Here is a 230,686-nt window from a genome sequence, read left to right as displayed (position 1 = left end):
CATTTGCCCAATCTTCCATCATGGTCTTGCTAAAGTGACCTGACATGATATCATCTTGGTGTTTTTGGAATAAAGGACGCATAATATCCTTCAATTCTTCTGAGATCTCAAATGCTTTTACTTTTGCGGGATTGCTCAAACGGTCCATCATTCCGCTCACACCACCATGTTTCAAGGCTTCCGTAATCACTTCTACACCGTATTGTACCAATTTGGATGCGTAACCAGCTTCGATACCTTTCTCGATCATTTTGTCGAAAGACAAGATCGATCCTGTTTGCAACAATCCACAAAGAATCGTTTGCTCACCCATCAAATCTGATTTTACCTCAGCTACGAATGAAGATTTCAATACACCAGCCTTGTGTCCACCTGTTCCTACACAGTACGCTTTCGCTTCAGCCCAGCCTTTTCCTTGTGGATCATTTTCCGGATGAACAGCGATCAAGGTAGGAACACCAAAACCACGAAGGTATTCTGCACGAACCTCAGAACCTGGACATTTTGGAGCAACCATGATGACAGTAATATCTTTACGGATCTGCATACCTTCTTCAACGATGTTGAAACCGTGTGAATACGATAACGTAGCGCCTTCTTTCATCAAGGGCATTACAGCGTTGATTACTGAAGTATGTTGTTTATCTGGAGTCAAGTTGATAACTAAATCCGCAGATGGGATCAATTCTTCGTAAGTGCCTACGTTAAAGTTGTTGTCCGTAGCGTTTTTCCAAGAATCTCTTTTTTGTTCAATAGCTTCTTTACGCAAAGCATAAGAAACGTCCAGTCCGCTATCTCTTAAGTTTAAACCTTGGTTCAAGCCTTGCGCACCACATCCTACGATTACGATTTTTTTACCTTTTAAAGCATTTACACCATCCGTGAATTCGGTGTTGTCCATGAATTCAGCGTGACTTAATTGTTCTAACTGCTCTCTAAGCGGTAAGGTGTTGAAATAATTTGCCATTGTTTTACTTTCTTTCTGTTATGGGTTGTTGATTATTTATTTTAATTATTGTACTAATCTGCGTTGAGCCATTGCGTAACCGAAATGAACGTTATCGTGTCCTGATGTCAGGGCTATAACTTCTTCAATGGTATCCATTGGATAGCCATAGGTTGCTGTTGAAAACGAGGTGATTTCTCCGAAAACACCGTTTTCATAGTCAGCAGCAATTTGCTCAATACTGCGGATTGCAATTTCTTTCAATTCATCAACCTCTGCTTGTTCAACAAAGCGGGTTGGCTTGGTATCTTTTTTATAATCTTCGTTATAGTTCACCCAAGTCGTATCGGCCTTGATTCCTGTACGGACATAAACCAAGGTCTGTGTACTGACGACAATGTGGGCAAAATTCCAGATAATATTGTTGTTAAATCCCGCGGGAATTTTGTTAAGCTGTTCAATGGAAAGACCGTCAAGTAATTCAATGAATTTTTGACGTGACTTTAAGATAAATTTAAATGTCTCTTGCATAATACTATTAAAGCTTACATCGTAAATACGTCATCTCTTTTGTCGAGATACTCGTTTTCTACAATTTCTATCGATGGTTCCTTGGCTTCAAACTGAACCAATTTGGAATGGAAACCTGCACTATCTTTAATGATGGCGATACGTGCGCCACGGACAAATTCGATCAAACCATATTTGGTCAATTCTTCTGTCAACTTATCGATCTCCTCGCGGTGACCTGCAGTTTCAAAGACGATATAGTCGTTGCGGATCACAACAACATTGGCGCCATATTGACGTAATAAGCGTTCTACATATACCTTTTCATTGACAACATCCGCAGGCACTTTATACAGCGCCTGTTCTTGCCAGATCACTTCATCATTAGTGTTGTAATAGGCCTTGAGGATATCAATCTGTTTTTCCAGTTGACGACAAAGCTTACGCAGAACATCTTCAGCCTCCGTGATTACGATGGTAAAACGATGTATTCCTTCTACTTCAGAAGGAGAAGTATTCAAGCTTTCAATATTGATTTTTCTTCTTGAAAAAATTGTTGAGATCCGACCGATAAGACCGATAGAATTCTCTGTATATAGGGTGATGGTATATTCTTGTTTTTCCATGTTAAATTCTACTTTAAACGTATCTCAGATACCGATGTTCCTTGTGCAACCATTGGAAATACATTGTTTTCCTTACCTACCATCACTTCCAATAGATATGCTCCGTCGTGATCAATCATGGTTTTCAGGGCATTACGTAGGTCTTTACGTTCCGAAATCTTCTGACCGTCGATGTAATAGCCTTTCGCTACTGCAACAAAGTCAGGACTCGTGATATTCACGAATGAATAACGTCTGTCGTGGAACAATTGCTGCCACTGGCGTACCATGCCCAAGAATTCATTATTGAGGATCATGATTTTGACTTTTGCGCCAAATTGCATAATCGTTCCGAGCTCCTGGATCGTCATTTGTATACCACCATCACCGATGATTGCTACGACAGTTTTCTCTGGAGCGCCGTACCAGGCACCGATTGCTGCCGGAAGACCAAAGCCCATCGTTCCTAAGCCCCCTGAGGTTACATTCGATTTGCTGTTGTTGAATTTAGCATAGCGACAAGTTACCATTTGGTGTTGACCGACGTCCGTTGTAATGATTGCATCACCACCTGTCAATTCATTCAATACGTTGATCACTTCACCCATGGTCATGATATCAGTTTGAGGATGAAGCTCATTTTGGATGACTTCTTTGATTTCTTCTTTTTCAAGTTCACGGAATTGTGCAAGCCAAGCGGAGTGATCCACGGCCGTTACCAATTCTGTAAGCATCGGAAGAGTTTCTTTACAGTCGCCCCATACAGGTACGGTTGTCTGTACGTTTTTGTCAATCTCTGCCGGGTCTATATCCAAATGGATTACTTTTGCCTGTTTGGCATATTTGTCCAAACGACCTGTTACACGGTCATCGAAACGCATACCGATAGCAATTAAAACATCACATTCGTTTGTCATCACGTTTGGCGCATAGTTACCATGCATTCCGAGCATTCCTACATGGAGTTTGTGATCCGTTGGAAGTGCACTTAACCCCATTACGGTCGCTGCCGATGGAATTCCTGTCTTCTCGATAAAAGCTTTGAACTCTTCTTCTGCTTTCCCCAAGATGATGCCTTGTCCAAAAAGGACAAACGGTTTTTTTGCATTGTTGATTAACTCGGCTGCCTGCTCAACATATTCTTTACGAACTTGTGGTGCAGGTCTATAGCTACGAACGTGGTTGCATTTTTCGTAACCGAAGTAATCGAACAATTGTAGCTGTGCATTTTTAGTGATATCGATCAATACCGGTCCTGGACGACCTGTGCTGGCAATATAAAATGCTTTTGCGAGTGCAGCTGGAATTTCAGTTGCGTCGGTGACTTGGTAGTTCCATTTTGTGACTGGTGCCGTGATATTGATGACATCTGTTTCCTGAAAAGCATCTGTTCCCAATAGTGAAGCAAAGACCTGACCTGTGACACAGACGATAGGGTTACTATCGATCATGGCATCAGCCAGTCCAGTAACTAGGTTTGTTGCTCCAGGACCACTTGTCGCAAAGACGACGCCTGTACGACCTGAAGTTCTTGCATAACCTTGCGCCGCGTGGATTCCACCTTGTTCATGGCGCACTAAAATATGCTTCAGACGATCCGTATAATCATAAAGGGCATCATAGATCGGCATAATTGCGCCTCCAGGATAACCAAATACGGTATCAACTCCTTCGCTCAATAAGGCCTCCAATACAGCTTTCGATCCCGAAATTTGTGTCGGAGTTTGCTGCGCTGTAGCGGCCTTATTTTCTGTTATTTCCAGTGTACTCATTACGTTGATTTTTTTATTGTTGATTATTCAGTCTTTTAGTATTTAGATATTAGATCTGAGACATTAAGCATCGATTGTTTAGGTCTCTATTTGCTTAATGTCTCTGTTTTTTATTTTCTACTGATCCGTTACACAGCCTTCTGAGGCATCGGCAACAGTTTTAGCGTATTTGTATAAAACTCCTTTGTTAACTTTTAACGCTGGTTGTACCCAAGCGGCACGGCGTTGCGCGATCTCTTCATCGGAAAGTAGCACATTGATGCTATTATTTACTGCATCGATCTCGATAATGTCATCATCATGTACAAGACCGATTAATCCGCCTTTGTAAGATTCCGGTGTGATATGTCCTACGACAAAACCATGTGTTCCACCTGAGAAACGGCCATCGGTGATTAAAGCGACAGATTTACCTAGACCCGCGCCGATTATCAGTGACGTAGGTTTAAGCATTTCAGGCATGCCGGGTGCTCCAACAGGACCTTCATTTTTGATCACGACAACATCTCCTTTTTTGATTCTGCCAGATGCAATACCGGCCACTAAATCGTGCTCTCCGTCGAATACACGTGCAGGGCCAGTGAATTTTTCACCTTCTTTGCCGGAGATCTTGGCAACAGAACCTTTCTCTGCTAAGTTCCCGTAAAGAATCTGTAAGTGTCCTGTAGCCTTGATTGGATCGCTCAATGGTTTGATGATCGGTTGATCATATTCCATGATTGATTTAACATCAGCCAAGTTCTCAGCGACCGTTTTTCCTGTTACCGTGATACAGTCGCCATGAAGTAAACCCTCATTTAAAAGATATTTCATAACAGCAGGAGTTCCACCAAATTGCTGAAGATCTTGCATTAAGTATTTACCGGACGGTTTAAAGTCCGCTAATACAGGGGTTTCGTCACTCATGCGTTGGAAGTCGTCTTGCGTGATGTCTACGCCTACGGCTTTGCCTATTGCAATAAAGTGAAGTACAGCATTGGTACTGCCACCCAAGATAACAATGGTACGTAGCGCGTTCTCAAATGCTTTACGTGTCATGATATCAGAGGGCTTGATATCTTTCTCAAGTAGCGTGCGGATATGTTGACCTGCCTCTAAACATTCATTTTTCTTTTCTTCCGAGATCGCTGGATTGGAAGATGAGTATGGTAAGCTCATTCCCAAGGCTTCAATTGCCGAAGCCATGGTATTTGCAGTATACATTCCGCCACAAGCACCAGCACCAGGGCAGGTATGTTTGATAATGCCTTCATAGTCTTCATCGGAAAGATTTCCGCAGATGCGTTGTCCCAATGCTTCAAATGCAGACACAATGTTTAATTCTTCACCTTTATAGTGGCCTGGAGCGATAGTACCGCCATATACCATTAAAGAAGGACGGTCCAAGCGAGCCATTGCCATAATTGCACCAGGCATGTTTTTGTCACAGCCAGGAATAGAGATCAAGCCATCATAATATTGTCCACCACAGATCGTTTCGATACTATCAGCGATCACATCACGACTTACCAACGAATAACGCATCCCATCGGTACCGTTGCTCATACCGTCACTGACGCCAATGGTTCCAAAGGTCAAACCCACTAAATCATTGTTCCAAACGCCCTTCTTGACGATTTGTGCCAAATCATTTAAGTGCATATTACACGTATTACCATCATATCCCATGCTGGCAATACCGACCTGTGCTTTGTCCATGTCGGCATCCGTAAGACCGATACCATAAAGCATTGCTTTTGCAGCAGGTTGCGTTTCGTCTTGTGTAAATGTACGGCTGTATTTGTTCATTCCGTTTTCGCCGTTAGATGATGACTTCATAATTTTCGTTCTCTAATACTAAATTTTTATATCTTCTTTGGATTGATGCACCTATGCTGTGTTCCCAGGCTTCTTTGTAGATGACATCATCGACTTGTTTGATTCCGATAATTTCTGCCGCAGTCCCGCATAAGAAAGCGCTGTCAGCAGTGTAAATGTCTTCTATCGTCAACTGCTTTTCAATGACTTCGAAGTTTAATTTTTTACAAATGTTTTTTACAGTCTGGCGTGTAATGCCCGGGAAGATATTCTTCACTGGCGGCGTATAGATTTTGAAATCCTTTTCGATGAAAATATTTTCACTGGATGCTTGGGCAACGCAGCCTTCGTGGTCGAGCATTAACGCTTCGTCGTAACCCTTCCTGATAGCTTCTGTTGTCGCAAGGATGGAGTTTACATATTGCCCAGAGATCTTCGAGTCAATTTTAAACGACTTTGGATTAGGTCTTTTGATATCAGAGATACATACCTTTAATAGGTTTTGACCAAGATATGGCCCCCATTCCCATGCTGCCATCATGATGGTTGCTTCGGTTGATGAGGTTAGGTGCATATTTGAACCGGTCAATACTAATGGACGTATATAAGCTTCTCTTAGGTTGTTGTTGGCCAGGAGTTCATAACAGATGTCGATCAGCTCTCTGTTGCTCCAACGATAGGGAATATTAACTGCTTCACACGATCTCTTTAAGCGATCGAAATGCATGTCAGCTTTAAAGATACGTGGTCCATTGTGGGTATTATACGCACGTAAACCATCGAACACTGCATACCCATAATGCAGTGACTGTGCAAAGGGATCCAATGCAGCTTCGGAAGCTTTTACAAAAGCTCCATCTAAATAGATCAACGTGTTTTTATCGTAATATTTCATAACCCAAAATTTACCTAAGTATAATAGTTCCCTTTGTTGTAATATTGGTGGTAAATCATGCTATCTCAAGCTTCTATAAAAACTTTCGAATTTCATTTCCTCAAGGTAGCAGGAATTACAATAATTGGCAATAGGTAAAGTGCTAATTTTGTATTTAGAATAAAATTTTATTAAATCTGTTTTTGTAAAATTTTATTTTTCAGTAACTCGTTTTATTCGGTTTTATATTTTGTTAGTCGTATACCATATTTAAAATTGGTCTACAGGGTCAAAAAATTATTTTTTGTTACAATGGCCAATTTTCTTCCTAAAATGAAGAAAATGTCAAAAAAACTTTAAAAAAAAAGCTTCCGATATTTCTATCGGAAGCTTTTTAGATTTTATAAAATCGATTTGATTTAATCTCCGATAATTCCTTCAGCAAGCACGGTAATGACATTGTCTTTTGCTTCCACAACACCACCTTTAATGAACACTTCTTGTCCACCTTTACCTTGTTGAATAATTACTTTTCCATCTTCCAAAGTAGAAACAATGGCAGCGTGGTCTTTCAAAATTTGAAAAGAACCCGCAGTGCCCGGTACAGTAACTGAAGTTACTTCGCCTTCGAATGCTAATTTGTCTGGAGTGATAATTGTTAATTTCATTATTCTTAGATATAATCTAGATTAAACTGCTTCTGCTAATAATTTTTTACCTTTTTCGATAGCATCATCAATGTTACCTACTAAGTTGAAGGCAGCTTCAGGGTACTCATCTACTTCACCGTCAATGATCATATTGAAACCTTTGATGGTATCTTTGATGTCTACCAATACACCTTTTAAACCTGTAAATTGTTCTGCAACGTGGAAAGGTTGGGATAAGAAACGTTGTACACGACGTGCGCGGTGTACAGTTTGTTTATCTTCTTCTGATAATTCGTCCATACCTAAGATGGCGATGATATCTTGTAATTCTTTGTAACGTTGAAGAATTTCTTTTACACGTTGTGCAGTATTATAGTGTTCGTTACCTAAAACGGCAGGAGAAAGGATACGTGATGTAGAATCCAAAGGATCCACAGCAGGGTAGATACCTAGCTCAGCGATTTTACGAGACAATACTGTAGTTGCATCCAAGTGAGCGAAAGTTGTCGCTGGAGCAGGGTCAGTTAAGTCATCGGCAGGTACATATACGGCTTGAACCGAAGTGATTGATCCGTTTTTAGTTGAAGTGATACGCTCTTGCATTAAACCCATTTCAGTTGCCAATGTTGGTTGGTAACCTACAGCTGAAGGCATACGACCCAATAGGGCAGATACTTCAGAACCTGCTTGTGTAAAACGGAAGATATTATCGATGAAGAATAATACGTCACGGCCTTGACCTTCGCCATCACCGTCACGGAAGTATTCCGCAACTGTCAAACCTGATAAAGCAACACGTGCACGTGCACCAGGAGGCTCGTTCATTTGACCGAATACGAAAGTACATTTAGAATCTTTCATCAATTCGTGGTCAACAGTATCCAAAGGCCATTCGCCTTTTTCCATGCCTTCCATAAAGTGCTCACCATATTTGATGATACCAGACTCCAACATCTCGCGCAATAAGTCATTACCTTCACGTGTACGTTCACCTACGCCAGCGAATACAGAAAGACCACCGTGACCTTTTGCGATATTATTGATTAATTCTTGGATTAATACAGTTTTACCTACACCGGCACCACCGAATAAACCAATTTTACCACCTTTAGCATATGGCTCTAAAAGGTCAATAACTTTGATACCAGTAAAAAGTACTTCGGATTCAGTTGACAAATCTTCGAATTTAGGAGGTACGTTGTGGATAGGACGACCATTCTCCTTATTCAAATTTTGGATCCCGTCTATGGCATCACCAACTACATTGAATACACGACCTTTGATTTCTTCACCAACAGGCATTTTGATAGGAGCACCAGTATCGACAACTTCCATTCCGCGAACTAAACCTTCAGTTGCGTCCATGGCAATTGTACGTACACGATCCTGACCTAAGTGTTGTTGAACTTCTAATACAACACGTTGTCCATTTTCTTTTTGAATGTACAATGCATCGTAAATTTTAGGTAGATTTTCACTGTCGGCGAAGTTGACGTCAACAACTGGGCCGATAATCTGCGCTATTTTACCAATCTTGGGCATATTATAGGGACTAAATATTTATTAATCAATTTTATATAAGAGACATAAAAGGCCTCTTTTTTGGTCAGCAAAAATAAGGTTATTCGTTTTTAAAAACAAATAGAATTTGCAATTAAATTACAATTTTATTAATGTAGGTCAAAATGTTATCTATTGTAATTCTGTATGTTTCGATTTCTATACCTCCAAATATAGTTTTTCTCTTTTATCGGGCTACGTATTTTTGAAGTTTAGAGCTTTACTTCACTGAATCTTTTATTCGTTTTAGGAATGGAACCTGATTAAATAAAATCGACCTGTAACGGAGTGCCTCTAGGATTCGTTACAGGTCGATCAAAATAAATCTGCTATTTTATGAAAAGCAGGACTAGATTTTTTTGTTTAGTTCGTCCTGCAACTGGCGCTTGAGCAGTTGTTCCTTTTCCATGGACTTTTTGCGGAAAGTAGCGAATTCCTCCTGCGATTGCTCGGCCGTTTTTTGGAATTCCACCGTGTCCACTTTCGCTTTCCGATAAGAAAATAAAAAGATAAATGCTGCTACTGCCAATACGGCAATGATCGTCCAAACAACAGTATTGTAAAAAGTTTTAGATGTATTGATTCCTAAGAAAGAGAAACTTTCTGTTTTTTCCTTCTCCTGTGTCAGCTGATCCTTTAAAACCTGAATAGAATCTTGTAAAGTTTTGGTGTTGGATGTATAGTTGCTTGAAGATGATTTTAAAGAGCTGATTTCCTTGTGGAGTTTTGCTACGGTATCAATTACATTTCGTTTCACAATATCAAGATTGGTTTTTCGCACCATCTTGAAATCATAGTTGTTTTTCGAAATATAATTCAGGTGGTCAAATTGATTTGCCAAACTTCCTTTTTTTAATCCATCCGGACTGTACTTGAAGGCATTATCCTGTTGTGCTGCTGTAGTGGCGGGAGCCGCAGCAGGAGGTTGTGCCTCCAATAGCGTATGTGATGAAATAAATAAAATCGTAAAGAATATAAATGCTAATCTCAATTTGCTCATGTTGTTTATTTTATAAAATGCGTTAATCTAGCTTATCCTAATTGTAAAACTAGGATATACCTGTGATAAATATAAGGAATTATTGAAAAAACGAAAATGTTAAGTGAAATATATTCCAATTCCCATAGGTCATTTCCCGTTACTTTATCATGATTCGATAGACCAACTTGGCAAATACCGTAAAAAGGACATGATCTTTTCCTTATAGATCGCCGTATTTAATTTGAAATAGTATGCTCCTTTTTTTGAATTTTCCTTATCCTTTTCCTCCAGTTTGATTATGAGGTCTGAGGAAAGCAGTTTTCGGCTGAAATTGCGCTTATCCAACTCGATATTGTAAACTCCCTCATAGAGTGCTGCAATCTGGGGAATCGTGAATTTCTCGGGCAGCAGTTCAAATAATATCGGATACAAAGCTGCTTTCATGCGTAGACGGTGCTGTGCCGAAGCGATCATCTGATCATGATCGAAGATCAGCGTTGGGTGCTCCCGTAATGGAAACCATTGAGCTTCGTAATCGTCACTTAGGATATGTTTATATTGCTGCGTATCAATCAGCGCAAAATAACAGATACTAACAACCCGGTCGCTAGGTTCACGCTGAGGTTCACCGAATACACTACATTGCTCCATGTATACATTCTCAAGTCCTGTTAACTGTTTGAGCACTCGGCTCGCCGCCTCTTCCGGACTTTCGTCGGATTGAACGAAACCACCCATCAGACTCCATTTATTTCTTTCTGGTTCGAAATCACGTTTAATTAAAAGTACTTCAAGGGATTCGCCGTTAAATCCAAATATGATACAGTCTACTGCCAAAAGGATCCCTGAATCTTTTTTATAATATTCCATCGTCTATCGTTTTATCTTTTTATCTGACACCACCCCATTTATTCCACGAGCAAAACTATGTAAAAAAGTAAATAGCTAAAAATAAGTATAATAATTGTCTGTTACATCCCTTTAAAAGGCTTTTATACACCTATGTCAGGAATTCGGGTTAACCATAATTTGCTGCTATGAAGTTAGCTCTATTTTTTAAATATGAAAATTTTCTTTCATATTTAAAAAAATAAATGTTTATTTGACACTAATTATTTTTTCAAGACGAACTTCAAAAAGGGGGATATTGAAAAATAAGGCGTTAGAGACAATTATAAGTTATAAACCAAATTCAGCAAAAATGAATAAATCGTATGTCATTGGGGTGGACTATGGAAGTGATTCGGTCCGTTCGGTATTGGTTGATGCTAACAATGGCGAGGAAATAGCTTCTTCTGTATTTTACTACCCGCGTTGGAAAAGAGGGGAGTATTGTGATGCTGCTTTAAATCAGTTTAGGCAACACCCGTTGGATTATATCGAAGGCTTGGAAGCGACAATAAAAGATTGTTTGCTCAAATCGGAAATCGACAATATTGGCGCGGCTGTAAAAGCAATTTCCGTGGATACAACGGGATCTACTCCAGTTGCCGTAAACGCAGCCGGGGTTCCATTGGCGTTGTTGGACGAGTTTAAAGACAATCCCAATGCCATGTTTGTCTTATGGAAAGATCATACAGCTGTTGGTGAGGCCAAAGAAATTAACCTGCACAATCAAAATAGTCCGGTGGATTATTTGAAGTATGTGGGCGGAGTATACTCTTCGGAATGGTTCTGGGCCAAATTACTTCATGTTTTTAGGACTGATGAAAAGGTCCGTACCGCCACATATAGCTGGGTTGAGCATTGTGATTATATTCCTTTTCTATTGACTGGAGGAACACAGGTGTCTGCTATGAAGCGTGGGGTTTGTTCAGCAGGTCATAAATCGCTTTGGGCCAAAGAATTTGATGGCCTACCTCCAAATTCTTTCTTTTCAACACTTGATCCATTGCTGGATGGTTTGGTTGATCGTTTGTTTTCTGAAACATACACTGCTGATCAATCTGCCGGTCAGCTTTCGGAAGAATGGGCGCAACGATTAGGTCTTACAACATCAGTCGTTGTTGGTGTCGGTGCATTTGACTGTCATATGGGGGCAGTTGGAGGACAAATTGAGCCATATTATCTGAGTAAGGTGATGGGGACGTCGACCTGTGATATGCTAGTTGCCCCAAAGGAGGAGGTTCAGCATACGTTGGTCAGGGGAATCTGCGGTCAGGTAGACGGTTCGATTATACCGGGAATGATTGGTATGGAAGCTGGGCAATCGGCATTTGGAGATGCTTACGCTTGGCTGAAACAGGTGTTACTGTGGCCAACGAAAAATTTGATACAAGATATTGAAGAGATCGAAGCGCATACGCGTGAACAGTTGATGGCAACTCTGGAAGAGAAACTCTTGTTCAGTCTAAGTGAGCAGGCGGCATTACTTCCCGTAACGGCAACATCTGAATTAGCTTTGGACTGGCTCAATGGTCGTCGAACTCCGGATGCGGATCAATCCTTGAAAGGAGCGATTACAGGCTTGCACCTTGGAACAGATGCACCTCGGATCTTCAGGGCGATTGTCGAAGCGACTTGTTTTGGCGCGAAGGCTATTGTTGACCGTTTCGTGGAGCAGGGTATTCCGGTAAAAGGCTTGATCGGTTTAGGTGGAGTTGCAAAGAAATCGCCTTTTATTATGCAAATGATGGCTAATGTGATGAATATGCCTATTCGTATTCATAAAAGTGAGCAGACTTGTGCCATTGGCGCAGCAATGTTCGCCGCAACAGTTGCTGGTTTATATGACCGAGTTGAGGATGCCATGAAGGCAATGGGGCAAGGTTTTGAACGAACCTATATACCTGAGGAAAAATGGGTAACCATCTATGCCGAACGCTATGAACATTACAAGGCTCTGGGAGCTTTCATCGAAGGAAAGGAATCGCTAGCCATTACTGTTTAACCATTCAAATTTTAATCATGTATAATTCAATTAAAGAAGAAGCCTACCATTGCAATATGCAATTGCCCCAGCTGGGATTGGTGCTTTTTACATTTGGAAATGTGAGTGTTGTCGATCGTCGTCAGGAAGTTTTTGCGATTAAACCAAGTGGGGTTCCCTATGACGAGCTTTCACCGGAACATATGGTGATTGTAGACTTTGATGGTCATGTGGTTGAGGGTAATCTTCGGCCATCATCAGATACGAAAACTCATGCGCTATTGTATAAACATTGGAAGGAAATCGGTGGGATCACCCACACACACTCCACCTATGCGACAGCATGGGCACAGGCGCAACGGGATATTCCCATTTTCGGAACGACACATGCAGATCATTTGACGGTCGATATTCCCTGTGCTCCACCAATGCACGATGAGATGATCTCCGGAAACTACGAGCATGAAACGGGGTTTCAGATTATCAATCACTTTGCCGAAAATAAGCTGGATTATAAAGAGGTGGAAATGATTCTGGTTGGTAACCACGCGCCGTTTGCCTGGGGTAAAACTGGAACAAAGTCTGTTTATAACAGTGCAGTATTGGAACAGGTTGCTAAAATGGCTTGGTTGACAGAACAGATCAATCCGAGTGCGCCTCGATTAAAGCCTGCACTGATCAAAAAGCATTACGAACGGAAGCATGGAGCCAACGCCTATTATGGTCAATAATTTTCAGTAATAAAAAATCTATAGCAAAAACTACAATTTAACATGAATATCAATTTAAAAGAGCTTGAGGTCTGGTTTGTCGTGGGAAGCCAAGACCTATATGGTGAAGAAACCTTGCGACAAGTTGCCCTACATGCTGAGGAAATAGCCAATTATTTACATACCCAAGCAGCGATTCCAGTAGCGGTAAAATATAAACCGATCGTAAAAAATACGGACGAGATTTATGCAACATTGGCAGCCGCCAACAATGAAAAAAACTGTATTGGGGTTATTACCTGGATGCATACATTTTCACCTGCAAAGATGTGGATCAGAGGATTAAAAGCCTTGCAAAAGCCATTGTTGCATCTGCATACGCAGTATAATCAGGATATCCCATGGAATAGTATCGATATGGATTTTATGAATCTCAACCAAAGTGCGCATGGGGATCGCGAATTTGGACACATCGTTAGCCGCTTAAAAATAGGTCGTAAAGTCGTAACAGGGCATTGGCAAGATGCGGAAGTGCTGGAACGGATTAATGTTTGGGCGCGTGCAGCCGCGGGATGGCACGACTGGCAAGGTGCTAAATTTGCAAGATTTGGCGATAACATGCGTTATGTGGCTGTTACAGATGGCGATAAAGTGGAGGCAGAGTCACAATTTGGTTTCGCTGTAAACACCTATGCCATTGGTGATTTGGTAGAGGTTATCAATGCGAGTACGGAAGCGGAAATCGCGGCATTATTAGCGGAGTACGAAGCGACTTATGAACTTGCCGAAAATGTAAAAGTTGACGGTGAATATCATACTAACCTCATCGAAGCTGCTAAAATAGAAATTGGCCTACGGAAATTTTTGGAACAAGGAAACTTTAAAGGTTTTACGGATACCTTTGAGGATCTGCATGGGATGGTACAACTTCCGGGCTTGGCGGTACAACGTTTAATGGCTGAGGGTTATGGTTTTGCCGGCGAAGGGGATTGGAAGACTCCAGCTTTGGTGCGCGCTTGCAAAGTGATGGGAGCAGGATTAGCGGGAACGACCGCATTTATGGAGGACTACACCTACCATTTTGATCCGTATAATCCCATGGTACTTGGCTCACATATGTTAGAAGTGGACCCCGCTTTAGCAACTGGAAAACCACGTATAGAAGTACATCCGCTAGGAATTGGCGGCAAGGCGGATCCTGCCCGTTTGGTTTTCAATGGCCAGAGCGGAGATGCATTGAATGCCTCTTTGGTCGATATGGGAACGCGTTTTCGTTTGATCGTGAATAAAGTACAAGGTGTTGCTGTGGAAGAAGAGTTGCCTAAGCTTCCTGTTGCGCGGGTACTATGGAAACCGCTTCCTGATATGAAAACGGGCTGTAGTGCCTGGATTGTGGCAGGGGGGGCACATCATACCGCCTACAGCTTGAGCTTAACACCCGAATACCTGGAAGATTTTGCACGTATTGCCGGACTGGAATATGTATTGATCGACGAGGATACTACGGTAGCGAAACTCGAAGATCAATTGAAATGGAATGAACTTTATTATTTACTGAGTAAATAATAAACTAAGCCATTTATACCTGCTCTTCGGGTATAGATGGCTTATTGATAATAACCAATTTGGGAAATATGGAAAAATTTGCAACGGTAGATTACATCATCTTCGTAATTTACTTCTTTATTGTAGCCGGCTATGGCTACTGGATTTATCGTAAAAAGACGAATAGTTTAAGCAGTAGCAAGGACTACTTTCTGGCGGAAGGATCACTGACCTGGTGGGCCATAGGCTCTTCGTTGATCGCATCGAATATTTCTGCTGAGCAGTTTATTGGTATGAGCGGTAATGGATTTGAGGTCGGTATTGCTGTAGCCGCTTATGAGCTCATTGCTGCGGTAGCGCTAATTATTGTTGCGGTTTGGTTTATTCCGGTCTATCTGAAAAACAAGATTTTTACGATGCCTCAGTTTTTGAACAACCGATACAATGAAACGACGAGTCTTATTATGGCAATCTTCTGGTTGTTTTTGTACGTTTTTGTCAATCTGACTTCCATTTTGTATCTCGGGGCAATCGCCATTTCGAGTATGGCCGGAGGTGGCGACAGCTTCCACACCATTACAGTTGCTCTAGCCGTATTTGCCGTTATCATCACTTTGGGCGGAATGCGTGTTATTGGCTTTACAGATGTTATTCAGGTTGTTGTATTAATTATTGGTGGTATAGCGACGACCTATGTGGCATTGACCTTGGTCAGTGAACATTTTGGTTTGGGACAAGACGCCTTAGCTGGATTCAATAAACTGATGGAAGATTCGCCGGAGCATTTCAACCTATTTGTCGATAAACCAGGGCCGGGTGCCAGTCAGGAAGATATCAATAAATATCTGATGCTGCCTGGAATAGGGATGTACCTTGCTGGGATCTGGATTGTCAACCTAAATTACTGGGGCTGTAACCAATACATCACACAACGCGCTTTGGGAGCAGATTTAAAGACGGCACGCACAGGGATTCTTTTTGCAGGATTTCTAAAGTTGTTTATGCCGATTATCGTTATGCTTCCCGGGATAGCTGCTTATGTGCTTTATAAAAATGGTGCGTTACAACACGAAATGGCTCCTGGAGGGGTGTTTCATGCCGATAATGCGTATTCGGCGATATTGGGCTATCTGCCAAATGGAATGAAAGGACTTGCACTGGCGGCGCTTACAGCTGCTATTGTGGCCGGATTGGCCGGAAAAGCAAATAGTATCGCAACGATCTTTACACTGGATATCTTTAAAAAATACATCAATAAAGATGCGAGCGAAGCAAAAATGGTCTGGGTTGGAAAGATAACAATTGTGATCTCTATTCTACTTTCTGTTTTATTTACCTGGAATGATGCACTGGGCATCGGTGGTGCCGGAGGATTTACTTTTATCCAAAAATATACAGGCTTTATCAGTCCGGGGGTTTTTGCGATGTTTTTGCTCGGTATGTTCTGGAAAAGGACCACGGGCGCAGCCGCCATTACAGGCCTTGTAACGGGATTTGCATTGTCGGTATTTTTCAACGAGTTTGCAACAAAAGTTTTCGGACCAGAAACATGGATCTATACGGCATATCTTAACAAAGCGGGCGTTTATGAAATTCCATTTCAGATATGTATGGGACTAGCATTTGTGTTTACGATGATCGCTATGATTGCTGTCAGCTTATTTGGACCAAAAGTTAATCCAAAAGCTTTTGTATTGGATCGATCTATGTTTAAAGTGGAACCGTCCGTATTGGCATTAATTGTTGTGACTTTATTGTTGGTGACTGCTATCTATGTGCGTTTTTGGTAGAAATGTTGCCATTTGAATAATTAAATGATTATGAACCATTCCTAATTAAGATTAGGAAGCCTCCATCAGACCGATGGGGTAAAACTTAATTGCAGATGAATAAGAAAATTATTATTGGTTTGTTGACTTGTGCTTCATTGGCTTATGGCTGCCAGTCTTCATCAACTCAAAGTAAACAAGCAGCGACCTTGGCTGACTCTACCTCCAACCAAGCTTTTGATAGCCAGATTGATGGTAAAGAAGTTAAACTATTCCAGCTCAAGAATAACAAACTCGCTATTACATTGACAAATTATGGCGCACGCCTGGTAAGTTTAAAAGTGCCAGATAAAGACGGTAAATTGACTGATGTGATTTTGGGCTATGATTCGGCCAAAGAATACAAGGATAACTATAATAATTTTTACGGCGCAATTGTAGGGCGTTATGGGAATCGGATTGGCAAAGCATCATTTAAACTGAATGGTGAGGTTTATTCTTTAGAAAAGAATGATGGCGAGAATTCACTTCATGGCGGTACCAATGGCGTTTACAATAAAGTGTGGGCTGTAGTCAGTAGCACTTCGACATCAATCACATTAGCCTATACCTCACCTGATAAAGAAGCGGGTTATCCGGGAACGGTCAAGATGGAGGTTACCTATACCCTGGAGGACAACGGTGCTTTAGCCATAGCCTATCAAGCGACAACAGATAAAGAGACGGTCTTAAATCTGACCAACCACGCTTATTTTAACCTCAATGGGGCTGGAGATTCTTCTATTTTGGATCATGAACTTCAAATTGATGCAAAGGCAATTACCGAAGTTGACAATACCTTGATTCCAACTGGAAAGAGTTTGCCTGTAGCGGGAACAGCATTCGATTTTACAAAACCGACACGTATTGGTGCTCGTATTGAAGAAGAAAATGCACAACTGAGGATCGGAAAAGGCTATGACCATAATTTTGAACTAAACAAGAAGGATGGTTTCCAGAAGGTCGCACAGGTGTATGCCGCTAAAACAGGTATTGAAATGGACATCTACACAACCGAACCCGGTTTACAGTTTTACAGTGGTAATTTTATGAAGGATTCTGACCCTAAAGGGAAAGAGGGAAAAGTGTATCCATTCCGTTCTGCTTTCTGTTTGGAGACACAACATTTTCCAGACGCACCAAATCACCCCAATTTTGCATCAACGGTATTAAAACCTGGAGAAAAATATAGTTCAAAAACAACCTACCAATTCAGTGTGAAATAATAAAATCTATATAATGAAGCTAAGATTAAAATTAGGCGTTGTTTTTACGCTAGCCACTGGATTGTTGTATGGACAGAGTAGTGTAAGATTGGAAACACCGCAGCAGGAGCAGATTATAAGTCGACATATTTATGGACATTTTGCCGAACATTTGGGACGCTGTATTTATGATGGATTTTATGTCGGGGAGAAAAATGACTCGATTCCCCATTCCGATGGCGTCCGAAAAGATGTCATCGAAGCCCTTAAGAATTTAAACATTCCCAATTTACGTTGGCCAGGAGGATGTTTTGCCGATACGTATCATTGGAAGGATGGAGTTGGGCCCAAAGCGCAGCGTCCTGCTATCGTAAACAACTGGTGGGGTGGCGTGACAGAGGATAATTCTTTTGGCACACATGATTTTCTCAATATGTGTGAATTGCTTGGTGCGGAACCTTATCTGGCGGGTAATGTGGGGAGCGGTGAGGTACAGGAGCTTGCTGACTGGGTCCAATATGTGAATTTTAAAGGAGAAAGCCCCATGTCGGATTGGCGACGAAAAAATGGTCGGCAGGAACCTTGGAAGGTAAAATTTTGGGGCGTAGGAAATGAAGCCTGGGGCTGTGGTGGAAATATGACCGCCGATTACTATACCGACATTTATCGCAAATACGCCACTTTTATGTCGGATTGGACCAATGGAAGTGGTTTGTATCGGATAGCATCAGGAGCTAATAGTGCAGATTACAATTGGACGGAGACACTCATGAAGAAAATTCCGAGTGGTTTGATGAAAGGCATGGGACTTCATCACTATGCAGTGATCAACTGGGATAACAAGGGCTCTGCGACCCAATATTCGGAGGAGGAGTATTTTAAAACCATGAAATCAGCTTGGTTTATGAATGAGCTGGTGGAGAAGAATATCGCCATTATGGACAAATACGATCCGAAAGGACTTGTGGATCTGATCGTAGACGAATGGGGAGGCTGGTATGCGGTAGAGCCTGGTACGAATCCGGGTTTTCTCTACCAACAAAATACCATGCGTGATGCCATGATTGCAGGAATGACACTCAATATCTTTAACAATCATGCTCGTCGGGTGAAGATGGCCAATCTAGCGCAGGCTGTGAATGTATTGCAAGCGGTTATTCTAACAGAAGGAAAGAATATGATTTTGACGCCGACTTATCATGTGATGGAAATGTATAAGGTACATCAGGATGCTAAGTTAATTCCTATTTCCCTTCAATCAACGGATTTTGAATTTAACCAGGAAAAAATTCCCGCCGTGTCGGTTTCAGCGTCACAAGACAAGCAGGGCCGTACACATATCTCCTTGGTAAATATTGATCCGAAAAAGAATAATAAGGTACGTGTGGATCTCGGTTCAGTGAAAGCTGCAAAAATTTCAGGCCGAATTCTTACCGCAGAGAATCTACGCGATTATAATTCCTTCAAGAAGCCGACAACAATTAAACCTGTTGTGTACAATAAGGCAAAGGTAGTGAATGGTGGTGCCATTGAAGTGGACATTCCTGCATTTTCAGTTATTGTATTGGAATTAATATAACAGCCAATTTTGATAGGATTGTCATGTTATCCTATTTATGCTGTTAGGGCTGGTGTAAAAACCTGAAATGATAAATTATTGTTGAACAAATACATATAGGGATGAAAAGAGTAGTGTCAATACTGTTACTGTTAGCGAGCTTGGGCTCTTCAGCAATGGCACAGTCACCGATAACATTAAATATTGCTTTGGATAAACCTACAGGCAAAATATCGCCACATATGTGGGGCGTCTTTTTTGAAGATATCAATCTTGGTGCCGATGGAGGAATCTATGCTGAATTGGTAAAGAATAGATCATTTGAGTTTGATCAGCCTTGGATGGGTTGGAAAAAACTCGAAAATGGTCCTGAGGGAACCTACCTGCTGCTAAACGATAGCAAACGTAAAGGGAATAAACGTTATTTAAGGATAAACAATGCGGCTAATTTGAAATTAGGGCTACAAAATGAAGGCTTTAGAGGAATGGGGGTGAAAGCGGGGGCAGCATATGAGTTCTCTGTACAATATCAAAGTGCAGCTAAGGGGATGAAAATCCATGTTGAGCTGCTCGATCAACAGAATAAGGTTATTGGCGCAGCTGAACTTCCTCTTGAACCCGTCGGATCATGGTCTGAAGCTGCAGTCAAATTCCCTGTCAACCAAACGACAGATAAAGCCAAGTTAAATGTTTGGTTTACAGGGACGGGTACGTTAGACGTAGATATGCTTTCGTTATTTCCAATAGACACCTGGAAAGGAAGACCGAAGGGTCTACGTAAAGATATGGTTCAGATGCTTGCCGATATGAAACCCGGCTTTATCCGCTTTCCTGGAGGCTGTATTGTTGAAGGGAAAGATTTGGCCAATCGCTTTCAATGGAAAAAAACTGTTGGACCAATAACGGAAAGGGAATTGATTATCAACCGGTGGAATACCGAATTCAGCCATCGTCTGACACCTGATTATTTTCAGACTTTTGGTTTAGGATTTTATGAATACTTTTTACTGGCAGAAGATATTGGAGCATCTCCAGTTCCCATTCTCAATTGCGGTATGGCCTGCCAATTTAATACGGCGGAACTTGTACCATTGGACGAACTTGATACCTATGTTCAAGACGCTTTGGATCTGATTGAATTTGCTAATGGTACAACAGATACAAAATGGGGGAAATTACGGGCGGATATGGGGCACCCTGAGCCTTTCCACCTCAAAATGCTGGGAGTTGGAAATGAAAATTGGGGCCCGCAATATATCGAACGGTTGGCCGTCTTCAAGAAAGCGTTAAACGAAAAGCATCCAGAGATCAAAATTATCGCCAGTTCGGGCACTGATCCCGAAGGAGATCGCTTTGATTTCTTAAATGATAAGCTGCGGGCGATGAATATCAATATCATTGATGAACATTATTACCGTCCACCATCCTGGTTTCTTTCGAGCGCCAATCGCTATGATAATTACACTAGAAATGGGGTGAAAATTTTCGCAGGGGAATACGCTTCGCATACGACACGACCAAACGGTCCAGGGAAAAGTACCTGGGAGGCGGCCCTCTCGGAAGCCGCTTTCATGACGGGCCTGGAACGAAATGGTGACGTAGTGGAGATGGCATCTTATGCGCCATTATTCGGTCATGTCGATGGTTGGCAGTGGTCACCGGATTTAATTTGGGTTGATAACTTGCAGGTATATGGAACACCGAGCTACCAAGTACAAAAATTATATGCTACCAATAAAGGGACAAACATTGTTCCGATCAAACGGGATGGTGAATTCGTAGCTGGCAAAGATAGCCTATATGCTTCGGCAGTATTTGATGCAGCTGCGCAACAGCTTATCGTGAAAGTCGTCAATTACAATAGTAAGCCGATGAAAGTGAACCTTGATGTAGATTCGAAGAAAAAGCCTGCTGCGAGAGCAGAGAAAATCACTTTGGCCAACGCCAATCTAAACCTGAGTAACAGTATCGAGGAACCATTGAACATCCGTCCAAAACAAAATACAGTAACTTATAAGGGAAAGACAATTGTTGAAACATTTGAACCTTATTCCTTGACCTTGATAAAATTGACCGTGAAATAAGATGAACATCCGCACACTCCTTTTTACTATCCTGATCCTATTTGCGCATAACTTGTTTGCACAGGTAAAGGAATCAGATCTGGCTGCTTACCTGATGGTTTATTTCAAGGATGAAAGCCACGGGCTGTATTTTGCAATAAGTCAGGATGGCTATTCTTTCACCGATATCAATAAAGGAAAACCGATCATTGCCGGCGATAGCATTGCACAGCAGAAAGGTATTCGGGATCCCTATATCATGCGGGGGAAAGATGGTTATTTTTATATGGTCATGACGGATTTACATATCTACGCACAAAAGCAGGGTTATAGAAATACGGAATGGGAGCGTGACGGAGTCGCATTTGGATGGGGTAACAACCGGGGTATTGTCTTAATGAAATCGACTGATTTAATTCACTGGAACCATACGGAGCTCTACTTGGAGAAAGCCTTTCAAGGTTGGGAAAATGTAGGGTCCTTCTGGGCTCCCGAACTCATCTATGATGATCGTACTGGGAAGATGATGATCTATTTTACGATGCGGTTTGGCAATGGACTGAATCAGCTCTATTATGCCTATTTAAATAAGGAGTTTACAGCATTTGAATCAGAACCACAGCTTTTGTTTCAATACCCCAAAGCAAATAAAAATTACATCGATGGCGATATTACGAAAGTGGGCAATAAATACCATCTTTTTTATGTCGCCCACCATGGTGTTCCGGGCATTAAGCAAGCTGTGTCAGATTATCCAAATGGCCCTTATCAGTACGATGATCGCTTCTATGATCCTGAGCCAGAAGCCTGCGAAGCTCCGAATGTGTGGAAAAGGATTGGGGAAGATAAATGGGTTTTGATGTATGATATCTATGGGATCTCGCCCCATAATTTTGGCTTCAGTGAAACAACAGATTTTAAAAATTTTGTTGATTTGGGACACTTTAATGCAGGTAAAATGAAATCTACTAATTTCACTTCGCCTAAACATGGCGCTGTCATCCCAATAACAAAACAAGAGCTGGAGCGATTGGCAAAGCATTGGCAGTTTGATTTGTCGATGCAAAAAAAATAGTAATGTGCTATTTACAAATGAAATAACTTTTTTATGAATAAAAGAAAGTTGATATCCCTCATGGGAGTTGTTGGTTTGGTGATGGCTGCCTTGTGTTCTGTATCGGCACAGGAATATAAAGCTGGACCATCGGAAAAAGATTTCGCGGGTTATCTATTTACCTATTTTAAAGGTAATGCAATTGCGGATGAGGCCGTATGTTTTGCGATTAGTACTGACGGTTATACATTCAGGGCACTGAACAATAATCAGCCCATATTGGATTCTAAACGCATCAGCAGTACAGGTGGCGTAAGGGATCCACATATTTTACGGGCCGAGGACGGAAAATCGTTTTACATGGTGCTAACGGATATGACGGCATCCAAAGGATGGGATTCTAACCGGGCCATGGTTTTGTTAAAATCTACAGATTTGATCCACTGGGAGCATCATGTGATTAATATTCAACAGCGTTATCAAGGGCAGAAAGACTTAAAAAGGGTTTGGGCGCCCCAGACTATATTTGATCCAAGCGTAGGTAAATATATGGTTTACTGGTCCATGAAATATGGAGATCAACCCGATGTGATTTATTATTCCTATGCTAATCGCGATTTTACGGATCTAGAGGGTGAACCTAAGGTGTTGTTCTTGCCTAAAAACGGTCAATCTTGTATAGATGGGGATATTATTGTTAAAAACGGTTTATTCCATTTGTTTTATAAAACTGAGGGGAATGGGAAAGGAATAAAACAGGCGATCACAGATTCATTGACTTCGGGGAAATGGGTTGAACAACCTGGTTATAAACAGGTAACAGCAGACGATGTTGAAGGATCTGGGATTTTTAAACGCAATCAATCAGACACCTATATCTTGATGTATGATGTTTATAAAAAGGGGAAATACCAGTTTTGTGAATCTCAGGATCTAGATCATTTTAAAGCAATAGATCAACAGATTGATATGGATTTTAATCCTAGACATGGCACTATTTTACCGCTTTCAAGAAATGAGTTGAATAAATTGATACAACACTGGGGAAAACCAGCTGATATCACCTTGAACAATGTGAAAAATCCTATATTGGAGGGATTTTATGCGGATCCGGATGTATTGTACTCTAATAAGACAAAGAAATATTATATCTATCCAACGAGTGATGGCTTTGACGGTTGGGGCGGCTATTACTTCAAAACCTTTTCTTCTACTGATTTGAAAGAATGGAAAGATGAGGGGGTAATATTAGATTTAAAAAAAGATGTAGTATGGGGCAACCACCATGCCTGGGCACCGACGATCGCAGAAAAGAAAGTCAGGGGTGGGTATAAATATTATTATTATTTTACAGCAGCTCAGAAAATCGGTGTTGCAGTAGCAGACTCGCCAACCGGGCCTTTTAAGGATTCCGGTAAACCGCTGATAGACTTCAAACCAAATGGCGTAAAGGGAGGCCAAGAGATCGATCCGGCTGTTTTCACTGATCCTAAAACCAATAAGAGTTATCTTTATTGGGGAAATGGTCATCTTGCTGTAGCCGAACTCAATAAGGACATGATCACAATCAAGGAGAATACGATCAAATTATTGACCCCCGATAGAACATTCCGTGAAGGAACATATGTCTTTTTTCGGAACGGAATTTATTATTTCCTATGGTCGGAAAATGATACACGTAGCGAGAATTATCGGGTTCGTTATGGCACTTCGACCTCTCCTTTGGGACCTATTCAAATCCCCGAAGATAATCTTATCCTACAGAAAGATATTGCCCATGGAATTTACGGTACTGGACACAATTCTGTATTGCAGTTGCCTGGAAAAGACGAATGGTACATTGTTTACCATCGATTTAACTATCCCAAGGGAATTACGATGGGCGACGCTGCTGGATATAACCGCGAAGTGTGTATGGACAAATTGCAGTTTGGTCCAGATGGGAAAATTCTTCCAGTCGTACCGAGCCATTAAAATGGGCTTATTACCCAAAGAGGTTACTGGTAAATTTTACTTTAATCCCCAGCTGAAAGTTATTGATCGTTTTAAATATTTCCTTAATGGTTGCCTTTTCAATATTTGTCAAGCTGTCCATCGGTACATAGTTGTTTGGACTTAGTTTGGCTATCCGAATCTGATTCGCTTGATTTTTCAGGCGAATCGACATCAGATAATAGTAAGATTGATGCAACTCTTCATACTGTTCCTGCGTGAAAATTTTCAAATCGAGCAGCTGTTTGAGTCTCCCACCGGTATTTTCCTCATAAATTCGGTTTTTGAGGGCATATACACGAACCAAATCGACAATAGGTGTCATAGCTTTTTTGATGTTGAAGACTTCAGACGATCCGATGGTTTGCGTTTTTATAGCCTTAAAAAATGTCAGAGGAGGTTCATACTGTAGTGCATTTTTTGCGATAAATGTAAAAAAGCGCTCATTAGGTTTTTGTAATTCGACATTTAGAAACTCTTTAAGTTGATCTATAATCTCTTGGTCGCCATACAATCGTCGGCAGTCAAAGAATGTGGAGAACTTAATTGCATTTTCGGGGATGCTTTCCTCGATCCATTTTTTGTAGTTGTTTTTCCAATGTGAAAGCGAATGTGTCCATTCAGGATTGCTGGCCATATATCCTCCAGTGCAATAGCTGAAACCTATTGTATTTAAGTGATCAGATACACGACTTGCAAAGTTCAAGAAGTAGTCTCGGACGAGCTCGCGCTGTTCATTGGCTTTATCTTCATAAATAATCGCATTGTCTTGATCCGTCATCAGGGTTTGCTCTTTTCGGCCTTCACTTCCGGTCACCATGAAGACAAATTTTGCCGGCGGTTCGCCCATCTCTTCGATTACTTTTTCGATTACTTTCAGTGCAATACTGTCCGCTACAGTTGTAATCACCTGATTGGCAATTTCGGCATTTACTCCTCTGCCGAGCAGTTGATGGATAATTTCTGGGACGTTGTTCCACTTTTCACGTAATTCGTCCAAAGTTTCTGCTAGTTTGACCGATTGAATAAATACAAGCGGAGATTGTCCTTGCTCACTCAATAACCTATTACGACTTAAGAACCCAACGTAGTTTCCTTCTTTTTCAACGAGCAGGTACCTTGATTTCGTTCGGAACATTTTTAGTACAGCCTCATAGAGGTAAGCTTGATCGGATATACTCACAATTGGGTTGTCCATCACTTCGATGATCGCGCGGTCGACAGCGATTTGTTGAGCAACGACATTATCCCGTAAGGTCATATCGGTGGCATAACCGATAATATCATTTTCGTCTTTGATAAAGACACAACTTACCTTTTGTCTGGCCATTGTCTTTGCAACTTCAAAAATGGGCGTATCACCAGCGCAGGCAACGATATCTTTATAGGTGATATGTTCTATCTTTCGCGAATACAATTGATCTGCTGCAAAGTAGCTTTCCTCAAAAGAGGCAGGGGATTTGACAAAGTGTGAAAACTCCTCGTCTAACATCCTTTTTCCAAATGAATTGGTGAAGAAATGGAAGAACTCTTCGTTTGCATTACATAGCTCAATAAAATTTTTCCGCGGTAATCGATAGATAATCGTCCCCTTTTTTGCGATGACAGATTTTAACGCTTTTGTTCGATTCAATAACACCGAAATTCCGCCAAAACAATAAGGTTGACGGTGGATCTCTACTAATCTTTTATTGTCTAAGTCATCCAGAAAAAACGTTTCATATTCCCCTTCTAGGATTAAGTCAACCCCTTCCATGTCTGTGATGTTTTGTCGATAGACAAGTGTGTCTTTGGAGAAACGATGTTCGTAGAATATATCTATAATACTGAGCTGTAGGGTTTCTGGTAATACTTGGAAAGGTTGGGTTGATTTCAGTAGGGAAAGGATACTTTCGGGATTTTTCATGGGGACTGTATTTGGAAGATTTTATCGAATTCTATTTGCTGGTCTCGAATGTCTTGATGGGACAGTTCGTTTCGTTGAATCATTTCGAAATAGCATTTCGCGGTAATCTCGGCATCTTTCTCTGCATTGTGCATATTTTCAGGGATTTCGGAGAAAAGAGATTCGTGTAATAAAGAAAGCGGAAGATGGACCATATTGGGATTTCTTACGTACCTTTTGCTATGCAATAATGTACAAAAGTAGTTTGTCCCATCGAAAGGGAAAGGTAAATTGGATCGATAGAATTCTGCCGCCAGCACCTGTAGGTCAAAGGAAAGAAAATGCCCAACAATCTGTGGCTTATATTTTTTGATGTCATGACTTAGCTTGCGTAGTACCTCTTTTTTCTTTTCGCCATGCTTCATTAAAAAAGGCGGGGTCAATCCATGTATCTGTTCCGAGGCTGGACTGATTGGAATCAGGGGCTCATAGATATATTTGTTCGTACGCTTCACCTCATTTTGTTCCTCATCAAAAATGATCCAAGCCAATTGTAGTACATGCGGCCAATTATCGTTGTCTGTGTATTTTTTGCCCCATTTTTTCGGTAAGCCAGATGTTTCTGTATCTAAGAATAATAAATATTTTTTCAATGAATTATCGATAATAACTAATTAAAAGTAATCAAAATTTACTGTAAGCTGTAGATGCCGCTTAAATAAATTATCTTGTATAGAGCAACTGTCTTGGTTATGTGGCATAACAGTGCATAACAGTTCCTCCCATCAAATCATTTAATTTAGTTTTTGTAATACCTAAAAAGATACACAATGAATGCTGTTTTCGGAGTTATATTTCATTTTATAGGCGGTTTCGCGTCTGGAAGTTTTTATGTGCCGTATAAGAAAGTGAAAGGCTGGTCTTGGGAATCTATGTGGATTTTGGGTGGCCTTTTTTCATGGATTATTGTACCACCTATAGCCGCTATTTTGACAATTCCCAATTTTTTGGAGATTATCAGAGATACGAATAACTCGATCTTAGGGTACACTTTTTTATTTGGATTACTTTGGGGAATAGGTGGACTTACTTATGGACTCGGCGTGCGTTATCTGGGAGTATCCCTTGGGAGCAGTATCATTTTAGGGCTTAGCATGGTTTTTGGATCCTTGATGCCGAGTATTTATTATTTTTTCAATAGGACAGAGGGGAAGCATGGGATAGATTATTTTTTTACAACACATTCAGGTATCTGTATCCTCATTGGGCTCTTAGCCTGCGTGCTAGGTGTATTTCTATGTGGTAAGGCGGGTGTTTCCAAGGAAAAACATTTATCTGCATTATCAGCCGAGAGCAAATCAGATTACAATTTTGGGCTAGGGATCGTCGTGGCTATTATTTCCGGAATATTAAGTGCCTGTTTCAATTTTGGAATTGAGGCTGGAAAACCAATGGCCGATGTGGCGAACACCTTATGGAAAACATCTAATCCTAATCAAGGTGAATTCCTGTATCAGAACAATGTAACGTATATCGTCATTCTTTGGGGTGGCTTTGTGACGAACTTTCTTTGGTGCCTTTACTTATTGTTTAAGAATAGAACTTTTGGGGATTATACAAAGTCCGATGTGCCAAAAGCTAAAAATTTCCTTTTATGTGCTATAGCCGGGACCACATGGTATTTGCAATTTTTCTTTTATGGTATGGGGGAAAGCCGTTTAGGAAATGGAGCCAGCTCCTGGATACTCCACATGGCCTTTATTATTCTTATTTCAAATGCATGGGGTGTTGTGCTCAAGGAGTGGAAAGGTGTTGACCGTTCAACATATCGCTCAATCATAGGCGGGATCGTGACCATTATCATCTCTATTTGCATTGTAGGGTTTGCGAAGACATTAGAAAATTAATATTTAAATATAGAAGCAGTGAAAACGTACAAACATGTCAATTATTTATGGGACGATGAAAAAGCCCGGGCACTAAGCGGTGATGAAGTCGCTTTATTGCTATATCGTTCGAATATTTTAGGTGCAGATTTAAGGATCACAAATTATGGTGGAGGTAATACCTCATGTAAGGTTTCGGAAAAAGATCCTTTGACAGGCGAAGAAGTCGAGGTGATGTGGATTAAGGGGTCTGGTGGCGATATTGGAACCTTGAAAAAATCAGGTTTGGCGGCTTTGTATCTCCAACGTCTACGTAATTTGGAAAATGTCTATCGCGGATTGGAGTACGAAGATGAAATGGTTGAATTGTTTAATCATTGTATCTATGATCTTGCTTCTAAAGCTCCATCAATCGATACACCATTGCATGGCTTTTTACCGTTTAAACATATCGACCATTTACATCCCGATGCAGCGATTGCCATAGCAGCTGCTAAGGATGGAAAAAAAATCACACAAGAACTTTTCAATGGTACCATTGGCTGGGTTGATTGGCAACGTCCTGGATTCGATCTAGGTCTGGAATTACGCGCTTGCTTAGAAGAAAATCCGGGTATCCGCGGTATTATTTTGGGCTCACATGGTTTGTTTACTTGGGGCGATACGGCCTATGAATGTTATATCAATTCCTTGGATGTAATCGAAGCTTGTGCGGAATATCTTGAGCAAAACTATGGTAAAAAAGCACCCGTCTTTGGTGGACAGAAAGTGACTAGCTTGGGCAAGGAAGAAAGAACCGCACAAGCAGCCAAACTTGCGCCTGTTTTAAGAGGTTTCTGTTCCAGTGAGCGCCATATGATCGGACATTTTACAGATGATGATCGTGTATTGGAATTTATCAATTCCAATGATTTAGGTCGTTTGGCTCCGCTAGGTACCAGTTGTCCAGACCACTTCTTAAGGACTAAAATCCAACCATTGGTATTGGATTTGGATAAATCCGAAGATTTAGACAACGTTGAGGAGCTCAAAGCGAAATTGACGCCATTATTCGAAGATTACCGTGAAATGTATGCGCAATATTATGAAAACTGCAAACATGAAAACAGTCCAGCTGTACGTGATAAAAACCCGGTAATTGTTCTGTACCCAGGTGTAGGTATGTTCGCATTTGCGAAAGACAAACAAACGGCACGTGTGGCAGCAGAATTCTATACCAATGCGATCAACGTCATGAAAGGAGCAGAAGCAGTAAGTGAATACACCGCTTTACCTCGTCAGGAAGCATTCGATATTGAGTATTGGTTATTGGAAGAAGCTAAGCTTCAACGTATGCCAAAACCAAAGGCTTTGTCGGGAAAAATTGCTTTGATCACTGGAAGCGGTGGCGGTATCGGGAAAGCAATCGCTAAAAAGATGGCTCAAGAAGGCGCCGTAATCATCTTAAATGATATCAATACCCAGCGCCTGGAGTCAAGTAAAGACGAATTTATTACCGATTTTGGGAAGGATTCCGTTATTACGACGATTTTGGATGTAACGAACGCAGAATCAATTAAAGAAGCGTTGAAAGAAGCTGCTTTAGCTTTTGGAGGTATTGATATTATCGTTAATAATGCTGGACTATCAATTTCCAAAACAATCGAAGATCATACAGAGAAAGATTGGGATTTGTTGTACAACGTATTAGTGAAGGGGCAATTTCTAGTTACGCAAGGAGCTACTTCTGTATTAAAAGCACAGGAAATCGGGGGAGATATCATTAATATTGTTAGCAAAAATGCTTTGGTTAGTGGTCCGAACAATACTGGCTATGGGAGTGCAAAAGGAGCTCAGCTACACTTAAGTCGTTTGTGTGCGGCAGAATTAGGGCCAGCGGGAGTACGTGTCAATGTTGTCAATCCCGATGCGGTTATTTCAGATAGCAATATCTGGGCTGGTGGCTGGGCAGAAGGCCGTGCTAAAGCCTATGGTATCACAGTTGCCGAATTGCCAGCCTATTATGCAAAACGGACCTTGTTGAATCAGGTCATTCTTCCTGAAGATATTGCGAACGCCTGTTTCGCTTTTGTGGGAGGACTGTTGAGCAAATCTACGGGAAATGTTTTAAACGTTGACGGAGGTGTTGCAATGGCGTTTGTACGCTAATTTTTATATCTTAGGTGTCGCGCTCAGAAAGGGAAAAATGTGCGCGACACCTTTCGAATTTTTACACGATAACCAGTAATATTATGATTCTTGATACACAAATTATAGATCAGCACAATAACCAATTAGCGGAGAAACATACACGAGCTTTTGACTATGTATCGGCAGATATTTCAAACACAGAGGAAATTTTGGACAAACTCCAGAAATTTCAAATTGCCATCCCAAGCTGGGCATTAGGGACAGGTGGTACCCGATTTGGACGGTTTTCCGGAGCAGGTGAACCTGGAACTTTGGAACAAAAGTTAGCGGATGTAGGCTTATTACACGCGCTCAACAAATCAAGCGGAGCTATTTCCTTGCATATACCTTGGGATATTCCTTCAGATGCAGAAAAAATCAAATCATTGGCATCTAAACTCGGTATTGCATTTGATGCAGTGAATTCCAATACATTTCAAGACCAGGCTGGACAAGAACATAGCTATAAATTTGGTTCGCTTCACCATGTAAATCCTAAAGTTCGTGAACAAGCCATAGCCCACAATATTGAGGTCATCAATTATGGCAAAGCGTTGGGCTCTAAATCCCTTACAGTTTGGTTAGCTGATGGTTCATCTTTTCCAGGACAGTTGAATTTTAGAGAGGCATTTCAAAATACATTGTCTAGCTTAAGTGAAATTTATAAGCACCTACCAGACGACTGGAAATTGTTTGTTGAATACAAGGCTTTTGAACCTTATTTCTACTCAACAACAATCGGAGACTGGGGGCAGTCTTTACTATTGGCCAATAAATTAGGCCCTAAAGCATATACACTCGTTGATTTGGGACACCATTTGCCAAATGCCAACATTGAACAAATTGTTTCGTTGTTACTTATGGAGGGTAAACTTGGTGGATTCCATTTTAACGATAGTAAATATGCGGATGACGATCTTACAGCGGGTAGTATAAAACCTTATCAGTTATTCTTGATATTCAACGAACTGGTTGATGGTATGGATTTGAATGGGATAGATCATGCAACAGGGCAGGGCTGGATGATCGATGCTTCTCATAATCTGAAAGATCCGTTAGTCGATCTTTTACAGTCAGTAGAAGCAATTAAGATCGCGTATGCTCAAGCATTGCTGGTCGATCGTAAAGCACTGAAACAGGCACAGCAAACTAACGATATTGTGAAGGCCCAGGAAATATTACAGGATGCTTTCCGTACAGATGTCAGACCGCTTGTGGCGGAAGCTCGGTTGAGAAGTGGTGCTGCTTTAAATCCGGTTCAATTGTTCAATGAGGAAAATTTACGCAACAAACTTATCGAAGAACGTGGAATAAATTCTGTAGCTACAGGTTTGTAATTAAGGAAAAAGAATGAAGGGGAAACCAATACCAGTAGTTGCCATATTTGATGTTGGTAAGACTAACAAGAAATTATTTCTCTTTAATGAGCAGTATCAGATTGTTTTTGAGAGGTCTGCTCGTTTTTTAGAAACTACGGATGAGGATGGGGATAGCTGTGAAAATCTAGAAAGTTTACGTTTGTCCGTTTTCGATTCCTTGCATGAAGTGTTTCGGAAAGGTGAGTTTGAAATCAAGGCGATAAATTTTACTTCGTATGGAGCGAGTTTTGTCTACATTGATAAAGATGGACGGCCTTTAACACCATTATATAATTATTTGAAAGAATACCCAAAGAAACTGTTGGAATCGTTTTATGCACAATATGGCGGAAAAGATCGATTCGCATTAGAAACTTCCTCTCCGAGTTTGGGAAGTCTCAATTCTGGACTACAGATCTATCGTTTGTTTAAACTAAAACCGGCATTATTTAAGGACGTCAAATGGGCATTACATCTTCCACAATATTTGAGTTATCTAATTTCAGGACAACCCTATGCCGATATGACAAGTATAGGTTGTCATACAGCACTGTGGGATTTTGAGAAAAATAATTATCATCAGTGGGTCTTTGATACCGGTATTCTACAAAAAATGGCACCCATTGTACAAGGTGATCGATTGTTTCGGGCGACTTTTCCTGGGAGTGGTTATTTAGTAGGTAGCGGCTTGCACGATAGTTCTTCGGCATTGATTCCCTATCTGTTGAATTTTCATGAACCTTTTGTTTTAATTTCGACAGGAACTTGGTGCATTTCCTTCAATCCATTTAATAACGAACCGTTGACAAAAGAAGAACTGAGCAAAGATTGCTTGCAGTATATGACCTATACAGGCAAACCAGTAAAAGCATCCCGGCTTTTTGCCGGTTATGAACATGAGGAGCAAGTGAAACGTATTGCGAATTTTTTCCAGGTTTCGACTGGTAAGTTTAAGCAGATCGGCCTGCAGTGGGATATTATTGAAAAATATCAGGCACTGGATATTTCCGATGAGCTATCAGCTTTCGCATCGATTGATTTGAGTCATTTTTCTAGCTATATTGAAGCATACCATGTTTTTATGATGCATTTGGTGAAAGCACAGATAAAATCGACGGAACTGATTTTACGGCCTAATGGTGCTCAACGTATATTCGTGGACGGCGGATTTAGTCGTAATTTGATCTATATGACGCTGTTGGCCCAAGCTTTTCCAAATAGTGAAGTTTTTGGTGCATCAATGGCCCAGGCGACAGCTCTTGGAGCAGCTCTGGTTATTCATGATCATTGGAATACGCAGGCTATACCAAATGATATCATTGAGTTACGCTACTTTAGAACCAAACAGCAACTACATTGATTATAAAATTGGAGTTAAGGTAAAAATTTAGTTTTTTTATTAGTTATCGTGAGAGGTCAGGCAATTCGTTGTCTGGCCTATTTTTATCCTAATAGGTACGGCAAGTAGGAGCATCTTTATCTTATCAGTAAGAGTTTCAAAAAAATAAAAGGTTTCCAGATAGAGCAGAGGAAACCTTTTATTTATTAAAAACCTAAAATTATGAATAATGATACCAATTATTATATGATGATTAAAGGTGCGGAAAATTGAGCGATTAGCTGTCCTGAACTGTTGGCGAAAGGGAGGCACAGGTAAGCGCAGGGTGGTCTGATCAATTGGAAAAATTATATTTGAGCCTCCTAAATTAATAAAACTTAGAGATGAAGAGACTAATCTTAACGATCACATTTTTTATACAGGTCTGTTGCCATGTTTTATTTGCCGAACAGATTGTCAGGGAATTTCGCTTTGGTGGTACTAAGAAAAACCAGACTGTAATTTCTTTAAGGGAAGCACAAGCCTATAAGGATAAGCAAGGGTATGGTTTTGAATTTTCAACAGAACAAGATGTCAGGATTAATTCAAAGAATAAAAGCCTTTTCAGCGAAAAGCCATTTTATTTTTCGGTAAGGGTTCCTGAAGGCAATTATAAAATTACGATTACCTATCAGGGTTTGAACGATAAGCCTTACCGCAGTACTGTACGGTCTGAATCCCGTAGGCTGCAGATTGAAAACCAAGAGGTATTACCTAATAAATCTTTCGATAGGACCTTTATTGTACATATCAAAGATCCAAAGATTGCTTCTGGCGAAACTGTAGCATTGAAGAAGCCAAGGGAGCTGCAAAAACTCGACTGGGATAATAAGTTGACTTTGGAGTTCCAGCAAACAAATTGTATTTCGACCATTCGAATCGAGTCAGTAAGCAATGTCCCGACTGTATTTTTAGCGGGGAACTCGACGGTAGTTAATCAAGAGGATGAGCCCTGGGCGTCTTGGGGACAAATGATTCCTCGATTTTTTGATACAGGTGTGGCCATTGCTAATCATGCGGAATCTGGACTAGCACTAAGTTCGTTTTTGTCCTCAAAAAGATTGGAAAAAATTCTCTCTGTCGCCAAGCCCGGAGATTATTTATTTATTGAATTTGGGCACAATGATCAAAAGGAAAAAGGAGAAAATGCAGGTGCTTATAAGGGCTATAGTGATCGTTTACGTTATTTTGTACGTGAATTCCGTGCAAAAGGTGGCCTGCCAGTTATCTTAACCTCCACAGCACGGCGAGCATTTGATGAACAAGGAAAACTGTTGCAGACATTAGGTGATTTTCCCGATGCGGCTCGGAAGGTCGCAGCAGAACTTCAAGTGCCTTTAATAGATCTTAATCAGAAAACGAGTTTGTTTTACGAGGCATTAGGAGTTGAGCAGTCTAAACGAGCATTTGTTCACTACCCCGCGCATACTTTTCCAAATCAAGAAAATGATCTTGCCGATAATACCCATTTCAATCCCTATGGTGCCTATGAGATCGCTAAAATGGTGCTCACAGGAATTAAAGAAAACAACTTGAAGATAGCAGACCATATCGTCGATTTTCAGGGCTTTGATCCGCAGCAACCAGATGATTTTAAAACTTGGTATTGGCCACCAAGTTTGATCAATAGTGTTATCAAACCAGATGGCAATTAATTTGTATTGATATAACGTTAAGGTCGGGCAGTATTTGTCCGACCTTTTTTATGTTCTATTTGCTCATTTAGACAGGATAGTGCAGGTTGGTACAAATGTCTTTTAGACATATATTTGTTACACCAATTATGAACCGCAAAAGAACAAACTTTAGCTTCATAAAACGTATTATTTGAAGTATCTCAACGAGCACTTGCCGTAATTTATTATTAATCAAATTATTGACCTAATACATTTACTATGTTATCATCCAAATTTAACCTATTTTGGATTGCACTATTGATTACGGTAGTGTCATGTAGGAAGGAAGCCTTTGACGCCTACTATGGTAGACCCGATTGGCTGGCAAGCCCAATTTACCAGCAGCTCGATTCAATGGGCGACTTTAAGAAGTACCTGAGCTGCATTGAATTGTCTGGCTATAAAAATACACTCGGGACTGCGGGTTCTTGGACGGTGTTTGCACCCACTGATCAGGCCTTTGATCAATTTATGAAGGAAAATGGTATTAGTGATGTATCAAAGATCGATGCGAAACTGGCCGAGAAGATTGTGCGTTCTTCGATGATTTATGACGGTGAACGACTTGAAAAGCTGAACGATTATTTTTCAGCAAAAGGTTGGCAGCAAGGTTTTGCTTTTCGACGTCGATCTGTATACTATGACTTTGTTGAAAAAGAGGATTTAGGGAATGGCAAGATTAGACGTTTTGTCTCAGCAAATCGCGGTCCTAATGTAGCTTATGCAACTACGGATAACAATAATAAACACATTAGCTATTTTTTTGATGCTTACATGAACCAGCGTGGTTTGGGTGCTATAGATTATCAGTCATTTTATCCTAACAGCAGCTATACGGGGTTGAACGTTGGATCAGCTGAAATTGATCCTGCAAGAAGCAATATCTCCGCGGAGAATGGCTATATCCATGTTGTGAATAAAGTTTTGATTGCGGAGAAGAGTATCGATCAATACCTTCGCGATAATATTAGTTACTCCACATTTAAATCAATTCTGGATTTTTTTGCCTCTTATACATATAATGCGGAGATAACACGGAAGAATGAGGTGCTTACCGGGGAAAAGGATTCTGTATTTGTTAAAGGATATGCAGGGATTGGTTTGGCGCTCAACAATGAAAATTATGCAAAGGAAGATCCCAACGATGCCCAAACCAATAATTTTTCGATCACGGTACCCACCAATGAGGCTGTAAGTAATTACGCTAAACGTGTATTGTTAAAGTATTACCCCCAAGGCACCACGTTAAAAGATCTTTTTTATACAAATCCTGCTGTCTTAACAGAATTTGTAAATTCTCATCTGTATAATACACAGGTGTGGCCATCCCAGTTCTCCCAAGCGCAAAACTTTGTCGGTGAGCTGCCTAAGGTGACAAAGGCCAATATCAAAGAGACAAAATTGTTGAGCAATGGTGCATTTTATGGTATAGACGCGTGTCAACAGGCCAATGTCTTCCACTCCGTCTATGGCAATGTTTTATTGGATCCTAAGTATAGCTTCATGCGTCGCGCATTGGAACGCATGAGCATGAATTTGACCTTAAAGATTCCAACCATTCGTTATATGTTGATCCTCGTATCGGATCAGAAGTTATATGAAATGGGCTTTGACTATGATGCCTATAATACCTCAGACCCGATCCGTTTTAATGGCGGAAATGGCACCCCGGAAATGCGAGAGGTGCTGATGGCTCATATTATTCCATTAGGAAACGATCCCTTGCCTGATTTAACGGGAAAGGGAATATTGGAAAGCTATGCAGGTGAGTATGTAAAGTTTAACCAGATGAAAATGTCTTCTAGCGGAACTTTGGATGGCCCAACGGAAACACAGCAAATCCGCATTGATTCAATCAGTATTGGAAATAACCTTTCGGGGCCATTAAATGGCGTTGCGGTCTATCTTAACGGAGGATTGGCTTCATCGAATACCAATATTGGATTTTTTCTTAAAAATATTGGAGCGGATCAGGCCTCCTCTCCATTCAATTCATTTTATAAATATCTTATTGCAAGCACACTTTATTCGGCTACAGATGGAGTTGTCAAAGGAATAGAACTCGGATTGAATTATACGCTGCTTATTCCTAACAATGACGCTATAGCCAATGCGGTTGCAAACAACGATTTGCCAGCATCATCCGCTCCAGCAGATCAAGCGTCTATAGATAAAATAACCCGGTTTATTCAATATCATATTGCGCGAAATTCATTTGCAATCGATGGAAAGAAGACGGGATTCTTTCAGTCGCTTTGTAAAAATGTAGACGGGGATGCCCAATCAATACAGGTTGCTGTCAACCTGGTTAATAAGTTGCAGGTGATGGATAATCTTAACCGAACCGTTGAAGCTGATGTCGTGCAGAGTAATCAACTTGGACAGCGCGTATTGATACATTCTCTCAAAGGATATTTAAAGCATGGCCTGTAATCTAACCGAAAACATGATGAAACAGATAAACTATTTGATTTTAATAGGGTGCATAGTATGGATGACTTTCTGGGGAGGAGGAGTTTACGCGCAAAATAATGCGGCTTTGCTCACCGGAAAGGTAACCGAAAAGGGAACAAAACAACCCATCGCCGGAGCAACAGTTGTCTTAAAAGATAATGATAACCGCACAATTGTCGGAACGACTACAGATGTTGAGGGGAACTATAGTCTTAGAGCTCGAATGCAAGGCTTGAAACTGGCGGTCTCCTACACGGGCTATAAATCTTCAGGTGCGATTGCTGTAGGGGATAGGAAAACGATCAATGTGCAGATTGAATCGACAAATAATGTGATTGATGAGGTTGTTATCTCAAAGTCAAAACCTGTCAATGACGGCACGGGTATGGGGATTTCGAAAGAACGCAATACAGCAGCGATCTCAACGATTAGCATGGATGAGCTGTCCGAAATGCAATCTGTGTCTGTTGATCAAGCGTTGCAGGGAAGGCTGCCAGGAGTTGATATCACTACGGTATCAGGCGATCCTGGGGCTGGGATGCAGATCCGGATTCGCGGTACATCTTCTTTAAATGGGGCAACAGACCCGCTTATTGTGGTTGATGGTATGCCTTATGATATTACCATTCCGGACGATTTCAATTTTGCAACTTCTGATGATAATGCATATGGGCAGCTTTTAAATATTGCACCATCTGATATTCAGGACATCTCGGTATTAAAAGATGCTGCTGCAACTGCTGTTTGGGGATCGCGTGGAGCAAATGGGGTATTGGTTATCACAACCAAACGCGGAACCGTTAGTGCTCCCACGTTGGGATATACTTTCAAAGGATCTATTTCAAAGCAACCTGAATCTATTCCACTATTGAATGGTGATCAGTACTCGACCTTGTTGTCTGAAGAATTCTATAATGCAGGGAAGGTCTTTTCAACGACAGACAATGCGCAGCAGTTCCAGTACGATCCGAATAACACCTATATATATCACAACTATAGTAACAATTCCAACTGGGTAGATGCCATTACACAGTTGGGGTATTTTCAAGATCATAATCTCCAGGTACGTGGTGGCGGTGAAAAAGCACGCTATCTGGCCTCAATAGGTTATTTTAATCAAGAAGGAACAACTATTGGAACAGGTCTAAATCGTCTATCTGCTCGTATCAATCTAGATTATGTGGTTTCAGAGCGCATCGGCTTTCAGTCGGACGTTTCATATACACACGTCGACAATGATAATCTTTATCATGCTAATGTACGGGATATCGCTTATCGTAAGATGCCAAATCAGGCCATTTGGGAATATGATGAATATGGGAACCTAACAGGTAATCTATTTAATCCTTCTTCTTCGGCGCAAGGATTTTATCCAGGGACATATAATCCACTTTCTATGGTCCAAAATGCTATTGGTAAACAGTTGGGCGATATTTTGGGAACCCGTTTTAATGTGGATTATAGATTGATTCCTAATACCTTGCGATTTGTAAGTACACTAGCGCTAAATATTAGAAACAACAAAACCAAGCTCTTTTTACCCCAGTTGGCAACAGGCCGACCTTTTACGGAAAATACGGTGAATAGGGCTTCGGACTCAGATTTAGATGAGTTTTCACTGAGTACAAATACCCGGCTTTTATTTACGCCTGCATTGGGTGAAAACCATCTGCTTACAGCCAATTTGTCTTTCCTGACTTCGGATTATCGCTATACGATTCAAGGACTGAGTTCGACAAATACGGCATCTTCCTATCTACAGGACCCAAGTGTACCGTCACGGACCTTGACTGGATATGCACAATCGGTTACCACACAATCGCGCTCAATTGGAGCCTTAATCCAGGCAAATTATATGCTCAACAAAAAGTATGTTTTTGCCGCAAGTCTGCGTGGTGATGGCAACTCAAAATTTGGTCCTGATAATCGTTATGGATTATTTCCTGCTTTCTCTGCCGCTTGGCAGATCGGAAGGGAAAATTTCTTGAAAGATATTAACGCCATAAAAGATATTAAGCTAAGAGCAAGCTGGGGACGCAGTGGTAATGCTCCTCGACGTGATTATACTTATATCAATGTATATAGCACCAATGATTATGCTTATTTGGATGAAAACGGTGTCTATTCAAAAAATATAGAGTTGTCCGACTTAAAATGGGAAACGGTGACACAGCAGAATTTGGGTATGGATGTAGAGATGTTCGACTACCGTTTGATGTTTGGTGGAGAGATTTATAAAAATAGAACAACGGATTTGATGATGGACAATATTCAGATTCCGACCTATACTGGATATAGTGGACTGGCTATGAATGTTGGTACAATGGATAATGATGGCTGGGAAGCAAATTTTACCGTGGTGCCCATTCGTAATAAAAAATGGGATGTCAGTTTTACGTTCAATATTGCACACAATCAAAATGTGATCCGCGAGATATCACCGCTTTATCCGCGCGAAAATGCTAGATCATCATTAAAAAACAAAACATTTTTCACCTATTTCCAGGAGAATAATCCGTATGGATCTTTCTATGGATTTCGCTATTTGGGCGTTTACAAAGATCAGGAAGCTACCATAGCAAAAGATGCACAAGGAAATGCCATCGTGAGTCCAGACGGCGAGACGATTTATATGCGTTTTAATTATCCTACGGTAGATTATGTATTCCAGGCGGGCGATGCGATGTATGAAGATATCAACCATGACGGTGTGATTGATCAAAAGGATATTGTGTATTTGGGCAATAGTAATCCGAAGCTTACGGGTGGGTTTGGATTTAATGTGGGATATAATAAACGTTTGAAATTAAGCGCCTTCTTTAACTACAGACAAGGATCTCAAATTATTAATGGAACCAAAATGAATACGACTGATATGCTTGGGTATAACAATCAAAGCACGGCCGTGTTGCGCAGATGGCGTAAGGATGGTGACATAACAGATATCCCGCGAGCATTGTTTGGAACTGGATATAATTCTTTGGGATCAAGCCGATATGTCGAGGATGCTTCATTTTTACGTTTGCGTACAGTCACCTTAAAGTATGACTTTGCGAAAGAGTTCTTGCAGCGATTTCACATCGAGGGGCTTGGCGCTTATTTGACCGTAGAAAACATATTTACGCTGACGAAGTATACCGGTCAAGACCCTGATGTTGCCGTAAAGTTAAAGGATGCATTTACTGTGTTAATGGATAATTCAATGACACCGCCATTAAAAACAGTTACACTAGGTATTACAGCACGTTTTTAAAGCAAGGTTATGAAAAGAACAATTTTATGGAGTTTAGTTGCTGCGGGAAGCATTTTACTCAATTCTTGTAATAAATGGCTGGATTTACAGCCGCAGGATGGAATAACCCGTGCAGAATTTTGGAAAACAAAGGAGGATGTCCATGCGGCCTTAATCGGTATCTATTCTTCCCTTAATTCAGGACCTGTTGAACAGCAATTGTTCACGTGGGGCGAACTTAGGGCCGATCTAGTTGGGTTGACAAGTTATGCGACAGACGACAATCGCCTGGTAAAAAATTACAATATTTTAAGTACAAATGTAATTGCGGACTGGAGTGCTATTTATACCGCGATAAATAATTGTAATCTGCTGATTGATTATGCAGGTCAGGCAAAGCTGGCAGATCCTACTTTTACAGAGGCAGAATACAATACAGATTTGGGGGAAGCTTTAGCTGTCCGCAGCTTTTTGTACTTCTATTTAGTTCGCACTTTTCGGGATACCCCTTTAAAATTAAAAGGCACCTCCAAAGACACCGATATTGTTTCTGTAGGGCAGTCCACTGGCGATGAAGTGCTCAAGCAAATCGAGAAAGATCTCTTGCAGGCTTTGGATTGGATACCCGAATACCATGTCAATACTTCGGGTTACAATGCGACAAACGCCGGTCGGGTGACAAGACCCGCGGTACGAGCGATGTTGGCTGACGTATATCTATGGCTGGAACAATACGATAAAGTAGAAGAGCAGACCGCAAAAATTTTAGAAACTGGAAGATATAGTTTAATTGGCGCAGCACTGCCTGAAATTTTTGATGGTGGCACGATGGAAACGATTTGGGAGTTGAGCCATAAAAACTCCAGTGAAAATCCGATGTATAATATTGGCGTGACTGCACGTAGACCATTCACAGCCAATGTGGATATCTTGAATAATGAGATTTTTCCTTCCAATGAAGGGACAGATATAGATTTATTCGACAGTCGTGGAGAAGGAATCCTGTATGGTATGTCGGGAGATCTGAGAAAATACGGTACGGAATCACCCGACTACTACAATTTTCAGCTCTACCGCGTATCTGACGTCATGTTGATGCGTGCTGAAGCTTTGGCAGAGCTCGGGCGAGGGACGGAAGCATTGGCACTTCTGGAGGATTTGCGAATCAAACGTAAAGCCATAAGAGCTACGGATCCGAATATTGAAGCGACAGATTTAGAAGGAATCATCCTATTCGTCTTCGCTGAGCGTGCACGTGAACTTACTTTTGAAGGTAAACGTTGGTTTGACCTTTTGCGCTTGGCAAAGAAAGATAATTATGCGAACATCAATGTGCTAGTAGATCTTGTAACGAAAGTTGTAGACGCTAATGTACGCCAATCCGCAATTAATAAAGTGCGCGATGTGGATAGCCATTATCTTCCCATTTTGGAAACTGAACTCTTCAAAGACAAACAGTTGAAGCAAAACCCATTTTACCTAAAATAGATCGTTATGAAAAGAAATTTTAGAAAACAATATTGGCTGATAGGGACATGGTTTGTCCTATCTGTTGCGCTTATATTTTCCTGTCAAAAAGAGAAATATCGAATTTCAACTTCAGATGAAGTGAATATTACAGGTTATTTGGAAGCACATGAAACTGATTATTCCTTATTGACCGAAATCTTATACCGCTCGAAAACGGCGGGCTATCTAGGTGCGTATGGTACCTACACACTGTTTGCTCCCAATAATGAGAGCATTAATGCCTGGATCAAAGATAATGGAAAAACAGGATTGAGTGATTTTACAGATGCGCAGCTATTGGATTTTGTCAAATACCACGTGGTTAGGGATACGGTAGGCAGCACACGTTTTACTGATGGGAAAATCAAAACAGCGAGCTTATTAGGTGAATATTTATACACAGATGTGCAAAATGGGATTTACCGAATTAATAAATCTGCCAAAATTATTAGATCCAATATTAGCTGTGGTAACGGCATTATTCACTCCATAAATAAAGTATTGGTTCCACCAGCACAGAGTCTTGCTGAATTGATAGGCAATAATCCTCGTTATTCCATTTTTGCCGAGGCTTTAAAAGAGACTGGGTTTTATGATACTTTATATTATCAACGCGGTGTAGCTGTGGCGGATGCTAAACGTTTTCAGACCGCTATTGTTGAGTCAGACTCCGTTTTGCAGCTACAGGGAATCAAAAGTTATGCGGATATGAAAGCAGCCTATTCACAGACTGGTAATGTAAAAAGCCATAAAGATAGTTTGTGGTTATATATGGCCTACCATTTAAGCAACGATATCAAATTCTTGGAAGACATCGTTGCCGCAAATACGATCTATACTTTGGCTCCAAAAGAGATTATTTCGACCAAATTATTAGGTGCGCAGATCTTATTGAATGATGACGTGTTTAATGGGGTTCATGAAGCGGGTGCTGAAATCAACAGATCACAAAGCGATGTCTTGGCGTCCAATGGGGTGCTGCATGAAGCGAAACAGCCATTTAAGATTAAGGTCCGCCAGCAGGTGCCCGTGTATTTTGATATAGCGACCTCTCCCGAATTAGTCAACGCACTGGGAAGCGCCTATTTTAATAGTTCGAAGGCATTGGTGGCGAATGGTGCGACCATTGCAAATTCTTTTGCCTTTAATAGTTTGACGGTTTCGACCATTGGTACGAACGGATATTACTATTATAAAGCCTTAGAAACGAAGCGCCCTTATGCAAATGGAGACCTCTTAAGTCTGTCGCTTTGCGCGAACAATAGTGCGCGAGCAAAATGGATTGAATTTAAGACTCCATATCTCGTAAAAGGACGGTATAAAGTCTGGATCTGTTATGCCCAGCATGGCGATGCCCCAGAGATTCAAGCGACGTTTAATCCTGGAAAAGGGGATGAACAAATCCTGCCCAATACGATCATATTGAATCAAAGTCTGACCGCTTCGGGCGTTAGCGACCTCGCGAATGCAAATGCGGATAATCTGATGCTGGCACAGGGTTACAAACGTTACATGGCAACGGTAGGCGATTACAATGTAAATAATATTACCGGTGGACTCAAGGCAAAATCGGGTAGTGAAGCTCCATTGAATGTTGGCCGTTTGGCCGGTATTATCAATGTCGAGACGACTGATCGACATGTCATCCGTTTTGAAGCGATCAAAGATAAGAAGTGTGGTAGCAATACCGTCTATCTGGATATGATCCAATTTATCCCCGCAGATGATCTTGAACAGAACTACCCTAGATTTCATCAGATTTCAGGTGAACTTTTTTATAGACCAAAATAACAGGATACACAATTATGAAAGCTATAATTTATAAAATTTACCTAGTCGTATTGGGCATGTGTTTATTGTCTGCTTGTTCCAAAAATTGGGAGGATCATTTTGGAGGAGGTGATGCCGATGCTCAAAAAAACTTGTACACCATTATTTCCGAGCATGCTGAGTTTTCAACTTTTATGGACCTGCTCAATAAATCGGGCTATGGTGAATCGTTGAAAGAATCGAAAAATTATACCTTGATTGTACCAACTAATGACGCCATTGCTGCTGTACAGGATCAATATAATTTTTCCGATACTGCGGTGATCAAGAGTTTTGTAGGCTACCATATTATCAATTCGGTCTATAATGTGAATTCAGGAGCTGATACCGTAAAGGCATTAAACTTTCGCAATAAATATGTGGAGTTTACGCATGGCGCATTTGACGGTGTTGAACCTCTTCAGGGGAATCTGGTGGCGAGCAATGGACTGTACCATGTGGTAGGTCGTCCCCTAAAGCCTCTTCAGAATATATTTAATCTAGTACGCACCTTTTTTGCCGACACCAAGCAAATTGAGGCTGTAAATTCCTTTGATACAGTGTCCACAGAGGGTGATATCATATATTACAGGTATAGTCCGGTATGGTATACGGAAGTACGTCGCAATATGACGACTGAAAATAAGAAACACACCTATTTCGTCGTAGACGACGAAAATTTTGAGACCGAGTATGCTAAGTTAAGACCTTTCTATGCGACAGCCTATGAGGAAGGGAATACGCTCCGTCCCGACAGTACGACTACGTTTTTTGCTAAAAAGGCTTTGTTGCGCGATTTTATTGTAGAGGGGGAATTGGCAACGGATCAACTTACAAATAATCTGATTTCAATAGCGGGAACCAAATTTAGTCTTGACCCCTCAAATATTATCTCGCGGACAAAGGCCAGTAATGGAGTTGTTTATCGTGTGAAGCGACTTGAGTTTGCACTAGCGGATCAGATCAAGGAAATCAAGGTATTGGGGGCAAGGCCCATCGGTTACAAGCAAACGGATAAGCGATCAAATACCTTTTTCAGGGAAAAGCGAGATAATGAAGGAAATTTATACAATGACATTGAAGTATATGATCATAAAGTTACTTCCTTTTATGTAAAGTATCGCGCTACAGGTATGAACGTCGCTAAATATAAAGTATACGGACGAGCAATTATGGGATTGGCTGGTGATCCGCAAACAGCAGCGTTTATCCAATATGTCTACTTTTTTGATCCGAAACTTATCTCGGTGAATGAGGTGGATTTATACAAACGTTCAGTCGTCAATAACTTGGGTGCAAACGATACGCGAATGACATTTGATGTACAGCCGCTCAATCACGGAGAAGTTTATTTAGGTGAGGTGACGCAAGACCAATATGGGAATCTGCCTTTGCTTGTTATGAGCAATGGTACTGGTCCTATTATTTTAGAATATCTCCGATTCGTCCCGATTATTCAATAACTAAGCAAAACGAAATGAGTTCGATCAACATAAATTATAAATTGGGTATTATCTTGTTTATTTCCACTTTGGGAGCGCACAGCAGTTGGGCGCAACAAGATACTGCCGCCCGCAATATACAACAACAAGGACAAGTTACTTCTGCTTATTCGGTTAAAGGTACTGTCTATGACAGCCAAACCAATAAACCCATCGCAGGTGCTCGTATAACTTACGGCAGTAACGTTGCAAAATTGACGGATAGTAAAGGAAATTTCCGCTTGGAGCTACCGGTTTCCAATGCAATTGTTGAAGTTTCTTTGGATGGATATATAGCTAAGCAGGTACCGGTACTGCTGGATAAATCAATGAAAGTGGTCCTGTACCCTGACGGGTATCGTTCTTTCTATAAAAAAACAGAGACAGTATTTGGTGATAATGGAGTTTTAAATAATACTGGCGCAGTCGATAAATTGGAACTCAATGCCTGGGAACAGAATTCTGAGACGGTCGTTAGCTATCTACAGGGCAAGCTAGCCGGAGTACAAGTAACCCGCCATTCAGGAACACCTTCTATTGGCGGAAATCTCAATATTCGCGGCTTGCAATCGCTGTATTCCAATAATCAGCCCTTATATATTGTAGACGGTATTGTGTATAATGCGGAGCATTTGAGTCCTTCTATAACGACAGGACATCTCAATAATGCATTGCAGCATATTGATGTGCGCGACATTCAAGATATTACGGTATTGAAAGACGCTGTATCCGCTAATATTTATGGAGCCAAATCCTCCAATGGAGTCGTGGTCATTAATACAAACCATTCAAAAGAGTTGGCTACACAGATCGATTTGCAGGCAACAACAGGATATAATTTCCGTCCGAAACGTATTCCCGTCATGAAGTCTTATGCTTACCGAAGTTATTTGAATGACTTGTTAGCAACGAGTACGTACAGTGGTGAGGAAATTGCGAATATGCCTTTCAATAATGATAATCCAAAATTCGAAGAATATGCGAAATATCATAATGAAACGGATTGGCAGAAAGATGTGCTTAATAATACGGTCGACCAGAATTATTTTCTTCGGGTTACAGGGGGAGATAATATAGCACGGTATGCCTTGTCGGTAGGTTATAACAATGAACAGGGTGTTTTGGATAACACGAAGCAAAATCGCTATACGGCACGTTTTAACGGCGACATGAACCTGACCAAAAAATTAACTGCTCAGACCAATATCTCCATGGGTTATGGACAGCAAAGCTTGAAGGATCAGGGATTATCACCAAAGACCAATCCTTTGTTTCTTTCGTTGATTAAGTCTCCATTTTTAAATACGCATGATATTGCTCCAGACGGCAGCATTTCACCGAATTATGCAGAAGCTGATTATTTCGGCTATTCCAACCCGATGCAAATCACACAAAATGGGATTAATAATAAAAAGGCCTATCGGTTTTTAGGTTCTTTGGTGTTCAACTATGCATTCAATACAAATTTTAAGTTAAGTAACCTGTCTACCGTGACCTATGATAAAGCGCAAGAGGATTTCTTTATTCCTAAAAAAGGAGTCGCAAAGGACACGGTAAATAATATGGAAGTTTATAGTCGTCTCGGTACGCAGGTGGCTCGTTATTATTCGATTTCAAATGATTTGCGTCTGCAATATAATCAGGATCTAGGAACTCAGGGCCGAGTGGAAGCTATTGGTGGAGTCCGGTACCACAAGCATGATTCGGAACAAGACTATGCACTAGGCTATAATTCGGCGACCGATCAGCTGGTCAGTATTGGTAACTCAACACCGGCATCTCGGGTTTATGGAGGGCATATCGGTAAATGGGCAAATATGACGGCCTATGCTATGGGTAATTTTAGCTGGAAGAATACTTATATCTTAAATGCATCCATATCGATGGATGGATCTTCCCGCTTTGGAGAAAAAGCAAAAGGAGGCTTAAAGCTTGCAGATAAGGTATATGCAGTATTCCCGGCAGTTGGAGCTGCATGGTTATTGTCCAATGAGGATTTTTTAAAAGGAAATAGTACGATCTCATTATGGAAACTTCGGGCGAGTTATGGAATTACAGGCAATGATGATATTGGAAATTATGATGCGCGGCAGAATTATATCTCCCAGAACTTTTTAGGTGTCCAGGGACTTGTGCGCGATGGTGTTGCCAATCCTTATCTAAAATGGGAGAAAGTAGAAAAAATAAACGTTGGGACGGATCTTTCGTTGTTGAATGAACGCATCAATTTAGGCGTTGATATCTATCAAAATAGGACAAGTGATATGCTGGCCTATAATTCGGGGAATACTGTTTCGGGAATTAGTTACTACCTCTATAATAATGGTTCAATGCGTACACGCGGTATTGACTTCTCCTTGTTTGGACGTATTCTGACCGGTCCGGTCAAATGGGATGCCTCATTGACACTAAGTCACTATAAAAGTACGATCACAGATCTCCCCGAAACATCCTATACACAATATGCCGGTGGAACTTTTGTGAGCGAGAAAGGTGGCGCACCCAATGCCTTTTATGGGTACCAGTTCAACGGTGTCTATCTTACCAGTGCCGAAGCTGCCGCTTCTGGACTAGCAATTTTAGATGCAACAGGTAATAAAATACCTTTCCAGGCAGGAGATGGGAAGTTTACAGACCGTAACGGCGACAAGATCATTGATGATCGTGATCGAATGATCATAGGTGATCCCAATCCAGATTTAGTGGGCGGATTGAATAACAGCCTGACCTATAAAAATTGGAAATTCGGTGCATTGGTGACATTCAGCGTAGGCAATGATATTTATAACTATACACGGGCACAACTAGAGTCGGGAAGTACATTTTATAACCAGACAGAACTATTGCAAAATAGATGGCGGGCGGAAGGCCAGGAAACTGATGTGCCTCGCGTTGCGCTCAACGATCCAATGGGAAATAGTCGATTTTCAAATCGATGGATAGAAGACGGTTCATATGTTCGGCTTCGTCAGCTTTCCGTTGAGTACGGTATTCCAGTAAATAAACGTATCATCAAATATGTCCGTCTATATGGTACTGCCAATAACGTATTGACTTTTAGTAAGTATTTAGGTTATGATCCTGAATTTGCACAGTCTGCTGATGTTTTTCATCAGGGGGTTGATGTGACGTTGGAACCCATTGTTCGCTCTGTGCAGCTGGGATTGAGGATCGGTTTATAAAAATTTAATATACTATGTTTATCACATACAGAAAATATTCGAAATATTCACTCTGGGCCTTATTGGCCTGTAGCCTATCTTTTACATCTTGTAAGAAAGCGTTGGATTTCTTGCCCGAGGATAAATTGGACAGTTCAAAAATGTACAATACGCTTGCCGATGCTGATGCGGTAGTGCTTGGGATTTATGGGCAAGTAGCTGGGTTAGGGGAACGTTATATTGTCCTGAACGAATTAAGGGCCGATCTCATGGACGTCACACAAAATGCAAATCCCTATTTGCAACAAGTTTCCAATCATGAAGTAGCAGAAGATAATCCTTATGCAGATCCATCTGCTTTTTATAAAATTATCTTCAATTGCAATGATGCCTTGAAGAACTTCAAGGTGATGGAGCGACAGGGTAAGTTGAGCAATACCGAATTCAATCAGCGGTATTCTGACCTCGCTATGCTACGTGCATGGTTGTATTTACAATTAGGGATTCACTTTGGAAATGTCCCCTATATCAAAAATACCATTGAAAGTGTTGACGAGATTAAAAGTTTGGAGAACTATCCGAAAACAATTTTCGATAATTTGGTTGATTCTCTCATTAGTGACACAAAAGACCTGCCTTATCAGGATCCGTATGCCTACCCAACAGGTAGCACATTGGTTTTTACGACAGATGGCGCGAGCACACAGAAAGTGTTCATCAGCAAGGCTCATGTCCTGGGCGAACTCTATCTTTGGAAAGGAAACTATTATGAAGCGGCAAAGACTTATAAGCGATTGCTGTCTGCTGAAGACAATAACAGTAATATTGATTATCTGTTCAATTTCAACCGTATTGGCTGGAGCTACTTTAATGTAAGTTTTGCGAGAGCCCAGGAGGGGTCATCTTTGGTAAATTCCTTAACAGCAGGCTGGCGAAGTATGTTTGCGCTATCGAACACGGTGCGGGAATGGAATTCCGAATGGAACTGGTCAATTCCATATCACAACTCTTTTGCCCCTGGAAATCCTTTTATAGAGCTATTTTCTAAGTCAGGTAACTATGCACTTAAGCCCTCCCAAAAGGTGATTGATTTATGGAATTCACAGACCAATAATGCGGGTATTCCCTGGGATCCCCGGAGTAAGCTATCTTATGAAGTTGCTGCGAATGGTGATCCAGTGATTACAAAATTCACGGATAATTCAGGGGATTTATTAAGCTTGTTAAATAAAAGCGGTCGTTGGAACATCAATCGAGCGGCAGGGGCGCACTTGCGCTTTGCTGAGGCTGCCAATCGGGATGGTCAGGGACGTTTGGCCTATGCATTAGCGAACTGGGGCCTGATTAGTACCTTTTATTATGGTGCGTTTACGAGTGCAGGAACAATTGCCCCGGGTAATTTTTTCGAATTGGAATCCGAAATAACTTATGAAGGATTTGGGACAAATCGGACCACTTATGCTGAGTCTTCGCCCTATTATTTTGACGCACGCGACAATGCGAGTATTGTGCGCGGAGTTTGGTATCGGAATTCGGGAATCCGTGGACGGGCTACCATGCCGCGTTGGCAATTCTCAGGCATTGAATATGGTCCGGGTACAGTCGGTGGTTACGGAAGTATGATGACAGCCTTCGACGTGCCGAAATCAGATCTGGAGGATAAGATTATCGAAGAATCAGCTTATGAATTAGCGTTTGAGGGTGAACGCTGGTCTGACCTGATGCGCATAGCAAAACGCCGTAACGATCCAGCTTTCCTAGCCGATAAAGTCTATGAGAAATTGCTGAAAGCAAATAACCCGAAAGCTGGAGCAGTACGTAGCAAGTTGATGGATATGAAAAATTGGTTTTTACCTTTTAAATTGCGGTAAACCTGATATACGTTTGGATTATTGATTTAATGGTTAAAGGTCTGCTTTGTGCAGGCCTTTTTCTTTGTCTTAGATGTTGACCATGAGACAGCAGGATAGTGAATTCGAAATTGTTTAATATCATTGTGTAGAGATACCATACCACTTGTTAGCGGTAATCGATACTTCTAGGCTCTATCAACAGCTCATTCAAATCGAGTAATTATCGTGAGACGAGTATGTAATCGTAACATGTCAATGACAGTGTAATCTTTTGATAATGCCATTTGCGTTTTATAAATGTAATTTTTACATTTATAAGTATTTCTGATTAATTATAACCAATGGAACGAGTTTCTTTAAAATTTAGAATCTACTATTTTTTTCTGGCAAAAGCGATCTGCTTTTTTTGTCTATTTTGGATTTTCACTACCCCTGCATATGCCTATAGCAGCGGGACTTCTGAACCGGATTCGGCTTATTTCTTTGCTTATGCAAAAGAAAAGAATGCTGGCAGAGAAGGGCTATTATATGCCTGGAGTTTGGATGGTAAGCAATGGAACTCCATCGGGACAGAACATGCCTTTGTAAAGTCAGATTATGGACGCTGGGGATCAGAAAAACGGATGATAAATCCTGTATTGTTTCCACGAACTGGAGGCGGCTGGTCCTGTGCGTGGCAATTAAGTACTGAAAGTGACGGTCCTTATGCATATACTTTTACATCCGATTTTTTCAATTGGGGCAGACAAGATTATTTTATTGCATTAAATGATTTGGATAAATCAGTGGTATCTTTTGTAAAAAACAGTTTATTGACTCGTGATAATATCTCCATGAATGGCGAAAGTTTACGTGGAACCAAGTTGAAAGTTTCATGGTCTGTTATTAAAGAATTAATCAAGCATTATGATCTCGCGCTGCTTAAGCAAAAACAATGGTCCGAACGAAGCGTTGACGATGACGCCCGCTTCCCTGGCCTAAAGCCATTGGATGTCAAATTAACGCCGAAGGTAGGGCAAACGAAGTCCATCAGTGATATGTTGGTGGGTGTTTTTTTTGAAGATATTAATTATGCCGCAGACGGAGGTCTTTATGCAGAATTGATTCAAAATAGAGACTTTGAATATAAATTGAGCGATAAACAAGGCCGTGATAAAAATTGGAACGCGAAAACTGCTTGGCGTATGGATGGCTCGGGACAATTTCATATTGACAGCATCAATCCAATTCATCCTAATAATAAACATTATGCGAGATTGCAAGGTGAAGGCATCCTCAGAAATATAGGCTACGATGGCATTGCCTTAAATAAGAACGAACACTATGATCTTTCGTTTTTCGGAAGGGGCACTGTTGGTAAAGTACCTAAACTAAAGATCCGGATAAGTACAAAAGACGGAAAAATCCTCGATGAGAAATCCGTAATTGTTGACAGTAAAAACTGGAAAAAATATCAATTGGTATTGACATCCAATGAAACCTGTAAGGATGCCGTATTGGAATTTGTATTTACAGACCGACAACAATTGGATTTGGATCTGATTTCTTTATTCCCTCAGCATACATTTAAAGGGAGAAAAAATGGATTACGGAAGGATCTGGCCGAGGCTATAGCTGCATTGAATCCCCGTTTTGTCCGTTTTCCGGGTGGCTGTTTAGCACATGGGGATGGAATTGAAAATATCTACCATTGGTCTAATACTGTAGGGCCGCTGGAAAGCCGTATGCCACAGCGTAACATGTGGGGATATCATCAAACCGTGGGCTTGGGGTATTACGAGTATTTTCAATTTTGTGAAGACATCGGTGCCTATGCTGTTCCTGTAGTGGCGGCTGGTGTACCCTGCCAAAATTCGGGTGCTCATGGTCACCCATTGGGTGGACAACAATGTGGTATCCCAATGGAAGATATGGATGACTACATCCAGGAAGTACTGAATCTGATTGAATGGGCCAATGGCGATAAAAATAGTACCTGGGGAAAGGTACGAGCTGCCGCGGGGCACCCCGAGCCATTTCATCTAAAATACATTGGTGTTGGTAACGAAGATTTAATATCGAATGTTTTTGAGGAGCGTTTTACCATGATGTATAACGCTATCCGTGCAAAATATCCCGAAATACAGGTTATTGGGACGGCAGGGCCATTTTTTGAAGGAACCGACTATGTAGAGGGCTGGAAAATCGCTAATAAATTGAATGTACCCATTATGGACGAACACTATTATCAGACACCGGGCTGGTTTATTCATAATCAAGACTTCTATGATAAATATGATCGCAGCAAATCACAGGTGTATTTGGGCGAATACGCTGCCCATATTCATGGGCGAGCGAGTACCTTGGAAGTTGCATTGGCTGAAGCGGCATATCTCACGGCATTGGAAAGAAATGGTGACGTTGTTAAGATGGCCTCTTATGCGCCATTGTTGGCCAAAGATGGCTATACGCAATGGCGCCCCGATCTTATTTATTTCTCCAATACTGATGTAAATTTAACACCATCCTATTATGTACAGCAATTATTTGGGCGTAATAACGGAACCGAATATATTCCAGTAGAAACAGTTTATGCTAATGCTGACGTTGAGGTACAGAAGCGTGTGGCATTTTCTATTGTTAAAGATCCGAAAGATCAATCACTCATTGTAAAGCTGGTTAATATTTTGCCTGTTGCGGTCAATATACAATTGGAATTGGATCAACTCAATTTGAAGGGTGATACGGCTCTTGTCGCTCAGTTGACAGGGGAATTGGAAAGTAAAACGGCAAAACCCGAAGAAAAGACCATGTCCGTTGACAAGCTTAAAAACCAGCAATTACCGCCTTATTCGTTAACTGTCATCCGAATTCAGTCGGGTGCAAAATAGCCTCATTCAATTCATATGATATATCCAGCTTTGCAGAAGAAGTCTATTTTAGTTTTTATAAACCTCTGTTTGACAATTGTGCCCTTGTTTGCCGGCTCAGGCTTCAATCTGATCAAAAATAATCGGGCTGCGGATGTTTATTATGGTGGAAGAAATCCTATCATTGAAACCGCTTTGGAACTTTTGGATGCAGATGCACAACAAGTTGGTCAATCTGCTTTTAAACGAATCGACAATGCTGATCCTGGGGGGATTATCGTTGGAGAATTGCATGATCCAATAATTGGCAAATTGATAAAAGATTATCATATCCGTCTTCCTGAAATGGAAGGTCAATGGGAAATGTTTTGTTTGAAGGTGCTTCCGATAGAAAAAGTGCCGACACTTTTAGTGATAGGATCTGATGCTAGAGGTACGGCATATGGAGTGATGGAAATTTCGCGAAAATTGGGCGTTTCTCCATGGAGTTGGTGGGCTGATGTAGTTCCCCGTAAAAAATCAACGATTTCTCTGCCCGTCGATTTTGAAGACAAGCAATTTCCTAAAGTGCAATTCCGTGGAATTTTTTTAAATGATGAGGACTGGGGATTGACACCTTGGAGCAGCAAAACCTATGAACCCGAAGCAAAGTTAGATGCAGGAATTGATCCAGCCAAAACAAAAAAAATGGCGACGATAGGGCCTAAGACCTATGCACGTATTTTTGAGCTGTTATTAAGGCTGCGGGCTAATTCAATTTGGCCAGCAATGCATGAAGTAACTGTTCCTTTCTATTTTGTCCAGGGAAATCGCGAAATGGCCGAAAAATATGGAATATATATCGGCTCATCTCATTGTGAACCCCTCGCTCGAAACAGTGCGACGGAATGGGATATCGTAGGTCGGGGGCCCTATAATTATTTGACAAATAAAAATGAGATTGTTGATTATTGGTCCAATCGACTCAAAACACTGGGGCAATCCCATAACATATTTACACTGGGTATGCGCGGGAAACACGATGGAGCAATGGAAGGCGTCAAAACAACTGAAGCCTATAAAGATGCGATCAATAAGGTCATTAAAGATCAAACGGGTCTGTTGAAAAAATATGTCAATGCAGACCCAGCGCAGATTCCTCAGGTTGTTATACCCTATAAAGAGGTATTGGACGTGTATAGGGCCGGTATGGATCTTCCTGATTATACAACACTGATGTGGTGTGACGATAATTATGGTTATATCACCCACTTCCCAAATCCGATAGAAAGAAAAAGATCGGGTGGTAATGGACTGTATTATCATGTTTCCTATTGGGGACGACCACATGATTATCTTTGGTTGTCGACCATGAGTCCGGGGCTGATTTATCAGCAGCTTAATACAGCTTATCAACATGATGTTAAAAAAATGTGGATTGTCAATGTTGGGGATATTAAGCCTGCTGAATATCAGATTGAACTCCTGATGGACATGGCCTGGGATATGGACCAGGTAAAAAAAATAGGCATCTACCAGCATCTGAATCAATTTTTGCAACGGGAATTTGGACGTCGTTTGGCGAAGAAGATCGTGCCGATTATGCAGGAACATTATCGGTTGGCTCATATTCGAAAACCTGAGTTTATGGGAAATACACGTACGGAAGAAAAAGATCCAGCCTATAAAATTGTGAAAGACCTACCTTGGTCCGAACAGCAGATTAAAAAGCGATTGGTGCAGTATAAACATATTCAAGATGCAGCCACCTCAATTGAGGCATCAGTCCCCTTGGATCGCAAGGATGCATATTTTGAATTAGTGCTGTATCCGGTTGTTGCAGCGGCAAAGATGAATGAAAAACACCTTTATGCGCAGTTGGCACGTCATGGCAAAGCTGAATGGCAAAAAAGCCACGATGCGTATGATAAAATCGTTTCCTTAACTGCGCAATACAATGCCTTGAATAAAGGAAAGTGGAAGGGGATAATGGATTATAAACCCAGAAACCTTGCTGTTTTCGATAAGATTATAGAAGGGAAAGCAGTTGCTCCACTGGCCAATAATGATCAGCCCGTCAAGCGGATTCCTGGTAGAGATCTAAAAGGCTCAATAGGATATGAAGGTTTGGGGTATGAAGGGCAGGCCGGAGCTATCCCATTGGATGTAGAAGCCAGTTATCCGCTCAAAGGGCTCAAAGGCGATTCTGTTACCATTGTCGTCCACTTGCTGCCTACACACCCGGTCTCTTCAGATGATTTGCGTTTTGAAGTTTCCTTGGGGCAACAGCATTCGCCTGCCATTTCTTATAAAACAATTGGACGAAGTGAGGAGTGGAAAGAGAATGTCTTGCGCAACCAGGCCATTCGAACGATTAAATTTAAGGTTGCTTCATTGCAACAGGACATATTGCGTATCAAAGCGCTTGATGAGGGCGTAGTGGTCGATGAAGTAACACTATATTTGGATTAAAGTATTCGTTTCCTGCTCTATAATGGAAATTCGTTATAGACTTATTCATAAGATTATAAAAATGAAAAAACAATTTCTAGTCACGCTCCTCGTTATTTTAACTTGCCTCGTTAAGGCACAATCTTCTGTCTACCTTTTCTCTTATTTTATAGGTAATGGTGCTGACGGACTGCATCTTGCTTATAGTTTGGATGGACTGAAATGGGAACCCTTGAATCAGGGAAAAGCTTTCTTAGTACCAACGGTAGGAAAAGATAGGCTGATGCGTGATCCCAGTATTTGCCAAGGGCCGGATGGAACCTTTCACCTTGTATGGACAACGGGTTGGTGGGATAAAATTATCGGATATTCTTCTTCCAAAGATCTTGTACATTGGACCGAACAAAAAGAAATTCCAGTAATGGTAGATGAACCTGATGCGAAAAATGCATGGGCTCCGGAGCTTTTTTACGACAAGGCGACGAAGGAATATTATATCATTTGGGCCACGACGATCCCTGGTCGACATAAAGAGGTACAGACCAGCGACAGTGAGAAAGGCTTAAACCATCGGATGTATAACGTCACGACAAAGGATTTTAAACGTTTTTCAAAAACCAAGTTATATTTTGATCCCGAATTTAGTGTCATCGATGCGGCCATTATACAAAAAGGCAATAAGGAATACATGATGGTGTTGAAAAATGAAAATTCTAACCCACCTGAGAAAAATATTCGGATCACAACAACAAAGCGTTTAGCGAAAGGATTTCCGACGACTGTCTCTAAGCCGATTACAGGAAATTATTGGGCGGAGGGGCCTGCTCCGCTGCAGGTTGGGGAGTATATATATGTATATTTTGATAAATACCGCGACCACAAATATGGAGCTGTACGAAGCAAAGACGGCGTCAACTGGGAAGATGTCTCCGATCTGGTGAGCTTTCCGAAGGGAGTACGTCATGGAACAGCTTTTACGATAAATCAAACGGTTTTATCAAATCTGTTAAAAGCAAACTGATAATCCTATGTATAGTCCCTGAAACTTTATTTTAGTGTGTTTTATTTGGAAAACGTGCGCTAATTTTTTTAATAAGGAAGGCTTGCCTACTTTACCTTTTAGAACGGAGTAGTGTATTTCTGAGATCTTTCTTTCGAAATATTCACGCTTTTATAATGATCAAATTGTAATGCTGTTGCCATCTTAATAAAAGTGATTGTTATAAAAAAGGTTTTCAAACGGGGAGAATGAAAACCTTTAAAATAACCAATTAATCCTAAATTTATGATAAAAAATATGATACTATTTTACTGGCTTTCCTTTGCTATAATAGCTTTTTTTTATCTAAATCATAACAAAAGTAGGCACCGTCTAAATTGGGAAATAACCAATTTAATACAGCAAGTTTAGGTATACCGAATGAATTTATCATCCTGTGCTGTTCTGTCTGAACAGTATGGTATGCCTAAATAAAATGTTGGTGAATAAAACCATTCAGGTAAGTTCAGGATGCTTAAGTGTCCTGAACTTTTTATTTTAGAGGTTTGCTAATTCAATGAATAAACCTATGCTTAAAATTCGAATTGCCTTCTTTACTTTGATATACGTTATAATGGCAAATATTGCCTCAGCACAAACGATGAAGGAAATACACTATCTCTCAGGAACGGACAACGTTCATACGGTCAATTGGGACTTCTGGGTAACTGGGGGACGTAAGGCTGGAAAATGGGATAAGATTGCAGTTCCCAGTCATTGGGAACAACAGGGATTTGGGGCTTATAACTATGGTCGGGACTATGTGACCTATGGCAAGAATTTCATCTTTCACGATGAGAAAGGTTTGTATCGGCATCAATTTACTGTTCCAAAAAACTGGAAAGGTAAAAAAATAAGCCTTGTGTTTGAAGGTTCGATGACAGATACTGAAGTTAAGCTCAACGGTAAACTAGCTGGAGATATCCACCAAGGTGCATTCTATCAGTTTAAGTACGATGTCACCGACAAGATCAGCTTTGACAAGGCCAATATATTGGAAGCGACTGTATCAAAAATGTCTTCTGATAAATCTGTTAACAATGCCGAGCGCCTTGCAGATTATTGGATTTTAGGCGGTATTTATAGACCCGTATACTTGGAGGCGACACCACAGGAGCATATCAGCTGGACAGCTATCGACGCAAAAGCAGATGGAACTTTTCGAAGCAACGTGCATTTAGAAAGCTTATCTAAAGCCACTAATCTACAGGTGGAGATCAAAGATTTGAAGGGCAACGTGATCGCAACTCAGAAGTTCCCGATTATGGCGAAAGATTCGGTAAAATTGATCGAAATGAAAGTGGAAAAACCGTTATTGTGGACAGCGGAGACGCCAAACTTGTATCAGGTCACGTACACCCTATGGGATGGGAAGAATAAAGGATATCAATCTCAAGATCGTTTTGGTTTCAGGACGATCGAAGTTCGAGAAGGAGATGGTATCTATGTCAATGGTGTAAAAGTGAAGATGAAAGGTGTCAACCGTCATGTATGGTGGCCCGAAACTGGACGATCTGTGAACGCACAATTGGATCTGAATGATGTTAAACTGATCAAAGAAATGAACATGAATGCGGTACGCTGTTCACATTATCCGCCAGATAGATCGTTTTTGGCCTATTGCGATTCATTGGGATTATATGTTTTGGATGAATTGGCCGGATGGCAGAAGGCATATAGCACCGTTGTGGGTAAAAAGCTAGTGCGAGAAATGGTTATTCGAGATGCCAATCATCCTTCCATTATACTTTGGAGCAATGGCAATGAAGGCGGGCATAATAAAGAACTTGTTGATGAGTATAAAAAATATGATCTTTCGGCAAGAACGGTAATCCATGCACATCATAGACCTGGGAACGCCATCAATGGAATCGATTGCAACCATTATGAAGACTTTTATTCAACAAAAAAAATTCTGGAAGGGCCAAACATTTACATGCCGACTGAATTTCTCCATGCACAGGACGATGGCGGCGCCGCAGCAGGATTAGCAGATATATGGGAGTTGCACTGGAATGCCAAATTAGGTGCAGGCGGATTTATTTGGGATTTTGCAGATGAAGGTATCGTACGTACAGATTTCAACAATGTGATTGATGTCAACCGCGTAAATGCCCCCGATGGAATCCTTGGGCCACATCGCGAAAAAGAGGGAAGTTTTTATGCCATTCGGGAAATCTATTCACCTGTGCATATTACGATGAAGAAATTACCTGCCGACTTCAATGGAACTATTCCGGTGGAAAATCGTTATCACTTTACCGACCTAAAAGATTGCAGGTTTGAGGGTAAATTGATTACTTATAAACAGCCCTATGCCGAAGAAGCGGGGGTGGACTCAGTGTTGAATCTAAAGATAAGTAGTCCTGTATTGGCTCCGACTCAAAAAGGAAACGTGCAATTGAATTTGCCTGCAGACTGGAAACAGTATGATGCGCTAATATTGACGGCAACTGACCCACATGGGGAGGAAATTTATACTTGGACATGGCGTGTAAAATCCAATCAGGTTCTTACAGCTGAAATTCTACCTTTAAAATCTTCTACCGATGTTGAAGCGAAAGAGGACAGTGTGAATTATATCCTCAAGGCAAACGGAATAACAGCTTTTATCTCCAAAAAAACAGGATTATTGGTTGATCTGGCCAATGATTATAGCATGAAATTAGCTTTTAATAATGGCCCGGTGCTTATTGATGGACAGTCGGAGCTGAAAAGTGCTAAACGTTGGCAGGATGGAAAAAATGAAGTTGTTGAGTTTATGTTTGATGGCAATCTAAGTTTTATCCGTTGGACGATGCGGCCAGACGGCTGGTTGAAACTTGATTATGCTTACAATATAAAAAAAACGGTGCCTTATGCCGGAGTAAGCTTCAACTTTCCTGAAAACTATATTATTGGGGCCAAATGGCTCGGTAATGGGCCGTATCGCGTATGGAAGAATAGGATGCAAGGTGTCACCCTAAATACATGGGAAAAAATGTACAATGATGGAAAAGCCGGTATTGGTCCATGGGCATTTCCTGAATTTAAAGGCTACTTCTCCGATGTTAGCTGGGTACAATTCAATACAGTGCAAGGCAAGTTTTTGGTCGCAACAGATCAGGAAGATTTATTTGTGCGATTGTTCGAGTTTTACGGAATTTCCGGTCCTAAAGGATATCCGCAATTGCCGTCTGGAGATATTTCCTTTTTAGATGCTATTCCCCCTATTGGAACAAAACTGGCATTGGGAATTAATGGAAATGCTGCCGTGAATGGACCCGCGGGTGAGCTTAATCAAATGGATAAAAGGATTGACCGGACACTCTATTTTTACTTTGGAACCCCAAAAGGCGAAAAAGAAAATACACAATTTGTGATGCCTAAGGTTAATGTGTTGACAGATTAAAAGAATAATGCATAAAAAAGGGCTTTTCTATGTTAATAGAAAAGCCCTTTTTTATGGTGTAACCCTAATAGTATGTATTCTTTTCAATAATGCTTATTTAGGTTTCTTGAACCCCAAAAGGTTGTGCTTTATTCACTTTTATCGCTATTCGTGTAGGAAAAATCATTGACGTATTTATTTTGAATAGCGGTTGATGTTGTTTTTTTAAGATGTACATCCTTCAATTGTACGGTCTGAATTGGAAGTTCGGGATTGCCATTGATCTTCGAGACAAACTGCCCTACTTCAGCTTTAATGTGGGAAAGATAGACATTCGTTATTGGAGTCAGTTTTTTTACTTTGGTTGGTACCAGTTTGCGCCATTGATAGAGCACATCCGTATCTATTCCAAGTATACCTTCCTTTACGTTTTGGGCTTTGATATTTGAAAAATAAATGTTTTTAACGTAACCGCCCATACGTTCATTGGTTTTGATGAAAAGTAGATGCATGAGCTTCTCATTCGGCAGTACCGTGCAATTGTTTACGTAAATATTTTCAATCCCTCCCGAGAGTTCACTCCCAACGGCAAGGAGCTGATGACCGTCACGGATCTCGCAATTGCGGATCACAATATTCTTTGTTGGTGTTTTCAACCGCCAGCCTTCGGGATTTCTACCGGACTTCAAGGCAATAGCATCATCCCCTTGGTCAAATACACAATTTTCAATCAATACATTCTGACTCATTTCTGGGTCAATTCCATCATTGTTATGCCCATGGGCGTAGATGTCGATGCCACGGATAAGCGCATCTTTCGTTAGGTAGAGATGCAAGGTCCAAAAAGGACTTTTTCGGATCTTGATATCTTCGACCCTCACATGTTGGCAACGGTTAAATTGAATAAACTGAGGTCTAAGGTTGGATGTGTCGTTGACCATGAGGCGCTGTTCCACAGGCATCTCTTCTTGTGCCCAATTATAGAGATTTTTGATGCTTTCCATATGCGGCTTTGGTCTCGGAAACCATTTCTCCCAAACAGTCAGATCTGCTTTTATGGTTCCCTTACCAGTAATGGCAACATTTGTCGCTTCGTATGCATAGATCAATGGCGAATAATTATAGCACTCCAGCCCTTCCCAACTACTGTGAACAGCAGGTAAATAGTCTTTCGGGTCGCCCGAAAAAAATAGTGTTGCTCCTGCACTGACATGTAAGTTGACATTGCTCTTTAGGTGTATTGCCTTTGTTGACCATTCACCTGGAGGAATAATGATATTGCCACCCGATGTTGTCGCTAGCGCAATGGCCTTCGCAATTGCTGCGGTAGTACTTTCCTTGTCACCCTGACGTGCACCAAAATCGCGGATATCGTAGTTTTTACAATGCTCGAAATTTGGGACCTTAAATACTGGGATTTCAAAAGGAGCTTTGATTTTAATATCGTCTTGGTTGATTTTGCTGATCTGCGCGACGCTCAATCGAGTAAAAGCGATCGATAGTAAAATAAGGGTGAAGATTGATTTATATTTCATGTTAATAATTATTTCGTGAGCACGCAAGCTCGGTTTGTGTTTTTTAAGGCTATATGGAATATCCAGTTTATTTTTCATCAGGAGGTCCTAAGCAATTGGTTAAAAACAATAAAGACTAAAAATAAGGAACAATCAAGGGGGAACCTAATTTTACCAAGCAGGACAGTACAAGGTGGTTTGGATATATTTTCTTAAGGATAAGGTATCACCAAATCCATATCAACTCCTGACTGCAAGCGGATTGTTAAAAAGGTGAGAGCATGGTGAATCAACCTCTAAAAGGTGGACTCAACGTGGACTCACTGTGCACTCAACGTGGTTACAGTTAGGAGTTGGTCATAAGTTGGTGTGGGGTTGGAGTTGAGAATTCTATAACAAATATATTACGAATGACGTTGAATCCTTGTTTTTAACCTTATTATACATGAAAACGAGCACTTTCTGACTGTATTGTCTGGTTTGTTCAGGATACTACAGGACGGCTCTTGTTAAAAATGTTGATACTTTTAAAACTAGCTACTTATTTAAGCATCCTTAAATACGCTAATCAATTCGAAGGCATTGTCTACACTTTTTAATTAAGCTGTAGACAAGCGGGGAAACAAGACTTAAAAAAACTAAATATGATGAAAAAATTCTTTCGATTTTTATATCTACTCACATCAATTGCGATTTTGTCCAATGCACATGCGCAAGGAAAGTTTCCGGACGGAACAGCAATCTCAAAATGGTTCGAGACTGTAAAATCGACTGAGATCGGAACGCTCGGAAAGAAATTTCTCATCACGGATTTTGGTGTGGTCGCAGATAGCACCATCGTACAAACTGCCAAAATCCAACAAGCAATTGATAAAGCATATGAAAGTGGAGGCGGTGTCGTCGTCGTACCTAAAGGGATCTATCTGAGTGGTTCATTATTTTTTAAACCAAAGACACACTTGCACTTGGAAGAAGGGGCTGTGTTAAAAGGAAGCGATGATATCGCAGATTTTGCGCTAGCGGAGACTCGAATGGAAGGTCAGACAGTGAAATATTTTTTGGCGCTTGTCAATGCGGATCAGGTGGATGGATTTACAATTTCGGGTAAAGGCACACTCGATGGAAACGGGTTGCGCTACTGGCGATCTTTTTGGCTTCGAAGACAGTTTAATCCACAATGCACAAATATGGACGAGATGCGCCCACGCTTACTTTATGTTTCCAATAGCAAGGACGTACAAATTTCGGGCATTCGTTTGATCAATTCACCGTTTTGGACCTCACATTATTATAAATGTGAAAATCTCAAATTGATCGGTTTGCACATTTCGGCGCCCAAGGAACCTGTGAAAGCGCCTAGTTCAGATGCGATCGATTTGGATGTCTGCCGTAATGTGTTGATTAAGGATTGTTACTTATCCGTTAACGATGATGCGATTGCATTAAAAGGTGGTAAAGGGCCTAAGTCCGACAAAGATCCTAATAATGGACCTAATTCAAATATTATTATTGAGAATTGTTTCTTTGGATTTTGTCATAGTGCACTGACTTGTGGTAGTGAATCTATTCATAGCTATAATGTGATTTTTAGGAACAATACCTTAGATAAAGCACGCAAGCTGTTGCAGTTAAAGATGCGGCCGGATACGCCACAAGAATATGAAAACATTTTGATCGAAAATGTAAAGGGAAATGTCAATAGCATGTTGTTTATTAAACCTTGGACCCAATTTTTTGATTTGAAGGGCGAGAAAGATATTAAAATGTCCTATGCAAGAAATATTGTCCTACGCAATATAGATCTGGATTGCGACATCTTATTCGATGTCCTCAATTCGGAACAATATGTGCTGTCGGATTTTACATTTCAAAATATGCACGTCCGTGCAGCCAAAGATCCAGCGATTCACAGGGAATATATTAAAAACTTTGTCCTAAATAATGTAACTGTTAATAATAAAAAGCAATAATAATATGTACCAGCATATTGCTGTGGCTTAGACCTTGAATTATGAAGACAAAACTTATTCTTTTGACTGGGGCACTGATCGGTTCCCTAGCCGTTTCAGGCCAACGTAAAATGGAGTTTTTGGATCGGGGGATGGTGGGTGTAAAAACGACGGACAACGCTGTTTTTTTAAGCTGGCGTTTGCTTGGCACTGACGATTTTGATACGGCCTTTGCAATTTATAGAAAGGAAGGGAATGGCAAGCAGAAAAAACTAAATACTTCACCTTTGACCAAAGGGACTAATTTTTTGGACGATCATGTCGATTTGAATCAAGATGTTACTTACATTTTGGATATAGTAACCGGAGGTAAAGAAAAAGAAGTCGCTAAATTGACCTTATCGAAAGATCAAAAAGTACAGCAATACTTAAATATTCCTTTACGTACCCCCAAAGGGTACACTCCTGGTGATATTTCTGTAGGTGATTTGGATGGCGACGGGACTTACGAACTGATTGTTCATCAGACGGGTGTTGGACATGACAACGCACACAATGGGATTACTTCGGAACCTATTTTTCAGGCATATAAACTAGATGGTACTTTTCTCTGGGAAATCAATTTGGGTAAAAATATCCGGGAAGGAGCACATTATACCCAATTTATGGTATACGACCTCGATAGTGACGGCCGTGCGGAGCTGGTCTGCAAAACGGCCGACGGTACGAAAGATGGACTGGGAAATGTCATTGGTGATGCCCAGGCCGATTGGCGTGATACCGTATTAAATTCGCGGACTGTTGGTCGCATATTGAAAGGACCTGAATATTTAACCGTATTTGATGGATTGACGGGCAAAGCCCTAAGCTCTGTAGATTATCTACCAGAACGTGGAGAGCTAAATTCATGGGGAGATACAAATGCTAATCGCAGCGATCGATTTTTAGCTTGTGTAGCCTATTTGGATGGTGTACATCCAAGTGTTGTGATGACGCGGGGATATTATGAACGGACAGCTCTGGCAGCGTGGGACTTTAAAGATAGAAAATTAGTGAACCGCTGGGTATTTGATAGCAAAGTTCGTAAAGATCCTTATTCCGGACAGGGATATCATAATCTTACGGTCGCGGATGTTGACCAGGATGGCAAAGATGAAATTGTGTTTGGTTCGATGGTTATTGATGATAATGGCAAAGGTCTATACAGTACAGGACTGGGACATGGTGATGCGCTGCATGTCGGTGACTTAGACCCTGAAAGACCCGGCCTGGAGATCTTTGGAATCCATGAACTGAAAGGAGGGCGGAAAGGGACCGGCGTGGCTTTATTGGATGCCAAAACTGGTGCAATATTGTTTAAAAGTGCAATAGACCAAGATATTCCCCGCGGTGTTGCTGCAAATATAGATCCCGATCATAAAGGGGCGTATCTGTGGTGGCTGGGATCTAGAGATATGTACGATACCAAAGGTAATCGTGTAGGGCCGGCTCCGAGATCGACCAATTTTTTGATTTGGTGGGATGCTGATTTGAGCCGGGAACTTTTAAACAGTAACTATATTGAAAAATATAAAAATGGGAAAATAGAACGAATCTTTACGGGGATTGGAGCATCATCAATCAATGGAACTAAAAGTACACCTAACCTGAGCGCGGATATCTTTGGCGATTGGCGTGAAGAATTGATCCTACGTGCAGATGACAACCAAAGCCTACGTATCTATACAACAACGATCCCTACAACGCAAAGGGTATATACGTTGATGCATGATCCACAGTATCGCTTGAGCATAGCATGGCAGAATGTGGCTTACAATCAACCACCACATACGGGGTATTATCTGGGGGCAGGTATGGATCGTCCGGTCAAGCCGAACATTCAGCTGGTTAAGTATGCCCGTAAAAAATAGAAATTTGGAAGCGCGATTTGGATTTTTTGACTAAAAGAAATAGATAAGTTAGCAAATGAAGCATACAATAAAATGGATAGGGATGGCACTGACAGCCGTTCTTTTGATATCCTTTGCAAAACAGCAAGATAGACCTACGATTTATCTTATCGGTGATTCGACCGTTAAGAACAGCAATAAGGAATATTGGGGCTGGGGTACCCTGCTTCCTGAATTATTGGATACGACACGAATCCGTGTAGACAATCATGCGATGGCGGGGCGTAGTACACGAACATTTGTCAAAGAAGGAAGATGGGCAAAAGTTGATTCTTTGTTCAAGCCGGGAGATTTTTTATTGATTCAGTTTGGCCATAACGAGGGCAGTAAGCCCGATACCAGCAAACAAGGCTATCGGGGTGTGCTGCGGGGTATTGGTCAGGACTCCGTTGTGCTGGATTGGGGAAATGGAAAGAAGGAGACCGTGCACACTTACGGTGAAAACCTGCGTCGTTTTGTGATTGAAGCAAAGAAAAAGGGGGTAACACCAATTTTGTTATCCATGATTCCGCGCAACCAATGGGATAATCAAGGTAAGGTGAAACGAGCCGACAACGACTTTGGCTTGTGGGCTAGGCAGATTGCAGAAGAACAGGGCGTTCCTTTTTTGGATCTGAATAGTATTACCGCAGATAAATATGATCAGCTTGGTGCTGAACGGGTAAAATCCAATTATTTTCCAGGTGACCATACGCATACGAATAAAGCTGGAGCAAGAGAAAATGCATTGTCTGTTATCGAAGGATTTCGGAGGATTAAAAGCCAATTAGTACAATACATTAAATAAAAACGAAGATGAAATTGAAATTGTTGCCTTGGGCTGCGGTCCTTTTCGCTGTAATCAGTATGTCTTTTTTGGAAAAACAGCATAAACCGACCTTATTTATTATTGGTGATTCCACCGTAAAAAACGGACAGGGAAATGGGGCCAATGGACAGTGGGGCTGGGGAAGTTTGATCGGTCAGTATTTTAAATTAGATAAGATCAATGTCAAGAATCGTGCTTTGGGGGGAACAAGTACCCGGACATTTTATAACAATCCAAAGCTTTGGCAGAGGGTACTGGATAGCATACAGCCGGGCGATTTTGTCCTTATGCAATTTGGACATAATGATTCAAGTCCTATTGTGGATACGTTACGTGCTCGTGGAACGATAAAAGGAAATGGCGACGATTACCAAGAAGTGTATAATCCATTGCTGAAGCAACATGAAGTTGTCTATAGTTATGGTTTTTACTTACGTCGATTTGTGAAAAATATTCAAGACAAAGGAGCCACAGCAATTATTTGTTCACCTATTCCGCGCAATGCCTGGGAAGGAAACCAAGTGCGTAAATCGGATTATGCAACATGGGCAAAAGAAGCTGCACAACAGGCTAATGCGTTTTTTATCCCCTTGCAGGATCAAGTGATAGCCCAGTATGAAACATTTGGGAAAAAGAAAGTAGAAACAGAATTTTTTGATCCCAAAGATGCGACCCACACAATTAAAGCAGGTGCTTTGCTAAATGCTAAACTCGTTGCTGAACAATTGAAAGCACAAACCAAAATCGGACTAAAGAAATTTATGTAGTATGATAAAATCTACCTTTCCGCTGACGATCTTCTTTCTGCTCACAGTATTTACAGTCCGTGCACAGCAACGGCCCAATATTGTGTTGATTCTGGCCGATGACATGGGCTATGCTGATTTAGGTTGTTTTGGTTCCGAAATTCAGACCCCACATTTGGATAAAATGGCAAAGGATGGTATTAAGATGACTAACTTTTATAATGCTTCGCGTTGTTGTCCATCACGTGCTTCTCTATTGACCGGATTGTATCCGCATCAGGCAGGTGTGGGCGATATGATGAACAAGCGTCCTTTTCCTGCCTATCAGGGCTATTTAAATAGAAACTCGGTCACATTGGCCGAACTATTGAAAAGTGCAGGTTATGGAACTTATATGGCTGGGAAATGGCATGTTGGACAGGAAAAAGAAAATTGGCCTCGGCAGCGTGGATTTCAGCGCTACTATGGGCTAATTGATGGAGCAAACAGCTACTTTGAAAACCGGCCTTATCGTCCCAAACAAACATTGACGATAGCTTTGGACAATGAGACGATCGTTCCGCCAAAAGATTACTATAGCTCGGATGCCTATACGGATTATGCGATGGCTTTCATTGGCGAGCATTTGGAAACGAAAAAAGAGGATCCTTTTTTTCTATACCTCGCTTTTCAGGCACCCCACTGGCCTATACATGCCAAACCGCAGGATATTGCAAAGTATCGGGGTAAATATATGGAAGGCTGGGAGGCTATCCGTGAAAAGCGTTTTCAAAAACAGCAGCAGTTAGGGATAGTGCCACCAACGACCAAATTGTCTCCAATGGATACCACCTTGCGAAATTGGAATGATTGCAGCTGGGAAGAAAAAGTAAAATGGGATGAAAAGATGGCTGTCTACGCGGCGATGGTAGACGAATTGGATCAGAATGTTGGCCGACTGGTTGATTATCTCCAATCAAAAGGGCAATTGGACAACACTGTTTTTATTTTTCTCTCTGATAACGGGGCGAGCAATGAGACCATAACCAATGCGGGATTTACAGCAGAAATTAGAGCTGCGAATGAATTTCCTGCTAGTCATCCACGTTCTTTTACAGCTTATGGAATCGAAGGCGCTGCAGTGAGCAATACGCCTTTCAAAAAGTTCAAGCATTGGGAGTTTGAGGGTGGCAATGCAACCAGTTTTATCGCATATGGCCCCAAGTTTCTGCCTCAAGGAAAACAGTTTGATAGGCCAGCCCATTTGATCGATATCATGCCAACCTTAGCACAATGGTCGGGAGCAAACTATCCTAAAAATTATGCCGGTAATACGATTAAACCGATGGAAGGGGCCTCCTTGCTTCTGCTATGGAATGAGCAACAGAAGGATATGGATAGGGAAATTTGTTTTGAGCACGAAGGTAACAAAGCTGTGCGCAAAGGAAAATGGAAATTGGTCTCTTCCTATCCTGAAAATAGGTGGTATTTATATGATATAGAAAAAGATAGAAGTGAAACAGTAGACTTATCAGCCTCTTTTCCGAAAATATACCGAGAAATGGTTCAGATCTATGAAAACTGGGCGAAAAGGGTTGGTGTGATACCCTACGAGCAGCTCGCTCAAAAACCTTCATGATTTCGCAGACACCAACAGCAATGAAAGCAAAAGAAGGTTCTCTCTGGCCAATAAGATCAGACACTTTCAGAAAAAAAGGAATTCCCGTTATGAATAATTATATAAAGAAAAACATGAAAATATTTAATACTTATACGACCACTTTATTGATTGCATTTTTCCTTTCAGCATGTTCATCGACGAAGAAAGTTGTCGAACAGAAGCCGGAATTATCTGCTGTAGATGTACTCCAATCGTTGCAGTTGACCAATCGTTATTTCATGAACAAATGGACAGATACAGGGAAACCGATCTACACCAACCGTTGGCGGCCGAGCAACATCTGGACCCGGGCCGTTTATTACGAAGGGCTCATGGCACTTTATCAGATTGATAAAAACAACGAATACTACAATTATGCAGTGGATTGGGGAAATAAACATGATTGGGGGATGCGCAACGGTTTAGAAACTCGAAATGCCGATGACCAGGCTTGTGGGCAAACCTACCTGGATCTCTATGAGATTGAAGCAAAGCCTGAGCGTATCCAAAAGATTAAAGCCAATATAGATTATATTATCAAATCTGGAAAAGTAGACGATTGGACTTGGATTGATGCCATACAAATGGCCATGCCAATTTATGCCAAACTGGGTGTAATGACGAAGGATCAAACTTACTTTGATTACATGTATAAAATGTATCATCATTCAAAAACGCAGGAAGGTGGAGGCCTATATAATCAGACCGATAAACTTTGGTGGCGCGATAAAGATTTTGTTCCTCCCTACAAAGAACCAAATGGTGAGGACTGCTATTGGTCACGCGGTAATGGATGGGTGGTAGCAGCTTTAGTGAGGGTACTATCTTTAATTCCGGAAAACGAAGTACATCGAGCAGAATATGTAGCGGATTATAAGGCATTGATGGAAGCACTTGTTCCTATCCAAAGACCAGATGGATTTTGGAATGTCAGCCTGCATGATCCCAATAATTTTGGCGGACGGGAAACCTCAGGGACAGCACTATTTGTCTATGGTATGGCCTGGGGTATCAATAATGGTTTCCTGGATGCTAAAATATATCGCCCTGTTGTAGAAAAGGCATGGAAAGCAATGCTAGCAGAAGCGGTACACCCTTCTGGGTTTTTGGGCTATTTACAAGGAACAGGGAAAGAACCTAAGGATGGTCAGCCCGTCAGTTTTTCAAGTCAACCGGATTTTGAAGATTACGGTTTGGGTTGTTTTTTATTGGGGGGGACAGAGGTTTATAAAATGTTGTCAAGATAAGATGAAAAGGTTCCTGTTTATTTTTTGTTGCCTGCTGCTTTCATTCGGTACATATGCTCAAGCGGGGAGGAGGACTTTTAGTTTCAACGCTGACTGGCGTTACCATATTGGCGATGTTAGTGATGCTTCTACTACAGGCTTCGATGATCGGGCATGGAAGCAGGTTGCCTTGCCTCAAGCATGGAATGAAGATGAAGCTTTCACAAAAGCGATACATGACCTTTCGACAACTATTGTTTGGTATCGAAAAAAGTTTAGTATTCCCAAGGGAATTACTTCCGATAAGGTCTTTTTGGAATTTGAAGGGATTCGCTTTGGCGGAGAATTTTATCTCAATGGAAAATTTATTGGTCGTCATGAAAATGGCGTTATGGCAGCAGGACTTGATATTTCGGATCTGATTGATCGCGATCACGAAAATATCTTGGCCATACGTATAGACAATAGTTGGAGCTATCGTGAAAAGGCAACAAATAGCACGTATCAATGGAACGATAAAAACTTTAATGCAAACTATGGTGGAATTCCAAAAAATGTGTGGATCCACTTTACTTCCAAAATTTATCAGACTTTACCATTGTATTCCAATTTGAAGACTACAGGTGTTTATGTGTATGCGAAAAACATAAATATCCCTGAAAAGACAATGGATCTTTTTGTTTCTTCGGAGGTAAAGAATGAAACCCTGCAATCGCGTCTGGTCAACTTTGTTGCCGAAGTACATAATGCCGAAGGAAAATTAGTGAAAACATTTTCAAAAAAGTTCAATCTTCCTGCCAATCGAACACAACAATTGACCATGAACTCAACCATGAATCAGGTTAATTTTTGGAGCTGGGGTTATGGCTACCTCTATACGGTTACGACAAAAATTGTACAGGACAACAAAACTATAGACGCTGTAGAGACGAAAACAGGATTTCGAAAAACGGCTTTTAAAGATGGCATGGTCTATCTGAATGATCAGGTTTTGATGATGAAGGGCTATGCACAGCGTACAAGTAATGAATGGCCTGCTGTTGGTTTGTCTGTAGCACCTTGGTTAAGTGATTTTAGCAATGGACTCATGGTCAAGAGCAATGCCAATTTGGTTCGTTGGATGCACGTAACACCTTGGAAACAGGATGTTGAATCCTGCGACCGCGTGGGACTGATGCAAATGCTACCCGCAGGAGATGCCGAAAAAGATGTCCAAGGTAGACGTTGGGAACAGCGAACGGAGCTTATGCGTGATGCAATTATCTATTATCGGAATAACCCAAGTGTCTTGTTTTATGAATGTGGAAACGAATCGATTTCGGAGGAACATATGGCAGAGATGAAGACTATTCGTGATCAATACGATCCAGCTGGCGGACGGGCAATTGGCTCACGTGAAATGCTGGATAGTAAGCTAGCTGAGTATGGTGGTGAAATGTTGTATATCAATAAAAGTGCGCGTCATCCCATGATCGCAACCGAATATATGCGAGATGAGGCCTTACGTAAATATTGGGACGAATTGAGTTATCCTTTTCATAAGGATGGTGAAGGCCCGCTTTATAAAGGTGTAGATGCCAGTGATTATAACAGGAATCAAGATACTTATGTTGTTGAAGCGGTACATCGTTGGTGGGAATATTGGAAGATGCGTCCGGGCACTGGTGACCGCGTAAATTCGGGCGGTGTCAATATTATTTTCTCGGATTCCAATACCCATTTTAGGGGAAAAGAGAATTACAGAAGAAGTGGCGAAGTAGACGCCATGCGTATTCCCAAAGATGCTTACTTTGCCCACCAGGTGATGTGGGATGGCTGGATCGCTCCTGATCCAAAAGGCTTGTACCTGGTAGGACACTGGAACTATGCTCCCGGAACGAAAAAAGATGTATTGGTCGTTTCGGCTGCTGATCGGGTCGAATTAGCTGTGAACGGAAAAGTACAGAAAGAAGCGGAAAAGCTATACGACTTCCTATACCGATTTCCATCCGTTGATTTTGAGGCCGGCGTATTGGCGGCAAAATCATTCACAAAAGATGGAAAGTTGTTAAATAAGAAAGAACTAAAAACAACAGGTGAGCCTTACAAAATCCGTTTGACGGCGCAACATGGTAAAAATGGCTTATTTGCTGATGGTAACGATATGGTATTGGCAGAAGTCGAAGTGCTTGACAAAAACGGATTACGTTGCCCATTGGCTTCTAATACGATTGACTTTAAGTTGGATGGACCGATGGATTGGCGCGGGGGTATCGCCCAGGGGCCTGATAATTATATTTTAGCTACCTCACTTCCTGTGGAGGCTGGTGTAAATCGTGTATTACTTCGCACAAAGTACGATAAATCGGGGCGTGTGATGTTGAAGGCGACATCAAGTGGTCTGCTGTCAGATTCAACCGTCTGGACGGTGCAACCGCTCAAAACCATGGCGGATTATTTCGTCAAGGAATCTAACGAAAATTTGCCTTCATTTTTAGCGCGTGGACCAAGTCCTGCGAACCCCACATTGGTGCAACTGAAAAAAAGTCTCAAAATCCGTGCAGTTGCTGCTGGTGCCAATCAAGAGAAAGCATCACAATCTTATGACGACAATGAACTGTCGGATTGGGTCAATGACGGACAACTAGGTACCGCCTGGATTACATATACTTTGCAGGAAAAATCCGATATTGATGAAGTTGACCTGAAACTGAATAATTTTAGATCAAGATCTTATCCATTGCAGATTTTTGTGGACGAAAAACTTGTTTTCGACGGCAATACAGATGTGACATTAGGCTATTGTACCTTGTCATTTCCGCGTACAAGGGGTGAAAAAATAACAATAAAACTTAAAAATGCACCTTTTACCACGAGGGAAAACAATCAGGTTGAAATGGGGGGCAAGAAACTTGATGATGGTGTGGCCCGTAATGACGCGAATGCCAAAGGCACCTTGAGCATTATCGAAGCTGACATACATCAGGTATTGGCCAATTAAGAAAATTTGTCGATCATAAAATAGTTGAAGACTTAAAAGAAATGGAGAAAATAGCATTTAAAATGAAATTGAAACCGGGGATGTCTGCGGAATATAAGCGGAGACATGACGCGATCTGGCCAGAATTAATAACCTTATTACGCGAAAATGGGGTGTCTGATTATTCCATTTTTTTGGATGAGGAGACAGACACTCTATTTGCTGTTCAATATTTAGCAGGACATTCGTCACAAGAGTTGGGTAAGGAAGCTATTGTTCAGCAATGGTGGGATTATATGTATGATATCATGGAAGTACATGCCGATCATTCTCCAGTATCGGTCAGTTTGAAAAAAGTATTTCACATGGATTAGGCCAATTGTAACATGAAGAAAATTTATATATCATTAGTGCTTGCCTGTAATCTGTTGGCTGTCGGTCGAACGATGGCGCAGGATTTATGGCCAGCAGTTACCAAAGAAATGAGGCCTTGGACGCGTTGGTGGTGGCTCGGTTCGGCTGTGGACCGACCTAATCTCGAACGCGAATTAACCTTATTTGAAAAAAGTGGTTTTGGTGGAGTTGAGGTAACACCTATTTATGGCGCTAAGGGATTTGAATCCAGCTACCTGAACTTTCTTTCACCACAATGGATGAATATGTTGGGGGTAACAACGGATAAGGCCAATGCCTTGGGCATGGGAGTGGATATTAATTTGGGAACTGGTTGGCCATTTGGGGGACCTCAAATCAAAGAAAAGGATGCCGCTACCAAATTGATCCTAGATGAATTTGAATTAAAAAAAGGTGAAAAAGTCACCTTTCCCTTAAAGCCTAAGGATCCTAAACAACATTATTTCTTTTTGCAGGCATTACGGGCATTTAGAGCCGACAATAGCGAGATTAATCTGGATGATCATATTTCAAAGACTGCTGGAACATGGGAAGCCCCTACCGATATTCGTTTAATAGCTGTCTTTTCTGGTAGAACAGGGCAGAAAGTCAAACGTGCCGCTCCGGGCGGAGAAGGATATACGTTGGATCACCTGGGGAAGCATTCTGTGGCATCTTATTTCAATAGATTTGCCGAAGCTTTTCAGGACAAACCATTGCATGTACGTGCTTTTTTTAACGATAGCTACGAAGTATACGGTGCGAATTGGACGGATGAGTTTTTGCAATCATTCGAACGGATAAAGGGATATAGGTTACAGGATCATCTCCTGGATTTTGCAGGTAAGGGCAAGAATGAAGCTAAAACAGCAGGCCTTAAATCGGATTATCGTGAAGTTGTGGATATACTGCTTGCCCAGAATTTTTTGACCCCATTTACGGATTTTGCCCATCGCTTTAGCGCAGTCTCAAAAAATCAAGCCCATGGATCTCCAGGAAATCTGATTGATTTGTATGCAGATACAGATATTGCGGAGTGTGAAACCTTTGGATCCAGCAGTTTTGATATTCCTGGATTAAGACGGGATACTGCTGATATCCGTAATGTGGATCCAGACCCCATGATGGCGAAATTTGCGACGTCGGCAACAAATGTATACGGTAAAAAATATACTTCTTCGGAAACATTCACCTGGCTGACGGAACATTTTAAAACTTCTTTGTCACAAACGAAACCAGAAGTCGAACAACTATTCCTTGCTGGAGTGAATCATGTATTCTATCATGGGACAACCTATTCGCCGAAAAATGTACCTTTTCCCGGATGGTTGTTCTATGCTTCCGTTAATTTTGTTCCACAAAATTCGTTCTGGGACCACCTTACCGGTTTGAATCAATATATTACACGTGTGCAATCTATCTTGCAATCTACGCGTGCTGACAACGAACTGCTGGTATATTGGCCCATTTATGATATTTGGAATAATGCCAAGGGAATGGATAAGGCATTAAAGGTTCATGATGTTGACGAGTGGTTACATCCGACGCAATTTTATAAACAAAGTGTTCAGCTGCAGAAACGGGGCTATAGCTTTGATTTTGCAACAGATAAAATTCTGGCGGGAACTACAGTAAACGAGGGGAAATTACAAACCTCAAAGGATGCGATCCCTTATCGGGCAATTTATATACCTGCCTGTCATTATTTTTCTGAAGTGACACTGCAGAAAATCCTGGAAATGGCCAACCAAGGCGCAACTGTCATCTTCCAGCAATTACCGCAAGAGATTCCCGGATATAGCCAATTAGAGGAACGTCGTACACTGTTTAATAAATTAATTGCATCGCTAGGTTTCGAAAAGGATAAAGCGAATCAGTATACAGCTTTCGGAAGAGGCAAAATCTATCTTACGACAGATGTCAATTCGGCGCTCGAAACAGAAGAGATCGCACCAGAACGGATTAACCAAATAGGGTTGAAGTTTTCACGCAGAGCCGCTGGTAAGGACAGGTATTATTATTTGGTCAATCACAGCGGGCAGACCTTGGATCGTAGTATTACACTAAATGCACAGGCTTCACATTATTCGCTGTTAGATCCCCAAACTGGGCGGACATATCAGTTGCCATCAGCTAACGGCAAAATACGGGTGCAGATTCCATCTGGCTATTCCTGGATAGTCCTTGCCTCAGTGCAACAGGCCGGAGAACCCTTTCGTTATCAGGACGAGTTAAACCAAGTGGCGCAATTGGATCGCGATTGGAAAGTGAGTTTTATTGCTGGTGGACCTGTTTTACCAAAGGCTAAAAAGCTCGATCAACTCTCCTCCTGGACAGATTGGGGAGACCAAGATGCTGTCAATTTTTCCGGAACAGGGGCTTATGAAACAACAATTTCGATCAATAAGGATCAATCAAAATCCTATCTACTGAAGTTGGGACGTGTTGCGGAAAGTGCAAAGGTCTACATCAATGGAAAGGAGGCAGGTTTGTTATGGTCAATTCCGTTTCAGCTAGATATTACAACAATGCTTGTCAATGGGGAAAATAAGATTCGCGTAGAGGTCGCCAATTTAATGGCAAACCGTATCAGCTATTTAGACCGTAAAAAAGTTGCCTGGCGAAATTATCACGAAATCAATTTTGTCAATATCAATTATAAAGATTTTGATGCAAGCGGCTGGAAACCCATGGAAAGCGGTCTGATTGGACCTGTTACCATTTGGAGTTATTAAAAGCAAAAAGCAGTAAGCACTATTGAAAGCCTCGTATAAAACGAGGCTTTTTTTTGGACATTACTTTTTACAATTTTGATGGTTAAAATATACAAAACAGAGTGCGTTTTAAGTTTTTAAAATTTGCAATTGTCTGGTTATCATGTAAGTTCAGGACAGTTAATCAAATGAGTTCTTTTAAATTGATTTACCAATATAAATCAGATTAATAATTAAAAAACTCAATCCATGAAAAACATAATGCGATATGGGGCCATTGTTGTGGCTCAAATGGCTTTTACGCATGTATTGTACGCACAGGGGACACTGACGGGAAAAGTTGTTGATAATAAAAATCAGCCGATCAGTGGCGTTACAATCCAGGTAAATGGCAAAAATGAAGGGGCAAGCGGTCAAAATGGTGATTTCAGTATTCATGCAAAATCTGGTGACAACATTGTATTTCGTTCTGTGGAATACCAGCAGAAAGAAGTCCGCGTATCAACATTAGCATTTCTACGTGTTGAGTTGTTGCCGAAACAAGAAGCATTGGATGAGGTTGTCGTCATTGGCTATGGATCCCAAAAACGAACTAACCTTATAGCTCCGGTTTCAAAGTTTAATGCTGAGAATCTCGATGAGCGTCCTATTGCACGGGTTGATCAAGCCCTGATCGGACAGATGTCCGGTGTACGGGTTAAGCAATCTACAGGTGTTCCCGGAAAAGGGTTAAGTGTTCAGGTCAGGGGATCGGGCTCTATTACCGCTGGGAGTGAACCCTTGTATGTCATTGACGGTTTCCCACTGTCAACGGCTTCGCAAAACGGCTCGGGAAACTATGCCTCAGGAAATCCGCTGGATAATATGAACCCCAACGATATTGAATCTGTGGAAGTCCTAAAAGATGCATCTGCAGCTGCAATTTATGGATCCCGGGCAGCAAACGGAGTTGTTTTGATCACCACAAAACGCGGGAAGAGCGGCCAGGCTAAAGTAAGTCTCAATTCATACGTAGGCATGTCCGAGGCTTATAAAAAATTGGATATGTTAAATGGTGAAGAGTGGATAGATAGAGCGGTGGAGATGATCAATGCACAATGGGAAGCCTCGGGTACCGGAAGGCTGGCAAGCCAAAGCAATGCCGAACGACGGAAAATATTGGGACTCGCCGACGGGACATATAATACATCTTATATGTATGATGACCGTTGGCTGGAACCCGGACATCCCGGGCTTTACCTTATCAATTGGCAAGACGAAGCGTATCGAAAAGGAGTGATCCAAAACTATCAGGTTGCTGCTTCGGGAGCGACAGAATTTGTCAATTATTATATCTCGGGGAATTACCTCAATCAACAAGGTATTGTGAAAGGCTTGGATTATAAAAACTATACTGCCAGAGCTAACGTTGAAGTAAAACCGAATAAAAAATTCGCATTTGGTTTAAACTTAGCACCTACCTATTCTATCGGAAATGACCCCGGAGTGGAAGGAAAGGATAATATCATGCATCAGATTTATTCGATGTCACCTGTTCAGGACCATCCTGCTGGAACAGTAAACGTTTTTGACAATGAAAAATATCCTTGGAGTACTTCAACAAACGATCCCATTGCCAAATTGAATTATTATATCGGAGAAAACAAAATTTCACGTTTACTGGGGACAGTTTACGGACAGTACAATATTCTTGATAACTTCAATTTTAAGACTACAGTTAATTTGGATCAAACCGATAGCAGAAGTAATAGATTTCAGCCCTACACTGTAGGCGGAACTTTGGCTAACCGAACCAACAACCCGAATCAAGCTACCTATGGCTCCAACAGTGTGTATCGAAAGCAAACTTTTGTAAACGAGAATACGTTAAATTATCATCTCAATTTTCACAAACATGATATTACCGCTTTGCTGGGGCAAGCCTATAATTTTGATAAACTTGAAACTTCTTCCATCACCTCGCAGGGAGGTTATACCAATAGTTCTATAACAACTTTGAACGGTGCAGTTGCTACAGTTGCCTCAACAGGCGCAACACAAAGTGTCTTGCTTTCTTATTTTGGGCGTGTCCAATATGCCTATGACGGTAAGTATTTGCTTTCTGGAAGTATTCGTCGGGACGGCTCATCGCGTTTTGGATCCAATACAAAATGGGGTTGGTTCCCATCGTTGTCCATGGGCTGGCGTCTGTCACAGGAGAGTTTTATGAAACCAGTTACCTTTATCAATGAGCTGAAATTACGCGGAAGCTATGGTGAATCAGGGAATAACAATATAGGTGATTACAGTAGCATTGCCTTGTTGGGCTTTTATAATTATTCGTCAAATGGCCTTTCCGTTTCTGGACAGGCGCCAAGCAATATCATTAATCCGGATCTAAGATGGGAAAAATCGCGGACTTATGATGTGGGATTGGATTTTGGCCTTTTGGGTTCCCGCATTACAGGATCATTTGACTGGTATACCCGGAAGAGCAGTGATTTATTGCTAAATGTTCCTTCCATGCTTTCGACAGGTTTTTCTTCCTATTTGGATAATGCAGGAGAGGTGAAAAGTAAAGGCTGGGATTTAGAGATCACTTCCCATCAGGTCAGAAAAGCAGATTTTTCATGGTCTACTTCTTTTAATATTAGTCATAATTCCAATAAAGTAACAAAACTTGATGGTGAGCAAAAGGAGATTTTAATACCGTCCTCATTTGATATCCAGCATAGTCTTTTACGGATTGGCGAGCCGATGTATAGTATTTATGTCGTTAAACAAGACGGCATATTGAGTCAAGCAGACATTGATGCTGGGGCTGCGTTATATGGTAGCCAAAAGGCAGGTGATCCAAAATATGTGGATGCCAATGGAGATGGTGTGATTGATGCGAATGACCGTGTGATTGTGGGGCATCCAAACCCGAGCTATGTATGGGGGATAACCAACAACTTTAAGTATAAAAATTTTGATTTGAGTTTTATGTTCCAAGGCCAGAATGGTGGTCATATCTATTCCTTATTAGGACGTGCCTTGGGACGTACCGGTCAAGGATCATCAGACAATGCGCTTGGATTTTATCGGGATAGATGGCGTTCGGAAGAGGATCCTGGAGAAGGTCGTGTTGGAAAAGCTTATTCAACGTTTGGACGGATTAAAAATACAGATTGGCTGTATTCGTCGGACTATTGGCGTTTACGCAACGTCACTCTTGGTTATAATATAAAAGACCTGAAATTGGGGAGTCAGTCCAAACTTAGTTTGGTCCGTTTATTCGTGACATTGGAGAATTTTTGGGGAAAGGACAAATATGACGGGGGTGTGAATCCGGAATCTTCAAACACAAATCTAAGCGGAAGCTCTGATTACCCCGAGGCGGGTGATTATGGGGGCCTGGCAATTCCAAAGACAGTGACATTTGGTTTAAACGTAAATTTTTAGAACGATGAAAAAATTGAGCCTATTTTTTTTGATAGCAGGTCTATTGGGATCTTGCAAAATGGATCTGAACCAGCAACCAATTTCGAGTGCTACTTCAGATACCTACTTTAAGACAGCAAATGATTTTATTCAAGGATTGAACGCTATATATAACAGTACACGAGGATATCCTGATCGCCTGATGAATCTCTCGGAAACACGATCGGATAACTTGTACGCAGTGTCGGACGGCGGAGTGCGTGATTGGGAAGGGATCAACAGTTTTCATAAAACGATTGCGAGTAACCCCTATGTGATAGAAGCTTGGCAAACAAATTTTAACGGCATCTTTCGTGTAAACAATTATTTGGAACAACTTGCGGCGAATGGTTCCACGGCTATTATTGATGAAAGCCTTCGCAATAGAATGGAAGGCGAAGCCCGGTTCTTGCGTGCATTTTTTTATTTTGATTTGATCCGATACTTTGGCAAAGTGCCACGGATAGACAAGGTGGTATCCGCCAGCCAAGCTAAAAGCATTGGCCGGAGTAACGTGGAGGAGTTGTATGCTTTGATTATTGAAGATCTGAACAAAGCAATTAATGCGCTGCCTGCACCCAGTGCGTACGCTGCTGCAGATAAAGGCCGTGTCAATAAATACGCCGCAAAAATGTTGCTTGGCTTGGTCTATATGACACGGTCAGGACCCACATTGGGCGTTGAAGGTGCGGGTTTGAACAGTAAAGAATGGGGGAAAGCGGTGGAGCAGTTCAACGAGGTGATCAACAGCAATGAATTTAGTTTGCTGACCAGCTATAATAGCATTTTTGATTACGGTAATGAGCGCAACAAGGAAGTGATTTTTAATATTGAATATTCAAGCGGCGCTAATCCTGTTGTTGGGGCAACATTTCCTTGGGTGCTTGTGCCTGATAATTGGTTCAATTCACTCGGGCTAGCCACGCAAGGAGGCTTAACAATCAGGCCAGTATCTGATGACCTGCTTAAGCTGTATGATACAGGTGACAGCAGAAAGATGTTCAGTATTCAGCAAGGATATATTTATGGCAATGTTGCTGAAACAAGATCATTTGTTAAGAAGTTTGTAGACCTTACCAAAGTGCCTGCAAACCGAATGGATTGGCCGATCAATTATATTGTATTTCGTTATAGTGATTTGCTGTTGCTAAAGGCGGAGTGCATATTGAATGGCGCCCCTGGGAACATTCAAACGGATGTAGATGCGGTCGTCAATCAAATCCGAAAACGTGCTGGATTGACAACTGAACTCACCAATATCACTAAATCACAGCTGATGGACGAACGCAGAAGGGAGTTTATTGGCGAAGGCTTACGATGGTTTGATCTGATCCGCAGTGGTAATGTCGAATCTGTCATGAAGGCTTGGATCACGAAAGAGGACGTCGCAAAGCAGATGTCAGATTTTCAAGCGAATTACGTCCTATATCCTGTACCACAGTCAGAACTAGACAATAGTCCGGGCTTGTATACACAGAATCCCGGATATTAATATTTTGATTAATTCAATCGCCCTTAGCATTTAAGGGCGATTTTTTTATTTTTGGCGCCAGCTAATGACAGGATTGAACAGGATGGTTATTACAAATCATCCTGTTACTTTTAACCAACATTATAAGCCTAAGGGGAAATCTGATTATTTTTTTAAGCCAGTCGTCCTATAAAGCAATAAGTAAAGATCATACAACATTTTCATTATCTCGTATAATGAAAACCGATTTTCACTACCGAAGATCAACAAGGGAAAGAATAAAATAATACCTAAATAATACTTTAATGATAAACTATTTAACAATTAGGTTTGATCATCATGTAAAGAAGTACACTTTTTTGCTGTTTATGGCGATGTTGTGTACGTTAAATTTATTTGCTCAAACTACGAGGACTGGAAAGGTAAATGATGAAAAAGGTTCACCTGTTCAAGGTGTGACAATACAGGTAAAAGGCAAAACCATGACGGTAAAGACCAATGCCGATGGGTCATTTACCATCAACGCGCTGCCATCGGATGTATTGGCCTTCAGAAGCCTTGGTTTCGAATCCCAAGAAATTTCTGTTGGTAGTCAAAATAACTTCAATATAGTTCTTGCACAAAAGGTCGATGTCATGGATGAAGTCGTGGTGGTTGGTTATGGCACGATGAAAAAGAAAGATGTGACGGGTTCAATTGCCAGTGTGGGTGAGAAAGAACTGAAGGCAATGCCTGTGAAAGATGCATTGCAGGCAATGCAGGGTAAGGTGGCTGGTGTTGATATCACTTCGAACCAACGTCCGGGAACAACAGGTAGTATAACGATAAGAGGTGTGCGATCGATCACTGCAGATCAGGGACCACTGTATGTAGTCGATGGGATGGTATTACAGGCCGGTGGCATTGACAATATTAATCCGAGTGATATAGAGACCATTGATGTCTTAAAAGATGCTTCTGCAACAGCTGTCTATGGTTCACGGGGTGCAAACGGCGTTGTTTTGGTGACGACCAAGCAGGGAAAAAAGGGACGTTTAATGTTGAATTATGCTGGTACGGCAACGTTTGAGAAAATGTATGATGTCACAGAGTACATGGATGCTGCGGAATGGTTGGAGTACGCACGTTTAGCGAAATTCGGAACAACGACACCAGATTATGCAAAGGATTTTTCTAGATGGGGATCTGTAGCTGCCTCATGGGCAAATATTGCTAAAGGTTGGACTAATAACAATACCGTATGGGATCCAAGCCTAGTCGGTAATTACGATTGGGCAGATCTTGGACGTAAAAATGCCTTATCTACCGAACATACGTTAAGCGTCTCAGGTGGAGGAGAAAACTCCAAAGGTTATGGTTCTTTTGGTTATCTCAAGCAAGATGCTACACAACCCGGTCAGAAATTTAATCGCTATACCTCAAAAGTAAGTTTTGAAGCTACGCCAACAAAATGGTTTACCATGGGAGCTTCAATAAACACATTCTTCTCCGATCAAGATTATGGCTATAATTTCTCTAAATCTGTAACAGGTGCAGGTGACTATTACAGTGCTTTACGAGGTATGTTACCTTGGACAGTTCCTTATGATGACAATGGAACCTACCTGAGAAATCCTGCGGCGGGTGATATCAATATCATCAATCCAATTAATGAATTGGAATATAATACCAATCAACGTCAGACTTTTGGCGCGAATGGTAGTTTCTTTAGCCAATTGGATTTTGGACAGATTTATGAACCATTGAAAGGTTTAAAATATCGGGTGCAATTTGGACCTGAGTTTAGATATTACCGGTTGGGTTTAGCAAATGCAGCCGAGGGAATAAATGGTGATGGAAATAATGCGGTGACTTATTCAACAAACCGCAATTTAGCTTGGACTTTAGACAATTTGATCTATTACGACCGCGATTTTGGAACAGATCACCACCTTGGTGTTACTTTGCTGCAGAGTTCATCCAAGTATAATTCTGAATCAAGTAATATGAAAGCCACGGATGTGTATAGTGCTGGAGAATTATGGTATAATATTAATTCTGGAGGTTTTATCGGTAGTTGGGGAACGGGCTTATCTGAGCGACAGATGGAATCCTATATGGCTCGTGTAAATTATAGCTATAAGGATCGTTATATGTTAACTGCTTTTGTGCGTTGGGATGGATCTTCGGTATTGGCACCGGGGCATCAATGGAGCTCATTTCCTTCCGTAGCTGCATCATGGCGCATTGATCAGGAAGATTTCATGAAAGATGCACGCTTTGTCAATACACTAAAATTGCGTTTGGGAGCTGGTATTGTTGGTAATGCCGCAATTGGACCTTATCAAACGAAAGGATTATTGACGCAAAATTTTTACAACTGGAGCGCGACGAATTCAACACCAGGATATGTTGCTTCAGATCCTTCTGCTGCTAATCCGCAAAAAATGGCCAATCCCGAATTGGGCTGGGAACGTACGACCCAATATAATTTGGGTATAGATTATGGCTTTCTAAATAACCGAATCAGCGGTGCTTTAGACATGTATAAAACGAAGACGAATGATCTGTTATTGGCCATGACGCTAAACTCTGTTTTAGGCTATGGTGCCACAATGGCAAATGTTGGTAAGACTTCAGGCTGGGGGATTGACCTTCAGATCAATACTGTCAATGTTAAGAATGATAACTTTCAGTGGAATACGACTTTAACTTGGTCCAAAGACAAGAATAAAATACTCGAATTGAATAACGGACGAAAAGAAGATTTAACCAATAACTGGATTGTTGGTCAGGAGATTCAAGTCCCTTATGATGTGGTTTACGATGGTATTTGGAAAACCTCAGAAGCAGAGGAGGCTAAAAAATATGGCGCTAAACCCGGACAGATCCGTGTGAAGGATATTAGTGGTCCAGATGGTGTGCCTGATGGCAAAGTAGATCGCAATTATGATAGACAAGTGTTGGGATCCTATCGTCCAAAATGGTCTGGCGGGATTATGAATACATTCACCTACAAAAACTTTGACTTATCTTTCTTTATTTTCTCGCGTTGGGGACAGACCATAAACGCTGGAGCTGCTACGTTGGATGGTCGTTATATGCAACGCAAATTGGACTACTTTATTCCGGGCGTTCATGAAGATGCTGAATATTATCAGCCAGGCTCAAATGGTGAAGCGGCAGATCCTTGGAACTCTTCCATGAATTACCGTGACGGATCATTTATCAAGCTAAGAAATGTAAGTTTAGGTTATAATTTTCCGAAAACAAAATTACAAAAACTTGGCATCAGTAATTTTAAGGTTTATGCACAGATCATGAACCCGGCGATGTTGTATTCAAAAGTGGATTTTCTGGATCCAGACTTAGCAAGTTATAATAATAATACAACGCAAGCCGGCTCCTCCATCACCACAAGAGGAGCAGTGATCGGCGTGAACATAGGATTTTAAGCAGCAAAAGGATTTAAAAAATTGACTCTCATGAAAAATTATAAAATATTAGTTGCTTCAATGTTAGGTGCGGCAGGATTATTAGTATTGAACGCCTGTAGTAAAGACTTTTTGAAAGAGGAGCAGATTACCATACCGGATACAGACTATTTTAAAACTCAGGCAGGGCTAGATGATTTAGCAACAGGTGTTTACTCCAAATTGAAATTTAAATATAATTATACCTGGGGGATGGCCCTGTTCAATCTAGGTGTAGATGAGTTTACGGATGCAAATAATGCTTCCCCAAGCTTTAATAGTTATAGTATGGATCTTAATCCTGCTGAATCAACTTATGGTGGTGGAAATATTCAGCCGGTGTTTGATAATATGTATAGCGGTATCGAATCGGCCAATACCCTGATTCAAAACGTACCCTTATATTATGATAAATCCAATGCCAATTATAATACACGTCTTGGCGAGGGATACTTTATGCGGGGATATTTCTACTTACAGCTGATTGTACAGTTTGGTGGTGTCCCCCTGAAATTGACCCCGACCGAAAAGGTTGAATCCTATTTTACAAGAGCCTCAGAGGATGCCTGTTTTGCACAGGCCATAGCGGATCTTGAGCAGGCTTATACGTTGTTGCCGGCTTCGGCGACAGAATTTGGGCGTGTAACAAAATCAGCTGCAGCACACTACATTGCTAAAGCACGATTGACTCGATCGAGCGAGCTATATGCCTCTTGGAATTCAAAATATACCGCAGAAGACTTAGATGCTGTCATCAAATATGGAACGGAGGTCGTGGCGGCACATCCCCTGGTAGATGATTACGTAAAACTATGGGATTATCAAAAGGCCAATAGTGCTAACGAAAAAGTCTCGGAGGTTGTTCTGTCGGCACAGTTTTCGGACGATCAGGCAACCTGGGGACGTTATGGAAATCAGATCCATCTTTACTACCCTGCTGTTTATCAAGATTTAGGAGGAACAAGCCGCGATATCTCCGGCGACCGTGAATTCTCTTATGCACGTACCACAAATTATACGCTGGATGTATTTGACAGGGTGAATGATTCACGTTTCTGGAAATCCTTTATTACGATGTATGGTGCCAATAATACCGCTAATGCCCCTGTCTGGACTGCAGCTAATGCATCGCTTGGGCCTGAAGGAACTGTTGTTGGAACGAAGCGATTTAAAGGTGGAGAGCTGGGTATTAAATACATTGTGAACAACGCTGGCGATACACGCTACAAAGCAGTGGCCAGTGATGCAACAGGAGTTCTTAAAAATGGCGTGATGCAGAATCCGCATACTTTTGTACGTTACTTTCAGGGAGAACCTCAAGCTTGGGTGGGTCAACATGGAAATAACGGATACTTTGGTGTTCAATCACGTTATGTGGCGCTTTCGAAGTTCAGAGATGGCTATCGGGTTAGTATAGCGTCTGCCAATGGTACGCGAGATGTTGTTATGGCACGCTCGGCGGAGGATGTCTTAATGGTAGCCGAAGCCTATATCCGTAAAGGTGAAGGTCAGTACGCGAATGCAATCCAGTGGATCAATAAATTGCGCAGTCGTGCTGGCTATAAAAATGGTGAAGACCGAGCGAAGAATATCGACGGCGGACAAGCCTACAAGAATAATTCCTATGCTGTTGGAAAGGGCGGTGGCTTTTCTGCGGAAGGAGCAATCTATTGGGAAGGAAACTCATACTACGAATCCAATAATGATATTGCGAAAACTACGGCCTCTTCCGAAACACAGATGTTGATCAATTCTGTCGCTGACATTTATAGTTCAGCAGTTGATGCGCCAATCTACGAGAAATTGGGCGCAACAAGCAATGCACAGAAAATGATGGCATTTTTGTTGAATGAACGCACACGTGAATTGTGCGGTGAACTTTACAGATGGGAAGATTTGGCGCGCACCAAAACATTGGAAGCGAGATGGAAAGCCTTTAATGATGGTTATGTACGCGGGAATACAGTCTTTAGTCCAAATACACATTACTATCGACCTATTCCGCAATCTTTCTTGGATGCAACAACCAATGAAAGCGGTGCCGCATTGACGCCTGCAGAAAAACAGGCTATGCAAAATCCAGGCTATTAATTTTTGATGGTAATAAACGTGAACCTGACCTACCTGTTCTGAATGGAATGGGTAGGTTTTTTTTATCAAAATGTAAGCGATTGCAGGATAGCGCAGGATAGGGAATATTGCTGGTTTTGGTATCTTTCGGTTTGATTCTCATTACATTGGGAATCGGAATAAACCAAATTATAGATCAACGGAAGGGAAATGTTCACATGGATAGAAGAATCTTCTTAAAATCAAATGCATTTTTGTGGGCGATGATGGTGTTACCTTTAGATACGGCAGCTAAAAAGGGTATATTGGAGTCTCCTTATTTCAAATTGAAACCGATTGGAAGATCCTTACAATTGGTAGATTACTTTATTTGGTGCTCATCTCCGATTTGGGGCGACGATGGTAAGGTTCATCTTTTTTATTCACGTTGGCGAAAGGAAAAAGGGATGGGAGGCTGGATCAAAGGTTCCGAGATAGCGCACGCAGTTGCTGATTCTCCCTATGGAACATTCCAACATAAGGATGTTGTTATACAACCTCGGGAAGGATTTTGGGATAGTACAACCTGTCATAATCCACTGATAAAAAAGATAGCGGATACGTATTATCTTTTTTATATGGGAAATTCCAACGGAAAGACAGATACCAAAAGGATAGGTGTAGCAACGGCGAAAAACCTGGATGGACCATGGAAACGGCAGGATAATCCAATCTTATTGCCTGGCGTGGAGGGGGCATGGGATGATCATTGTACCACAAATCCAGCATTTCTAAAAGGTAACGATGGTAAATTTTGGTTGTATTATAAATCTTGGAATACTGCTGAATATCTGCGGGATAAAGGTCCTGTCAGAGGAAATCGAAAGTATGGATTGGCCAAAGCTGAACATCCCTTGGGACCATATGTTAAAGTATCAGAGCATCCGGTAATTGATTTTTCTGATCGCCCGCTTAATGCACAGCTTGAAGATGCTTTCGTATGGAAACAGGATGAACAGTATTGTTTATTAGCAAGGGATATGGGGTTTTACAATCACGAAGATGGATTGATCTTAAAATCATCAGATGGCGTTAAATGGTCTGAACCGCAAGTGGCTTATCTAGGTTTATCGACCTATATTCAGGAACCGCCCCCACCAGCCAACTTGAAGCGCTTTGGCAGGCTTGAAAGACCTATGATCCTGATGGATAAAATAACGGATAAACCGCGTTTCCTTTTTGGAGCCACCCAAGGCGGAATAGCAGAAACTTCGACAGCCTTTGTATTTGAGATCGTGTGAAGAGTCTGCGATAATCGTGTTTAATTCGAGAAAATAACTGCAAAGTTTTGCTTCTGTATGTTGAAGATCGATACAAGTGAGCGGAATTTGACAGCTGATATAACAAGTATAACCAGAAACAATTATAAGCCAATGAAACAGATTTTTAGTATGCTCCTCGCAATTTTTGCATGCGTAGCAAGTCAAGGGCAACAAATAACCTGGACCAGTGCAAAGCAACCCTTAAAGGAAATTGAACAGCTTAAAAAGATTATTGTTGCTCCTACATTTAAAAAGAAAGATTATTCCATCGCTGATTTCGGTGCTATTGGAGATGGCAGGACAAAAAATACTGTAGCCTTTAGAAAAGCAATTGAAACGTGCAATAGGCAGGGTGGAGGACGTGTAATAGTCCCAAAGGGAGTCTATCTGACCGGTGCAATCTATTTGAAAAGCAACGTCAACCTTCATGTCAGCGAAGGGGCAACCGTACTCTTTAGTCGTGATAGTGCTGATTATCCGATGGTATTCACACGTTGGGAGGGCATGGAATGCATCAATTTTTCTCCTTTCATCTATGCGTACAAAGAAGAGAACATTGCCATCACAGGAAAAGGATTGTTGGATGGAAATGCCGATAATGATCATTGGTGGTATTGGTGTGGTGCCCGAAAATATGGATGGCACGAAGGCCGCCCTGGAGAACAAAAGCCTGCCCGGGCAATTTTGCATCAGCAGATGGCTGAAGAGATGGATCCGCATAAAAGAGTATTTGGCGACGGCAATTTTCTTCGCCCCAATTTTGTTCAGCCTTATTTATGCAAAAATGTCTGGATTGCTGAGGTCAAGCTGATTAATTCTCCGATGTGGAATCTTAATCCTGTCCTATGTGAAAATGTATTGATTGAAGGTGTGAAAGTGGTAAGTCATGGACCTAATAATGATGGCTGCGATCCTGAAGCAAGTAAAAATGTATGGATCAGAAATTGTTATTTTGATACCGGGGATGACTGTATTGCTATTAAATCGGGACGAGATGAAGATGGCCGCAATATTGGTCGACTTGCGGAGAATCATATCATCGAAAATTGTGAAATGAAAGATGGTCATGGCGGCGTCGTTATCGGTAGCGAAATTGCAGGCGGAGCCAGAAATATCTATGCGCTCAACAATGTCATGGACAGTCCAAATTTGGATCGGGCTCTACGGATAAAAACCAGTTCCAGCCGAGGTGGGATCATTGAGAACGTTTTTTTTTATAACACGGAAGTGGGGCAATATAAGGAAGCGGCTGTACGATTTAATATGTTTTATGAAAAACCCGGAAAATATATTCCAACGATTCGCAATATCTGGGTCGAAAACCTCCATGTTAAAGGTGGCGGAAAGTATGCCGTGCTCTCCACGGCGTACGAATCTTCACCTATAACCGATTTTACGATGGTTAATTGTAAGATTGATGGTGTAAAAGAAACGTTTAAAGTTGATTACCTCAAGAATGTCTCGCTCAAGAATGTCATTGTCAATGGAAAAGAAATCAAATCTTTCGATTAACATAACGTATAAATCGATGGAAAGTATAAACTCCAGTAACTAAGAAGTAGCTAACGGTCATTAAAAAAAACTGCAAACAGCTAATTCATGAAATAATTATTGATATGATACGAAAGTATTTGATTTTTTGCGGTTTGCTAGTTGGGGCTGTCCTGGAGATAGCTGTTGCCCAGTCAAAACATTGGAAAGATAACGACCGTGTACTGCATTATACCGAGGATAAGGGAGATTTCTTACTGGTGAATGGGCGATATCGATTTAATCGCGCTCTTTATGGTAATAACCTGGCATCCCGTGTAGAAGCAGGCGATTTACCTGAATTTGCGCTGTACATGCCGGGGATGGCAGGGAACTTACAATTTGTCCTCAGCAATAAACAGCAGCGAAAAAAAATGATTGATGCTGATCATATTGAGACAAGATATCGACCCGGAGCGATGTATTATCGCATCAAAGATGCTTTACTTGGAAATGGTTATATCGATATCGTTGTGATGGCGCAGGCCGATGCCGAAGGGATGATCGTAAAATTACAGGCGACGAATATTAAACCCGATGCACATCTTTACGCTGTCTATGGGGGAGCTAGCGGAAAAACATTCAGTAGAAATGGCGACATAGGCGCGGATCCAGAATCGGGGTTTTATCTTCTTCCTGCATATTGTGAACACAATCAATATACACTGGAAAAAAATAGTTTTGGACTTAAGTATCAAAATAAGAAAAATGAGCCCCAATTTATTCAGGGTAGTTTTTCAGGACTCTCAGGACTGCGGATGTCAGATGCTACCGTTTTGGATGATCTCGCTAATCTGACCAAAACGGAGAATAAGGGTAGTCCTATCCTTGTCGGGGAATTTATGCTGACTAAAAAATCAAGTTATATTCAAATCGCTAAAGGGAAGCGTTCTGCTGCGGAATTTTCTGAAGGCTCATTAGAAAAGATTTATGAGCTAGCGGATCAGAAAAGGGTTTCGTTGGCTAGTCGGGTTAAAATAAACACACCGGATCGATACATTAATAATTTGGGGGCAGCGCTTTCGGCAGCCGCTGATGGAATTTGGGAATCGCCTACTTTCTTGCATGGAGCTGTGGCATGGCGTATGCGTTTGAATGCCTGGCGGGGAGCTTACACCGCAGATGTATTGGGATGGCATGACAGAGCGAAAGAACATTTTTCGAGTTATGCGAATTCGCAGGTTAGAGAACCCGCTGCTGGACGGGTGGTGATGGATACAACTTTGCACTTAGCTCGACATTTGGAAAAAATGGGTACTTCTATGTTTTCAAGCGGCTACATTTCTCGGAATCCAAATAATAACACGGTACCCCATCACTACGATATGAACTTGGTATTTATCGATCAATTGTTGTCACATTTTAATTATACGGGAGATATTGCTTATATCAAAGAGATGTGGCCAACGCTGACTCGGCATCTCAACTGGGAAAAGCGAAATTTCGATCGAGACAATGATGGCTTATACGATGCGTATTGTGCAATCTGGGCAAGTGATGGTTTACAATATTCCGGTGGCGCGGTCACGCACACAACCGCCTATATGTACCGTGCCAATCAAATGATGGCCAAACTCGCAAAGGTAATAGGTGAGGATGCGACGCCCTACCAACAAGAAGCAAATAAGATTCAAAAAGCGCTAAAAGATCGACTTTGGCTGCAAAAGAAAGGTCATTTTGCCGAGTTCCAGGATGCGCTTGGCAATCAGCTTATACACGAAAATGCTGGTTTGTGGACCATTTATCATGCCGCAGACGCTGCTATTCTAGATGATTTTGAAAGCTACCAAAATCTCCAATATGTAACTAATTATTTGCCAAAGATTCCTATTCATGTCAAAGGACAGGAACAGCATGACCTGTATACATTGCCGACGACGACATGGCAGCCTTACACTTGGTCGGTCAATAATGTTGCTTTGGCAGAGAATCTACAGACAGCATTGGCCTATTGGCAATCTGGTCGGGCGGATGATGCCTATCAGCTCTGGAAAAGTAACCTCATGGAAAGTATGTATCATGGGATCAGTCCCGCCAACTTTCAGCAGCTTTCCCACTATGATGCATTTAGAGGCGAATTATACCGTGATTTTGCCGACCCAATTGGTGTAGCATCTCGTACATTAGTCGAAGGATTATTTGGCGTGCATCCACATCTACTAGGCAAACAATTGTTTATTAAACCTGGTTTCCCATCGACATGGAATTTTGCACAGATTGAAATGCCGGAATGGAGTTATACGTACAAGAAAACTAAAACTGCTATTACATTTCAGATTAACACGCGTTATGCGATGCCCGTAAAACTTGCTTTGGAAGTTCCCGTAGATTTTACCCAGGTGAGTGCTGTTAAAGTCAATGGAAAAGAAGTCAAGTGGTCATTAAAATCTTCCGCTATAAATGGGGCATGTATTGTTGTTGAATCTGAAGCTGAGCGGAATTTCGACATCACGATAATGGGATATGGTAAACTCGAAAAGATGGATACCAAAAATGTGGAGCAAGTATTCACCGATCAATGGGCTTTTCCCTTACCTGCTAACACCCAATTGTTGGAAAGCTACGATCCTCAAGGAATTATCCAAAAGAAAGCCGGTCACAAATTTTCTTTTGTCCAGCATGAGCGGGTAGGAACCTTTTTCGTGAAGCTTCAACAGGGAGCTATGGTTTGGTGGCAGGCAGTTGATATTCGATTATTGCCGCCATTAAAAGCAACTATTGTAAAAAAACAGGTTAGTTATGATCTAGTTGTAGAAAACCGTTCTGCTCAGCCACAACAACTGGCAATTGATCATCAGGATTTTCAAACAGCCTTCAGCTTGAGATCAGGAGAAATAAAGAAATTGGAACTTCCCATCAATATCTTTTCAAAGGGAACAAATAGCGTTAATCTGGTTGTGGGAACTTATCGCCAAACAGTAGATTATATCGATTGGAATATCGATGATAAACCTGATTTTTTAGCGGAAAATTTATCGAGTTATTACAATGCACGTTTGACGGATATCTTCCAACAGAAATATCTTTCGCCAAGACCGGAAGGGCCAACCTTGCAGCTGCCTTGGCAGGGAATAGGCAATTGGTGTTATCCATTGACGACGGCAAATATTGACGACAGGGGAATCATGAAAAAAGGCAAGCAAGGGGATCTAATATACCTAGGTATTCCGTTTCAACTAAAAAATGACTCCAAAAATGTGGTCTTTGTCAGTCAGTGGGATAATTATCCAAAAAGCGTCAAAATACCTTTAGCAGGCCAGGCCAGCAAAATGTACCTCTTGGTGGCTGGTTCTACAAATCCGATGCAATCCCAGCTTATCAACGCCAAGATTAAGGTCAATTATACTGATGGAACTTTTGATACGCTAGATCTCATCAACCCTATCAACTGGTGGCCTATCGAACAGGATTACCTCGATGATAATCACGCTTTTGAACTCCCCGATGAACGAATTCCTTACCGAATCAGTCTGAAGTCTGGAGAGCTTTATAAGGGCGGAACCTGGAGTCGTTATACCGATATCAAGGGGTATAGCAATCGTGCTATTGATGGCGGAGCAGCTTCATTATTGGATTTGCCTCTAAACAATAAAAAGAAACTTCAATCAGTAGAGCTTATCGCCGTAGCAAACGATGCGGTCATCGGTCTGATAGGTCTCACTTTAATGCGATAGATAAGTTGAGAATGTACTCCGGAATTTCCGGAAGAATCTTGAACACGAATATAGTATGCATAAAAATCCAATATAGATGAAAAAGAAGTTTAGTATTATTTTCACTTTCCTTGTAAGTGTTCTAGGTCCTATGTTGGTCCTAGCTCAACAAGGAACCAAAATTAATCGGGAAAATGTCGTTAAAAGGCACAATGTCTCCAATCATACCATGGATACATTAGCTTCGCTCACAGTCGGTAATGGTACCTTTGCCTATACGGTCGATGCTACAGGAATGCAGTCTTTTCCCATTTATTATAAAAATGGGGTTTCCTTGGGAACACAGTCAGAGTGGGGATGGGATTCCTTCCCCAATACAAAGAACTATAAATTCGAAGAAACATTAAAATCCTACGACTTTAACAACGAAGGGCGGAACGCGCAATATAGTATCCAATTGAAAGAACCGGAACGCAATGCAGAAGCTGTAAACTATTTTAGGGAAAATAAACACCGTCTGCAATTGGGTAATGTGGGCTTGGAACTTTATTTGAAAAACGGGCAACGGGCAACTGCACAGCATATCCAGGCTATTCGACAGGAGCTGAACCTTTGGACGGGTATTATCACAAGTGAATTTCAAATTGAAGGAGAACCTGTTTCTGTAAAAACCACATCGTATCAAAGCTGTGACCGCGTTGCAGTACATATCGCTTCGCCATTGATTGCACAGCAAAGGCTGAAAATATTTGTACACTATCCTTACCCAAGCGGAAAATTTTTGGATGAAGGTACCAACTATGATCAGGTGAATGATCATAAAACAACGATCGTAGCTCAATCTGCAAATGTTGCAGTGATAAATCATCAGTTGCAGGGAGCCAGTTACTTTACACAATTGGATTACTCACAGGGAACTTTAAAAAATACGGCTTCACACTATTTTGTGTACCAACCAGCTCCTGAGGTCAAAGAGTTTGATTTTTCATTTGCATTTGCGCCCACAAACAACTTTGATAAGAAGAGGATCCAGTATATGGATGCAGCAGGTGAAAGTGCAAGGTCCTGGAAGCATTTTTGGGAAAGTGGTGCTGCGGTTGACTTTGCAGGTAGCACAGATCCAAGAGCCAATGAGTTGGAACGAAGAGTTGTACTCTCTCAATATCTGACAAAAGTACAATGCGGAGGAAGTAATCCACCCCAAGAAACAGGTCTTACTTTTAATAGTTGGTATGGAAAGCCACATACGGAAATGCATTGGTGGCATGCTGTGCATTTTGCATTATGGGGACGTCCTGAAATTATGGAAAAAACATTGGATTATTATTTTAGAACCTTTGAAAAAGCGAGAGAACTCGCAAAACGACAGGGCTATCAAGGGGTTAGATGGATCAAAATGTCCGATAACGAAGGGAATGAAAGCCCCTCATCTGTAGCTGCATTTTTAGTTTGGCAACAGCCACATATTATCTATATGACCGAATTGGCCTATCGGGACAAAAAGGATCTCGCTGTCTTAAAAAAATATAAGGATCTCGTATTTGCCACAGCTGATTTCATGGCCGACTTTGCACATTATGATCAGGCAACGGGTCGTTATAATGTAGGCAAGGGAGTTATTCCTGCACAAGAAGTTTTCAAGGCTTCCGAGACGATGAACCCGACGTATGAGGTCGCCTATTGGGATTGGGCACTTCGCATAGCGCAACAATGGAAGGAGCGTCTGGGAGAACCAAGAGTGACCAAATGGGATCAAGTTATTGAAAAACTGGCCCCCTTACCAAGTAAGGACAACGTCTACTTGGCCACTGAAACTGCTCCCGATTCTTATACGTACGATCGTTGGATGACGGACCATCCCGGGGTACTCGGTGCATTAGGGATGGTTCCTGAATCACCGAAGCTAAATAAAGCGGTGATGAAAAACACACTGGATGTCGTTTGGGAGAAATGGCATTGGGAAAAGACTTGGGGCTGGGATTTTCCCATGACGGCGATGAATGCTGCTCGTCTGAATCTTCCCAATAAAGCGCTGGATGCATTATTTATGAATGTCCAAACCAATACCTATCTCAAAAATGGACATAATTATCAAGATGGACGCCTGCGGATCTATTTACCAGGCAATGGTGGGGTGCTCACGACCGTAGCGATGATGCTTGAAGGGTGGGACGCTTCCAACAGTGATTTACCAGGGTTCCCAAAAGATGGCTCATGGGTTATAAAAAAAGAAGGATTTAAAAAAATGCCCTAATATGATGAAGAAAATAATATTACTATTGCTTTTGGGTAGAAAAGGGATGGAACGCAATTTCTAAAGAATCACTGCAACCGAACGGATTTTTGGGATATGTGCAATCGACAGGAAAAGAGCCCAAAGATGGCCAGCCTGTTACTGTTGATAAAGTTTCAGATTTTGAAGATTATGGGCTTGGTTGCTTCCTCCTGGCTGGAACTGAAATATATAAACTTGTAGAAAGCTCTATGTAATGTTGGATTTGATGAGTTGATTGAAAACATGAAATAAAAACAAAGGCGCATTTCAATTTGAATTGCGCCTTTGTTATTCAGATGCTTGTTGCTGACTAATATGCAGAATTGTTCTTTAAGCAACGTAATCAGTATTTGTGCAATATTTAAATATACACCTTCATCCTACACAGAAGAGGAACATTAAATTGAACTGTCCATTGAAAAATAACATACAGTGCAGGATGATGAAATCGGACACATTTTATAGTATTGTAATAACCAATATAGCTTATTACGTTGGAGAACGAATCCGTGAAAATGATGCTAAGGCGACAGGTCCTTTTATTATGAGATGCATAGAGGCTGAGTTTTGAAAAGCGAGTTTTAAGTGTTTTTTTAAAATATTTATAAACAAATCGTTAATTTTATAATTAATAAAATCTAACAATGACCAATTCCGTAAATCAATTTTTAAAAACTTTAGAAATTAGCGATTTTTCTGCCACACCTAAGTATTTGCAATTGGCAAATACGATTATCGATGCTGTTAAAAATGAGACATTGGTCAGAGATGATATGCTCCCTTCTATTAATGAGCTGAGTGCATATTTGGAAATATCACGTGACACTGTCGAAAAAGCGTACCGTTATCTTAAGAAAAATGAAATTATAGCATCTAACCCTGGAAAGGGGTATTATGTAAACAAAACGGATGTCGAGTCCAAACTTAAGATAGCACTCTTTCTAAACAAACTAAGTGCCCATAAAAAAATAGTATACGATTCCTTTGCAAAAGAGCTGAGTGATTATGCCAACCTGGATCTATTTGTATACAATTCAGATCTATCGTATCTGAATACATTGTTGGGAAGCTTAACGAAAACATATGACCACTATGTTCTATTCCCCCATTTTAAAGAGGGAAGGGACAAAGCGCCAGATATCATCCGTAAGATTCCGGCAGAGAAACTCATGTTATTGGGTAAATTCATCGAAGATGTGCCCGGAGATTTTCCTGCAGTCTATGAAAATTACGAACATGATATTTATTCCGCATTGGAGGAAGCTAATGAAGTGTTGAGTAAGTACAAAAACTTAAAACTTGTATTTCCTGATTATAGTGATTTTCCAAAAGCCATTATCAAGGGGTTTTATAAGTTTTGCCAGCAATATGCATTTGAACACGAGCTCGTATCCGATATTGATGAAGAGAAAGTAGCGAAAGGAACATGTTACATCAATATTATCGAAGATGATCTGGTAAAATTGTTGAACAAGGTTATTCAGAAAAAACTCATTATAGGAAAAGATGTTGGTATCATATCCTATAATGAAACTCCATTGAAAAAGTTTATCCTGAATGGTATTACAACAATATCAACTGACTTTGAAATGATGGGAAGAATGGCTGCTGAGTTGATTATCAATAAATCTAAAGATCGGGTTGAAGTGCCTTTCTACTTAAAACTAAGACCTTCTGTTTAATTCTAATGCGCTCCTATGTCAAGGTACAGATGATCATGAAGCGGATTAGTTCTTTATGTTTCCGCAGGCGAGCGGGCGGTAGTGAATGGAAAAGACGATTCTTTTACTCGAGGAACAGGCTAATAGAAAAAGCAAAAGGCTGATCTACTTAAATAAATCAGCCTTTTGCTTGTGTATGTTGCTTTTGAAAACTTCGTTTATTTCTTTATTGTTTTTACAGGGAACAAGTCAATAACACCTTTTGCAACCTTGCTGATGTTATTAATTGCTTTTTCTGGATTGTCAACATCGCCAGAACCACGTGCCTGCCAGATCACTGCGTTTGTTTTACGATCGATGGCTTCGATAATCAAATGGCCATAACGATAGCGTTCTTTTGCAACTGGGTAATAACCGCCGCCATAGTAATATGGTGAAAACCATGGGCGGTACCAGCCCCAGGGGCCACCCCAGCCGTAATAACCGCCGCCACCATAGACCAAACGGCTTTTATTGTTGACAATGGTAATATACCGAAATAGTAAATCAGGATTATCTTTAGAATATTGTAGGCCCTTTGCCTCCAACGCAGTATTCGCGGCATCCAAAATATTGGCTTTGGCGATATCGTTGTCAAAATAAGACTTCGAAAGCGAGTCTACCGGAGGTAACCAAGCATACGTCTTGAAAGGAGTGAAATCCATCTTTTCTACCCGAGTGGTATTGTATTGATAAGACGAACATGATGCGAGTGCAACGCAAAGCACCAAAAATAATAGAATCTTTTTCATCGTAGTAATTTATTTATCAACTGTGATGAATCTACCATGAGTTTTTTGTCGCCGCATTGGACAACCACACTCATGATGGTTCATGGCCTATATGGAACTTATATTTATTTAACTAATTTGTTCTTATTCTTTATCCGCATACCTTTCAATTGTAAAAATAGTACAGTTGACGGTCTTCATGGCAATTGTTTTTTTACCGTCCGGGATGCTACCATCCTTTTTGATTTTACAATCTATTACTTTAGACAAAAAACTATAAATATGGTTTAATCCGAATTGTAAAATTAATAGGGATATTTTGCCACCAACGGAATCTGCCTTCCTGGACCAAAAGCTTTTGGACTAATACGCAGGATAGGCGGAGCTTGAAAACGTTTGAATTCCGCATTATTGACCAATTTACATACCCTTTCTACTAACGATTTTTCAAAGCCCATTGCTACAACCTCAGATCCCGCTTTCTCATTTTCGATAAGTTCAAAGAGGATTTGATCCAATAGATCGTATTCCGGTAGAGAGTCCGAATCTTTTTGATCTGGTCGAAGTTCCGCAGAAGGCGCTTTTTCAATGGTATTGACTGGAATGATCTCCCTTTCTCGATTGATATAGCGTGCTAAATCGTAGGCTTTGGATTTATAAACATCACCGATTACAGAGATGGAACCTGCCATATCACCATAGAGTGTACCATATCCTACAGCAGCCTCACTTTTGTTGGATGTATTGAGTAAAATATTGCCGAATTTATTGGAAGCAGCCATCAGAATTACCGCACGTGCGCGCGCTTGAATATTCTCTTCAGTCGTATCTGGCTGCAGCCCTTCAAAAAGGGGAGCTAAACTATGTTCGAAGGCATTGGCGATATCTTTGATCGGAACAATATAATGTTTGCAACCGGTATTGTTGACGAGATCCATCGCATCTTTTATCGAATGGTCGGAAGAGTAAACCGATGGCATCAGAATAGCTAATACATTATCGGCACCCAGAGCCTCGCAGGCCAAAGCAGCAACTAAGGCCGAATCTAGCCCACCGGACAGACCTAAAACCGCCTTCTTGAAACCAGATTTTTGAAAATAATCACGTAGCCCGAGGATCAATGCATCATGTATAAGAGCCATCTCAGCTATAGACTCTTTCGAAGAAGCTGTGGTGGAGGTGATATTTTGTTGATAATAGGTGACAAATTGAAGATCTTCTTCAAAGCTTTTTAGTTCAGCAATTTTTGTTCCTTCATTATTCAGGGCGATTGAGCGGCCGTCAAAGATAATATCCATGTGAGCGCCAATTTGATTGACATAAATTAGCGGTCTGCCAGACTTTGTTACCTGTTGGCTGAGAACCTTGATCCGTTCATCAAAATGGGTATAGGAAAAAGGGGATGCCGCAATGTTGATGAGGAGGTCTGGATTTTCTTTTCTCAGCTCTGCCATGGGGTCACCAACATAAGAATTGCCCCCTTCGTCATCATCCCACAAATCTTCACATATGGTTAAGGCAATTTTTACGCCGTTCAACTCGATACAATCAAAACGTCTGCTGGGCTCAAAATAACGATATTCATCAAATACATCATAATCGGGCAAAAGGCCTTTTTTAACAATGTTTCGGACTGCCCCATGCTCAATAAATACAGCGGTATTATAAAGCTCTTTGCCCTCAGGATCACTATTTTTGACGGGTGCTCCGATGATACAGGCGATATCCTGACAATGAGCAGCGATTTGATGAATAGCTTCATCACATTGATGTTTAAAGGCCTTACTTCGCAAAAGATCCTTGGCAGGATAACCACCAATCGCGAGTTCGGCAAAAATAATAAGATCGGCTGTTGCTTCTTTGGCCTGTTGGATCGCGCTAATTATTTTTTTAGTATTTGCTTCAAAATTACCGATATGGTAATTCAATTGTGCTAAAGCTATTTTCATATGCTATTAATCGTCTAACTAAATAAGATACCAATTGATGTCGGATCTTCTCACAAATTTATTTCTTTTTTTTGATACTCAGCCCGCACTTATGCGAATAAAAGCGCTAAATTATCTTCCGACCAACTGATGGATATCTATTACCAACTTCGGCCTGTAAGTAGAGTGAAAGCATAGTTGGTCCATGTTGAGTCCACCTTTTGAGCTGCTATCGTTGTATATGCATGTTTTTTACAACTCGGGACGATATTGAATCGTGCTAAATTGTTTTAACATAATTTTAACAACGTTAAATGCTGTTAAATTTCTTGACATGAAAGCAGATCTGTAGTACCTTTGATATATCAAAAGAAACGAAAGATATTAAAAATAATATATAAAGAACTTTTCATAATTTAGGTTAATAATTGGTTAGGTAAAGCTCGGAGTTCCCCACTTCGAGCTTTTATTTTTTCTAGAAACCTGTTTCAAGTCGTGTTTCAATTTCCTTCTTTTTTTAATTTAAAGTGTTGTTTATGGATCATACTATTGCCGCACAACAGAGATTTTTTTGTTACGTAAGTATAGCTCCTTCCCTTTTTTCTCTTTTATTTTTTTGCGGGGAATTAGGATCTGATTGTGATCAAATTAACTCTTTCGACAGTACTTGTTCAGTGATCGCTCAGTGTAGACTGAATAACCAGTGACTGATCACTGTTTAAGAATTGATTGAAAATTGTTATTAGGTATAAGTAGATATTAAAATATATCAGTTTTAAGATCTATCTTACTTTTAAGTTTTTGGATAATTTTGCAAACATTAAAACTATCGTCCAATAAATACACTAATCGTTGAAAACCTCATTGAACTAAAAAGCTCCTAAAATGACATCATTTTAGGAGCTTTTATGCTTTATTGCTTCAAGGAGCGATAATTATTTGATATCCGTTACTTCAATTACAAAATCCAATGGCGAGTTTGCAGGAATAGTTCCCACAGCCTGGTTTTGGTATCCATAAAGGGAAGGTGCCATGATATGAATTTTACTGCCCTTTTGTAGACCTTTTTCCGTTAAACCACCTAATTTCATGTCACCGATTTTTTGCGGAGCAAATGCGAAGGTCCAAGCTGGAATAATGGTGCTGTAAAATGGATATTGATACCCCGTGTTTGTGATGATTTCAAATTCTTTGGCAGTATCAGTTTGATCAAATACACTTCCACTCAATAATTTTCCAACGTATTTTACAGTCGGTTTAAATTTTAAGTATTTGCCATTTAATGTGTCAACCACTTTATACTCATAGTTCCCTGTTCCTTCGGCAAGAATTTCATACCAAATTCCCGTTTCGCTGTTGTATTGTGCAGCAGGGTAATTTTGGCTGACGTAATTTTTAAGTGTTACAGAATCCGTCTTAAATTGTGCGTTCGCATCATAAACCGGAGCATCGTCGCTTTTGTTACAGCTGATAATAAGGAAAGCGATTGCTGCAATTCCCATGAATAGTGGTGATAACAGTTTTTTCATTATATTTTTTATTGGTTTTTCAAGGAAAAGCTATTTTCTTTGTGAAGTAGCTTTGCAAATGTATATTATTTTTTCTTCGTTAAAAGTTTTCGCTATAACAATTAACATTTTGATACATTAATTTACACTTCTGAACGTGTACTTACAAAAAAGCCATTCTCACTAGGAGAACGGCTTCGATGAATGCATTGTTTTTATTTCTTAGTTGGAACCCGTTGAGATAGCAGTAATCTCTATTGTATATGCAACAGGTGTATTTTTCGGTACTGCTATTTTTTCGCTACCATCTTTAAATTCTTTTTCGTCAAACCCTAGGTAGGAAGGTGCTACGAAACGAATTTTAGATCCTTTAACTAACCCTGATGTTGTTAATCCATTGAATTTCAATTCGCGACCATCTTGGCTAATAACTTTTGGGATAAATGCATAATACCACGCGCCACCATATTTGTTAATCGCAGGGCTTAAGTTGCTGTAATTAGACGGTGTGCCTTCTTTACTTTGGTCGAATACAGTCCCATTCAATAGTTGTCCTTTGAAATTGATTGTTACCGAAGGGGATGTTATCACATAGCCTCCATTCCCAAGTTGAGCCTTATAAGTGTAAGATGTTTTATCTCCAGGATTCAGAACTTGATAAATAATCTTCGTCGAATCGTCTACAACGTAATTAGCTTGACCAGCATCATCCTTGAAGTTTTGTTTAGCATATTCTAATAATAAAGGTGCCTGATCTTTGTATAAAGAATCTTGTCTTGCCTTTTCCTTTTTTATGGCTTCTTGTTGTTGTCTTATTAATTCATCATAATCGATATTATCTTTATTACAAGCCGTAAAAAGAACCCCCAGACACAAAAACGCCATTAATAATTTCGTGATATTTTTCATAATTTCTTAAAGTGTGTATTAATTATAAAATCCAAAACGCAGGAATAATGGAGTTCGCTACAAGTAAATGTTAAATTATTCTAAAAAAACAGCTAACTCATTTGAGTTCAGGTATTTTTGTCGTATACTTTTTAGACGAAATTCGCTATCAAAACGTAGGAGAGTTGGGAAGATCATTTTTCTTCCTTTTAGCAATTGCAAAGCTAAAGGATGGTATTGTCCTGTTTTCTTTCTTTTGCTTAAGGGCCTCCATATACTTTGGTCAAAAGCAATGTCTTGGATAGATTCTGCATCTAAATGAACGGCATAGTAACGCTTGTTGATTAATTGGACAATCTCCTTTTTTGTAAAGATTTCCTGTTCCATTTTCCGGCAATAGCTGCACCAATCCGTATGAATAAAGAGGAGCGTTTCGCGCGGTGAAACAGTCAGGAGTGAATCCAGTTGTGCAAAATCAATCCAATTTATCCGCTCCTGTCCATGAGAACTGAGCGGATAAAAGAATAGGATCAATAGCACATATATTTTTTGGAAATGCTTCATATCCCAAATCCATGTTAATGAAAATGACCAACACGAAGGCCAAATGTATAAGTTCGGGGGCGTGTTGGACCATAGATATAATCTGAATCACGTAGCGCTCCCTTGTCGAAGTCCTTCTGAAAAGCATTGAACATGTTTTGTACACCACCAAAAATTTCAATGCTGAAATCTTTATGTATTGGAAAGGTGTACCCTAAGCGGAGATTTAATTCCACAAAGTCCCGGGCATTTTTAAGGGTCATTACATCTTGTTGAATATGTGGAACAATCATTTTTCCAGTGTACACGCCCGTCAGATCGATCGCAAATTGTTTGGTCGCTTTCAGGTTGCTATTCATATAACCATAGATATTTGGCGTACGGACATATTTCTTGGTGAGGATGTCCTGCCCGTCTTCTTTTCCTGTATAGATGAGTTGGTCTTTCTTATAGCGAGAACGCTGGATCGTCCCACCAGTTTGGAAAGAAAACCAGGAGGATGGCGCAATATTGATTTCAATATTGGAACCATACACCCGGGCTCCTTCACCATTTTGCATTTCCTGGATAATCAATCCATCTTTTTCAGACGCCATGACGTTGACAAACTGATTGTTTAGATCCGTGTAAAATCCTTCCACGAGCAAACTTGTCTGTACATTTCCAAAATTTTTATTGTAGCTAAAAGAGCCTGTATAGGCATTGGAGTATTCTGTTTTCAGATTTTCACCGATCAATACAAATACTTGGTTTCCGCCAATGGAAGTGACGTGCATGTCCTCATTAAATGCTTGTGGTGCACGGAAACCCCGTGCATAGCCTCCTCTAAATTGAAGATCTTTTGTGATATCGTATAATATTGTCAATCTGGGGCTGAAAGTACCAAAACGCTGATCTGAGTTTCGGTTTATACCTGCGAGACTATATTTGCCGTCAACATAGGTGTAATCATATCGCGCTCCGATTAACGTTTTAAAATTGCTTAAAGGCTTCCATTCGTATTGGGCATAACTCCCTAGTCCTTTGTTCTGCTGATCAATGGTTCGTTTATACCCTGGTATTTCATCCTGGGTATTGTTGTATGAAAACTCCACTCCGGCAGTAAATACATCTCTTTCAAAGCTGTAGGTATATTGTCCCCCGGCAACTAGCGCGATATCATTTGTTTTTCCATAGGCATTTGCGGCTAATGTGCTGTCCGCAAGGGTTGTTCCACCTCCAAGACCGCCATAGTAACTGTCGCGAACAGTTTTCTGCACAGAGCCATACAACGACATTTTTTGCTTATAATCTGTGGAATAGTGATCGTACGTGATTCCGCCAACAAGCGAACTGGTTTCCAACTGCTCGGTGATTTGCGTCAGGTGCGGTACTTTATCGAGTTGATCACCACCGCGGCGGAACTCATTCACGGTGCTAAAATCAACCGTTATCTTATCCAGGTCACTCGGTTTGTAAAATAGTTTTGTGCCGAACGTGGTGTTACGAAGTTTGGTTATTTCCGAAAAACCATCGCCATTTGCATCGTAAGCTTCCCGATTACGGTGCATACCGTAGAATGTGGCTCCTCTTTTGAGGTCTTCCGAAACGGTAGAGGTATTAAAATCCACTGTATTATCCCAGCTTTTGCCGCCAATGAGTGAATTGGTGGATTTTACCTGCCAGTCGTTTTCTACAGGATCTTTTGTAATAATATTGATTGTTCCGGCGATCGCATTGGCACCAAATAATGCCGAACCACCACTGCGCACAACCTCAATACGATCGATCATACTCGTTGGAATCTGATCCAATCCGTATACGCTATTTAATGCGGAAAATACCGCCCTACTGTTTATCAATATTTGTGAATAGGGGCCCTCGAGGCCATTCAGGCGGACTTGTGAAAAGCCGCAATTCTGGCAATTGTTTTCTACCCGTACACCCGGCTGATAATTCAATGTTTCCGACATGGCAACAGATTGTGTCGCATTAAATAATTTTGGACCGATGACATTGACAACCACGGGGGCGTCCTTCCGTTTGACGCCATAGCGTGTAGCCGAAACAACAACCTCATCCAAATTGAGGTTGTCTTCTTCCAGTTGAATTTGCAAAGGCGACTTCAACGTGTCTAAAGAGATGACTTTGCTGAAGGAGCGATAGCCCACTGCCGATATATTTAAGGTTACTTTTTGCGTTGGTATTGCAGACAGCTTAAAGTACCCATTTGGATCAGATGTAGTTGCGAGCTTGCTGTTTTTTAAAGTCAGTGTACCAGAAGGAACCGCCTCATGGTTTTTGTTAAATAAGTAGCCTTCAAGTTTTGATTGGGCGTATATAGTGGATGTACCAGCCAGTAATGTGGCCAATAAAGTGTATTGCTTTAGCATCGTAATTTTATAAAAATTTTATAAATACAGGCCTCGTATAGCATGATCTGTTCCTGGTTATGAACCGCGTTCAAGGCATTGCGTCTTATCGGAAGCAGGGTAATAGCTTGTTTCCGACAAGGTAATGTATGCCAATGAGCTCACTGAAACCATAATGACAGTATTCAGCGAAGGTTTTCGCTATTGTAACAGGGACAATTCTCAAAGAAGAGGCAAATAAAAATGGGATCAAAGCGGTATTTCATGCTGTCGTTCTGGAGCCAAGCGATTTAGCACATGCGTAATGTCTTACTTGTTTGCGCCAAGTTCGTTTGATCGTTATGGAACTAGCGACAGGCCTTCGAAATCTTTGATTTTTGGTTTATGCTAAGCTGGGGGGACCACGTAAGTGGTAATGATCGATCGTTGTGCTGATCGCCTCCGGACAAAATGAATTATAATGTTCTTCTTTTACTTCACGCGGAAGAGGAAGTTCAAGGACGGTAAATTCAGTTTGTACGTAGGTATTGTGATAGATGACATTGAGGTATTCGATTTGGTCATCTGTTTCTTGCGGCTTTTGTTTTTTGGTAAAATCATAAGGGTGGGTGTGCATGACAATTTCACCGGTTGATTTTACCTCTTTGTGCATAAAAACAACACCCGAAATAATAATCAGCGACATTAATACCAATTGGCAAAATGCGATAAGCTGACGTGGGGATTTTGTTGTTTTTCGGTACATAAAAAAGCGCTACTTTTTAGGGTAACGCTTCAAAAATACGATTTTATTTTGTGAGTATTCGTGATCTACCCATTAAATAAATATGAAATAGCTATATACTAAGCTTACAGTGCTTCCTGATTATTTAATCAGATGATTGTTGTCGTCTGGGAATACAACGGAAGGTTTGAACTGCTTAGCTTCTTCAAAGTCCATGGTTGCGTAGGAAATGATGATAACAATATCGCCTACTTGAACCAAGCGTGCCGCAGCACCATTCAAACAGATAATACCTGATCCACGTTGACCTGGGATGACGTATGTTTCAAGACGGGCTCCATTATTGTTGTTTACGATTTGAACTTTCTCGTTAGCGATGATATTTGCGGCATCCATCAAATCTTCATCTATTGTGATACTACCCACATAATTCAATTCCGCTTGTGTAACTTTAACGCGGTGAATCTTGGATTTCATTACTTCTATTACCATGGCGCAAAGGTAGGGCTTTCTGCTGAATTTGAAAGATTTGTCAATTAATTTGACAAATTATTCAGAATCATATTATCAATCAAACGGACACCTTCGACCCAGGCCGTGACAAGTGCGACATGCTGCTTGCTGAAATCGATGTGATCGACTTCTTTTAACGTTGAACTTTCACATAGCGCAAAGTATTCAACGCTAAGCCCATCGGTGTCTGTTAAAATCTGTAAGGCTTTGTCTTTTATTTCCGCTAGCGGGATAGCGTCATGTATATGATCTTTGACATATTGCAGGGAACGGGAGAGTGCCAAAGCCGTTCTTTTTCCAGCTTCACTTAAGCGCGCGTTTCTAGAGCTCAGTGCTAGGCCGTCTTGATCCCTAATGATAGGACATATCGCCAATTGAATCGCGAGATCCTTCATGGCTATCATGCGTTTGATAACCATGACCTGCTGAAAATCTTTCTGCCCGAAACAAGCAATATCCGGTTGTACCAATGTAAATAATTTATAGACGACCTGGGTGACACCTTGGAAATGGCCAGGGCGTTTTTCACCTTCCCAAATTTGGTCCAGTTCGCCAAGATCGAGATGCCAGACCTCATTTTTATCGGGGTACATCTCATCAACGCTTGGTAAGAAAAGGATGTCGCAATCGACGGATTCCAGTAATCTGATATCGTTTTCGATGGGGCGTGGATATTTTTCGAGATCTTTCGGATCGTTAAATTGTGTGGGGTTAACAAAAATGCTGCAAACACGAATATCACTAATTGGTTTTGCGTAATTTAATAAGGATAAATGTCCTTCATGTAAAGCGCCCATCGTAGGGATTAGGGCGATTTTTTGACCTGTTGATCGGGCTTCTTGCAGGTATGCTTGGAGAGATGCTTTCGTTTTGAAAATTTCCACTTTGCTATTTAGTTTTTTGTTGGCAAAGGTGCATAATATTTTGGGAATATAAAACGATGATTAATAGTAAATTGCATAGTAAGTATTTTTTTCGTACCTTTGTAGACCGATTTTACTGTTCGAAAATAATAAATAAAAATAACTGGAGATGGCAAAAACGAAGATATTGTTTATTACTCACGAGATGTCGCCTTTCCTCGAATTAACTAAAATTTCTGAAATTACACGTCAACTTCCGCAAGCGATGCAAGAAAAGGGTTTTGAGATCCGGATCTTAATGCCGCGTTTTGGGAATATCAATGAGCGTAGAAATAGATTACATGAGGTTATTCGTCTTTCAGGCTTGAACATTGTTGTGGATAATAATGATAATCCGCTAATTATTAAAGTTGCTTCATTACCTGCGGCCCGTATGCAGGTGTATTTCTTGGATAATGAAGACTACTTTCAGCGTAAAAAAGTTTTTAGTGATGAGCATGGCGAATTCTTTGCAGACAATAATGAGCGTTCAGTGTTCTTCTGTAAAGGAGCGTTGGAAACTGTGAAGAAATTAGGATGGTCCCCTGATGTAGTACACTGTCATGGATGGTTCTCTGCTTTGGTACCGGCTTACGTGAAGACAACTTATAAAGACGATCCTACATTCAAGGATGCAAAAGTGATGTACTCTTTATTCAATGAAGAATTTAAAGGTACATTAGGTACAAAGTATGCTGAAATGGCGCCAGAAGGTTCCTTTAAAGCAGCGGATGCGCAGGTGTACGGTGATGGTAGTTATGAGGCTATCTATAAAGGTGCTTTGCATTTTACCGATATGGTGGTTGTCGCTGACGAAAATGTCAACACTGAAATAGTTGATTTTGCTCGATCAAAAGATATTCAGGTTTTTGAGCCTAATGGCGATCAGGACTACGATGCTTTTGGAGAAGTGTATGATCAGTTTGCGCCCGAAGAAGTAGAAGCGTAAGCTTTACTTGTCGAAGCGTTTCGAAAAACAAACAGACAATAATATAAAAAAGGCTATTCTCAAGGATAGCCTTTTTTTATGCGTCTTTTTTTTCCTCCGGTCGAACCGTTATTTCAATGATTTTCGTTGCGCTACCTGCTAGAAACCTTTTGTCGCGGTAAATGTAGCTGCGAATTGTTATCTTCGCAGTAATCTGTCATTGTTTTTAGATATCCATACCAGGGGATCTCCGCGAAGATAAATCGGGTGTGATCTATACCTCATAGGTTAGGTTATCAAATAGCATACATTGGCTTTATTTTATTGTATATAATTCGTGTAATGAAAATTAAGGTAGGATTTGGATTTGATGTCCATCAGATGAAAGAAGGTCATCCATTTATTGTAGGTGGAGTGCAATTGGAGCATCATGCTGGCGCCTTTGGGCATTCTGATGCCGATGTGTTGGTCCATGCGATATGTGATGCCATTTTGGGGGCCGCCAATTTAGAAGATATTGGCTACCACTTTCCAAATACAGATATGCGCTGGAAAGGCATTAGCAGTTTATTGTTGTTAAAAGAATGTATGGCGCTGATTGCTGCGAAGGGATATACGCTTGGCAATATTGATGCGATGCTGTGTCTGGAAGCTCCTAAGATCAAACCCTATATCCCACAAATGAAAGTTAAACTGGCTGAAGCAACGGGTTTGGATATCGACGACATCTCTATTAAAGCAACAACAAATGAAACGATGGGATTTATCGGTCGTCAGGAAGGGGTGGTTGCCTATGCGGTTTGTTTGATTGAACGCGCATAGTTCGCCTCAATATTTTCACGTTTAAATTCTTGCTTTTGGCCCAATTAGTAATACCTTTGCCAAAGTAGGGATTCTTGGCACACTATCTGATAGAGTGAGCATTAATGTCTTAATTGAAGTCTTTAAAGATCAAAATAATGCAGTATCCAAGTTTGCAAAACAGAACTGTGGACGGAAAAATGGGCTATGCAATGCGGTCTTTAAAATGAATAATATTTACGTCTGAAATTTAGTAAATAGATGAAACGAGTATCAAAAAAAAATCAACTTACTGAGGCTGATGTCAAGCGGTATACGTTCAATTTTTGGAAAATTATCGTCGGGATCGTCGCGATAGGTTTCCTTTTTATATTGAGTATACGTCTTGGCGTATTTGGAAAATTACCCTCCTTCAGTGATTTGGAAAACCCCAAAAGTAATTTAGCTTCCGAAGTTATCACGGAAGATCATAAGGTATTGGGAACCTATTATGTCCAAAACCGCTCCAACGTAAAGTATAGTGAATTGTCACCTTATTTGGTCAAAGCATTGGTTTCGACAGAGGATAAACGCTTTTATGATCACTCTGGGATTGACTACTCACGTACATTTACAGTTATCTTTCACACCCTGACCGGTAACAAACAGGGGGGAAGTACAATTACACAGCAGCTGGCACTTAATCTATTTTCGGATGGACGGCAAAAGAATTTTCTAAAGCGTGTCATCCAGAAATTTCAGGAATGGATTACAGCTGTTCGCTTGGAAAGAAATTATACCAAAGATGAGATTATTACTATGTATTTTAACACGGTAGATTTTGGTGCTTACAATACATACGGAATCAAATCCGCTGCGCGGACTTATTTCAATACGACTCCGGATAAACTGACAGCTGACCAAGCAGCCCTTTTGGTGGGGATGCTTAAAGGCCCAGGAGCATATTCTCCTGTGCGGTATCCAGAAAAATCACGTACTCGCCGTAATACGGTGTTGAACAATATGGTTGCCGCAAATTTTATTTCGGCTGAGGAGGCTACAAAAGCGAAAGAAAAACCACTTGGTTTAGAACTTAAGATCGCAAATTACGGTGAGGGTTTGGCGCCATATTTTAGAGCGGTATTAAAGGATGAAATCAAAAAGGAATTTGCAAAATTGTCCATCACCAAACCAGATGGCACACCTTATGACCTCGATCGTGATGGATTGAAAATCTATACGACGATCAATATGTCTATGCAGCAATATGCAGAGGATTCGCAAAAAGAGTGGATGAAGCAACTGCAGTCTAAATTTGCTGCGCAATGGAAAAATAGGGATGCTTTTAAAGGGGATAAAGCCAAGTTGCTCATTAGTGGAATGAAGCGCTCTGACCGTTACCGTATTTTGAAAGAAGAGGGCTTGAATGAAGATGAGATCAAAAAGGCCTTCAATGTAAAGGTTCCGATGAATATATTTACATGGAAGGGAAGTGTTGATACGATGATGACGCCAATGGACTCCATAAAGTACAATAAACTCATGTTGCGCAATGCGATGATGTCTATGGAACCGAAGACCGGACATATCAAAGCTTGGGTTGGAGGTATTGACTTTGACCACTTCAAATATGATCAGGTAAAAATGGGTACGCGTCAAGTCGGATCAACGGCGAAACCATTTACGTACGCTGTGGCGATTGACAATGGTTATTCACCATGTTACAGTATTCCCAATTACCAACAAACTTATAACGGATGGACACCAAGAGGAAATGCACAAGGTGGGAACCCAATTACCTTAGCGAAAGCATTGGCTTATTCGCAAAACTATGCGACGGCCTATCTGGTGCACGAAGTTGGCGCTGCGGAAGTAGCTGCATTGACAAAACGGATGGGTATAACAAGTGATGTGCCCAATTATCCTTCGATCTCATTAGGGGCTTATGAAGCGTCCGTCTTTGATATGGTAGGTGCTTATTCGGCATTTGTGAATCAAGGAACTTGGATTGAGCCAACAGCGATCCTACGTATTGAAGATAAAAATGGTACACCAATCTATGATAAAGCACCAAAGGTCGTAAAAGCCTTAAATAGTGAATCGGCTTATATTATTGTTGATATGTTGAAAAAGGTGGTATCCCAAGGTACGGCAAGACGTATTCAATGGATGTATAAGCTCACAAATCCAATTGGCGGTAAAACAGGTACAACCAACGATAACTCAGATGCCTGGTTTATTGGTATTACACCAGAACTGGTTACGGGTGTTTGGACTGGTGCAGAAGATCGAGGCATTAGTTTCGACAGGATGGAGTACGGACAAGGGGCAGCAGCAGCAATGCCAGTATTCGCTTACTACATGCAGAAAGTGTATAAAGATTCAAATTTGAAGTATACCAAAGGTGATTTTGAGCAACCTCAGGGTGGGCTTACCCGTGTCATTGACTGTAATCAGTATTGGGGCGGTGGTGGCTCTGATGTCGAAGATGGGTCTACGGATTCAAGCGGCAAAGATGCGACTAAACTAAAAGATGATCGCTTAGGTTTCTAAGTTATTTTAACGAATACCATTGGGCCAGACAATAAATTTTTTCGAGATTTGTTGTCTGGCTTTTTTGCTGACGGTGTTTGATATTGGAATATAATGGACGTATTTGACTATAGAGAAGAATTAAAGAAGATACCGCATCGACCGGGAGTCTATCAGTATTTTGATAAAAATAACGAACTGATCTATATCGGTAAAGCGAAGGATTTGCGTAATCGGGTCGGCTCGTATTTCGTTAACGAAAATCAGCTGAATGGCAAAACCCGTGTTTTGGTTCGGAAGATCAACCGTATATCTTTTACTATCGTTGACACGGAGATTGATGCTTGGTTGCTTGAGAATTCATTGATCAAAAAACACAAGCCCAAGTATAATGTTCTGTTGAAGGATGATAAAACCTATCCCTGGATTGTCATCAAGAACGAACCTTTTCCGCGGGTTTTTTGGACCAGGCAATATATTAAGGATGGGTCCCGTTATTATGGCCCCTATCCTTCCGTGGGGATGATGCATATTGTATTGGATCTGATTCGTGAATTGTTTCCCCTCCGGACCTGCAATTTGGCCCTAACACAGGAAAATATACGGAAAGGGAAGTTTAAGATCTGTCTCGAATATCAAATTGGAAATTGTAAGGGGCCCTGTGAAGGGTATCAGTCCGAAGACGATTACGATCAGAACCTGAGTGATATCAAAGATATTCTGAACGGAAAGATTGCTGTAGTGACCAATCGTTTAAAGGAGAGTATTGCTACCGCCGCAGCAGCTCTGGATTTTGAAAGAGCGCAGTTAATTAAGGCGAAGCTGGATAAGCTGGACAATTACCAGAGCAAGTCTACAGTGGTCAACTCATCCATTACAAATGTGGATGTATTTAGTATTGCTTCAGATGAGGGCTACGCTTTTGTCAATTACCTGAAAGTCATGAATGGTGTTATTATTCAGACACAGACGCTCGAAATGAAGCGGCGTTTGGATGAGAGTGAACAGGAGCTTTTGGCCTTGGCCATACCGGAGATTCGGGAACGCTTCAAAAGCCTTTCGCGGGAAATTATTGTACCCTTTGAATTAGATATTGAAGAGAACGAACGGATTCGATTTACGATTCCGAAGCTGGGCGAAAAGAAAAAATTGCTGGAGCTTTCCCAAAAGAACGTGGCATTTTTTAGAAAAGAGCGCCTGTTGCAATATGAAAAGCTTAATCCTGATATTCGGACCGAGCGCATCTTAAAACAGATGCAAAAAGATCTTCGCATGAATGTGCTGCCACAGCATATTGAATGTTTTGATAACTCGAATATTCAGGGGAATTATCCCGTATCGGCTATTGTTGTCTTTAAGGATGCAAAACCTTCGAAGAAAGATTACCGCCACTTTAATGTGAAAACAGTTGAGGGGCCCAACGATTTTGCTACGATGGAGGAAGCTGTTTTTAGACGCTATAGGCGATTATTGGATGAAGACCAGCCTTTGCCGCAATTGATTATTATCGATGGCGGAAAAGGGCAGCTAGGCGCAGCCTTAAAGAGTTTGCGCTTGTTGGGGATAGAGCGAAAAGTAACCGTCATCGGTATTGCCAAAAGGCTGGAGGAGCTTTTCTATCCAGGTGATCAATATCCACTTTATTTAGATAAGAAATCTGAAACCCTCAAGATCATTCAACATCTTCGGGATGAGGCACACCGCTTCGGAATCACCTTCCACAGGAATCAACGGAGCCGGAAAACCTTCGTTTCAGAGCTGGAAAATGTTCCGGGTATAGGTAAAACAACAGTTGAAAAAGTATTAACTGAATTTAAATCGGTGAAAAAAGCGAAGGAAGCCTCAGATGAAGAACTAAAAAAAGTGCTTAATCTGAAACAGATTAAAGCACTTCGTGAATATTTTGCAAAGTAAAAATTTACAAGAAAAACAGTTCTTACAGGGGAGGTCAGTATAAAAAGATCTCCCCTGTACGAATGTTCAATGCGAATTAATCGTCGTAACCGAAACGTTTAAGGTAGTTCTTTTTACTTCTCCAGTCAGGAATTACCTTAACAAAAAGCTCGAGGAATACTTTTCCGTCAATAAACTCTTCAATATCCTGGCGCGCATAGGTGCCGACTTTTTTGATCATGGCTCCCGCTTTTCCAATGATAATATTTTTTTGAGAGTCGCGCTCAACAATAATTTCGGCAGCAATACGTGTGATATTTGCTTCTTCTTTGTAAGATGTAACAATTACTTCTGTACTGTAAGGAATCTCTTTATCGTATAGTTTGAATACTTTTTCACGAATCATCTCAGAGACAAAAAAACGCATGGATTTATCCGTTAACTCATCCTTTTCATAATAGGCTTCGTGAATCGGTAACTTGTCCTTAATGTAGTGCATCACGGCAGCAACATTATGATTTAATTTTGCTGAAATCGCAAAAACGGTATCTGGATTTAATTTTTCCTGCCAAAATTCAATCTTAGCCTTGACCTCTTCTTCCGAAGATTTATCAATTTTGTTGATAAGCACAGCAACAGGGGAATTTGTTTTACGCAATTTCTCCAGGACATCGTTCTCATCGTATTTTTCGTGGATATCTGTCACAAATAAAATAATGTCTGCATCGATCAACGATCCTTGGACAAAATTCATCATCGATTCTTGCAAAGAATAGTTTGGTTTGATAACACCAGGAGTGTCCGAAAACACAATTTGATGGTCTTCATCGTTTACAATACCGATAATGCGGTGTCTTGTCGTTTGCGCTTTGGGTGTAATGATAGACATTTTTTCACCCACTAAAGCGTTCATTAGGGTGGACTTACCAGCATTTGGCTTTCCGATGATACTTACGAATCCTGCTTTATGTGACATTTTTCTAAATTTTATTAGGATTACAAAGAAACAAAATATATCTTTGTACTCCAATTCGGAAGGATCATAATCTTGTTTTTTCAAAAGAAAAAAGCAATTTTGTTCAAAAATATATTGCGGGGTGGAGCAGTTGGTAGCTCGTCGGGCTCATAACCCGAAGGTCACTAGTTCGAGTCTGGTCCCCGCTACTAAAGAAAGAGCCGATTGCAATGATCGGTTCTTTTAAAGAAACTTAAAATACATTGCGGGGTGGAGCAGTTGGTAGCTCGTCGGGCTCATAACCCGAAGGTCACTAGTTCGAGTCTGGTCCCCGCTACTAAAAGAAAAAAGCCGAGGTGAATATCTTGGCTTTTTTTGTGTCCTAATTTACGCTATAATACCGCCTGTTTTTCAGGATCATCTTTTTTCCTACTCTTATAAATTTCTCTTTATCGATTGTCGTGAGGTTGTTAAAAAACTGTCTTTTGCTGTTATTTAATCGTTCTACTTTTTTGATATTGGATTGCTCTGTAAAATGTGTGTTTATGCAATCGTTTGTTTAATTGGCGCAATCGATTTCGTTGCTACTAAATTTTGATATGCTGTCATCATCCTTTAGTTTTAGCATTCATGTACCTAAATTTTGATTAGCAAGCTAATCAATTTTTAAACTAACTATTAAATATTATGATTTCAAAGATTCTCGACAATCACAAGTTGAGTCTGTTATCATTAGCTTTACTCATTACAAGTACACACAACTCGGCTAATGCTAATGGTCTTACGTTTCCAAACAACAATATTTTGTTGAATGACGCGGTTTATCAACAAAAAGTGAATGGAAAAGTGCAGTCTACAGACGGCCCATTGGCTGGAGCAACCATTAGCGTTAAGGGGAGCGGTAAATCGACATCCGCAGGAGCAGATGGACGTTTTACAATAGATGCTAAAAATGGTGATGTACTGGTCGTTACAAGTGTTGGTTATAAAGCACAAGAAGTGACCGTGACAGGACCGGTTGTTAACATCAATCTGGAGTCCAATAGTGAGGCACTCCAGGAAGTTGTCATTGTCGGTTATGGCACACAACAGAAAAAAGAGAGTTTGACTGGAGCCCTTCAGGCGGTAAAAGGAAACAAATTACGTGATGTCACTACGCCATCGGTTGAAAACATGCTGAATGGTAAAGCTGCCGGGGTATATGTTGCACCAGGAGCCGGTAAACCAGGGTCAAATGGTGGTGTTGTGATTCGTGGTCAGGCAACATTAAGTGGTACGACGAGCCCATTGTGGGTCATTGACGGTGTTATTGTTGGCTCAAGCCCAGGTGATATCAATCCGGACGACATTGAGTCATTAACCATCCTAAAAGATGCTGCTTCAACGTCAATTTATGGTTCTCAAGGCGCGAATGGTGTTGTTGTCGTTACAACAAAAAATCCTTCTGCATCCAAAACAAGCATTAGCTTCTCTACAAAAATGGGTATCAACCAACTTTCCAATGGGCACATGGAAATGATGGATGGAGCTGAACTGTATGATTATTTTGCCTCTTTTTCTAACCCAGGTGACATCAAATTTCCACGCTGGAATTCTGAATTACGTAATAGCAATTTTGACTGGTGGAAGCTGGCCACAAAAACCGGATTTGTTCAAAACCACAATCTATCCATTCAGGGTGGTAATGAAAAATTACAATCTTACTTGTCTTTAGGTTATTACAACGAAGCCGGTGCTGTAAAGGGGTATGATTACGACCGTTATAATTTTAGATTACGTACTAACTACAAACCTTTTGACTGGTTGACAATCAAACCGTCTATTGCTGGATCGAGACGTGCAGTAGATGATCGCCAATATGATGTCAATGCCATGTATGGAAACCTGCCTTGGGATAGTCCTTACGATGCAAATGGAAGTTTAGTGCCACATCGTTACAGCGGCTGGGTCAACAATGCAAGTACAAATTACTTATATGATCTGCAATGGAATCATAGTGCCAATACCAATTATGAATTTATGGGTAATTTGGATTTTGATATCAAATTAACGGATTGGTTGACTTTCTCTTCTGTGAATAATTATCGTTACAATAGTTATTCCGATAGCGGGTATCAAGATCCACGATCAAACAGTGGCGAAAGTGTAATTGGACGTGTGACAGATTATCGTATGGAATTTGCCCGTCGATATACCAACCAGATTTTACGTTTTAACAAGACTTGGGATAAACATAGCCTGAATGGATTGGCTGCATACGAATTTAACGACTATTGGACAAAAACCTTAGATGCTTATGGGACGGGGATTGTAAATGGTTTCGAGGTATTGGATGTTGTTGCAAAACCAGAGCGAACCAGAGGCGGAATTTCCGAATGGGCAGTACAGTCATTGTTGTCTAATGTAAACTATGCATACGATAATAAATATTTGGCACAGGTATCGTTCCGTCGTGATGGAGCATCCAATTTTGGTACCAATGCAAAATATGGAAACTTCTTTTCAGTTAGTGGTGGTTGGAATATCAATAAGGAAGAGTGGTTCAAGGCTGATTGGGTAGATAATTTAAAACTGAGAGCGGCTTACGGATCGGTAGGTAATAGACCAAGTTCATTATATCCACAATATAGTCTTTACTCTGTGTCTGCATCATCAAGTTATAATGGTATACCAGGGGCATTAATTAGCCAAATCGGTAATAAAGATCTGACTTGGGAAAAAACCTATACAACCGGTTTTGGGGTGGATGCAGCCTTGTTTAAGAATAGATTGCGATTCAATGTTGATTATTATGACAAGAAGACCGATAATGTACTTTATCAAGTGCCGATCAGCGGTCTGACCGGTGTCACTTCTATCTGGAAAAATATTGGTAAGATGCAAAACCGGGGGATTGAATTGACCATCGGTGGCGACATCGTTCGAAATGACAATGTACATTGGAGCTTGGATGTTAATTTGAGTCACAATGTGAATAAATTGACCGAGCTATTTGCGACAAAAGATGCCAATGGTAATCTTGTTTCAAAACCAATTATCGCAGGTGACGGATCAGGTATCGCTGGATCGGCGCAACGTCTGCTTCAACCTGGTCTTCCGGTAGATACCTATTATTTAAAAGAATGGGCTGGTGTTAACGTAGATAATGGTTTGCCAATGTGGTATCGATACGAGACAGATGCCAATGGCAATGAAACGAGGACAACGACGTCGAACTATTCCAATGCAACTTTCCGTAATGCAGGAAAAGGAAATGCTGATCTGTTTGGAGGTTTCAGTACAGCTTTAAGTTATAAGCAGTTTGACCTGAATGCGGTGTTCGGTTTCTCCTTGGGTGGTAAATTATATAATTATTCGCGTCAGGAATTTGATTCGGATGGAACCTATACCGATCGTAACCAGATGAAGTTACAGGATGGTTGGAGCCGTTGGGAAAAACCTGGTGATGTTGCCACTCACCCGATTGCAAGATACGACAACCAAGATAAAGGTAATTCACCTTCAACACGCTTTTTAGAGAGCAACAATTTCTTGAAAATGAGATCGCTGACCTTAGGGTACAACTTTGATCTAAAGAAATACAATATCAAAAATTTACGTGTATTCTTAGCTGGAGAGAATTTGTTTACGATTACAAACTACTCGGGTGTTGATCCGGAACTTCCATTGACTGAGCCAGATGGCAAAGGCGGGGGCGGTCAAATGATTCGATCTACCGGAGTTTCTGTCTATCCTATGGTTCGCAAATACATGTTCGGCGCAAGCGTAACATTTTAATTTTAACGTTTAGAAAATCAACAATGAAAAAGATATTAATAGGACTTTTGATCGCAACGGCAGTATCCTCCTGCGATATAGATCGTCTTCCTTATACTTCAATGGACGAAGAAAATATTGCAAGTAATCCTGATGCAATGGTAACAGGTACTTATGCGCAGTTAAAAGCTTGGTCTGATCCGATGCACCGTCTTGGTGAATACGCTGGTGATAATATGATGATCCGGGGGTCATCGACAGATGCGTTTTACGAATTTATCTCCTATGCGAGAACGCCTAATAATTACCGTTTGCAGAACTTTTGGGACTATGGCTATAAGGCTATTGCACAGTCTTCGAACGTTATCAAGATGTTTGCGGAAGGTCAGAGTACAGAAATGGATAATAAATTGGGTGAATGTTATTACATCCGTGGAATGATGTATTTTTACCTTTGCCGTGCATTTGGGAAGCCATATTATCAAAGTCCAGAGACAAATCTTGGTGTTCCGATCGTTAATGGTACTCCTGACGATGTCTTCAATGATTTGAACTTGCCCGATCGTTCGTCTGTCAAAGATACATATGCTCAAGCGATCAGTGATCTGAAAAAAGCAGAAGCTTTAATCACACTTGATAAAGGGGCAGCATACGCCTCCAAAGGTGCAGCGCAGGCAATGCTTTCCCGCATTTATCTATACATGAGCGGGACATATAAGAATCCGAACGCGGAATATGCACGTCTTTCTTTAGAGTATGCCAATAAAGTGATTAATTCAGGTAAATATGTCTTGTTGGCCCGTGAGCAGTTCATGAAATATAATACCTTTAGACCTGAAGATAACAAGGAGACCATCTTTGCGGTGAAACGTGTTGCGTCTGAGTTCTCGGGCGATGATCATTATTATGGTATCGGTGGTATGTATTCCAATATTGGTGGTATGGGCTGGGGTGAGATGTATTCCAGTGCCAAATATATTGATCTTTTAAATGAAACTGGTCGTAATGACTGGCGACCAGATCATTATACGATTGTCGACGCACGCGCAGCATTTATAGAGCCGACTTATTCCAAAGACGATAAAGGCAATTACTCAACAGTTTTTCGATTTATCAAACAGAACTCACCTGCAAAAGTCGGTGACCCTAAAACATTAAGTTATGTGCAAATTCCGGCCATTATTAATGGGAATACAGTAATTGCTCGAGAAGTAAAAAAGGTGGGTGATCAAGAAGTTGTTAAAGAATATACTTTAGCGACAATTAATGCTGGTCAGCAGACTTATTCCATTACCTATGAAGACGGTAATACCTATTCGGGTATGATTGATTACTATATTTCCTTAAACCGTGCTTATCCACAGTTTTATATTGTGAAATGCTCACGTGAAGGCGAGGAGTCTCAACTGCACTCGCCTGTAATCAGCCGCTTGGGTGAAATTTATTTAAACCGGGCAGAGGCTAATGCAAAATTAGGTAACTATGGCGCTGCTTTAAATGATTTAAATACCATCAGAAATCGTTCTATTGTCAATGGCGGATATACTTCAATTGATGCGGCCAGTGCAAGCAAACTGATTGACAAAGAGCGTCAGTTGGAATTGGCCTATCAGGCTGAACGCAGCTATGATGTGTTCCGTAACGGAGATCCATTAAACCGTACCTATCCGGGGCCACAGAAACAATTTGAGGATATTGTACCGACAGATTTTAGAGTGACTTATTTTATTCCTCAGGATGCGATCAATTCATATCCGGGTAAATTGACTCAGAATCCAACGTCTAACTAGACGAATATTTATAATTTAAACCCTATAAATGGCTTTACTTCACGGTAAAGCCATTTTTGTTTTTGAGTCGCGATAATCCCTTTTGAATCCGTATCTTTGTTCCCTTAAGTATATTTTTAGCATAAAAGTGCCATCTGCTGTGAGAGCGGGTGGATCAAATAAAATAAATATGGCAAATATTGTTGCAATTGTTGGTCGTCCAAATGTTGGTAAATCTACCTTATTCAATCGTCTTACAGAAAGTAGAAAAGCGATTGTTGATGACTTTAGCGGGGTGACGCGCGACCGTCATTATGAAACAGCCGAGTGGATCGGAAAGAAATTTACAGTAATTGATACAGGTGGTTTTGTACATGGTTCGGATGATGTCTTTGAAGAGGCTATCCGCGATCAGGTCTATATCGCTATTGAAGAAGCTTCGGTCGTTATATTCATGGTGGATGTCACCACTGGCATTACCGACTTGGATGACGAAATCGCTGATATTCTGAGAAGAAGCTCCAAACCTGTGTATGTAGTGGCCAATAAAGTCGATCACGCGAAATTGCATCATGAATCGGCAGAGTTTTATGCCTTTGGTTTAGGAGAGGTCTTCAATATCTCGTCGGCTACAGGATCGGGTACAGGTGAATTGTTGGATGCTGTGGTTTCTCATTTCGAAGTGGAGGAGGAAGAAGAAGAATCCTTACCTAAATATACCATCGTAGGCCGCCCGAATGTGGGTAAATCTTCTTTGACAAACGCTTTGATCGGAAAAGATCGCAATATTGTAACGCCAATGGCAGGGACAACACGTGATTCAATCCGTATACATTACAATCAATATGGACATAACTTTTTATTGATCGATACTGCAGGTCTTCGTCGTAAGTCCAAAGTAAATGAAGATATTGAGTTTTATTCGGTGATGCGTACCATCAAAGCCTTGGAAGATTCTGATGTGACGATCTTAATGTTGGATGCACAGGATGGTTTAGAAGCGCAGGACGTTAATATTTTCAACCTGGCGGAGAAGAACCGTAAAGGTATCGTAATTGTTGTCAATAAGTGGGATTTGATTGAAAAAGACAACAAAACAATGAAGGCTTTTGAAGATCGCATCAAAGAGAAAATAGCACCATTTACAGATGTGCCTATTATCTTTACTTCCGTAACCGAAAAACAACGTGTTCTTAAGGTGTTGGAAGTTGCCGACAAGGTATATGCCAACAGGACCAAAAAGATCCCTACTTCCAAATTGAATGAAGTGATGCTGGATATTATCGAGAATTATCCACCGCCATCCTTAAAGGGTAAATATATTAAAATTAAATATGCAACACAATTGCCAGGACGGACACCGATGTTTGCATTCTTCTGTAATCTGCCACAATACATCAAAGATCCGTACAAACGTTTTATTGAAAACAAATTGCGTGAGCACTTTGACTTTACAGGTGTGCCAATTCAAATATATTTCAGACAAAAATAGATTTCCAAGCAGCGATTAAACATGGACCATAATCTCTTTTTATATAATACGCTTTCGCGAACAAAAGAAAAATTCGAACCTATTCATCCCAATCTCGTTGGTATGTACGTATGTGGACCCACAGTGTACAGTGATGTGCATTTGGGAAACTGTCGGACGTTTGTATCTTTTGATTTGATTTTTAGATACTTGCGTCACCTTGGTTATAAAGTGCGTTATGTGCGCAATATTACCGATGCGGGACACTTGGAAGGCGATCGTGATGAAGGGGATGACAAATTTGCAAAAAAAGCAAAATTGGAACAATTGGAACCGATGGAAATCGTTCAAAAGTATACGATAGGTTTTCATGACGTATTGCGTCTTTTCAATACGTTGCCGCCCAGTATTGAGCCTACTGCAACAGGACATATTTCCGAACAGATCGAAATGATCGAACAGATTATAGAGAATGGCTATGCCTATGAGCGGAACGGTACGGTTTATTTTGATGTTGAAAAATACGTTGAAACATACGATTATACGATATTGACCAATCGTAAATTAGAAGATATGCTCAATAATACCCGTGAATTGAGTGGTCAGGATGAGAAAAAGGGGCGTTTGGATTTTGCTTTGTGGATCAAAGCAAAACCTGAAACGATTATGCGTTGGCCTGCACCTTGGAGTGTTGGCTTTCCAGGTTGGCATATTGAATGTTCGGCCATGAGCAGAAAGTACTTAGGTGATCAGTTTGATATTCACGGCGGTGGAATGGATTTGGCAGCTACACATCATACCAATGAAATTGCACAGTCTGAAGCATGTAACCATACGAGCCCTGCCAAATATTGGATGCACACGAATATGTTGACTGTAAATGGTGCTCGTATGTCCAAATCTGCAGGAAATGGATTTTTACCGGGCGAACTATTTACTGGAAATCACCCCTTATTGAATAGAGGTTATTCGCCGATGGCCGTACGCTTCTTTATGTTGCAGGCACATTATAGAAGTACGTTGGATTTCTCTAATGAGGCATTGGATGCAGCCGACAAAGGGTATAAAAGGCTAATGACTGCGATCAGTCTTTTAGACAAATTGAAGGTGTCGAAAGGTGCTGATTCATTCAATTTAGCTGAAATCCACCGCAAGTGTTACGCAGCTATGGATGACGATTTTAATAGCCCTGTACTCATTGCCGAATTGTTTGAAATTGTACGTGTCATCAACTCGATTTATGATGGTAAAGCGAAAGTAACAGCTGAAGGATTGGAAGGTCTTAAAGTATTCATGAAAGAATTTGTTGAGGATATCCTAGGGCTTAGAAACGATCAGACCTCAGCATCCGATGATATCGATGACGTCATGAATCTGGTCATTAAACTACGTAATGAAGCCAAAGCAAATAAAGACTTCGTCACCTCAGATCGTATTCGTGATGAGCTTAATTCTATTGGAATTCAATTGAAAGATAGCAAAGAAGGAACACTTTGGAATAAGATTTGATAGATAAGAAATCGAATTTATAAAAGAGGAATAAAATGGAATATTCCTATTGGGAAAACACATTATCGTGGAAACCAATGGATATTCCATATAACCTTTAAAAGAAAGATCAATTTGCATATGAATTTTTGGAATAGGCTATCTGTCGTCGCAGTGATGAGTGTTGCTGGTACAACACTATACGCGCAGATACCTGAGAAAGTTGGAAGCCTATTGCAGGCTGATAAGGATGCTGCTGCATTGGCTAAAGCGTCTACGCCGCATCAGGCGTTTCTTTCGATCATTGATAAGGAATCTACGTTTTATGTCCCGTCAGCAGTAAATGCTTATAACTATCTTAATAATAGACCAAATATTCCCGATGTTTTAAATTGGCAGCCTACGTTTGCGTTGATTGCTAAAAGTCAGGAGTTTGGTGTGACTTCGGGGTCTATGGACTTTCAGAAAGTAGGTGCAAGACTGCGTCATGGAGAATACCTGACTGTGTGGAAACGCAATAAGAAGGGCAAGTGGCTGGTCGATATTCGTGCCGAAGTTGAAAATAACGGGAAGGATGGGGAATTTGATCTTGAATATATCGAACCTACCGATTCGTGGTATCTGAAGCATCGCTCTAAAGTGCGATTGGATCAGCGTGAAGATATTGTCCTGGAGACGGACAAATTGATGTCAACAGTTTTGAAGGCCGACAACCCAACCGCATATAAGGAGTTCTTAAGCGAGGATGTCCGCTTTTTGTTCCCTTGGACCAGTCCGATGGAAGGAAAGGCAACAATGATGGCTTATCTCAAAAAACAACGGATGACGATAGAAACAGTACCCGAAGAAGTAAAACGTTCTTATAGTGGCGATTTTGCCTATACCAAGGGAACTGCAACGGTGCGACAAAAGGATAAAGTTGTGAAGTATAATTATATTCGTATCTGGCAACTGAGCGAATTGGCGAAGGATGATGTGAAGAAAGCGAACTGGAATATTCTGATCGAGATGATGTTTGAGAAATAGCATGACGATTGCAAAATAAAAAAGGGCTTGAATATATACTATTCAAGCCCTTTTTTTATAGGATAAGTGTATTGTACACTTATTGTTTTTTCCATTTTTTCAATCCTTCACTCTGACCGAAGTCATCACTGATATTGATGTAAGTGGTCTTCAATTTATCATCGAACCATTTGCTCAGATTACGATTGGTTTTATCCTGAACGGCGGCCTCTTTGATCTTTGTGAAATCCTCATCCAAATTTGCTTTGTGCGGCGGGATACGTGTTTTTAAGTAATTGAAACGGTAGCCTACATCGCCCATTTTGTCTGTAAATTGCTCTGGTTTGGAGTATTCTCCTGGTTTTAGTGGATCAATTGCTGTAAATACTGATTTCTCCAAGCCATCCATAGGAATTACGGTTGTGCGGCTTGAGCCTTCTTGATTTAAGATCATACCACCATTGAATTTACTTTCCTCTGCATCTGAATAATTTGTAGCGGCATGGTAGAAATCCATTTTTTTGTCAACAACCAATTTATAGATACTGTCCAATTTGTTTTTTGTTCGTTCCAACGCTGCAGCACCAGGATTGATCTTCATCAGGATATGGCGTGTGTGTACCTCTTCGCCACGTCTTTCCAGCACCTGAATAATATGAAAGCCATATTTGGATTCTACAATAGGTGATATTTCTCCAGGTTTTGATTTAAAAGCCATCGCAGAGAATTCCTTTACGTAGTTGTCACGTGTACCAAAACCTAAATCACCACCATAAGGGGCAGATCCAGGATCTTGCGAGTATATACGGGCCATTGTACCAAAGTCCGAGCCATCTACAATCTGTTTGCGTATACCTTCAATCTTCTCTCGCTGTTCTTTTTTCTCTGCATCGGTCAATTTGGGCATCATGACAATTTCACCGATTTCTACCTCGGTATTGAAGTAAGGCAGACTGTCTTTATTCAAGCCTTCAAAATAACGCTTTACTTCCAACGGAGTTACATCTATCTTAGAAACGATGTTTTGTCTCATTTTCTGCGCTTTTAATTGTTCGAAAACACTAGGACGCATTTCTTCTTTGTATTGCAATAAAGAGCGGTTAAGGAATTTTTCAAGACGTTCTTGCCCCCCTGCCTGTTGGGACATATGGCGCAGACGTGCATTGAGGTTGTCATCAACTTCGGTCTCGGTTACATCGATGGAGTCAATTACGGCTTGTTGAGATAATAATTTTTGGACAATTAACTGTTCCAATATACCATCTTTATAGTTTTCATCTGGTTTATTCCCTTGCGCCAACCATTGAGAATATTGCATATCCACGTCGGACTGTAAGATAATGCCCGATCCAACCGTTGCTACAACGCGATCAATAACTTGACGTTGCGCAAGACTGGCCTGAATTGATGCAAACAGCAATAAAAACAATATATAAATGTTTTTTTTCATCCGTATAAATTATTTATGATATTTATGAGTGATCTTCATTTGTATAAATGAATTCGTTTCACTCGGTTATTTGTTCATCATTTATTTTTTTGTCACAAGCATTCACGCTGCCTTCGGCGGTATGCGTAGTAATTGTGTTCAATATATACTTTTTTGAACAACAGCACAAAATTATCAGATTATATGAATTATTCGTACTTTTATTTAACAATATTTTTGTATTCCCAATATTTTAAATGGGCGATTTTAGAATTGTTAAAATTGATGTGCTAAAATACGCATTTGCCTATTAGAAAGGACGGTTTTAACCAAATTTAACAAGTCTATTGACGATATTTACGCCTATAAAATAGCGGGGTTTTTAGATCCTCACACGAAGGAATGAATGGGTGAATTTAAGTAGGGTCCCGTATAATTTAGAAACAAACTTGATGTAACGGTCTCATTCAACAAATGAGTATCTACATTTATAAAATAATTTCAATGAAAAAAGCATTTATTTATTTGATGACAATTTTACCTCTTGCTAGTTTTGCGCAACAGATTCCCATGTTTGTGGGCACATATACAAGCAAAACCGCGAGTAAGGGCATCTATATTTATAATTTTGATGTTAAAACTGGTGAAACAACTTTGTCGAGCACGCAAGAAAGTAAAGATCCATCCTTTTTAGCGCGAAATAATAACTTTATTTATGCCGTTAATGAGGTTCCAAATCAAGAGGGGACTGTTTCGGCCTATTCTTTTAAGGACGGTCATTTAACTTTTCTAAACTCACTTCCTTCCGGAGGGGAGTCGCCTTGTTTTGTTGAAATACATCCTAAGGGTAGCTTGCTCGCTGTGGCAAATTATACAGGCGGCTCTGCAGCGCTGTTTGATTTAGAAAGTAATGGTGTTTTAAGCAAAAGAGCACGATTAATACAACACGAGGGCAAGGGGGTGGACCCCGTACGCCAAGAAAAGCCACATGTACATTCTACTTTTTTCTCTAATAAAGGGGATAAGTTGTACGTCCAAGATCTTGGTTTGGATGAGATTTCTATTTATCCGGTGAATAAAACGGGAAATGCTTATAGCCTTGCTGATGAATCAGAAGATATCTTTACGCCTGCTGGTGGCGGTCCTAGACATATTGTATTTGATAAGAAAGAGAAATTCCTATATGTCGTATTGGAAATGACTGGTCAAATTGCATCGTATAAGAAAGATGGCGACGCATGGATGTACCAAAGTACTTTCGATATCAACCCCGAAGGTTTTAAAGGAAGTAACGGCGGTGCTGATATGAAGATCTCTGCTGATGGAAAATTTCTGTATGCGACCAACCGTGGCGATGCCAATACGATAGCTACTTTTTCGGTAGAGAAGGATGGGGAATTGAAGAAAATAGCGAATCTTTCAGTAAAAGGTAAAGGTCCGCGTAATTTCAACCTTTCTCCGGATGGGAAATATCTTTTGGTCGCCAATCAATATACCAACAACATTGTTTTGTTTAGCCGGGATGCTAAAACGGGTTTGTTGACAGATACTGGAAAAGAAATTGCTGTACCAGCACCTGTTTGCATTATCTTCTAATCCAGAAAAGAAGTTCGAATAAGACAAGAAGATTTTTAGAAAAAACCGTGTGCGCTTTTCTTAAAAATCTTCTTTTCTACAATCTAATTTACCTTCCTTTTCAAGGTCATTTAAGGTGGTTCCCTTCCATGTTTTTACCCGCTGTATATAAGCAGCTCTGCCAATCATGTGTGCTGCAACCGGAGCCGTTAAGATCAGAAAAAATCCAATAGCTATAGCCTTGGTCGTTACGGATACATCCGGGAAGGTCATTGCCGCGCAGATGAGTAAAAGTCCCACACCCAGCGTTGCCGCCTTTACCGTAACCGAAAGACGTAAATAAAAATCGGGCATCCGCAAGATGCCAATAGACGCAAATAGTATGGCCAAGGCCCCGATGGTACTGAGTATGGCTAAAGTAATATCAATCATCTTTGCTTTGTTTTTCTAAATAAAATGAAAATGCGATGGTACCAAGAAATGCGATAAGCGCCAAGATCATGGCAATGTCTAAAAACACTTCCTGCGAAGTTCGTATACTATAAACGGTAATAATGCCAATTCCGATGGTGATAATGAGATCTAGGGCAATAACACGATCAAATATCTGGGGACCTTTATACAGACGAATAAAAGCCAGTATGACTGAGATAGTCAAGATCGGAAGGATCACATAATCAAAATAGCTATTTAAAGTCATCTTAAGAGTTCTAAAAGTCTTCGTTCAACATTATTTTTAAGGGTAGAAACAAACTGTTCCTTGCTTTTCATGTACATGACGTGAATAAAGAGCGTTTTTTTATCTTCACTTACGTCGAGGATAAGTGTGCCGGGTGTCAACGAGATAAAGGTTGAAAGCAGGTTAATTTCCAAATCGGTTTTTGCATCCATGGGATACTTGACAATCGCAGGTTTGATAAAAAACTTGGGGGTTATCACGTCGTAGGCAACCTGCACATTGGCAACAATCATTTCCCACAGGAAAAAAAGAATAAAACTCAATGTTTTGGGGACCCGATAAAAGTAGCGTTGATCCACCTCATTCCTGTTCATAAGCCAGAGGATACCAAATCCCAACATAAAGCCGAATAAGAAGTTGGTGTAATACATCGATCCCGTCAATGCGACCCAGATAAAGGATAACATGAGGTTCATTAAAAACTGTTTTATCATATCATTTCTGCCCTCCTAGTACAGCGTTTATGTAAGGTGATGTGTCCAATAATTGTGTAGCGATCTGATCCGCCACATGGATAATCGCTTCGGCGTTGAGTCCGATATACAGAGACGCAGATGCCAAAATAACGATAGGGAGTATGAGCATTGTTTTTTTATAACCGATCATACCCGCAAATTTATCGTCAATGACTTCCGGATCAGGGACATCTTTCCAGAATACCTGTGCCCACATTTTGGCGATGACAAACAAGGTGATAAAACTGCCAATGATCAGGGCTCCCGCGAAAGCATATTTTTCTAACTGGAAAGCGTCTTTGAAAAGATATATTTTTGGCCAGAACCCTGAGAGAGGCGGGATGCCCACCAGTGAAAAAAGGACAATGGCAAAAAGTAATGAAATCTTTGGGTATTGGGCATAAAGTCCGCCCAGTTTAGTCATATCCATGGTGCCGCGGAGTTGTCGTATAACACCGGCTATGAGGAATAAATTCGTTTTGACCATGATATCATGAATCAGATAAAATACTGCCCCCAATAAAGCCCATTTGCTATACAGGCCCAATCCGCCAATCATAAAACCAATATGACAAACGATCAAATAGGAAAACAACCTCCGGATATTGGTTTTGATCAATGCACCAAAAGCGCCCGTCAGAATTGTCAATATGGCTAGTACGATAAGGAGTTCCTTGGTAAAATGATTGGGAATAAATAGTAGGGAAAATACCCTGAACAAGGCGTAAATCCCAACCTTGGTCAATAAGCCCCCAAATGTCGCCGCTACGGCCGAAGGTGGCGTATGGTAAGAGGACGGTAACCAGAAATAGAGTGGAAATACGGCGGATTTAATACCGAAACCGATCAGGAAAAATGTTGCTGTAATTTCTACTAATGCCTGATTTTGTATTTTAGGAATACGCAGGGCTAGGTCGGCCATGTTTAATGAACCTGAAATGCCATAAAGTATGCCTATTCCGGTTAGGAAAAATGTGGAGGCCAGGATATTCATGGCCATATATTTTACAGCTCCCTCCAACTGGGATTTTCTACCCCCCAAGGTCATGAGTACAAAAGAGGAAATAATAATGACTTCAAACCATACGTACAGGTTGAAGATGTCACCTGTCAGAAAGGCGCCGTTAAGTCCCATCATCAAAAAGTGAAAGATCGGGAAATAACCATAGAGGATGCGCTGGCGTCCCACACCGACACAGGAAAAGATGGAGACTGCCAGACCTGCGATAGAAGTCAGGAGAACAAGGGTACTACTGAATAGATCGGCAACAAAAACGATCCCAAAAGGAGCTTTCCAATTGGCGGCATTCATGGTCAAAATACCATCATCATAAACCTTGAAGAATAGTTTAAAGGCAAGAATAAGTGCGAGCAAGCTTCCGCCAACGCTCAGAAAACGTTGTGCAGTGGATTTGCGCCACAACATCAGTTGGACAATAGCAATAAATAAATGCACGATTATCGTGGCAATAATGTGGTTGTCTATCATATATCTTCTTCCTCAGGCGTGTTCAAATCATCCAGATCATCTGTACCCAGCAGTGCATATACACGCTTGAGTAAAACGATGGCAAAGGAGGTTAGGCCAAAGCTGATCACGATGGCCGTTAAAATAAGTGCTTGTGGAATCGGGTCCGCATAAATATCGGTGAATACCTTCAGATCGGGTCCAATGATGGGTGGTTTACCTTTAATAATATTTCCCAATAAGAAGATCAATATATTGGTACCATTGCCCAGTAACATAATCCCTAACAACAATTTCACCATGCTTCGACGCAAGATGAGGTATATTCCGGCAGCATAAAGGATGCCGATCAATAACACGAGTATCAGTTCCATTATTCTTCTTCTTCAGTAGTTAAAGCAATTGTAAATAAAATTGTCAGGACGACACCTATGACAACAAAGTACACACCAAGGTCAAAAAATAAGGCGGTTCCTATCATCCCGATAACAGGAATTTTCTCTTCCAGCCAAAGTCCGGTCATGACAGGGTAGCCAAAAAATGCAGGTAAGAACATGCTTATGGCCGAAATCCCCAATCCTATGGGAATAAGTGACAAGGGTTTGTACTGAATCAATTTCATGGTATTTTGAGGGCCAAAGGCAAAACTATGCAGCACAAAGGCAATCGAAGCAACCAAGCCGCCAACGAAACCTCCGCCGGGGTAATAATGCCCCCTGAGTAGAAGGAACACCGAGAAAAGTAAGAGTATCGGTAATAAATACCGCGTAGCGGTCTGTAATATTGTACTGTTCATTTGTTACTATTTAGCAATGAGTTATCAGCTCATTTGTGCATAACCTTTATCTATCATTATTCTTTATCAGAGGATTTTAAACGTAATTTTAATAAGCTATATACCCCTAATGCAGCAATACTCAATACCACAATTTCAAACATGGTGTCAAAACCTCTGAAATCCACAAGTATTACATTGACGACATTTTTTCCTTTAGCAAGCACATAAGCATAATCGCCATAGAAATCACTGATATTGGTTGTCGTTGGTTCATGGAGTACACGGAGTGCGACCATGGATAGCAAGATTCCAAAAACGATAGCGACCACGGCGTCGCGAATGATGGTGCGTCGGTTGGCCAAATTCAGAAAAGAAGGGAGCTTAAAGAGTACCAATACGAAGAGTACCACCGTGAGTGTATCAATGGTGAATTGCGTCATCGCTAGATCTGGGGCACTGTAAAACACGAAAATAAGACATATGGCATAACCTACAACACTGGTGGCTACTACGGCTGTTAAACGGGATGAGGTGCGGATGGTGAGTACAATGGCGCCGATCAAAATGCAGACTGTGGTGACTTCGTAGAAACTCACAGGAGATAAGGTTTCCCATTTGATATGGAGTGGCCCGCCCAGGTATAACTGGTAGGCGATCAATAATTCGGCAAATAAGATAATTTTCAACAGATACGAACGCAAATAGCCGTTGTGCATTTTGTTTGTGAAGAAGGTAGAGAACAAAACAATTTCCTGCGCACATAATCGGATGATATATTCAGGAGAAATCTTATTGAAATTTGCAATCCAAGCCAATTTTTTCTCGCTGGGCCTGTTTGTGAAATAAAGTAACGTACCAGCGGCAATTGTAATAGCGCTTAATAGCAGGATTAAATTAAAGCCATGCCAGATTTTCAGTTGAAAAGTTTCGGGTTTTGCGAGTATGCTTGTTGCAGTAGGTCCGGCGATCCATTCGCCGATAAGTCCGGGGATACAGCCAAAAACAACACCGAGAACGGCTAAAAGTAGAGGTGGGATCCACATGGCTTTATAGGGCAGGTGGATTGTATTAAATTGCTCGGGTAGCTTACCCATAAAAGGTTTGATACCGGCCATAAATCCAGCAGAGACCAAGAGTATATTTGTTACTACTGCAGCGACGGTCAAATAGAGAAATAAATCGGGGGTGGCATGTAGTGTTGCCTCATAAATCAGATCCTTTCCAATAAATCCAAATGTAAGTGGAATACCTGCACTGGAAAGTGCCGCTAGGAAACCTGCTATAGCGACAGGCATTAATACCTTGTGTAGCCCCCGTAATATTGTAAGATCCCGCGTTCCCGTTTCATGGTCTATAATCCCCGTAATCAAGAATAAGGCAGCTTTATATAAGGCATGTACGAGTATAAAGACACTTGCAGCGATAATGGCATCCTTGGTACCGAGTCCCAATAAGAAAACCAAAATACCGAGGGCGGATATGGTTGAATAAGCGAGTACTCCCTTGAGGTCTGTTCTGAAAAGCGAATGGAATGCGGCATAAAGCATCGTGAGGCCACCAATGGCCATGAGGGAATACATCCAGATCGGGTTGCCCCCAAGTATCGGTGAAAAACGGGCCAAAAGGTAGATTCCTGCCTTTACCATGGTTGCCGAATGTAAGTAGGCCGACACCGGTGTTGGCGCCTTCATGGCACCGGGTAGCCAAAAATGGAAAGGGAATTGTGCTGATTTCGTAATCGCTCCAAGTGCTATGAGGCCAAAGACCAGGGGAAAAAGTGGATGTTGCTGAATGATCGATACTTTGCCGATGAGTGCTGTAATATGGTAAGTACCGGCAATATTACCCAGCAAAATAAAACCTGCCAGTAGAAAAAATCCACCCAACCCAGTAATGGATAGTGCGGTCAGTGCGCTTTTGCGCGAATCATTTTTGTCATTGTTAAATCCAATGAGAAAAAATGAGCTGATCGAGGTCAGTTCCCAGAAGATAAACAATAGTAACATGTTGTCCGACAGGACAAGCCCCAGCATAGCCGACATAAAAAGGCAGAGGTAGCCAAAGAATCTATCGATATACCGATGACCTTTGAGATAGGCATTCGCGTAAAAGAATATACAGGAGCCGATCCCAGTAATCAATAAGGCAAAAAGTAGTGACAGTCCATCTAATTTAAAATCCAGATTGATGCCTAAGGAGGGCACCCACGACGTTGATTGTACGAAATAGGAGCCTTGACCAATAGGTACAATATATTGAGCAAAGTATAAAAATAGAAGTACCGGTAAGAATGCGAGAATAAAACCCCATTTGGTTTTTAGGAATCGACCAAATGGAACAATAAGGCTCGATGATATTAGTCCTGACAGAACAGTAAATAGCATTTAGTCTTTGTTTTAATTTTTTATTGAAGTGTTTGTTTTATTTGTCAATAAGAACCTTCTATATTTCATCGTTGCCAACGCTTATATGGCGATGAAGGTTTTTTGAAAGTCTACAATATAGTAAAAAAAAGCGAAAAAATGCTAATTTTTGACCGTTTTTCCTCTATATAAATGATAAAAGCAGGGATTTTGTTTTGGGCTAAGAACAGATTTTTTGAAGGAGAATACGTTTATAAAAATGAAACAAGAGACCCTAATTTATTGAGAAATAGAATTTTTTAATGTGCAGTATGAATAATTTATGTAATAAATATGTTAATTTTTGTTAAACAAAAATTAAAAATTATATATTTACAGAAGACTAGTTTATCAGCCACCAACGATTGTTGCTAATCAATTTTGTTATACCCGTTAGAACTATGGGACCCGAAGAGAAGTTATTTAGAACGCATTATAAAAGCTTATGTCACTTTGCATGGAAATTTGTAGGGGAATCTGCTATTGCTGAAGATTTGGTACAAGAAGCATTTATTACTTTTTTTAAGGAGCGGCAACGTATGGATGAATCTGAAAGCTTTGTTCGAAATTATTTATATACTGCCGTTCGGTTTTCCTGCTTAAAGCACCTTAGGCATGAAAAAGTAAAGGAAAAGTATTGGACGAGAGTAGGGTTCAGTGAAGAAGATGAGCATTCAGTTGAACTTTCCATGATTCATACCGAGGTGATCAATGAGGTTTATCGGATTATAACAACAATGCCTGCTGCCTGTCAGCAAATTTTTACGATGGGCTATTTGGAAGGCTTATCGAATCTTGAAATTACGGAAAGACTTCAGATTAGTGTGAACACCGTTAAGACCCAGAAGCAACGGGGAATGAAGATCTTGTTAGAGAAGCTACATCCCGAATTTTTACCCCTTATTATTTTTTTATTAAAATAATCTTAATTCCTTGTCACCCGCGTTGAATCTATAGGGTTTCTAACCTATAGATATGAAAGCTAATACCAATTACATAGCCAGACTCATTAATAAGTTACTTCGTGGTCAAGAAACCGTGGCGGAACGGGATGCTATTGAGCAGTGGCGTAAATCTGACAAAAGTAATGATGATTTGCTTGAAAGCTTTCGAGAGGCAAAGAATATTGAGGGAGATCTTAACTTTTTTGCCAATTTGGATGAAGACGAGGCTTGGGGTAATATTCAGCGGACTCCTAAGAGAATAAAGAAAAATTATCGTCTTCTTCTTCGTGTTGCCGCCATTCTCATTGTACTATTAGGAGCATCACTCTTTTATATATTTCAAGAGGATCGGAAAGTTTCTGAGCAAGTAGCAGCTATTCGTCCTGTAAAAAAAGATATTTTACCGGCGCAGCCAGGTGCCTTATTGGTCTTGGCGGATGGATCAGTTTTGCCTTTGGAGAAGTCTAACAAGACCGTAGATCCAAAAATCGTTGCTGATAATATACCCCACGCAGACCTGGCAGTAACAGAAGCTCCGTTACAGTTTAACACATTGGTTGTTCCCAAAGGTAATTTTTATAAAATAAATTTGGAGGATGGTACCCAAGTTTGGGTAAACGCAAACTCTCAACTTAAATTTCCTGTAAAATTTAAAGAAAACGAACGTCGTGTCTTCTTGGAAGGTGAGGCTTATTTTGAAGTTTCTCATGATGGAAATCGTCCTTTCTTTGTGGAATCTGGAGGAAACGAAGTGAAGGTATTGGGGACGCATTTCAACATTAATGCCTATGGGAACAATGTTCGTACAACATTGTCTTCGGGAAGAGTGCAAGTAAGTCATTCTGGAAATATCATTGTTTTGGAGCCTGGGGAATATGCGAATCTTGTAGGAGAACAACTTCGCAAAGGAAAGGCAGATTTGGAACACGATTTATCCTGGCACAACAATCAGTTTTATTTTAAGAAAGAGACCATTGTTGAGATTGCCGCCACACTTTCAAAATGGTATGACATCCATGTTAAATTCAGGAAAGATGTGGCATTGGATAAGGTCTATACAGGCAATTTCAAACGTGATGTTAAGTTGTCTGAAGTTTTAGAAATGTTGACTTACGTCTGTGATTTAAAATTTGAATTTGATGGACAAGAATTAATAGTAGGAAATAAATAAAGGAGTGTCTATGTAAAAGAAATAATACCTAATCCAAAGGTCTTATAACTAAGTAAGAACAGGAATGTTGCAGCATCCCTGTTCCGGAATGATCAAAAAGGCCTAAAAAAATTAAAAAGCGAATTAAGTAAACCCAATTAACCACAAAGAGTAAATGTATGAATAACTTACCATTTGGCAAAACGTGGCGACTGATACCTCATGACCCACGGTTTTGTAAACCTTTACGTATTATGAAAATTAGTACCTGCCTTCTTTTCGCCTTTGTGACTGGAGTTCAAGCCAACGGCTTAGCACAGAAAGTTACTTTGAAGATGAAAAATGCACGGATTGAGGAGGCGCTAAATGCGATTTCCAAGCAGTCCAATTTGCAGTTATTTTATGGGGAAAATATTGATTCTAAAACGAGAGTCAATGTGAATTTGAAGAATGCTTCTGTAGAAGAAGCATTAAATTCTGTTTTGCGTAATAACCATTTAGATTATAGGATTATTGCAAATACAATCTCCGTAAATAGCAGAATAGCGGAAGAAAATTATGATGCTGTTGCCCAGCAGAAGGTTTCGGGGATCGTTAGAAATCAAAATGGGAATGGCTTAGGTGGAGCAACCGTTACTGTAAAAGGTACTTCGGTTTCCACACAGACAGATGAGAATGGGCGTTTCAGTATAGACGCACAGCCTAATGCGACTTTAACCGTCCGTTATGTTGGATATACGGTGGGAGAGATTGCTATCGGTGGCCGACAAAACCTCTCGATTGTTTTACAGTCCAACGAACAACAAATTGACGAGGTTGTTGTGACAGGACTTGGTGGTAAAATAGACCGTCAGAATTTTACCGGAGCAACGGCCAAAGTCAATATGAAAGATGTTGAATTGGGAGGATTACCTGACCCAAGTCGTTCCCTGGAAGGACGAGTTGCCGGTGTTTCGGTACAGAATACTTCAGGAACTTTCGGTTCAGCTCCAAAAATCCGCGTTCGTGGTGCAACATCAATTTATGGTAGTTCGAAGCCGCTTTGGGTTGTTGATGGAATTATTATTGAGGATGTGGCAGATGTTTCTTCGGATGCGCTATCTTCAGGCGATGCACTGACATTGATAAGTTCCGCCGTTGCTGGATTAAATGCGAATGATATTGAGTCATTTCAAGTTTTAAAAGATGGATCAGCTACCTCAATTTATGGCGCGCGCGCCATGGGTGGTGTGATTGTAATTACAACAAAAAAAGGTGCTGTTGGGCGGAATTCATTTAATTACGTTGGTGAATTTACGTCAAGGGATATCCCTTCCTATAATAGTTTTAATATCATGAACTCCCAGGAGCAAATGTCCATGTATCAATTTATGGACCAACGTGGATGGCTCAATCTTTCTGATGTTTCGGTGGCTTCTGAGAGTGGTGTTTATGGTAAAATGTATCAGCTGATCAACGCGGGTAAATTGGAAAATACCGAGACCGCGCGAAATGCATATTTGCGTCAGGCTGAATACAGGAATACAGATTGGTTTAAAGAATTGTTTAGTAGAAATATTATGCAAAACCATTCGATCAGTTTGACTTCCGGGACAGAAAAAGCCCAATATTATACATCATTAAGTGCCATCAATGATCCAGGATGGGCAAAGCAAAGTGGCGTGAAGCGATACACAGCGATGTTTAATGCTGGGTACAATTTACTCGACAATTTAAAGTTGAATTTATTGGCAAATGGATCGTATCGTGATCAACGTGCACCTGGAACACTGGGCCAAACGATTGATGTTGTGAATATGCAGGTAAAACGCGATTTCGATATTAACCCATATTCGTATGCAATGAATACATCACGTACCTTGGATGCGAAAGAGTCTTACATCAGAAATTATGCTCCATTCAATATTCTGAATGAATTGCAGAATAACTATATGGATATTAATGTGGGCGATTACAAATTCCAAGGTGAGCTATCGTGGAAGGTTTTAAAACAATTGGAATTGACGGCAATGGGGGCCTTGCGTTATCAGCAATCGTCGCAACAGCACTATGTGAAAGATTATTCCAATCAGGCGCTTGCTTATCGCGCGATGCCTAATACCATTATACGCGATAAGAATCCTTATTTATATAAAAATCCAGACGATCCATATGCTGTTCCGGTATCCGTATTACCTTATGGGGGAATATACAACCGTACGGATTACAAGATGGTTTCCCAGAACTTTAGGTTCAATTTCAATTATAACAATACGTTTAATGAAGTACATAAATTGTACGCTTTTGGGGGAGCAACCGTCAATAATGATACCCGGAATAACGACTGGTATCGCGGATGGGGCATTCAATATGATCTGGGCGAAATTCCATTTACAGATTACCACGTATTTAAAAAGGGACAAGAAGAAAATAGTGACTATTTCAAGGTTATCAATACAAGAAATAGGGAGGTCGCTTTTTTTGGTCAGGCAAACTATACCTATGATGAACGATATACGTTAAACGGTACATTGAGGTATGAGGGTACCAATAGATTGGGGAAATCGACTTCGGCAAGATGGTTGCCAACCTGGAACGTTGCCGGACTTTGGAATGTACATAATGAAAAGTTCTTCAAGAATTGGAATTCGCCTATCAATGCCTTATCGTTTAAAGCATCGTATAGTTTGACAGCAGATCGGGGACCTTCATTTGTGACAAATTCTAAAGCTATCTTAGAGAGTTATAATCCTTGGCGTCCGAGTGCCGGAGATAAAGAAACGGGGCTACAGATAAAAGATCTTGAAAATTCCTTGCTCACTTATGAAAAGAAAAAGGAGTTAAATATTGGTACTTCGATTGGCATGTTCAATAATAGGCTTGCAATTGACGTGGATTACTACACGCGTAAGCAACATGATCTGATCGGAGAAATCAATACACAAGGTCTGGGTGGTCAAATTTCGAAATATGGAAATATTGCCAAAATGAATTCACATGGTTTGGAATTGAGTGTTGCAGGAACAATTCTTAGAAATGAAGATTTTTCGTGGAACTCTAGTTTTATTTTCACCAAAGCCGTCAATAAAATTACGGAAATGGAAAACCATAAGCAGGTTGTTGATTTGATCTCAGGGAATGGATTTGGACTGCAGGGATATCCAGTAAGATCCTTATTTTCTATTCCATTTGAAAAGTTAGATATCAATGGACTTCCAATTTTTACCGGCCCAGACGGTCCTACCACCACCGGGCTCGACTTTCAGGAGCGTGATAAAATTGGTTACTTAAAATACGAAGGCCCGACTGAACCAACGACGATGGGAAGTTTTGGAAATATTTTTGGCTATAAAGGGTTCAAGTTGAACGTGTTTTTTACCTATTCATTTGGCAATGTTGTTCGTTTGGATCCGGTCTACAAAACGCAATATACAGATCTAACAGCTACCACACGTGAATTCTGGGATTCATGGACTGTCCCTGGTGACGAATTGATCACCAATGTACCAGTGATGATCGATAAACGTATTGTAAGAAATGACAGAGAATATAAATATGCTTATAATGCGTACAACTATTCTTCTGTCAATATTGCAAAAGGTGATTTTATTCGTTTGAAGGATTTATCGTTGAGTTATGATCTACCTAAAAATGTTGTCAATTCTTTTAAAGTATCCTCTTTGGGCTTCCGATTGAATGTAACCAATCTATGGTTGGTATATGCTGACAAGCGGTTAAATGGACAAGATCCTGAATTTATCAACTCTGGTGGGGTTGCTTTACCAATTCCAAGGCAATATACGTTAACTGTACGGTTAGGACTTTAAACTTTTTTGAAATGAAAACTAAATTCTTAAATATATTAATACTCTCGGGATGTTTCATTGGCTTTACTTCATGTAATAAATATTTGGATGAATTGCCAGATAACCGTGCAGAATTAAACAATGCGGATAAGATCGGAAAAATCTTGACTTCTGCTTATCCTACAAGTTCTTATGTAATGACAGCTGAGATGTCTTCGGATAATGTCGATGATTATGGGGCGACAAATCCAAATTCGACCAGATTATCGGGGCAGATGTATAGTTGGTCTGAAATTACAGAAAAGGGCAATGATGATATCAGTGAATTTTGGATGGCTTCATACAAGGCTATATCGAGTACAAATGCGGCTTTAAAGGCTATTGATGAAGCTGGAAATCCAGAAAACCTTCAGCCTCAGAAAGGCGAGGCATTGGTTGCCCGTGCCTATAATCATTTTATGCTGGTTAATCTATTTGGCAAACATTACAACCGAAGTACCTCAAAATCTGATCTGGGTGTTACTTATATGACGAAACCCGAAACTACCCTTTCGCCCAAATATCAACGGAATACTGTGGCAGAAGTTTATGATTATGTGGTTAAAGATCTGGAAGAGGGAATTCCTATGATCGATGATGCGGCATATTCGAATAGTGCTACCGCAAAATACCATTTTAATAAAACTGCTGCTTATGCCTTCGCTGCGCGTGTATATTTATTTATGGGCGAATGGCAGAAAGCTGCTGATTACGCTTCTAAAGCTCTTGGAGACCCTACGGAGTCTTTGCGCAACTATGCGCAAGTCGCTGCTTTTGCTGCTGATCAAGGCAATGCATCTCGCGAATATAATAGTAGTACATTGAAGGCTAATTTTCTTATATTTTCTCCTTATTCCGGTTTAGGTCTGACATTTGGAGCATATTATACTGAATCGCGATATAACCATAATGCGGTTATTGCAAGGAAAGAGACTCTTTTTGCGATCGCTCCCTACTTGGCTTCTGCTAATTGGCCTGGTATTGAATCCGGAGCTATTCAAATAGGTTCTACAAATTATCGAATTAGGGCCTATGTGTATGGTGGTACCAATATTGATAAGGCTTTATTACCTCGCTTTCCGTATCTGTTTGAATTTACAGATCCCGTAGCACAAACTGGATTTGCTCGTACCACTATGACAGAATTGACTTCGGAAGAAGCACTTCTCACAAGATCTGAAGCTAATATCCACCTTAAGAAGTATGATGCAGCTATTCAGGATATGCAGCTTTGGGCTGGTAATATGGTGACTTTCGCTTCGAAAATGACCGTGGAAGGAATAAATAACTGGGGCAATCATTTCGCCTATTACACGCCAAAAGTTCCAACTCCGAAAAAGAAATTGAACAATCCAGAATATGCCATTGAATCGGGAACGCAAGAAAATATGATTCATGCTGTACTTTTTATGCGTAGAATTCAGACGCTTCATACAGGTCTTCGTTGGTTTGATCTCAAACGATATGGTATAGAGGTTTACAGAAGAACATTGGCAGGAGGGACAGTAGGATCAGTTTCTTCAGATGTATTGACGACAAATGATAACAGAAGAGCAGTACAATTGCCACAAGATGTTATTAATGCAGGTTTAACTCCAAATCCAAGGTAAGATGAACATTTTTAAAAATTTATTATATGCAGGGCTAATCCTTTCCTTTCTCGCTTCATGTAGAAAGGAAGATAAGCTGGATCCAAACAGTGTTTTCATTGATTCGAAGTTGACACAAAATGATTTAGATAAATATATCTATGAAAATATAACAAAACCTTATAACATAGATGTTTTATATAAATACGTAGACAAGGAATCGGATATGAATTATAATTTGGTACCAGCCACCTATGATGCATCGATAAGAATGACTCGGTTAATCCAGTATTTAGGGTTGGAACCTTACGACGATTTAACAGGGAGCAAACAATTTATTCGAAGTTACTTCCCGAAGTTACTGAATTATATAGGATCTGTTTCTGTTATGAACAACGGTACCGTAGTATTAGGTACTGCTGAAAATGGTACAAAGATGTCTTTATATAATTTATTAAATCTTGACGAGGAAAGTGGTAGTGACGTAGACTATTTAAATTATTATTATTTCAAAACTATACATCACGAGTTTCAGCATATTTTGAATCAGACAAAGCCATTTCCTTCTGATTTTAATAGTATTACAGGAACTTCTTATGTCGGGGATGATTGGAGTCAGACCTATTCGGAATCGAGGGTAGGTTTGGCTGTTGCTGATGGTTTTATTTCACCGTATGCTTCAAAAGAAGCGGTAGAAGACTATGCTGAACTCTATTCCTATTACGTGACCCGGAGTCAGGATGAATTAAACGCGATATTGACAGCACCAGGGTCGACGGCCGCAGGCAGGGCATTGGTGCAGAAAAAACTTAACATCGTAAAAACTTATATGAAGGATAAATGGGGAATTGACATGGATTTACTTCGGAAAAACATCCTCAATAGGACAGCGAAATTAGGTGATTTTGATCAAACGAAAATCAAATAAATAAAAGACTATGAAATTTCATTCAATTTATATAGCCATGTTTGTATCGCTTTTGTTGGGAACAAGTTGTGACAAAAAGCGCGATCGATTCTTTGAAGATAATCCAACAGAACGGTTGAATGCAAGCGTAGACAATGCATACAAAATTTTAAAATCAAATCCGAACGGCTGGATTATGCAATACTATCCGAGTAAAGATTTGGAATTTGGAGGTTATAATCTTTTTACAAAGTTTACCTCCGATGACCGTGTTGAGTTTCAAGCGGACTATGTGCATAAAAATATACATACCGACTATACAACACAGATAAGCACCTATAAGGTATATCCTGTAGCAGGACCTATTTTGACTTTTGATACTTTCAACGAAATTATTCATTTTTTTGCACTTCCAGGTGCATATACAGAAGAAGGAGCAGTGGATTCAGGGACCAAGGGGGATTTTGAGTTTTTAGTACTGAAAGCGACTGCAGATTCAGTTATTCTCCAAGGTCGCAAGACTTATAACCGTGTTGTGATGCTTCCGATAAAATCTGACCCGGCTGCATTGATAAAAAAACTTCAAAAAACAGCTCAACTATTTGATTCTTTCTTTGAATATGCTGTAGAAGTAGGGGGAAAGAGTTATGAGGCCTATATTTACAGTGATATGAATCGAGCTTTTGTATTTGATGATGCAACCGACGAGAATATCTATTCTTACGTGTATACAGAGACAGGATTAGAATTCTATAAGGAATTTAGTATAAAAGGCGTAAAGGTCAAAAAGATGACTTATGTGAGTCCAACCTCCGTTTATCCTTATGGTTATTTTGAAAATCCGGAGAAAACTGTAAAGTATGTTCCGGTAGGGTAGAATTATAGTTTATGTTTAATGGCTCTTTCAAAGATTATTTGGAGGGGCCATTGTTTTATGAAAATTTCAGCGCACATTCTTGTCAATTTTGAAAAAGCTGTTAGTTTTTGTTACTTTCTTTCAGGGTTAAGCGAAAGATTCTTTTTTTTAGTCAATCTTTTCTCGAGATCTTAATATATTTCGTTTTAATCGTTCTAGTGCGATTTTCTTTTGTAGCTTATTTTAATAAGAACAGCTATTTATAGGTGCTAAAAATAGAACCTTGGCTAATATTTTTTATTTTTTTTGCAAATAATAAAAAATATTAGCCATTTTTATGGCACAATTATTAAACATCTCAACGCAGGAGATGTACTTGTATGTCCTAAATATCCACCTATAGAATACAATAAGTGGCAACGAGAGAGCTAACGATGCAGAAAGAAGAAGTATTATTCAAAACACACTATAATGGATTATGTCATTTTGCATGGAAGATATTGGGTGATCTTACTATAGCTGAAGATCTTGTACAAGACTCTTTTATTGCTTATTTCAAAAATACTGATCAAGTCAGTGATAATGAGATTGCAATAAAAAATTACCTATACAGTTCTGTAAGATTTGCCTGTTATAACCACATTCGCCATGAAAAAGTTCGTCAAAAATACTGGAACGTAGTAGGTTTTACAGAGGAAGACAATACAGCGCTAGAACTAAATATGATCCATAGTGAGGTTATTCAAGAGATCTATAGAATCATTGAAGAGATGCCTTTTGCCTGTCAGCAAGTTTTTCGCTTAGGCTATCTGGAAGGTTTGTCTAATTTGGAGATTACCAAAGAACTACAAATTAGTATCAATACCGTGAAAACACAAAAACAGCGTGGTATGAAAATGCTGTTAAAACGATTAAACCCTGAATTTATCCCCCTTGTTATATTTTTATTAAAAAATATTTAAATTCTTGTCACCCCTTTTTTTGTCCAGCGTTTCTTTAGTGTAATATATGAAAGAAAACACAGGGCATATTTCAAAAATTATCCAAAAGTTCTTGAGCGGTCAGCTTACGGCAGAAGAACAAAGTCAATTGGATAAATGGTTGAACTCCAGTCTCCAAAATAGACGATTTTTGGAATCATTTCGTCAAGCAGAAAATATTGAAGAAGATTTATCCATCGTTAGACAACTGAATGCAAATCAAGCATGGGATAAGTTGAATAATAAAAAACGAAATGGACGATCTTTTGGCAAATGGTCGTTGGGCATTGCAGCATCCATAGTGTTTTTGTTAGGAGGTTTTCTATTATGGCAAGGTGATTTTGATTCATTCCTTTCGGGTGGTAAGCGTGTAATAGTTTCAAAAAAGCAAGATATAGCACCTGCCACAAGTGGTGCAGTATTAGTTCTCGCTGACGGTACAAAGGTTTCTTTAGATGGTGATTCCTCTAAGACCTTGACAAAAAATAATAACTTAATCGGGAACAGCAATGAATTGGTCGTTAAGCAAACAGATCAACCAATTCCATTGCAGTATAACTCTTTGATTGTTCCAAAAGCAAGTTTTTATAAAATGACCTTAGCGGATGGAACTAAAGTATGGGTAAATGCATTATCTCAATTGAAATTTCCGGCGCAATTTTCCACAAAAGAACGTCGGGTCTTTTTGGATGGCGAAGCCTATTTTGAAGTTACACCTAATGCAGAGCAGCCTTTTATAGTAGAATCCAGAGGAAACGAAATCAAGGTGTTGGGTACACATTTTAATATTAATTCCTACTCAGATTTGGTTCGTACGACCTTGGCTGAAGGTAGAGTTGAGGTATGGCAAAATAATCAACATGTAGAGTTATTCCCCGGTGAATATGCATCTTCTTTTAAGGACAATTTAATCAAAGGGAAGGCCGATTTGGCACATGATCTTGCATGGCACAACAATGAGTTTTATTTTAAAAAGGAAACAATAACGAATATCGCGCATCAATTATCGCGCTGGTATGATCTTGATGTTACATTCCGAGGAGATGTACAGCTCGATAAGGAATATACGGGAAGTATCGAACGTGACGTAAAATTGTCTCAGGTATTGGAGATGCTATCTTATGTAAGCAATCTTAAATTTGAGCTAGAAGGGAATAAACTCATTATTGCGACAAGAACCTAATCAGCCTAATTGAAAAGAAAACTATATGCCTATGATAAAATAATACAACAACTACATTGGCCCAAAAAAGAGAACAGGAATGTTGGCGCATCCCTGTTCAGAAAAAGATGTGATCATCAGGCCCTAAATCTAAAGATTGAACAATTAAACCCCAATTAACCACAAAGTGTAAATGTATGAATAACTTACCACTTAGCAAAAGGTGGTCCTTGATCCCTCAAGACCCACGATTTTGCAAACCATTACGTATTATGAAAATTAGTACATGTCTTCTATTTGCATTTGTAACTGGCGTACATGCGAAGAGCACGGCGCAAAAAGTTACGTTAAATATGCGCAATGCCCGCATTGAAGAAGCGCTCTCTGCCATCTCCAAGCAGTCCCATCTACGTGTGCTGTACAGCGAAAACCTGAATACTAAGGCCCGGATTTCAGTGAACGTTCAGAATGCTTCCGTTGAGGAAGCATTGAATGCTGTTTTGAAAAGCAATAATATTGAATACAAAATTATTGCCAATACCATTTCGGTCAACAGTAATTTAAAGAACGTTAGTCTAACGGTTCCTGTAGAAGTGCAACAGCAGTCTATTTCTGGAACGGTCAAAGATAAAGACGGGAAAGAATTGAGTGGTGCTACAATTACAGTTAAAGGAACTTCAGTTTCTACACAGACGGATGAGCAGGGACGTTTTAAAATCAATGCTCCTTTAACTTCGACGTTAGTTGTCCGGTATATTGGGTATGCAGGTGCTGAAATTTCTGTAGGCGGTCGTACGACTGTTCCCATTATTTTGAAATCACTCGATAATCAATTAGATGTGGTCGATGTGGTTGCAACTGGTTATCAAAATATTGACAGAAAGTTTTTTACGGGATCTGCGACCAGAGTTGATGCCAAAGATGCTGAGCGCGCCGGGGTACCTGATGTTTCTAGAATGCTCGAAGGACAAGTCGCGGGTGTCTCCCTTCAAAATGTTTCAGGAACTTTTGGCGCCGCACCGAAGATTCGTGTACGTGGAGCAACTTCATTATCAGGGGATAATAAGCCGCTTTGGGTGATCGACGGTATTATTTTAGAAGACGTGGTTAATATCTCCAATGAGCAATTATCAACGGGAGATATGAATACCCTGTTAGGGTCTTCTGTTGCAGGACTCAACCCTGACGATATCGAAAGTTTTAATATTTTAAAGGATGCTGCAGCAACAGCGATGTATGGTGCGCGGGCAATGAATGGAGTAATCGTTGTAACCACCAAAAAAGGAAAGGTTTCTGAAGGAAAGCCGCATGTAAGCTATACGGGGAATTTTACATCCTATATTAAGCCGAGTTATAATAATTTTGATGTAATGACTTCATATGACCAAATGGCGGTCATGATAGAGTTGAAGAATAAGGGATATTACCAAATTCCAAATGCTTCAAGAGGGGCTAATGGCGGAGTCTTTTATAAAATGTACAATAAGCTGTATGAATATGACGAGACAACGAAAACATATGGACTTAGAAATGACGCTCCGAGTCAGGTCGATTTCTTGACACGTTACGCAAATGCAAATACCGATTGGTTTGATTTGTTGTTCAAAAATTCTTTTGTTCAGGAACATTCCTTAAGCGTTTCTTCTGGTACTGAGAAGACCCAAAATTATTCATCTGTTTCTTATTTGAAAGATCCTGGGATGACTATTGGTAATAACGTCCAAAGATTTACAGGTAATTTTAGATCCAACTATAAATTCAATGAAAAATTCAGCGCCGAAGTATTAGGAAATGGATCTATTCGACAACAAAAGACACCGGGTACTGTAAACCAACAATCAGATCCCGTATATGGGTCTTACTATCGAGGTTATGATATCAATCCTTATAATTACGCTCTTGGTACAAGTCGCTTGATTACACCTTATGACGAGAATGGTGATCTTGAGTATTTTACACGTGACTATGCACAATTTAATATCCTAAATGAGGTGAACAACAATTATATGGAACTTGGTATGATCGATTTCAAAGTGCAGGGTGCTCTGAAATATAAGATTATTCCTAGCCTTTCATACTCTGTTACGGGAGCGTATCGTTTCTCAAAAAGTGAAAATCAGACCTTTTTAAAAGAGAACTCAAACTATGTACAATCATTTAGAGCCATGTCGGATGCGACCATAGTAGGCTCAAATGATAAGCTATATAACAACCCTGCTTTTCCAAACGATTTACCTATCAGTGTTTTGCCAGAGGGTGGGTTTTATAAAATTAATAACGACAATTTAAAATATTATTATTTCCGTCAGGATTTAGAATTCAATAAAGAATTTAATGGGGGACATAATGTCAATGTTTTCGCTAATATGGAAATGATTACAACTGACCGTCAAGCTGAATTTTTTGATGGCGTTGGATATTCCTATGAGAACGGAGGATTGGCGGTTCCAGCATATGAATATTTTAAAGAAGCAAGAGAAGAGGGCAAACCTTATTATGGTATGGGATATAACTTTACCCGGTTTAACGGATATAGTTTGCGAGCGGCCTATGCATATAAACAAAAATATTCCGTCAATGGAACTGTCCGTTATGATGGCTCTAATAAAATGGGTAAATCGCGTACAGCACGTTGGTTGCCTACCTGGAACGTTTCGGGAAAATGGAATGTTGATGAAGAAAAGTTCTGGCCGAAAGATTTATTCTTAAGCAATCTATCTGTCCGTGCGACTTATGGTATGGTCGCCAATATGGGTAATGCAACAAATTCTTCTGCGGTGTTCTATAATCAAATAGCAAGACGTCGCGAGATTGTGGATCAAGAAACGCTAACTTATATATCCAATATTGCCAATAAAGAATTGACTTGGGAAAAAATGAACGAGTTTAATTTAGGCTTTGATATGGGCTTGTTCGAAAGCAAGGTCGGATTAACAGTCGATTTGTACAAGAGAAAGAGTTATGACCTTTTAGGTTCAATTCAAACCTCTGGTATTGACGGAGAGTATACAAAGACGGCCAATTATGCCGATATGGACGCAAAAGGTATTGAAGTCGCTATCACAGGTACTCCTGTTAAGTCCAAAGATTTTAGGTGGAAGACCAACTTTAACTTTGCTTTTAATAAAAATAAAATCACGCGTTTGGATATTAACCCCAATATCTGGCGGGCAGTTTCAAATACTGGTGGAGCTGTGCAGGGCTACTCACAGCGGAGCTTATTTTCTCTTCAATTTGACGGTTTAAATCCAGAGTATGGATATCCAACTTTCATTGGAACGGATGGTATCAAGACAACGAATGTATACCTACAGAGTCAAATCCTAGATTATTTAAAGTATGAAGGACCCGTTGAACCAACGTTTACGGGAGGTTTCTTCAACGCATTTTCTTATAAAAGTTTTACACTTTCCGGTCTATTGACCTTTTCTGCGGGAAATAAATTACGTCTAAAACCTTCGATCAGATCTTCTTATGATGATATGTCTGTTATGACAAAAGACATGTTAAACCGTTGGATCATGCCGGGAGATGAGCTAAAAACAACGATACCCGCTTTGTTGGATCCAATTTCGGCAACCAATGTTGTTAGTGCATCTGGTACACAGGTAAGTGCCTCTTATCCTTACAATGCATATAATTATTCAACTGAGCGAGTCGTAGATGGCGATTATATTAAGTTGAAAAATATATCGTTGGGATATGCGCTGCCAAAGGAATTTATTTCGCGGATGAGTATTACCAATGCAAGTATTAACGTCGTTGCAAATAACATTTGGACAATTATGGCGGATAAGAGATTGCACGGACAAGACCCTGAGTTTTTTGCCACAGGAGGCGTTGCTTTACCGGTTCCAAAACAGGTTACAATCTCATTAAAAGTAGGATTTTAAGATAAGTAAGAAATGAAAAATTTTAATAGAATTCACATTGGAGTTATCGGAGCCTTAGTTTTATTGGCTTCTTGTAATAAATATTTAGATAAAGAACCGGATAACCGAACCGAGATAAATACGGTACAAAAAGTTGCCCAATTGGTTGGCACCGCTTACCCTTCTGCCGATTATCTTTCTTTTGCAGAATCCGCATCGGACAATGCGGTTGATAAAGGACCGGGAGTAGGAAACTCTGTAGATACACGTGATAGGCCATATGCCTGGGAAGATATCATTGGTGCAGGAACCAATACGTCTAGTAATTATTGGAACGGCTGTTATGAAGCAATTTCTGCGGCTAACCAAGCATTAGAATCAATCGATACGTATAAGCTTGGAGCAGCTGCCAATCCATATAAGGGGGAAGCGTTGGTTGCACGGGCTTACGCACATCATATGTTGGCCATCTTCTTTGCTAAAAATTATGAAATCGGTGGCGCAAACGATTCGCCTGGAATTCCGTATGTCACAAAGCCGGGCGAGAAGGTATTACAACAATATGAGCGTGGAACCGTTAAATCCACTTATGAAAATATAGTAAAAGATCTGGAAGAAGGATTACCTTTATTGTCTTCAACAGCCTATAAAATACCCAAATATCATTTCACAGCTGAAGCAGCTCATGCCTTTGCTTCTCGTTTGTATTTGTTCTTAGGAGAGTGGCAAAAGGCCGTTGATCATGCGACCCTAGCTTCGGGCGGAGATTTTCTAACGAAATTGAGACCCATAAATACAACAATGCAAAATCAGGAAAGTGCTGTATTTAGAGAAGGGTTTACAAAATCAGATGTGAAATCTACTTTGTTGTTGGCAAACTGTTATTCAACCTGGACTTATAATGAAAGCCCTCGTTACGGATATGGTCCGGCATTGACAGCGATGTTTAATACACCCAATGTAACTGGGGGAACATTGGCAAACAAAGTATTGTCATACAGCACTGCAAATTATACAACGTATAAATGGTTATATTACTTCTTCTATACCGGACCTGGTATAGGATTCCCTTATATCATGCAACCGCTGCTGACATTGGACGAAACAATATTAAATAGAGCAGAAGCGTATGCTGAGCTAGGAAATTATCAGGCATCATTAGACGATCTGAATACATTTTATAGCACAAAAATTAGAAATTATGTACCCAGTACACATCAGGTAACGCTTCCTAAGATCATGGCCTTTTTTAGTGAAGCAGACCCCAAAAAGGGGTTAGTACAAACCGTACTGACAGCAAAAAAAGCTGAATTTTTACAGGAAGGTTTACGTTGGCTCGATATCGCTCGAAGAGATCTAACTGTGGTACACAATGTTATTGATGCAAAGGGAATTGAAACATCTATTGAACTGAAACCCGGAGATCCAAGACGGATTTTTCAACTTCCTGAGGAAGTTAAATTGGCCGGTATAGAATTAAATCCTAGATAACTAGATTATGAAAATATTAAGTAAAATATTGATTTTGTTTTTGGCTATCTTCCTTTACAGTTCTTGTCAGAAGGAAGTAGTTAAAAAGGTAGACTTTTCAAACTATAATGACGATGATCCTCAAACCAATACTGAATTGGATGCGTGGTTGAAAACTACTTTTCTTGATGAGTATAATATTGATGTTGTGTACCGTTACAACAGATATTATCATGATGCAGAACGAAATGTGACGCCAATTTATGTGGATAAGGTGAAACCCGCTATGACTGCGGTACTGGAAAGCTATATCGTACCTTACCGTAAAGTTGCGGGCGAAACCTTTATAAAACGCTATGTGCCCAAAGAATGGGTGTTGTTTGGCTCGCCTTCATTGGCCACCGACGGAACAGGTGTGGCTGGAACCGCAGCTGCAGGGCGACGGGTTACACTATATTCTTTAAATACACAGTCACCTAATTTTGGGGTTTTGGTAATTCATCATGAGTTTACCCATATTTTGAACCAATTGGTTGCTATTCCTACAGATTTCGAATCGATTTCCAAAGCCGATTACAATGCTGATTGGGCGAAGATACCTGCAGATACAGCAAAGAAGTATGGTTTTGTAACATCTTATGCGATGGGTAAATATACGGAAGACTATGCGGAGGTTGCTGCCCATCTTTTGGTAAAAGGACAGGCATGGTACGATAATTATGCAAGTGGTTCTTCTACATTGGGAAAAACCAAGCTGAAGCAGAAAGAGGCGAATGTTGTCAATTATTTCACTACAGGGCTGAAAGTGGATTTCAGAGCATTACAGAAGGAAGTTCAAGAGTATATGAAAAGAACGGCTCCAACGGATAATTCGTTAAGTATCCGCCCATATGTATCAAGCTTGTACAAAGCGGTGACGATGAATCTCTCCAATGCCTATTATACGAAATATGGTACTTCGAGTGCTTTTTCTAGTGCTTATAGTGCTTTGAGGACGGGCCTATCTGCATCGAACAGAACGCTGAATAGTATATCTGTTCGCTTTGATTCATCTACTCAGGCAACTATCCGTGTCAACTACACGTCTGCATCAGGTACCTTTGATGCCGATTTTACATTTTCCTACACTTATGATAAATCTACAGGTGATTTAAAACTAACAAAAGCTGATCAAGCGGGAACCACAGGAAATTATCAAAATGCAAATAATATTGCGGGAGCTTTTAATTCGAGTTTATTGACATATTTTTCGAATAAAGTGTTTACTGCAAGTTGGTTAAATGCAAATGTAGATCCAGTTGATTATAATAACCTGGGCGCCTTTTATGAGAAAGACAACGCAACGAACTATTGGTATGGTACTTTAGGACAGACATTATAATGAAGTTAAATAAACTCTTATATCCGCTACTATTGCTAGTTGCTATGGTAGCTTGTAAAAATGAAAATGACGATCTGACTTTTGGCGAACGTCCTGAAATTAGAATGAAAGAAAAGATTGATTCGATCTCCTTTGTTTTACAGACTGCCACAAACGGTTGGAAAGCAGTTTTAGGAACAGGTCTAGGTGGAGGATATTCATTTTACCTTAATTTTAATGGCCAACAAGAGGTCAATATGATGGCTGATTTGACAGCTGCAAGTGCAACGACGGCTGCCAAATCAAATTATCGTATAAAACAAGATAATGGAGCAACACTGATATTCGATACGTTTAATTATATCTCGTTATTGAATGATCCAAGTTCGTCAACATTTAATGGTGTAACACGTGACGGTTACAAAAGTGATCTTGAGTTTGCTTTTGCCTATTCAAAAGGAGATACGCTAGGTTTCATTGGAAAAAGATTTAGACAATCCTTTGTATTGATAAAAGCAACAGCAGCCGAAAAATCTGCTTATGAAGCTGGTAACCTCAAGAAATCACTAGATAATACCGTGGATTATTTTAAAACCAATGCTAATCCATATATTGATGTTGCTGATGGAAATAGTACATATAAAATGGCTGTCACTGTAAATACATTGAGCAATAATACCAATGGAAAACGCATCGAGTTTGCATCATTATTGGCGGATGGTACCACATCTGCAGTGAAAGGTAAGTATGCATTTGTATTAGATGGCGTTACGATTATAGATGGGGGACTGACATATAGAGGGGTTACTTATGTTTCCATATTGGTAGAGAATGGGAAGATGTATCTGGTTGACAGTAAAGGTGCTAAATCTGAGATTAAGAATTCAGTTCAGCCAATATTACCATTATTTAAGTTGATGGGCAGTAAATATGTTGGCATGAGAAGTCCTTATAAAACATATTATCCAGGAACATCAGCCAGTGGTCTTACCATTTTGCAGCGTTTCCACAATGGATTGGCTTCTGGTACGGGCTACGTGTTCAATTCAGGATATATGGAATTAGGTTGGGATGTTGCCAATTCAAGAATAGAACTTAGAGGTTTCTCAAGCCAGAATGGCGGAAGTTCGGGTTGGTTGACAACAATAGTGTATAACTATACGTTGGATGAAGCTACAGGTACCTATAAATGCACGTTGAAAACTGCGGCTTCGGGAGGCTATACTTCAGCGATTTTGGATCAAATGCACTCGTTCTTATTGAAGAATAGTTTTAAACTAGACTATTATCTAGACGGTGGAATATTGTACGGAAGCGTTGCTTCAGTCGAGAATCCCGATATTGTAATGACATTCCAGTTGAGATAATGATATTGAGCAGTCAGTGATTTAGCCTTGCTGGCTGCTCAATTTTTGTGTAATTTCTAGTTGATGATTAACCGATTGTTGTTTAAAGTAGATTATTATGAAAAGTAAATTTGTTTTTCTGGCGTTTTTAAGTTTTGTTTTTTTAAGTTTCTCCTGTAAAAAAGAGGAGTCCGAATTGGATAAAATCTCAGGGCTATGGTATGTTCGGATTATTGCCGAACAGCAGGTAAATGAGAAAGGAGTGTTGGCCTTTAAATCCTATCTTGAATATAAACCGAATGATAACGGAAATTATGCAACATTTAATTTTCATGGCAATCAGGTTACTGTAGAAGAGCGACGGAATAATTTGGCAATCAATAAGACAGATTATACTTATGCGATCGATGGAAATAATTTGGTTTTATCAGGTTCATCAACCAGTGAAGTATATAAAATGTCCTATTTGGGGATCAAGAATAGTTTGGTTTTGGACAAGAGTGAAGTGGATAAAAATAATATTCCGTTTAATCTTAAAAAAGTTTTGGTTAGGGTACTGCCAAAACCTGATAAAATAGACGAAGAAATTGGAAGTGAGCCGAATCAAGGAACTCCAACAGGAGGAGAATAGAAGGAGAAATGCCATTTGCTGTTAAACCCATAAATATTAAATTATAATGAGAAATTCAATTTTCAAACCTCACATTTCTTTGGTAGTTATGTCTGGGCCCTTGGAATGATTCTTTTTGCTGTCTTTTTGTCCTATGATTCAACAAATCAATACTGGTATTTGGGTACACTGTTTATAGGTTTCATCATCGCAACGATGTGGTGTTTTGTCTTCTTTTACACCCGATATCGGATCGAGAACCACACTTTGTTCATTCGAGGGGTAATAAAATCCAAGCAGATTAATTTGGAGGCCGTCAGTAGAGTTGAAAGGAATAAAGTCGATTGGCTAATAAAAAATGGACGTCTTTATTTTTGGAACCCCTATCGCAGGGGTATGAAATTATATCTTAATGGATCTGAAGAGCTATTTATAAATGTTGGAGAGGATAGCGGTTTTCTAAAACAACTATTGGATCTTAGCCCTAATATTGAAGTAAATTGATAAGAAGATAGAGCCTATTGATTTTGTTCTTTTAATTGAAAAATAATTAAGCTTACAGGTGTTTTCATGATTTTATGAGAGAAGTATTTAAAACAAACATACCCTTCGGTAGCTATATTTGGGGGACGGGAGCGATTATTTTTATTGCCGTGATATCCTACGATGGTTTGTATCGAGGTTTATATACGGGTACATTATTGTTGTTCGCGGTATTTGCATTAACCTGGTATTTTACATTCTTTTTTAAGCGGTATTGGATTGAAGATAACAAACTGTTTATAAAAAGTATCTGGGGAACAGAATCTGTTGATGTCAACTCCATTCGTAAAGTAGAGACGGATAAGGTATTTTGGTTTGGGGCGATGAAATTCACCGTTTTAAGGCCCTATAGAAGGGGAATGATCCTGCATTATAATGTGATTGATGATATATTCGTTGATCCGGAAAATCCAACCCAATTTATTGATAAATTGCGGCAGATTGCGCCTAATATCAAAGTAGTTGAGTAGTTCGGGAATGATATTTCATGTTTTTATTCTGCTCATGCTCTTTTTAGAAATAATTTATTTAACTTGGAGGTTAACAAATCCTTAAAGCTAATAATGAAAAATTACCGTAAGTTATTTCTTACCTACTGCTTTATTATGTTAGTAATAATAGTAAGTCAGCACCTCATAGATATTTACTTTCGAGGTGAAGCAGTGGAGTTTACTCCGGGTAGGATCATCGCAACCTTTATATACCTCATTTTAGGAACATTGACGCTTACATTTGTGGAAATTAAGACTAAGAAAGTTAAATAGATTGCTAGCTATCTATATCCCAATCTTGACGGAGAAACCAAGTATATCGTCCTATTTTCCGAGTAAAATTTGAGGTGTTCGCAGTTTTCCACAGCTTGTTAATAACATTGTGGAAAACGTTGTCGCTCCAGAGTTGTAAAATGGATTCCTTGTTCGTGGCGTCTATATCAAGCTCTATCGTGATTAGATTATTCTCAAAGTTCAACACAGCCGCTCGACGCAAATAATTATATTTTCCTGATACCAACTCCATACTAACTTACGATCAACTCCGTACTGTAACCACCTTGTGTGCACAGTGAGTCCACGTTGAGTCCACCTTTTAGGTGTGCTTTCACTGTACAGACATCCTGTCTGCACCTTGCTTGCAGTCAGAAGGTGGTTAGCAATTGGTTATAACTAATCCCAAAAAAGGTATCACTAAATTTTCAAATTTACAATTGCTGTTTGCTGCAGCTTCCGAAATCCTTAAAAATGAACAAGATACTTGACATAGGGTCGTTTTGGTAGTATATTTATTGTATGGGAATAAATGATAATGGCTATATCCGTGGACTGGTTGGCCCACTGGTAAGCAGAAAGGTAGGAACAAAGAACTACATTCAAGGTAAACCACATCGTGTAAAACAAAACGTCGACACGAAGAAAGCTGGTAAAGATTTTGGACAGGCAAGTCGCGCGGGCGCTGCAATTAGGCAGGCTTTTGGGTTAGTGCATCAGGAACTGCATGATGGACAGATGGGCAATCGCTTGAATAGACAGATTTATAGGGCAATGAAGACAAGTATCAATGACGATAGGGGAACACTGTGCCTAAACAACTGTAGGCTCGACAGATTGGTGAATTTCCAATTCAACGAAAATTTCCATATGCAGGATGCGCTGAATATCGATCCAACGGTTAACCTAACCGAGGAGAATCAGATCGAAATATCATTTCCAATATTTGACATTAACCGAGCATTGCTGCTACCCAAAGATTGTAATGCTATCGCCTTTAAATTCCATACCTTTTCTTTCAATTTCAAAGAAAGGGAGTTCACTGAGGTAAAAGATGAAGAATGGGAAATCGATATCGTCTATGGACAGGATCCAATTCCGGCCAAGACGATCAGCATTCCATGCAACGAATTTGTTGGTACACCCATCCTGGTTGGATTTACGATCATATATCTTTATAAAAATGGCCGACGGTGCAATGTGCTCAATGAAGTTGATTGTACGCCAGCAACTATTCTAGCTGCTTTCCAGTTATAAAAGTGATATTAATCTTTACGTATATTTTTTCCTACCGGAGCGGATATCCATTTACCGCTCCTTTACCACCATTTACCGACTTTTTTATTCCGTTGATCTAAATGTAATAAAATAGGATGCTGCGTTGTCTTACTTTTGAATCAGAATCTTAAAGGAAATGATGCAACAAAATCAATATCCTTGCGACAATAAGAAAAGAGACAAAAAAACTAACAATATAAAGTATAGCAATTATGAAAACTTTAGTAAAGACATTCGCAGCAGCAGCATTGATTACACTATCAACTTTCGCAATGGCAGCAGCTGACCCTGGTAAAGCATTGAACCTTTCCACAGCCGATTTGGCCATCGATAGCTATGTGTCGGTAATGACAGAAGGCGCATCTCAGGGCGTAGAAAAATTGTTTGCATCCGAATTCAATCAAAAAGTTCAGGGAAAAGCTGCACGCACCAATAGCCGTTCGGAAGTCATTTCGTTCCTGAAAAAGCAAAAAGGTGAAAAATTGAACTGCAGCACAAGTACCGAAGTACTCGAGGAATCTGAAAACTATATGGTAGCACGTATCACGATGAAGTTTGAGGATTTCACGAAAACAGATTTGGTGACATTGATCAATGAATCGGGAACCTGGAAGGTTGCAAGCTCCGTAAACTCGTATAAATAGAAACTGTTTAATTAAATTCATATGTTTATTTTAGCCACGTCGGGATGATGTGGCTTTTTTTGTTGTATCTTTGTTAATGGATCTGTTTAACTAAGTATAACTGAAATGGATGGTCACAAAGAACATACTTCACAATGTCTTAGCGAATCTGAAATTGCTTTATTGAGGGCCGGACTTAATCGTACTTATAAGGAGCGATTTGAAATGACTACCCGTCTTTACAAAATTCAACAAACGCTTAAAAAGGCAAAAATTATTCATAAACCCTTTTATCAGAAATAGTGTATGGATATTTTTGATCAGGAAATTTTAGAGTTTTGGCAGAATTTAGAGCAATCAAATGTAGCGTACATTATGATTGGAGGTTATGCAACCAATTTGCATGGCTTTCAAAGGTTTACTGGTGATTTAGATATTTGGATAAAAGACTCATTGGATAATAGAAAACGGTTAAGGGAAGCATTCAGGCTATCTGACCTTGGTGATATTCCACAGCTGGAAACTATTCCTTTCGTAACTGGCTGGACAGATTTTCACTTGAATAATGGGCTTCGCTTGGACATTTTGACAGATATGAAAGGGCTTGAAGGTTTTTCATTTGATGATTGTCTCGAATTGGCATCCATCGCGGAAATTGATAACGTAAAAATCCCTTTTTTACATATAAACCAGCTCATCGCTAATAAAAAGGCAATCAATAGACCAAAGGATCAGATCGATGTTCAGGCGTTGGAAGAAATTGTCAGACTTCGAGAGGATGAAGGTGAGTAGGTTTTCTGAGTTATCCACAATTTTATTAACATAATGTGGATAACATAAAAAAGGTGTTTTGAAATCCCAATGCGATAAAATTAAATTTTATTTGGCCGGCTAATTTTTTTACTATCCGGGATATTTGTTATTATTACACCTGTATTAACAATTATTATGAAGTATTATTTACATTTTTTGACAAGATCTATCTGCTTTTTATTATTCACCCTTTGTGTATCACATCTTCTCGCTCAGAACAAGATTTCCTACTATAAAAAAAATGGAGAAGAAACTAGGCTGAAGGACTCTGCTTATTACCTTAGGATAGTTCGTCCCGAAGGAAATGGAAATGATACATTTTATCGCGTGGAGGAATTCTATTTTCACAATGATTCAGTTAAGCTTAACGCTATAAGTAAAACTGCCCAATCACCTTTAAAATATCATGGGAGAAAATATGAGTTTTATGAAAATGGTCGTTTAAAGGACTTAGAAAATTTTTTTAATGGAACCAAAATAGATTCTGCCTTTTATTTTTATCCAAATAATCAATTGAAGAAAATTTTGTTTTATCCAAATAGGGTGGACGCAAAGGGGGAAGTACAGGTAGAAAAGCCCATTTATGTAGCATATTATGACTCTCTCCGGAATAGAACATTGGAAAATGGTAATGGTTTAATTCGTTTTTCAGGGTACAGGAATAACTATGAAGAAGGAACTATGTTAAATAGTTTACGCGAGGGCGAATGGCACGGCAAATTGGGAAAAGATAGCTACGTTGAAATCTATAGCAAGGATAAATTGATTTCGGGCATCACAACTAAAGAAAATGGGGTTTTAATAAATTATGATTCAACAAATTATATGATTCCACCTCAATTTCCCGGTGGAATATCCAGATTAATGGGCTATATCGGCAGTCATTATATTTACCCCAAAGAAGCTATTCAAAATAATGTAAGCGGTGTGTTGTTGATTATGTTCATGATCGACCATGAAGGGAATGTAAGAGATGCTGTAGTGAAAGAGGATTTGGGGTTTGGTACAGGGGATGAAGGTATTCGCGTGCTAAAAAAGGCTGGGAAATGGAAGCCTGGTGTTCAGCGCGGTGAAGCGGTAAATGTGGCTTACATACTACCTATCCGACTGAATGCTAAACGGTGATGTGAGAATTAGTTTCATACAACAAAAGAGCCTTCCCCAGGGAAGGCTCTTTTGTTAAAAGTATGCACTATACTATTTTTTCAAAGCCGCAGCGCCTTTGATGATTCCTTCTACAACGGCAGGATCTTGAAGTGTCGAAGTATCACCTACATTGGCGATATCGTCTTCGGCAATCTTGCGTAAGATACGACGCATGATCTTTCCTGAACGTGTTTTTGGTAGATCATCAACAAATTGGATAATGTCTGGTTTAGCAATTGGACCGATAATACGTGAAACGGTTTCCATGATATCCTTTCTGGTGGCTTCTGCATCGGTATGGTGATTCGCAATGACATAAGCATAGATACCTTGGCCTTTTACTGGGTGCGGATATCCGACAATAGCGGATTCAACAACGTCAGCGTGCATATTGATGGCATTTTCAACTTCTGCTGTACCAATGCGGTGGCCCGAAACGTTCAATACATCATCTACACGGCCTGTAATTTTATAATAGCCTTCTGGACTACGGAAACACCCGTCGCCTGTAAAATACATATCCTTATACGTCGAGAAATAGGTTTGACGACATCTGTCATGATCCCCCCATGTCGTGCGTAGCATACCTGGCCAAGGGAACTTGATACATAGGTTTCCTGTGACATCATTGCCTTCGATTTCTTTTCCATTCTCATCCATCAAAGCGGGTTGAATGCCCGGCATCGGGAACATCGCATAACTTGCTTTTTCCGGTGTTACTCCCGCCAATGACGTGATCAAGTGGCCTCCATTCTCTGTCTGCCAATAGGTATCAACAACAGGACAATTCTTTTTACCAACTTTTTCATTAAACCAGTTCCAGGCTTCTTCGTTGATTGGCTCACCTACAGATCCCAAAACACGCAAAGAGGAAAGATCGTTCTTGTCGACAAATTCGTCACCAAAAGCCATCAATGAGCGCAATGCCGTAGGGGATGTATAGATAATATTGACGTTGAACTTATCAACAATGTCCCAATAACGGCTTGCATCTGGGAAGGTTGGAATACCCTCAAACATTAAAGAAGTAGCTCCTTGTGATAACGGCCCGTAGACGATGTAACTGTGTCCTGTAATCCAGCCAATATCTGCTGTACAGAAAAATACATCGTTTGGCTTATATTGGAACGTATTCATAAAGGTATAGCCTGTATACACCATATAACCGCCACAGGTATGTACTACACCTTTAGGCTTACCTGTGGATCCCGATGTATAAAGGATGAATAAATTGTCCTCAGCATCCATCTCTTCTGCTGGACATGCTGGATTTCCTTGTGTTTCTACTTTTTTGATCTCATCTTCCCACCATACATCGCGTCCTTTGATCATCGATACCGGTGTACGTGTACGTGTTAAGACAATTACTTTTTCAACAGTGTCACATTGCATTAAAGCATCGTCCACAATGTTTTTTAAACCAATGGTTTTATTGCCACGGTAACTACCATCTGAAGTAACGATCAGTTTGCATTCCGCATCGACGATACGATCCGCAATAGAACGTGCTGAAAAACCTCCAAACACCACCGAGTGGATAGCGCCGATACGAGCACAGGCTAATACAGCGATAACCAATTCAGGAACCATTGGTAAGTAAATACATACCCGGTCTCCTTTTTTGATGTTATTATTTTTAAGTACGTTGGCAAATTGCTCTACCTTTTGTAGTAATTGCTTATAGGAAAGAATGCGGTGCGCTTCATTTGGATCGTTAGGTTCCCAGATGATGGCTGGTTTATCACCATTAGCATAAATATGGCGATCAAGACAGTTTTCTGTAATATTTAATTTAGCACCCTCAAACCATTTGACATTGGGTTCCTCAAAGTTCCAGCTCAGCACTTTATTCCATTTTCTCTTCCAGAAAAAATGATCTGCAATGCTCGCCCAAAACTCCTCAGGTTGTTCTACACTTCGCTTATATTCACTTTGATATTCTTCAAATGATTTTATTTGTAGGCTCATCGTTATTAGGATTATTATGAATTATTTTAATTTATATTGTTATCGTTGCGAAATTGTTTCTGATATTTCGATTTCGGTGTACAATTTAGCGGTTTTTGCCCATTTTATCAAAAAATTGATGTTTAATATAATGTTAAACTACTTTTATCTATAAGATTGTTATCTTGCATCAAGATTTACCAAGATGTCTTTTCTAAGAAAGCTATTCTATATTACAATCTATACAAATCTTCTGATCGCCATGGCGGCCATGGCACAATGCGCGCTGACTTATATCATATTTGAACGGTCTATCAATTGGTATATCGTTTTAGTGGAAGGGACAGCGACTTTGTTGCTTTATAATTTTAGCCTGTGGTGGTCCAAACCGAAGAACCCAAAAGAATCAAAATTCCCGCGGACACGCTGGATCTTTAATCATGAATGGGTCATGTGGTTAAATAATGGTATCGCTCTGCTTGTGCTTGGTTATTGCTTGTGGTATATTCATGTGTACTCCTTTTTGTTTTTGGGATTTATTGGAATCCTGAGTCTATTATACGGAATGCCCCTGTTTACTTTCCGTGACCGCAAAGTGGGCCTTCGACAGATACCTGGGGCCAAGATTTTTCATATTGCCCTGGTCTGGGTCTGCAGCAGTGTGGTGCTTCCCTATGTGGAACTGGCCAATGTCGGTGTCAAAATAGATCAGTGGGTTTTTATTGCGCTCTGCGGATTGAAGTTCATATTTTTGGTTATCTGTACATTGCCTTTTGATATTCGGGATATCCAACAGGATTCCTATTATCACCTGCGGACTTTGCCCAATATGCTGGGCGAACAAAAAGCTAAAAATCTAACTTATGGGTTGTTGGGCCTTCATTGTGTTTTGATCTTGACGGTACCTTACACGGTACCTATTAAATTTGGATTGATTCTGACCAACGTGCTCATATTTGCATTGCTAAAATTGGCTGTTTTCAAAACAAAAGATCATTACCACTATGCTTATCTACTTGACGGTAGCTTGGTGCTTCAGTTTCTGATTGTTGTTCTTGTCCAGACCTTTTAGCCCTTACATTATAGGCTGTAAAAGCTTAAGCCTATTACCCTTCGGCATCCTTAAGAATAGAACTGGCTACCCCAAAAACACCTTTGTTTGATCAGAGATCTTGACAAATAGCTCTTTGTAAAAATTAAGATGTCAGAAAGGCGATGATCTTATCTGCAGCCACTTCCGATAATTTATAATAACTTTCGAATGTCCATCCGGCAACATGTGGAGATAAGATCACATTGTCTCTACGGATAAGATCTGCATACCAGTTCTGCTCAGCCAGTTTTGGAAACTTTTCTACTGGCAACACATCGAATGCTGCTCCGATAATGGAACCGGAATCAAGGCCGCTAAGCACTGCGGGTACTTGTACAATACCGCCTCGTGCCCCCAGTAAAAAGAAAATAGGTTTTTTAAATTTAGCCAGATAATCCGCATCAATCATCCCCTTTGTTTCATCCGTTAAGGGGATATGGAAACTGATCACATCGGCTTCTTTGCAGATCTTTTCCATGTCTGCTGCCGATGCATATTGATCCGCGTAGTCGATTCGATATTTATCATAGGCAAGCACCTGTACATCAAAACCGGATAGTTTTTTTGCCATGGCCATACCATTGTGCCCATAGCCGATCAAGCCTACAGTACGTCCCTTAAGTTCGTATCCACGATTGGCTTCACGCAACCACTGGCCAGATCGTATTTGTTGGTCACCCCGATTCAGATTGTTCATTAGACTGAGCAACATACCGATCATATGTTCACCTACAGCATCCCGATTGCCTTCATTGGCCGGAATTAACAGCACATCTCTTTGCGCAGCAACTGTATCGTCGATATTGTCCATACCTGCACCGGCACGGGCGATAAAGCGGAGGTTTGGTGCCAGGTCAAAAAAAGCTTTATCTACCTGAAATTTGGAACGGATAACCATACCGGAGTAATTGGAGATGATTTTTTCAGCTTCTTCTCGGCTGATATCAGGTTGATAATTGTAATGTATACCTGCCTGCTCAAATTTTTTAAGCATGACCTCATGAATATCGTCGACGATCAAAATTGTAGCTTTCATTCAATTATTTTTTATGTAGGGTCTGTTCGTGCATGTCATTCCTGTGGAGTACGTTGATTTAGATCCTAGTGTCTTCATTACGGTTGATCTGCATAAAATCTACAGATAGTAATTTGTTCAGCTGTTGTTGTTTCATGCGGTTAGGCATTATTTTCATGCCAAAATTTCGCATTCCTATTAAGAATGGATTCTCCCATTGTGCGATTTTTCCTATCCTCCAGGAAGTATTACAGATATAGTTTACCCGATCCAATCTTCTTTTTTCGAATCCTTGAAAAGCCAAATTAACGGAAGCTGAGGTCTGGAGTTCATCCACGAGCACAGCAACATCTTCAATAGCCTGACAGGCTCCCTGGCCCAGGTTGGGAGTCGTCGCATGTCCGGCGTCACCCAATAATAGGATATTGTCAAAAGCGAGTTGTTGAAGTGGTTCGATGTCAATGATGTCATTTGCAATTAGTTCGCTATCCTTTGTTTCCGAAAGAATTGTTGGAATAGGGACATGATAATCTTTGAAGTTGTCGAGGAGCTCCTTTGTTTTCCAATTTTTTAAGACCGGATTTTGTGCCTCAGCATTGATGCATGCGTACCAATAAATGCGGTTATTGACAAGCGGTGTCATCCCAAAGCGTCCTTTGCTGCCCCAGGTTTCCGTCCCTTTACTGAGCTGTATACTGCTATTATCGATAGTTGCCCGCCAACAGGTATAGCCTGAATAGCGGGGTGCCGATCCCGGTATCAGTTGTTGTCGTAATGCTGAGTGTACGCCATCGGCAATCAAAAGGGCTTGACCACGTACATGGCTTCCGTCTGCGAAATAAACTTGAATATCTTCTCCCGCTCGTTCAAAGGAAACGGCTCGTTTGCCGAGATGAACCTGTCCATTCGGGATTTTGGATAAGAGAAACTGATGCAGATCTGCCCGATGGATGGCGAAATTGTCCTGTTGATATTTTTGACTGATTGACCTGGTGTCTGGTTCAACAAGAATATTTCCCTTTTGATCCAAGACATTATAAGATGCAAGGTAATGCCCTATCGGAACGATTTCATCTTTCAATCCGAGATGTTCCAAAGCTTGCATGGCGTTGGCCGCGAGCCCGAATCCAGCACCTATGCCTTTGAGTTCAATGGCGCTTTCATAGACATGTGCTTCAATACCTACTTTTGCAAGCCCTATCGCAGCACATAATCCAGAGATACCTCCGCCAACGATAATAAATGTGCTGTCCGATGAATGCATACTAAAGACTGTTTGCTATTTCGCTTGTTAAACCGACAAAATCATCTACAGTCAATCGTTCTGCGCGTAGCTCGTATAGTGGATTATCGGACATTTTATCTTTGGGAACAACACCCGAAAGTGAGTTACGGAGGGTTTTACGACGTTGATTGAAGCCCGCTTTAACAACACGCCAAAATAGTTTTTCATCACAATTCAATTGCTCACGGTCATTGCGCGTCATGCGAATAACGCCCGACAATACTTTTGGCGGTGGATTAAAAGCTCCTGCTTTTACAGTAAAAAGGTATTCTACTTTATAATAGGCCTGTAAAAAGACACTCAAGATACCATATTCCTTGCTGCCCGCCTTAGCTGTACAACGTTCGGCTACTTCTTTCTGGAACATACCCGTCATTTGAACGACACGTTGGCGTTCATCCAAAATTTTAAAGAGAATCTGGGAGGAGATGTTGTAAGGGAAATTGCCAATGACAGCCATTTTCTCACCAAAATACTGTGAAAAGTCAAGGTTCAGGAAATCACCGTGGATCAATCGCTTACCCAATTGGGGATATTTATCGTCCAAATAAGCAATGGATTCGTCATCCACATCGATCAAATAGGTTTCATATTCCTCTTTTTGCAAGAGAAAATCAGAAAGTACACCCATTCCCGGACCTACTTCAAGCACTTGGCTAAAACCCAATTTAGGATCCAATGCTTCCACAATCTTTTGTGCAGCATTTTTATCGTTCAAGAAATGCTGTCCTAAATGTTTTTTTGCTCTTACTGTGCTCATGTTGCAAAAGTAAAAAATAAATAAGTGAAAAGTTATTCTAAGAAAAAAATCCCTATTTTTGAATCAAAGCATTTAAACAGAATGAGCGATAAATTAAAAATCGGAATTACCGTAGGCGATATTAACGGCATTGGACTTGAAGTCATCATTAAATCTTTGGTAGATCAGCGTATGTGCGATTTCTTTACGCCAGTGGTTTACGGAAATACAAAGGTTGCTTCTTTTCACCGTAAAGCGATTGGTGTAAATGATTTTAGTTTTAACGTGATCAATGATGCTGAGCAGGCGCATTCCAAAAGAGCAAATATGATCAATTGCTGGCAGGAAGACGTCAAGATTTCGTTGGGTGAAGAAAACGAAATTGGCGGTAAATATGCTTTCCTTTCGTTGGAGAAAGCTGTTGAAGACCTGAAAGCCGGCAAGATTGATGCTTTAGTGACTGCCCCAATTAATAAGCATAATATTCAACAGGAGGGATTTCAATTTCCGGGCCATACCGAATATCTGCAGGCCAAAGTAGAGGCTGATGATGTATTGATGTTTATGGTTTGTGATGAATTACGTATTGGTGTGGTAACAGGTCATATTCCACTGCATGAGGTTGCGGCTAATATTACCGAAGAAGCTATTCTTAAAAAGCTAGCCCTGATGAATGACTCGTTGAAGAAAGATTTTTGGATTGAAAAGCCTAAGATCGCGGTTTTGGGCCTAAACCCACATGCTGGCGATCATGGGATTATTGGTACAGAAGATGATCAGATCATTAGACCTACCGTAGAAAAAGCAAATGAACAGGGGATCTTCTGCTTTGGTCCATACCCTGCCGATGGATTCTTCGCAAAAGGTGCTTATGAGAAATTCGATGCGGTACTCGCAATGTACCATGACCAGGGTTTAATTCCTTTTAAGCATATTGCCAAAGGTGCCGGTGTAAACTTTACAGCTGGTTTACCTATCGTACGTACTTCGCCAGATCACGGTACAGGCTATGATATTGCTGGAAAAAACTTAGCTTCTGAAAGCTCTTTTGTAGAGGCAATTTTCTCGGCTTTACATATTGTAAAACGCCGCCGTGAACAAACCGAATTACTTAAAAATCCACTTGCTTTCCGTAAGTTATCCAAAGATAGAGACTAAATATTCCGTCTTACTTTTTTAGGGACAAGGATAAAGATTGTTGATGTTAGTCTGTAAGCTCGCCGCTTACAGTGTCAGCGTCTTTGATCCTTGTTCAATTGTCTCTAATTCCAATACAAAAAAAATTGTTACTTTTGCAGACTGTTTGGTTTTTTACCTGCTGTTCTAACTATGTACGATAATTTACAACATCCAATATTTTCAATCATTAAGGAACTCGCCGAGACAACAAATACAGAATGTTATGTCATTGGGGGGTATGTTCGCGACTATATTATGAAGCGGCCTTTTAAGAATGATGTGGATATTGTTGTCGTCGGCAGCGGCATTGAATTTGCGACTTTATTGGGTGATAGGCTACATACCAAAGTTGCTGTCTATAAGAATTTTGGTACAGCAATGTTGGTTTATGAAGGACTCAATGTGGAGTTTGTCGGTGCCCGAAGGGAATCTTATCGTGCCAACTCACGTAAGCCTATTGTGGAAGACGGCACCTTATCCGATGATCAAAATCGACGTGATTTTACGATCAACGCGATGGCGTTTTCATTGAATAAAGCGGATTATGGTACATTAGTGGATCCATTTGACGGCGTGCAGGATCTTGAACAGCGTGTTATTCGAACGCCTCTGGATCCGATAGAAACGTTTTCCGATGATCCGTTGCGTATGATGCGGGCCATCCGTTTTGCGACACAGCTAAATTTTAAAATCACGATTGATGCGATCAAAGCGATTAGCGATACCAAAGAGCGAATAAAGATTATCTCGAAAGAACGTATTATCGATGAAATCAATAAGATTATTCTCTCACCTAAGCCGTCAGTCGGTTTTAAATATCTTTTTGATACTGGTCTCCTGGAATTGATATTTCCAGCCATGTATAATTTACATGGGGTTGATGTCATTGATGGCAAAGGCCATAAAGATAATTTCTACCATACGTTGGAAGTGCTGGATAATGTATGTGAATTGTCTGAAGATCTCTGGTTACGTTGGGCAGCGATTATGCATGATATTGCCAAACCGGCAACAAAACGTTTTGATAAAAAGCTCGGCTGGACGTTTCATGGCCACGAAGATCGTGGTGCCCGTATGGTACCAAAGCTTTTTGCTGAATTGAAGCTGCCGCTCCATGAGAAAATGAAATTTGTTCAAAAGCTGGTACAATTGCATCTTCGGCCTATTGTCTTGGCGCAAGATATCGTAACGGATTCTGCCGTACGTCGTCTGTTGTTTGAAGCGGGAGATGATATTGAAGCCCTTATGATGCTATGTCATGCGGATGTGACCACAAAAAATGAGTTTAAAAAGAAAAAATATCGTCAGAATTTTGAACTTGTCAAACAAAAATTGAAGGATGTCGAAGAGCGAGACAAGGTTCGAAACTGGCAGCCGCCGATCAGTGGAGAGGATATCATGATCCTATTTGGCTTAGCGCCAGGGCGTACTGTAGGCCAGCTGAAAAATTTGATTCGTGAGGCTATTCTGGAGGGCGAGATTCCAAATTCCCGATTAGAGGCTTATCAATTCTTGGTGAAAAAGGCAGGGGAAATGAACCTGACGGTCAAACAAGAAATCCCATTGGAAATTTCCAATTCTTAAAATATAGTATTAATTTTAGAGGGTTAAAAGAAGAAAATAGCAGAGATGGCAATTTATAGATTTAGAGTTACTTTTGAGGATTATGAAGATGTATATCGTGAGATCGACATGCCTTCTAAAAGTACATTTATAGACCTACATGAGGAGATCCATAAATCAACAGGATATGCTCCAGATGCATCTTCCTCTTTCTATGTGAGTAATGATCAATGGAAAAAGGGAATTGAGATCGCATTTAAGCCTACACAACGTAAAAAAGATGCTGAGGTATTGTTGATGGAGAATATCCGTTTGAGTAAGTTTATCGATGATCCACATCAGAAATTTTACTACGTTTACAATTTTGATCGTCCTTATGATTTCCAGGTTGAATTGATCAAGATCTTGAAGGAAGAGGATGGGAAGGACTATCCGGCGCTGTTTAAGTCTATGGGTCAGGTTCCTAAAACCATGACTGCGGCTAATTTCCCAGTAGCGGATGCTGTTGAAGAGGACGATTATGTGGAGGAAGACGATACGCAATATGGCGTAGATGATGAAGACGAATTGGATGGCTTCGACAGTGATGGTGACGATGAGGAAGAGAGCGAAGAAGGTGAAGAGCGTGAAGAATCCAACGGCTACGAAGACGAATATTAATTAAGAAGACTTTACAGGTCCTTTTAGGCCTGTGAAGTGCTATATTATGGCAAATAGAAAAACATTGATAGCCATTGTGGGGCCAACTGCCGTTGGTAAGACTACAATGGCTATTTCATTGGCACAATATTTTAAAACAGCGATAATTTCTGCTGATTCTCGTCAGTTCTATCGGGAAATGTCTATTGGTACAGCTAAACCAGATCCAGCGGAACTTGCTGCTGCTCCCCATTATTTCATTGATTCACACGCTATCACGCAGGATTATTCTGCAGGAGATTTTGAACGTGAGGCTTTACTGAAACTAGATGAACTATTTCAATTGCATGATGTCGTAATTATGGTAGGTGGATCGGGCCTGTTTGTACGGGCCCTGTGCGAAGGATTGGATGATCTGCCCAAGGCCGGGGATGAAGTGCGCGAGCGACTTAATCATGAACTTGCAGTATTGGGATTGGAGGTCTTAAAAGATCGATTGAAAAGTATTGACCCTGCATATTTTGAAACGGCAGACATCGATAATCCGCAACGCGTCGTACGGGCTCTTGAAGTTTTTGAGGCGACAGGTAAACCGATGTCCTTTTACCATAAGAAAGATGTCGAGAAAAGACCTTTTGATATACTTACCATTGGCTTGAATATGGATCGGGCAAAATTATATGAAAGGATCAATTTACGTGTAGATTTGATGATGGCAAATGGCTTACTGGACGAAGTTAAAAACCTACTGCCCTTTAAGACGAAACCTGCACTGCTCACTGTCGGTTATGCTGAGTTGTTTGATTATCTCGATGGCAAGCAGTCTTTGGCGGAAGCGACCGAAAAAATCAAACAAAATTCGAGACGTTATGCCAAGCGACAGATTACATGGTTTAAAAAATATGGTAATACGCACTGGTTTCAATCCCAGGAAACAGCCGCTATAATTGATTTTATTCAAAAGGAGCTGACGGGAGAGCATTCCTAAGCATTTAGCAGGAGTAGAGAACTTGACGTTATCCGCGAAGATTCAAACGAAGCTTATAGACCGCGTTTCAAGGCATGTATAACGGATATAGGCAATAAAAAAAGCCTTTGTTATTATTAATAACAAAGGCTTTTCTATTTCATTTTGGAAATTACTTTACTAAATAGTTCCATCCGAATGGATCTTCTACTTTGCCATAGCGCAAGTCGTTGAGGTAATTCAAAACACGATTTGAAAACTCGCGGCCCTCTACTGGTGGCAAGTGATAATCTTGTCCTTCAAAACCGATACGGCTGATATCGGTAATTGTGGCTGCCGTACCAGCTGCGAAAGCTTCAGTTACTGTACCGGCTTTAATACCGTCAATTAGTTCTTGAATAGATACCTTTCTCTGCTCGGCTTTATAACCCCATTTCTCCGCCAATTCCATAATTGTACGGCGTGTTACACCGTGTAAGATTGTATCACCATGTGGTGTAATAATCGTATCTCCAATGCGGAAAATAAGGTTTGCCGTACCTGCTTCTTCAATATATTTATGTTCAGAAGCATCTGTCCACATAATTTGGTCATAACCTTCGTCATTGGCCAATTGTGTAGGGTAAAGCGATAAGGCATAGTTACCTGCATTTTTAGAAAAACCAACACCACCTTCTGCTGCACGCGTATAGTAGGTCTCAACTTTTAAGCTGATTGCTTTGCTGTAATACGCGCCTACAGGACCAGTGATAATGATAAATTTGTATGACTTTGAAGGGTGTACACCTAATGCCGCTTCTGTTGCGAACATAAAAGGACGGATATACAATGATGAACCTTCTTTTGCCGGGATCCAGTTACGGTCGATGTCCAATAGTTTGCTTAGGCCATCCATAAAAATCTCCTCAGGTACCTCCGGCATTTGAAGACGTGCGGCAGATTTGTTGAATCTTTCCCAGTTTCTGTCCGGACGGAAGATACTCACTGTTCCATCTGCAAATTTATAAGCTTTGATTCCTTCAAAGATCGCTTGACCATAATGTAAAGCGGACATCGAAGGACTAATACTGATATCTCCATAAGGGACGATGCTGACATCTTTCCATTCACCGTCATCATAGTTTGCGACCAGCATGTGGTCGGATAAAATCTTTCCGAATTTTAGATTGTCGAAATCTACTTGCGAGAGTCTTGAATTTTGAGTTGGCTCTACGCGAATTGAATAGTTCTCTGTCGCGTTCATCTTATTTTTTAATTACTTAGGCTAAGTTAGGAAAAAAATGAAATATAAGTTGCACGTATACCCGGATAATTTACCCGCTTTGATATGCCTTTTATTTCGGACAGTTGTTCCCTATTTTACTACACTTTTTTTTGAAATGGAAGAATTTTACTTCATATTTCTCGGCTAGCCCGTATTAATAATTAAATGTGTTAATTTTTTATTAATTAACACGGTGATTTGATATTGTGGCATAAAGTTTGGCTATACAGAATGCGGTCCTATAGATGGGCTTTTTGGTCCGCAGTAACGCTATAAAATCACTTATCATAAAAATAAACTTAGTATGGAATTGACTCACAGTCTTAACAAAAGTAGTGAAGTAGCATCAGGCGATAATCGCTCAGTGTTACAGGGTGAAGTTGAAGTTCAGAAGAAAGGTATTTCTATGAATTTTATCCTTGGTTTTTTTGTTTTTTTATATAAAACGGCAATTAAACCTTAACAAACCTCCATTATAGTCTAAGCTTTCTTGAGCTTATCAATTAGACGAACTCACAGCAGTTCTTTAAAACAACAAAATTCAGCAATACGAGATTAGCCAAAATAAGGGAATCCAAAAATTTTGGCTAATCTCCAGCCGGAGACCACCCTATTATTCGGTCAGTATGTGGAATTTTTCATTCGGTACGCCGTATTATTCGGCTAGTATTTTCAATAGCGGGTCGAGATATTCGCGACTATTGCTCAATCTTGGAACCTTATTTTGTCCACCTAGCTTACCTCTTGATTTCATCCATTTATAGAACGTATCTTCGGGTGCATTGTGTACAATAGGCGGTCGGAGCGCCATATTCTTAAATCGTTTGGCGTCATAATCCGAATTGATTTCACGGAGTTTAGCATCCAATATTTCACAAAAACGCCTAAAATCATTGGGTTGTTGTTCAAATTCTATCACCCATTCATGTGCTCCGGCTTCGGCATCTTTAAAATAGACAGGCCCAGCAGTATAATCTTTTATACGAGCCTGTGTCAACTTGCTCGCTTCGGCCAGAGCCTGTTCGGCGTTGTCAACAATAACCTCTTCGCCAAAGGTGTTAATGAATTGTTTGGTACGTCCGGAGATCTGAAAGCGATAAGGAGATAATGACGTAAACTTGATGGTATCTCCGATTTTATAACGCCACAAACCAGCATTAGTTGAAATGATCAATGCATAGTTTTTGCCAAGCTCCACCTGATCCAAACGTAAGGTTGACGGATTTTCTTCGTGCATTCGCTCAGTAGGTAAGAATTCGTAATAAATACCATAATCTAGCATAAGCAGAAGATCTTCCGAATCCGACTGATCTTGTAAACCAAAATATCCTTCTGAGGCATTATAATTCTCTAGATAATACATATTGTCAGAAGGGATCAATTTTTGGAATTGCTCGCGATAAGGTTTGAAGCTCACTCCGCCATGCCCATAAAACTCTAGATTTGGCCATACTTCCAGTAGGTTGTCTTTGCCTGTAATCTCAAGAATACGTTTGGCCATAACAATATTCCATGTCGGTACGCCAGCTAGGCTCGTTACGTTTTCTTTGAGTGTAATTTGGGCAATCTGCTCAATTTTCTCTTCAAAGTTTGGGTTTAAAGTAACTTCCATATTGGGCGTTCGCTTAAATTCTGCCCAGAAAGGAAGGTTACGGATGAGGATTGATGAAAGATCGCCGTAGTAGGAATCCGGACTGAAATTGTTTATTTGTGAGGAACCACCAATAACAACAGATTTTCCTGTAAATACGCGATTTTCGGGTCTATTATGGCAATAGATTGTAAGCATATCTTTACCACCCTGGAAGTGACATTCTTCGAGCGCTTCCTCACTAACGGGAATAAATTTGCTACGGTCAGATGTGGTACCTGAGGACTTGGCAAACCATTTGATATCAGAAGGCCACAGGATATTCTGTTCGCCTTTTATCATGCGATCAACGTAGCCCTTGATATCATCATAGTCCTGTATAGGGACGCGTTCTTTGAAGATTTCTGGCGTTAATATACTTGTATAATCGTATTTTTTTCCCCATTCCGTAGCTTCAGCAGTGGCAATTAAACTTTGGAACCATTCTTCTTGTACATCGTGTGGGTATTTCATGAAAAGTTCAATCTGGTGAATTCTTTTTTTCATGAACCAAGTAAAAATGGAGTTTAATAAGGCCATAGGGGGGAGATTCTTTAATCTTTAAAATTTTTTCCTTCTTAATTCAAAATGTCGACCGAGATAAAATTTACGGGCAAGCTCATTATCTGCAATTTCCTCAGGGGTACCCGTCAACATAATCTTTCCTTCGGTCAGGAGGTAGGCCCTGTCCGTAATAGATAGGGTTTCCTGTACGTTGTGGTCGGTAATTAAGATGCCGATATTACGGGTTTTGAGCTTGGCTACGATCGTCTGAATTTCTTCTACGGCGATTGGGTCAACCCCTGCAAAAGGTTCATCCAAAAGTATAAAAGATGGATTTGCAGCTAATGCTCGCGCAATTTCGGTACGTCGACGCTCACCACCGGATAACAAATCACCCCTGTTCTTGCGGACACGGTGTAGGCTGAATTCTGTGAGTAGTTCTTCCAGTTTTGCCAAACGTTCTTCTTTATTCGGATAGTGGATTTCTAATACAGCCAGGATGTTGTTTTCTACGGAGAGCTTCCGAAAGACCGATGCTTCCTGGGCGAGGTAACCTATCCCGCGTTGGGCACGTTGGTACATCGCATCCTGTGTAATCTCCTGATCGTCGAGGAATACTTTGCCTTCATTGGGCTTGATAAGACCAACAATCATATAGAATGAGGTCGTTTTTCCTGCCCCATTAGGACCTAATAACCCGACAATCTCTCCTTGTTCCACATGGAAGGAAACATTGTTGACAACGGTGCGCTGCTTATATTTTTTTATGAGATGTTCTGCCTTTAAAATCATCTTCGTGGAGTGTCTTGTGTTATATGTATCTGTTCAATAGGACTACTTAAGAACCCTCACCATTCTTTCATGCCTGGTATCTAATCCAGTATGAGGGTTTTATGCCTGACCAAATCTTGTGTAAATATATTTAATATCTTCTTACTATTGCAATACTAATACTTAATCCCTTTGATGTTTAGCTGTAAGTTTCTTTTGTTGCGCCACACATTCTCTTCAATGCTGTAACAGATGTCGAAACTTTGTCCGGAATTGATATGTGTGATATGTTCTGCCAGTCCAAAACCGATACAGTCAAATGAAGGAGAGTCTTCTTGAACAACGGTCATCTTGAGGTGATTCGTGCCTACAATAAAGGCTTGTCCTACTGCATTTATCTTTTTACTGAGGAAAATAGGAGATTCATTTTGGGGGCCGAAAGGTTCAAACTGCTGGAGAATACGGAAGAACTTAGCGTCGATATCCTTCAACGCTAGCTTAGCATCGATCAAAATTTCTTGGGTCAGCATTTCAGGACTGATACGTCGCGATACCACTTCCTCAAAACGATCTTGGAATAGGGTGACATTATCTAAGGACATCGTTAGTCCGGCAGCATATTTATGACCACCAAATTGCTCCAATAGATCGGCGCATTCGCTTAAGGCTTCATACAAGTCAAAACCTAGTACCGAACGGCAGGAACCTGCAATATGACCATTTGTTTCGGTCAATATAATCGTCGGACGGTAATATTTTTCGGTCAGGCGGGAAGCTACAATACCAATGACACCTTTGTGCCAGTCGGCTTTATACAATACAGTGGATTTGCGGCTTTTAAGTAGGGCATTGTCCTCAATGAGTGCCAGCGCTTCTTCTGTTATTTTGAGATCAAAGTCTTTACGGACATTGTTTTGATCGTCAATGCTCGAACTAAAGTCTTTGGCTTCTTGTAGCGATTTGGAAATCAAAAGCTTGACGGCATCTTTGGCATGGTCTATTCTTCCCGCAGCATTAATGCGTGGGCCGATCTGGAACACAATGTCATTAACTGTAAAGATCTTCGTTCGATTATTTGATAAGTCAATCAGTGCCTTTAGTCCGACGCAGGGATTCGTATTAAGTTTAATAAGGCCAAAGTGGCTGAGTATTCTATTTTCACCGGTAATCGGAACAATGTCCGAAGCGATACTCACGGCCACAAGATCCAAAAATTGATAGCAGGCATTGATATCCATGCCGTTGGTCAATATAAAAGCCTGAATAATCTTAAAGCCGATTCCACAACCTGAAAGTTCTTTATAGGGATATTCACAGTCTGCACGCTTGGGATCTAATACGGCATAGGCTTTGGGAAGTTCTTCACCGGGAAGGTGGTGATCGCCAATGATAAAATCAATTCCTTTGCTATTTGCGTAATCTATTTTATCGACGGCCTTGATACCGCAGTCCAAGGCAATAATTAAGCTGAAACCATTTGCTGCGGCATAGTCGATGCCTTGTGTGGAGATGCCATAACCTTCGGCATAGCGGTCTGGGATATAAAACTCCAGCTGGCTATGAAATTCCCTAAAAAAACTATAAACAACGGCTACCGCTGTGGTACCGTCTACGTCATAATCTCCATAGATCAGAATTTTTTCTTTGTTGCCGATGGCTTGGATAATACGGGTGATGGCTTTCTCCATGTCCCGCATCAAAAATGGATCGTGCAAATCCGATAATTGAGGTCTAAAAAACTGCTTTGATTCGTCAAAAGTCTCAATTTCTCTGCTCACGAGCAACTCTGCCAATACAGTGTTGATGTTTAATTCCTCGCGCAGTTTGTTGGTTATTTTGACATCAGTTTTAGATTTTAGTACCCACCTTTTTTGCATATCTTTGCACAATATTTTAAGTGTAAATATACGTTTTAAGGCTGGACTTACCTAATTCCTAAACCCGGTATTGATCCGCTGTTGCTTAACGTGCATATTCCCAATGTTTTAAATATGGTGCAGGCTTATTCTTTATATGAAGGTTCTTTTTCCGTAGACAAGAGTAGAAAATTTATTCCCTTTGATCCACTTCTAGACGACCCTAAGGACCGACCGGGGGCGATGTTTATCCATGTCCATCCCTTCTTGATCCAAACTAATGCCGGACTTGTTCTCTGTGATACCGGCCTTGGCTATACCGATGACAGTGCTGTGCTACAGCTGCATCATAATATCCGTAAGGCTGGCTTTAGACCCGAAGATGTAAAATATGTACTGATGTCCCACCTTCATAAGGATCATGCCGGTGGGATGGTCACATTTGAAAACGGAACTGGACGTATCGCATTTCCTGAAGCCGAATATATTGTTCAACGTGGGGAATGGGAAGACGCCTATTCAGGGATCTCCAGTTCATACAGGACCGAGATTTTTGATGTGATTCAACGCAGTGGAAATTTGGTACTGGTGGAAGGTGAAGGAAAAATAAATGATGAAATCAGCTATGCGCTCAATGGTGGACATACCGCGCATCATCAGGCATTTCATATTCAAACGGATGATCAGCACTATTTCTTTGGCGGAGATGTATTACCTGAGCCTGAAGAAATTTTCCATAATTATGTCGCCAAATATGATTTTGATGGTCGGCGCTCCAAAGCCTTGCGTCAGGAGTATTGGGCAGAAGGCGCGCCAGCAGGCTGGATTTTTTTGTTTTATCATTCTAAAAATATAACCATTGGCCGTAGTCAGATCCGGGAAGATGGAACCTATAAGCTGGTTAACGCAAAGTTATAAAGTAAAAACCTCCATGACCTTTTGGGAACATGGAGGTTTTTGGAAGGTTTAGTATCCCGGATTTTGTGGGAAGGCTGCACCAGTGTTACTGTCAATAACTTCTTGTGGAATAGGCCAAAGAATAAATTCTTTTTTCACCACATTTTTTGATTGTGTGTTTAATGTTTGCACACGGCGTAAAAAGATATCCTCACCAAAACGGGCAAGGGTCATACGGCGCATTTCCTCACCAATAAGCTCCCGGGCGCGTTCGTCGAGAATCAAATCAGCATTGATTGCTGTGGCATCGATTAATGACGCTTTTGCACGGGCACGGACAGCATTGATGGCATCTTTAGCTTGTGCCGGTTTATTGGCGCGCCAGTATGCTTCAGCCAATAGTAGGTAAGTCTCTGCCAGACGTACTTTCACACGGTCCTTCATATTTCCTTCAAATGCAGGATCAACAGCTGTCTTTCCGTAGAAAAATTTGGTTGTTGTCGGGAATACATTGCCTGATTCTTTGATGGCGTCGGTAAGTACGATCTTCTTGCCATAAAGTTCAGGGACGGAAGGATCGTTATAATACCAATCGCGTTTGATATTGAAAGATGAATTTCTGACATCTTGTTTTTCATAACTATCCAGCCACCATTGATAAGGGCGTACGTGCCCAAGACCTCTTCCACCAAGTGAGTCGGCCAAAGCAAATCCTTTTTGTTGTGAATAGAAAGGCACCCAGGCACGTTTACTCCAATCCGTGTAGCGGTCGCCGCCGCCTTGTGTATTGTATTCCAATTGGATGGCCCAGATCGTTTCTTGATTGCCGGAACCGCGATTTTGATTGTTTTCGATAAACATATCGTGGAAATAATCCCCGGGTTTATCTTTTTCGGCACCAAAACGTTGATCGTTCAATTTAAAGTAGCCACTTTGAATAACTTTGTTGGCAGCTTCTGCAGCTAAATCTGGCTGTCCAGCTTCGATATATGCTTCTGCCAGGTAGTGTAAAGCAGCCCATTTCGTCAATTTACCTTCCTGAATTGTTCCTGGATTGTCGGGCAGGTTTTCACTTGCATACTTCAGGTCTTCAATCATGTGCGTCAAGATTTCAGCTTTCGGTGTACGCGTGAAATCGCGACGGGGTGTTTCGGATACCTTGTCCACCCAAGGCACATCGCCGTACAGGTTAACTAAGTAGCGATAACTATAGGCGCGGAAGAAACGGGCCGTTGCTTCCACACGTTTTGGATCGTTGTCCTTGTCTGTCCAGCTAATACCATCCTTTTTTAAAGCCTCGAGGATGGTATTGGTATTACCAATAAATCCGTAGGCATATTTCCAATAATTGCGGACATAAGACGAAGCAGGATTTAGCGTATAATTGCTGAATGGAGCCAATGTAGCGTCTGTACCTGTGTTTTTGATAGCAACGATATCTGTTCCGACCTGTAGTGCCTCCTGTGGAGTTGCTCCTTGGGAAAAGATACTACCGTTCCAGGTCAGGAATTCCATGCGGGCATAAGAGTATAAACCATTTAGTCCAGTTTCGAAGCCTTTCGTATTAATATAGGTATTATCAGGTGACTGAAAGCTGCTGGTGTCTTCATTTAAGAAGTTCTTGCTGCAGCCTGTAAAAAGTAAGCTTAGGCCAGCTAGAATTGTATATAAAGTTGTATTTCTTTTCTTCATGATCTTGATGTGTTTAGAATTGGACATTTACTCCCAATGAGAATGTTCTCGCAACAGGATAAGGACTGGCAATATTTGTCGTTGTTGGATTACCTGTGGTCGAACTTACGCTCAATGCCTCTACGTTGTAACCTTTGATTTTGGAGAATGTATAGAGGTTACGGGCGTTAATAAATGCTTTAATGGAAGAGAGATTCAATCTTTTTAGAAAATCGCCATCAAAGGTATAGCCCAAGCTAAAGTCCCTAATTCGCCAATAGGATGAATTGATATAATACGTATGGTTATTTACAGGCGTGTATCCAGGGGATGGGATGTCTGTGTTTGTACGCTCCGGTGTCCAGTAAGGCATGTCAGCAAGATAATTGGCGCCGTTGTTAGGTAAGAAACGTTCGATGTTTTTGAAATCATCTATTTTCGTTCCACCAAATGCCCCATTCATAAAGAACGACAGGGAGAAATTTTTGTACGTGAAATCATTGCCTATACCGAGTGTATAAGGTGATATTTTGTTCCCCATCATGGTGCGGTCATTGGCATCGATTTTACCGTCGTTGTTGAGGTCTGCTAACTTGGCATCGCCAGGTTTCGCTTTAGGTTGATAGGAGTTTGCGATGTCTTCGCCCTCTTGCCATACACCAATGACTTTATAATCGTAGAAAATACGGATAGGCTTTCCGATTAACCAGGCATTGGTCAAATCATCTTTTCCATCAGCGCGCAGTTTGGTGATTTTATTGTTGTTATAGGCAAAGGTCGTATTTACATTCCATTGGAAATTGTCGTTTTTGACAGGTATGGCATTCAAGTTAACTTCTATCCCTTTGTTGGAAGTTTCACCGATATTGGTCAAAATGGTGTTGTAGCCGTTCATGACAGGGACCTGTTCACTTAATAAAAGATCCGATGTTTTTGAGGAGTAGTAGTCGATCGTTCCTGAAAGTCTATTTTTGAGAATACCAAAATCCAAACCAAGGTTTAATGAAGCTGTCGTTTCCCAAGTTAGATTGCTTCCACGTCCATTGAAATTCATCACAAGTCCTTTGACTGGGTCAAGACCATAGATATAATCGACGTTGGTCAGACGGTCGTAAGTTTGATAAGGTGATACGGCCTGATTTCCATTTTTACCATAAGAAACACGAAGTTTTAACAAGTCGAAATAGTCCTGCACATTTCCTTCTTTAGAAACCACCCAGGCTCCTGCAACGGATGGGAAAAATGCATATCGGTTGTTTACAGAAAATGCACTATAACCGTCCGAACGACCTGTTAAGGTTAATAGGTAGCGATCCTTAAAGGCATAGTTGATTCTTCCCATGTAGGAAATCATCGCTGTATTTTGAAGGTTGGATTCGATCTTAAGATTTTTAGAGGCAGAAGCCATGTTGTTATATCCGGCATCTGATACAAAATCGTCTCCATTCATTCTTGAAGTTTTCAAATTTGTTTTCTGGGAAGAATAGAGGCCCACGACATTGATCTTGTGGTCACCAAAGGTACGGTCATAGGTCAAGAGATTTTCCCAGGTCCAGTCCCAGAAATGCTCATTGTAAATTGATCCGGTACCGTTGACACCGCGTCCTGTAACCGTATTTGAACCATAGTAGGAGTTTTCGTTAATATTTCGATAGTTTGTTCCGAAGGTGGTTTTGAAACTTAATCCTTCAATAGGGAGTTTCACATCAAGCCAAGTATTCGCATAGACCGTTCTTCTGGTCTGATCCCATTGGCCTTTTTCGTCTGCGAAAGGGTGTGCCCACAATGTTTGTGCGTACATCGGGTACGTTATAGCAGTTCCATCGGCATCACGGTTTTTACTGTAAGGGGAAAGTTTTACGACACTTTCGAGGTTAGGCTGTACGCCGTCACGGTTCCCTTGAGAAGCCTGCATGGTCATTCCTAGCTTTAACCAAGAGCTTAAACTTTGGTTGAGGTTTAGATTGACATTATATCTTTCGTAGGGCGTGTTTTTTACCACACCATCTTGATTTAGGTAGCTTACAGATGCATAGTAATCGGATTTATCCGTTCCACCCGAAAAACTGAGTTGATGTTCCTGAATGGGAGCGCCACTATTGAATACTTCGTCCTGCCAATTGACTTCTTCCCCTTTTTTGTATTGTTCCAATACGTTGGCAAAAAGATAATTTTCTGGGTTGAGCTGATCGCCGGTTTTTCCTTTCGAAGCCTGGTAATCACGCATAAATTGGATGTACTGTGGGCCGTTCATCAATTTAAGGCGGCGTTCTACACTTTGAACCCCAAAATAGCCGTTATAATTGATGCGTGCTTTTCCTGCTGCACCCTTTTTTGAGGTGATGAGGATAACGCCATTTGCAGCTCTTGAGCCATAGATTGCGGTGGATGAGGCATCTTTCAGTACCGAGATACTGGCAATTGTATTGGAAGAGATATCACCCAGGGAACCACTAAAAGGAATTCCATCCAGGATAATTAGGGGTGCATTGGAGGCCGAGATCGAGTTCTCACCGCGGATATTGATAGAAGCTGTTTCGCCAGGTTTGGCCGAGCCGGAATTGATCGCTAAACCAGAAATTTTACCTTGAAGTTTATCGACAACATTCGGTGAATTTATTCGTTCCAGGGATTTTGCTTCCACTGTAGCGATACTTCCTGTCAAATCGCTCTTTTTCTGTTTACCATAACCTACGACCACAACTTCATCCAAAACATCCTCGGATTTTGTCAAGGTTATTTGTGATGCTTGTGCTGCAGAGACTTCTTTCGCCGTAAATCCGATCGAGTTAAATGTTAGGATGGCACTTTTTGAACTGACGTTCAGTGAGAAGATACCGTCTTGATTGGTTGTAGTTGCTGCTGCTTTACCTTTTTCAGAAACGGTGACACCGCTTATTGGTTTCCCCGTTTCATCAACGACCTTTCCGGAGACGGCTTGCTGGAAGGGTGAACGACTGGTTATTGCAACCAAATTACGTGGATTTGCTACCCCGTAAATAGGTGCCGCTAATGACAAAATTGATAATGGTGTCAGAAGGATGAGATGACTCTTTTTGACCATAGGTGTGTAATTTAGATTCAGTAAGTGTTTAATGCGGCAATTATAAAGAAATAAAGCGTTGGCAATTCTATTGCTTCTTGGAACAAACGATTGCACGAACTACGAAAACGTTATAGAAATGGGGTTTTGTAATGAAAAATTGGAGCTAATGGAAGCTGATTTGTTCGCCTAGGAATTCCGATCGTTAATAACAGGTGTACGTCGAGCGATTTTATTGTTGTTCAGTTGTGTCATCAAGATGCCATACGTCGAAAAAAGGGATGAAATCGGTTAAAAGGGTCGTTTTTCTGCTCTTTTTTTAGTATTTTGGGGTAATTTGGTCTTTGTAGCCCATCCCGTCAGATACCAGCGGATTCGTTTAAGATTGATTTTTTGGGTAAATTTGTGTTTTAGTAGCTAAGGGCTGATGCTGTTTTTTCTAAAAGTCTTTGTTTTTTGTTAGAAAGAACCTTTAGCTTGTTTTCGTAATTGTTGTAAACAACTTTATGAAGCTTATATTATTAGTATTTATTTAAATAGAAGATTATGTCTATTGTAAGAGAGTCCGATCTGATTGGAATTGGAAAAAAATTTCAAATTGAAACCGATGCGGGAGACAATATGGTTGTTGTTATCCATGACGATGGCAGACGGGAACTTTATCGCTATGATGACGAGGAACATGAGTCACGTTGCGTCATGACACTCAATGACGATGAATCTCGGCAGATTGCGGGTATTATCGGTGGTTTGTCCTACAAGCCTAAAGCTTTGGAGACAATTGAAGTTGCTTTGGACGATTTACGCATTGAATGGTACAAAGTGGAAGGCAAAAATGAGGGGGCAGGAAAGACAATTGGAGAGCTGGAAGTTCGTCAACGTACAGGTGCATCAATTATTGCTGGCATACGGGATGATGATACGGTTATCAATCCAGGACCGTCTTATTTGATTAGCCCAGGTACCACACTTGTCATTGCTGGAAAGAAGAATAATATTAAACTTTTGAAGGAAATTTTACTGTAATTTATGCTATCACATACCTTAATACTGGAAATTGGAATCGCTGTAGGACTTGTTGCCATTGTTGGCCTAATAGCCAATAAGCTTAAGTTTTCTGTTATTCCATTTTTCATTATTATAGGAATGGTTTTGGGACAGCACGCTCCACAGGTTGGTCTGGTGGATTTAACATTTACAGAAAGTAAACCCTTTATAGATTTCATGGGACGGTTGGGCGTATTATTCCTGCTGTTCTATCTGGGACTTGAGTTTTCGGTCAATCGCCTTATTAAATCCGGTAAAGCAATTGTCACAGGCGGGACAATTTACGTCTTATTGAACTTTACCTCAGGCTTGTTGATCGGATGGCTAATGGATATGCCATTTAAGGAGATGATGGTCTTATGCGGTATCATGACAAGTTCTTCCACGGCTATTGTTGCAAAGGTTCTTACAGATCTCAAACGCACGGCCAACCCGGAGACTGAGGTTATTATGGGGATGATTATGTTCGATGATCTGTTTATAGCGATGCATATCTCTTTCCTTTCGGGCTTGATACTGACAGGAAGCAGTTCTTTTTGGACGGTAGCAGGAACTTCCTTACTGGCCTTGGGATTTATATTGGCCTTTTTGATTTTGGGCAGAAAACTGGTGCCTGCGATTGATCGCTTATTGAAGGAGAAAACTTCTGAATTATTTATATTGATCATCTTTGCCTTACTGTTTATTGTGGCAGGTTTCTCTGAAACCATCCATGTTGCGGAGGCAATTGGGGCATTGATGGCTGGCTTGGTGTTAGCAGATTCGCAATACATCAAAAAGATTGAATCGATGGTACTGCCCTATAAAGATTTTTTTGGGGCAATGTTTTTCTTTAGTTTCGGATTGTCTATTGATATTATGTCACTTGGAGGGGCTGTATTTTGGGCTTCGATTGCAGCGCTGGTGACGGTGATGGGTAATCTTGCATCGGGGTATTTTGCAGCTAAATTTTCGGGCATGAAACCTAAAACTTCTTTTGATATTGGCTTTACGTTGTCTGCGCGGGGAGAGTTTTCCATTATCATGGCAAATATTGGTAAAGCAGGGGCTTTATTGCCCGTTATTCAATCCTTTGTGGTTGTATATGTTCTCATTCTTTCCATTGTATCCCCACTATTGACCAAAGAGTCCCGTAATCTGTGGAAATTACTTTTCGGTACGGATGCCAATAGCTCCAAGCCTTTGAAAAAGTTGAGTGATTTGGAAAATAATCAGACCACTTAGCGCTTCTGGATGATAGGGGTGCTCTTATATGAGTGGTCACAAACAAAGAGGATCCTACAATACTGTAGGATCCTCTTTGTTATTATGAGCTATTGAATTTTATAAAAACCCTAACTCTAGTTTTGCTTCTTCCGACATCATGTCTTTTGTCCAGGGGGGATCAAATGTCAATTCGACCAATGCTTCTTTGACACCTGCTACAGCAGCAACTTTTTCTTGAACTTCATTCATGATTTCGCCTGCCACGGGGCAGCCAGGAGCAGTCAGCGTCATTACAATCTTTGCAATACCCTCTTCCTTAGTAATGATTTCATATACAAGCCCCAAATCCACAATATTTGCGGGTTTCAGTTCAGGATCATAAATTGTTTCCAGTACAGCTTGGATTTGTGGCGCTAGACCCAGTTTATCTAATACAATGATACTCATTTATTCAATTTTTTATCGTGAATAGCGTTTTGATAGATCGCTAATAATTTCGCTTCATTTATTTCAGGAGTAAAATTACTAAAATAGTAAGCAATGCAGGTCTTTCTTATCTCATCTTTTTCATTTGTCGTTTTTGTACTCCACTCCCTTAAACATTGGATGATATCGTTTTTGTTGTGGGGATCGAAAGTTTGTCCTGTTTTGCCGGGGATAATCAGTTCGGGGAGTGGGCCTAGATTTGAGCAGAGCACAGCTGTTCCGACTGAATAAGCCTCAAGAATCGTGATCGGCATACCTTCAAAGCAAATCGATGGTACGAGTAGTGCCTGTGCTTTGGCTATAAGGGGCAGTATTTCTGACCTTTTTTTGAAACCGAGGTAGGATATATTCGGCTGGTTTTTAATGCTTCTCAAGACCTCATTTTCGAGCGGACCGCCACCAATTAGCTGTAGTTGAAAATCTGTGCCGATAAAAGTATCGATCAGATTCAATATCCCCTTTTCATCTGAAAGACGACCGACGTATACGAAGTAGGCCTGTGTACCCTCGGGCGCTATTGTGGCAGGAAAAACAAAGTTGGGTTTAATCTCGAATTTAGTAGACGGAAGGTGCAAGGTCGATTCAACGAATATGTTCTTTGCAAAGGAGCTTAAATTGATGTAGCGATTTACCTTTGCCCAAGTTCCAATTTTACGGTGAAACCAATAATTCAAAGCCAGAAGAAATGTTTTGACTGTGGAATTATTGAATGCCTTTTGCCGAATGGCCGTCCACGGAAACTCCTCTTGGAGTGAGTCTAGAAAGAGATGGTTGTGGTGGTACAGCGTCGCCGAAGGGCATAGTAAACGGAAGTTATGCAAGGTCATGACCTGGGGGATGCCGAGTTTTGCAATCGTACGAACGATAATCGGACCCGCTGCGTAATGGGTGTTGTGAACGTGAACGATATCTGGTTTGAACATCCGAATTATTTTTTTGACACGTTGAGCAGCGCAAATATTCCAAAAAGATCCTATTGTCTGTAATGCACCCTGCCAGCCCTTTTTATTTTGAAAGGTTAGCGTTTGGACCTCATGTCCTTGCGCGAGGAGGGAAGATTCCTGCTGAAATACAGTGTCTTCACCACCAGGATCTTGATAAAATGTATGGATAATCAGTATGCGCATAATAAAAGACTTATGCAAATGTACAATTTTGGTGTGACTTCCTTTAAGGGCACAAAATTGCCATTTCTATATGATTATTGCTATATTCGCAAGATTCGATCGTAAAGATATATGCAACATTTACAACAACTCGTGATAGAGGCGATAGAGACAAGTCAATTTCCTGAAACACCATCAAATTTATATGATCCGATACGGTATATATTGACTTTGGGCGGAAAGAGGGTTCGACCAGTGCTGACATTGATGGCTGCCGAATTATTCGGCATGCAAGAGATGGATGAAATTATCCCTGCTGCCAAGGCAGTGGAGTTTTTTCATAACTTTTCACTGATCCACGATGATCTGATGGATAAGGCTCCTTTAAGAAGGGGTAAAACGACAGTTCACGAGAAGTGGGATGCTAATATTGCTATATTGTCTGGAGACGGCTTGTTGGTCAAAGCTTATGAGGAGATTTCAAAGTGTAACCCTATTTACCTGCCCGCAACCTTGAAAATTTTGAGTAAAGTGGCTATGGAAGTATGTGAGGGCCAGCAATTGGATATGGATTATGAGAGTCGGGATTCGCTGACAATGCCTGAATATCTTGAGATGATCCGTCTTAAAACTTCGGTGTTATTGGGCGGAGCGTTACAGTTGGGTGCTATTTTGTCTGGAGCAGATGAACAGCAACAGCAGCTGATCTACGATTTTGGAGAGAATGTCGGCTTAGCATTTCAATTACAGGACGATATCTTGGATGCCTATGGAGATCCAGATACCTTTGGAAAGATCGTTGGTGGTGATATCATGATCAATAAAAAAACCTTTTTATTGGTTAAGTTGATGGCGGTAATTTCGGACGACGATAAGACAGTCTTACAAGGCTTATTGGACACATCTATAGAGACTGCTCCATCAAAAGTAACAGATATGCTTGCCTTATACGAGAAGTATGAGATTAAAATTGCGGCCGACGAATTGAAAGATATCTATACACAACGGGCATTTGAAAAAATGGAAGCATTGAATGTACCAAATGATCGCAAAGAAGCGTTATTAGTGTTAGCAAATAACCTTTTGGTAAGACAGCAATAAGTATAAATTCTATTAAAATTCGTATCTTGCCTGTAAATGTTTTTTTTGTAAGAAAATAATTAAATAAATTTTTAGATTACGTTCATGGAGCCTTTAAAAATCACCGTATTTCAAGCATATTTATTCTGGGAAAATATCGAGAAGAATCTAAATAATCTTGCATTGAGACTTTCCTCATTGCGTGAGAAAACGGATGTTATTATTCTCCCCGAAATGTTTAATACGGGCTTCACGAATAATGTCGAGAAATGTGCAGAACCTGCAAATGGACCTACGACAAGATGGCTATTTGAAATGGCAAGCTCACTTAACTGTGTTGTTGCCGGTTCTTTGATTATCGAGGAAGGCGGAAAATACTATAATCGCTTTGTATGGATGTTTCCAGATGGTAAATATGTAAAATATGATAAACGTCATCTTTTCGGATTATCTAAAGAAAGCGAGTACTTCGAGCCAGGAAATGAACGTATCCTGGTGGATATCAAAGGATGGAAAATTTGCCCGATGATCTGTTATGACCTTAGATTCCCAGTCTGGTCTAAAAATCAAAACGGCGCCTATGATATTTTAGTGTATACAGCCAGTTGGCCAGACAAGCGCTCCGCACATTGGAGAGCCCTTATTCCAGCACGTGCAATAGAAAACCAAGCTTATGTTGTCGGGGTGAACCGGGTAGGGCATGATGGTAATGATATTTACTATTCTGGTGGCTCTATGTGTATATCGCCACTTGGTGATGTGGTGTATTATAAACCGGAAGATGAGGATTTATATACCTTTACCTTAAATCCGAACGACCTGTTGGAGGCACGTGAGAAATTTCCTTTCTTAAAAGATTCCGACTCTTTTACTATCGGATAACATCCTCTAAATTAGGTATAATTGCAAGCATTTATTTTGTTTGTATCCTTTTTATTTATTAAATTCAGTCTAGTATAAATCAAATTGTTATGATTTATCAACATCTACTTATGACATGTTGATAAAATTTTGTTTGAGACAGCTATATTAAAGCGTAATTTAGGCTAACTATTAGCCAAAATACGTTTAGCTTTTTCTCATATTGAATGAAAGACGACGTTTTATTATTAAAATAAGTTGCGTAAACAACCATAACCATTATTCATATGTTAGACCAAGATTTAGTATCACAAGAGTATTTTTATAATTTCCTAACGGGGAAATACTCAATTGCAGTTATGCGGAGATTACAACGTAATCTCAAGGAGGCCGGGTTAAACATTACTTCTGAACAATGGAGTATCATGTATAACCTGTGGGTAGAAGAGGGGCTTACCCAGCAGGAGCTTGCTGTTCGCACATTTCGAGATAAACCAAGTGTTACTCGATTAATTAATAATCTGGAACGGGTAAATTTGGTTATCCGCGTTAATGATAAAAACGACAGACGGTCCAATCTGATCTATTTAACAAAAATAGGACGAAAGATGAAGGATGAAGGAATGAAGCAGGCAAAAAATACTATTGAACAGGCCTTAGGAGGCTTGGCCGACGATCAAATTACCTTATCAAATACCATTTTGCATCGCGTATTGTTTAATTTGAAATAAAGATACTTAGTGGGGGTTATTTTATAAGGGAACTATCAGGGTATAAAAAAGGTCCCCTATGTTGAATACATAGGGGACCTTTTTTATATGAATTTCTAGCAGTTAATCTTCGAAAAGTTTGCTTTCGAAATCTGTGTGGCTATTGACCAATTTGCCTTCCGTTCCGAAATAGATTTCCTGAAAACTTAGTGTCCGGATAGCATCGACCTTACGATAGAATTTATCTGCCGATACATCCGAAAGTGTTTTGAAACCACAAGCCTCCATAATTTCGACTGTAGCACGTAATGTGTTGCGGTGGAACTGAGCGACCCGCACATATTTATCGTTTACGTCGAGTCCTTTGTATAAATGCGGCTGTTGCGTGGCAACCCCAACCGGACAGACGTCTTCATTACATTTAAGTGCCTGAATACAACCTAAAGCGAACATCATACCGCGAGCACTATAACATGCATCTGCGCCTAAGGCAATGACTTTCAATATATCGAAACCTGTTACAATACGGCTTGATACAATAACTTTAACATGTTTTTTTAAACCAAAAGCAATCAAGGTTTTCGTTACAAATGCCAATGCGTCGTATAGTGGCATCCCCAAGTTATCCGTAAACTCAAGTGGAGCAGCTCCCGTACCACCTTCTGATCCATCTACGGAGATAAAATCCGGGAAGATCTGCGTGTTTTGCATGGCATGACAGATATCGATAAACTCATGTTTATCGCCGATACAAATTTTGAAGCCGATAGGCTTCCCACCCGATAGCTCGCGCAGCTGTTGTATGAAGTGCATCATTTCAGTCGGCGAGGAGAAAGCGCTATGTGCTGGAGGCGACATCACATCTGTTCCTGGAATGACGTGACGAATAGCCGCAACCTCAGGGGTATTTTTTGCCGCTGGAAGAATACCTCCATGACCAGGTTTAGCGCCTTGCGAGAGTTTCAACTCGACCATCTTCACGTTTTCACGATTGGATTTTTCTCGGAAAAGCTCCGCGTCAAATTTTCCTTCCTGATTCCGACAGCCAAAATAACCTGTACCCACCTGCCAAATTAAATCACCACCGTTGTTGTGGTAGTCACTGATTCCCCCTTCACCGGTATTGTGTGCAAAGTTTTGAAGTGCAGCACCTTTATTTAATGCCGTTATCGCTGTTTTACTCAACGCACCATAACTCATTGCCGAGATGTTGAACACACTTAAGCTATAGGGCTTTTTACAGGCTGCATTTCCAACCGTGGTACGCATATCGTGGTTTTCGATATGGCAAGGGAAAACAGAGTGCGCAGCCCATTCATTTCCGACAGCCTGTGGATCCGTCTGCATACCAAATGCGACAGTTTCACGTTGATTTTTTGCACGTTGGTATACGATCGAACGTTGTCTTCTGTTGAAAGGACGTCCATCCATGTCTGATTCCCAAAAATATTGTCTCAACTCAGGACGAATAGATTCAAAAATATAACGGAAATATCCAACTAAGGGATAATTGCGTAGGATGGCATGTTTTGTCTGGAAACTATGATATAACGCAATCAATAGCAATGGAAATGGGATGATAAGCAGCCAAAACCAGCTTGATGTAAATATAAATCCAAATGATACAATGATTAAATTAATCACAATCATTATTGAAAGAATGAGTTTTCTAACTTCCATAGAAAATACGATTGTTTAGTTTTAATTCGCTATTTTAATGTTTAGCCCAACTGATAATTTTATTACTCAATTAGCATTCCAAAATGCGCTTTTGGACGAAGCAAATGTACTAAAGTTCCTGAAGTAAATGGATATATTTACCCTTTGGAGGTAAGTTTTGATAAGTTTATAACTGTTTCTAACAAACTATTTTCTTTTAGTAATCTCCTGCGACAAAAGTTGATAGATTTGCTGTAAATCTGGTTTATTGCTAATAAATTGCAAATGTTTTTGCATTGTTGTGCTGTCCTGTCGGATCGCTGGTCCTGTCTGAACTGTTATTGGAATATGATTTTGCACTTTTTCTGCCGTCTCCAGGATGATTGGTTTGATTAGATCAAAGGACAAGTCGTTTTCTGCTAAGAGCTCGTAGGCCATCTGATAAAGGATGTTAGTAAAATTGTTGACCATGACCGAGGCAAGGTGGATGGCTAAGCGCTGCTGGGAATTACAATAGATGCTCCGCGGTGCAAATGTCTGTGCTAACTGAAGTAGCGCGGCACTATTTTCATCCGTGTTACCTTCAACACAAAGCGGTACGGTCGAGAAATCGACTGCTTTATTTTTGGATAACGATTGTGGGGGATAGATGACTCCCGCATTTTTAAATCCAGCCAGGACAGAAAGATCGGTCGCTCCCGAACAATGAATAACAACACCTTTTATATCTTTTGGTAGCGCTTCTACCAGCGATACAATGGCCTGATCGGTAACGGCAATGAGGTAAAGATCGGCATGCAAGTCTAGTTCAGACAGTTGGTCAATTGCCACGCAATGAAGAGCAAAGGCCAATGCATCTGCATTGGCCTTTGTTTTACTGTAGATCTGAACGATATGGTGTCCTGTTTTTTGAAACTGTTGTCCAAAATGCGTAGCGGCATTACCGCTTCCTAAGATCACAATGTTCATTATTTAAGTGCTTTTCGTTTCTCCTCTTTATTTCTTCTCACAATGGACATGATAAAACCGATGGTCATGACAATCGTTCCACACCAGAAAAAGTTGATGTATGGGAATTTAATGGCTTTAAATACGACCCATTTCTTTTCTGGAAGCGGCTTTTGATAAACCATGATTTCCAGTTTATCCTTGTCAGGTTTAATTCCCGTAAATCTGAATTTAAGTCCTTGCTCGTTGACATCTTTATTGAAGTCATAAACGCCACCCTCTTTAATTAAGTAGATTGGTTGTACTTCATACTGTTTGTTGTCGGCCGAAAATACTTTTATTTTCAATCCAACCATGACATCACTAGGACCTTTTGGAATTTTCTCCAGGTGAGCCTCTTTGTTTAAGCCTTCAATGACATAATATCCATTGCGGTAGCGTAGGGTGTCACCGATATTTACCTGATAAGTCGCCGGTTCCTCATAGTCCTCGAAACCAGTTTTGTCTTCTGCCGGAACTTTAGCATGTGTTGCTTGACTTTCAGCTGCAGCTGCAGTAATCAGTGTATACACGTCATGCGTGACATAATGTTTGGTCGCTGGAGTACCAATCAAACCGCCCATTTTCGCGTTGTTTTGCGCAAAAGGTTGTAGCACAAAATGCTCCTTCACTTTACCTGTTTCTTCGTCGATCCGCTCGTATTTTATTTTATAAAACGTATTTGGAGCCACAATGCTATCGCCGATATAGGTAATTTTGTATTCCCCCATTTGTACAGGTTCACCTTCGGTCAAGAATAAGTTGTCGCCAGGTTTCTCTACCTTGTCAAATCCCGATACAGCAATGTAACCAGTGTTGTTGACCGAGATGACCTCGTTGGTTGCTGCAGCCACCATGGCACCGATAAGTAGTAATCCAAAGCCGATATGGGCTACCGAAGAGCCGGCCAGCTTCCATTTGCCTTTGACAGCATCACCCAATACGCGGATATTCGCCAAAATACAGAAAATACTTGCGAAGGTGATCAAAATATAGATCAGGTTGGTATAAGTCTTCGTAAAATAGACGACAGCAGCCGTTAGAATGAGAGACACAACCAACGATGCTACCGTGGAAGCCAAAAACTTGCGGCTATCGGTACGTTTGTATTTTAAGAATTGCGTAAATCCGGTTAAGATCATAACGATCACTGCAAAACCCGATTGCCACTTGTTATAATGTTGGATCGGATCCAAAGGTGGAGCTACCTTGGTGCCAAAGATCTTGTTGAACACTGGAATTGATGTTGAAGCGATGATCTGTGCACATGCGACAGTCAATACCAAGGCGCCAATAAACATCCAGAATTCTCTTGAATAGATATCCTCATCCTTTTCTGTGATGGGCATCTCTTTCTTTTTGACGGTAAGAAATACCACCATGATAGCCAAAAAGACAACATTGAATAAGATCAATTGTCCGCTCATTCCCAGATCGGTAAAGGAGTGCACAGAAGTCTCTCCAAGGACACCACTACGTGTCAGGTAAGATGCATAGATAACAAGTACAAAGCTGATCATCGCCAAAAATGTAGCGGTGAAGTAGGAGTGGCCTGAATTCTTGTACGCAATCATGACGTGAACAGCAGCAATCAAGGTAAACCAAGGAATAATTGATGCATTTTCTACCGGATCCCAGGCCCAGAAGCCACCGAAGTTAAGTGCTTCGTAAGCCCAGAATGAGCCCATGATAATACCTGCGCCTAAAATCATTACGGCAAATAAAGCCCAAGGAAGTGCTGCATTGATCCATTCTTTGTAACGTTTGGTCCAAAGAGCACCTGTTGCATAAGCAAAAGGAACAATCATCGACGCAAATCCAAGGAATAGTGTTGGTGGGTGAATCACCATCCAGTAATTTTGAAGCAAAGGGTTCAAACCATTACCGTCGGTGATGAGTGATAGATAGTTAGCTTCTCTAAAGATTGGAATATCCATTGCTTCACGCAATAGGATAAACGGAGAGCTACCGATACGCAGACCGAATATTTCCACACCAATAATCATGGAAGCTAAAAATGCTTGGCATAACATGACGAAAGTCATGACAGACGATTCCCAGCTTTTTGCTTTAAACAGCAAAACAGAACCTAATACTGTTTGCCAGAACATCCAGAGCCAAAAACTACCCTCCTGACCTTCCCAAAAACTGGAAATGATATAGTAGGTAGGTAGTGTCTTGGACGAGTGCGCCCAAGCATAATTATATTCAAAAAGATGATTGTATATAATATAAAATAAAGTTGCACCAATCGCCACTACGGAGACCGCATTAGCCCAAAAGGCAATACGTGCAATTTTTTTCCATGAATTCTCTTCAGGGTATTTTGTTGCAAAAAAGTAGCTGATACAAGATAGAAGTGCAGCACCAAAAGAAAGTACAATAAAGAATTGTCCGATCTGCCCTGGTAGCAGGTGCTCACCAACGTAATTAACGTCCATTGAAAATTGATTTTACGAATTAATTATTGAAAGCAGTAGCATTGATCTCGGTGACGACCGATTTATCGTTATATTTTGACGGACATTTCATCAATATCTTACTTGCCCTAAACACATTTCCGTCCATTTTTCCTGTCAATACAATTTGCTCTGAACGTTCAATATCTTGAGGTTTGGCGCCTCTAAAAATCACTTCACATTCTGTACCATCGTTGTCACGCATGAAAAACGAAAATTTGTTGGCGTCAGTTTTGGGATCATAATGAAGCGCTTTGTCTTTATTCAATTGACCTACCACATATAGTTCGGTTTTCTTTTCTTTAGCTTCGGTAAATGTCGAATAGGTACTTGAATCGGTATAGATAACAAGTATCATGGCAATTGCGACAGCAATGATAGCGATTAGAATAATTGAACTTTTTTTCATTTGTATTTACTTATTTTATAAGTGTTTGATCTCATCGTATAAAATGAGCTCGTTTCACCCGGTTTGTTTTTTCTTAACTATGAATAGCTGTTCCAATCTGCCAGATATCTTCCTGTTTTTTTAGAAAGATTATTACCCAAACCTGACAACGTTGTGCTCGCTAAAATCCCAAATTGATTACATTTGAGACCTAATCGAATGCAAAATTACAAATAGATTCGCTAAGAAAGGAATAATGCAACTTTTCCATATTATTTATATCTATTCTAAATAGTTTGAATTAATTGGAAAAATAAGCTAGATTCGAATGCTTTTGAATAATTTGAAGTGAAATTTGCTATTTTGGTTCTAATGATATCGCATGAATTTTACAATTGCCTGTTAATATGAGTGTTGCTTTGCGATTTTTAGGCCTCTTTTGGGCTGTTATATTCCCCTGCTTTTTTGTTTTTGGACAGGTTAAATTCCGTAATCAGGAAATTGCTATCCAAAATGACAATGACGTCTATCTACTGACCGGTCAGGATCGCTATTATACCAATGGTATCAATATCAACTATAGGATTGCGTTGCCAGGGAAACCGGATAGGCAGGCTTCAAATACGGTATTGGATTTTGAAATAGGCCAGCGGATTTACAATGGTATCAGTATCATTGACTATAGACGGCAGGAAAAAAAATACGATAGACCATTTGCAGGTTACCTCTATTTTAGTGCTGGAGTAACGCGGTTTTTACCGCACGATCAGGTTGTTGAGTTCAAGACTGAATTGGCGCAGATCGGCCCTAAATCCTACGGTGAAGAAGCACAGAAGTTTATCCATCATCTCTTTGGGATGTACGAGGCGACAGGTTGGGATACGCAGCTTGGAAATTCCTTTGGTATTGATTTAAGTGCAACCTATAAAAAAGGACTATATCGCAGTCAAAACCAGCAATTCGATGTGGGAATTATAGGTGAGGGGACCATTGGACTAAATAATACCAATATGGGGATTGCGGCCCCGCTTCGGTTGGGGAAGCTGAAATCCTATCAGGCGTCCACCTTTACACATGGGCATTTGACACAGGGAAGAGCAGACAATGATAGAGAATGGTATTTTGTCTATCAACCAAGCGTGTCTCGTATTTTTTACAGCGCAACGGTAGAAGGAGGAAGAGATAAAAATGATCCCATAGGCAAGTTATACACTATTCGGCCTTGGATGCTTAGTCACCGCATTGGTTTCAATTGGTCTAACCACAAGATCAATTACGGTATCAATTATATCTTCAATTCGAAAGAGCTCAAATCGGCGTTTCACCGGCATCAATATGGCGAGCTGTTTTTTGCCTACCGTTTTTGATCAGCCGGCCATAGGTAGGGCCTACATGGATCCGCTTGATAGGATCTTCGTTGGTCCACCGTTCAAATGTTTGTCGTTTGCAGCTTGTTTAACCTGGGGTTTCGGGAATAGGGTCGGCCAGTTTTTGCCCGATCAATCTGGTGGTGAGCATAGCGGCTACGGTGTCTCCAGTGGCATTGAGCATCGTTGCCAATGGGTCGACCAGGGTTGCTATAATCATAATGGAAGGGATCACCTCCGTTGGCATCTGATAAACCGATATGATCAGCATTTCTCCGATGTAGCCACCATTAGGAATTCCGCCGGCTACGATGCTCACCAGTAAAGTAATGCCAACCGCCATAATCAGATTGGCTGGATCAAAAAATTCCTTGCCACTTAATAAAAGCGCAATATAGATTTTAAAGATACAGGCGATCGCCGATCCATGCTTGTGCAATGTCGTGCCTAGGGGAATGACGACACTAGCGACGCTGTCCGGGATTCCAATTTGCTTGGCTGCAAGTAAGTTGGCCGGCATGGTGGCGAGGCTACTGCAGCTGCTCAATGCGGTCAAGGAAGGCAATATGTTATTTTGCCAATATCGTTTGACACCCTTTAGCCCGAATGCTAAAAAAGTGAATAAACTGAATACCGTAAAAAAATAGAAGATTCCAAAAAAGTAATATAGACCGATAGGTTTAGCATAAAAACCAAAGAGCTGAGGGCCTAATGTTCCAACCTGATAGGCAAAATATGCTCCCAAACCAATGGGAGCGAGGTTCATGACCATCACGAGCAGATTTCCCATCACAACATTGCCCGAGTTTATAAATTTACGGAAGGTCTCTGCAGATGCCCCTGATTTGCGCGTAGCAATGCCAACGAGGAACGAAAAGATGACAAAGGCCAGCATATTTTGTCGTGATAATAAACTTGAAAATTCGCTAACGGTTAAAAAGCGGACCATTTTTTCACCCCAAGAATCATGAACAACTGTTTCTATGATCTTGTTTGTTTGTTCAATAGCCAGTGGAGCATCTACTGGAAAGAGGTAAAGGAAGCAGATGCTTGACAGTCCGGCGACGACAATACCCAGTACAAATACGAACGACATCATACCGATGATCCTTCCCAGTACACTGTCGCCATCGATATTGGCAACAGATGAGGATATGGCAAAAAACACCAATGGTATAACGCTGACAAATAGGAGGTTTAGAAAAATGTCACCGATCGGTTTAAGATTGTTGACGATATGTGGAAAGAAGATGCCGATCAAACTTCCAATACTGATCCCAAGGAGTAGAAGTAAGATACTGCCGTAGTTCTGCACAAAAGTTTTTGTAGCGTATTTCATAGGTGTATGATTAGTTATTTCAAAAGGAGTTCATTCGCATGGAAGAACTGCTTATATTGTCTTTGTATTTGGTCACATTGAGAATATCCAATGCTGTTGTATTGCTTGCACTTGTTGGGTTTGGATATTTCATTAGGTTTTGTGAATATTTCGTATTTAGATTGCTAAAATAGTGTTTTTCTCGAATAGGTCTATTAAAACGAGCTGAATTTATGCGTGTTTGTTCATTTTTGTTTTACCTTGTAGAAAAAAGCCGCTTTTTTCTGCAAATGTCTAGGTGATTGCTTTGTATCTTTTCATTAAGGTATCAAAGAGCTTGCTATGCTCGGTTTATGATCTACAAAAGAGTTTCCGTCCGCTTTCACAGCTGTTGATGCTGTTGAAATCAGGAAGGTTTTGATACTCGAATTGGCTTTTTTATCTTTGGACAGTAGCAGTGATAAGTGTCATGGGTAAGGAATGCGCTATTTGTTTGGATTACTGTTTAGTTGTTTAGACTTAATGTGTGAAAATTGGAACTTAAAGTATTTGTATAAAAATGGAATTTGTAACGACAGGAGATGGCTCGAAAACGTTGTTTAATGCTGAAATAGGTGAATGTTATCATTCTAAACACGGTGCAGTACAGGAAAGCAGGCATGTTTTTATAAAAACAGGGCTTGACCACTATGTACAAACAACAGGGGCAACCGACGTCGGTATCCTAGAGGTTGGGTTCGGGACAGGCTTGAATTTTTTGCAAACAGCTGATTTTCTTAGGGATAAATCCGTTCAGGTGGAATATGTCGGGATAGAAGGATTTCCCTTGCCTTTGTCCACTATTGCTGAAACGGGCTATGAGGCGACGGTAGATCCGACTGTGTGGGCAAGCTATTTGAATGCATACGAGCAGGCATTGACGGAAAACGTACGGATTAACGAGTACTTAAAGCTTCATATTGACCATACCTTATTGATGAATTTCAAATCGGATCGCTTGTTTGACGTTGTTTATTTTGATGCCTTCGCAGCAGTGCATCAGCCTGAGATGTGGAATGATGCTGCCTTAGGACATATCGCGCAGTTTGTTAAACCTGATGGTGTTTTTGTGACTTATGCTATTACCGGAAATCTCAAGCGCAGTATGAAAGCATTGGGCTTCTCTATTGAAAAGGCGCCTGGTGCGCCCGGCAAGCGTGAAATGCTGCGCGCGACAAAATCTCCTTTTTGAACACACTTGGTACAACATCGTTGATCAGATGACTAACGATGTTGTATATTTTCTAATAATCTCTTCGCATAATCTATTAATATTTGCGTTGGTCCTGAAAGTCCTAGTTGAGCGTGATTACCTACGAGCCATTCAATATGCGGTTAAATCTGTTTTTTGTTTTTAGGGATCAATAATAAGTGCTACTTGCTAGTCCTAGACCATTTTGAAATTTGCAGAGGACTTTCGGTTGACTATTAAGTAAGGATCTATGATGAATTTGCTATGGACCAAGAACGTTCGATTCGAGGACCTTTCATATCTCTTTCGAGACATCTTCGTGTCTCGGCAAGGGTGTGTCCGTGGTGAGAGGGGGGAGTCCGAGTTACCCTCGGTGATAAGACTGTAGCAAAGCTGTCAGAAAATGCTCTTACCCGCTTGTAAGTATGAATAAGGCCCGATGAAGATTCGAATCATCGTCGAAGAAGAGTTGTACAAAACACGGACTTTTTGATGAAAAATAATAACCCGTAACACAGCGTTGATGCTACTTGGCGAATTTACAATCGGAGAATAAATAAAAACAAATATCCTCTTAATGGATGATCTATTTATTCACAAAATAGATGCTGCTTATAAGCTAATTAACATACTTATCCATATCTTATAAGCTATTTAATAATCGGATATAATTGTCAATATACATTAGTTTGTCTTTGGATTTATATTGTTGAATATAGCGGGGATGGTCGAGGACGGTCATTTTTCCAAACAACTTTTCTTCCTTGTTGATCTTGGCGAGAAAGGTTGCATTTTTCTTTCCGAGGACAAAGACCTCCTCTGTCACCAAGCTCATGGAAATGTGCTGTTTTAAGGAATCCAACATAAAGGGGCGGACCATGTCAAAAAGTTGCTTGTCGTCGTAATAGTTTGCATTGATCCAGTTGTTGGGTTTTGTTTCTCGGACAATCGCGAGGGGAAATGGCGAATTGATATAAAATTGTTTGTAGAAGATGTCTGGGCCGCCATAAGCTTCAATCATATCGTACATAAAAACCGAAGATATTTCATGGGTATGCGCAGAATGCATTTGTATGCCACATACACTGGATAGTCTTTTGGTATCGGTAAAAGGAACTCCCGTTACACCCGCCCCGTGTCTGCTCGGATTAATGCCGATAATGAATTTTCTAGTTAGATTATCATTGTAATATTTGTGGTAGAACTGTTCCATCACAACCAATGTCTCGGGGTTATCAAGGTAAGGGTTAATTACGTTGAATTCTGAGGGAAGACTTCCTTGATAATGAAGATGTTTATTGAATAAAACTACTTTTTCTGCAAATGTTAGCATCGTTTGTGTGTTTAAAAACAAAATACGATTTTTTAAAGAGGTAAAAAACAAAGCCGGGTGTCATTTGACACCCGGCTTTGTTTTTTTGTATCTTGAGTCAAGATTAGTGACCTTGCGTACCGTCTACACCATGTGAATGTCCGTGAGACAATTCTTCTTCAGTAGCAGGACGTACAGTTAAGATTTCGATATCGAAATTTAATGTTTTGCCAGCCATTGGGTGGTTTAAGTCAGCAACAACTACTTCTGGAGTAACCTCAGCTACTACAGCGCGGAATTGGTTTCCTTGGTTGTCTTGTAAAGGCAATACTTCTCCTACTGGAGGTAAACCTGTTTCTTTGAACATATCTACTGGCAATTGCGCGAATGCTCTGTCGTCTTTTTGACCGTAAGCATCATCCGGTGCCAATTCAAATGAAATTTTATCACCAACGTTTAAGTCTGCGATGTTTTCTTCAAATTTAGGTAACATCATACCTACACCATATAAGAAATCTAAAGGTTGTTCTGCAGTTGTTTCTTCAACGAAAACTTTTTCACCGTTTTCTACTGTGTGAAGTCTGTACGTCAATGCTACGACGTCGTTTGCTTTTATAGCCATCTGATTTTGATTTTTGGAAGCCCGAGGCTACCGTTTATTAAATATAATTTATTAACGCTTGTATTGAATCCTGTGGTAGACTGCAGGTCCTGTTTTTACAAAGATATGCTTTTGTCTCCTTTCCGACTCTATGTTCTAGCAATGGAAGATTTTCTTCTGTACCGCCAAGAACAATTTTATTCGGAATATAATAGTTGCCGAGTTCATTTTTGAAAGCCATCGCTTTATCCCCCGTCAATGCAATTTCATTGATTCCATATATTTCTTCTAGCAATAATATTGCCCAATTTGAATAGGCAGAGCCATAAGTCTTGATTTGCGGGAATACATTCGCCAGCAATTGGTCTGTAATGGCGATGTAATTTTCATCATCAAAAAGCAAACCTAATCGTTTCAATTGACGAACCATTGTCGACGAAGAGGAAGGTATTACATTATCCATAATCTCGCTTTTCCGTGCGATGAGTTCCTCAGCTTCCGACGATGTATAGTAGAATGTTTTTTGTGTTCCATCGTAAAACAATGCAATGGCCTTATCGGCTAGCTGTCGTGCTTTGGTTAACCAATTGAGCTCAAATGTCGCCTCATATAATGCAATAAAGGCTTCAATAGTGAATGCATAGTCATCTAAGAACCCTGCGATCGCTCTATTGTTATCTTTTGGTTGGTGCAATAACTGGAGATCGTCTTGAATAAGATGCGTACAGATAAACTGGGCATTGTTTAAAGCGAGTTCAAGGAAATGGCTGTTTCCAAGACTGTGATAAGCATCTATTAGTCCTTTTAGAAATAAAGCGTTCCAAGTGGTCAGCTGCTTATGGTCGAGCCCTGGACGTTCTCGTTTTTCCCGATAGTCGTATAATTTTTTCTTTGAAATTTTTAAAAAATCTGCCCATTCGTCAGCTGACATATTGACCTTTGTTGCTAACTGGTCTGCATTTATGGCGCAAATAGGAATATTGGTTTTTTCTTCTTCCCAGTTGCCAGCTTCGGTGATGTTAAAATATTGCCCGAGCAGGGCGGCATCGTTCCCCAGTACCTCGTTAAATTCAACTTTGGAGAAGGAATAGTATTTTCCTTCAATACCTTCACTATCTGCGTCTAAAGCACTATAAAAGCCATGGTTCGGCGCAAGCATTTTCCGTTCGGCCCAGACAACCGTTTCTTCGATAATCCGCTTATAGAATGGATCGCGGCTTTGTTGAAAGGCTTCGGCATATAGCGATAGTAATTGTCCGTTGTCGTAGAGCATTTTTTCGAAATGAGGAATATGCCAATAATGATCGACAGAATAGCGCGCAAAGCCACCGCCGATCTGGTCATATATACCACCCGATCCGATCTTTTTCAACGTAAAGTGAACATGATCCAATAGTTCCTGATCGTTGGCAAGCACACCATATTTTAGCAAAAATAACCAGTTGTTTGGTAGCGGAAATTTCGGTGCTTTTTGATAACCACCTTCTTTTTTATCGAACATCTCGGTCCAAGGGGCAACAATTTCATTTAAGTTGTCGATCGTGTATTGCTCTGGAATAGGGTGGATGGGAAGTTTCTCGGCCCTTTGAATACCATTGTTTAGTTTTTCTGCATAGTCAAATGCGACGTCGGGTTTCTCCGCCCACATTTGTGCAATTTGCAATAAGATATTTTGCCAGTCGTGCGGTTTGAAATAAGTACCACCGTAAATAGGTCTCCCATCTGGCAGGCAGATACAATTCAATGGCCAGCCCCCGGCATTGGTCATTAGTTGCACAGCAAGCATATACACTTGATCAATATCGGGGCGTTCTTCACGGTCGATTTTGATCGGTACGAAAAACCTATTCATGGTTTGGGCGATTGCTGAGTTTTCAAAACTTTCACGCTCCATTACATGGCACCAATGGCAAGCAGAGTAGCCAATGCTTACGATGATCAGTTTATTTTCGTCTTTTGCCTTTTTTAAAGCTTCCGGTCCCCAGGGCATCCACTCTACTGGATTGTGTGCGTGCTGTTTAAGGTAGGGTGAATTTTCAAATTGCAATTGATTCGCCATAAGACGAAGGTAGTGAAAATCTGCATCAACTCGTATTGCCTTGTAAAACAATGCTAGTTGATGCAGATTCTTTACATTAAAAGCGTTTAAATTGGCTTACTAATCGAACAAAACCGTCTTTTATACGGTGTTTTTTATTCTTTTCAGTATATCCATTGAGTTCAAACTCGGCTTCCAGTAAATAAAATCCTCCGTCGAGCTTTTCAAATTTTAAAATCGTGAACTTAGCATCATCTTGGATATTGTTATTCAATTGGGCCGGTCTTGTCATGGACCGATTGGGAATATACGAAAACATAGCTTCTTCAGATTTTGGAGAAATACTTAAAAATACTCCTGAAGTTTTATTTTCACGTCCATAATCTGTCATAAATTGCTGTGGTCCTCTTGTTAATTGAAATCCATTGATAGGTTGATACACTGTTGGTCCTTCTTGCAATTTCGCAATGTTGTATTTTTTAGTAAAACCAATCCTGACAAGCGCTTCGCCTAAAAATTCATAATTATATTCAACGAGCAAAGAATCTTTTTCGCCATACCACCAGGTGTTACCGCTGCTATAGGCAAAATGTCTATTGGGCAATTCCTGACTATATGGTTTTATGTTAATTTGCTTATTACTGAAGCCAGTGGCAAATCGATCATTAGAAGTATATTTTACGCCGTTAATTGTATATGAAATACTGTCGCTCAACATCAGTTGTTCTTTTGTATTGTTATCAGGCATAATTTCAGGTTGATCTTTTTTGCAGGAAATAAAGAAAAGACCGGTTACAGTCAATAAAAAAAATGATTTCATTAGTGTAAAATTAAATTTGAGGCTTTTATGAAAACTATAAAAATAGCAGTTAAAACTAGCGGGTTAAAATCCTTCTGTTTTTCTGAATATTAAAAATATGTTTTAATATTTAGGCTCTCCGATAATCATATAATGTTCAACATTATCTTTTGGATAACCTATTAAGGCTACAGCGGTGGATCGGTTTTCCCAGATTGCTAATGTAGTGGCGTTAAACCTATTTTTGAAAAGCATATTATACCTATCATCTAGTTCAGCTTGCCCATTATTCCCTGCAGAAAGTGAAGGGCTACTAAAGGTTTTACTTGCCACTTCTAGTAAATATTCTTTTTCTAGTGCTAATTTTGCTGGTTTATTTTCATAATAAAAATCTACAGTACTATAGGGATATTGTTTCTTTACATAAGTTTGATCAACGCGATAACCTTTGTAGGAGTAAGATTGCCCTACAATGCTGCTGCTAGGTGGATTTTCCCAATTGACATTAAAAAAATTTTTTCCGGGAACGGCTCTGATTGTAAGATCTGCTTTTTTGACTACCTTATTGTCTTTGTAAACCAATAAGTTAAATTTATATTCCCCAGGTTTGTCAAATGTGACACCGGTCATGGTACGAAAAGGATTAACGCCTGAACTGTAATGCATAATATCATCAATATGCCATACAATTGAATCGACAACCTCTTTATCCAATTGGAAAAAAGTGTAATGATCCGTATGCTCTTCTTTATCATAAACGCGGATTTCACCTTCTTCAAATACATTTATCACCCTATTGTCAGTCCAGACATCCATGTTTTTGGTTAATCTTGTTGTAAGAGATTCCTCTTCTGGTTTTATTACCTCTGGTTGTTCAGGATAATTTTCTTTGGCACATGAAGTGAAAATAAATAAAATTATACTTATAAAAAAGTGGTTTTTTAACATGTTTTTTGATTTTGCGTAAAAATAGAAAATTTATTTAAAAATCACTTAATTTCGTAGCGTTGTTGTTTGTTTTTGCGTTAAATGATTTTGGTGACTCATCGAGTTGTAAATTAACTAGATGCATAAAATCTCCATGAAATTTGATTATTTTTACATACGTTTATTATTAGCTTTACCGAAGTCCTATGTCAAATGACGTTGACCTGTTTAAGAAGATAGTCCAAAAAGATAGAAATGCTTTTGAAGCTATCTATAAGAGCCATTTCCGTAAATTGTATATCTTGTCTTTTCGGTATGTGCGAGAGGAGACAATCGCTGAGGAGCTCACCAACGACGTATTTATGATGTTATGGGAAAATGCGGGCAAATTGGCCATTAGTCAATCACTGGGAGCTTACCTATCACGCAGTGTTATCAACCTTTCGCTCACCTACCTTAAAAAGAATCAACGTTTATTGGAACGGAATAACGATTATAGCAAAGAACTGGATCTGACGGATGATGAAGATGAAATTGATCGCGCCGCACTTTACGAATCCAAGTTGTTGATGATCGAAAGTATACTGGAAGGGCTGCCGCCGCAGTGCCGAAAAATCGTTCTTATGAGTAAGTACGATAAGATGAAACAACAAGAAATCGCGGATCAATTGGGAATTTCAATAAAAACGGTTAAAAATCATTTGACCATTGCTTACGATAAAATTCGGGTCGCATTGGCCAAGCAAAAAACTTTTCTGTTGCTTTTAATCGGCTTTTTATTTTTTTCATTGGGACTTTTTGTCCAGTTTATTATCTTATAGTTATGGAAGAAAACAATACTTCAAGATTTATTCCTTATGACTTGATTCAGAAAGAGCTGGATGGGACTATTTCCGAAAGGGAAGGAGTGTTGCTTGGGCGTTGGATTTCGGAGGATGTAGCGAACCACGAGCTATACCATGAAGTTAGAAGTATAGCTGATGACCTTATAGCACTGGAATGCTATAAAAAGGTAGATTCCAGTAGCCAATGGGAAAAATTTAAAAATCAGTTGGATAAAACAGGGGATCAACAAGAAGCGGAGATCGAGACGCCTGTACGAGCAATCTGGAAACCCTGGATGAAATTTGTGGCTGCAGCCGTATTGTTCGTGGTCGGTTTTGCCGGTTACCTGAACTTTGACCGTTGGATGGGGTATGAAGTCCGATTATACGGATCGGTAACACAGCAGCCTACTGTACTTCCCGATGGTTCGATCATGATACTACAGGCCGGAGCCGAGGCGATGTTCAACAAAAGGACATTTCCACAGCAAAGAACTGTTGAGCTCAAAAAGGGAAAAGCGCTATTCGATGTCAAACATCAAACAGGAAACTCCTTTGTGGTTGATCTTGAACATAATTATGTGCGTGATATCGGCACTACCTTTGAAGTCAATTTACTGGAAGATGATGTCGAAGTCCTTGTTAAGGAGGGAAGTGTAGCCTTGAGCAGTGGAAAAGGAGATCATGCAAAAGAACTTGTTTTACAGAAAAATCAAAAGGGACTGTATAAAAGACAAACAGCGTCTTTATCTAAAATTGATCTGTTGGCAGATAATGATACTGATGTTGCACAAAAGTTGAGCTACTCAAATGTTCGGTTGGATAGTATCTGTACAGATCTAGAAAAGCATTTTCGGGCGAATATAACTGTCGTTGGAGATAGTTTAAAAGCACGCAAGCTAAGCATGTACTTTGATGGGCAAACGCTCAACGAGATTGTTCAGATTCTTTCCAAAACCTTAAATGTGAAGTGGAAAGCCGGTAAAAAAGGATATAGTATCTACGAATAGACTCTTCGCTTTGCTGATATGAAAGATAGGATTCTGTATCGTTTGCTCTTTTTCTGCTGGTTGGTTATAGCGATGTGTCCGAAAGCCATGGGACAGAACTCCCCTGCCGAATTACGGATCTCAATTGACACACATAACAAACAGATTCTTCAGATACTTGCTGAAATTCATAAAACATACGATATATCCATGTCTTATGACGAGCAGGTCTTTAATAAAAAGATTATTTATAGTCGATCGTTTGACAAATCCAGTCTGGAAGAGGTTCTAAATTATTTGCTGAAAGATTCCAATGTTGGATTTACAATGATCAATAGGGCGCTGATCTTCTATGAAGAAGATAAAACTTTTACCGTTAAGGGGCGTGTTGTGGACAGTTTAAGTGGCGAAAACCTAATTGGTGCCACCTTGTTGATCGCGGAGAAGGGTAAAAGTAGTTTAAGTAATAAATATGGGTTTTACTCACTGACATTACCACGGGGCGAATACAGTTGTTATGTAAGTTATCTGGGCTATAAGACAAGGTTGGTCTCATTAAATGCTGAGTTAGAAAATAATTACCTGGTCATTAAGCTCGCTCCAGTGGATTTTAATTTGAGTGAGGTGGTGGTTAATGTTGATTCTTCCTTCACAGCGCAGCACATGGGAAGTTTCACAGATAAGGTCAATTGGACCCAAGCACGAAGAAATGCCTTTTATAAAGGTGAGGCTGATATCATGAAGGTATTACAGATGCAAAATGGGATTAACGGATTAACAGAAGGCGGCAGCAATCTTTTCGTAAGGGGGAGCGGTAAAGACCAGAATCTTATCTTGCTTGATGAAGCTGTTGTTTATAATCCATCGCATCTATTCGGTTTAACCTCTGTGTTTAATTCGGACATTTTGAAGAATACGCAGCTTTATAAGGATGCTATCCCTGCAAATCTAGGGGGGCGTCTTTCTTCCATCATGGATATGAGTACCAGAGACGGCGATGCCAATGCTTTTCATGTTTTTGGTGGGTCAAGTCTATTGATTGCTCGGGTTGGTGCTGAGGGGCCATTTATAAAAAAGGGAAAAGGTGCTTTCATTGCCACTGCACGGGGAAGTATATTAAATGCTTTTAATACGGATTATCGCTTATTTAATGTCAAAGGTAAGTACAGTGACTATAACGTGAAGTTCAACTATACATTTGACGAGAAAAATCGGGTTTACCTTTCGGGGTACTATGGGCAGGATAAAGTTATTTCTCCGAATAGGAATACCAATCGTTGGGGTAACTGGACTTCTACTTTGCGATGGAACCATGTGCATAGTGACCGGTTGTTTATGAACCTTTCGGCTATATTCAGTGATTATCATAATAAATTGGATGTCAGTAAACCCGAATCGAGTGACAATCAAATCTGGTTGACACGGATACGTGACTTTAGTTTGAAATCCGATTTTACGTATTTTATGGGATTAGACCGCACCTTGGATTTTGGTCTTCAGGGAACCCTACATCGTTTTAATCCCGGGGAGATATCACCGATAAATTCAAATACGGAAGATAATATTTTTAGGGCGCAAGCTTATGATTATACGGGGTATGTTTCTTTTAATTGGAAGATCGATTCAGCCTTCCGGATTGTTGCGGGAATACGTGCGAATGCCTTTTTTAATGCCTCCTTTGGACGCTATTATTTATTGGAGGGCAGCTCGTATAAGCCGTTGTCGAACGATGCCGACAAGAAAAAGTCGTATTATGGTTTAGAGCCACGCCTGTCTTTGCAGTATAAAATGGGCAATGACTATGCTTTCAGACTGGCTTATAATCGGAGTTATCAATATTTGCAGTTATTACAGAATGATGAACTTGCTTTTTCCTCATTGGAAGCTTGGGTGCCGGCGGGATTAAATATTAAACCACAATATGTTGATGCTATTTCTTTTCGTATCAACAGATTATTGTATCATGGAAATATTGGATTGGAAGGGTATTGGAAGAAGATGGGCAATCAGGTCGAATTGATCGATCATGCGCAACTGATACTCAACCCGTTTATCGAAACACAGCTGCGCCAAGGAAAGGGGCATGCTTATGGGTTAGAATTATCTGTAAATCAGCGTATCGGTGAGTTTACGGGCAGTGTTTTCTATAGCTGGTCGAGATCTTTTCGTAAGATCAATGGCATCAATAAAGGAAAAGAGTATGCGGCTAATTTCGATATTCCACATGTGCTTAAGAGCAACTTGTCCTATGATTTGGGGAGGTCGGTGCATCTCAATGCTTTTTATACAATTCATACGGGAAGGCCTTTAACCTATCCAATAGGATTTATGGAATATGAGGGTATATATGTTCCGGTGTATTCAAGCCGTAATTCCCATCGTATGCCTACATTTAGTCGGTTTGATCTAAATTGCTCGGTAGATTTGGAAACGGTAAGGCAGCGAGAGCGAGGAAGAAGACATACCTTGAATTTTGGATTATATAATGTATTTGATCAGCGCAATCCACTTTATTATAGTTTCTCCGAAGATAGCAATGGGAATTTAGCTATTCAGAAAACGTCATTTTCTGGGCGAGTTCCCTCAATTAGTTACACAATGAGATTTTGATTGATATGAGATTCTTATTGATTATAGTTACTTGTTTCCTAGCGGTTTCTTGCCAGAAATCAGCTGTAGACGAAGGACAATCGTACGATATGATTGTTGAAGGCGGGATTAATACGATGTACAAAGAGCAGTATATCCAATTAAAGAAATTGGATGGGCTAAAGTCTAATTCAGGGACTATCGGGATTAGTGGAGCCACGGTACGTGTAACCAATGGTTCCAATATGATTGAATTCAATGATTTGGGTGAGGGGCTTTATTATGGTGAGCTGTTCAATCTGAGGGACACGGTAGGAAATGTATTTCAGCTTACGATCACTTTGAATGGGAAATTGTATGAAGCACAAGATCAATTGATACCTGTGGTACCTATTGAAAATGCCTTTCTACCGGTTGAAAAAAGTAATTTGAACAACAAGTGGACGGTAAAGGTTAATAAACATCTCTTCGGGATGCGAACCTCCAATAAATGGCTTATTATGCCGCAAAAGGATTTTTCTGAAGATAATATTTCTTCTTTTCGCTCTCCTTTTAGCTACAGTTATCGTTTGGGGGCACCCAATGTACTGAATAACTTACTTGGGAAGACATACAACTATGAAGTTTCGTTGAAGGACAGTTTAATCGTATCTAAGTTTTCTGAATCGCCACGTTACTCCCGTTTTATTTATAATCTATTTCAGGAGACAGAATGGAAAGGATTATTGTCTGCAGTACCTGCCAATGTTGAAGGTAATATTTCGAATAATGCCCTTGGCTTTTTTTATGTGATGGAAGGTGTGCGCAAATCTATTCCAATAAAGGACATTAGAACCAGTAAATAGTGCCTTAGGATTTCAAAGCGTATTTATTGATGAATCGTTCCAGGTGGTCAAAGACATTGTTATTATTCAAAGCAAATATTTACACATAATATATACACATGAACACTGCACATTATAAAGCAGATAGATTATTGCTATTTCTATTTTTCTGGTTATGTTTGGCCCTAAGACCAATACAGGCGGAAGTACTGCCAAATTACGTTATTCCACTTAAAGATACCAATAACAAACAAAAAACAATGCTTGTATTTATTACGGGCGATGGTGGTTATAATGATTTTAGTAAAAGCCTGTTATCTTACTTCTCACTCGATGGATATCCTCGTTTGGTCATCGATGCAAAAAAATATTTCTGGAAAAAGAAAACTCCGCAAGAAGCGGGAAGGGAATTCGAACGATATATTGACCATTTCAGGAAAGAATGGGACTGCGATCAAATTTATTTGATAGGACATTCATTTTCTGCCGGAGTATTACCTTTTGTTCTGAATAATTTCTCGGATCCGTTGAAAAAGTCAATCCGGCATGTTACTTATTTGTCGCCCGATCAGTATGCGAGTTTCGAGGTGACCGTATCGACTATGCTTAACTGGAAACAGAAGCCCAATGGCTACGAAGTACTAGCTGAAGTCTTGAAGCTAAAGCAATTCCCTTCGACTTATGTCTTTTGTAAAGAGGGCGAAGAAGATCTCGTGAAAATGTTTCGTAATGCGGGATTAAAGGTCGATGTACTAGCAGGGCCGCATAATTATAATCGTGATTTTAAGACTATTTATAACACAATTCGATTAAGATAGCAATCATATTAGGACTTTTTTATAAAAACCTTGTCATCCTACTGAATTTAGATGCAAGGTTTTTTTTATGCAATATCGTTTTTTATTGGTTTTATTGTTCTTTACTACTCGACTATTTGGACAAGGAGCTTCATTAACAGGGATTGTCCTCGATGCCTCAACGGCAAAACCTATACAAGGTGTTACTGTAAAGCTTTCCAATACGGCAAAATCTGTAGCAACAAATAAGGAGGGGCAGTTCCAGTTACCATCCGTGCCTGACAATTGGGAGTTACTATTTAGTGCCGTTGGCTATAAAAAACAGGTATTCCCGATGAGTGTCGCACAGGGCAAGAAAGTTCTTATTATCCGTTTGGAAGATGAACAACAAAGTCTCGATGAAGTTGTCGTGAATGCGCCTAAAAAAAGAAAATACACGAATAAACATAATCCAACAGTAGATTTAATCCGTAAAGTAATTGAAAAAAGAGATGAAAATAATGCGTTAAATGGAACAGCCGGTAGCTATCAAGAATATGAGAAGCTATCGATGTCCTTGTCTATCCAAAATCAAAAGGTGGATAAATCCCGCTTGCTCAAACGTTTCGGATTTTTAAAACAGGGGATGGATACGCTAAAATATCCCGGTAGGTCGCTGGTCCCGATATTTATGGATGAGAAAATTGGTCAGCGAAAATTGGATGCTCTTAAAGGTAACAGCTTTGTTTTACTGGGTGAGAATCAGTCGCGCGTAGATCAGTACCTGGATGAAGACGGTATTGATGAGTATTTGGATAAAATCTATGGTGAAACAAATATCTATGATACGGATGTCTCTATTGGGAATAGACGTTTTTTGAGCCCTATAGCGACGTTGGGACCTTCGTTTTATAAATATTACTTGGTTGATACCTTGAAGGATACTAAACCTTGGCATGCCAAAATACGCGTAGAGCCAAGGAATAGGGAGGATGCACTTTTTTCAGGCTTCATCTATATCCGCTTAGATGGGAGTTATGCATTGGATCAAGCAGAACTGACCATCAACGAAGCGACCAATATCAACTGGGTAAAGGGTTTAAATATTGTTTTGAATTATTCGGAAAATCAAGCGCATCGTTTTTTTCTGAGCAGGGGAGTACTGACGATAGACATGGGGATTTTTAAGGATGGTATGGGCTTGTTTGGGGAGAAAGTGACCAGCAGATCAGCTTCCAATGAAACACAGCTCGCTGTCAATGGTAAAGCATTGACACGGACAGGGCCACAGAATCCGAATGAGATTGACTGGAATCTTGCGAGACCTGAGAAACTGAGTAGGCTGGAAGAGCAGGCCTTTACGAATATTGATAGCTTAAAACAGTCAAAATCTTTTAAGAACTTGATGGCATTGGGCTCCTTTATCATGTCGGGGTACTATGGACGCGGTGTTATCGAAATAGGGCCAGTACCTTCATTTTATAGTTTTAACCCTGTAGAAGGAAGCCGATTTAAATTTGGTGGCAACACGACGGATATTTTTAGCAAGACATTGGTCCTGGATGGTTATGGTGCCTATGGTACAAAAGATAGGCAATGGAAATATAATATGGGGGCCACCTACTCCTTTAACGGAGAATCGGTCTACAAATTTCCTGTAAAGTTAGTCTCTGCAAAGGTTAGTAAAGAGGTGCAGGTGCCGGGACAGGATCTAAATTTTATTGATAATGACAATTTTTTGCTTTCATTCAGAAGAGGAGAAAATGACAAAATGTTTTATCTACAGCGGAGACAGATCGAATACTGGCAGGAATTTGAAAACCATCTATCCTTTAAAGTAGGGTTCTTTAATCAAATCCTTAGCCCAGGTGGTATATTGGAGTTTGACCGTCGAGCTTTTCGAAGAAGTAACGGCAATGAGCTGTGGACCTCTGCTTTCACCGGAGAAATTCGCTGGGCTCCGCATGAGAAATTATACCAAGGGAAACGCTATCGACGTATTATCAATACAGGTCAGCCTGTTTTTACCTTAGCCGCACAGGTTGGCGTGAAAGGTTTATTGGGTGGAGATTATAACTACCAACGTTTTATATTAAATGCCAATAAGCGATTTTTTGCGTCCCAATTTGGTTTTGCCGATATCGTATTTGAATCGGGCATCCAATTTGGAAAGGTTCCCTATCCGCTGATGATTATTCACCGGGCAAATCAAACCTATTCGTATCAGCTCAACTCATACAATTTGATGAATTCAATGGAATTTATGAGCGATAAGTATACGTCACTATTACTTCAACATTCATTTAATGGTTTTTTCCTGAATAAAGTTCCGCTTCTGAAAAAACTGGATCTCCGGGAGATTGCCTCTGTAAAAATGTTGTATGGAGCTGTCGATGCCTCCAATCGATACACGAAAAGTTTTGATGAATTACCTAAGGATCCTCGCGAACCGCAGCTGTTCTCCCTCAATAATGGAGCCTATATAGAAGGAAGTGTCGGCTTGAGTAATATCTTTAAAATTCTACGTGTCGATCTGGTTCGCCGTTTTACGTACCTGAATAATCCAGGTGTATCGCCATGGGGTGTCAGGGCAAAGATCGGTATTGATTTTTGATGCCTAAAAAAACAAATCGGATTGGGACTATTTTAAAGTAATGATGTCATTAGTAAAAGTGATTTAGAAAAACGAAATAATTGGGTTTGTCAATTTGAGAGGTAATTATGCTGATGAAAAACAAAATGTTGATCTGGAAATCCTTATTGGGCCTATTGGTCATTTTGGGTGCCGTATATTTTTTTGCAAATCAGAGACAGGAGCTGGCATCGTCGGTAGGGCTTATCCAGTCAAGTTCGTTGTTTTGGGTGGCAATCGGGATCGTGGTTTCTTTGGCATACATCGCCATGCAAGGTTTGGTCTATGTCTATAGTTTTAGGTCTTTGCAACAAAAGTTATCACTGGGTGGAGCTACCCGTTTATTTCTAAAGAGAAACTTTATCAGTGTCTTTCTTCCGGTAGGTGGATTTACCTCACTGGCTTTCTTTAAGAAAGAAGTTAATCAAGAGGGAATTGATGATGCAAACGCCAATCTTTCTTCTGTTATCTACGCAGTCATTAGCCTAGTGTCCTTATTTATACTCTGTCTTTTTGTTTTTCTGTTTGTAGGAATCGCAGGTCTTGATGTGCAGATCATTGGAATTATGCTTGTTTTTAGTGTTCTATTGCTGGGATTTGGCTGGTACTGCAGATCATTTTACCGTGGGGGAGTAGCATACAATTTTACAGTACGTCATTTCCCCTCAGTTGCAGGTACCTGGGATGAACTCCATAAAAAGGGTGTAGATTTTTGGGCTGTATTGCAAAGTCTCATTTGGGCGACAGTCATTGAGCTGGTAGGAATTTTACATATCTATATTGCAATGCTTGCTTTAGGCTTTGAAACATCTTTATTGGCCTGTACAGTAACCTATGCTGTCGGAACGTTGGTCTATTGTTTTTCACCATTGATGAAGGGGGTGGGACTGATCGAAGTGTCTATGGTTGTCATTCTGTGTAAGTTTGGCTACAGCGAAGAACAGGCTATTTCTATATCCCTTTTATATCGTTTATTTGAGTTTTGGGGTCCATTGGCATTGGGGGGAATTAGTTTCTTCGTGAATAAAAACAACATCTTTGTTCGGTTACTTCCATCTGTTTTTATTTTTGTGATGGGGCTTATTAATATCATCTCTGTCTTGACGCCGGCGATTCATAGCCGTGTCACGGCATTAAAGCAATTTATATCTTATGATGCTTTAAACTTTTCAAATGCAGCGGTACTTTTCTTCGGTATATTATTGGTGATGTGTTCGGGCTTTCTGTTGAAGGGGCTACGTATGGCTTGGTATGTTGCGGTTGCGCTATGTTCGCTTTCCATTGTTGCTAATCTTTCCAAAGGGCTGGATTTTGAAGAAGCCTGGTTCGCTTTTTTGGTGCTGTTGATGCTTCTTTATTCATCAAAACACTATTTTGTACAAAGTAATAGGAGATTCAGTTCCTTAAACCTCAGCTTGGTTTTGTGGCTTATCGGGGTTGTGCTGTTGTATGGAATTACTGGGTTTTATTTTCTGAATGCGAAGCATTTTAACATGGATTTTACCATTTTAAATGCGGTAAGCAGTACGCTGCACGGTTTTGTGCTACTTAATGGTGATGTTGCGGAACCTCAGACAACGATAGGACAGTATTTTTTGTATTCCATTAATTTTTTTAGTGTGATCAGTCTGTCTGCATTGTTCTACTGGATGGTCAATCCGTGTCAGTTAGCGGAAGAAGAGGTTGATGGGCAGATTGAAATTGCACAGCGCCTTTTGGAGCGTTATGGTAAATCACCTGTTGATTATTTTAAGACGTATGGGGATAAAGATCTTTTCTTTAATACGGAGCGGACCGGCTTTATTGCGTATAAAAAATGTTATGGTTTTGCTATGGTGCTCGAAGGACCCGTTTGTGAGGATACTGAAGATGCGATGAAAGAACTGATTAATGCATTTGAACGTTATTGTCGCAAATCGAGTTTAAAAACAGCCTATTACCGCGTTGATGGTAGACATCTAGGGGTTTTCAAGCAGTTGGGTAAAAAATCTTTTCTGATCGGAGAAGAGGCTATTGTCAATGTCGATAATTTTTCGCTGGAAGGAAAAAAACGTAAATCACTTCGAAATGCGGTGAATAGCATTGAAAAAAAAGGTTTTGTTTCGAATTTATATCGCGCACCGTTATCCAATGGTTTGCTTCAGAAACTGCAGGTTGTGTCGGATCATTGGTTGAGAGACATGAAGCGTTCAGAACGTGTTTTTTCTCAAGGCATGTTCGACGTTGGTAAGATTAAAAATAGCCATGTAATTACTTTGGAGGATAGCGAAGGGCGCATTTTGGCCTTTTTGAATATCATTCCCAATTATGCTCCAGACGAGGCGACGTATGATCTTATCCGTAAATTGCAAGATGCGCCAGGGGGAAATATGGATGTATTAATTATCCGTTTTTTAGCGTATTGCAAAGAGGAAGGTTATTCTTTTTTAAATATGGGACTGGCTCCTTTTTCGGGATTTGACAAGAAGAAAGGTCTTGTTGAACGTTTGATCAGTTTTCTATATGAAAATAATCCTTACTTCCGTCAACCAAAGGGCCTGAAAGAATTTAAGGAAAAATTTGATCCCTGTTGGGTCGAAAAATTTGTGGTGTATTCACATGATTTGGATTTGATTTCAGTGCCTTTGGTGATTGATAAGGCAATGAAATCAAATGCGGGTAAGTGATAAGCTGATCTTATCTTCAGATAAGTTTGTTCTTTGATAGAATTTTAATCAATTATTTGCACAAGATCGGCGCAATTGCCGCTGAGCATATGAAAGGTAAAGCCTGCATCGAGCTTGATCTCTGCGCAGGATGAGGTGCGTAAATAGGCCGCTTTTCGGGTTAGGTATTCCACTAGATCAGTCAATGTGGGATTGTGTCCGAAGAGCAGTACATGATTGATATGATCGGGGATCGTATTTATGATGGATAGCAAATGCTTGTATGTACATTCATAAATTGTTTCTTCAATTTGGATATCAAAAGAAGAAGAGCCCATGACATCTAGAAAAATACGTGTTGTTTGGAGTGCACGATTGGCTGGCGAACTAATCACGATACTGTTTTCATCTAGGGTCAATTTTGCCGATAGCTTAGCCGCGACTTGTTTTGCGTGTTGTATGCCGTCGGATGTAAGTGCGCGATCAAAATCGTTTATGCCCGGAATAGTTTCGGCTTTGGCATGTCGGATGATATAAAGTTTTTTACTGTTGTCCATGATTAAAACTTTTGATTCTTATACAATATAAATAATAACGCTTGTTGTTCCGGTTCATTGTGTTTGGGCAATGAGCAGGCTTGCGTATGAATACAAATAATAATACAGGAAGTTTTGAAAAGTATATACTCTATGAATAGTTTTTTTACCTCAAGTGATACGTTTAATATCGTATCAAAGCTAAAGCGTTGTGTTTTTTTTAATGTTTATAATGGCACAATGAAAGCCTTGATAACGAATTTTTTTAGGGTGATTTTGGGCCTTTGTTGTTTTAGTGATTTTAAAAAAATCGTTGTTTTATTTTAATAAAATTATGCTAATTTCGCAGCGAAAAACAATAATTTGTTTTATACATCTACTTGCCGTCAGCTTATTTTATTTTTTGAAAAACATCGTTAGCCAAGTCGCGTTTTTTTGTTTCTACCGTTTGATTTTTACTTATGATTCGTAATTTTTTGATACTTCTTTATGGAAGTATTTTTCTAGTGGCTTGCAGCCGTCCAGAGGATTTTTTTGCGCAGGATGTTGAAGCTCCTATTTGGACTGTTGAGCCCATTGATTCAGTTACTTTTGATGGTGATGAAGGTTTGGTCAATATACATACTGTTGCTGACGCTAATTTTAAGGGACTAAAAAATGCCAACGATTTTATAGATATCTCGGGCGCAAATGCCAGTTATTGCCATCCAGATGTTCTTTATTTTCCAAATAAACTGAATGGGTATAAGTATTGGATGGTTTTTACACCTTATTTTGGCGCAGTAGGGACCAATCAAAATTCAAAGAAATTTGAAAATCCAAGTGTTGTTGTATCAAATGATGGTCTCGATTGGGTAAATCCTCCGGGATTGAGCAATCCAATTATCAATGCTCCCTTTCCCACAGAAAGTTTCGGTGAAAACAAGGTTGATCCGATTCAGGGATTTTGGTCAGATGTCGATTGGATATACTTAAATAATCAGTTTTATCTTTACTATAGGGGTAGTTTTATCACTGCTCAGGCTTTGAAAGGCAAATGTGTGTTAAGTAATACCAATTTTGATCGATTGAAACAAAATGCACATCGCACGATTGTTCAACAAACCTCCATAGATGGTATAAAGTGGTCGAATTTGAATGTCGCCTTTACCAGTAATCCTCCGTTTACTCCCAAAGATGATCATCTGTTGTCTCCCTCTTTCATTCATGACGGAAGTGAGTTTTTGAGTTATGAAATTGAACTGAATTTTAATTCGAAAAATTTTAAAGGTAAAGATCCTTCTTATGTTGTTCGTAGAACATCTACCGATGGTATTAATTTTACAGGGTTTAAGGAAAGTAAAATCATAAATTTTCTAAATAGGCCTTGGTTAAAGGAGGGACGGGTAAATTCCCCATGGCATATTCAGGCAACATTTGCTGATGGTTATTATTTTCTTTGCATTGCAGTAGGAGATGTAAAACGATATACTGCGGAGCTGTTGTACATTGGGTATTCTAAAGATGGGTTAAATTTCAAAGTACTACCGAAGCCCCTGTTGAAAAATAATGCTTATAGAAGTTCAATTTTTCCAATGGGCAGCAACGAGTCTTTAATTAAGATGGGAGCAATGATCGGTAATAAATCTGGTGAGTTCAGATATCGGGAATTTACATTAAACAAAGACAAGATCGAGAAATCATTAAAATGATTTCAGCATTTAATATATCATTTCTGTTACTATTTTTGTATATTAAATACTAATGATGGAAAAAAATGGTTGTATGGATTGTCCTTGTCCGATTGCTGTTTCGGTAGTTATACCGGTATACAATGTCGAAAAATATTTAGACGAGACAATCCAAAGTGTGCTTGATCAGGAATTACAAGATTTCGAAATCATTCTCGTTAATGATGGTAGTAGTGATTCTTCTGCTGAAATCTGTCGGAAGTATGCGTCTTTGGATGCTCGAATTTATTTTTTTGATCAGAAAAATTCTGGCGTGTCTGTCGCTAGAAATAACGGACTCATTCATGCCAGCGGAGAATACATCTATTTTCTAGATTCTGACGATACCATTGATCCCGCATTTTTGTCAGTTTCTTTAGCGATAGCTAAACAGCAAAATTTTGATTTGGTGATTTTGGGCGAGCCTTATTGTTCGCGGGCCCCACGTTTGACTGCTGTACCGACATGTGGGTTGTTGATCAAAAGGACCTTATTGGACACTTATCCCGATATTCGTTTTCCTGCAGGAATTCAACCCTGCGAGGATGGCTTGTTTTCACACCGTCTTTTTTTGGTAACCGATAAGATCGGATTTAATCCTGGCGCGGTATATTTTTATAGACAGCACGAGAATCAAAATCATACGCAAATTAATAGACAGACTGATCGCTTATTGAAACAGATTCCAATGTGGTTAGAGCTATTGAAGGAGTTTTATAAGGAACATGATTTCTTTGCTTCAAAAGCGTTAAAATTAGCGCTATTTATCGAACATGAACCTTTTGAGTTTCGTTATTTAAAAATGGCATTCAGTGATCTTGAGAAGGAAGAGCTGTTTAAGTTATTGCAAATTTTTATGCAAGAATATGTAAGTCCACATCTTACCAAAGAAGATAAAGAAATATTAACGGTGCCTTTTAGCTATTTTGTAGAGGCTCGAGATCATAGGGATTTTGACAAATTTTATGCGACTTATTGCAAAAGGAGGTCTCAAAAACTCAAGCAAAGTTTATTCTGGGTTAGGTTTATTCCAATTGCTGGCTTAAGAAGAAAAGTCCGTCAAAGGATCAGACATAAGTATCTCGACGTATGAAGATTTTACTAATACAACATTTGTATTTTCTAAATGGAATAGGTGGAACGGAAAAGATATGTTCTACGCTAGCGAATATACTAAGTACAAATGGGTATGAAGTTGAGATTGCAACCAATGAAAATATAAAAGGCTCAGCAGTTTTTCCACTGCATAAGTCGGTGAAGGTGACGAATATCTTTGACTCGAGTTTGGAACAGAAGCTCGAGATTCCGATTTATAATTATAAGGGGCCGAACCCACTTTTATGGTTGAAATACAAGGCTCGCAAAAAATACAGCAAGTGGTATAACCGCAAATTAAAGAAACGCATGGGGGGAGCTGATAAATTATATCAGTTTAATTTGCGAAAGCGGGCGATTTTATGGAAGGATTATATTGACAGGCTAAAGCCCGATTTGATTATTACAATGTCCATTGGCTCACTCCTTGAGATCACTTATGGAAATACGCTGTCAATCCCCATTATAGACTCTGTCAATGGAAGACCTGATTACGACTATACCAATATTTTAGGGGGAAGAGATGCATTTATGGTTGATTTGTTAACGGCTAGTTTCGCTCAACTGAATGGTGTTCAGATCTTATTTGATAGCTATCGGGATTTTTTGCCGTCTAATTTTTCTGGACAATGCGACGTTATTGCCAATCCAATTCAGCAAGTAGATCCTGGCGATTTAGTTATACATGACCGTATCAAGGAAAGATATAAGATTATTCATGTTGGGCGTTTGGATACCGAGTGTAAGCAGCAGCATATTGCTATTGCGATTTTTGCTAACCTGGCAAACAAATATCCCAATTGGGATTTGGAGTTTTGGGGGATAGGTCCAGACTTTGATCGGTTGAATACACAAATTCGTGATATTGGATTGTCTGAACGGGTTTTTCTTTGTGGATTCACTGAGGATCCACTGTTAAAGATGCGAGATGCTGATATTTTTATTTTCCCCAGTAAATATGAGGGGTTTGGATTAGCCTTAGCAGAAGCCATGTCAATAGGCCTGCCAAGTATTGGCTTTTCCTCTTGTTCAGGCGTAAATGAATTGATCAAACACAATCAGAATGGTTTTTTAGCATTGGACGAGCGAGAGATGGCCCTGCATCTCGAACAATTGATCATGGACTCTTCTCTACGTTCGAGACTTGGAGTTCAAAGCAATTTGGCAATGATGGAGTACAGTTTTGAGCATATGGCTAAAGGATGGTTAAATTTAGTGGAGACCGTTACAAAGAGTTTTCGGGGCGAAGGCGAGATATAGTTGGACTTGACGACCTCTATTATCTTATGGAAAAATTTCATCATGAATGATTTATAAAGGTCTTAATACTCCTGCAAAAGAAAAGTTCAAGAAGAATGTGGCATTTTCCGAGAATAATTCGTATTATTTATTATAAAAGCAATTACTGCTTTTTACCTTTTCAATGTAAGAATAAATGCAAACAATAAAGAAAAAGAGAATATTATATTTTATGCCTGAAAATCCTAACAGTTCTAAAGCAGGCAATTTGACTAGGTGTAAGCAGTTGTTAACTTATTTTAATACGATAAGTGCAAATTTTGTGATTGATTTTGTATCCTCAATCAATTGGGGGGCAGGTGATGAATCTATTTTTCAATCAGAATTTCCAAATATTAACCTGATTATTTTACCCTTTAAATCTTCAAAAAAAAATAGAATTAGTTATTTCTTTCGTGATAAATTACAAAAAGAGATAAAAAATATATTCCACTCAAATTTGGTTGATCGTGTTTCGCCATCATTTCAAAGAAGATTTGAAGAGGTTTTAAGCGATCATAAGTATGATTATGTTATTATTAGCTATGTTGAATTTGGTAGTTTGGTAAAGAATTTGATAGGGCCTTATACAATTTTAGATTCGCATGATTTTCTTACGCTGCAAAATAAGACAAAGGAAAAGGAAAACTTTTCAATGCGTCAATTGGGTAAAATGTTCGGAGCGGAGTTGTCTATGATGACTTCTTTTAACGAGATATGGACATTTTCAATTGAGGAAAAATATATTTTTGAACAGTTTGCAGATAAATTTGTACGATTAATTCCGGTTTCAATGCCATCGCCTGTTGTTCAAGAACGCGAAAAGAAGATTGACTTAATTTATGTAGCAAGTGACAATCCGCACAATGTGTCTAGCATAAAGTGGTTTTTAGAAAAAGTATTTCCACTACTTACGAATGTTGAACTGCATGTGATTGGCAAGATTTGTGCACATATCCCAGCAGTGAAAAATGTTATAAAACATGGATTGGTGGATGATCTTGCAGAATATTATGAGCAGGCTAAAGTTGCTATCTGTCCAATGCTTTCAGGGACAGGAATCAAAATAAAGGTTTTGGAAGCATTATCTTTTGGCATTCCGGTTGTAACCAATCAGCGTGGTGTCGATGGATTGTTTAATAAATCAGATAATGGATGTCTTGTATCTCTAGATGAACAGGCTTTTGCCTCTCATATAATTGAATTGCTCCAGGAGGATGAATTTCATAAAAGAAAATCGAATCAGGCCATTGAATATATGCGAAGTAATCATACCGTAAAGAAAGAGTATGAGGTCTTGGACGCTGTTTTTAACAATAGATGAATAAATGAAAATCTCTCTAATAATATCTACTTATAACTGGCCGGAGGCGTTGGCATTATGCTTGGAAAGTGTATTGCTTCAGAAGGTTCTTCCTGATGAAATACTTATCGCTGATGACGGGTCAGGAAAGGAGACAGAGCGAGTTGTAGCAGAATATAAAAGTAAGTTTAATATTCCTTTTATTCATGTATGGCATGAAGACGAGGGTTTCCAGTTGGCGAAAATCAGAAATAAAGCCATTGCTAAGGCCTCATCCGACTATATTGTTCAAATTGATGGTGATTTAATTTTGCACCCCTATTTTATTCGGGATCATCGGAAATTTGCGCAAAAAGGATCTGTAGTACGTGCCAGCCGTATTTATCTTGATCAGGAATTTTCCGAGAAAAAATTGACCAAGCTTGATACAAAGGTGAATAGATTTGATAAGGGGGTCTCGAACCTATTCAGTGCTTTTCGTTTTCAGTTGTTATGGAAATATTTTGAATTTAATTATAAAAATAAGGGCAACGAACGTTGGGAGATTCATGGGGCCAATATGGCGTATTGGAAAGAAGATGCCATTCGTGTGAATGGCTACAATGAAGACTTTAAAGGCTGGGGACCGGAAGATAAAGAATTTGTCGCTAGACTCTTAAATATCAACATCAAAAAACGCTTCTTAAAATTCGGCGGCATTGTGTTTCACATCTGGCATGCGATAAATGCAAAAGAGAATTTAGGTAACAACAATTGTTTGTTTGCAAAAACAAAAAAGCTAAATTTGACCTATTGTGATAACGGTATTGATAAATACCTGAAATCATCTGATTAGCACTTACGGTTTTATAGCTATTTTTTGGAAACTTCGATAATTATTACAACGTATAATAGGCCCGATGCATTGGAATTGGTGCTATTGTCTGCATTAAATCAAACAGTTTTGCCGAGCCAAATTATTGTCGCAGATGACGGCTCTGATGATAGAACAAGACAGCTGGTCCATCGTTGTGAGCAGGTTTCTGAAATTCCAATCTGCCATGTATGGCAGGAAGATTGTGGTTTTCGCGTTGCACGTATTCGAAATCAAGCACTAGCCCAAGTGAAATCACCCTATGTCATACTCGTTGACGGTGACATTCTTATGGCACCAAATTTTATTGAAGACCATCTAAAACTCGCCAAAGTCGGACATTTTATCCAAGGTGGAAGGGTTTTACTGAATCAAGCATTAACATCTAAATTGTTAGCCGAGTCGAATCAACTGAAGTATCCGAATATGTTTCAGGCTGGATTCGAATCTGGTCGGGTTGAAAAGAGAATAAGTAGTTTTCGTAGTCTTCTTTTGGCACGATGGACTGCGAAAAACCTAGCAAATAACAGAAGCAAAGTACGCTCTTGTAATATGTCTTTCTATATGCGCGATGTTCGTGCAGTGAATGGTTTTAATAATCTTTTTGAAGGCTGGGGCCGGGAAGACAGTGAATTTGTGGAACGTTTATTCAACTATGGACTCAAAGGGCAACTACTTAAGTTTGCTGCAATTGGGTATCACTTATATCATAAAGAGGAGTCTAGAAAAGCACTTCCACAAAACGATCATTTATTAGAAAAGACAAAATTAGAAAAGCTGAAATCCTGTGCTGACGGACTTTCTAGTTTCCTGTAGTTATTAATTATCATGGGAATTCCAAAAAATATATTTCAAACATTTAAGGATAATAAGATTCCTTGGCTTACGAAACTCTATATTCGCTCGTTTTTGAAAAAGAACAAGGATTATTCGTATGAGTTCTATGATGATCAAAGGGTGAGCGACTTCTTTGCTGAACATTTTGATGAGCGCATTAATAAAGCCTATCATCGTCTTCAGATAGGGGCCGCTAAAGCAGATTTCTTTCGCTATGCTGTTTTGTATATATATGGAGGCATTTATATAGATTTAGATAGTGATTTGTTAGTTTCTATCGATAAATATCTAAATAAGGATGACGTTGCAGTAATAACGCATGAGAATAATAGGAGCCTATATGCACAATGGGCACTGATCTTTGATAAAGGACATCCTTTTTTAAAAAGAACGATGGAACTGATTGTGGATAATATTGAACAGAATCGATTTCCACATGATGTGCATGCGATGACAGGACCAACAGTTTATACATTAGCGATTAATGAGGTTCTGAAAGAAAATCCGAGTGTGGCGTATCGCTGCATTGAAGATGATTATAAGGGATTACTGAAATTTAAGTATAAATTAGGCAAACTTATGATTTATAAAGACAAGTCTAACCATTGGAAGAAACTGCAACTGCGTATTCCTGTTGTAAAGCCTGACACAGATTTTTAGGCTTGTTTATTTTAAGGGAGAGTTATTTTTACTTATTTTTGAAGAAAAGTATTGGTCATCGATGAATTTCAAAAGAACCTTTTTGCGAAATAAGAATAATAAGATTTACTATTATATTAAAGCAATTCTTAGGGAGCTAGTTCCTGGCAGTCTTTCGCAAGCCCAACTGAAAAAGCATTTAAATAGCGCTTATTATCGCAAAAATGCTGCATATATTGATGATAGGGTAAATTATTACAATAAGTTGGAAAGGTTTGAGCAGTTAGATCAGGATGCAATTGAAATAGGGAAATATCGAGTGCCAGAACGCATACGCGTTTATTATTTCGACAGTAAGGAGTATTTACGTTTTTTTAACCCCCAATTGCGATTCAGTATTTTGCCCGGTGATATCATTCATGTTCCCTTACATCCGACTTTACTAAAGAGCCGACCTATTCATGGCAATAACAGCAATGCAGTAGTCTTAAATTTGGATAAGGCAAGACATTTTAATTTTCTTCATGACGATGTGTCTTTTGATAAAAAAATAGATATGTTGGTCGGAAGGAGCGGTTTTGGACAGGTTCATCGTAGTAGATTCTACCAATTGTATTATGATCATCCATTGTGTAATATCAAAAAGGCAAATAGATCTTCCGATAAGGATTATTTATCCATCGCAGAGCACCTTGATTATAAATTTATTTTGGCGCTTGAGGGAAATGATGTTGCGACAAACTTGAAGTGGATTATGTCCTCTAATTCTATTGCGGTGATGCCTATGCCTAAATATGAGACTTGGTTTATGGAGGGACGCCTAATTCCAGATTTTCATTTTATTTCTATTAAAGATGATTATTCTGATTTGGAAGAAAAATTACGCTATTTTATGGCAGATGATAATGCGGCTAAGATGATTGTAAAAAATGCGCATGAATATATTGCGCAGTTTAAAAATAAAAAAATAGAGGATTTAATCGCATTAAAAGTCTTAGATAAATACTTTACGCGTACTATTCAGCCTAAATTACAATAAGGACTTATAACAGTTTAATAGTTCTGATGCAATTTTTTCATCATTAAATTTTTGAGCATAGAGACGTCCCTGCGCAATCATGCTGGCGCCGGTTTGGGAATCGCCGAGAATACGTTTGATCGCTAGATTTATTTCGTCGACATTTGAAGGGTCGATATAACAAGACGATGGTCCACCAGCTTCCGGAAATACACCCGAATTAGTTGTAATGACAGGGGTGCCAGCATATAAGGCTTCAATGATAGGAATACCAAAGCCTTCAAAGATAGAGGGGTATATAAAAATTGATGCCATCGAATAAATGGTCGATAGTTCTTCAATAGTGAAACCCTGTTTTATAATGACTTTGCTCTCCAATTTATTGGCTACGATATATTTGTTAATTTCCTCAAGATAGGGGGTTTTCTTACCAATTATTAATAATGGGATATCGATATCCTGAATAGCCTTTACAATTTGTAAAACATTTTTTCGTTTTTCAATTGAACCCACATTTAATAGGAAGTCTTTGGGTAAATTATATTTTAACCTTAATTTTTCCTGCTCGTCGGCGCTTTTTGGGACCTTGAAAGCCGGATGACAACCCTGATAAATGACCTCAATCTTATGTTCGGGAATTGCGTAGTAATCGATGATATCCGATTTAGTCTGTTCACTAATTGCAATAATTTTATCAGCGTGATTAACAGCTAATTGAAATTTCTTGTTGTATATCCAACGATCTATGGGTTTATAGAGTTCGGGATAGCGTAAGAAGATTAAATCATGTATCGTGACAACGGATTTAATTCCACGGGCTTTTAAACCCCTTGGTATTTCTCCTGTAAGGCCATGAAAGAGTTCTACGCCATCGTTAAGTAGGTCAGATGCTATTCCGAAGCTTCGCCAAAGTGCGGGAAAAGCACGGTTAAATGTAGTTTTGGGTAGACGAATTTTTTCTTCAATAAGTGCCTTCTTCGAAAGATCATTATTACCCAATCTTGGCGTATATTTCAAATAAGTATGCTCAGGATAGTATTGCTCCAGAATACGGATGAGATCTCTACTATAATTACCTAAGCCTGTTCGATTGAGAAAATATCGTTTAGTATCGAATCCAATTGTTATCATGCCTGACTTGGTTTTAGTTTTCTTTAAAAATGTTTTCAAATTTACTTAATACCAAATCCCAATTATAATATTTAGAAACATATTCTTTCGCTTTTGCCTCAATGATGTTCTTATCTGTATTTGGATCTTGCAAATATGTGATAATTGAACTTAGGGAGTTGAAGGAATCATAACAGAAAACAGCTCCACTTTTGCGTTCATGCTCGACCATAACATCACACTTTTTGTTACCAATGACCGGTTTACCCAAGTGGAGCGCTTCTAATGTCAATAGTGATAAGCTTTCGGCGAGTGAGGGATTAATAATGGCAAAGCTTTGTTGCATTAGCGCTTTTTTTTCTTCCTCGCTTACAAAACCAGTATAGATGATATCAGGATCTTGCTCAACATTCATGGTATTTTCTCCTGTAAGTACAAGTTGCAAGTCGATCTGTTTTTCTGATTTTAATTTCAGAAAATAGGCCATAAAATTGTTGATTTTGACTGGCGTAATGCGGCCACAATAAAGTAAGTATGGTGATTTGATCTGATATTTGGCACTGATCGTTGTTGCTGCCGGTAAATCATCTATTTGATTGACTCCTATGCCAACAATTGTATTTTTTGCAAGCGAATTTCTGAAAATTTCTAAACACATTTCTTTTTCACTTTCCGTGTTAAAGGCAATATGATTAACTTTTGAAAATAAAAGTGTGTTGATGCTTCTAAATAACATACTCTCCATATGTGCAGTGGGTATCAGAATAGACTTCTGTGGTACAAGAAGTGATCCCAATATGGTTAGTGGGTTTTCGTAAGTAAAGAAAATGAATTTGTCGAAATCGTGTTGAAATTCCCTAATATAGTTGAGTAATGAAGACGAATAAAATGGATGTCCTTCTAAATATTTTGATTCATCATCAACTTTGAATTTCCAAATAGGGAATAAGGAAAAAACAGGCTTTGCTAATCCCCAGCGATAGATCAATCGGCGTATTTTCCGGGCGATTTTACTTTTCTTTTCGGAAGATGAATTTTTATCGGTCACAAATCTCATCACAGGTATTCCCTTTATAATTTCTAGGCCCGGAGTGAAATCTTCCTCTGGTTTATTTAAAAACTTGATATTGGTGGTTAATACAGTCACGTCATGTTTTGCTGATAATCGTTCAGCTAGCATTCTACAATGGAATTCGGCTCCACCGGTGATATCCAATCCGTATCGAATGGTTATTAACCCTATTTTCATCCTATTGCTCTTATTTTTTCAATCACCATTTCCGGTGTAATTAAATCAATTGCTTCTATTCCATCACAATCACAGGGCTTGTTGCCATAGACTGAACTTGGTCTATTGGGGTGCTCAACTTGGATGCAGTCTGTTAGCTGCTGCCCATAACCTGTGAATCCAGCATATGGATGCGTTGCTCCCCACAAAGAAAGACACCTTACGCCCATTAATGATGCCATATGAAGTCCCGAAGAATCCATGCTGATCATAAGATCCAGATTGGATATCAAATCCAGTTCCTCCCGCAGCGAGAATTTGCCTATGGTATTATAGGTGTTGGGAAATCGCTCAGTCCAGTTTTGGGCAATCTGGAACTCTTGTTCGCCACCGCCGAACAACAAAACATCATAGCCATTGTGCGTGAGTTCGTCTATCACATTTTCCATCTTGGTTTGAGGGAAAATCTTATAACGATGTTGTGCAAATGGGGCAATGCCAATTTTCTTTCGATCAAAATTTGCAAACATACTAAAAGCAGCTTTGGGTACATCTTGCAAATTAGAAACCAATTTTTTGCTGAGCTCAAATTTGAATCCTAATGCACGAAATACGTCTGCATAGCGCTCTACCGTTAGCTTTAAAGGAACCTTAATTTTGTTGTTTTCCCGGGTTAAAGCTTTTTTTTCCGTCCTGCCTTTGTTAAGTTGTTTTACTTTTACGCCCGATAACGAAAATAAAAGATCGATTACGCGGGAGCGTAAATTGAAATGTAAGTCTGCCACAGCGTCTGCGCCGTATTGAGCCAGTTCCTTTTTTAGCTTGACTAATCCAAAGAAACCTTTATGAACTGTTTTGGGCTCAATGGCGTGAAACCGTATACTTTTGATTCCATCAAAAAATGGGGCAAAGAATTGCCTGCTGACCATAATAATTTCTACATCAGGGTACTGAATGCAGAATTCTTTCAACACTGAGGCAACCATGGCAACATCGCCCATAGCTGAAAATCGGGTTACTATGATCCGTTGCGGTAAGGACATGTTTTATTTTCCTGAAGAATATAGGACAGGGTTCAATGACGGGTCGTTATACATTTTCATCTGTTTATAAACCTTCATGTATTTATCGCCAGATGCGATGGCAGTCATTAATTCATCAATACTTTGGGACAAATCTTTCCTTTGTTCCAATAAAATGTTCAGTTTTTCTTGGCAGGAAATGATATGTGCTTCGGAAGCATCTGTGCGCAATGTTTCCTGTTCCATGTGGTAGATTTTTAAAGCCAGAATGGAAAGCCTATCAATAGCCCAGGCCGGACTTTCAGTATTGATTGTTGCTGTAGGACTCGCCTGTATATCTTGAAATTTTTGTAGAAAATAACTATCAATATACTCTACGGTATCTGTGCGGTACTGATTGGATTCATCAATACGTCTTTTCCAGTATAAGCCTTCTTGGGGGTCAATCGAGGGATTACGTACCACATCTTCCATATGCCATTGCACGGTGTCAATCCAGCATTTTAAATAGAGGAGATGTTCCAGGGATTGTTTGTCATACGGATTTTGGATTGGATGATCAATCTGATCGTAGACGTGGTAATCCTGGATAGCACGCTGAAAAATTGGATTTGCTATTGCACTAATCATGGTACAAACTTAGATAAATTGCTTTTTATATGCAATTTAATTGCGCTTTACATAAAAAACAATTTATCGGTCTCTCCTCAACCATAGATAATACTTTTATTGAGGAAATATAAAATATATTATGGAGTATTTTTACTATTCAACGCAGACATTAAGGGAATGAATTGGACGATAGACTTATTTAAAATGAAAGAAGTTTTCTGATTCCTAGAATGCCGAAAGTAATAAATCGGGAAAGATACCTAAGATCAACACGGCTACTGTACATAAGATTCCAATACACAAGAGTACCATATTAAACTTCACTGCTGGAGATCCCGTATTGTCCCTTAAAAACGCATTCAGTGGTATTTTAAAATAATAAAATAGGGAAATGACAGAGGTCAATGCGCCAACTAGGAGCAATGCCAATAAACCAAAGGATTGGAAGTTTTGGTATTGTTCGAACACTTTGGAAAAGACCAAAAGTTTTCCAACAAAACCTGCAGTAGGGGGGAGCCCTACCAAAGCGATTAAAACAATTGAAAAGGAAGTGAACAGCAGTGGGTACCGCTTTCCTAAGCCGCGATACGATTCAATTGAAGTATTTCCTAAACTAGCTTCCAAAGCATCAATAAAGATGAATACCGCAATATTCATCAAAGCGTATATGGATAGATAAAATAACAGCACATTTGATTCATTATTTTGATAAACCAATACAGCCATAAGAAGTATACCCGTATGACCAATAGAAGAATAGGCCATCATCCTTTTGGCATCTTGTTGGCGTAAAGCGGCTAAATTACCAATCAGCATAGTTGCAATGGCGATCGCAATAATCACATAAGTCAAGAAATCACTAAAATAAAAGGACACGTTAAGCCAGGCTGAAAGTATCTTGGATAATAGCACAACAACAGCAATTTTGGGTACTGTAGCGAGATAGGTTGTAATAACTGTTGGGGCGCCTTGGTAAACATCCGGACTCCAGACATGAAAAGGGAAAAAACTCAGTTTGAAACCAATACCTGTCAGCAAAAATAGTAAAGCAATGCTGATCATGATCTGGGGTGCTTCCATCAAGCCAGCAATGTGACTTGGAGCGTCAAAATTCAGGTTTCCCGTGAAACCGTATAATAAAGACAAGCCATAGAGCATAACCGCAGCACAGATGGATCCGAACAGTACATATTTTAAAGCAGCTTCCGATTGAATTTTAGTGGTGGAGAAATAACCCACCATGATATAGGAGCTAATCGAAACCGTTTCGACAGCAATAAATATCATCAGCCAATTGCTCGACATAGTCAATAGATTCAGACCCAATGTTGCTGTCAATAGTACCGCATAGAGATCACCTAAGGGGCGACCATGCGCTTGATGGCGTTGTTGAATGAATATACAAATGAGAATTGTTGACAACAGGATAATCAGTCGTGCCGAAGTAGCGAAAGCATCAACCTGGATCATATCAAAAAAGCCAGCCATCTCTACCTTACTGAGTCCTTGGCCCATAAGGTAACAGCCACTGAGCAATAGCCCAATGAGGGTGATGACAAAGGAGGTATGCTTCCAGTGTTTGTCAATAAAAAGACTAGCGAGGATAGTACCAATAAAAGTGACGATCAATGTCAGTTCAGGCTTAAAATAAGGAACGCTTACGATAATCTGATCGATGAAAGAACTGATATATGGACTGAATGCGAGCATGCGAATTAAATAAATTGTTGGATAAAACTCACGAGATTCAGAACACTAGCGTTTAGGTTGTTAAATACTAATGCCGGCATAACTCCAAGTAATAAGGCGAGCGCTAGGGTAGGAAATAAGATGATCTGTTCGCGTGAATTTAGGTCTGTAAGTGCATTACTCCAAGATTCACCACCTTTTAAGCGAATTTGTCCAAAGAACATACGTTGCAGTGTCCAAAGTAGATAGGCTGCACTTAATAGGATACCTATGGAGCCCGCAAGTGCCATCCAGCGCGGTAACCCGGTTCCTATGCTCGCTGCATTGAAGGAACCGATAATGACAAAGGCTTCACCAATAAAGGCTGAAAAGCCGGGCAGGCCCAGGGATGCAAAAAATGCGACAGCGACATAACCTGTGTATTTAGGCATAATTTGAGCTAGGCCACGGAAACTATAGATATTTCTGTCATGTACTCGGTCATAGACCACGCCAACAAGGAAAAAGAGTGCCGCTGATAAGAATCCATGGGAAATCATCTGAAACATGGCGCCAGAAATACCTTCGGCAGTCAGCGATGCAATACCAAGCAGCACAAAACCCATATGAGAGACCGATGAATAAGCAATCATTCGTTTCAGGTCTTTTTGTGATAAGGCATTCAAGGCTCCATAAATAATGGATACAACGCCGATTAATCCCAGCCACCAATTGGATAAGGCTGCCATATCGGGAAAGATGCTATAACAGATACGGATGATACCGTAACCACCAATTTTCAGGAGGATACCGGCAAGAATAATAGATACTGGTGTCGGCGCTTCAACGTGCGCATCCGGTAGCCAAGTATGTAGGGGAACAATGGGTACTTTAATGGCAAAGGCAAAGAAAAGCACAATGAAACCGATCAGCCGAGCCGAAACACCCAAAATTTCCTGGTAACCCTCCCAGCCGAAAATAGAACCCTCAAGATAATTCTGTGGATTCATCATATAGATCATGTTGAAAGTATGTGCTCCAGTCAAAGGGTTGATTACTGAAAAATACAATCCTACGATAATCAACAACATAAATACAGACCCGAATAGGGTATATAGAAAGAATTTTATGGCTGCGTATTCGCGTCTTGCACCACCCCAGATACCAATCAAGAAGTAGAGTGGCAGTAACATGACTTCATAAAACAAATAGAATAGGAAGAAATCCAATGCACAGAAAATCCCCATAACGGCCATATTAAGTACCATGAGTAAGGCAAAGTATCCCTTCGGACTTTTCTGGATATTCCAAGAGGCGCCTATAGCCATCAGCATAACGAAAGCACTCAGCAATAACAAGGGCATGGAGATCCCATCAATACCAATAAGATAATCGATCTCTAATTTACCTATTGATCCTAAATCTAATCGGATCCAGGAAAGCTGTTCAACAAATTGATAGCCCGCCAGATCTTGGACTCCTGTTTTGCTTGCATCAAATTGTGCATAACATATTCCGGCCAGTACAAATTGTATTGCTGTGAATGCTAAAGCAATATATTTGTAACTCGATTTATATCGTGTTGGTAGGGCGAGAATGAGCGCCGTAGCCAATAGCGGTAAAAATATCAATAAGGATAAAATAGGCATTTCCTAAAAGAATATAAGATAAATTAAACCAAGTAAAACTAATAAAAAGACGGAATACAATGTTGTTTGTATCTTTCCATTTTGGACCAAGCGAACCTGATTGCCTGTCCAATAGGCTACAGTAGCAACCGTATTAACAAAACCATCTACAATATATTTGTCTATCCAAACACTTAGCTGAGAAAGGGATAAGACGATAAACTGAATCAAAGAAACGAAAGCGTCAACGATATGACGGTCAAACCAATAACAGAACTGTGCTAATTTTAATGTACCATTAACAAAGACTGCTTGGTAAAACTCATTGATATACCCTTGGTTGAAAGCGGCTTTTAATACCTGGCTATCGGGGTTCAAAGGGTATTTATTTTGTACATACCATTTCCAGCCGATGATCCAGCCAATACCCGAACCTAGTAGCAATATGACAGGAATGATAAGGTGCGCACGATGACTTGGTGCAAAAGTATATTCATCCAATAGAAGGCCGTCCATCAACCAGGAATCGTGATACGAAAACGGATTGAAAGAAAATAGTGGAAATAAGCAGAACAGTCCCAAAAAAAACATGGGGATCAACATGGTCTTTGGTGCTTCATGCAGCGGTTGATCATGTAGTTTGCCCTGAAGTTGTTTCAACAGTCTGAACTCCCCAAAAAAGGCTTTGAATAGCAAACGACCGATGTAGAAAGCTGTTAAAATACTCACCAGAATCAAACTTATGGGGATGATAAGGTATAAGTTACCTTTTGAAATAGCCCATTCAAAGGAAGAGATAACAATACTATCTTTGGATAGATAACCTGAAGTCAAAGGGAATCCTGCAAGTGCTAGCGAAGCTATGCTTATCAGCACGAAGGTCTTTGGCATATATTGACGTAGCCCGCCCATATTCCGTAAATCCTGCGGGTCAAAGTCCAGGTGGCTATGTTCTTTAAGATGCGCCATTTCATGAATGACAGCTCCGGCAGAAAGAAACAACAGACACTTAAAGAAAGCATGAGTTGTCAGATGAAATAAAGCAGCATCCCATGTTCCAATACCAATTCCAACCATCATAAAACCAAGCTGCGATATGGTCGAAAAGGCAAGAATGCGTTTGATGTCGTATTGGCCAAGCGCAAAGTATGCGGCCAAAGCAGCGGTTATTGTACCAATGATGGCAATAAATAATAAGGCAGATTCATTAAATAATGGAAATACGGTAGCCAGCAGGAATACACCAGCAGCAACCATTGTTGCGGCGTGAATCAACGAAGATACGGATGTAGGACCTTCCATGGCATCAGGAAGCCATACATGTAACGGAAATTGTGCAGATTTAGCCATAGCTGCCAAGAAGAAGGCTAATCCTGCAATGGTAAGCCAAATCTGAGGTAAGCTATTGACTGGAGATATCCACAATCCTTGGGCGATTGTGGATTGATAGATTAAGCCATTGTCCCCAAATAGATCGATTAAATTGAGGGTTTTGAACTGTGTAAATAGGATCGCAAGCCCGATTAGAAAACCGAGGTCGCCGATGCGATTGACCAAAAATGCCTTTTTATTGGCTTGTACAGCTGTTTCACGTGTGAACCAGAAGCCGATGAGGAGATACGATGCAAAACCGACCAATTCCCAAAAAA

The 230,686-nt window shown here is 40.2% G+C and carries 161 protein-coding genes, 2 tRNA genes and 1 pseudogene (2 of these 164 only partly in view); 103 read left to right on the top strand and 61 right to left on the bottom strand.

Annotation, left to right across the window (positions count from 1 at the left end; all coding sequences use genetic code 11):
* From ilvC to GVK91_RS05160, 10 genes are all read right to left on the bottom strand, one after another.
* Nucleotides 1–967, bottom strand: partial view of a ketol-acid reductoisomerase gene (gene ilvC / locus GVK91_RS05205; protein ID WP_088163107.1) — the 5' portion only. 515 nt of this gene lie to the left of the window's left edge; 967 of the gene's 1,482 nt are visible here — the first part of the coding sequence; it begins with the start codon at nt 965–967; its stop codon lies beyond the left edge, outside the window.
* A 45-nt stretch (nt 968–1,012) separates the two neighbouring features.
* Complete coding sequence (locus GVK91_RS05200) at nt 1,013–1,477, bottom strand: DinB family protein (RefSeq protein WP_220801573.1); 465 nt, start codon at nt 1,475–1,477, stop codon at nt 1,013–1,015.
* A gap of 14 nt (nt 1,478–1,491) precedes the next feature.
* On the bottom strand, nt 1,492–2,082 hold the full coding sequence (gene ilvN, locus GVK91_RS05195; protein ID WP_070570155.1) for an acetolactate synthase small subunit: 591 nt from the start codon (nt 2,080–2,082) through the stop codon (nt 1,492–1,494).
* Nucleotides 2,083–2,090: 8 nt separating this feature from the next.
* Nucleotides 2,091–3,833: a biosynthetic-type acetolactate synthase large subunit gene (gene ilvB, locus GVK91_RS05190; protein ID WP_153844269.1), complete on the bottom strand. Its 1,743-nt coding sequence runs from the start codon at nt 3,831–3,833 to the stop codon at nt 2,091–2,093.
* A gap of 117 nt (nt 3,834–3,950) precedes the next feature.
* Complete coding sequence (gene ilvD / locus GVK91_RS05185; RefSeq protein WP_159727356.1) at nt 3,951–5,651, bottom strand: dihydroxy-acid dehydratase; 1,701 nt, start codon at nt 5,649–5,651, stop codon at nt 3,951–3,953.
* Nucleotides 5,635–6,525: a branched-chain amino acid transaminase gene (locus tag GVK91_RS05180; RefSeq protein ID WP_159727354.1), complete on the bottom strand. Its 891-nt coding sequence runs from the start codon at nt 6,523–6,525 to the stop codon at nt 5,635–5,637. The genes ilvD and GVK91_RS05180 overlap by 17 nt, the downstream gene beginning before the upstream one ends.
* A 398-nt stretch (nt 6,526–6,923) precedes the next feature.
* The gene (atpC, locus tag GVK91_RS05175) at nt 6,924–7,172 is read right to left on the bottom strand and encodes an ATP synthase F1 subunit epsilon (protein ID WP_120335003.1); all 249 of its coding nucleotides are present in this window, start codon (nt 7,170–7,172) and stop codon (nt 6,924–6,926) included.
* 21 nt (nt 7,173–7,193) lie between these two features.
* On the bottom strand, nt 7,194–8,696 hold the full coding sequence (atpD, locus tag GVK91_RS05170) for a F0F1 ATP synthase subunit beta (RefSeq protein ID WP_075994361.1): 1,503 nt from the start codon (nt 8,694–8,696) through the stop codon (nt 7,194–7,196).
* 367 nt (nt 8,697–9,063) lie between these two features.
* Complete coding sequence (locus GVK91_RS05165) at nt 9,064–9,714, bottom strand: hypothetical protein (protein ID WP_159727352.1); 651 nt, start codon at nt 9,712–9,714, stop codon at nt 9,064–9,066.
* 147 nt (nt 9,715–9,861) lie between these two features.
* Nucleotides 9,862–10,566 carry an NUDIX domain-containing protein gene (locus tag GVK91_RS05160; protein WP_153844265.1) on the bottom strand — a complete coding sequence of 235 codons (705 nt, stop codon included), beginning with the start codon at nt 10,564–10,566 and terminating at the stop codon, nt 9,862–9,864.
* A gap of 331 nt (nt 10,567–10,897) precedes the next feature.
* Here GVK91_RS05160 and GVK91_RS05155 point away from each other — a divergent pair, with 331 nt between their 5' ends.
* The 9 genes from GVK91_RS05155 (at nt 10,898) to GVK91_RS05115 (ending at nt 24,482) form a co-directional block, all read left to right on the top strand.
* Nucleotides 10,898–12,586 carry a ribulokinase gene (locus tag GVK91_RS05155; protein WP_153844264.1) on the top strand — a complete coding sequence of 563 codons (1,689 nt, stop codon included), beginning with the start codon at nt 10,898–10,900 and terminating at the stop codon, nt 12,584–12,586.
* A gap of 17 nt (nt 12,587–12,603) precedes the next feature.
* Nucleotides 12,604–13,296, top strand: a complete 693-nt coding sequence (locus GVK91_RS05150) for an L-ribulose-5-phosphate 4-epimerase (protein WP_153844263.1) — start codon at nt 12,604–12,606, stop codon at nt 13,294–13,296.
* Between the two features lie 42 nt (nt 13,297–13,338).
* On the top strand, nt 13,339–14,841 hold the full coding sequence (gene araA / locus GVK91_RS05145) for an L-arabinose isomerase (protein WP_159727350.1): 1,503 nt from the start codon (nt 13,339–13,341) through the stop codon (nt 14,839–14,841).
* A gap of 68 nt (nt 14,842–14,909) precedes the next feature.
* Nucleotides 14,910–16,610 carry a sodium/solute symporter gene (locus GVK91_RS05140; RefSeq protein WP_075994355.1) on the top strand — a complete coding sequence of 567 codons (1,701 nt, stop codon included), beginning with the start codon at nt 14,910–14,912 and terminating at the stop codon, nt 16,608–16,610.
* A gap of 95 nt (nt 16,611–16,705) precedes the next feature.
* On the top strand, nt 16,706–17,854 hold the full coding sequence (locus GVK91_RS05135) for an aldose epimerase family protein (RefSeq protein ID WP_153844261.1): 1,149 nt from the start codon (nt 16,706–16,708) through the stop codon (nt 17,852–17,854).
* A 13-nt stretch (nt 17,855–17,867) separates the two neighbouring features.
* A complete protein-coding gene (locus GVK91_RS05130) occupies nt 17,868–19,412 on the top strand; it encodes an alpha-N-arabinofuranosidase (protein ID WP_153844260.1) in 1,545 nt (514 codons plus the stop codon).
* Nucleotides 19,413–19,513: 101 nt separating this feature from the next.
* Nucleotides 19,514–21,475, top strand: coding sequence for an alpha-L-arabinofuranosidase C-terminal domain-containing protein (locus GVK91_RS05125; RefSeq protein ID WP_153844259.1), 1,962 nt, complete (start codon nt 19,514–19,516; stop codon nt 21,473–21,475).
* A 1-nt stretch (nt 21,476) separates the two neighbouring features.
* A complete protein-coding gene (locus GVK91_RS05120) occupies nt 21,477–22,529 on the top strand; it encodes a glycoside hydrolase family 43 protein (protein WP_153844258.1) in 1,053 nt (350 codons plus the stop codon).
* 33 nt (nt 22,530–22,562) lie between these two features.
* Nucleotides 22,563–24,482, top strand: coding sequence for a family 43 glycosylhydrolase (locus GVK91_RS05115; RefSeq protein ID WP_159727348.1), 1,920 nt, complete (start codon nt 22,563–22,565; stop codon nt 24,480–24,482).
* Nucleotides 24,483–24,492: 10 nt separating this feature from the next.
* On the opposite strand, the gene GVK91_RS05110 is transcribed toward GVK91_RS05115, so the two are convergent.
* A complete protein-coding gene (locus GVK91_RS05110; protein WP_153844256.1) occupies nt 24,493–26,406 on the bottom strand; it encodes a DUF294 nucleotidyltransferase-like domain-containing protein in 1,914 nt (637 codons plus the stop codon).
* Nucleotides 26,403–27,038, bottom strand: coding sequence for a 3'-5' exonuclease (locus GVK91_RS05105; protein WP_159727346.1), 636 nt, complete (start codon nt 27,036–27,038; stop codon nt 26,403–26,405). Before GVK91_RS05105 ends, GVK91_RS05110 begins: the two co-directional genes overlap by 4 nt.
* Nucleotides 27,039–27,215: 177 nt before the next feature.
* On the opposite strand from GVK91_RS05105, the gene rhaT reads away from it, so the two are divergent.
* The 16 genes from rhaT (at nt 27,216) to GVK91_RS05025 (ending at nt 60,060) form a co-directional block, all read left to right on the top strand.
* The gene (gene rhaT, locus GVK91_RS05100) at nt 27,216–28,292 is read left to right on the top strand and encodes an L-rhamnose/proton symporter RhaT (RefSeq protein WP_159727344.1); all 1,077 of its coding nucleotides are present in this window, start codon (nt 27,216–27,218) and stop codon (nt 28,290–28,292) included.
* Between the two features lie 18 nt (nt 28,293–28,310).
* Nucleotides 28,311–30,419: a bifunctional aldolase/short-chain dehydrogenase gene (locus GVK91_RS05095; RefSeq protein ID WP_153844253.1), complete on the top strand. Its 2,109-nt coding sequence runs from the start codon at nt 28,311–28,313 to the stop codon at nt 30,417–30,419.
* An 83-nt stretch (nt 30,420–30,502) separates the two neighbouring features.
* Nucleotides 30,503–31,777 carry a TIM barrel protein gene (locus GVK91_RS05090; protein ID WP_159727342.1) on the top strand — a complete coding sequence of 425 codons (1,275 nt, stop codon included), beginning with the start codon at nt 30,503–30,505 and terminating at the stop codon, nt 31,775–31,777.
* Between the two features lie 13 nt (nt 31,778–31,790).
* Nucleotides 31,791–33,158: an FGGY-family carbohydrate kinase gene (locus GVK91_RS05085; RefSeq protein ID WP_159727340.1), complete on the top strand. Its 1,368-nt coding sequence runs from the start codon at nt 31,791–31,793 to the stop codon at nt 33,156–33,158.
* Nucleotides 33,159–33,520: 362 nt separating this feature from the next.
* Nucleotides 33,521–34,831 carry a rhamnogalacturonan acetylesterase gene (locus GVK91_RS05080; RefSeq protein ID WP_159727338.1) on the top strand — a complete coding sequence of 437 codons (1,311 nt, stop codon included), beginning with the start codon at nt 33,521–33,523 and terminating at the stop codon, nt 34,829–34,831.
* Between the two features lie 240 nt (nt 34,832–35,071).
* Nucleotides 35,072–37,285 (top strand): fasciclin domain-containing protein, encoded by a 2,214-nt coding sequence (locus GVK91_RS05075; protein WP_159727336.1) that lies wholly within the window; start codon nt 35,072–35,074, stop codon nt 37,283–37,285.
* Nucleotides 37,286–37,298: 13 nt separating this feature from the next.
* Complete coding sequence (locus tag GVK91_RS05070) at nt 37,299–40,559, top strand: SusC/RagA family TonB-linked outer membrane protein (RefSeq protein ID WP_159727334.1); 3,261 nt, start codon at nt 37,299–37,301, stop codon at nt 40,557–40,559.
* Between the two features lie 9 nt (nt 40,560–40,568).
* On the top strand, nt 40,569–42,026 hold the full coding sequence (locus GVK91_RS05065; protein ID WP_159727332.1) for a RagB/SusD family nutrient uptake outer membrane protein: 1,458 nt from the start codon (nt 40,569–40,571) through the stop codon (nt 42,024–42,026).
* Between the two features lie 6 nt (nt 42,027–42,032).
* Nucleotides 42,033–43,838, top strand: coding sequence for a fasciclin domain-containing protein (locus GVK91_RS05060; protein WP_159727330.1), 1,806 nt, complete (start codon nt 42,033–42,035; stop codon nt 43,836–43,838).
* Nucleotides 43,839–43,852: 14 nt separating this feature from the next.
* Nucleotides 43,853–45,319, top strand: a complete 1,467-nt coding sequence (locus tag GVK91_RS05055) for a fasciclin domain-containing protein (protein WP_159727328.1) — start codon at nt 43,853–43,855, stop codon at nt 45,317–45,319.
* Nucleotides 45,320–45,333: 14 nt separating this feature from the next.
* Nucleotides 45,334–48,519 (top strand): SusC/RagA family TonB-linked outer membrane protein, encoded by a 3,186-nt coding sequence (locus GVK91_RS05050; protein ID WP_159727326.1) that lies wholly within the window; start codon nt 45,334–45,336, stop codon nt 48,517–48,519.
* A 14-nt stretch (nt 48,520–48,533) separates the two neighbouring features.
* Complete coding sequence (locus tag GVK91_RS05045) at nt 48,534–50,369, top strand: RagB/SusD family nutrient uptake outer membrane protein (RefSeq protein ID WP_159727324.1); 1,836 nt, start codon at nt 48,534–48,536, stop codon at nt 50,367–50,369.
* 323 nt (nt 50,370–50,692) lie between these two features.
* A complete protein-coding gene (locus GVK91_RS05040) occupies nt 50,693–53,221 on the top strand; it encodes an alpha-L-arabinofuranosidase C-terminal domain-containing protein (RefSeq protein WP_159727322.1) in 2,529 nt (842 codons plus the stop codon).
* 15 nt (nt 53,222–53,236) lie between these two features.
* A complete protein-coding gene (locus tag GVK91_RS05035) occupies nt 53,237–55,651 on the top strand; it encodes a glycosyl hydrolase 115 family protein (RefSeq protein WP_159727320.1) in 2,415 nt (804 codons plus the stop codon).
* A 61-nt stretch (nt 55,652–55,712) separates the two neighbouring features.
* A complete protein-coding gene (locus GVK91_RS05030) occupies nt 55,713–56,651 on the top strand; it encodes a glycoside hydrolase family 43 protein (RefSeq protein ID WP_153844240.1) in 939 nt (312 codons plus the stop codon).
* Between the two features lie 592 nt (nt 56,652–57,243).
* The gene (locus GVK91_RS05025) at nt 57,244–60,060 is read left to right on the top strand and encodes a glycoside hydrolase family 2 protein (RefSeq protein ID WP_235032763.1); all 2,817 of its coding nucleotides are present in this window, start codon (nt 57,244–57,246) and stop codon (nt 60,058–60,060) included.
* Between the two features lie 128 nt (nt 60,061–60,188).
* On the opposite strand, the gene GVK91_RS05020 is transcribed toward GVK91_RS05025, so the two are convergent.
* A complete protein-coding gene (locus tag GVK91_RS05020) occupies nt 60,189–61,574 on the bottom strand; it encodes a glycoside hydrolase family 28 protein (protein WP_159727316.1) in 1,386 nt (461 codons plus the stop codon).
* A 623-nt stretch (nt 61,575–62,197) separates the two neighbouring features.
* Between GVK91_RS05020 and GVK91_RS05015 the strand changes: the two genes are divergently transcribed.
* The 19 genes and pseudogenes from GVK91_RS05015 (at nt 62,198) to GVK91_RS04925 (ending at nt 96,811) form a co-directional block, all read left to right on the top strand.
* Nucleotides 62,198–63,523, top strand: a complete 1,326-nt coding sequence (locus tag GVK91_RS05015; RefSeq protein ID WP_235032762.1) for a glycoside hydrolase family 28 protein — start codon at nt 62,198–62,200, stop codon at nt 63,521–63,523.
* Between the two features lie 41 nt (nt 63,524–63,564).
* The gene (locus GVK91_RS05010; RefSeq protein WP_159727314.1) at nt 63,565–65,412 is read left to right on the top strand and encodes a rhamnogalacturonan lyase; all 1,848 of its coding nucleotides are present in this window, start codon (nt 63,565–63,567) and stop codon (nt 65,410–65,412) included.
* A gap of 55 nt (nt 65,413–65,467) precedes the next feature.
* The gene (locus tag GVK91_RS05005; RefSeq protein ID WP_159727312.1) at nt 65,468–66,238 is read left to right on the top strand and encodes a rhamnogalacturonan acetylesterase; all 771 of its coding nucleotides are present in this window, start codon (nt 65,468–65,470) and stop codon (nt 66,236–66,238) included.
* An 8-nt stretch (nt 66,239–66,246) separates the two neighbouring features.
* Complete coding sequence (locus GVK91_RS05000; RefSeq protein WP_159727310.1) at nt 66,247–67,026, top strand: rhamnogalacturonan acetylesterase; 780 nt, start codon at nt 66,247–66,249, stop codon at nt 67,024–67,026.
* A 1-nt stretch (nt 67,027) separates the two neighbouring features.
* Nucleotides 67,028–68,623, top strand: coding sequence for an arylsulfatase (locus GVK91_RS04995; protein ID WP_159727307.1), 1,596 nt, complete (start codon nt 67,028–67,030; stop codon nt 68,621–68,623).
* A 113-nt stretch (nt 68,624–68,736) separates the two neighbouring features.
* Complete coding sequence (locus GVK91_RS04990) at nt 68,737–69,891, top strand: glycoside hydrolase family 88 protein (RefSeq protein WP_088163073.1); 1,155 nt, start codon at nt 68,737–68,739, stop codon at nt 69,889–69,891.
* Between the two features lies 1 nt (nt 69,892).
* On the top strand, nt 69,893–72,850 hold the full coding sequence (locus tag GVK91_RS04985) for a glycoside hydrolase family 2 protein (protein WP_159727305.1): 2,958 nt from the start codon (nt 69,893–69,895) through the stop codon (nt 72,848–72,850).
* A gap of 41 nt (nt 72,851–72,891) precedes the next feature.
* The gene (gene rhaM / locus GVK91_RS04980) at nt 72,892–73,203 is read left to right on the top strand and encodes an L-rhamnose mutarotase (protein WP_159727303.1); all 312 of its coding nucleotides are present in this window, start codon (nt 72,892–72,894) and stop codon (nt 73,201–73,203) included.
* 12 nt (nt 73,204–73,215) lie between these two features.
* Nucleotides 73,216–75,957 (top strand): glycosyl hydrolase, encoded by a 2,742-nt coding sequence (locus GVK91_RS04975; RefSeq protein WP_159727301.1) that lies wholly within the window; start codon nt 73,216–73,218, stop codon nt 75,955–75,957.
* Between the two features lie 228 nt (nt 75,958–76,185).
* A complete protein-coding gene (locus GVK91_RS04970) occupies nt 76,186–79,359 on the top strand; it encodes a TonB-dependent receptor (protein ID WP_159727299.1) in 3,174 nt (1,057 codons plus the stop codon).
* A gap of 4 nt (nt 79,360–79,363) precedes the next feature.
* The gene (locus tag GVK91_RS04965) at nt 79,364–80,869 is read left to right on the top strand and encodes a RagB/SusD family nutrient uptake outer membrane protein (protein ID WP_159727297.1); all 1,506 of its coding nucleotides are present in this window, start codon (nt 79,364–79,366) and stop codon (nt 80,867–80,869) included.
* Nucleotides 80,870–81,153: 284 nt separating this feature from the next.
* Complete coding sequence (locus GVK91_RS04960) at nt 81,154–84,282, top strand: TonB-dependent receptor (protein ID WP_200845539.1); 3,129 nt, start codon at nt 81,154–81,156, stop codon at nt 84,280–84,282.
* A 30-nt stretch (nt 84,283–84,312) separates the two neighbouring features.
* Nucleotides 84,313–86,391 (top strand): RagB/SusD family nutrient uptake outer membrane protein, encoded by a 2,079-nt coding sequence (locus GVK91_RS04955; RefSeq protein ID WP_159727295.1) that lies wholly within the window; start codon nt 84,313–84,315, stop codon nt 86,389–86,391.
* Nucleotides 86,392–86,588: 197 nt separating this feature from the next.
* The gene (locus GVK91_RS04950; protein WP_159727293.1) at nt 86,589–87,650 is read left to right on the top strand and encodes a glycoside hydrolase family protein; all 1,062 of its coding nucleotides are present in this window, start codon (nt 86,589–86,591) and stop codon (nt 87,648–87,650) included.
* Nucleotides 87,651–87,782: 132 nt separating this feature from the next.
* Nucleotides 87,783–89,183, top strand: coding sequence for a glycoside hydrolase family 28 protein (locus GVK91_RS04945; protein WP_159727291.1), 1,401 nt, complete (start codon nt 87,783–87,785; stop codon nt 89,181–89,183).
* 104 nt (nt 89,184–89,287) lie between these two features.
* The gene (locus tag GVK91_RS04940; protein WP_159727289.1) at nt 89,288–92,875 is read left to right on the top strand and encodes a DUF4450 domain-containing protein; all 3,588 of its coding nucleotides are present in this window, start codon (nt 89,288–89,290) and stop codon (nt 92,873–92,875) included.
* Between the two features lie 76 nt (nt 92,876–92,951).
* Nucleotides 92,952–95,108: a hypothetical protein gene (locus GVK91_RS04935; protein WP_159727287.1), complete on the top strand. Its 2,157-nt coding sequence runs from the start codon at nt 92,952–92,954 to the stop codon at nt 95,106–95,108.
* A gap of 47 nt (nt 95,109–95,155) precedes the next feature.
* Nucleotides 95,156–95,344 (top strand): annotated as a pseudogene (locus GVK91_RS04930) (glycoside hydrolase family 88 protein); the annotation flags it as partial.
* Nucleotides 95,345–95,773: 429 nt separating this feature from the next.
* Nucleotides 95,774–96,811, top strand: coding sequence for a GntR family transcriptional regulator (locus GVK91_RS04925; RefSeq protein WP_159727285.1), 1,038 nt, complete (start codon nt 95,774–95,776; stop codon nt 96,809–96,811).
* A 197-nt stretch (nt 96,812–97,008) separates the two neighbouring features.
* On the opposite strand, the gene GVK91_RS04920 is transcribed toward GVK91_RS04925, so the two are convergent.
* From GVK91_RS04920 to panC, 9 genes are all read right to left on the bottom strand, one after another.
* Nucleotides 97,009–97,581: a DUF4136 domain-containing protein gene (locus GVK91_RS04920; RefSeq protein WP_153844222.1), complete on the bottom strand. Its 573-nt coding sequence runs from the start codon at nt 97,579–97,581 to the stop codon at nt 97,009–97,011.
* Between the two features lie 284 nt (nt 97,582–97,865).
* Nucleotides 97,866–99,509 carry an NAD+ synthase gene (locus tag GVK91_RS04915; protein WP_159727283.1) on the bottom strand — a complete coding sequence of 548 codons (1,644 nt, stop codon included), beginning with the start codon at nt 99,507–99,509 and terminating at the stop codon, nt 97,866–97,868.
* Nucleotides 99,510–100,423: 914 nt separating this feature from the next.
* Nucleotides 100,424–101,017, bottom strand: a complete 594-nt coding sequence (locus GVK91_RS04910; protein WP_120334972.1) for an FKBP-type peptidyl-prolyl cis-trans isomerase — start codon at nt 101,015–101,017, stop codon at nt 100,424–100,426.
* Nucleotides 101,018–101,218: 201 nt separating this feature from the next.
* Complete coding sequence (locus tag GVK91_RS04905; protein WP_159727281.1) at nt 101,219–101,905, bottom strand: FKBP-type peptidyl-prolyl cis-trans isomerase; 687 nt, start codon at nt 101,903–101,905, stop codon at nt 101,219–101,221.
* A gap of 75 nt (nt 101,906–101,980) precedes the next feature.
* Nucleotides 101,981–102,448: a DUF255 domain-containing protein gene (locus GVK91_RS04900; RefSeq protein ID WP_159727279.1), complete on the bottom strand. Its 468-nt coding sequence runs from the start codon at nt 102,446–102,448 to the stop codon at nt 101,981–101,983.
* Between the two features lie 14 nt (nt 102,449–102,462).
* Complete coding sequence (locus tag GVK91_RS04895; protein ID WP_159727277.1) at nt 102,463–104,799, bottom strand: TonB-dependent receptor; 2,337 nt, start codon at nt 104,797–104,799, stop codon at nt 102,463–102,465.
* Nucleotides 104,800–105,160: 361 nt separating this feature from the next.
* Nucleotides 105,161–105,523 carry a hypothetical protein gene (locus tag GVK91_RS04890; RefSeq protein ID WP_088163055.1) on the bottom strand — a complete coding sequence of 121 codons (363 nt, stop codon included), beginning with the start codon at nt 105,521–105,523 and terminating at the stop codon, nt 105,161–105,163.
* A 120-nt stretch (nt 105,524–105,643) separates the two neighbouring features.
* Nucleotides 105,644–105,994 carry an aspartate 1-decarboxylase gene (panD, locus tag GVK91_RS04885; protein WP_088163054.1) on the bottom strand — a complete coding sequence of 117 codons (351 nt, stop codon included), beginning with the start codon at nt 105,992–105,994 and terminating at the stop codon, nt 105,644–105,646.
* 44 nt (nt 105,995–106,038) lie between these two features.
* Nucleotides 106,039–106,899, bottom strand: coding sequence for a pantoate--beta-alanine ligase (gene panC / locus GVK91_RS04880; RefSeq protein ID WP_153845741.1), 861 nt, complete (start codon nt 106,897–106,899; stop codon nt 106,039–106,041).
* Between the two features lie 148 nt (nt 106,900–107,047).
* On the opposite strand from panC, the gene GVK91_RS04875 reads away from it, so the two are divergent.
* From GVK91_RS04875 to uvrC, 4 genes are all read left to right on the top strand, one after another.
* Nucleotides 107,048–107,866 carry a glycogen/starch synthase gene (locus GVK91_RS04875; RefSeq protein ID WP_070570107.1) on the top strand — a complete coding sequence of 273 codons (819 nt, stop codon included), beginning with the start codon at nt 107,048–107,050 and terminating at the stop codon, nt 107,864–107,866.
* 321 nt (nt 107,867–108,187) lie between these two features.
* Nucleotides 108,188–108,667, top strand: coding sequence for a 2-C-methyl-D-erythritol 2,4-cyclodiphosphate synthase (gene ispF, locus GVK91_RS04870; protein WP_070570337.1), 480 nt, complete (start codon nt 108,188–108,190; stop codon nt 108,665–108,667).
* Nucleotides 108,668–108,907: 240 nt separating this feature from the next.
* A complete protein-coding gene (locus GVK91_RS04865) occupies nt 108,908–111,178 on the top strand; it encodes a transglycosylase domain-containing protein (RefSeq protein WP_153845740.1) in 2,271 nt (756 codons plus the stop codon).
* A 93-nt stretch (nt 111,179–111,271) separates the two neighbouring features.
* Nucleotides 111,272–113,071, top strand: coding sequence for an excinuclease ABC subunit UvrC (gene uvrC / locus GVK91_RS04860; protein ID WP_153845739.1), 1,800 nt, complete (start codon nt 111,272–111,274; stop codon nt 113,069–113,071).
* Nucleotides 113,072–113,147: 76 nt separating this feature from the next.
* Here uvrC and era read toward each other — a convergent pair whose 3' ends face one another.
* Nucleotides 113,148–114,026 carry a GTPase Era gene (gene era, locus GVK91_RS04855; protein WP_070570335.1) on the bottom strand — a complete coding sequence of 293 codons (879 nt, stop codon included), beginning with the start codon at nt 114,024–114,026 and terminating at the stop codon, nt 113,148–113,150.
* Nucleotides 114,027–114,141: 115 nt separating this feature from the next.
* On the opposite strand from era, the gene GVK91_RS04850 reads away from it, so the two are divergent.
* The 7 genes from GVK91_RS04850 (at nt 114,142) to GVK91_RS04820 (ending at nt 123,515) form a co-directional block, all read left to right on the top strand.
* Nucleotides 114,142–114,214, top strand: a tRNA-Met gene (locus tag GVK91_RS04850).
* A gap of 55 nt (nt 114,215–114,269) precedes the next feature.
* Nucleotides 114,270–114,342, top strand: a tRNA-Met gene (locus GVK91_RS04845).
* A 350-nt stretch (nt 114,343–114,692) separates the two neighbouring features.
* Nucleotides 114,693–117,782, top strand: a complete 3,090-nt coding sequence (locus GVK91_RS04840) for a TonB-dependent receptor (RefSeq protein ID WP_159727275.1) — start codon at nt 114,693–114,695, stop codon at nt 117,780–117,782.
* A 23-nt stretch (nt 117,783–117,805) separates the two neighbouring features.
* Nucleotides 117,806–119,551 carry a RagB/SusD family nutrient uptake outer membrane protein gene (locus tag GVK91_RS04835; protein WP_153845737.1) on the top strand — a complete coding sequence of 582 codons (1,746 nt, stop codon included), beginning with the start codon at nt 117,806–117,808 and terminating at the stop codon, nt 119,549–119,551.
* A gap of 169 nt (nt 119,552–119,720) precedes the next feature.
* Nucleotides 119,721–121,022 carry a ribosome biogenesis GTPase Der gene (gene der / locus GVK91_RS04830; RefSeq protein WP_153845736.1) on the top strand — a complete coding sequence of 434 codons (1,302 nt, stop codon included), beginning with the start codon at nt 119,721–119,723 and terminating at the stop codon, nt 121,020–121,022.
* 21 nt (nt 121,023–121,043) lie between these two features.
* Nucleotides 121,044–122,510: a cysteine--tRNA ligase gene (cysS, locus tag GVK91_RS04825; protein WP_153845735.1), complete on the top strand. Its 1,467-nt coding sequence runs from the start codon at nt 121,044–121,046 to the stop codon at nt 122,508–122,510.
* Nucleotides 122,511–122,630: 120 nt separating this feature from the next.
* A complete protein-coding gene (locus GVK91_RS04820; RefSeq protein ID WP_153845734.1) occupies nt 122,631–123,515 on the top strand; it encodes a DUF4440 domain-containing protein in 885 nt (294 codons plus the stop codon).
* A gap of 79 nt (nt 123,516–123,594) precedes the next feature.
* Here the strand turns inward: GVK91_RS04820 and GVK91_RS04815 are convergent, their stop codons facing one another.
* Entirely contained in the window at nt 123,595–124,944 is a 1,350-nt protein-coding gene (locus GVK91_RS04815) for a peptidylprolyl isomerase (RefSeq protein ID WP_153845733.1), read from the bottom strand.
* 483 nt (nt 124,945–125,427) lie between these two features.
* On the opposite strand from GVK91_RS04815, the gene GVK91_RS04810 reads away from it, so the two are divergent.
* Nucleotides 125,428–126,519, top strand: a complete 1,092-nt coding sequence (locus GVK91_RS04810) for a lactonase family protein (protein WP_159727273.1) — start codon at nt 125,428–125,430, stop codon at nt 126,517–126,519.
* Nucleotides 126,520–126,579: 60 nt separating this feature from the next.
* Here GVK91_RS04810 and mnhG read toward each other — a convergent pair whose 3' ends face one another.
* From mnhG to GVK91_RS04775, 7 genes are read right to left on the bottom strand one after another with little or no spacing between them, the layout of a single operon-like run.
* Nucleotides 126,580–126,930, bottom strand: a complete 351-nt coding sequence (mnhG, locus tag GVK91_RS04805) for a monovalent cation/H(+) antiporter subunit G (RefSeq protein WP_046671613.1) — start codon at nt 126,928–126,930, stop codon at nt 126,580–126,582.
* Nucleotides 126,923–127,198 (bottom strand): monovalent cation/H+ antiporter complex subunit F, encoded by a 276-nt coding sequence (locus tag GVK91_RS04800; RefSeq protein ID WP_046671612.1) that lies wholly within the window; start codon nt 127,196–127,198, stop codon nt 126,923–126,925. The genes mnhG and GVK91_RS04800 overlap by 8 nt, the downstream gene beginning before the upstream one ends.
* Nucleotides 127,195–127,653 carry a Na+/H+ antiporter subunit E gene (locus tag GVK91_RS04795; RefSeq protein ID WP_227550155.1) on the bottom strand — a complete coding sequence of 153 codons (459 nt, stop codon included), beginning with the start codon at nt 127,651–127,653 and terminating at the stop codon, nt 127,195–127,197. The genes GVK91_RS04800 and GVK91_RS04795 overlap by 4 nt, the downstream gene beginning before the upstream one ends.
* 19 nt (nt 127,654–127,672) lie before the next feature.
* The gene (locus GVK91_RS04790) at nt 127,673–129,181 is read right to left on the bottom strand and encodes a proton-conducting transporter membrane subunit (protein WP_153845731.1); all 1,509 of its coding nucleotides are present in this window, start codon (nt 129,179–129,181) and stop codon (nt 127,673–127,675) included.
* On the bottom strand, nt 129,178–129,534 hold the full coding sequence (locus GVK91_RS04785) for a Na+/H+ antiporter subunit C (protein ID WP_046671609.1): 357 nt from the start codon (nt 129,532–129,534) through the stop codon (nt 129,178–129,180). The genes GVK91_RS04790 and GVK91_RS04785 overlap by 4 nt, the downstream gene beginning before the upstream one ends.
* Entirely contained in the window at nt 129,534–129,956 is a 423-nt protein-coding gene (locus GVK91_RS04780; RefSeq protein ID WP_046671608.1) for a Na+/H+ antiporter subunit B, read from the bottom strand. Before GVK91_RS04780 ends, GVK91_RS04785 begins: the two co-directional genes overlap by 1 nt.
* A 56-nt stretch (nt 129,957–130,012) precedes the next feature.
* The gene (locus tag GVK91_RS04775) at nt 130,013–132,322 is read right to left on the bottom strand and encodes a putative monovalent cation/H+ antiporter subunit A (protein WP_159727271.1); all 2,310 of its coding nucleotides are present in this window, start codon (nt 132,320–132,322) and stop codon (nt 130,013–130,015) included.
* Between the two features lie 419 nt (nt 132,323–132,741).
* Here GVK91_RS04775 and GVK91_RS04770 point away from each other — a divergent pair, with 419 nt between their 5' ends.
* From GVK91_RS04770 to GVK91_RS04685, 18 genes are all read left to right on the top strand, one after another.
* On the top strand, nt 132,742–133,263 hold the full coding sequence (locus GVK91_RS04770; RefSeq protein ID WP_159727269.1) for an RNA polymerase sigma-70 factor: 522 nt from the start codon (nt 132,742–132,744) through the stop codon (nt 133,261–133,263).
* Between the two features lie 52 nt (nt 133,264–133,315).
* Nucleotides 133,316–134,455 carry a FecR family protein gene (locus GVK91_RS04765; protein ID WP_159727267.1) on the top strand — a complete coding sequence of 380 codons (1,140 nt, stop codon included), beginning with the start codon at nt 133,316–133,318 and terminating at the stop codon, nt 134,453–134,455.
* A gap of 233 nt (nt 134,456–134,688) precedes the next feature.
* Complete coding sequence (locus GVK91_RS04760; protein WP_235032760.1) at nt 134,689–138,240, top strand: SusC/RagA family TonB-linked outer membrane protein; 3,552 nt, start codon at nt 134,689–134,691, stop codon at nt 138,238–138,240.
* Between the two features lie 11 nt (nt 138,241–138,251).
* A complete protein-coding gene (locus GVK91_RS04755; RefSeq protein ID WP_159727263.1) occupies nt 138,252–139,868 on the top strand; it encodes a RagB/SusD family nutrient uptake outer membrane protein in 1,617 nt (538 codons plus the stop codon).
* A 1-nt stretch (nt 139,869) separates the two neighbouring features.
* Nucleotides 139,870–140,775: a putative zinc-binding metallopeptidase gene (locus tag GVK91_RS04750; protein WP_159727261.1), complete on the top strand. Its 906-nt coding sequence runs from the start codon at nt 139,870–139,872 to the stop codon at nt 140,773–140,775.
* A gap of 10 nt (nt 140,776–140,785) precedes the next feature.
* Nucleotides 140,786–141,631 carry a DUF4302 domain-containing protein gene (locus GVK91_RS04745; RefSeq protein WP_235032759.1) on the top strand — a complete coding sequence of 282 codons (846 nt, stop codon included), beginning with the start codon at nt 140,786–140,788 and terminating at the stop codon, nt 141,629–141,631.
* Nucleotides 141,632–142,044: 413 nt separating this feature from the next.
* Nucleotides 142,045–142,572 carry an RNA polymerase sigma factor gene (locus GVK91_RS04740; RefSeq protein ID WP_046672051.1) on the top strand — a complete coding sequence of 176 codons (528 nt, stop codon included), beginning with the start codon at nt 142,045–142,047 and terminating at the stop codon, nt 142,570–142,572.
* Between the two features lie 46 nt (nt 142,573–142,618).
* Complete coding sequence (locus GVK91_RS04735) at nt 142,619–143,773, top strand: FecR family protein (RefSeq protein ID WP_159727259.1); 1,155 nt, start codon at nt 142,619–142,621, stop codon at nt 143,771–143,773.
* 251 nt (nt 143,774–144,024) lie between these two features.
* Nucleotides 144,025–147,645: a SusC/RagA family TonB-linked outer membrane protein gene (locus GVK91_RS04730; protein ID WP_159727257.1), complete on the top strand. Its 3,621-nt coding sequence runs from the start codon at nt 144,025–144,027 to the stop codon at nt 147,643–147,645.
* 12 nt (nt 147,646–147,657) lie between these two features.
* Complete coding sequence (locus tag GVK91_RS04725) at nt 147,658–149,115, top strand: RagB/SusD family nutrient uptake outer membrane protein (protein WP_159727255.1); 1,458 nt, start codon at nt 147,658–147,660, stop codon at nt 149,113–149,115.
* A gap of 7 nt (nt 149,116–149,122) precedes the next feature.
* The gene (locus GVK91_RS04720) at nt 149,123–150,475 is read left to right on the top strand and encodes a substrate import-associated zinc metallohydrolase lipoprotein (protein ID WP_159727253.1); all 1,353 of its coding nucleotides are present in this window, start codon (nt 149,123–149,125) and stop codon (nt 150,473–150,475) included.
* Nucleotides 150,475–151,821 (top strand): DUF4302 domain-containing protein, encoded by a 1,347-nt coding sequence (locus GVK91_RS04715; RefSeq protein ID WP_159727251.1) that lies wholly within the window; start codon nt 150,475–150,477, stop codon nt 151,819–151,821. Before GVK91_RS04720 ends, GVK91_RS04715 begins: the two co-directional genes overlap by 1 nt.
* A gap of 97 nt (nt 151,822–151,918) precedes the next feature.
* Complete coding sequence (locus GVK91_RS04710; protein ID WP_120333635.1) at nt 151,919–152,431, top strand: hypothetical protein; 513 nt, start codon at nt 151,919–151,921, stop codon at nt 152,429–152,431.
* Nucleotides 152,432–152,988: 557 nt separating this feature from the next.
* Nucleotides 152,989–153,423, top strand: a complete 435-nt coding sequence (locus GVK91_RS04705) for a PH domain-containing protein (protein ID WP_159727249.1) — start codon at nt 152,989–152,991, stop codon at nt 153,421–153,423.
* Nucleotides 153,424–154,239: 816 nt separating this feature from the next.
* Nucleotides 154,240–154,974: a hypothetical protein gene (locus GVK91_RS04700; protein ID WP_153845714.1), complete on the top strand. Its 735-nt coding sequence runs from the start codon at nt 154,240–154,242 to the stop codon at nt 154,972–154,974.
* A gap of 233 nt (nt 154,975–155,207) precedes the next feature.
* A complete protein-coding gene (locus tag GVK91_RS04695) occupies nt 155,208–155,639 on the top strand; it encodes a nuclear transport factor 2 family protein (protein ID WP_112374911.1) in 432 nt (143 codons plus the stop codon).
* Nucleotides 155,640–155,924: 285 nt separating this feature from the next.
* Entirely contained in the window at nt 155,925–156,410 is a 486-nt protein-coding gene (locus GVK91_RS04690; RefSeq protein WP_159727247.1) for a hypothetical protein, read from the top strand.
* 156 nt (nt 156,411–156,566) lie between these two features.
* Nucleotides 156,567–157,556, top strand: coding sequence for an energy transducer TonB (locus tag GVK91_RS04685; RefSeq protein ID WP_153845712.1), 990 nt, complete (start codon nt 156,567–156,569; stop codon nt 157,554–157,556).
* A 72-nt stretch (nt 157,557–157,628) separates the two neighbouring features.
* On the opposite strand, the gene acs is transcribed toward GVK91_RS04685, so the two are convergent.
* Complete coding sequence (acs, locus tag GVK91_RS04680) at nt 157,629–159,545, bottom strand: acetate--CoA ligase (protein ID WP_153845711.1); 1,917 nt, start codon at nt 159,543–159,545, stop codon at nt 157,629–157,631.
* A gap of 184 nt (nt 159,546–159,729) precedes the next feature.
* Between acs and GVK91_RS04675 the strand changes: the two genes are divergently transcribed.
* A complete protein-coding gene (locus GVK91_RS04675) occupies nt 159,730–160,596 on the top strand; it encodes a hypothetical protein (RefSeq protein WP_153845710.1) in 867 nt (288 codons plus the stop codon).
* 124 nt (nt 160,597–160,720) lie between these two features.
* Here the strand turns inward: GVK91_RS04675 and GVK91_RS04670 are convergent, their stop codons facing one another.
* From GVK91_RS04670 to rsmA, 3 genes are read right to left on the bottom strand one after another with little or no spacing between them, the layout of a single operon-like run.
* Entirely contained in the window at nt 160,721–161,653 is a 933-nt protein-coding gene (locus GVK91_RS04670) for an NAD(P)-dependent oxidoreductase (protein WP_153845709.1), read from the bottom strand.
* Between the two features lie 58 nt (nt 161,654–161,711).
* The gene (locus GVK91_RS04665; RefSeq protein WP_159727245.1) at nt 161,712–162,896 is read right to left on the bottom strand and encodes an FAD-dependent monooxygenase; all 1,185 of its coding nucleotides are present in this window, start codon (nt 162,894–162,896) and stop codon (nt 161,712–161,714) included.
* Nucleotide 162,897: 1 nt separating this feature from the next.
* Nucleotides 162,898–163,677 carry a 16S rRNA (adenine(1518)-N(6)/adenine(1519)-N(6))-dimethyltransferase RsmA gene (gene rsmA / locus GVK91_RS04660; protein WP_153845707.1) on the bottom strand — a complete coding sequence of 260 codons (780 nt, stop codon included), beginning with the start codon at nt 163,675–163,677 and terminating at the stop codon, nt 162,898–162,900.
* 81 nt (nt 163,678–163,758) lie between these two features.
* Here rsmA and pdxA point away from each other — a divergent pair, with 81 nt between their 5' ends.
* The 4 genes from pdxA to miaA all read left to right on the top strand — a co-directional run bounded on the left by pdxA (nt 163,759) and on the right by miaA (nt 168,025).
* The gene (gene pdxA, locus GVK91_RS04655; RefSeq protein WP_159727243.1) at nt 163,759–164,814 is read left to right on the top strand and encodes a 4-hydroxythreonine-4-phosphate dehydrogenase PdxA; all 1,056 of its coding nucleotides are present in this window, start codon (nt 163,759–163,761) and stop codon (nt 164,812–164,814) included.
* A 171-nt stretch (nt 164,815–164,985) separates the two neighbouring features.
* Nucleotides 164,986–166,419, top strand: a complete 1,434-nt coding sequence (locus GVK91_RS04650; protein WP_159727241.1) for a CCA tRNA nucleotidyltransferase — start codon at nt 164,986–164,988, stop codon at nt 166,417–166,419.
* Nucleotides 166,420–166,464: 45 nt separating this feature from the next.
* A complete protein-coding gene (locus GVK91_RS04645) occupies nt 166,465–167,058 on the top strand; it encodes a hypothetical protein (RefSeq protein ID WP_153845705.1) in 594 nt (197 codons plus the stop codon).
* Between the two features lie 46 nt (nt 167,059–167,104).
* The gene (miaA, locus tag GVK91_RS04640; protein WP_159727239.1) at nt 167,105–168,025 is read left to right on the top strand and encodes a tRNA (adenosine(37)-N6)-dimethylallyltransferase MiaA; all 921 of its coding nucleotides are present in this window, start codon (nt 167,105–167,107) and stop codon (nt 168,023–168,025) included.
* Between the two features lie 151 nt (nt 168,026–168,176).
* Here miaA and GVK91_RS04635 read toward each other — a convergent pair whose 3' ends face one another.
* Complete coding sequence (locus GVK91_RS04635; protein ID WP_046672808.1) at nt 168,177–169,247, bottom strand: branched-chain amino acid aminotransferase; 1,071 nt, start codon at nt 169,245–169,247, stop codon at nt 168,177–168,179.
* Between the two features lie 325 nt (nt 169,248–169,572).
* Here GVK91_RS04635 and GVK91_RS04630 point away from each other — a divergent pair, with 325 nt between their 5' ends.
* Entirely contained in the window at nt 169,573–169,731 is a 159-nt protein-coding gene (locus GVK91_RS04630; RefSeq protein ID WP_153845703.1) for a hypothetical protein, read from the top strand.
* Between the two features lie 192 nt (nt 169,732–169,923).
* On the opposite strand, the gene GVK91_RS04625 is transcribed toward GVK91_RS04630, so the two are convergent.
* From GVK91_RS04625 to recJ, 3 genes are all read right to left on the bottom strand, one after another.
* Nucleotides 169,924–171,438: a GH3 auxin-responsive promoter family protein gene (locus GVK91_RS04625; protein WP_153845702.1), complete on the bottom strand. Its 1,515-nt coding sequence runs from the start codon at nt 171,436–171,438 to the stop codon at nt 169,924–169,926.
* 21 nt (nt 171,439–171,459) lie between these two features.
* Nucleotides 171,460–172,194: an LPS export ABC transporter ATP-binding protein gene (gene lptB / locus GVK91_RS04620; RefSeq protein ID WP_028072074.1), complete on the bottom strand. Its 735-nt coding sequence runs from the start codon at nt 172,192–172,194 to the stop codon at nt 171,460–171,462.
* A 155-nt stretch (nt 172,195–172,349) separates the two neighbouring features.
* Nucleotides 172,350–174,050: a single-stranded-DNA-specific exonuclease RecJ gene (gene recJ / locus GVK91_RS04615; RefSeq protein ID WP_153845701.1), complete on the bottom strand. Its 1,701-nt coding sequence runs from the start codon at nt 174,048–174,050 to the stop codon at nt 172,350–172,352.
* A gap of 114 nt (nt 174,051–174,164) precedes the next feature.
* Here recJ and GVK91_RS04610 point away from each other — a divergent pair, with 114 nt between their 5' ends.
* Nucleotides 174,165–174,947 carry an MBL fold metallo-hydrolase gene (locus tag GVK91_RS04610; protein ID WP_159727237.1) on the top strand — a complete coding sequence of 261 codons (783 nt, stop codon included), beginning with the start codon at nt 174,165–174,167 and terminating at the stop codon, nt 174,945–174,947.
* A gap of 48 nt (nt 174,948–174,995) precedes the next feature.
* Here GVK91_RS04610 and GVK91_RS04605 read toward each other — a convergent pair whose 3' ends face one another.
* Nucleotides 174,996–176,618: a RagB/SusD family nutrient uptake outer membrane protein gene (locus GVK91_RS04605; RefSeq protein WP_153845699.1), complete on the bottom strand. Its 1,623-nt coding sequence runs from the start codon at nt 176,616–176,618 to the stop codon at nt 174,996–174,998.
* Between the two features lie 13 nt (nt 176,619–176,631).
* Nucleotides 176,632–179,661 (bottom strand): TonB-dependent receptor, encoded by a 3,030-nt coding sequence (locus GVK91_RS04600; RefSeq protein ID WP_159727235.1) that lies wholly within the window; start codon nt 179,659–179,661, stop codon nt 176,632–176,634.
* A gap of 525 nt (nt 179,662–180,186) precedes the next feature.
* Here GVK91_RS04600 and GVK91_RS04595 point away from each other — a divergent pair.
* Entirely contained in the window at nt 180,187–180,666 is a 480-nt protein-coding gene (locus tag GVK91_RS04595) for a cation:proton antiporter regulatory subunit (protein WP_046672804.1), read from the top strand.
* 3 nt (nt 180,667–180,669) lie between these two features.
* Nucleotides 180,670–181,911, top strand: a complete 1,242-nt coding sequence (locus GVK91_RS04590; protein ID WP_159727233.1) for a cation:proton antiporter — start codon at nt 180,670–180,672, stop codon at nt 181,909–181,911.
* Nucleotides 181,912–182,010: 99 nt separating this feature from the next.
* Here GVK91_RS04590 and GVK91_RS04585 read toward each other — a convergent pair whose 3' ends face one another.
* Both GVK91_RS04585 and GVK91_RS04580 read right to left on the bottom strand, forming a co-directional pair.
* A complete protein-coding gene (locus GVK91_RS04585) occupies nt 182,011–182,340 on the bottom strand; it encodes a metal-sulfur cluster assembly factor (protein WP_046672802.1) in 330 nt (109 codons plus the stop codon).
* Nucleotides 182,337–183,506 (bottom strand): glycosyltransferase family 4 protein, encoded by a 1,170-nt coding sequence (locus tag GVK91_RS04580; protein WP_153845696.1) that lies wholly within the window; start codon nt 183,504–183,506, stop codon nt 182,337–182,339. Before GVK91_RS04580 ends, GVK91_RS04585 begins: the two co-directional genes overlap by 4 nt.
* A gap of 111 nt (nt 183,507–183,617) precedes the next feature.
* On the opposite strand from GVK91_RS04580, the gene GVK91_RS04575 reads away from it, so the two are divergent.
* The 3 genes from GVK91_RS04575 (at nt 183,618) to GVK91_RS04565 (ending at nt 186,157) form a co-directional block, all read left to right on the top strand.
* Entirely contained in the window at nt 183,618–184,586 is a 969-nt protein-coding gene (locus tag GVK91_RS04575) for a polyprenyl synthetase family protein (protein WP_153845695.1), read from the top strand.
* A gap of 84 nt (nt 184,587–184,670) precedes the next feature.
* A complete protein-coding gene (locus tag GVK91_RS04570) occupies nt 184,671–185,447 on the top strand; it encodes an amidohydrolase (RefSeq protein ID WP_046672799.1) in 777 nt (258 codons plus the stop codon).
* 266 nt (nt 185,448–185,713) lie between these two features.
* Nucleotides 185,714–186,157, top strand: a complete 444-nt coding sequence (locus tag GVK91_RS04565) for a MarR family winged helix-turn-helix transcriptional regulator (RefSeq protein ID WP_046672798.1) — start codon at nt 185,714–185,716, stop codon at nt 186,155–186,157.
* A gap of 102 nt (nt 186,158–186,259) precedes the next feature.
* On the opposite strand, the gene GVK91_RS04560 is transcribed toward GVK91_RS04565, so the two are convergent.
* The 4 genes from GVK91_RS04560 to GVK91_RS04545 form a co-directional block, all read right to left on the bottom strand.
* Complete coding sequence (locus tag GVK91_RS04560) at nt 186,260–187,816, bottom strand: FMN-binding glutamate synthase family protein (protein ID WP_153845694.1); 1,557 nt, start codon at nt 187,814–187,816, stop codon at nt 186,260–186,262.
* A 186-nt stretch (nt 187,817–188,002) separates the two neighbouring features.
* Complete coding sequence (locus GVK91_RS04555) at nt 188,003–188,764, bottom strand: Rossmann-like and DUF2520 domain-containing protein (protein ID WP_153845693.1); 762 nt, start codon at nt 188,762–188,764, stop codon at nt 188,003–188,005.
* Complete coding sequence (locus GVK91_RS04550; RefSeq protein WP_153845692.1) at nt 188,764–191,223, bottom strand: heme lyase CcmF/NrfE family subunit; 2,460 nt, start codon at nt 191,221–191,223, stop codon at nt 188,764–188,766. Before GVK91_RS04550 ends, GVK91_RS04555 begins: the two co-directional genes overlap by 1 nt.
* Before the next feature lie 19 nt (nt 191,224–191,242).
* Complete coding sequence (locus GVK91_RS04545) at nt 191,243–191,650, bottom strand: cytochrome c maturation protein CcmE (protein WP_046672794.1); 408 nt, start codon at nt 191,648–191,650, stop codon at nt 191,243–191,245.
* Nucleotides 191,651–192,036: 386 nt separating this feature from the next.
* Here GVK91_RS04545 and GVK91_RS04540 point away from each other — a divergent pair, with 386 nt between their 5' ends.
* A complete protein-coding gene (locus GVK91_RS04540) occupies nt 192,037–192,996 on the top strand; it encodes a lipid A deacylase LpxR family protein (RefSeq protein ID WP_153845691.1) in 960 nt (319 codons plus the stop codon).
* An 88-nt stretch (nt 192,997–193,084) separates the two neighbouring features.
* On the opposite strand, the gene GVK91_RS04535 is transcribed toward GVK91_RS04540, so the two are convergent.
* The gene (locus tag GVK91_RS04535; RefSeq protein ID WP_159727231.1) at nt 193,085–194,335 is read right to left on the bottom strand and encodes a dicarboxylate/amino acid:cation symporter; all 1,251 of its coding nucleotides are present in this window, start codon (nt 194,333–194,335) and stop codon (nt 193,085–193,087) included.
* A 538-nt stretch (nt 194,336–194,873) separates the two neighbouring features.
* Here GVK91_RS04535 and mnmD point away from each other — a divergent pair.
* On the top strand, nt 194,874–195,545 hold the full coding sequence (mnmD, locus tag GVK91_RS04530; protein WP_153845689.1) for a tRNA (5-methylaminomethyl-2-thiouridine)(34)-methyltransferase MnmD: 672 nt from the start codon (nt 194,874–194,876) through the stop codon (nt 195,543–195,545).
* A 643-nt stretch (nt 195,546–196,188) separates the two neighbouring features.
* On the opposite strand, the gene GVK91_RS04525 is transcribed toward mnmD, so the two are convergent.
* The 5 genes from GVK91_RS04525 to GVK91_RS04505 form a co-directional block, all read right to left on the bottom strand.
* Nucleotides 196,189–196,878, bottom strand: a complete 690-nt coding sequence (locus tag GVK91_RS04525; protein WP_153845688.1) for an SMUG2 DNA glycosylase family protein — start codon at nt 196,876–196,878, stop codon at nt 196,189–196,191.
* A 103-nt stretch (nt 196,879–196,981) separates the two neighbouring features.
* Nucleotides 196,982–197,479, bottom strand: coding sequence for a peptidylprolyl isomerase (locus GVK91_RS04520; RefSeq protein WP_046672788.1), 498 nt, complete (start codon nt 197,477–197,479; stop codon nt 196,982–196,984).
* Between the two features lie 37 nt (nt 197,480–197,516).
* On the bottom strand, nt 197,517–199,517 hold the full coding sequence (locus GVK91_RS04515) for a thioredoxin domain-containing protein (protein ID WP_153845687.1): 2,001 nt from the start codon (nt 199,515–199,517) through the stop codon (nt 197,517–197,519).
* A 76-nt stretch (nt 199,518–199,593) separates the two neighbouring features.
* Nucleotides 199,594–200,316 (bottom strand): hypothetical protein, encoded by a 723-nt coding sequence (locus GVK91_RS04510; RefSeq protein ID WP_153845686.1) that lies wholly within the window; start codon nt 200,314–200,316, stop codon nt 199,594–199,596.
* A 102-nt stretch (nt 200,317–200,418) separates the two neighbouring features.
* The gene (locus GVK91_RS04505; RefSeq protein ID WP_153845685.1) at nt 200,419–201,243 is read right to left on the bottom strand and encodes a hypothetical protein; all 825 of its coding nucleotides are present in this window, start codon (nt 201,241–201,243) and stop codon (nt 200,419–200,421) included.
* A gap of 185 nt (nt 201,244–201,428) precedes the next feature.
* Here GVK91_RS04505 and GVK91_RS04500 point away from each other — a divergent pair, with 185 nt between their 5' ends.
* From GVK91_RS04500 to GVK91_RS04470, 7 genes are all read left to right on the top strand, one after another.
* Nucleotides 201,429–202,043 (top strand): RNA polymerase sigma-70 factor, encoded by a 615-nt coding sequence (locus tag GVK91_RS04500; protein WP_153845684.1) that lies wholly within the window; start codon nt 201,429–201,431, stop codon nt 202,041–202,043.
* A gap of 2 nt (nt 202,044–202,045) precedes the next feature.
* Complete coding sequence (locus GVK91_RS04495) at nt 202,046–203,056, top strand: FecR family protein (RefSeq protein ID WP_153845683.1); 1,011 nt, start codon at nt 202,046–202,048, stop codon at nt 203,054–203,056.
* An 18-nt stretch (nt 203,057–203,074) separates the two neighbouring features.
* On the top strand, nt 203,075–205,645 hold the full coding sequence (locus GVK91_RS04490) for a TonB-dependent receptor (RefSeq protein WP_153845682.1): 2,571 nt from the start codon (nt 203,075–203,077) through the stop codon (nt 205,643–205,645).
* A gap of 5 nt (nt 205,646–205,650) precedes the next feature.
* A complete protein-coding gene (locus GVK91_RS04485) occupies nt 205,651–206,469 on the top strand; it encodes a DUF4249 family protein (protein WP_159727229.1) in 819 nt (272 codons plus the stop codon).
* A 98-nt stretch (nt 206,470–206,567) separates the two neighbouring features.
* Nucleotides 206,568–207,266 carry an AcvB/VirJ family lysyl-phosphatidylglycerol hydrolase gene (locus tag GVK91_RS04480; protein WP_153845680.1) on the top strand — a complete coding sequence of 233 codons (699 nt, stop codon included), beginning with the start codon at nt 206,568–206,570 and terminating at the stop codon, nt 207,264–207,266.
* Nucleotides 207,267–207,333: 67 nt separating this feature from the next.
* A complete protein-coding gene (locus GVK91_RS04475; protein WP_153845679.1) occupies nt 207,334–209,838 on the top strand; it encodes a DUF5686 and carboxypeptidase-like regulatory domain-containing protein in 2,505 nt (834 codons plus the stop codon).
* Between the two features lie 113 nt (nt 209,839–209,951).
* On the top strand, nt 209,952–212,522 hold the full coding sequence (locus GVK91_RS04470; RefSeq protein ID WP_159727227.1) for a flippase-like domain-containing protein: 2,571 nt from the start codon (nt 209,952–209,954) through the stop codon (nt 212,520–212,522).
* Between the two features lie 44 nt (nt 212,523–212,566).
* Here GVK91_RS04470 and GVK91_RS04465 read toward each other — a convergent pair whose 3' ends face one another.
* The gene (locus GVK91_RS04465) at nt 212,567–213,058 is read right to left on the bottom strand and encodes a histidine phosphatase family protein (protein ID WP_153845677.1); all 492 of its coding nucleotides are present in this window, start codon (nt 213,056–213,058) and stop codon (nt 212,567–212,569) included.
* Nucleotides 213,059–213,498: 440 nt separating this feature from the next.
* Here GVK91_RS04465 and GVK91_RS04460 point away from each other — a divergent pair, with 440 nt between their 5' ends.
* From GVK91_RS04460 to GVK91_RS04425, 8 genes are all read left to right on the top strand, one after another.
* A complete protein-coding gene (locus GVK91_RS04460; protein WP_153845676.1) occupies nt 213,499–214,728 on the top strand; it encodes a hypothetical protein in 1,230 nt (409 codons plus the stop codon).
* A 52-nt stretch (nt 214,729–214,780) separates the two neighbouring features.
* A complete protein-coding gene (locus tag GVK91_RS04455) occupies nt 214,781–215,839 on the top strand; it encodes a glycosyltransferase family 2 protein (protein WP_235032758.1) in 1,059 nt (352 codons plus the stop codon).
* Entirely contained in the window at nt 215,836–217,101 is a 1,266-nt protein-coding gene (locus tag GVK91_RS04450) for a glycosyltransferase (RefSeq protein WP_159727225.1), read from the top strand. Before GVK91_RS04455 ends, GVK91_RS04450 begins: the two co-directional genes overlap by 4 nt.
* 175 nt (nt 217,102–217,276) lie before the next feature.
* The gene (locus GVK91_RS04445) at nt 217,277–218,443 is read left to right on the top strand and encodes a glycosyltransferase (protein WP_153845673.1); all 1,167 of its coding nucleotides are present in this window, start codon (nt 217,277–217,279) and stop codon (nt 218,441–218,443) included.
* Nucleotides 218,444–218,447: 4 nt separating this feature from the next.
* Nucleotides 218,448–219,257, top strand: coding sequence for a glycosyltransferase family 2 protein (locus GVK91_RS04440; RefSeq protein WP_120333684.1), 810 nt, complete (start codon nt 218,448–218,450; stop codon nt 219,255–219,257).
* Between the two features lie 24 nt (nt 219,258–219,281).
* Nucleotides 219,282–220,091, top strand: a complete 810-nt coding sequence (locus GVK91_RS04435; protein ID WP_153845672.1) for a glycosyltransferase family 2 protein — start codon at nt 219,282–219,284, stop codon at nt 220,089–220,091.
* 12 nt (nt 220,092–220,103) lie between these two features.
* On the top strand, nt 220,104–220,772 hold the full coding sequence (locus GVK91_RS04430) for a glycosyltransferase family 32 protein (protein WP_120333686.1): 669 nt from the start codon (nt 220,104–220,106) through the stop codon (nt 220,770–220,772).
* Between the two features lie 61 nt (nt 220,773–220,833).
* Nucleotides 220,834–221,790 carry a glycosyl transferase family 90 gene (locus tag GVK91_RS04425; protein WP_159727223.1) on the top strand — a complete coding sequence of 319 codons (957 nt, stop codon included), beginning with the start codon at nt 220,834–220,836 and terminating at the stop codon, nt 221,788–221,790.
* Here the strand turns inward: GVK91_RS04425 and GVK91_RS04420 are convergent.
* The 7 genes from GVK91_RS04420 to GVK91_RS04390 form a co-directional block, all read right to left on the bottom strand.
* On the bottom strand, nt 221,782–222,900 hold the full coding sequence (locus GVK91_RS04420) for a glycosyltransferase family 1 protein (RefSeq protein WP_227550149.1): 1,119 nt from the start codon (nt 222,898–222,900) through the stop codon (nt 221,782–221,784). The two genes, GVK91_RS04425 and GVK91_RS04420, sit on opposite strands and share 9 nt — an antisense overlap.
* Nucleotides 222,901–222,913: 13 nt before the next feature.
* Nucleotides 222,914–224,128 (bottom strand): glycosyltransferase family 4 protein, encoded by a 1,215-nt coding sequence (locus GVK91_RS04415; RefSeq protein ID WP_153845670.1) that lies wholly within the window; start codon nt 224,126–224,128, stop codon nt 222,914–222,916.
* Nucleotides 224,125–225,150 carry a glycosyltransferase family 9 protein gene (locus GVK91_RS04410; RefSeq protein WP_153845669.1) on the bottom strand — a complete coding sequence of 342 codons (1,026 nt, stop codon included), beginning with the start codon at nt 225,148–225,150 and terminating at the stop codon, nt 224,125–224,127. Before GVK91_RS04410 ends, GVK91_RS04415 begins: the two co-directional genes overlap by 4 nt.
* Before the next feature lie 3 nt (nt 225,151–225,153).
* Complete coding sequence (locus tag GVK91_RS04405) at nt 225,154–225,759, bottom strand: DUF4254 domain-containing protein (RefSeq protein WP_153845668.1); 606 nt, start codon at nt 225,757–225,759, stop codon at nt 225,154–225,156.
* 207 nt (nt 225,760–225,966) lie between these two features.
* Nucleotides 225,967–227,451 carry an NADH-quinone oxidoreductase subunit N gene (locus GVK91_RS04400; protein ID WP_159727221.1) on the bottom strand — a complete coding sequence of 495 codons (1,485 nt, stop codon included), beginning with the start codon at nt 227,449–227,451 and terminating at the stop codon, nt 225,967–225,969.
* Nucleotides 227,452–227,456: 5 nt separating this feature from the next.
* Nucleotides 227,457–229,058, bottom strand: a complete 1,602-nt coding sequence (locus tag GVK91_RS04395; protein WP_088162991.1) for a NuoM family protein — start codon at nt 229,056–229,058, stop codon at nt 227,457–227,459.
* Nucleotides 229,059–229,061: 3 nt separating this feature from the next.
* On the bottom strand, nt 229,062–230,686 hold the 3' portion of the coding sequence (locus GVK91_RS04390; RefSeq protein ID WP_159727219.1) for an NADH-quinone oxidoreductase subunit L. 430 nt of this gene lie beyond the right edge of the window; only the last 1,625 of its 2,055 coding nucleotides appear in the window; the start codon falls outside the window, past its right edge — the gene reads right to left on this strand; the stop codon is at nt 229,062–229,064.

The organism is Sphingobacterium sp. 18053, assembly GCF_902706145.1.
GTDB classification, from domain to species: Bacteria; Bacteroidota; Bacteroidia; order Sphingobacteriales; family Sphingobacteriaceae; genus Sphingobacterium; species Sphingobacterium paramultivorum.
This window is presented reverse-complemented; position numbering and strand designations above follow the sequence as displayed.

Bases quoted from the DNA above. Each gene is read 5' to 3' on its own strand.
- GVK91_RS04780 (WP_046671608.1), bottom strand. From the start codon at position 129,956: ATGAACAGTACAATATTACAGACCGCTACGCGGTATTTATTACCGATA.
- GVK91_RS04985 (WP_159727305.1), top strand. From the start codon at position 69,893: ATGAAAAGGTTCCTGTTTATTTTTTGTTGCCTGCTGCTTTCATTCGGT.
- GVK91_RS04900 (WP_159727279.1), bottom strand. From the start codon at position 102,448: ATGAAGCATTTCCAAAAAATATATGTGCTATTGATCCTATTCTTTTAT.
- GVK91_RS05045 (WP_159727324.1), top strand. From the start codon at position 48,534: ATGTTTATCACATACAGAAAATATTCGAAATATTCACTCTGGGCCTTA.
- GVK91_RS04975 (WP_159727301.1), top strand. From the start codon at position 73,216: ATGAAGAAAATTTATATATCATTAGTGCTTGCCTGTAATCTGTTGGCT.
- GVK91_RS04395 (WP_088162991.1), bottom strand. From the start codon at position 229,058: ATGCCTATTTTATCCTTATTGATATTTTTACCGCTATTGGCTACGGCG.
- GVK91_RS04720 (WP_159727253.1), top strand. From the start codon at position 149,123: ATGAAAATATTAAGTAAAATATTGATTTTGTTTTTGGCTATCTTCCTT.
- GVK91_RS04935 (WP_159727287.1), top strand. From the start codon at position 92,952: ATGAAAAAGAAGTTTAGTATTATTTTCACTTTCCTTGTAAGTGTTCTA.
- GVK91_RS04585 (WP_046672802.1), bottom strand. From the start codon at position 182,340: ATGAGTATCATTGTATTAGATAAACTGGGTCTAGCGCCACAAATCCAA.
- GVK91_RS04610 (WP_159727237.1), top strand. From the start codon at position 174,165: ATGGTGCAGGCTTATTCTTTATATGAAGGTTCTTTTTCCGTAGACAAG.
- GVK91_RS05180 (WP_159727354.1), bottom strand. From the start codon at position 6,525: ATGAAATATTACGATAAAAACACGTTGATCTATTTAGATGGAGCTTTT.
- GVK91_RS04430 (WP_120333686.1), top strand. From the start codon at position 220,104: ATGGGAATTCCAAAAAATATATTTCAAACATTTAAGGATAATAAGATT.
- GVK91_RS04795 (WP_227550155.1), bottom strand. From the start codon at position 127,653: ATGAACCTCATGTTATCCTTTATCTGGGTCGCATTGACGGGATCGATG.
- GVK91_RS04715 (WP_159727251.1), top strand. From the start codon at position 150,475: ATGAAGTTAAATAAACTCTTATATCCGCTACTATTGCTAGTTGCTATG.
- GVK91_RS04665 (WP_159727245.1), bottom strand. From the start codon at position 162,896: ATGCATTCATCGGACAGCACATTTATTATCGTTGGCGGAGGTATCTCT.
- GVK91_RS05110 (WP_153844256.1), bottom strand. From the start codon at position 26,406: ATGAAAAATCCCGAAAGTATCCTTTCCCTACTGAAATCAACCCAACCT.
- GVK91_RS04405 (WP_153845668.1), bottom strand. From the start codon at position 225,759: ATGATTAGTGCAATAGCAAATCCAATTTTTCAGCGTGCTATCCAGGAT.
- GVK91_RS05085 (WP_159727340.1), top strand. From the start codon at position 31,791: ATGAAGGGGAAACCAATACCAGTAGTTGCCATATTTGATGTTGGTAAG.
- GVK91_RS05080 (WP_159727338.1), top strand. From the start codon at position 33,521: ATGAAGAGACTAATCTTAACGATCACATTTTTTATACAGGTCTGTTGC.
- GVK91_RS04960 (WP_200845539.1), top strand. From the start codon at position 81,154: ATGATAAACTATTTAACAATTAGGTTTGATCATCATGTAAAGAAGTAC.
- GVK91_RS05150 (WP_153844263.1), top strand. From the start codon at position 12,604: ATGTATAATTCAATTAAAGAAGAAGCCTACCATTGCAATATGCAATTG.
- atpC (WP_120335003.1), bottom strand. From the start codon at position 7,172: ATGAAATTAACAATTATCACTCCAGACAAATTAGCATTCGAAGGCGAA.
- GVK91_RS04875 (WP_070570107.1), top strand. From the start codon at position 107,048: ATGGCAAAAACGAAGATATTGTTTATTACTCACGAGATGTCGCCTTTC.
- cysS (WP_153845735.1), top strand. From the start codon at position 121,044: ATGGACCATAATCTCTTTTTATATAATACGCTTTCGCGAACAAAAGAA.
- GVK91_RS04815 (WP_153845733.1), bottom strand. From the start codon at position 124,944: ATGAAAAAAAACATTTATATATTGTTTTTATTGCTGTTTGCATCAATT.
- GVK91_RS04670 (WP_153845709.1), bottom strand. From the start codon at position 161,653: ATGAAAGCTACAATTTTGATCGTCGACGATATTCATGAGGTCATGCTT.
- GVK91_RS04765 (WP_159727267.1), top strand. From the start codon at position 133,316: ATGAAAGCTAATACCAATTACATAGCCAGACTCATTAATAAGTTACTT.
- GVK91_RS05075 (WP_159727336.1), top strand. From the start codon at position 35,072: ATGTTATCATCCAAATTTAACCTATTTTGGATTGCACTATTGATTACG.
- GVK91_RS05165 (WP_159727352.1), bottom strand. From the start codon at position 9,714: ATGAGCAAATTGAGATTAGCATTTATATTCTTTACGATTTTATTTATT.
- GVK91_RS04690 (WP_159727247.1), top strand. From the start codon at position 155,925: ATGGATATTTTTGATCAGGAAATTTTAGAGTTTTGGCAGAATTTAGAG.
- GVK91_RS04595 (WP_046672804.1), top strand. From the start codon at position 180,187: ATGTCTATTGTAAGAGAGTCCGATCTGATTGGAATTGGAAAAAAATTT.
- GVK91_RS04490 (WP_153845682.1), top strand. From the start codon at position 203,075: ATGAAAGATAGGATTCTGTATCGTTTGCTCTTTTTCTGCTGGTTGGTT.
- GVK91_RS04495 (WP_153845683.1), top strand. From the start codon at position 202,046: ATGGAAGAAAACAATACTTCAAGATTTATTCCTTATGACTTGATTCAG.
- GVK91_RS05200 (WP_220801573.1), bottom strand. From the start codon at position 1,477: ATGCAAGAGACATTTAAATTTATCTTAAAGTCACGTCAAAAATTCATT.
- rhaM (WP_159727303.1), top strand. From the start codon at position 72,892: ATGGAGAAAATAGCATTTAAAATGAAATTGAAACCGGGGATGTCTGCG.
- GVK91_RS04625 (WP_153845702.1), bottom strand. From the start codon at position 171,438: ATGGCCTTATTAAACTCCATTTTTACTTGGTTCATGAAAAAAAGAATT.
- GVK91_RS04445 (WP_153845673.1), top strand. From the start codon at position 217,277: ATGCAAACAATAAAGAAAAAGAGAATATTATATTTTATGCCTGAAAAT.
- GVK91_RS04600 (WP_159727235.1), bottom strand. From the start codon at position 179,661: ATGGTCAAAAAGAGTCATCTCATCCTTCTGACACCATTATCAATTTTG.
- rsmA (WP_153845707.1), bottom strand. From the start codon at position 163,677: ATGAGCACAGTAAGAGCAAAAAAACATTTAGGACAGCATTTCTTGAAC.
- uvrC (WP_153845739.1), top strand. From the start codon at position 111,272: ATGGACGTATTTGACTATAGAGAAGAATTAAAGAAGATACCGCATCGA.
- GVK91_RS04730 (WP_159727257.1), top strand. From the start codon at position 144,025: ATGAAAATTAGTACATGTCTTCTATTTGCATTTGTAACTGGCGTACAT.
- GVK91_RS05090 (WP_159727342.1), top strand. From the start codon at position 30,503: ATGATTCTTGATACACAAATTATAGATCAGCACAATAACCAATTAGCG.
- miaA (WP_159727239.1), top strand. From the start codon at position 167,105: ATGGCAAATAGAAAAACATTGATAGCCATTGTGGGGCCAACTGCCGTT.
- GVK91_RS04470 (WP_159727227.1), top strand. From the start codon at position 209,952: ATGAAAAACAAAATGTTGATCTGGAAATCCTTATTGGGCCTATTGGTC.
- GVK91_RS05005 (WP_159727312.1), top strand. From the start codon at position 65,468: ATGAAGCATACAATAAAATGGATAGGGATGGCACTGACAGCCGTTCTT.
- GVK91_RS04565 (WP_046672798.1), top strand. From the start codon at position 185,714: ATGTTAGACCAAGATTTAGTATCACAAGAGTATTTTTATAATTTCCTA.
- GVK91_RS04650 (WP_159727241.1), top strand. From the start codon at position 164,986: ATGTACGATAATTTACAACATCCAATATTTTCAATCATTAAGGAACTC.
- GVK91_RS05120 (WP_153844258.1), top strand. From the start codon at position 21,477: ATGAACATCCGCACACTCCTTTTTACTATCCTGATCCTATTTGCGCAT.
- der (WP_153845736.1), top strand. From the start codon at position 119,721: ATGGCAAATATTGTTGCAATTGTTGGTCGTCCAAATGTTGGTAAATCT.
- panD (WP_088163054.1), bottom strand. From the start codon at position 105,994: ATGGTAATAGAAGTAATGAAATCCAAGATTCACCGCGTTAAAGTTACA.
- GVK91_RS04735 (WP_159727259.1), top strand. From the start codon at position 142,619: ATGAAAGAAAACACAGGGCATATTTCAAAAATTATCCAAAAGTTCTTG.
- GVK91_RS04910 (WP_120334972.1), bottom strand. From the start codon at position 101,017: ATGAAAAAACTGTTATCACCACTATTCATGGGAATTGCAGCAATCGCT.
- GVK91_RS05070 (WP_159727334.1), top strand. From the start codon at position 37,299: ATGATGAAACAGATAAACTATTTGATTTTAATAGGGTGCATAGTATGG.
- GVK91_RS04505 (WP_153845685.1), bottom strand. From the start codon at position 201,243: ATGTTAAAAAACCACTTTTTTATAAGTATAATTTTATTTATTTTCACT.
- GVK91_RS04890 (WP_088163055.1), bottom strand. From the start codon at position 105,523: ATGTACCGAAAAACAACAAAATCCCCACGTCAGCTTATCGCATTTTGC.
- lptB (WP_028072074.1), bottom strand. From the start codon at position 172,194: ATGATTTTAAAGGCAGAACATCTCATAAAAAAATATAAGCAGCGCACC.
- GVK91_RS04645 (WP_153845705.1), top strand. From the start codon at position 166,465: ATGGCAATTTATAGATTTAGAGTTACTTTTGAGGATTATGAAGATGTA.
- acs (WP_153845711.1), bottom strand. From the start codon at position 159,545: ATGAGCCTACAAATAAAATCATTTGAAGAATATCAAAGTGAATATAAG.
- GVK91_RS05030 (WP_153844240.1), top strand. From the start codon at position 55,713: ATGAAAAAACAATTTCTAGTCACGCTCCTCGTTATTTTAACTTGCCTC.
- GVK91_RS05155 (WP_153844264.1), top strand. From the start codon at position 10,898: ATGAATAAATCGTATGTCATTGGGGTGGACTATGGAAGTGATTCGGTC.
- GVK91_RS04925 (WP_159727285.1), top strand. From the start codon at position 95,774: ATGACCAATTCCGTAAATCAATTTTTAAAAACTTTAGAAATTAGCGAT.
- mnmD (WP_153845689.1), top strand. From the start codon at position 194,874: ATGGAATTTGTAACGACAGGAGATGGCTCGAAAACGTTGTTTAATGCT.
- GVK91_RS04705 (WP_159727249.1), top strand. From the start codon at position 152,989: ATGAGAGAAGTATTTAAAACAAACATACCCTTCGGTAGCTATATTTGG.
- GVK91_RS04955 (WP_159727295.1), top strand. From the start codon at position 84,313: ATGAAAAATTATAAAATATTAGTTGCTTCAATGTTAGGTGCGGCAGGA.
- araA (WP_159727350.1), top strand. From the start codon at position 13,339: ATGAATATCAATTTAAAAGAGCTTGAGGTCTGGTTTGTCGTGGGAAGC.
- GVK91_RS04635 (WP_046672808.1), bottom strand. From the start codon at position 169,247: ATGAACGCGACAGAGAACTATTCAATTCGCGTAGAGCCAACTCAAAAT.
- GVK91_RS05135 (WP_153844261.1), top strand. From the start codon at position 16,706: ATGAATAAGAAAATTATTATTGGTTTGTTGACTTGTGCTTCATTGGCT.
- GVK91_RS04695 (WP_112374911.1), top strand. From the start codon at position 155,208: ATGAAAACTTTAGTAAAGACATTCGCAGCAGCAGCATTGATTACACTA.
- GVK91_RS04440 (WP_120333684.1), top strand. From the start codon at position 218,448: ATGAAAATCTCTCTAATAATATCTACTTATAACTGGCCGGAGGCGTTG.
- GVK91_RS04630 (WP_153845703.1), top strand. From the start codon at position 169,573: ATGGAATTGACTCACAGTCTTAACAAAAGTAGTGAAGTAGCATCAGGC.
- GVK91_RS04920 (WP_153844222.1), bottom strand. From the start codon at position 97,581: ATGAAAAAGATTCTATTATTTTTGGTGCTTTGCGTTGCACTCGCATCA.
- GVK91_RS04485 (WP_159727229.1), top strand. From the start codon at position 205,651: ATGAGATTCTTATTGATTATAGTTACTTGTTTCCTAGCGGTTTCTTGC.
- era (WP_070570335.1), bottom strand. From the start codon at position 114,026: ATGTCACATAAAGCAGGATTCGTAAGTATCATCGGAAAGCCAAATGCT.
- GVK91_RS04725 (WP_159727255.1), top strand. From the start codon at position 147,658: ATGAAAAATTTTAATAGAATTCACATTGGAGTTATCGGAGCCTTAGTT.
- GVK91_RS05125 (WP_153844259.1), top strand. From the start codon at position 19,514: ATGAAAAGAGTAGTGTCAATACTGTTACTGTTAGCGAGCTTGGGCTCT.
- GVK91_RS04510 (WP_153845686.1), bottom strand. From the start codon at position 200,316: ATGAAATCATTTTTTTTATTGACTGTAACCGGTCTTTTCTTTATTTCC.
- GVK91_RS04750 (WP_159727261.1), top strand. From the start codon at position 139,870: ATGAACATTTTTAAAAATTTATTATATGCAGGGCTAATCCTTTCCTTT.
- GVK91_RS04540 (WP_153845691.1), top strand. From the start codon at position 192,037: ATGAGTGTTGCTTTGCGATTTTTAGGCCTCTTTTGGGCTGTTATATTC.
- GVK91_RS04835 (WP_153845737.1), top strand. From the start codon at position 117,806: ATGAAAAAGATATTAATAGGACTTTTGATCGCAACGGCAGTATCCTCC.
- GVK91_RS04970 (WP_159727299.1), top strand. From the start codon at position 76,186: ATGAAAAACATAATGCGATATGGGGCCATTGTTGTGGCTCAAATGGCT.
- GVK91_RS04415 (WP_153845670.1), bottom strand. From the start codon at position 224,128: ATGAAAATAGGGTTAATAACCATTCGATACGGATTGGATATCACCGGT.
- GVK91_RS04865 (WP_153845740.1), top strand. From the start codon at position 108,908: ATGAAACGAGTATCAAAAAAAAATCAACTTACTGAGGCTGATGTCAAG.
- GVK91_RS05035 (WP_159727320.1), top strand. From the start codon at position 53,237: ATGATATATCCAGCTTTGCAGAAGAAGTCTATTTTAGTTTTTATAAAC.
- GVK91_RS05060 (WP_159727330.1), top strand. From the start codon at position 42,033: ATGAAAAGAAATTTTAGAAAACAATATTGGCTGATAGGGACATGGTTT.
- pdxA (WP_159727243.1), top strand. From the start codon at position 163,759: ATGAGCGATAAATTAAAAATCGGAATTACCGTAGGCGATATTAACGGC.
- GVK91_RS04820 (WP_153845734.1), top strand. From the start codon at position 122,631: ATGAATTTTTGGAATAGGCTATCTGTCGTCGCAGTGATGAGTGTTGCT.
- GVK91_RS04555 (WP_153845693.1), bottom strand. From the start codon at position 188,764: ATGAACATTGTGATCTTAGGAAGCGGTAATGCCGCTACGCATTTTGGA.
- GVK91_RS04895 (WP_159727277.1), bottom strand. From the start codon at position 104,799: ATGCTAAAGCAATACACTTTATTGGCCACATTACTGGCTGGTACATCC.
- GVK91_RS05140 (WP_075994355.1), top strand. From the start codon at position 14,910: ATGGAAAAATTTGCAACGGTAGATTACATCATCTTCGTAATTTACTTC.
- GVK91_RS04755 (WP_159727263.1), top strand. From the start codon at position 138,252: ATGAAAACTAAATTCTTAAATATATTAATACTCTCGGGATGTTTCATT.
- GVK91_RS04590 (WP_159727233.1), top strand. From the start codon at position 180,670: ATGCTATCACATACCTTAATACTGGAAATTGGAATCGCTGTAGGACTT.
- GVK91_RS04915 (WP_159727283.1), bottom strand. From the start codon at position 99,509: ATGAAAATAGCTTTAGCACAATTGAATTACCATATCGGTAATTTTGAA.
- GVK91_RS04995 (WP_159727307.1), top strand. From the start codon at position 67,028: ATGATAAAATCTACCTTTCCGCTGACGATCTTCTTTCTGCTCACAGTA.
- GVK91_RS04675 (WP_153845710.1), top strand. From the start codon at position 159,730: ATGTCTTTTCTAAGAAAGCTATTCTATATTACAATCTATACAAATCTT.
- GVK91_RS04790 (WP_153845731.1), bottom strand. From the start codon at position 129,181: ATGATAGACAACCACATTATTGCCACGATAATCGTGCATTTATTTATT.
- GVK91_RS04560 (WP_153845694.1), bottom strand. From the start codon at position 187,816: ATGGAAGTTAGAAAACTCATTCTTTCAATAATGATTGTGATTAATTTA.
- GVK91_RS04525 (WP_153845688.1), bottom strand. From the start codon at position 196,878: ATGCTAACATTTGCAGAAAAAGTAGTTTTATTCAATAAACATCTTCAT.
- GVK91_RS05015 (WP_235032762.1), top strand. From the start codon at position 62,198: ATGATGAAAAAATTCTTTCGATTTTTATATCTACTCACATCAATTGCG.
- GVK91_RS04685 (WP_153845712.1), top strand. From the start codon at position 156,567: ATGAAGTATTATTTACATTTTTTGACAAGATCTATCTGCTTTTTATTA.
- GVK91_RS05130 (WP_153844260.1), top strand. From the start codon at position 17,868: ATGAAGCTAAGATTAAAATTAGGCGTTGTTTTTACGCTAGCCACTGGA.
- GVK91_RS04480 (WP_153845680.1), top strand. From the start codon at position 206,568: ATGAACACTGCACATTATAAAGCAGATAGATTATTGCTATTTCTATTT.
- GVK91_RS05065 (WP_159727332.1), top strand. From the start codon at position 40,569: ATGAAAAGAACAATTTTATGGAGTTTAGTTGCTGCGGGAAGCATTTTA.
- GVK91_RS04945 (WP_159727291.1), top strand. From the start codon at position 87,783: ATGAAACAGATTTTTAGTATGCTCCTCGCAATTTTTGCATGCGTAGCA.
- GVK91_RS04760 (WP_235032760.1), top strand. From the start codon at position 134,689: ATGAAAATTAGTACCTGCCTTCTTTTCGCCTTTGTGACTGGAGTTCAA.
- GVK91_RS05160 (WP_153844265.1), bottom strand. From the start codon at position 10,566: ATGGAATATTATAAAAAAGATTCAGGGATCCTTTTGGCAGTAGACTGT.
- GVK91_RS04545 (WP_046672794.1), bottom strand. From the start codon at position 191,650: ATGAAAAAAAGTTCAATTATTCTAATCGCTATCATTGCTGTCGCAATT.
- GVK91_RS05025 (WP_235032763.1), top strand. From the start codon at position 57,244: ATGGCAAATATTGCCTCAGCACAAACGATGAAGGAAATACACTATCTC.
- GVK91_RS04745 (WP_235032759.1), top strand. From the start codon at position 140,786: ATGAAATTTCATTCAATTTATATAGCCATGTTTGTATCGCTTTTGTTG.
- GVK91_RS04570 (WP_046672799.1), top strand. From the start codon at position 184,671: ATGGAGCCTTTAAAAATCACCGTATTTCAAGCATATTTATTCTGGGAA.
- GVK91_RS04425 (WP_159727223.1), top strand. From the start codon at position 220,834: ATGAATTTCAAAAGAACCTTTTTGCGAAATAAGAATAATAAGATTTAC.
- GVK91_RS05010 (WP_159727314.1), top strand. From the start codon at position 63,565: ATGAAGACAAAACTTATTCTTTTGACTGGGGCACTGATCGGTTCCCTA.
- atpD (WP_075994361.1), bottom strand. From the start codon at position 8,696: ATGCCCAAGATTGGTAAAATAGCGCAGATTATCGGCCCAGTTGTTGAC.
- GVK91_RS04965 (WP_159727297.1), top strand. From the start codon at position 79,364: ATGAAAAAATTGAGCCTATTTTTTTTGATAGCAGGTCTATTGGGATCT.
- mnhG (WP_046671613.1), bottom strand. From the start codon at position 126,930: ATGATTGATATTACTTTAGCCATACTCAGTACCATCGGGGCCTTGGCC.
- GVK91_RS05115 (WP_159727348.1), top strand. From the start codon at position 22,563: ATGAATAAAAGAAAGTTGATATCCCTCATGGGAGTTGTTGGTTTGGTG.
- GVK91_RS04940 (WP_159727289.1), top strand. From the start codon at position 89,288: ATGATACGAAAGTATTTGATTTTTTGCGGTTTGCTAGTTGGGGCTGTC.
- GVK91_RS04515 (WP_153845687.1), bottom strand. From the start codon at position 199,517: ATGGCGAATCAATTGCAATTTGAAAATTCACCCTACCTTAAACAGCAC.
- GVK91_RS04950 (WP_159727293.1), top strand. From the start codon at position 86,589: ATGGATAGAAGAATCTTCTTAAAATCAAATGCATTTTTGTGGGCGATG.
- ispF (WP_070570337.1), top strand. From the start codon at position 108,188: ATGAAAATTAAGGTAGGATTTGGATTTGATGTCCATCAGATGAAAGAA.
- GVK91_RS04840 (WP_159727275.1), top strand. From the start codon at position 114,693: ATGATTTCAAAGATTCTCGACAATCACAAGTTGAGTCTGTTATCATTA.
- GVK91_RS04905 (WP_159727281.1), bottom strand. From the start codon at position 101,905: ATGAAAAATATCACGAAATTATTAATGGCGTTTTTGTGTCTGGGGGTT.
- GVK91_RS04410 (WP_153845669.1), bottom strand. From the start codon at position 225,150: ATGTCCTTACCGCAACGGATCATAGTAACCCGATTTTCAGCTATGGGC.
- GVK91_RS04775 (WP_159727271.1), bottom strand. From the start codon at position 132,322: ATGCTATTTACTGTTCTGTCAGGACTAATATCATCGAGCCTTATTGTT.
- GVK91_RS05020 (WP_159727316.1), bottom strand. From the start codon at position 61,574: ATGAAATATAAATCAATCTTCACCCTTATTTTACTATCGATCGCTTTT.
- GVK91_RS05000 (WP_159727310.1), top strand. From the start codon at position 66,247: ATGAAATTGAAATTGTTGCCTTGGGCTGCGGTCCTTTTCGCTGTAATC.
- GVK91_RS04500 (WP_153845684.1), top strand. From the start codon at position 201,429: ATGTCAAATGACGTTGACCTGTTTAAGAAGATAGTCCAAAAAGATAGA.
- GVK91_RS04450 (WP_159727225.1), top strand. From the start codon at position 215,836: ATGAAGATTTTACTAATACAACATTTGTATTTTCTAAATGGAATAGGT.
- GVK91_RS04575 (WP_153845695.1), top strand. From the start codon at position 183,618: ATGCAACATTTACAACAACTCGTGATAGAGGCGATAGAGACAAGTCAA.
- ilvD (WP_159727356.1), bottom strand. From the start codon at position 5,651: ATGAAGTCATCATCTAACGGCGAAAACGGAATGAACAAATACAGCCGT.
- GVK91_RS05040 (WP_159727322.1), top strand. From the start codon at position 50,693: ATGGAACGAGTTTCTTTAAAATTTAGAATCTACTATTTTTTTCTGGCA.
- GVK91_RS04770 (WP_159727269.1), top strand. From the start codon at position 132,742: ATGGGACCCGAAGAGAAGTTATTTAGAACGCATTATAAAAGCTTATGT.
- GVK91_RS04580 (WP_153845696.1), bottom strand. From the start codon at position 183,506: ATGCGCATACTGATTATCCATACATTTTATCAAGATCCTGGTGGTGAA.
- GVK91_RS04605 (WP_153845699.1), bottom strand. From the start codon at position 176,618: ATGAAGAAAAGAAATACAACTTTATATACAATTCTAGCTGGCCTAAGC.
- GVK91_RS04785 (WP_046671609.1), bottom strand. From the start codon at position 129,534: ATGGAACTGATACTCGTGTTATTGATCGGCATCCTTTATGCTGCCGGA.
- GVK91_RS04700 (WP_153845714.1), top strand. From the start codon at position 154,240: ATGGGAATAAATGATAATGGCTATATCCGTGGACTGGTTGGCCCACTG.
- GVK91_RS04455 (WP_235032758.1), top strand. From the start codon at position 214,781: ATGATGGAAAAAAATGGTTGTATGGATTGTCCTTGTCCGATTGCTGTT.
- ilvN (WP_070570155.1), bottom strand. From the start codon at position 2,082: ATGGAAAAACAAGAATATACCATCACCCTATATACAGAGAATTCTATC.
- GVK91_RS05050 (WP_159727326.1), top strand. From the start codon at position 45,334: ATGAGTTCGATCAACATAAATTATAAATTGGGTATTATCTTGTTTATT.
- GVK91_RS04465 (WP_153845677.1), bottom strand. From the start codon at position 213,058: ATGGACAACAGTAAAAAACTTTATATCATCCGACATGCCAAAGCCGAA.
- GVK91_RS04535 (WP_159727231.1), bottom strand. From the start codon at position 194,335: ATGAAATACGCTACAAAAACTTTTGTGCAGAACTACGGCAGTATCTTA.
- rhaT (WP_159727344.1), top strand. From the start codon at position 27,216: ATGAATGCTGTTTTCGGAGTTATATTTCATTTTATAGGCGGTTTCGCG.
- GVK91_RS04520 (WP_046672788.1), bottom strand. From the start codon at position 197,479: ATGGCTATAAAAGCAAACGACGTCGTAGCATTGACGTACAGACTTCAC.
- GVK91_RS04460 (WP_153845676.1), top strand. From the start codon at position 213,499: ATGATTCGTAATTTTTTGATACTTCTTTATGGAAGTATTTTTCTAGTG.
- GVK91_RS04800 (WP_046671612.1), bottom strand. From the start codon at position 127,198: ATGACTTTAAATAGCTATTTTGATTATGTGATCCTTCCGATCTTGACT.
- GVK91_RS04740 (WP_046672051.1), top strand. From the start codon at position 142,045: ATGCAGAAAGAAGAAGTATTATTCAAAACACACTATAATGGATTATGT.
- GVK91_RS04475 (WP_153845679.1), top strand. From the start codon at position 207,334: ATGCAATATCGTTTTTTATTGGTTTTATTGTTCTTTACTACTCGACTA.
- GVK91_RS04400 (WP_159727221.1), bottom strand. From the start codon at position 227,451: ATGCTCGCATTCAGTCCATATATCAGTTCTTTCATCGATCAGATTATC.
- GVK91_RS04420 (WP_227550149.1), bottom strand. From the start codon at position 222,900: ATGATAACAATTGGATTCGATACTAAACGATATTTTCTCAATCGAACA.
- GVK91_RS04550 (WP_153845692.1), bottom strand. From the start codon at position 191,223: ATGGACGTTAATTACGTTGGTGAGCACCTGCTACCAGGGCAGATCGGA.
- GVK91_RS04990 (WP_088163073.1), top strand. From the start codon at position 68,737: ATGAAAATATTTAATACTTATACGACCACTTTATTGATTGCATTTTTC.
- ilvB (WP_153844269.1), bottom strand. From the start codon at position 3,833: ATGAGTACACTGGAAATAACAGAAAATAAGGCCGCTACAGCGCAGCAA.
- GVK91_RS04810 (WP_159727273.1), top strand. From the start codon at position 125,428: ATGAAAAAAGCATTTATTTATTTGATGACAATTTTACCTCTTGCTAGT.
- GVK91_RS05055 (WP_159727328.1), top strand. From the start codon at position 43,853: ATGAAAGCTATAATTTATAAAATTTACCTAGTCGTATTGGGCATGTGT.
- GVK91_RS04710 (WP_120333635.1), top strand. From the start codon at position 151,919: ATGAAAAGTAAATTTGTTTTTCTGGCGTTTTTAAGTTTTGTTTTTTTA.
- recJ (WP_153845701.1), bottom strand. From the start codon at position 174,050: ATGCAAAAAAGGTGGGTACTAAAATCTAAAACTGATGTCAAAATAACC.